Origin of the sequence: Jeotgalibacillus proteolyticus, from assembly GCF_050107735.1 — a bacterium.
In the GTDB taxonomy this organism is placed as follows: Bacteria; Bacillota; Bacilli; order Bacillales; family Jeotgalibacillaceae; genus Jeotgalibacillus; species Jeotgalibacillus proteolyticus_A.
In genome coordinates this window covers 1-230,686 of the sequence record NZ_JBNILO010000004.1, presented here as the reverse complement: position 1 = coordinate 230,686, position 230,686 = coordinate 1, and the positions used below count along the sequence as shown (strand labels likewise).

The 230,686-nt window shown below is 42.3% G+C and carries 212 protein-coding genes, 3 riboswitches and 1 other annotated feature (1 of these 216 cut by a window edge); of the genes, 66 read left to right on the top strand and 146 right to left on the bottom strand.

Annotated elements, in window-relative coordinates; all coding sequences use genetic code 11:
• From ACQCT8_RS08610 to ACQCT8_RS08600, 3 genes are all read right to left on the bottom strand, one after another.
• A protein-coding gene (locus tag ACQCT8_RS08610) for a general stress protein (protein ID WP_426870151.1) crosses the window boundary here: on the bottom strand, nt 1-630 show its 5' portion. The gene continues 414 nt to the left of window position 1, outside the view; 630 of the gene's 1,044 nt are visible here — the first part of the coding sequence; its start codon is at nt 628-630; its stop codon lies beyond the left edge, outside the window.
• Nucleotides 631-949: 319 nt separating this feature from the next.
• Nucleotides 950-1,777, bottom strand: a complete 828-nt coding sequence (locus ACQCT8_RS08605) for an aldo/keto reductase (RefSeq protein WP_426870150.1) — start codon at nt 1,775-1,777, stop codon at nt 950-952.
• Nucleotides 1,778-1,899: 122 nt separating this feature from the next.
• Nucleotides 1,900-2,643, bottom strand: coding sequence for a Cof-type HAD-IIB family hydrolase (locus ACQCT8_RS08600; protein ID WP_426870149.1), 744 nt, complete (start codon nt 2,641-2,643; stop codon nt 1,900-1,902).
• A gap of 185 nt (nt 2,644-2,828) precedes the next feature.
• Here ACQCT8_RS08600 and ACQCT8_RS08595 point away from each other — a divergent pair, with 185 nt between their 5' ends.
• From ACQCT8_RS08595 to ACQCT8_RS08555, 9 genes are all read left to right on the top strand, one after another.
• Complete coding sequence (locus ACQCT8_RS08595; protein ID WP_426870148.1) at nt 2,829-3,317, top strand: hypothetical protein; 489 nt, start codon at nt 2,829-2,831, stop codon at nt 3,315-3,317.
• Between the two features lie 502 nt (nt 3,318-3,819).
• On the top strand, nt 3,820-4,806 hold the full coding sequence (locus tag ACQCT8_RS08590) for a LacI family DNA-binding transcriptional regulator (RefSeq protein ID WP_426870147.1): 987 nt from the start codon (nt 3,820-3,822) through the stop codon (nt 4,804-4,806).
• Nucleotides 4,807-4,825: 19 nt separating this feature from the next.
• Nucleotides 4,826-6,139: an ABC transporter substrate-binding protein gene (locus ACQCT8_RS08585; RefSeq protein WP_426870146.1), complete on the top strand. Its 1,314-nt coding sequence runs from the start codon at nt 4,826-4,828 to the stop codon at nt 6,137-6,139.
• Between the two features lie 523 nt (nt 6,140-6,662).
• On the top strand, nt 6,663-7,937 hold the full coding sequence (locus ACQCT8_RS08580) for a carbohydrate ABC transporter permease (RefSeq protein WP_426870319.1): 1,275 nt from the start codon (nt 6,663-6,665) through the stop codon (nt 7,935-7,937).
• A gap of 12 nt (nt 7,938-7,949) precedes the next feature.
• Nucleotides 7,950-8,771: a carbohydrate ABC transporter permease gene (locus ACQCT8_RS08575; RefSeq protein WP_426870145.1), complete on the top strand. Its 822-nt coding sequence runs from the start codon at nt 7,950-7,952 to the stop codon at nt 8,769-8,771.
• Nucleotides 8,772-8,785: 14 nt separating this feature from the next.
• On the top strand, nt 8,786-9,514 hold the full coding sequence (locus ACQCT8_RS08570; RefSeq protein ID WP_426870144.1) for a ThuA domain-containing protein: 729 nt from the start codon (nt 8,786-8,788) through the stop codon (nt 9,512-9,514).
• A 1-nt stretch (nt 9,515) separates the two neighbouring features.
• Nucleotides 9,516-10,538 carry a Gfo/Idh/MocA family protein gene (locus ACQCT8_RS08565; RefSeq protein WP_426870143.1) on the top strand — a complete coding sequence of 341 codons (1,023 nt, stop codon included), beginning with the start codon at nt 9,516-9,518 and terminating at the stop codon, nt 10,536-10,538.
• Between the two features lie 8 nt (nt 10,539-10,546).
• Nucleotides 10,547-11,587 carry a Gfo/Idh/MocA family protein gene (locus tag ACQCT8_RS08560; protein ID WP_426870142.1) on the top strand — a complete coding sequence of 347 codons (1,041 nt, stop codon included), beginning with the start codon at nt 10,547-10,549 and terminating at the stop codon, nt 11,585-11,587.
• A 20-nt stretch (nt 11,588-11,607) separates the two neighbouring features.
• Nucleotides 11,608-12,576 carry a sugar phosphate isomerase/epimerase family protein gene (locus ACQCT8_RS08555; protein ID WP_426870141.1) on the top strand — a complete coding sequence of 323 codons (969 nt, stop codon included), beginning with the start codon at nt 11,608-11,610 and terminating at the stop codon, nt 12,574-12,576.
• A 967-nt stretch (nt 12,577-13,543) separates the two neighbouring features.
• Here the strand turns inward: ACQCT8_RS08555 and ACQCT8_RS08550 are convergent.
• The 15 genes from ACQCT8_RS08550 to ACQCT8_RS08480 form a co-directional block, all read right to left on the bottom strand.
• Nucleotides 13,544-13,672, bottom strand: coding sequence for a hypothetical protein (locus ACQCT8_RS08550; RefSeq protein WP_426870140.1), 129 nt, complete (start codon nt 13,670-13,672; stop codon nt 13,544-13,546).
• A gap of 203 nt (nt 13,673-13,875) precedes the next feature.
• Nucleotides 13,876-14,319, bottom strand: coding sequence for a threonine/serine exporter family protein (locus tag ACQCT8_RS08545; protein ID WP_426870139.1), 444 nt, complete (start codon nt 14,317-14,319; stop codon nt 13,876-13,878).
• An 87-nt stretch (nt 14,320-14,406) separates the two neighbouring features.
• A complete protein-coding gene (locus ACQCT8_RS08540) occupies nt 14,407-15,186 on the bottom strand; it encodes a threonine/serine exporter family protein (protein WP_426870317.1) in 780 nt (259 codons plus the stop codon).
• 151 nt (nt 15,187-15,337) lie between these two features.
• The gene (locus ACQCT8_RS08535) at nt 15,338-15,877 is read right to left on the bottom strand and encodes an isoprenylcysteine carboxyl methyltransferase family protein (protein ID WP_426870138.1); all 540 of its coding nucleotides are present in this window, start codon (nt 15,875-15,877) and stop codon (nt 15,338-15,340) included.
• Between the two features lie 15 nt (nt 15,878-15,892).
• Entirely contained in the window at nt 15,893-16,975 is a 1,083-nt protein-coding gene (locus ACQCT8_RS08530; protein WP_426870137.1) for a type III polyketide synthase, read from the bottom strand.
• 162 nt (nt 16,976-17,137) lie between these two features.
• Nucleotides 17,138-18,136 (bottom strand): acryloyl-CoA reductase, encoded by a 999-nt coding sequence (locus ACQCT8_RS08525; RefSeq protein WP_426870136.1) that lies wholly within the window; start codon nt 18,134-18,136, stop codon nt 17,138-17,140.
• 26 nt (nt 18,137-18,162) lie between these two features.
• Nucleotides 18,163-18,765: a DNA-3-methyladenine glycosylase gene (locus tag ACQCT8_RS08520; RefSeq protein WP_426870135.1), complete on the bottom strand. Its 603-nt coding sequence runs from the start codon at nt 18,763-18,765 to the stop codon at nt 18,163-18,165.
• 253 nt (nt 18,766-19,018) lie between these two features.
• On the bottom strand, nt 19,019-19,219 hold the full coding sequence (locus ACQCT8_RS08515; protein WP_041053681.1) for a cold-shock protein: 201 nt from the start codon (nt 19,217-19,219) through the stop codon (nt 19,019-19,021).
• A gap of 560 nt (nt 19,220-19,779) precedes the next feature.
• On the bottom strand, nt 19,780-20,700 hold the full coding sequence (locus ACQCT8_RS08510) for an NlpC/P60 family protein (protein ID WP_426870134.1): 921 nt from the start codon (nt 20,698-20,700) through the stop codon (nt 19,780-19,782).
• The gene (locus tag ACQCT8_RS08505) at nt 20,697-21,806 is read right to left on the bottom strand and encodes a dipeptide epimerase (RefSeq protein ID WP_426870133.1); all 1,110 of its coding nucleotides are present in this window, start codon (nt 21,804-21,806) and stop codon (nt 20,697-20,699) included. Before ACQCT8_RS08505 ends, ACQCT8_RS08510 begins: the two co-directional genes overlap by 4 nt.
• A gap of 1 nt (nt 21,807) precedes the next feature.
• The gene (locus tag ACQCT8_RS08500; protein WP_426870132.1) at nt 21,808-22,731 is read right to left on the bottom strand and encodes a S66 peptidase family protein; all 924 of its coding nucleotides are present in this window, start codon (nt 22,729-22,731) and stop codon (nt 21,808-21,810) included.
• 347 nt (nt 22,732-23,078) lie between these two features.
• The gene (locus ACQCT8_RS08495; protein ID WP_426870131.1) at nt 23,079-24,071 is read right to left on the bottom strand and encodes a LacI family DNA-binding transcriptional regulator; all 993 of its coding nucleotides are present in this window, start codon (nt 24,069-24,071) and stop codon (nt 23,079-23,081) included.
• A gap of 295 nt (nt 24,072-24,366) precedes the next feature.
• Nucleotides 24,367-25,449 (bottom strand): Gfo/Idh/MocA family protein, encoded by a 1,083-nt coding sequence (locus ACQCT8_RS08490; RefSeq protein WP_426870130.1) that lies wholly within the window; start codon nt 25,447-25,449, stop codon nt 24,367-24,369.
• A 4-nt stretch (nt 25,450-25,453) separates the two neighbouring features.
• Nucleotides 25,454-26,206 (bottom strand): sugar phosphate isomerase/epimerase family protein, encoded by a 753-nt coding sequence (locus ACQCT8_RS08485; protein WP_426870129.1) that lies wholly within the window; start codon nt 26,204-26,206, stop codon nt 25,454-25,456.
• Between the two features lie 14 nt (nt 26,207-26,220).
• Nucleotides 26,221-27,249 carry a Gfo/Idh/MocA family protein gene (locus ACQCT8_RS08480; protein ID WP_426870128.1) on the bottom strand — a complete coding sequence of 343 codons (1,029 nt, stop codon included), beginning with the start codon at nt 27,247-27,249 and terminating at the stop codon, nt 26,221-26,223.
• Between the two features lie 265 nt (nt 27,250-27,514).
• On the opposite strand from ACQCT8_RS08480, the gene ACQCT8_RS08475 reads away from it, so the two are divergent.
• The 4 genes from ACQCT8_RS08475 to ACQCT8_RS08460 all read left to right on the top strand — a co-directional run bounded on the left by ACQCT8_RS08475 (nt 27,515) and on the right by ACQCT8_RS08460 (nt 32,976).
• Nucleotides 27,515-29,680, top strand: coding sequence for a beta-propeller domain-containing protein (locus ACQCT8_RS08475; RefSeq protein ID WP_426870127.1), 2,166 nt, complete (start codon nt 27,515-27,517; stop codon nt 29,678-29,680).
• 72 nt (nt 29,681-29,752) lie between these two features.
• Nucleotides 29,753-30,002, top strand: a binding site (T-box leader).
• 106 nt (nt 30,003-30,108) lie between these two features.
• Nucleotides 30,109-31,341: an MFS transporter gene (locus ACQCT8_RS08470; protein ID WP_426870126.1), complete on the top strand. Its 1,233-nt coding sequence runs from the start codon at nt 30,109-30,111 to the stop codon at nt 31,339-31,341.
• An 88-nt stretch (nt 31,342-31,429) separates the two neighbouring features.
• Nucleotides 31,430-32,236, top strand: coding sequence for a Cof-type HAD-IIB family hydrolase (locus tag ACQCT8_RS08465; protein ID WP_426870125.1), 807 nt, complete (start codon nt 31,430-31,432; stop codon nt 32,234-32,236).
• 38 nt (nt 32,237-32,274) lie between these two features.
• Nucleotides 32,275-32,976: a pseudouridine synthase gene (locus tag ACQCT8_RS08460; protein ID WP_426870124.1), complete on the top strand. Its 702-nt coding sequence runs from the start codon at nt 32,275-32,277 to the stop codon at nt 32,974-32,976.
• 69 nt (nt 32,977-33,045) lie between these two features.
• On the opposite strand, the gene ACQCT8_RS08455 is transcribed toward ACQCT8_RS08460, so the two are convergent.
• Nucleotides 33,046-33,414, bottom strand: coding sequence for a YidH family protein (locus ACQCT8_RS08455; protein WP_426870123.1), 369 nt, complete (start codon nt 33,412-33,414; stop codon nt 33,046-33,048).
• Between the two features lie 134 nt (nt 33,415-33,548).
• Here ACQCT8_RS08455 and ACQCT8_RS08450 point away from each other — a divergent pair, with 134 nt between their 5' ends.
• The 4 genes from ACQCT8_RS08450 to ACQCT8_RS08435 all read left to right on the top strand — a co-directional run bounded on the left by ACQCT8_RS08450 (nt 33,549) and on the right by ACQCT8_RS08435 (nt 36,412).
• On the top strand, nt 33,549-33,923 hold the full coding sequence (locus ACQCT8_RS08450) for a GntR family transcriptional regulator (RefSeq protein WP_426870122.1): 375 nt from the start codon (nt 33,549-33,551) through the stop codon (nt 33,921-33,923).
• Nucleotides 33,913-34,788: an ABC transporter ATP-binding protein gene (locus tag ACQCT8_RS08445; protein WP_426870121.1), complete on the top strand. Its 876-nt coding sequence runs from the start codon at nt 33,913-33,915 to the stop codon at nt 34,786-34,788. Before ACQCT8_RS08450 ends, ACQCT8_RS08445 begins: the two co-directional genes overlap by 11 nt.
• A complete protein-coding gene (locus ACQCT8_RS08440; protein WP_426870120.1) occupies nt 34,781-35,485 on the top strand; it encodes a hypothetical protein in 705 nt (234 codons plus the stop codon). Before ACQCT8_RS08445 ends, ACQCT8_RS08440 begins: the two co-directional genes overlap by 8 nt.
• Nucleotides 35,486-36,094: 609 nt before the next feature.
• Nucleotides 36,095-36,412 (top strand): hypothetical protein, encoded by a 318-nt coding sequence (locus ACQCT8_RS08435; protein ID WP_426870119.1) that lies wholly within the window; start codon nt 36,095-36,097, stop codon nt 36,410-36,412.
• Nucleotides 36,413-36,532: 120 nt separating this feature from the next.
• Here the strand turns inward: ACQCT8_RS08435 and ACQCT8_RS08430 are convergent, their stop codons facing one another.
• From ACQCT8_RS08430 to ACQCT8_RS08380, 11 genes are all read right to left on the bottom strand, one after another.
• On the bottom strand, nt 36,533-37,252 hold the full coding sequence (locus ACQCT8_RS08430) for a YebC/PmpR family DNA-binding transcriptional regulator (protein WP_426870118.1): 720 nt from the start codon (nt 37,250-37,252) through the stop codon (nt 36,533-36,535).
• A gap of 200 nt (nt 37,253-37,452) precedes the next feature.
• Nucleotides 37,453-38,955, bottom strand: coding sequence for a histidine ammonia-lyase (gene hutH / locus ACQCT8_RS08425; protein ID WP_426870117.1), 1,503 nt, complete (start codon nt 38,953-38,955; stop codon nt 37,453-37,455).
• Nucleotides 38,956-38,960: 5 nt separating this feature from the next.
• Complete coding sequence (locus tag ACQCT8_RS08420; RefSeq protein ID WP_426870116.1) at nt 38,961-39,962, bottom strand: agmatinase family protein; 1,002 nt, start codon at nt 39,960-39,962, stop codon at nt 38,961-38,963.
• The gene (hutI, locus tag ACQCT8_RS08415) at nt 39,962-41,215 is read right to left on the bottom strand and encodes an imidazolonepropionase (RefSeq protein ID WP_426870115.1); all 1,254 of its coding nucleotides are present in this window, start codon (nt 41,213-41,215) and stop codon (nt 39,962-39,964) included. The genes ACQCT8_RS08420 and hutI overlap by 1 nt, the downstream gene beginning before the upstream one ends.
• Before the next feature lie 21 nt (nt 41,216-41,236).
• Nucleotides 41,237-42,901 (bottom strand): urocanate hydratase, encoded by a 1,665-nt coding sequence (hutU, locus tag ACQCT8_RS08410; RefSeq protein WP_426870114.1) that lies wholly within the window; start codon nt 42,899-42,901, stop codon nt 41,237-41,239.
• A gap of 321 nt (nt 42,902-43,222) precedes the next feature.
• Complete coding sequence (locus ACQCT8_RS08405) at nt 43,223-45,040, bottom strand: LTA synthase family protein (RefSeq protein WP_426870113.1); 1,818 nt, start codon at nt 45,038-45,040, stop codon at nt 43,223-43,225.
• Complete coding sequence (locus ACQCT8_RS08400; protein WP_426870112.1) at nt 45,034-46,641, bottom strand: GNAT family N-acetyltransferase; 1,608 nt, start codon at nt 46,639-46,641, stop codon at nt 45,034-45,036. The genes ACQCT8_RS08405 and ACQCT8_RS08400 overlap by 7 nt, the downstream gene beginning before the upstream one ends.
• 35 nt (nt 46,642-46,676) lie before the next feature.
• Entirely contained in the window at nt 46,677-47,234 is a 558-nt protein-coding gene (locus ACQCT8_RS08395; RefSeq protein WP_426870111.1) for a glycerol-3-phosphate acyltransferase, read from the bottom strand.
• A gap of 274 nt (nt 47,235-47,508) precedes the next feature.
• Nucleotides 47,509-48,294, bottom strand: a complete 786-nt coding sequence (locus ACQCT8_RS08390; protein WP_426870110.1) for a glucose-1-dehydrogenase — start codon at nt 48,292-48,294, stop codon at nt 47,509-47,511.
• A gap of 15 nt (nt 48,295-48,309) precedes the next feature.
• Entirely contained in the window at nt 48,310-49,167 is an 858-nt protein-coding gene (locus tag ACQCT8_RS08385) for a GRP family sugar transporter (RefSeq protein ID WP_426870109.1), read from the bottom strand.
• Nucleotides 49,168-49,519: 352 nt separating this feature from the next.
• The gene (locus ACQCT8_RS08380; protein ID WP_426870108.1) at nt 49,520-50,290 is read right to left on the bottom strand and encodes a hypothetical protein; all 771 of its coding nucleotides are present in this window, start codon (nt 50,288-50,290) and stop codon (nt 49,520-49,522) included.
• Nucleotides 50,291-50,692: 402 nt separating this feature from the next.
• Between ACQCT8_RS08380 and ACQCT8_RS08375 the strand changes: the two genes are divergently transcribed.
• The 3 genes from ACQCT8_RS08375 to ACQCT8_RS08365 all read left to right on the top strand — a co-directional run bounded on the left by ACQCT8_RS08375 (nt 50,693) and on the right by ACQCT8_RS08365 (nt 53,111).
• Nucleotides 50,693-51,199: a cupin domain-containing protein gene (locus tag ACQCT8_RS08375; protein ID WP_426870107.1), complete on the top strand. Its 507-nt coding sequence runs from the start codon at nt 50,693-50,695 to the stop codon at nt 51,197-51,199.
• A 382-nt stretch (nt 51,200-51,581) separates the two neighbouring features.
• Nucleotides 51,582-52,727: a CAP domain-containing protein gene (locus ACQCT8_RS08370; protein WP_426870106.1), complete on the top strand. Its 1,146-nt coding sequence runs from the start codon at nt 51,582-51,584 to the stop codon at nt 52,725-52,727.
• Nucleotides 52,728-52,883: 156 nt separating this feature from the next.
• Complete coding sequence (locus ACQCT8_RS08365) at nt 52,884-53,111, top strand: hypothetical protein (protein WP_426870105.1); 228 nt, start codon at nt 52,884-52,886, stop codon at nt 53,109-53,111.
• A gap of 291 nt (nt 53,112-53,402) precedes the next feature.
• On the opposite strand, the gene ACQCT8_RS08360 is transcribed toward ACQCT8_RS08365, so the two are convergent.
• The 4 genes from ACQCT8_RS08360 to ACQCT8_RS08345 form a co-directional block, all read right to left on the bottom strand.
• The gene (locus tag ACQCT8_RS08360) at nt 53,403-54,404 is read right to left on the bottom strand and encodes a LacI family DNA-binding transcriptional regulator (RefSeq protein WP_426870104.1); all 1,002 of its coding nucleotides are present in this window, start codon (nt 54,402-54,404) and stop codon (nt 53,403-53,405) included.
• A 77-nt stretch (nt 54,405-54,481) separates the two neighbouring features.
• Entirely contained in the window at nt 54,482-55,312 is an 831-nt protein-coding gene (locus ACQCT8_RS08355; RefSeq protein ID WP_426870103.1) for a carbohydrate ABC transporter permease, read from the bottom strand.
• Nucleotides 55,313-55,349: 37 nt separating this feature from the next.
• Nucleotides 55,350-56,237, bottom strand: coding sequence for a carbohydrate ABC transporter permease (locus ACQCT8_RS08350; RefSeq protein WP_426870315.1), 888 nt, complete (start codon nt 56,235-56,237; stop codon nt 55,350-55,352).
• A gap of 138 nt (nt 56,238-56,375) precedes the next feature.
• On the bottom strand, nt 56,376-57,605 hold the full coding sequence (locus tag ACQCT8_RS08345; RefSeq protein ID WP_426870102.1) for a sugar ABC transporter substrate-binding protein: 1,230 nt from the start codon (nt 57,603-57,605) through the stop codon (nt 56,376-56,378).
• A gap of 392 nt (nt 57,606-57,997) precedes the next feature.
• On the opposite strand from ACQCT8_RS08345, the gene ACQCT8_RS08340 reads away from it, so the two are divergent.
• From ACQCT8_RS08340 to ACQCT8_RS08330, 3 genes are all read left to right on the top strand, one after another.
• Nucleotides 57,998-60,184 (top strand): glycoside hydrolase family 3 N-terminal domain-containing protein, encoded by a 2,187-nt coding sequence (locus ACQCT8_RS08340; RefSeq protein WP_426870101.1) that lies wholly within the window; start codon nt 57,998-58,000, stop codon nt 60,182-60,184.
• Entirely contained in the window at nt 60,181-63,492 is a 3,312-nt protein-coding gene (locus ACQCT8_RS08335; protein ID WP_426870100.1) for a GH36-type glycosyl hydrolase domain-containing protein, read from the top strand. The genes ACQCT8_RS08340 and ACQCT8_RS08335 overlap by 4 nt, the downstream gene beginning before the upstream one ends.
• Before the next feature lie 274 nt (nt 63,493-63,766).
• The gene (locus ACQCT8_RS08330; RefSeq protein ID WP_426870099.1) at nt 63,767-63,898 is read left to right on the top strand and encodes a hypothetical protein; all 132 of its coding nucleotides are present in this window, start codon (nt 63,767-63,769) and stop codon (nt 63,896-63,898) included.
• A gap of 47 nt (nt 63,899-63,945) precedes the next feature.
• Here ACQCT8_RS08330 and ACQCT8_RS08325 read toward each other — a convergent pair whose 3' ends face one another.
• The 3 genes from ACQCT8_RS08325 to ACQCT8_RS08315 all read right to left on the bottom strand — a co-directional run bounded on the left by ACQCT8_RS08325 (nt 63,946) and on the right by ACQCT8_RS08315 (nt 66,827).
• Nucleotides 63,946-65,568 carry a hypothetical protein gene (locus ACQCT8_RS08325; protein ID WP_426870098.1) on the bottom strand — a complete coding sequence of 541 codons (1,623 nt, stop codon included), beginning with the start codon at nt 65,566-65,568 and terminating at the stop codon, nt 63,946-63,948.
• Complete coding sequence (locus ACQCT8_RS08320) at nt 65,565-66,353, bottom strand: ABC transporter ATP-binding protein (protein WP_426870097.1); 789 nt, start codon at nt 66,351-66,353, stop codon at nt 65,565-65,567. The genes ACQCT8_RS08325 and ACQCT8_RS08320 overlap by 4 nt, the downstream gene beginning before the upstream one ends.
• 90 nt (nt 66,354-66,443) lie before the next feature.
• Nucleotides 66,444-66,827, bottom strand: coding sequence for a PH domain-containing protein (locus ACQCT8_RS08315; RefSeq protein ID WP_426870096.1), 384 nt, complete (start codon nt 66,825-66,827; stop codon nt 66,444-66,446).
• A gap of 150 nt (nt 66,828-66,977) precedes the next feature.
• Here ACQCT8_RS08315 and ACQCT8_RS08310 point away from each other — a divergent pair, with 150 nt between their 5' ends.
• Nucleotides 66,978-67,757 (top strand): SDR family oxidoreductase, encoded by a 780-nt coding sequence (locus ACQCT8_RS08310; RefSeq protein ID WP_426870095.1) that lies wholly within the window; start codon nt 66,978-66,980, stop codon nt 67,755-67,757.
• Between the two features lie 4 nt (nt 67,758-67,761).
• Here the strand turns inward: ACQCT8_RS08310 and ACQCT8_RS08305 are convergent, their stop codons facing one another.
• The 9 genes from ACQCT8_RS08305 to pxpB form a co-directional block, all read right to left on the bottom strand.
• A complete protein-coding gene (locus tag ACQCT8_RS08305; RefSeq protein WP_426870094.1) occupies nt 67,762-69,021 on the bottom strand; it encodes a M48 family metallopeptidase in 1,260 nt (419 codons plus the stop codon).
• 577 nt (nt 69,022-69,598) lie between these two features.
• Nucleotides 69,599-70,513 carry a glycine betaine ABC transporter substrate-binding protein gene (locus ACQCT8_RS08300; protein WP_426870093.1) on the bottom strand — a complete coding sequence of 305 codons (915 nt, stop codon included), beginning with the start codon at nt 70,511-70,513 and terminating at the stop codon, nt 69,599-69,601.
• Between the two features lie 22 nt (nt 70,514-70,535).
• On the bottom strand, nt 70,536-71,273 hold the full coding sequence (locus ACQCT8_RS08295; RefSeq protein ID WP_426870092.1) for an ABC transporter permease: 738 nt from the start codon (nt 71,271-71,273) through the stop codon (nt 70,536-70,538).
• Nucleotides 71,274-71,277: 4 nt separating this feature from the next.
• Nucleotides 71,278-72,270, bottom strand: coding sequence for an ABC transporter ATP-binding protein (locus tag ACQCT8_RS08290; protein ID WP_426870091.1), 993 nt, complete (start codon nt 72,268-72,270; stop codon nt 71,278-71,280).
• 18 nt (nt 72,271-72,288) lie between these two features.
• Complete coding sequence (locus tag ACQCT8_RS08285) at nt 72,289-72,942, bottom strand: ABC transporter permease (RefSeq protein WP_426870090.1); 654 nt, start codon at nt 72,940-72,942, stop codon at nt 72,289-72,291.
• 190 nt (nt 72,943-73,132) lie between these two features.
• Nucleotides 73,133-74,320, bottom strand: a complete 1,188-nt coding sequence (locus tag ACQCT8_RS08280; RefSeq protein WP_426870089.1) for an NRAMP family divalent metal transporter — start codon at nt 74,318-74,320, stop codon at nt 73,133-73,135.
• Between the two features lie 29 nt (nt 74,321-74,349).
• Nucleotides 74,350-75,111, bottom strand: coding sequence for a 5-oxoprolinase subunit PxpA (gene pxpA, locus ACQCT8_RS08275; protein ID WP_426870088.1), 762 nt, complete (start codon nt 75,109-75,111; stop codon nt 74,350-74,352).
• Between the two features lie 77 nt (nt 75,112-75,188).
• Nucleotides 75,189-76,205 carry a biotin-dependent carboxyltransferase family protein gene (locus ACQCT8_RS08270; protein ID WP_426870087.1) on the bottom strand — a complete coding sequence of 339 codons (1,017 nt, stop codon included), beginning with the start codon at nt 76,203-76,205 and terminating at the stop codon, nt 75,189-75,191.
• Nucleotides 76,202-76,906, bottom strand: a complete 705-nt coding sequence (gene pxpB, locus ACQCT8_RS08265) for a 5-oxoprolinase subunit PxpB (RefSeq protein ID WP_426870086.1) — start codon at nt 76,904-76,906, stop codon at nt 76,202-76,204. The genes ACQCT8_RS08270 and pxpB overlap by 4 nt, the downstream gene beginning before the upstream one ends.
• Nucleotides 76,907-77,139: 233 nt before the next feature.
• Here pxpB and ACQCT8_RS08260 point away from each other — a divergent pair, with 233 nt between their 5' ends.
• On the top strand, nt 77,140-77,646 hold the full coding sequence (locus tag ACQCT8_RS08260) for a hypothetical protein (RefSeq protein WP_426870085.1): 507 nt from the start codon (nt 77,140-77,142) through the stop codon (nt 77,644-77,646).
• Between the two features lie 87 nt (nt 77,647-77,733).
• Here the strand turns inward: ACQCT8_RS08260 and ACQCT8_RS08255 are convergent, their stop codons facing one another.
• The gene (locus tag ACQCT8_RS08255) at nt 77,734-78,294 is read right to left on the bottom strand and encodes a VanZ family protein (RefSeq protein WP_426870084.1); all 561 of its coding nucleotides are present in this window, start codon (nt 78,292-78,294) and stop codon (nt 77,734-77,736) included.
• 194 nt (nt 78,295-78,488) lie between these two features.
• Between ACQCT8_RS08255 and ACQCT8_RS08250 the strand changes: the two genes are divergently transcribed.
• Complete coding sequence (locus ACQCT8_RS08250) at nt 78,489-78,629, top strand: hypothetical protein (protein WP_426870083.1); 141 nt, start codon at nt 78,489-78,491, stop codon at nt 78,627-78,629.
• Nucleotides 78,630-78,673: 44 nt separating this feature from the next.
• On the opposite strand, the gene ACQCT8_RS08245 is transcribed toward ACQCT8_RS08250, so the two are convergent.
• Nucleotides 78,674-79,450 carry a 3-hydroxybutyrate dehydrogenase gene (locus ACQCT8_RS08245; RefSeq protein ID WP_426870082.1) on the bottom strand — a complete coding sequence of 259 codons (777 nt, stop codon included), beginning with the start codon at nt 79,448-79,450 and terminating at the stop codon, nt 78,674-78,676.
• A 35-nt stretch (nt 79,451-79,485) separates the two neighbouring features.
• Nucleotides 79,486-80,805: a GntP family permease gene (locus ACQCT8_RS08240; RefSeq protein WP_426870081.1), complete on the bottom strand. Its 1,320-nt coding sequence runs from the start codon at nt 80,803-80,805 to the stop codon at nt 79,486-79,488.
• A gap of 344 nt (nt 80,806-81,149) precedes the next feature.
• Here ACQCT8_RS08240 and ACQCT8_RS08235 point away from each other — a divergent pair, with 344 nt between their 5' ends.
• Complete coding sequence (locus ACQCT8_RS08235; RefSeq protein WP_426870080.1) at nt 81,150-82,031, top strand: LysR substrate-binding domain-containing protein; 882 nt, start codon at nt 81,150-81,152, stop codon at nt 82,029-82,031.
• A 139-nt stretch (nt 82,032-82,170) separates the two neighbouring features.
• The gene (locus tag ACQCT8_RS08230; RefSeq protein WP_426870079.1) at nt 82,171-82,620 is read left to right on the top strand and encodes a hypothetical protein; all 450 of its coding nucleotides are present in this window, start codon (nt 82,171-82,173) and stop codon (nt 82,618-82,620) included.
• Nucleotides 82,621-82,671: 51 nt separating this feature from the next.
• On the opposite strand, the gene ACQCT8_RS08225 is transcribed toward ACQCT8_RS08230, so the two are convergent.
• Nucleotides 82,672-82,965: a hypothetical protein gene (locus ACQCT8_RS08225; protein WP_426870078.1), complete on the bottom strand. Its 294-nt coding sequence runs from the start codon at nt 82,963-82,965 to the stop codon at nt 82,672-82,674.
• Nucleotides 82,966-83,114: 149 nt separating this feature from the next.
• Here ACQCT8_RS08225 and ACQCT8_RS08220 point away from each other — a divergent pair, with 149 nt between their 5' ends.
• The 3 genes from ACQCT8_RS08220 (at nt 83,115) to ACQCT8_RS08210 (ending at nt 87,712) form a co-directional block, all read left to right on the top strand.
• Nucleotides 83,115-83,378, top strand: a complete 264-nt coding sequence (locus ACQCT8_RS08220; RefSeq protein WP_426870313.1) for a spore coat protein — start codon at nt 83,115-83,117, stop codon at nt 83,376-83,378.
• A gap of 320 nt (nt 83,379-83,698) precedes the next feature.
• On the top strand, nt 83,699-86,578 hold the full coding sequence (gene pulA / locus ACQCT8_RS08215) for a type I pullulanase (protein WP_426870311.1): 2,880 nt from the start codon (nt 83,699-83,701) through the stop codon (nt 86,576-86,578).
• A 180-nt stretch (nt 86,579-86,758) separates the two neighbouring features.
• Nucleotides 86,759-87,712, top strand: coding sequence for an L-lactate dehydrogenase (locus tag ACQCT8_RS08210; RefSeq protein ID WP_426870077.1), 954 nt, complete (start codon nt 86,759-86,761; stop codon nt 87,710-87,712).
• A 278-nt stretch (nt 87,713-87,990) separates the two neighbouring features.
• Here ACQCT8_RS08210 and ACQCT8_RS08205 read toward each other — a convergent pair whose 3' ends face one another.
• The gene (locus ACQCT8_RS08205) at nt 87,991-89,709 is read right to left on the bottom strand and encodes an ABC transporter ATP-binding protein (RefSeq protein WP_426870076.1); all 1,719 of its coding nucleotides are present in this window, start codon (nt 89,707-89,709) and stop codon (nt 87,991-87,993) included.
• A 104-nt stretch (nt 89,710-89,813) separates the two neighbouring features.
• On the bottom strand, nt 89,814-90,752 hold the full coding sequence (locus ACQCT8_RS08200) for an arsenic resistance protein (RefSeq protein ID WP_426870075.1): 939 nt from the start codon (nt 90,750-90,752) through the stop codon (nt 89,814-89,816).
• A 170-nt stretch (nt 90,753-90,922) separates the two neighbouring features.
• Between ACQCT8_RS08200 and ACQCT8_RS08195 the strand changes: the two genes are divergently transcribed.
• Entirely contained in the window at nt 90,923-92,380 is a 1,458-nt protein-coding gene (locus ACQCT8_RS08195) for an alpha-amylase (RefSeq protein ID WP_426870074.1), read from the top strand.
• Between the two features lie 101 nt (nt 92,381-92,481).
• Here the strand turns inward: ACQCT8_RS08195 and ACQCT8_RS08190 are convergent, their stop codons facing one another.
• The gene (locus tag ACQCT8_RS08190) at nt 92,482-93,864 is read right to left on the bottom strand and encodes an aspartate kinase (RefSeq protein ID WP_426870073.1); all 1,383 of its coding nucleotides are present in this window, start codon (nt 93,862-93,864) and stop codon (nt 92,482-92,484) included.
• A gap of 184 nt (nt 93,865-94,048) precedes the next feature.
• Between ACQCT8_RS08190 and ACQCT8_RS08185 the strand changes: the two genes are divergently transcribed.
• Nucleotides 94,049-94,840 (top strand): NAD-dependent epimerase/dehydratase family protein, encoded by a 792-nt coding sequence (locus ACQCT8_RS08185; RefSeq protein WP_426870072.1) that lies wholly within the window; start codon nt 94,049-94,051, stop codon nt 94,838-94,840.
• 242 nt (nt 94,841-95,082) lie between these two features.
• On the opposite strand, the gene ACQCT8_RS08180 is transcribed toward ACQCT8_RS08185, so the two are convergent.
• Nucleotides 95,083-96,294, bottom strand: coding sequence for a hypothetical protein (locus ACQCT8_RS08180; protein ID WP_426870071.1), 1,212 nt, complete (start codon nt 96,292-96,294; stop codon nt 95,083-95,085).
• A gap of 37 nt (nt 96,295-96,331) precedes the next feature.
• Nucleotides 96,332-96,562, bottom strand: coding sequence for an excisionase family DNA-binding protein (locus ACQCT8_RS08175; RefSeq protein ID WP_426870070.1), 231 nt, complete (start codon nt 96,560-96,562; stop codon nt 96,332-96,334).
• A 404-nt stretch (nt 96,563-96,966) separates the two neighbouring features.
• Between ACQCT8_RS08175 and ACQCT8_RS08170 the strand changes: the two genes are divergently transcribed.
• From ACQCT8_RS08170 to ACQCT8_RS08160, 3 genes are all read left to right on the top strand, one after another.
• Nucleotides 96,967-97,944 (top strand): zinc-binding dehydrogenase, encoded by a 978-nt coding sequence (locus tag ACQCT8_RS08170; protein ID WP_426870069.1) that lies wholly within the window; start codon nt 96,967-96,969, stop codon nt 97,942-97,944.
• A 346-nt stretch (nt 97,945-98,290) separates the two neighbouring features.
• Complete coding sequence (locus ACQCT8_RS08165; protein ID WP_426870068.1) at nt 98,291-98,563, top strand: hypothetical protein; 273 nt, start codon at nt 98,291-98,293, stop codon at nt 98,561-98,563.
• Between the two features lie 17 nt (nt 98,564-98,580).
• A complete protein-coding gene (locus ACQCT8_RS08160; protein ID WP_426870067.1) occupies nt 98,581-99,237 on the top strand; it encodes an HAD family hydrolase in 657 nt (218 codons plus the stop codon).
• A 60-nt stretch (nt 99,238-99,297) separates the two neighbouring features.
• Here the strand turns inward: ACQCT8_RS08160 and ACQCT8_RS08155 are convergent, their stop codons facing one another.
• On the bottom strand, nt 99,298-100,497 hold the full coding sequence (locus ACQCT8_RS08155; protein WP_426870066.1) for an NAD(P)/FAD-dependent oxidoreductase: 1,200 nt from the start codon (nt 100,495-100,497) through the stop codon (nt 99,298-99,300).
• Between the two features lie 450 nt (nt 100,498-100,947).
• Here ACQCT8_RS08155 and ACQCT8_RS08150 point away from each other — a divergent pair, with 450 nt between their 5' ends.
• The gene (locus ACQCT8_RS08150) at nt 100,948-102,582 is read left to right on the top strand and encodes a diguanylate cyclase domain-containing protein (protein ID WP_426870065.1); all 1,635 of its coding nucleotides are present in this window, start codon (nt 100,948-100,950) and stop codon (nt 102,580-102,582) included.
• 186 nt (nt 102,583-102,768) lie between these two features.
• Nucleotides 102,769-103,782, top strand: a complete 1,014-nt coding sequence (locus ACQCT8_RS08145) for an LLM class flavin-dependent oxidoreductase (protein WP_426870064.1) — start codon at nt 102,769-102,771, stop codon at nt 103,780-103,782.
• A 53-nt stretch (nt 103,783-103,835) separates the two neighbouring features.
• Here ACQCT8_RS08145 and tlp read toward each other — a convergent pair whose 3' ends face one another.
• Complete coding sequence (gene tlp, locus ACQCT8_RS08140; RefSeq protein WP_426870063.1) at nt 103,836-104,051, bottom strand: small acid-soluble spore protein Tlp; 216 nt, start codon at nt 104,049-104,051, stop codon at nt 103,836-103,838.
• 145 nt (nt 104,052-104,196) lie between these two features.
• On the opposite strand from tlp, the gene ACQCT8_RS08135 reads away from it, so the two are divergent.
• Complete coding sequence (locus ACQCT8_RS08135) at nt 104,197-104,904, top strand: pseudouridine synthase (protein ID WP_426870062.1); 708 nt, start codon at nt 104,197-104,199, stop codon at nt 104,902-104,904.
• A gap of 219 nt (nt 104,905-105,123) precedes the next feature.
• Here the strand turns inward: ACQCT8_RS08135 and ACQCT8_RS08130 are convergent, their stop codons facing one another.
• From ACQCT8_RS08130 to ACQCT8_RS08100, 7 genes are all read right to left on the bottom strand, one after another.
• Nucleotides 105,124-105,711: a TetR/AcrR family transcriptional regulator gene (locus ACQCT8_RS08130; protein ID WP_426870061.1), complete on the bottom strand. Its 588-nt coding sequence runs from the start codon at nt 105,709-105,711 to the stop codon at nt 105,124-105,126.
• Nucleotides 105,712-105,714: 3 nt separating this feature from the next.
• Nucleotides 105,715-106,500, bottom strand: a complete 786-nt coding sequence (locus ACQCT8_RS08125; RefSeq protein WP_426870060.1) for a DNA alkylation repair protein — start codon at nt 106,498-106,500, stop codon at nt 105,715-105,717.
• Nucleotides 106,497-106,913, bottom strand: a complete 417-nt coding sequence (locus ACQCT8_RS08120) for a VOC family protein (RefSeq protein ID WP_426870059.1) — start codon at nt 106,911-106,913, stop codon at nt 106,497-106,499. Before ACQCT8_RS08120 ends, ACQCT8_RS08125 begins: the two co-directional genes overlap by 4 nt.
• A gap of 439 nt (nt 106,914-107,352) precedes the next feature.
• Complete coding sequence (purU, locus tag ACQCT8_RS08115) at nt 107,353-108,252, bottom strand: formyltetrahydrofolate deformylase (protein WP_426870058.1); 900 nt, start codon at nt 108,250-108,252, stop codon at nt 107,353-107,355.
• A gap of 175 nt (nt 108,253-108,427) precedes the next feature.
• Nucleotides 108,428-109,708 carry an isocitrate lyase gene (gene aceA / locus ACQCT8_RS08110; protein WP_426870057.1) on the bottom strand — a complete coding sequence of 427 codons (1,281 nt, stop codon included), beginning with the start codon at nt 109,706-109,708 and terminating at the stop codon, nt 108,428-108,430.
• 78 nt (nt 109,709-109,786) lie between these two features.
• A complete protein-coding gene (locus ACQCT8_RS08105; protein WP_426870056.1) occupies nt 109,787-110,086 on the bottom strand; it encodes a hypothetical protein in 300 nt (99 codons plus the stop codon).
• Nucleotides 110,087-110,262: 176 nt separating this feature from the next.
• Nucleotides 110,263-112,431 (bottom strand): malate synthase G, encoded by a 2,169-nt coding sequence (locus ACQCT8_RS08100; protein WP_426870055.1) that lies wholly within the window; start codon nt 112,429-112,431, stop codon nt 110,263-110,265.
• Between the two features lie 190 nt (nt 112,432-112,621).
• On the opposite strand from ACQCT8_RS08100, the gene ACQCT8_RS08095 reads away from it, so the two are divergent.
• Nucleotides 112,622-113,173 (top strand): biotin transporter BioY, encoded by a 552-nt coding sequence (locus ACQCT8_RS08095; RefSeq protein WP_426870054.1) that lies wholly within the window; start codon nt 112,622-112,624, stop codon nt 113,171-113,173.
• Nucleotides 113,174-113,202: 29 nt separating this feature from the next.
• Here ACQCT8_RS08095 and ACQCT8_RS08090 read toward each other — a convergent pair whose 3' ends face one another.
• From ACQCT8_RS08090 to ACQCT8_RS07935, 32 genes are all read right to left on the bottom strand, one after another.
• The gene (locus tag ACQCT8_RS08090; protein WP_426870053.1) at nt 113,203-114,189 is read right to left on the bottom strand and encodes a metallophosphoesterase; all 987 of its coding nucleotides are present in this window, start codon (nt 114,187-114,189) and stop codon (nt 113,203-113,205) included.
• Nucleotides 114,190-114,214: 25 nt separating this feature from the next.
• Nucleotides 114,215-116,008, bottom strand: a complete 1,794-nt coding sequence (locus ACQCT8_RS08085) for an ABC transporter ATP-binding protein (protein ID WP_426870052.1) — start codon at nt 116,006-116,008, stop codon at nt 114,215-114,217.
• 10 nt (nt 116,009-116,018) lie between these two features.
• A complete protein-coding gene (locus ACQCT8_RS08080; protein WP_426870051.1) occupies nt 116,019-117,194 on the bottom strand; it encodes a nucleotidyltransferase domain-containing protein in 1,176 nt (391 codons plus the stop codon).
• Complete coding sequence (locus tag ACQCT8_RS08075; protein ID WP_426870050.1) at nt 117,178-117,609, bottom strand: lasso peptide biosynthesis B2 protein; 432 nt, start codon at nt 117,607-117,609, stop codon at nt 117,178-117,180. Before ACQCT8_RS08075 ends, ACQCT8_RS08080 begins: the two co-directional genes overlap by 17 nt.
• Before the next feature lie 86 nt (nt 117,610-117,695).
• On the bottom strand, nt 117,696-117,995 hold the full coding sequence (locus tag ACQCT8_RS08070) for a lasso peptide biosynthesis PqqD family chaperone (RefSeq protein ID WP_426870049.1): 300 nt from the start codon (nt 117,993-117,995) through the stop codon (nt 117,696-117,698).
• Complete coding sequence (locus tag ACQCT8_RS08065) at nt 117,992-118,921, bottom strand: HPr kinase/phosphorylase (RefSeq protein ID WP_426870048.1); 930 nt, start codon at nt 118,919-118,921, stop codon at nt 117,992-117,994. The genes ACQCT8_RS08070 and ACQCT8_RS08065 overlap by 4 nt, the downstream gene beginning before the upstream one ends.
• Nucleotides 118,922-119,066: 145 nt before the next feature.
• Nucleotides 119,067-119,198 carry a paeninodin family lasso peptide gene (locus ACQCT8_RS08060; protein WP_426870047.1) on the bottom strand — a complete coding sequence of 44 codons (132 nt, stop codon included), beginning with the start codon at nt 119,196-119,198 and terminating at the stop codon, nt 119,067-119,069.
• A 14-nt stretch (nt 119,199-119,212) separates the two neighbouring features.
• On the bottom strand, nt 119,213-121,156 hold the full coding sequence (locus ACQCT8_RS08055; RefSeq protein ID WP_426870046.1) for an asparagine synthase-related protein: 1,944 nt from the start codon (nt 121,154-121,156) through the stop codon (nt 119,213-119,215).
• Nucleotides 121,157-121,359: 203 nt separating this feature from the next.
• Nucleotides 121,360-123,129, bottom strand: a complete 1,770-nt coding sequence (locus ACQCT8_RS08050) for an ABC transporter ATP-binding protein (protein ID WP_426870309.1) — start codon at nt 123,127-123,129, stop codon at nt 121,360-121,362.
• A 22-nt stretch (nt 123,130-123,151) separates the two neighbouring features.
• Nucleotides 123,152-124,360: a glycoside hydrolase family 88 protein gene (locus ACQCT8_RS08045; protein ID WP_426870045.1), complete on the bottom strand. Its 1,209-nt coding sequence runs from the start codon at nt 124,358-124,360 to the stop codon at nt 123,152-123,154.
• Between the two features lie 16 nt (nt 124,361-124,376).
• On the bottom strand, nt 124,377-125,567 hold the full coding sequence (locus ACQCT8_RS08040; RefSeq protein WP_426870044.1) for a glycosyltransferase: 1,191 nt from the start codon (nt 125,565-125,567) through the stop codon (nt 124,377-124,379).
• Between the two features lie 12 nt (nt 125,568-125,579).
• Complete coding sequence (locus tag ACQCT8_RS08035) at nt 125,580-126,767, bottom strand: glycosyltransferase (RefSeq protein ID WP_426870043.1); 1,188 nt, start codon at nt 126,765-126,767, stop codon at nt 125,580-125,582.
• Nucleotides 126,768-126,770: 3 nt separating this feature from the next.
• Nucleotides 126,771-127,934, bottom strand: coding sequence for a polysaccharide pyruvyl transferase family protein (locus ACQCT8_RS08030; RefSeq protein ID WP_426870042.1), 1,164 nt, complete (start codon nt 127,932-127,934; stop codon nt 126,771-126,773).
• Entirely contained in the window at nt 127,931-128,974 is a 1,044-nt protein-coding gene (locus tag ACQCT8_RS08025) for a glycosyltransferase family 2 protein (protein WP_426870041.1), read from the bottom strand. Before ACQCT8_RS08025 ends, ACQCT8_RS08030 begins: the two co-directional genes overlap by 4 nt.
• Before the next feature lie 12 nt (nt 128,975-128,986).
• Entirely contained in the window at nt 128,987-130,210 is a 1,224-nt protein-coding gene (locus ACQCT8_RS08020) for a glycosyltransferase (protein WP_426870040.1), read from the bottom strand.
• Nucleotides 130,207-130,950 (bottom strand): glycosyltransferase family 32 protein, encoded by a 744-nt coding sequence (locus tag ACQCT8_RS08015; protein ID WP_426870039.1) that lies wholly within the window; start codon nt 130,948-130,950, stop codon nt 130,207-130,209. Before ACQCT8_RS08015 ends, ACQCT8_RS08020 begins: the two co-directional genes overlap by 4 nt.
• Before the next feature lie 60 nt (nt 130,951-131,010).
• On the bottom strand, nt 131,011-131,349 hold the full coding sequence (locus ACQCT8_RS08010) for a helix-turn-helix domain-containing protein (RefSeq protein ID WP_426870038.1): 339 nt from the start codon (nt 131,347-131,349) through the stop codon (nt 131,011-131,013).
• A gap of 24 nt (nt 131,350-131,373) precedes the next feature.
• Nucleotides 131,374-132,507, bottom strand: a complete 1,134-nt coding sequence (locus ACQCT8_RS08005; RefSeq protein ID WP_426870307.1) for a DegT/DnrJ/EryC1/StrS family aminotransferase — start codon at nt 132,505-132,507, stop codon at nt 131,374-131,376.
• Between the two features lie 51 nt (nt 132,508-132,558).
• Nucleotides 132,559-133,212 (bottom strand): acetyltransferase, encoded by a 654-nt coding sequence (locus ACQCT8_RS08000; protein ID WP_426870037.1) that lies wholly within the window; start codon nt 133,210-133,212, stop codon nt 132,559-132,561.
• Complete coding sequence (locus ACQCT8_RS07995; protein ID WP_426870036.1) at nt 133,202-133,801, bottom strand: sugar transferase; 600 nt, start codon at nt 133,799-133,801, stop codon at nt 133,202-133,204. The genes ACQCT8_RS08000 and ACQCT8_RS07995 overlap by 11 nt, the downstream gene beginning before the upstream one ends.
• 18 nt (nt 133,802-133,819) lie before the next feature.
• Entirely contained in the window at nt 133,820-133,984 is a 165-nt protein-coding gene (locus ACQCT8_RS07990; protein ID WP_426870035.1) for a hypothetical protein, read from the bottom strand.
• A gap of 22 nt (nt 133,985-134,006) precedes the next feature.
• Nucleotides 134,007-135,059, bottom strand: a complete 1,053-nt coding sequence (gene galE, locus ACQCT8_RS07985; RefSeq protein WP_426870034.1) for a UDP-glucose 4-epimerase GalE — start codon at nt 135,057-135,059, stop codon at nt 134,007-134,009.
• A 77-nt stretch (nt 135,060-135,136) separates the two neighbouring features.
• Nucleotides 135,137-136,210: an EpsG family protein gene (locus tag ACQCT8_RS07980; protein WP_426870033.1), complete on the bottom strand. Its 1,074-nt coding sequence runs from the start codon at nt 136,208-136,210 to the stop codon at nt 135,137-135,139.
• Between the two features lie 24 nt (nt 136,211-136,234).
• Nucleotides 136,235-137,122: a glycosyltransferase family 2 protein gene (locus ACQCT8_RS07975; RefSeq protein ID WP_426870032.1), complete on the bottom strand. Its 888-nt coding sequence runs from the start codon at nt 137,120-137,122 to the stop codon at nt 136,235-136,237.
• Nucleotides 137,119-138,237, bottom strand: a complete 1,119-nt coding sequence (locus ACQCT8_RS07970) for a glycosyltransferase family 1 protein (protein ID WP_426870031.1) — start codon at nt 138,235-138,237, stop codon at nt 137,119-137,121. Before ACQCT8_RS07970 ends, ACQCT8_RS07975 begins: the two co-directional genes overlap by 4 nt.
• Nucleotides 138,222-139,373 carry a glycosyltransferase family 4 protein gene (locus ACQCT8_RS07965; RefSeq protein ID WP_426870030.1) on the bottom strand — a complete coding sequence of 384 codons (1,152 nt, stop codon included), beginning with the start codon at nt 139,371-139,373 and terminating at the stop codon, nt 138,222-138,224. Before ACQCT8_RS07965 ends, ACQCT8_RS07970 begins: the two co-directional genes overlap by 16 nt.
• Nucleotides 139,374-139,391: 18 nt before the next feature.
• A complete protein-coding gene (galU, locus tag ACQCT8_RS07960; RefSeq protein ID WP_426870029.1) occupies nt 139,392-140,270 on the bottom strand; it encodes a UTP--glucose-1-phosphate uridylyltransferase GalU in 879 nt (292 codons plus the stop codon).
• Between the two features lie 14 nt (nt 140,271-140,284).
• Nucleotides 140,285-142,117 carry a polysaccharide biosynthesis protein gene (locus tag ACQCT8_RS07955; RefSeq protein ID WP_426870028.1) on the bottom strand — a complete coding sequence of 611 codons (1,833 nt, stop codon included), beginning with the start codon at nt 142,115-142,117 and terminating at the stop codon, nt 140,285-140,287.
• A gap of 287 nt (nt 142,118-142,404) precedes the next feature.
• Nucleotides 142,405-143,064, bottom strand: a complete 660-nt coding sequence (locus ACQCT8_RS07950) for a CpsD/CapB family tyrosine-protein kinase (protein WP_426870027.1) — start codon at nt 143,062-143,064, stop codon at nt 142,405-142,407.
• Nucleotides 143,027-143,773: a YveK family protein gene (locus tag ACQCT8_RS07945; protein ID WP_426870026.1), complete on the bottom strand. Its 747-nt coding sequence runs from the start codon at nt 143,771-143,773 to the stop codon at nt 143,027-143,029. The genes ACQCT8_RS07950 and ACQCT8_RS07945 overlap by 38 nt, the downstream gene beginning before the upstream one ends.
• 151 nt (nt 143,774-143,924) lie before the next feature.
• A complete protein-coding gene (locus tag ACQCT8_RS07940) occupies nt 143,925-144,572 on the bottom strand; it encodes a hypothetical protein (protein WP_426870025.1) in 648 nt (215 codons plus the stop codon).
• Nucleotides 144,573-144,666: 94 nt separating this feature from the next.
• Nucleotides 144,667-144,798, bottom strand: a complete 132-nt coding sequence (locus tag ACQCT8_RS07935) for a paeninodin family lasso peptide (protein ID WP_426870024.1) — start codon at nt 144,796-144,798, stop codon at nt 144,667-144,669.
• Nucleotides 144,799-145,059: 261 nt separating this feature from the next.
• Here ACQCT8_RS07935 and ACQCT8_RS07930 point away from each other — a divergent pair, with 261 nt between their 5' ends.
• Nucleotides 145,060-145,992 carry an aldo/keto reductase gene (locus tag ACQCT8_RS07930; protein ID WP_426870023.1) on the top strand — a complete coding sequence of 311 codons (933 nt, stop codon included), beginning with the start codon at nt 145,060-145,062 and terminating at the stop codon, nt 145,990-145,992.
• A 119-nt stretch (nt 145,993-146,111) separates the two neighbouring features.
• On the opposite strand, the gene ACQCT8_RS07925 is transcribed toward ACQCT8_RS07930, so the two are convergent.
• The 6 genes from ACQCT8_RS07925 to thiW form a co-directional block, all read right to left on the bottom strand.
• A complete protein-coding gene (locus tag ACQCT8_RS07925; RefSeq protein WP_426870022.1) occupies nt 146,112-147,602 on the bottom strand; it encodes a BCCT family transporter in 1,491 nt (496 codons plus the stop codon).
• A gap of 245 nt (nt 147,603-147,847) precedes the next feature.
• Nucleotides 147,848-148,471 carry a thiamine phosphate synthase gene (gene thiE / locus ACQCT8_RS07920; RefSeq protein ID WP_426870021.1) on the bottom strand — a complete coding sequence of 208 codons (624 nt, stop codon included), beginning with the start codon at nt 148,469-148,471 and terminating at the stop codon, nt 147,848-147,850.
• A 2-nt stretch (nt 148,472-148,473) separates the two neighbouring features.
• On the bottom strand, nt 148,474-149,244 hold the full coding sequence (gene thiM / locus ACQCT8_RS07915) for a hydroxyethylthiazole kinase (protein ID WP_426870020.1): 771 nt from the start codon (nt 149,242-149,244) through the stop codon (nt 148,474-148,476).
• The gene (gene thiD, locus ACQCT8_RS07910; RefSeq protein ID WP_426870019.1) at nt 149,222-150,046 is read right to left on the bottom strand and encodes a bifunctional hydroxymethylpyrimidine kinase/phosphomethylpyrimidine kinase; all 825 of its coding nucleotides are present in this window, start codon (nt 150,044-150,046) and stop codon (nt 149,222-149,224) included. Before thiD ends, thiM begins: the two co-directional genes overlap by 23 nt.
• The gene (gene tenA, locus ACQCT8_RS07905; RefSeq protein WP_426870018.1) at nt 150,039-150,731 is read right to left on the bottom strand and encodes a thiaminase II; all 693 of its coding nucleotides are present in this window, start codon (nt 150,729-150,731) and stop codon (nt 150,039-150,041) included. Before tenA ends, thiD begins: the two co-directional genes overlap by 8 nt.
• 50 nt (nt 150,732-150,781) lie before the next feature.
• Nucleotides 150,782-150,873: riboswitch (TPP riboswitch) on the bottom strand.
• 3 nt (nt 150,874-150,876) lie between these two features.
• Nucleotides 150,877-151,365, bottom strand: coding sequence for an energy coupling factor transporter S component ThiW (gene thiW, locus ACQCT8_RS07900; RefSeq protein ID WP_426870016.1), 489 nt, complete (start codon nt 151,363-151,365; stop codon nt 150,877-150,879).
• Nucleotides 151,366-151,448: 83 nt separating this feature from the next.
• Nucleotides 151,449-151,559, bottom strand: a riboswitch (TPP riboswitch).
• Nucleotides 151,560-151,771: 212 nt separating this feature from the next.
• Here thiW and ACQCT8_RS07895 point away from each other — a divergent pair.
• A complete protein-coding gene (locus ACQCT8_RS07895) occupies nt 151,772-152,428 on the top strand; it encodes a VC0807 family protein (RefSeq protein ID WP_426870014.1) in 657 nt (218 codons plus the stop codon).
• Nucleotides 152,429-152,983: 555 nt separating this feature from the next.
• Here the strand turns inward: ACQCT8_RS07895 and ACQCT8_RS07890 are convergent.
• Both ACQCT8_RS07890 and ACQCT8_RS07885 read right to left on the bottom strand, forming a co-directional pair.
• A complete protein-coding gene (locus ACQCT8_RS07890) occupies nt 152,984-153,742 on the bottom strand; it encodes an AAA family ATPase (protein WP_426870012.1) in 759 nt (252 codons plus the stop codon).
• An 11-nt stretch (nt 153,743-153,753) separates the two neighbouring features.
• Entirely contained in the window at nt 153,754-155,541 is a 1,788-nt protein-coding gene (locus ACQCT8_RS07885) for a S9 family peptidase (RefSeq protein WP_426870010.1), read from the bottom strand.
• A 168-nt stretch (nt 155,542-155,709) separates the two neighbouring features.
• A riboswitch (FMN riboswitch) is annotated at nt 155,710-155,843 on the top strand.
• A 233-nt stretch (nt 155,844-156,076) separates the two neighbouring features.
• Here ACQCT8_RS07885 and ACQCT8_RS07880 point away from each other — a divergent pair.
• The 3 genes from ACQCT8_RS07880 (at nt 156,077) to ACQCT8_RS07870 (ending at nt 158,282) form a co-directional block, all read left to right on the top strand.
• Nucleotides 156,077-156,646 (top strand): ECF transporter S component, encoded by a 570-nt coding sequence (locus tag ACQCT8_RS07880; protein WP_426870008.1) that lies wholly within the window; start codon nt 156,077-156,079, stop codon nt 156,644-156,646.
• Nucleotides 156,647-156,736: 90 nt separating this feature from the next.
• Nucleotides 156,737-157,975, top strand: a complete 1,239-nt coding sequence (pepT, locus tag ACQCT8_RS07875; protein WP_426870006.1) for a peptidase T — start codon at nt 156,737-156,739, stop codon at nt 157,973-157,975.
• A gap of 115 nt (nt 157,976-158,090) precedes the next feature.
• Nucleotides 158,091-158,282 carry a hypothetical protein gene (locus ACQCT8_RS07870; protein WP_426870004.1) on the top strand — a complete coding sequence of 64 codons (192 nt, stop codon included), beginning with the start codon at nt 158,091-158,093 and terminating at the stop codon, nt 158,280-158,282.
• Between the two features lie 113 nt (nt 158,283-158,395).
• On the opposite strand, the gene ACQCT8_RS07865 is transcribed toward ACQCT8_RS07870, so the two are convergent.
• Nucleotides 158,396-159,010, bottom strand: a complete 615-nt coding sequence (locus ACQCT8_RS07865; protein ID WP_426870002.1) for a hypothetical protein — start codon at nt 159,008-159,010, stop codon at nt 158,396-158,398.
• 12 nt (nt 159,011-159,022) lie between these two features.
• Nucleotides 159,023-160,207 carry a ParM/StbA family protein gene (locus ACQCT8_RS07860; RefSeq protein WP_426870001.1) on the bottom strand — a complete coding sequence of 395 codons (1,185 nt, stop codon included), beginning with the start codon at nt 160,205-160,207 and terminating at the stop codon, nt 159,023-159,025.
• 445 nt (nt 160,208-160,652) lie between these two features.
• On the opposite strand from ACQCT8_RS07860, the gene ACQCT8_RS07855 reads away from it, so the two are divergent.
• The 3 genes from ACQCT8_RS07855 to ACQCT8_RS07845 all read left to right on the top strand — a co-directional run bounded on the left by ACQCT8_RS07855 (nt 160,653) and on the right by ACQCT8_RS07845 (nt 163,116).
• Nucleotides 160,653-161,537: a DMT family transporter gene (locus ACQCT8_RS07855; protein ID WP_426869999.1), complete on the top strand. Its 885-nt coding sequence runs from the start codon at nt 160,653-160,655 to the stop codon at nt 161,535-161,537.
• A 243-nt stretch (nt 161,538-161,780) separates the two neighbouring features.
• Entirely contained in the window at nt 161,781-162,395 is a 615-nt protein-coding gene (locus ACQCT8_RS07850; protein WP_426869997.1) for a YIP1 family protein, read from the top strand.
• A 232-nt stretch (nt 162,396-162,627) separates the two neighbouring features.
• A complete protein-coding gene (locus ACQCT8_RS07845; protein WP_426869995.1) occupies nt 162,628-163,116 on the top strand; it encodes an STAS domain-containing protein in 489 nt (162 codons plus the stop codon).
• Nucleotides 163,117-163,157: 41 nt separating this feature from the next.
• Here ACQCT8_RS07845 and ACQCT8_RS07840 read toward each other — a convergent pair whose 3' ends face one another.
• Together ACQCT8_RS07840 and ACQCT8_RS07835 are read right to left on the bottom strand one after the other, a co-directional pair.
• The gene (locus tag ACQCT8_RS07840) at nt 163,158-164,606 is read right to left on the bottom strand and encodes a DEAD/DEAH box helicase (RefSeq protein ID WP_426869993.1); all 1,449 of its coding nucleotides are present in this window, start codon (nt 164,604-164,606) and stop codon (nt 163,158-163,160) included.
• A 501-nt stretch (nt 164,607-165,107) separates the two neighbouring features.
• Nucleotides 165,108-167,156: a catalase gene (locus ACQCT8_RS07835; protein WP_426869991.1), complete on the bottom strand. Its 2,049-nt coding sequence runs from the start codon at nt 167,154-167,156 to the stop codon at nt 165,108-165,110.
• Nucleotides 167,157-167,306: 150 nt separating this feature from the next.
• On the opposite strand from ACQCT8_RS07835, the gene ACQCT8_RS07830 reads away from it, so the two are divergent.
• Nucleotides 167,307-168,446, top strand: a complete 1,140-nt coding sequence (locus tag ACQCT8_RS07830) for a M14 family metallopeptidase (protein ID WP_426869988.1) — start codon at nt 167,307-167,309, stop codon at nt 168,444-168,446.
• A gap of 211 nt (nt 168,447-168,657) precedes the next feature.
• On the opposite strand, the gene ACQCT8_RS07825 is transcribed toward ACQCT8_RS07830, so the two are convergent.
• From ACQCT8_RS07825 to ACQCT8_RS07815, 3 genes are all read right to left on the bottom strand, one after another.
• A complete protein-coding gene (locus ACQCT8_RS07825; RefSeq protein WP_426869986.1) occupies nt 168,658-170,145 on the bottom strand; it encodes a glutamate synthase subunit beta in 1,488 nt (495 codons plus the stop codon).
• 18 nt (nt 170,146-170,163) lie between these two features.
• Nucleotides 170,164-174,750: a glutamate synthase large subunit gene (gene gltB / locus ACQCT8_RS07820; protein WP_426869984.1), complete on the bottom strand. Its 4,587-nt coding sequence runs from the start codon at nt 174,748-174,750 to the stop codon at nt 170,164-170,166.
• Between the two features lie 425 nt (nt 174,751-175,175).
• Nucleotides 175,176-176,024, bottom strand: a complete 849-nt coding sequence (locus ACQCT8_RS07815) for a hypothetical protein (RefSeq protein ID WP_426869982.1) — start codon at nt 176,022-176,024, stop codon at nt 175,176-175,178.
• Between the two features lie 179 nt (nt 176,025-176,203).
• Between ACQCT8_RS07815 and ACQCT8_RS07810 the strand changes: the two genes are divergently transcribed.
• A complete protein-coding gene (locus tag ACQCT8_RS07810) occupies nt 176,204-176,680 on the top strand; it encodes a glutathione peroxidase (RefSeq protein WP_426869980.1) in 477 nt (158 codons plus the stop codon).
• 74 nt (nt 176,681-176,754) lie between these two features.
• Here the strand turns inward: ACQCT8_RS07810 and ACQCT8_RS07805 are convergent, their stop codons facing one another.
• The 4 genes from ACQCT8_RS07805 to ACQCT8_RS07790 all read right to left on the bottom strand — a co-directional run bounded on the left by ACQCT8_RS07805 (nt 176,755) and on the right by ACQCT8_RS07790 (nt 179,744).
• Nucleotides 176,755-177,603: a glycerophosphodiester phosphodiesterase gene (locus ACQCT8_RS07805; protein WP_426869978.1), complete on the bottom strand. Its 849-nt coding sequence runs from the start codon at nt 177,601-177,603 to the stop codon at nt 176,755-176,757.
• Nucleotides 177,604-177,980: 377 nt separating this feature from the next.
• Nucleotides 177,981-178,973: a zinc-binding dehydrogenase gene (locus ACQCT8_RS07800; protein WP_426869977.1), complete on the bottom strand. Its 993-nt coding sequence runs from the start codon at nt 178,971-178,973 to the stop codon at nt 177,981-177,983.
• Nucleotides 178,974-179,057: 84 nt separating this feature from the next.
• Nucleotides 179,058-179,282 (bottom strand): hypothetical protein, encoded by a 225-nt coding sequence (locus ACQCT8_RS07795; protein ID WP_426869975.1) that lies wholly within the window; start codon nt 179,280-179,282, stop codon nt 179,058-179,060.
• Between the two features lie 15 nt (nt 179,283-179,297).
• The gene (locus ACQCT8_RS07790) at nt 179,298-179,744 is read right to left on the bottom strand and encodes an RNA-binding domain-containing protein (RefSeq protein WP_426869974.1); all 447 of its coding nucleotides are present in this window, start codon (nt 179,742-179,744) and stop codon (nt 179,298-179,300) included.
• A 218-nt stretch (nt 179,745-179,962) separates the two neighbouring features.
• Here ACQCT8_RS07790 and ACQCT8_RS07785 point away from each other — a divergent pair, with 218 nt between their 5' ends.
• Nucleotides 179,963-180,757 (top strand): TIGR00266 family protein, encoded by a 795-nt coding sequence (locus ACQCT8_RS07785; protein ID WP_426869972.1) that lies wholly within the window; start codon nt 179,963-179,965, stop codon nt 180,755-180,757.
• Between the two features lie 57 nt (nt 180,758-180,814).
• Here ACQCT8_RS07785 and ACQCT8_RS07780 read toward each other — a convergent pair whose 3' ends face one another.
• Both ACQCT8_RS07780 and ACQCT8_RS07775 read right to left on the bottom strand, forming a co-directional pair.
• Complete coding sequence (locus ACQCT8_RS07780; RefSeq protein WP_426869970.1) at nt 180,815-181,606, bottom strand: HAD family hydrolase; 792 nt, start codon at nt 181,604-181,606, stop codon at nt 180,815-180,817.
• A gap of 462 nt (nt 181,607-182,068) precedes the next feature.
• On the bottom strand, nt 182,069-183,709 hold the full coding sequence (locus ACQCT8_RS07775; RefSeq protein ID WP_426869968.1) for an AMP-binding protein: 1,641 nt from the start codon (nt 183,707-183,709) through the stop codon (nt 182,069-182,071).
• Nucleotides 183,710-183,934: 225 nt separating this feature from the next.
• Here ACQCT8_RS07775 and ACQCT8_RS07770 point away from each other — a divergent pair, with 225 nt between their 5' ends.
• Nucleotides 183,935-184,483, top strand: a complete 549-nt coding sequence (locus tag ACQCT8_RS07770) for a hypothetical protein (RefSeq protein WP_426869966.1) — start codon at nt 183,935-183,937, stop codon at nt 184,481-184,483.
• A gap of 30 nt (nt 184,484-184,513) precedes the next feature.
• Here ACQCT8_RS07770 and ACQCT8_RS07765 read toward each other — a convergent pair whose 3' ends face one another.
• Complete coding sequence (locus tag ACQCT8_RS07765; protein WP_426869964.1) at nt 184,514-185,131, bottom strand: SAM-dependent methyltransferase; 618 nt, start codon at nt 185,129-185,131, stop codon at nt 184,514-184,516.
• A gap of 91 nt (nt 185,132-185,222) precedes the next feature.
• Here ACQCT8_RS07765 and ACQCT8_RS07760 point away from each other — a divergent pair, with 91 nt between their 5' ends.
• A complete protein-coding gene (locus tag ACQCT8_RS07760) occupies nt 185,223-186,179 on the top strand; it encodes an endonuclease I family protein (RefSeq protein ID WP_426869963.1) in 957 nt (318 codons plus the stop codon).
• Nucleotides 186,180-186,274: 95 nt separating this feature from the next.
• Nucleotides 186,275-186,994, top strand: coding sequence for a 3-ketoacyl-ACP reductase (locus ACQCT8_RS07755; RefSeq protein ID WP_426869961.1), 720 nt, complete (start codon nt 186,275-186,277; stop codon nt 186,992-186,994).
• A 316-nt stretch (nt 186,995-187,310) separates the two neighbouring features.
• Here ACQCT8_RS07755 and ACQCT8_RS07750 read toward each other — a convergent pair whose 3' ends face one another.
• From ACQCT8_RS07750 to ACQCT8_RS07705, 10 genes are all read right to left on the bottom strand, one after another.
• Nucleotides 187,311-188,294 (bottom strand): quinone oxidoreductase family protein, encoded by a 984-nt coding sequence (locus ACQCT8_RS07750; RefSeq protein ID WP_426869959.1) that lies wholly within the window; start codon nt 188,292-188,294, stop codon nt 187,311-187,313.
• Between the two features lie 17 nt (nt 188,295-188,311).
• The gene (locus ACQCT8_RS07745) at nt 188,312-190,087 is read right to left on the bottom strand and encodes an acyl-CoA dehydrogenase family protein (RefSeq protein WP_426869957.1); all 1,776 of its coding nucleotides are present in this window, start codon (nt 190,085-190,087) and stop codon (nt 188,312-188,314) included.
• A complete protein-coding gene (locus ACQCT8_RS07740) occupies nt 190,074-190,835 on the bottom strand; it encodes a 2-phosphosulfolactate phosphatase (protein ID WP_426869955.1) in 762 nt (253 codons plus the stop codon). Before ACQCT8_RS07740 ends, ACQCT8_RS07745 begins: the two co-directional genes overlap by 14 nt.
• Entirely contained in the window at nt 190,832-191,896 is a 1,065-nt protein-coding gene (locus tag ACQCT8_RS07735) for a phosphotransferase family protein (RefSeq protein WP_426869954.1), read from the bottom strand. The genes ACQCT8_RS07740 and ACQCT8_RS07735 overlap by 4 nt, the downstream gene beginning before the upstream one ends.
• Complete coding sequence (locus ACQCT8_RS07730) at nt 191,896-192,306, bottom strand: acyl-CoA thioesterase (protein WP_426869952.1); 411 nt, start codon at nt 192,304-192,306, stop codon at nt 191,896-191,898. The genes ACQCT8_RS07735 and ACQCT8_RS07730 overlap by 1 nt, the downstream gene beginning before the upstream one ends.
• A gap of 14 nt (nt 192,307-192,320) precedes the next feature.
• A complete protein-coding gene (locus ACQCT8_RS07725; RefSeq protein WP_426869950.1) occupies nt 192,321-193,199 on the bottom strand; it encodes a 3-hydroxyacyl-CoA dehydrogenase family protein in 879 nt (292 codons plus the stop codon).
• A 61-nt stretch (nt 193,200-193,260) separates the two neighbouring features.
• Nucleotides 193,261-193,824 carry a TetR/AcrR family transcriptional regulator gene (locus ACQCT8_RS07720; protein ID WP_426869948.1) on the bottom strand — a complete coding sequence of 188 codons (564 nt, stop codon included), beginning with the start codon at nt 193,822-193,824 and terminating at the stop codon, nt 193,261-193,263.
• 90 nt (nt 193,825-193,914) lie between these two features.
• Entirely contained in the window at nt 193,915-194,688 is a 774-nt protein-coding gene (locus ACQCT8_RS07715) for an SDR family oxidoreductase (RefSeq protein WP_426869946.1), read from the bottom strand.
• 23 nt (nt 194,689-194,711) lie between these two features.
• A complete protein-coding gene (locus tag ACQCT8_RS07710; RefSeq protein WP_426869944.1) occupies nt 194,712-195,920 on the bottom strand; it encodes an acyl-CoA dehydrogenase in 1,209 nt (402 codons plus the stop codon).
• 145 nt (nt 195,921-196,065) lie between these two features.
• Nucleotides 196,066-196,305, bottom strand: coding sequence for a hypothetical protein (locus tag ACQCT8_RS07705; protein ID WP_426869942.1), 240 nt, complete (start codon nt 196,303-196,305; stop codon nt 196,066-196,068).
• A 353-nt stretch (nt 196,306-196,658) separates the two neighbouring features.
• Here ACQCT8_RS07705 and ACQCT8_RS07700 point away from each other — a divergent pair, with 353 nt between their 5' ends.
• Both ACQCT8_RS07700 and ACQCT8_RS07695 read left to right on the top strand, forming a co-directional pair.
• On the top strand, nt 196,659-197,426 hold the full coding sequence (locus ACQCT8_RS07700; protein ID WP_426869940.1) for an SDR family NAD(P)-dependent oxidoreductase: 768 nt from the start codon (nt 196,659-196,661) through the stop codon (nt 197,424-197,426).
• A gap of 25 nt (nt 197,427-197,451) precedes the next feature.
• Entirely contained in the window at nt 197,452-198,927 is a 1,476-nt protein-coding gene (locus ACQCT8_RS07695) for a methyl-accepting chemotaxis protein (protein ID WP_426869938.1), read from the top strand.
• Nucleotides 198,928-199,002: 75 nt separating this feature from the next.
• Here the strand turns inward: ACQCT8_RS07695 and ACQCT8_RS07690 are convergent, their stop codons facing one another.
• Entirely contained in the window at nt 199,003-202,686 is a 3,684-nt protein-coding gene (locus ACQCT8_RS07690; protein ID WP_426869936.1) for a chitobiase/beta-hexosaminidase C-terminal domain-containing protein, read from the bottom strand.
• A gap of 381 nt (nt 202,687-203,067) precedes the next feature.
• Here ACQCT8_RS07690 and ACQCT8_RS07685 point away from each other — a divergent pair, with 381 nt between their 5' ends.
• Nucleotides 203,068-203,811 carry an SDR family oxidoreductase gene (locus tag ACQCT8_RS07685; protein ID WP_426869934.1) on the top strand — a complete coding sequence of 248 codons (744 nt, stop codon included), beginning with the start codon at nt 203,068-203,070 and terminating at the stop codon, nt 203,809-203,811.
• A 46-nt stretch (nt 203,812-203,857) separates the two neighbouring features.
• Here the strand turns inward: ACQCT8_RS07685 and ACQCT8_RS07680 are convergent, their stop codons facing one another.
• Nucleotides 203,858-204,442 (bottom strand): TetR/AcrR family transcriptional regulator, encoded by a 585-nt coding sequence (locus ACQCT8_RS07680; protein WP_426869932.1) that lies wholly within the window; start codon nt 204,440-204,442, stop codon nt 203,858-203,860.
• 169 nt (nt 204,443-204,611) lie between these two features.
• On the opposite strand from ACQCT8_RS07680, the gene ACQCT8_RS07675 reads away from it, so the two are divergent.
• The 3 genes from ACQCT8_RS07675 (at nt 204,612) to ACQCT8_RS07665 (ending at nt 208,067) form a co-directional block, all read left to right on the top strand.
• On the top strand, nt 204,612-205,532 hold the full coding sequence (locus ACQCT8_RS07675; RefSeq protein ID WP_426869930.1) for an ATP-binding cassette domain-containing protein: 921 nt from the start codon (nt 204,612-204,614) through the stop codon (nt 205,530-205,532).
• Nucleotides 205,532-207,136, top strand: coding sequence for an ABC transporter permease (locus tag ACQCT8_RS07670; RefSeq protein WP_426869928.1), 1,605 nt, complete (start codon nt 205,532-205,534; stop codon nt 207,134-207,136). The genes ACQCT8_RS07675 and ACQCT8_RS07670 overlap by 1 nt, the downstream gene beginning before the upstream one ends.
• Before the next feature lie 106 nt (nt 207,137-207,242).
• Nucleotides 207,243-208,067 carry an SDR family oxidoreductase gene (locus ACQCT8_RS07665; protein WP_426869926.1) on the top strand — a complete coding sequence of 275 codons (825 nt, stop codon included), beginning with the start codon at nt 207,243-207,245 and terminating at the stop codon, nt 208,065-208,067.
• Nucleotides 208,068-208,204: 137 nt separating this feature from the next.
• On the opposite strand, the gene ACQCT8_RS07660 is transcribed toward ACQCT8_RS07665, so the two are convergent.
• Together ACQCT8_RS07660 and ACQCT8_RS07655 are read right to left on the bottom strand one after the other, a co-directional pair.
• Nucleotides 208,205-208,774 carry a DUF6944 family repetitive protein gene (locus tag ACQCT8_RS07660; RefSeq protein ID WP_426869925.1) on the bottom strand — a complete coding sequence of 190 codons (570 nt, stop codon included), beginning with the start codon at nt 208,772-208,774 and terminating at the stop codon, nt 208,205-208,207.
• Nucleotides 208,775-208,837: 63 nt separating this feature from the next.
• Nucleotides 208,838-209,176: a thioredoxin family protein gene (locus ACQCT8_RS07655; RefSeq protein ID WP_426869923.1), complete on the bottom strand. Its 339-nt coding sequence runs from the start codon at nt 209,174-209,176 to the stop codon at nt 208,838-208,840.
• Between the two features lie 233 nt (nt 209,177-209,409).
• Here ACQCT8_RS07655 and ACQCT8_RS07650 point away from each other — a divergent pair, with 233 nt between their 5' ends.
• Nucleotides 209,410-210,273 carry an STAS domain-containing protein gene (locus tag ACQCT8_RS07650; RefSeq protein ID WP_426869921.1) on the top strand — a complete coding sequence of 288 codons (864 nt, stop codon included), beginning with the start codon at nt 209,410-209,412 and terminating at the stop codon, nt 210,271-210,273.
• 161 nt (nt 210,274-210,434) lie between these two features.
• Here the strand turns inward: ACQCT8_RS07650 and ACQCT8_RS07645 are convergent, their stop codons facing one another.
• Nucleotides 210,435-210,989 (bottom strand): TVP38/TMEM64 family protein, encoded by a 555-nt coding sequence (locus tag ACQCT8_RS07645; RefSeq protein ID WP_426869919.1) that lies wholly within the window; start codon nt 210,987-210,989, stop codon nt 210,435-210,437.
• 260 nt (nt 210,990-211,249) lie between these two features.
• Between ACQCT8_RS07645 and ACQCT8_RS07640 the strand changes: the two genes are divergently transcribed.
• Nucleotides 211,250-211,870, top strand: a complete 621-nt coding sequence (locus ACQCT8_RS07640) for a hypothetical protein (protein WP_426869917.1) — start codon at nt 211,250-211,252, stop codon at nt 211,868-211,870.
• 434 nt (nt 211,871-212,304) lie between these two features.
• Here the strand turns inward: ACQCT8_RS07640 and ACQCT8_RS07635 are convergent, their stop codons facing one another.
• Entirely contained in the window at nt 212,305-212,493 is a 189-nt protein-coding gene (locus tag ACQCT8_RS07635; protein ID WP_278241226.1) for an aspartyl-phosphate phosphatase Spo0E family protein, read from the bottom strand.
• Between the two features lie 273 nt (nt 212,494-212,766).
• On the opposite strand from ACQCT8_RS07635, the gene ACQCT8_RS07630 reads away from it, so the two are divergent.
• A complete protein-coding gene (locus ACQCT8_RS07630; RefSeq protein WP_426869914.1) occupies nt 212,767-213,846 on the top strand; it encodes a saccharopine dehydrogenase family protein in 1,080 nt (359 codons plus the stop codon).
• A 176-nt stretch (nt 213,847-214,022) separates the two neighbouring features.
• Here the strand turns inward: ACQCT8_RS07630 and ACQCT8_RS07625 are convergent, their stop codons facing one another.
• Nucleotides 214,023-215,096: a branched-chain amino acid aminotransferase gene (locus ACQCT8_RS07625; RefSeq protein WP_426869912.1), complete on the bottom strand. Its 1,074-nt coding sequence runs from the start codon at nt 215,094-215,096 to the stop codon at nt 214,023-214,025.
• A 223-nt stretch (nt 215,097-215,319) separates the two neighbouring features.
• Between ACQCT8_RS07625 and ACQCT8_RS07620 the strand changes: the two genes are divergently transcribed.
• Nucleotides 215,320-215,571, top strand: coding sequence for a GlsB/YeaQ/YmgE family stress response membrane protein (locus ACQCT8_RS07620; RefSeq protein WP_278241223.1), 252 nt, complete (start codon nt 215,320-215,322; stop codon nt 215,569-215,571).
• 123 nt (nt 215,572-215,694) lie between these two features.
• Nucleotides 215,695-217,257 (top strand): histidine kinase N-terminal 7TM domain-containing protein, encoded by a 1,563-nt coding sequence (locus ACQCT8_RS07615; protein WP_426869910.1) that lies wholly within the window; start codon nt 215,695-215,697, stop codon nt 217,255-217,257.
• A gap of 36 nt (nt 217,258-217,293) precedes the next feature.
• Here ACQCT8_RS07615 and ACQCT8_RS07610 read toward each other — a convergent pair whose 3' ends face one another.
• Together ACQCT8_RS07610 and ACQCT8_RS07605 are read right to left on the bottom strand one after the other, a co-directional pair.
• Entirely contained in the window at nt 217,294-217,914 is a 621-nt protein-coding gene (locus ACQCT8_RS07610) for an NUDIX hydrolase (RefSeq protein WP_426869908.1), read from the bottom strand.
• A 71-nt stretch (nt 217,915-217,985) separates the two neighbouring features.
• Nucleotides 217,986-219,056, bottom strand: coding sequence for a GGDEF domain-containing protein (locus ACQCT8_RS07605; RefSeq protein ID WP_426869906.1), 1,071 nt, complete (start codon nt 219,054-219,056; stop codon nt 217,986-217,988).
• A 309-nt stretch (nt 219,057-219,365) separates the two neighbouring features.
• Between ACQCT8_RS07605 and ACQCT8_RS07600 the strand changes: the two genes are divergently transcribed.
• Nucleotides 219,366-219,992, top strand: coding sequence for a protein kinase family protein (locus ACQCT8_RS07600; RefSeq protein ID WP_426869904.1), 627 nt, complete (start codon nt 219,366-219,368; stop codon nt 219,990-219,992).
• Nucleotides 219,993-220,320: 328 nt separating this feature from the next.
• Here ACQCT8_RS07600 and ACQCT8_RS07595 read toward each other — a convergent pair whose 3' ends face one another.
• From ACQCT8_RS07595 to nikB, 9 genes are all read right to left on the bottom strand, one after another.
• Complete coding sequence (locus tag ACQCT8_RS07595; RefSeq protein WP_426869903.1) at nt 220,321-221,961, bottom strand: acyl-CoA dehydrogenase family protein; 1,641 nt, start codon at nt 221,959-221,961, stop codon at nt 220,321-220,323.
• Between the two features lie 143 nt (nt 221,962-222,104).
• The gene (locus ACQCT8_RS07590; RefSeq protein ID WP_426869901.1) at nt 222,105-222,638 is read right to left on the bottom strand and encodes a chromate transporter; all 534 of its coding nucleotides are present in this window, start codon (nt 222,636-222,638) and stop codon (nt 222,105-222,107) included.
• On the bottom strand, nt 222,635-223,231 hold the full coding sequence (locus tag ACQCT8_RS07585; protein WP_426869899.1) for a chromate transporter: 597 nt from the start codon (nt 223,229-223,231) through the stop codon (nt 222,635-222,637). Before ACQCT8_RS07585 ends, ACQCT8_RS07590 begins: the two co-directional genes overlap by 4 nt.
• Entirely contained in the window at nt 223,225-224,829 is a 1,605-nt protein-coding gene (locus ACQCT8_RS07580; RefSeq protein ID WP_426869897.1) for a gamma-glutamyltransferase family protein, read from the bottom strand. The genes ACQCT8_RS07585 and ACQCT8_RS07580 overlap by 7 nt, the downstream gene beginning before the upstream one ends.
• A 65-nt stretch (nt 224,830-224,894) precedes the next feature.
• On the bottom strand, nt 224,895-225,890 hold the full coding sequence (locus ACQCT8_RS07575; protein WP_426869895.1) for an ABC transporter ATP-binding protein: 996 nt from the start codon (nt 225,888-225,890) through the stop codon (nt 224,895-224,897).
• A complete protein-coding gene (locus ACQCT8_RS07570) occupies nt 225,856-226,869 on the bottom strand; it encodes an ABC transporter ATP-binding protein (RefSeq protein WP_426869893.1) in 1,014 nt (337 codons plus the stop codon). Before ACQCT8_RS07570 ends, ACQCT8_RS07575 begins: the two co-directional genes overlap by 35 nt.
• A gap of 7 nt (nt 226,870-226,876) precedes the next feature.
• Nucleotides 226,877-228,439 (bottom strand): ABC transporter substrate-binding protein, encoded by a 1,563-nt coding sequence (locus tag ACQCT8_RS07565; RefSeq protein WP_426869891.1) that lies wholly within the window; start codon nt 228,437-228,439, stop codon nt 226,877-226,879.
• A 19-nt stretch (nt 228,440-228,458) separates the two neighbouring features.
• Nucleotides 228,459-229,340, bottom strand: coding sequence for an ABC transporter permease (locus ACQCT8_RS07560; protein WP_426869890.1), 882 nt, complete (start codon nt 229,338-229,340; stop codon nt 228,459-228,461).
• Nucleotides 229,341-229,353: 13 nt separating this feature from the next.
• Nucleotides 229,354-230,295, bottom strand: coding sequence for a nickel ABC transporter permease (gene nikB, locus ACQCT8_RS07555; protein WP_426869888.1), 942 nt, complete (start codon nt 230,293-230,295; stop codon nt 229,354-229,356).
• Nucleotides 230,296-230,686: the final 391 nt, after the last annotated feature.

The window sequence follows — 230,686 nt, the reverse complement described above, 5'->3', positions numbered from 1 at the left end:
GTCAGGCGATTTTTCGTTGTACATAGGATTGCTGCCGTTGTCACTGCCGCTTGTTGTACCGCCATATTTTTCTTTATCTCTGCTTGAAGGCTCAAAATTCTTGCCATTGTCGCTGCCGGATTCGGTATGAGTGGATTCATTTGTAAAATTTGTTCCCCTCGTCGTACGATCCTGCTCAAGTCCTGTCGGCGAAGCGATGTTATCATCCACGTAGTTGGATTTATCTGATCCTGTACTTTGGATGCCCTCGCGTTCGTCCGGATCTGCATAAGCTGTTGATGAAGACGATGCTGACGACGAACCATCATAATGCTTGTCCGCATAAAGCAGAATTGAGCCGTTATTCACGTCATCGTAGTAACGCTCAGCATCTTCACGTTCCATTCCCATTCTATTAAATGCTTCTCTTACAGGAGAATCTCCTGTAACAAACGCTTTAAATTTATCCATCCAGTTGCCCTCTGATGATTCAAGATCAACGTCTGTACGGCCTCTTACTAAAGACAATTCATCCTTATGTCTTGCCATTACATACATATCTTCTTCTGAATACCCTTGTACTTTCAGTTCATCAATTTTATCCAATACTTCCTGTTCTGATCTGAATGTTTCAACATAGTTTGCAGACATTTTAAATTCCTCCTAGTCATATTAAAACTTTGTTGCATTTGTTTTCAGCATCTATACGTGGTTGTTATGACATTTGTTGCTTTCGTGCTATAGCATACTTGTGTTTTACCCGTCTATCATTTTTTAAAACAGTTTGGAACATTCGGAAGTATTAAATCCTTCCAATGGACTACTCTCACACTTTTACAAAAAACATCCATACCAAATTATTATAGGTATATAAGAAAATTTGGCAGGATTCTACATTTCATTGCCAGCTCCTTTTGTAAATGGGACTAAAAAAACCCCAATGAGCTGATACTCATCAGGGTTTCATCTATTATTCTTTATCCATGTCATTTGGGTGAGGACCTTTTCGTTCGTTGCGGTCCAGATTATTGATCGACTTCATTTCATCTTCCGTTAATTCAAAGTCAAATACATCGAAGTTTGATTCAATACGCGATGGCGTAACTGACTTAGGAATCACAATCGAGTTGCTTTGAATGTGCCAGCGTATGACTACTTGAGCCGGCTCTTTGCCATATTTTTCAGCAATATTGCGGATTGTATCGTCTTCTAATACAGCTCCACCCTGCATGATCGGGCTCCATGACTCTAAATAGATTTCGTTTTTCGCACAAAACTCTTTCAGTTCATGCTGACCAAGATACGGATGGCATTCCACCTGATTGACTGCAGGCTTAACTGTGCATTCATCAAGAAGGCGCTGAAGATGGTCAATTTCAAAGTTACATACACCAATCGCTTTAACTTTTCCATCCTCATACAGCTTTTCCATCGCCTTGTATGTATCTACATAGCGGTCTTTTCCAGGCATTGGCCAGTGAATCAGATATAAATCAACGTAATCAAGGCCGAGCTTTTCAAGGCTTTCGTCCAATGCTTTAATCGTTGTATCATATCCCTGGTCTGCATTCCACACCTTCGTTGTAACGAAAAGATCTTCACGTGCAACACCAGACGCCTTGATGCCTTCGCCAACTCCAACTTCGTTTTTGTAAATGGCTGCTGTATCAATTGAGCGATACCCTACTTCAATTGCTTTTTGCACAGCATCTGCAGCTTCCTTGCCATCTTCCACCTGCCAAACACCAAGTCCAATCTGAGGCATTTGAACACCGTTATTAAGCGTAATTGTATTCACAGTAAAACTCCTTTCGGTAATCGAAATAATTTCACTTTCAGTATAATAGAGTCTTTAAAGAGAATCCATTATTATGACTTACTCCATTCATCTACCCCTTACTGTGAACAAAAAACCTGGTATCAGAGAACAAATTTCCGAATGGCTTTCGCTACTCCGTCCTGTTCATTGGTCTCTGTGATCCAGTCTGCTGCCTGTTTTACCTTTTGCTGAGCGTTCCCCATTGCAACCCCTACTCCTGCCTCTTTAATCATAGCAAGGTCGTTCAAGCTGTCCCCAACAGTCATAACCTCATCCATTGTAATATCGAGAAGGTCGCATACTTTGCGAATGGCAGCCGCTTTATTAATTCCAGCAGCATTTACTTCAATATTAGTCTCACTCGAATTTGTCACTTCCAGAAATTCATTCATCGCAAGCTCTTCCCGAATGCTTTCCCGAATTGCATCATCCTCTATATCAAAGCCGAATTTCAGCCATTCATGCTCATCCAGCGATTGCGGAAAAGAGGTGGACTTATTCCATACTCCGCCAACGGTCGATGACCAGTAATGCGTCTTGTGCTTTTGGGCTAATTTGTACATTTGATCAATATGCTGCACGTCAATCATAGTCCGCTCGATTAAATTTAAATCTGCATCCCAGATTTCGCTTCCGTTCACTGTAATTAAGTAAGATGCGAGTTCCAGCGACTCTACAATTTCCTGACAATACATTAATGGGCGTCCGGTACTGACCATCACCTTAACTCCCTTTTGCTGTGCCTCTTTGATCGTTTTTCGCGTATAGTCAGAAACAGAATGGTCATTTTTCAGTAAAGTACCATCCATATCCAGTGCAATTAATTTTATAGCAGTTGATTTCATATAGTTGTTCAATCTCCTTCCAGCACTCCGAATCATGATTGTAGTATATCGCGTACAAGCAGTAAAATCGAATCGTCTATACAATAGGAAAAAATAGAGAAATAATATGGATACAAAGAAGGACATTGCGCTCAAGTTGTCAAATACTAGATTGAATATGGAACATTTAAGCTGGAGGAATTAACATGCGGTTAAAGAAAAAAGTAAGATTCGGATTATACGCCTTTATGGCGGGCATCCTGATCCTCTTATTGAATTTGTTTTTTCAGGTCCCGGCTCACCAGGCAGATTCGGTAGAGTCCTATTTAAAAAAGAACGTAGCCTGGAATCATCACGGAGGAGTCATTACAGACGGCTATAAAATATATGGGGGTAATGAAGGCGAACTATATGTATGGTATGCATTTGAAGAATGGAATCGCGAAACACAGCAGGCTGATTCCGGCGCCTCCCTTCCACTGGTGATCTTACTGGACAGCGAAAATCAAGCCGCTGGTCATAAAAAACCGGCTGACGGAGCTTCTTATCATGAAAGCCTCAGGGAGCTTTTCCCTTTCTATGTTCGCGTACGGATGGATCATGATACAGCCCCTCCCTCCCTTCAGCAAATGATTAGAGACCAGCAGAAAAACCTTCCTTCGGAGGATGAGGACGAAGAGTTATCTAAAGAATAAAACTCTATTGAAACGCAGCAAGTAAAGCTTGCTTTAATCTGTAAATTAAAAAGATGAGGCTGGGAAAGAACTCAAAAAAATTTTATAAAATGAGGATATATTTTTTAATAGTAGTAGGTGAGCGGAAGGTGGCAACTTCCTGCAGGACATGACGGCAAGCTGAGACCCCGAAAGGCAAAGCCTGAGGAGTGCTCAAGCAGCCGTCCCTGCGCAAAGCGTCCGCCTGAAGCGCAGCCGAACCGGTCAAAGAGCTTGAGACACTTTTGTCCCAAGCTCTTCTTTTTTTAAATTACCTCAGGTTGAATGAACCAAGTAGCCTCCCCCATTCCCTCCATCACTGCTCTTTAAGTGAAAGTTCATTTCTTAGAGAAATCTACTGATCTATTGAATTATTAGAATTTTTAAATTTCCTATTGATTTTGTCATCTTCCTGTAATATGCTCTTACTATGAAAACGATTTCATATCATTCATTGGGGGTGTTCCTATAGGAGGGTGAGCACGTGTACACGATTAAAGATGTTGCGTCAAAAGCTGGGTTATCACAGGCGACGGTTTCAAGAGTGTTAAATAATCATCCTTATGTCAGTGAAGAAAAAAAGCGGGCAGTTCATAAAGCAATGGATGAACTCGGCTATGTGCCAAATTCTTCAGCACAAAGGCTGAGAAACTTGAAAACAAAGAAAATCGCTGTTCTCGTATCAAGAATTGTAAACCCTTTCTTTAGTCAATTAGTAGACGCAATGGAAAAAAGGGCAGCTGGGGCCGGCTTTCAGGTCATTTTGTGTAATACAAGAATTGATAAGGAAAAAGAACTTGAATACTTTCAGCTTTTAAAATCAAAGCAAGTAGACGGAATCATTATGGCTTCTGTGGAGAATTCCTGGGACGTGATTGAGCCTTATACGAAATACGGGCCAATCATCTACTGCAATGAATACGACCCGGCTGCTCAGGTTATCAGAGTCAGGCTCGATCAAATTGAAGGCGGCTACATCGGTACAAAGCACTTACTCGACAAGGGGCACCGGAAAATAGCGTATTGTCAGGGGAACGACAGCAGCGTTTCCACAAACCGCCGAAAAGGATATTTGAAAGCGGTTACAGAAGCCTCTCTTATTCCTCAGCCTGATTGGATGTTTAAAAACATTTTCACAATAGAAGATGGCAGAGAAATTTTCAGAAAGCTTATGGCGCTGCCTGAAACACCTACTGCCGTTTTTACAGGCAGTGATGAAGTGGCAGCAGGCATTATTAAAGAAGCCCAGCAGCAGGCATGGAGAGTTCCGGAGGATTTAGCGGTTATAGGATTTGACGATCAGCCGATTGCTGAATTGCTGGACCCTCAAATTACCACCATCAACCAGTTCACAACAGATATTGGGGTTACTGCGATGAATATCATGTTGGAAATTATTCACGATCCTGCCGTAAATAAACCGCAGGACATCCTATTGCCTATTCATTTAATCGAGAGACAATCAACTTAAAAATCAAGGGGGCATTTACATGAAACTTTGGAATAAAAAAATTGCAGGGGCAACTGTTCTGACAATGAGTTTACTTTTAGCAGCGTGCAGCGGGGACGACGAGGAAGCAGCAAACGACTCACCAGATAACGGCGGCGACGGTGATGCTGGATCTGATGAGCAGGTTGAAATCACCTACGCATCAGGCGTTGATGTAACCGGAGCTACACAAGCGCTGATTGAAGCATTTGAAGAAGCAAATCCGAATATTACGGTGAATTACCGTGAAATGCCTGCTGACACAGGTGCGTCACACGATACGTATGTTACCTCCTTCAGCTCACAGGAAACAGAAATCGATGTATTTGATGCGGATGTCATCTGGCCGGCAGAATTTGCCCAGGCTCAATACGCTCTTGATCTGGACCGTTTCATTGAAGCAGACGGCATCAATATGGACGACTACTTCCCGGGTACCGTCGCTTCAGGAAGCTTTAACGGACGACAGTATGCGATGCCGAAATTCACGGATGCAGGACTCCTTTACTACCGCACTGACATCGTCGAAACCCCTCCTGAAACATGGGACGAGCTTTTTGATATGGCTGGTGAGCTGAACGGTGAAGGCGGTACAGAATTTGGCTACCTGATGCAGGCGAACCAATATGAAGGCATGATTACAAATGCCATTGAGTTTATCGCTGCTTACGGCGGACAAGTTGTAGATGAGAATAATGAGGTTGTAGTAGACAGCCCTGAAACCATTGCCGGGATTACAAAAATGGTTGAGTTTGTTAACTCTGACTTCGTGCCGAGCAATATCTTAAGCTTCCAGGAAACGGAAACAAACAATGCCTGGGTTGGCGGAGATGCAGTATTTGCCCGCAACTGGCCTTATATGCAGGCAACGTCAAACGATGAAGAAGCATCTGAAGTTGCAGGAAATGTCGGCTTTGCCGTATTGCCTGCCGGTGACGACGGCAATGCAGCAACACTTGGCGGCTGGATGAGCATGATCAACCGCTACAGTGAACACCCTAATGAAGCATGGGAATTTGTAAAATTCATGTCAGGACCTGAAGGACAAAAAATCAGTGCAGTAGAAGGCGGACGTGCTCCAACTTTAGAAGCCCTATACGATGATCCTGAAGTGCAGGACGCAGCTGCCTTATTCTCAAATGATGAATTTGTCACTACTCTTCAAAACGCTGTACCGCGTCCAGTATCACCTATCTACCCGCAGATCACAGACATCATGCAGGTAGAACTATCCAAAGCACTGACACAGGACATCACACCTGAAGAAGCCGCAGCCAACATGCAGGAAAAAATAGAAGCTGCAATGGCAGAATAAAAGCGGAAGCAGGCGTTTAGGGGCGACAAGCATAAGACGACCTGCACAAATAGGCGCCTTTTGCCTATTGGGCAGTGCGGCTTATGACCTCGAGCCCCTGCCTGCTGCAGCTGGATAAGAATAAAAGCGAAAGGCGCTCGTTCAGCTCCGACAAGCATAAGATGGCCTGCACAGATAGGCGCTCTTTGCCTATTGGGCAGGGCAGCTTATGACCTCGAGGAGCTAGCGCCTGGAGCTGGATAAGAATAAAAGCGGAAGGCGCTCGTTCAGCTCCGACAAGCATAAGATGGTCTGCACAGATAGGCGCTCTTTGCCTATTGGGCAGGGCAGCTTATGACCTCGAGGAGCTAGCGCCTGCAGCTGGATAAGAATAAAAGCGGAAGCAGGCGTTAAGCCCCTGCCAGGAACACACGACAACTTAACGAAGGGGAGGTGAAACTTGTTCACCTCCCCTTTCTATTAAACGAAAAAGCGGGTGATAGAATTGAAGTTTCAGTTGAATGAAAAACAGCTTGGATACGCCATGGTTGCACCTGCCCTTATTCTGGTTATTCTTGTTACCTTGTGGCCGGTTGCCCAATCGTTTTACAATAGTTTATTTGATTACCGCCTTACAGACCCCTCCCGTTCAGAACGATTCACTCAGTCAAATATTGACCTTGAACGGTACGCTACTGAGTATTTTTATATCTCTCGTGATTTGGAAGATTTATCAGCCCAGGCACCGGATGATGAAACCGCTCAAACAGTCAATGACATTCAGACAGATATCGAAGCCTTTCACAGCGAACTTCTCGCGATGGATGGTTTAGAGGAGCAATATGGAGAAGTGGATGAAATGATCGCTTCTTTTACAGCGATATCTGACCGGGATTTAAAGTATGCAGAAGTAGATAATGACTGGGCAGAAGGATACAAAGATTTTCTGACCGCTTCAAATGAAGAGCTTATTGCTCTGTCCGAGGGTGCGTCAGAGGAAAACTTTTCCACTACTGCCGGAAACGTCGCAGGAACGCTGGAAACGATCGATAGTTCTGTAATTGAATCTAATTTTATCGGTTTAAGCAATTACAGCCGCTACTTGCAGGACGCCCGTATGTGGCAGTCCCTCTTAAATACCTTTATCTTTACCATTGCTTCTGTTGCAGTAGAACTCGTTTTGGGACTTGCTATCGCGATCCTGATAAACCGGGTCTTTATTGGACGCGGCGTTGTAAGAGCCTCTGTTTTAATACCGTGGGCGATCCCAACGGCTGTTGCAGCGATGATGTGGGGCTTTTTGTATGATGGACAAACAGGGATTGTCGCTCATTATTTTGAACAATTTGGTTTAATTAATGACGCTTCTGTTCTTCTGTCTACAGCAAACGGGGGAATGTTTTCCGTAATCTTTGCAGATGTATGGAAAACGACGCCTTACATGGCACTTCTATTGCTTGCCGGCCTTCAGACGATTCCCGGTTCCTTATATGAAGCAGCCGAAGTTGATGGTGCAGGAAAATGGCAGCAATTCTGGAAAGTCACACTGCCTTTATTAAAATCAGCTATTTTAGTCGCTTTGCTTTTCCGGACACTTGATGCTTTCCGTGTGTTTGACTTAATTTATGTCTTAACTGGCGGCGGACCTGCCAACTCTACTGAATCTATATCCATTTATGCTTATATCACCTTATTTTCTCAGCAGAATTTTGGAGCAGGATCTGTACTTTCCGTCATCGTCTTTCTATGTGTCGCTTTAATTTCAACTCTATTTATTAAATTCATCGGGTCTGATCTATTTGAAGGAAGATCTCGATAAGGAGGAATCAAGATGAACAAACGTGCTGGTATAGGATTTTATATTTTTCTTGTCGTGTTTGTATTTTTTGTGATGTTCCCTTTCATCTGGGTTTTCCTCACATCGATCAAACCGCAGGGTGAAATTTTCAACAATTTTAATTGGTTTACCGCAAATCCAACACTTGATTCATACGTAAATGCAGTCGAAAGACGCCCGTTGGTCCGGTACATGTTAAATAGCTTTATTGTTTCTACTTTAACGACGATTATTGCGATTGGTTTTGCTTCCATTGCAGCTTATGCGCTAACACGCTTGCCAATTAAATTCAAAGGGCTTATCCTCGGTATTATACTCGCAGCTTCCATGTTTCCGCAGATTGCGATTATTTCACCGATCTACAATTTCGTATCGGATATGGGCCTTAGAAACAGCTATATGGGACTTGTCATCCCGTACATTACGATCAGTTTGCCGCTCTCAATCTGGATCCTTGCAACATTCTTTAAAAAGATTCCGTGGGAGCTCGAAGAATCTGCTAAACTGGATGGAGCAACACCTTTTCAGACATTTCGCAAGATTATCTTTCCTCTGGCAGCGCCCGGCGTTTTTACTACTGGAATTCTGGTTTTCATTGCTGCCTGGAACGAGTATTTGTTTGCGCTTACGATCAATACCGCAGACAGCTGGCGGACTGTACCTGTAGGAATTTCTTTCTATCAAAGTCAATTTACAATTCCCTGGGGAGATATTTCAGCTGCCACTGTTATTGTGACCATTCCTATTGTTATACTGGTATTGATTTTCCAAAGAAGAATTGTAGCTGGACTTACCTCCGGCTCAGTCAAAGAATAAAAGGAGTGTAAAAGATGAATGTAACGGTTTGGAACGAGTTTCGCCATGAAAAAAACAATGAAGAAGTAACGAAAATTTACCCTGATGGGATTCACCAGGTACTTGCTTCTGCACTTACTGAGCATGGATACGACGTGAAAACGGCTACACTGGATGAGCCTGAGCATGGTTTAACAGAAGAAGTACTAAACAACACAGATGTTCTGCTTTGGTGGGGGCATGTAGCTCACGATGAAGTAGAGGATGCCATTGTTGAAAAGGTTCAAAAAAGAGTTTGGGAAGGAATGGGACTTGTTGTCCTTCACTCTGCTCATTTCTCGAAAATTTTCAAAACACTTATGGGTACAGGATGCGACCTGAAATGGCGTGAAGCACAGGAAAAAGAGCGCCTTTGGGTTGTGGATCCCAGCCACCCGATTGCAGATGGCATTGGCGAATATATTGAGCTTGAAGAAGAAGAAATGTACGGAGAGCATTTTGATATCCCTGCTCCTGATGAACTGGTATTCTTAAGCTGGTTCCAGGGTGGAGAGGTATTCCGCAGCGGTGCAACATTTAAGCGCGGGAACGGCAAAATCTTTTACTTCCGTCCAGGACATGAAACACACCCTACTTATTACAATAAACAAATTCAAAAAGTAATCGCGAATGGCGTAAAATGGGCTGCCCCAACTACGCGCGAGTATCCTGTATACGGAAATGCAAAGCCAATTGAAAAGCTTGAAGGCTACAAGGAGGACTAAGATGACCAGATTGAAAATTGGAGTTGTCGGTGCCGGAAGTATTGCTCAAAAAAGGCATCTTCTCGAATACGCTGAAAATGATCAGGTAGAAGTTGTCGCGATTTGCGATATTAACGAAAAGCGGGCGCAGGAAGCGGCTGACAAATTCGGTATTGCCAAAGTCTTTACCAATTACCACGAATTGTTAAAAGAAGATCTGGATGCCGTCAGCGTCTGTACACCAAACTATTTACACGCACCTGTTTCAGTCGCTGCTCTGAAAGCTGGGAATCATGTTCTTTGCGAAAAGCCGATGGCGACAAGTCAGGAAGAAGCAGAGCAAATGATTGCTGTTGCGGAAAAAAGCGGAAAAATGCTGATGATCGGCCACAATCAGCGCTTTGTAGAATCCCATCAGCAAGCAAGAAAATGGATCGCTGAAGGAAAGCTTGGAAAAGTATTCAGTTTCAGAACAGCATTTGGCCATCCTGGTCCTGAGGCCTGGAGTGTGGACGGTGCTGCCAGCTGGTTCTTTAAAAGAGAAGAAGCGTTTATTGGCGCTATGGGTGATCTAGGCGTCCACAAGACCGATCTTATCCGCTATATACTGGGAGAAGAAATGACGGAAGTAGCCGCAATGGTGGAAACAAGCTCTAAAAAAGCAGATGTTGATGACAATGCTGTACTTCTGTTAAAAACAGAAAGCGGCATTATCGGTACGCTGGCAGCAAGCTGGTCTTATAAAGGAAAGGAAGACAACTCCACTGTTATTTATGCAGAAAAAGGAGTGCTCCGCCTCGAAGACGACGAGACGTATTCTGTGGTTTTTCATAAAAACGATGGCACGAAAGAACAGCTCAGTCTCGGCCAAATCCAGTCTAATGAAGAAGGCGGACAAGTATCCACCGGTGTGATCAACCATTTTGTTGAATCCATTCTGACTGGCAATGAGCCATTAGTGACAGGGTATGAAGGCATGAAGTCTCTTCAGGTGATTTTAGCTGCTCTTCAATCCAATGAAACAAAACAAATCGTAAAACTATAGGTGATAGGATGGAAAAATTACGAATGGGCTTTATTGGGGCTGGAGGAATTGCCGTTTCCAGGCACCTTCCCGCCTTTCAATTATTAAGCGATCATGTTGAAATTACAGCTGTATGTGACGTAAATGAAGAAAGAGCGCAAACGGTTGCCGCAGATCATTCCATATCTTTTTACACGACGAAATATGAAGAAGTATTTGAGCATGTGGATGCAGTAACGATTTGCACACCAAACAAATTTCATGCTGAAATTTCCATTGCAGCCCTGAACGCAGGGGTTCATGTCCTATGTGAAAAACCAATGGCCCTCTCTGCTAAAGAATGCGAGGAAATGATTGAAGCGTCTAAAAAGGCAAATAAGATCCTGATGATCGCTTACCACTACCGTTACTCAAAGGAAGCACGTGCAGCGAAGCGTTTTATTGATGAAGGTGAAATCGGACGCCCTCTCGTTTCCCGGGCTCAAGCCATTCGCCGCCGTAAAGTTCCTGGCTGGGGCGTCTTTACAAATAAGGAGCTGCAAGGCGGAGGAAGCCTGATTGACTTTGGCTGTCATTTCCTTGACTTAGCCCTGCACTTAATGGAGTTTCCGGAAATTGCAGAAGTATCAGGGGCTACATATAACGAGCTTAGCCGGCAGGCAGACATCGTTAACCAATGGGGCACCTTTGATCCCTCCACCTTTGAAGTGGACGATCATGCAACAGCTTTTATTAAATTTAAAGATGGTGCCACCCTTCTATTTGAAACATCCTGGGCAGCCAACCTGGCAGATGACCAGGAAACGGTCAGCGTATCCGGTACAAACGGCGGGCTTGATGTTTACCCCTTGAAGCTTTACCAATCAAAATACGGAATGCTTCTTGACCAAAGTGCGTATTGGATTTCCGATGACGAAAATCCGGGCATCCCGCAAGCAGCCAACTTTGTTGAAAGCTGCCGTGGACGCCAGACCCCTCTTGTAAAGCCTGAAGAAGCGTTAATGGTATCAAAAATTATAGAAGCCATTTATGAAAGCAGCGACACAGGCAAAGCCATTACGTTTAATTAAAGATTAAGGAGGAATGAGAAATGAAGTTAGGTGTTTTTACCGTTCTTTTTGCTCAAAAATCATTTGAAGATATGCTCGATTATGTGAAGGATTCCGGGCTGGATGCAGTTGAAATTGGCACCGGCGGCTACCCTGGCACGAATCACTGCCCGATTGACGAACTGCTGGAAGACGAAGGCAAACGCAATCAGTATTTAGACGCTGTTATTTCCCGCGGACTAACAATTAGTGCATTCAGCTGCCACGGAAACCCAGTAAGCCCTGATCCTGCTTTTGCGAAAGAAAGCGATGAAGCACTTCGAAAAAGCATTAAACTTGCTCAGCTGATGGGCGTACCTGTCGTCAATACTTTCTCAGGAACACCAGGAGCTGACGAACAGGCACGTCACCCTAACTGGCCGGTGGCTCCATGGCCAAATGAGTACGGCGACATTTTAGAATGGCAATGGGAGCATAAGCTGATTCCGTACTGGAGAGAAATTGGTGAAATCGCCAAGGAAGCAGATGTTAAAATCGGACTTGAACTTCATGGCGGTTTCTCTGTTCACACTCCGCACACGATGCTAAAGCTTCGTGAAGCGACCAATGAGTACATCGGTGCAAACCTTGACCCAAGTCACTTGTGGTGGCAGGGAATTGACCCGGTTGGCGCGATCAAAATACTTGGCAGGGAAAACGCAATCCACCATTTCCATGCTAAAGATACCTATATTGATCAGGACAACGTAAACATGTACGGCTTAACGGATATGCAGCCTTACAGCAACATCCAGACCCGCGCATGGAACTTCCGCTCAGTCGGAATGGGGCACTCTGCAGAAATCTGGGGCAACATCATCAGCGCCCTTCGCACATATGGCTATGACCATGTTGTCAGCATCGAGCACGAAGACCCAATCATGAGCATCGAAGAAGGATTCCAACGCGCCGTCACCACCCTAAAATCAGTCAACATCAAAGAACAACCAGCAGAAATGTGGTGGCTATAACTAAAAGCGGAAGGCGCTCGTTCAGCTCCGACAAGCATAAGATGACCTGCACTAATAGGCGCTTTTTGCCTATTGGGCAGGGCAGCTTATGACTCAAGGAGCTAGCGCCTGGAGCTGGATGTCGTAGTAATAGCGGAAACGGGCGTTAAGCTCTGACAGACGTAAGACGATCTGCCAAGCAGGCGCTTTTTGCCTGCATGGCGGAGTGGCTTACGATCCGAGGAGCTGCCCGTTGGAGCTGGATATCATAGTAAAAGCGGAAGGCGCTCGTTCAGCTCCGACAAGCATAAGATGACCTGCACTAATAGGCGCTTTTTGCCTATTGGGCAGGGCAGCTTATGACTCGAGGAGCTAGCGCCTGCAGCTGGATATAATAAAAGCGGAAGCAGGCGTTTAGGGGCGACAAGCATAAGACGACCTGCACATATTTACGCCTCTTTGGCGTGACAGCTTAAAAGGGTAAAGACACCATAGAGAAAAGCATCGGCATCACTCTGCCTGTGCTTTTTTTAATGATTTATTCTTTATACCATCTCCCGGAGCCCCGATAGACCTCTTTCACTCTCTCTTTTTAATCCCCATAAATCGAAACCGAGTCGCCGCCTTCAGCTCCTTTCACCTCATACTATTTAGACAAACCTCCAGAAAATTGCACATTCCCTCGTCTTCTTCAATCTGTTTTCATCATGGCAATCCGCCTTCTTGGGGAATGAATTCCCTGATCGTCGGATTGAATAAAGTTGGGACAGCTAGGCAGACAAAAACCCCAGCACATGGAACTTGTTATAATTCATTTCCGTCTAAACGCTCTACAACGGCAAGTCTGATTTCCTCCGTCCTGGTCACCATTCCACCACCAAACGTTTACGTGTATCTTTGCTGAAAGTCTTATTGGAGTTCATGATCGTGTTCGAATCAAACGTTTGTTTAACTGCTTTCATGATTTCAATCCTGTTGAACCAACCTTCTATTTCAAATAAGGAGTCTTCATCTTGCCTCCTCCATTATCCCCGGTACTGTTTCTCCAAGTCACACTGCTTTTTTCAAGAATCGCTTTAAATGCAAGCTTAAGCTTAACCTGCTCCGTTTCTTTCATGTCTCCTGCATTTTTTAAGCAGGTCAGATGGTGCTTGCCGTCACTAGCGCGGCTGAATGTACAAATTTTTATTTAATATTTAGGGTTGTCTCATTGGTATGGACCATAAAACAGAAATGAGGAATGAAGAGCGAACGACTCAGCATACCATCCACATAAAACAGCTTCATGCACAAATTTCTGCATGAAGCTGTTTTAATTGCTTACCCTATTCTTTTCAATCTGCTTTGCCTCAGCAGCTGATTAATAACCTCTGACAGGACAATACCCATGGCAATCGAGCCAGACACCATGAAGGCTTTCGCTGCTAAAGAAACGGCCATGTTGTAGTCGTTTGTCACAAAATAACGCATCGAATCATACGCCATTCCCCCCGGTACTAGAGGAATGATGCCGGCAACAATATAAATAATCACAGGCGCTTTATATACTTTTGCATAGACCTGACTCACGACCGCAATTAAAAATGCAGCTGCAACGGTCGCAGGTACGATGTCCATTCCCCGGGTACTCAGCAGAAAATAAACCATCCATCCAAGCATGCCGACGAAGCCGCATTTGACCAATGATTCTCTTGGAGCATTAAAGATCACAGCAAATGCTGCAGCTGCAATAAAACTTGTAATTAACTGGACAAGAATCGTCATGCTCCTTCTTCCTTTCTATCAGGTAAATAATCTCTCTATGTTGATCGCCGGAGGCTGTTAATGGTAAAGATAGTATGTTCTTGTTGATTATAGAAACGTGACCACTACTGCAATGCCGGAACCAATTGCAAAAGCGGTTAAAAAAGCTTCTGCTCCTTTAGATAATCCGGAAATCAGATGGCCGGCTATTAAATCCCTGACCGCGTTTGTAATAAGCAGACCAGGCACAAGCGGCATGACTGAGCCGATAATAATTTTATCCGGCTCTGCACCAAACCCGAGATACACAAAAAGCAGAGCTAGCACGCCGATAATCAGGGAGGCCATGAACTCAGCAAAAAACTTTATAGAAATTAATTCCTGAAAATAGCCGACACTGGCAAAACCGATTCCGCCTGCAATAACGGCAGGAATGAAATCGACCCATCCGCCTTGAAACATCATTAAAAAACAGCCGCTGGAAATAGAGGCAGCCGCAATTCTTGTTTGGAGTGAATACGTTTCATCTGAGGCATAAATTCTTTTTAATATCCGGTAGGCCTGAGGAACATCGAGCTCACCTTTAGCAATTCTTCTTGATGTGCTGTTTACCAGCATGACCTTTTTTAAATCCGTGGTCCGGTTGGAAATCCTCATCAGTTTCGTTTTTGTCGGTTCTTCGGTTTCAATCGAGAACATGATCCCAGTCGGTGTCACATAGCTGTGGGATTCCTTGATTCCGTAGGATGCGGCAATCCTCATCATCGTGTCTTCCACCCGGTAGGTTTCTGCCCCGCTTTCGAGCATAATTTTACCTGCCAGCAAACTGACGTCCATGATGTCATATTGCTCTTCTAAGTATTGTTCAATATCCAGTTCCTGGTCCATATGATCGCTCCGAATATCAGATTTGCCCATCACAAGTGCGAGCGCATGAATTTGGTTTAAGTGTATCATGAGAGCGGATCGTTCAGATAGTTTTAAATAAGCTGCAAAAAACTGAATCGGCGTGCGACTCAGTTTTGTTTACTTCACTCGATTATCCCGGATCAGACTGCCGTTCAAATGACTGCCCGTAATTCGTTGAACCTTTCAGCGCTTGTTCTTCCACTGGTATTCGAACAGAAAGCATGACTGCATTTAACAAACTGAATAAAACAGCAGTAGCATACGCCTGCAGTAAAAGCGGAAGGATGAGCAGTTCAACGGTTACAACCAAATAATTGGGGTGCTTGATCCACTTGTATGGTCCTTTTCTGACTACCTCAGCGTCAGGAAGAATCAATATTTTGGTGTTCCAAAAACGTCCAAGAGACCTCAAACACCAGATCCTGAATGCCTGCGCAGCTAAAAACAGCGTAAGCAGTATAGGCCAAAAAGGTGATAAAGGACGATCAAAAAACAGCGTTTCAGCAAGCAGACTTAAAAAAAAGCCGATATGCAGCGCTAACATATAGGGATAATGGGATGCCCCCGCTTCAAAGGCTCCCTGCTCCCTCATCCACCGTTCGTTTCTTTTTGCCACCAAAAGCTCAGCCAGCCGCTGCACGACTACAAGTACAACGATAAAATAAATCATGCTGCCCCCTCCTTTTTACTTCCATTTCAACAGAACTAATTCACCGCTGAAGCCGGGTCCTAATGCCGTCAGCAAGCCTGCATCACCAGGACGGCAATCCTCTAACTCCATAAAACGCTCCAACACATAGAGGACGGTCGGAGAGGACATATTTCCATTATGGGTGAGCACTTCTCTGGAATGATGTATTTTTTCTTCACTATAGCGAAGTGTTTTTTCATATGCCTTCAAGACTTTTTTTCCTCCAGGGTGAGCGACAAAATGTTTAATATCCTCAGGGGCCATATTGTGCTGAACAAGAAAATCCTCAACAAACGGTCCGAGCCAGCTGCTGATAATTGCAGGGATATCCTTTGAGAACACGACATGCAATCCGTTATTTTTAACTTCCCATCCCATAACATCCTCAGAATCAGGCATCCATTGAGAAGCCGTGGCTTTGATCGAAGGAACAGCTTTCTTTGTATTAATCTCTACTTTGTCCCCACAAACAAGTGCACATGCGGCTCCGTCAGCAAATAGGGAAGCACCAATTAAATTGCTTTTTGAGCGGTCATCATGCTGAAAGGTTAAACTGCAAAGCTCAACACACAGCAAAAGGACCTTTGCAGAAGGGTGAGCAAGACAATAATCATAGGCCCGGCTTACACCTGAGGCGCCCCCTGCACATCCCAGCCCCCAGATCGGAATCCGTTTCATATTCTCAGAAAAAGACAGCTGATTCATGATCCTTGCATCGAGACTGGGAGTGGAAATACCCGAACTCGATACAAATATAATAGCGTCAATATCCTCAGTAGAAACTTCTTCTTCAAGATAACGATTATTTTTTAAACAGGCCTGAATCGCTTCTACCCCATACTTTGTCGCCAATTCAATATATAGCTGATTGCGTTCTTCAAAACTATGCGGTTTCTCAAACCAATCCAGCGGCACACAAAAATGCCGTGTCTTAATTTCTCCATTTTGAAACACCTTTAACAAACGTTCAATTTCTTTAAATTCATCCTGAAACAATTTTTTAGTCAGTTTAGCCGTTTCTTCCTGCTCTATTTTATAAGGCGGCTGATATGAACTTACCGAAAGAATTCTTGGCATTTTTTCTCCTCCTTGACCTCTCACCTTCCCCATTATTTCCCACTAGATGGCATTTTACACAAGCACCAAAAAGAGCCTGAGACAAAATCTGTCTCAGGCTCTATGGCCGCTTCAGTACACAGCCTCTTTATCCACTAATCTTCACTTCTTAGGTTTCAAGTCCTAGTTTTCTACTTTCACCAGGACCCTTCCGCGGACTTTGCCTTCAAGGATCTCTTCCATTGCAGCAGGGGTTTCCTCCAGTGAAACCTCCCGATCAATAAGAGCCTCGGAATTTTCAATTTGCAAATCGCTTGCCAGGCGGGTCCAAATTTCCTGCCGTAGCGGCATCGGACAGTAGGCTGAATCCACTCCCAGCAGACTTATACCGCGAAGAATAAATGGATGAACTGTCGTGGGTACTTCCGTTCCGCCTGTTAATCCGCTTACCGCAACGGCTCCGCCGCGTGTAATTTTACTTAACACCGATGCAAGATTTTTTCCTCCAACCGGGTCTACCGCAGCCTGCCATTCCCCTTTTTGCAGGGGTTTCAGTTCCCCGTTATACACGTCCTCGCGTGAAATAACACGTGCTGCACCCAACTCCTTTAAATAGCCATGCTCCTGCTGCTGTCCTGTACTAGCGACAACCTGATAGCCTCTTTTTGCCAGCATGGAAACCGCCATGCTTCCTACTCCTCCAGAAGCACCAGTAACAAGAACTTCACCGTTTTCAGGCGATACTCCATTTGCTTCCAGCCGATGAATAGACAGCGCAGCAGTGAATCCCGCTGTTCCATAAATCATCGCTTCTTTCAGTGTCATATTCTGCGGCAAAGGTAAAGCCCAATCTGCGGGGATACTTGCAAGTTCACTGTACCCGCCAAAATGAGAAACACCAATCTCATAGCTGGTGGCGATAATATGATCGCCTTCCTTGAAACGGCTGTCCTTCGAAGAAATAACGGTTCCTGCCAGATCAATCCCGGGTATCATTGGATAGGTCTGTACAATTTTTCCCTCTTCTCTGCCTGCGAGTCCATCTTTAAAATTGACACTCGAATAGGCCACTCTGATTAAAAGCTCTCCAGCCGGAAGATCCTCTTTATCCATTTTTTTCGTTTCTACTGAGAGGCTATCATTTTTTTTATCTACAACAACTGCTCTGAATTCAGATATCATCTTTTTCATCCCCTTTTTCAATTCATTCATGAACGAGTTTTAGAAACGTATGGGTTGTCCCTTATCCAAAAACGCCATGGGTAGTCTCTTGCTTCTCCTGTATTATCAATTCCTATACGAGGTCCTGATGAAATATGGAATGATTCCTTCTGCCAGCCCTCACAAATGGTTAATGGCGGGGCGGTAAAATGATGACCATAGTCACTCATCTTAATACCAAGCGCTTTCGTAAGCTTGCCTGGGCCATTTGTCCATTCTCTTTTCGATCTTCCCGGCCTCCGGCTTTCCATCAGCGACACTCCTTCAAAGGGTTCCACAGCCCTGATTAAAATAGCTTCCGGACTGCCAATCTTGCTGCTTACTACGTTTACCAGGGTATGTGTATGCATGGTATATGTATAGACAGACCCTGCCTGCCCAAACATTATTTCCGTTCTTTTTGTTCGGCGGTTGCCAAAGCTGTGAGCAGCACGGTCAGCCGGTCCCATGTATGCTTCTGTTTCAACAATATAGCCGGATGCCAGCCCTTCTTCTGTTTCTTTCACTAACAGACAGCCTAAAAGGGCTCGTGCCAATTGAAGAGTAGGGTGCTCGTAAAATGATTGCGGCACCGGTACATAGTGATTCATGTGATAATCTCCAATCTCATTATTGCTTATCCGTACTACAATTCCCTGAGACGTTATGTTTTGAAACGTGAATTGTGATAATAGACATAAGTTTATTTTTGAGGCTAAAAGGGGAGGCCGTTTCAAAGGGAACAGACTTTGAGTGGCTGTCTTTGAACTGCAGGTCAATTTCTGCGGTCTAATTGAGTCCGCGAGTTTATTGAACACAAAAAAACGACTGACACAGATGTGTCAGTCGTTCTGATTGTAAAAATTATAATTTTACAACGTTAGCAGCTTGGTCGCCACGGTTGCCTTGAGTGATATCAAAGCTAACTTTTTGACCTTCTTCAAGTGATTTGAAACCTTCGCCAGTGATAGCTGAGAAGTGTACGAATACATCTTCGCCGCCTTCAACTTCGATGAAGCCAAATCCTTTTTCTGCATTAAACCATTTTACTGTACCTTCATTCATGGTAAAACCTCCAACATTTTGTTAAATTTTACTTAACGATGTAAAAATAGACAATTCACATGTTACCACAGATTACGGTGTCACAAGAATATAATCCCTGGTAACATGTGAATTAAAAGATTGTTACTTATTAAGCATGTGTTAATACTATCACGTCTAATTTCAAATAGCAACCCTTTATCGAATAACTTATTTAAAGATTGCTGTCAATGGGGTTTCGTCTGTTTTTTCGACAAAATTTTAACTTTTTCTCGCTTTTTTATTTAACCGGGGTTGTCCCTTGTGCCGTTACCAATTGAAAAAGACCCGCGAAGTGGCGGATCCTGCTTGTTAATACTTTTTGGCTTTACGTTTATTCATGAATTTTTTAATAAACGGATAAATGATGGGTCCAAATTTAATTGCATTTCGAATGAGTCGTCCCATAAGAGTAGATCCCTCCTGTTTTGGTATAAATATTCCCCACAGAAGAGCTCAGCAAACATGGAGAAATACGCCGGTGACAAAACAGGAGTTCATTCATTTATAGAAATAACTCAAATTGCCCTATGAACCAGGCTTCATTTTTCATGAGTCCAGTAACGCCGTGTTGCACACCATTCTTTCTCGTAAAAGCTTCCTTTCAATGTTTGAACCATTATCTTTTTTCCGGGTGTAGGAGAATGAATGATTTTCCCTTCCCCATAATAGATCGCCACGTGATGTATAGCACCCTTCCCTTCTTCATACGCAAAGAAGAGCAAATCACCCGGCTGTACCTCCGCAGGATGAACAGCCACGCCTGCTGCTGCCTGGTCTTTGGCATCCCTTGGAATCAGATAGCCAGTTGCTTTTAAGATGGTATAAGAGTAGCCTGAACAATCGTATCCATAGGCACTCATCCCGCCCCACAAATAGTTAAGCCCGCGAAATTGTTCTGCTTCATCCACAATGGCCTTGCCGTCCTTTTTTGGAATGAGCTCATCCCTTTGATACACATTTACATCCCTTTTATTTACCCGTGCTGGACCATGAGGGGAGAGGATCTCATAATAGGATAAATGCTCTTTTATAAGCGGCAATGTCGTGTTATAGGTTAGCGGCAAAATTTCCGTTCCTTCTATAGTAAGAAGAGAGGTTCTTTTTTCTTTTACTCTTACAAGAGGCATTCCTTCCCATTCTTCATCCTGCATAGTCAGTTGAACAGTTGGAATCCAGCCGGGATAGCCCCTGGGATCTTTTATGGTCTGCTGGCTAGGTACGGCGACTTGGGTCCAGTCAGCCTGCTGATCAAGCATTTGAACAGTTGCTCCATATAAGATCTGAGACTGAATTCGGTTTTCATCAAGGAGTGCTTTTCGTTCTTGCTCCGTCATCCCGCTTAGCCAGCTTTGAATATCAACAGGATTGCCAGTTGCTGCAGCATCGATTTTTCTTACAGATGACGGGTCCGTCCAGAGTGTGGAGACCGTTACATTGATACGCGCCTTCTTATTTTTCATGTTCTGCCTCCTGTTCGCCAGTCCTCCAGTCCCTCAACTCCTGCAATACCAAGTCCGACCACTAAAGGCAGGGACATGACTTCTCTTTTGTATTGCACCCCTCCTGATACAGGGTCTTTGGCAAGTAGAAGAGGGGCATCCAAATCAAAGTGTGTTATATTCCGCTGACTGGCTGCGAAATGAGCTGCCGCAGTAATGCCCACCTTAGTTTCGATCATACTCCCTACCATACACGGAACTCCATAGGACTCTGCCAGTTTATTAATGGCAAGAGCCCCATGTATGCCTCCAGCCTTCATCAGCTTAATATTGATTAAGTCCGCACTCCTCGTTTGAAGCACCCGAATCGCATCCACCGCGCTGAATACACTTTCATCAGCCATGATGGGTGTGGCTGTATGGTCCGTAACCTGTTTTAATCCTTCAATATCATGCGCTTTAACAGGCTGTTCGACGAGCTCCAAGTCAAACCCCGCGTCTTCCATTTTGCGGATGGCATGGATGGCTTCCTTGACCGTCCATCCCTGGTTGGCATCTAATCTGAGCTTGCAGGCTGAACCTGCTTTTTCCCTAATTGCCTGAATGCGCCTGAAATCCTGCTCGATGGTTCCGGTTCCCACTTTAATTTTTAACGTTGTAAATCCCTGTTGAATGAAACGCACAGCATCCTCCGCCATTTCCCCCGGCTCATTCACACTGACCGTGTAGTCCGTTATAAATGAGGTCTGATATCCTCCCAGAAACTGCACCAGCGGAAGATTGACATGCTGGGCAAGCAAATCATGAACCGCACAATCTAGGGCAGCCTTCGCGCTCGTATTGTGAACCATCGACCGGTTCAGTTTATATAGCATCTGTTCTCTTTCAAGCAGAGAGCCCCCTAGAAGAACAGGCGCCAAAACATCCCTGATTGCAGATTCAATGCTGTTTAACGAATCCCCAGTTATCACATGAGTGGGCGGGGCTTCTCCGTACCCTGTCTTCCCGTCTTCTGACGTTATTTTCACAATAACGGACTGAGTCTCTGTCAGCGTTCGCAGAGCGGTTTTAAACGGTTTTTTCAGCGGCACCTTTAATCTGAATGTCTCGATGGAGTTGATCTTCATTTTAGGAGCGGACTCCCGGCATAATGGTAAGAGTTTTGGACCTGGCAGAAAGTTTCGCTTTTGCTCCGAGAGGAATGGAAAAATGCGGTTCACAATGACCGATTTTAAATCCTTTTATGACAGGTGTCTCAAGCTTCCCTAAATAATGTTCAAGCACTTCTTCAAGAGACAGTGAAGGCTTTTCATTGGTTGGCACGGCATTTTTAAAATCCCCTACTATAATGCCGCATGCCTGTTGAAGCTTCCCTGCCATGGAAAGCTGATTCAGCATCGCGTCGATTCGATATGGTTCTTCATCTATATCTTCAATAAACAGCAGCTTCCCTTCTGTTTCCAGTTCAAAAGGCGTTCCAAGTGAACTTTGAATCAGCGATAGATTGCCTCCCACGATTTCACCAATCCGCTCCCCTTCTGCAAGCACTTCAAGGGGGGATATTTCTTCTGAATAGTGTAGCTCCATTGGTTCAAAAAGCTGGTAGAACATTTTTTTGGATAAGGCATGAAATTCTTCCTTTCCAACATCAGAAGCCAGCATCGGACCATGAAATGTCACCAGACCGGTTTGCTGCCGGATTGCCGTATGCAGAAATGTAATATCACTATAGCCCCAGAATATTTTCGGGTTGCGTTTAATTAATTCGTAATCAACCGCGGAAGCAATTCTCGCAGTCCCATATCCTCCGCCCGCACAGATGATTGCCTGAACTGAAGGGTCCTGGAACATCGCGTGCAGATCCTCCAGCCGCTCCCCATCACTTCCAGCTAAATATCCATTCACCTCGTTTACGTGCTTCCCCATTTTCACATTAACCCCAAGCTCCTTTAAAAAAGACAGAGATTTTTCTAAATTGGACTGATTAGGGGGACTGGCTGGGGCAATGATCCCAACCGTATCTCCCCGTTTAAGTTTTTTAGGCAGCAGCATCGTGATTCTCCCTTCATATCAAAGAAGTTCCTTTCCATAAATTATCATAACTTTCGTATAAATATAACTGAAACGCTGGACTAATTGATCAATAGAAGAAATTGAAAAGCAAATAAGAGCCTGGGACAAAAATCGTCTCAGGCTCGCTGACCGGTTCACTTCACTTAGGTGTACACTTTCGCAGGAACGGCGCTGAGCCTATTCAGAGTCTTGCCCTGCAAAGTCTCAGCTTGCCGTCATCTCCTGCTGGGAGTAACCACATTCTGCTCCGTTCACCTCTTACTATTTATAAATACTGCCTCGTTTTTTACCTTTTTTGAGCTTTGTCCCAACTTCAATACAAAAAATTAAGTCAGCTTAGCAGTGGATTGCCGCTGAATTACTTCTGTTGTTAATTGCGTGTGCTCTTTTAAAGGGCTGCCTTCTATGTGCTGAATAATTTTATGTGCTGCAGTGGCGCCCATTTCATATTTTGGCTGTTTAACAGTGGTGAGAGAAGGACGGATATACCGGGCAAGTTCAATGTCATCAAATCCTATAAGGCTGATTTGTTCCGGAACCTTAACTCCGGCATCCCCAAATGCTTCGAGGACGCCAATTGCCATTTGATCATTGGACACAAACAAGCCGGTAGGAAGCTCGCTTTGCTGAAGGAGCAGCTTTGCGGCCTGATAGCCGCCCCGCTGGGAATAGTCGCCTTTAATATGCCATTTTGACGGAACGGACAAGTTATTTTGACTGAGACATTGCGTGAATCCTTCTGAACGAAGCTGGCTGTCCCAGTTATTTGAAGGACCGGAAATATAGCCAATTGACGTATGGCCGTGGCCAATCAGATGATCCGCTGCAAGATAGCCTCCTTGAAGATTATCCACTGTCACCGAATAAAGGTTGGGGTGTGAAATTTCCCGGTCCAGGACAGCAAGAGGAAAATGAGAACGGCACACATCAAAAAGTGTTTCATCTTTTATATCAGCTGAAAAAACGATTACACCATCCACTCTTCGCTCCCTCAGAAACCTTTCTGCTGTCCCAAGGTTTTCACCTATTGTGCTGCAGGCGATAAGACCATAGCCATAGGAATGGAGCGTTTCTTCAATACCTTTTATAATAGGTGCGTAAAAAGATCCTGAAAGATCATGAAGCACCAGACCGATGATTTGTGTTTTTTTCATTTTAAGATCTCTGGCCCATCCGTTTTTCTGGTAGTGGAGCTCTGATGCAGCATCAAGAACTTTCTTTGCGGTTTCTTTTGACACGCGGCTGCTGTGGTTAATTGCAAGTGAAGCCGTTGATACAGCAACTCCTGCTTTTTTCGCTACATCTTTTATTGTCGTCATATATCTGCCTCTTTCACACGTTTAAATCTGACAGGTTGGGAAAGAGCTTGGGACAAAAGTGTCTCAAGCTCTAGAACCGGTTCACTTCGCTTCAGGCGGACGCTTTCCGCAGGGACGGCGCTGAGCCTTTCCAGGACGTTGCCCTATAAAGTCTCAGCTTGCCGTCATCTCCTGCTGGAGTCGCCGCCTTCCGCTCCGCTCACCTATCACTACTAATAAATAATTCCTCTTTTTTAACCTTTTTTTGAGTCTTGTCCGAGCCTCTCGCTCTTTTCATTTTATCATGGACGCCGCTCTATTCCTTCTGGCTGGCTGCCTCTCCAATTGAAAAGGTTGTTTCAAGCGGCAGAAATGTTCGCTGCACAGACGATTCCAAAAGCTTTTCCATGGATTCAAGTACATGCAGACCGAGTTCGCCGTGGCAGTAGTGCTGCTCATTCGCAAAAATACATGCAATCATATTGGACAAGCCAATCCCCCGTTCATTCCCGGTCAGGGCGGAAACAAGCTCGGCTTCCTGCCATCCTTCATGCCCTGTTGTTAAATAGGTCACAGGACCGCCAAAAAAATTAGGATCCGGAACGTGAATGGTCCCTTTAGAGCCGTATACTTCAATAAATGGCAGCTTTGATTGATGAATATCAAAAGTCGCGGTAATGGACGCAGTCACGTTGCTTTTAAAATGCATGAGTCCTTCCACATGTGTAGGTGTTGTAACAGGAAAGGTTTCTCCCGCCCGCTCTGCACTTCGAATCGTCCGTTCACGATAGGTTGTTTGTGCTATGCCGGTCACACAGTCAATCGGGCCGAGAAGCACCAGCAGCGAGGACAAATAATAGGGTCCCATATCAAAAAGAGGTCCTGCACCCGTTTCATAGAAGAACGCCGGATTCGGATGCCAGCTTTCCGGCCCGCTTCCCATCATAAAGGCCTTAGCACCAACGATCGAACCGATTTCTCCACCTTCAATTAGTTTTAATGCCGTTTGTATTCCTGCTCCAAGAATCGTATCCGGCGCAACTCCTACCCGGAGATTCAGCCGCTTCGCCTTGGAAATAATTTCTTTTCCATCCTCAAATTTCGTAGCAAGCGGCTTTTCTGAATATACATGCTTGCCGTGATCAAGTGCCATAAGGGAGATTTCCGCATGAGCGCTTGGAATCGTTAAATTAAGAATCACTTCAATCGATGGATCCTCAAGCATGGATGCCAGATCCGGATAGTGGGGTACACCATACTTTTCTGCCTTTTCCTCCGCTTTGGACGATATAAGATCCGTAATTCCGGCGATTTCAATATTGCTGAATTTGGAAGGCGACATCAAATAAATATCACTGATGTTTCCAGCACCCACAATTCCTACTCGCATTTTATTCATTCTCTTACTCTCCCAGCCATTTCTTCACTGCCGCTGCGCTCGGTCCTACTTCCTGCAAAGGCTCGTGATCAAAGTGTTCCTGTTCAACAACCACCCAGTCTGTTGAAGACTGACGGACCATTTCCTCAAGATTTAAAACACCCGCACCAACTGATCCGCTCTTTTTGTCCGTTCCATCCACAATCATGTCTTTAATATGGATGGAAAAAGCCTTATCCTGAAGCCGCTTCAGCATATCAACCGTGTCGACTCCAGAAAATTCAGTCCAATACACATCAATTTCAAAGTGGACAGGGTGAGCAGCTGTATCACGCTCTAATATCTCCCAGCCCGTTTCACCATTTTCTAAGCTTGTAAATTCAAAATCGTGGTGATGATACCCAAGCAGCAATCCTGCATCCTGCACTTTTGCACTTGCCTGGTTCAAAAGCTGCGCCAGTTCCTCATATTTTTCCTTCGAGCGCCATGATTCATCTACAAATGGTACAATCAATTTTTCGTTGCCAATGGTTTTGCTGAAATCAATTTGTTTTTGCAGCGTTTTTTCGTCTTGAAGAAGATCTACCGGCACATGCATTCCTGCAGGCTTGAGTCCATACTCATCAAGCATAGCTTTCCACTCAGCTCCGCTTTTCCCGTAATCTCCCGCAAGCTGAACCCCTTCATATCCCTGTTCACTAACTGTTTTTAAAGTGCCCGCTACGTCTTGTTCCATCGCTTCCTTAACTGAATACAATTGAAGTGCAACTTTTCTCATCGTCCATTCCTCCATTATGAAAGTGTTATTATTTTTTTAGATTTGCTTGATTCCAGGGCTGCAAGTACGATCTCTAATGCTTTTTTTCCTTCCAGTCCCGATACTGCCGGTTCACGGTCTTCCAGGATACTTTCAATAAATTCATCAATTACACCTGTTTTAGACTGCCCGCCTTCTTCATTTGTCTGGATCTTGCCCAGATTCTGCTTTTCCGGTTCCCCTTCAAGAGGATAAAAGATGAATGAATACTCCTCGTCATCTTCCAGGCGCAGCACTCCTTTTTCACCGTAGATAATGGTTGAGTTATCCCCGAATTTGTTATGGGACCAGCTGGCAGTCAGCGTGCCCATCGTTCCGTCCTTTAACTTGATAATACAAACGGCGTTATCATCAACCTGTGTATTTTCTTTGGCAAGTGTATCCACAAAGCCTCCAACCTCTGCCGCATCCTGATCAAATATAAAGCGGACAAGGTCACTTTTATGAACGCCAAGATCTCCCATTGCCCCGATAAATGCTTTCTCTTTATCGAAAAACCAGCTGTCTCTGCCATCAGCACTCCAGCCTTCCGGGCCGCCGTGGCCAAACGCTGTCCGGAAGCTGTAAACCCGTCCTAATTTTCCTTCTTTTATATACTCTCTCGCCTTTTCATGCGATTCCACAAAACGCTGATTGTGTCCGATCATTAACTTCCTGCCGGCCTCATCCGCTGCCTGAATCATGCGGTCTGCTTCCTCAATGGATGTTGCCATCGGCTTTTCACATAGCACATGCTTTCCTGCCTGCAATGCTTTGATTGTGACAGGAGCATGAAGTGCATTTGGGAGATTCACAGAAACCGCATCAATGGATGGGTCATTTAACAAATGATCCAGAGACGTATATAGTGCTGCCCCTGACTGATCTGCAAAGGCTTTTGCACGATCTTCTATCAGATCACACACTGCTGCTATCTCAACATTTTCATTTGCCATATACTCCGGGAAATGCCTGTGCTTGGTAATACTTCCACAGCCGATAATCCCTACTCTTACTTTCTTCATTGTTTCCACTCCAATTCTTTCAATATCGAAACGTTATGATTTAGTCGTTTTACGCTCTACAATGTAATTAATTTAATCCTGTCAAGTGTTACGATCTTAAATTATGTATAAAACTAGATACGTGATCTTTTTTATAAATCGATACGTTTCGATTTCATCTTATCATCTTGAGCACTTAATGAAAACCCTTTCTTTTTTAATTTTGAAACCTCCTGTCTGCTTTCACGTCTACTCTAAAAAGAATGCTATTTAAGGAGGAATTTCTATGAATAGGAAAAGGTGGCTGTTTCTTTCTTTATTTGTTGTTCTTTCCGCCGGTATATGGGCAGGTGTCTACTTTATGCAGCCGACTGTTTCAGGTTTTGCAGGGTCTTCTCCTCCCGCCTATGTGTTTAAGGACAAGGTGTGGGAGCTGCGTTTCACTAAACCAATGGACGCTTCTACCATTACGGAGGATTCCGTTTACGTTCAAAATGAAGATAACCAACGCGTCCCTGTATCCACTTCGTTGAACGACGACGGGACTGTGCTCACAGTCAGTGCTCCAGAAGAAGGTTACACCAATTTTGAAGCTTACACGCTGCATCTATCAGAGGACCTTAAATCTAAATTGGGTTTGGGCATCAGGGGTGAACAGACGATGGCTTTTGAAGTCGTAGATGAACTCCCTGCTGCAGAATCAACAGATTACTTAAAAGAGTATTTCACCGCCATTTTGGATCAGCAAAAGACCCAGGAACGTGACAACTCTGTTTTTCAAGAAGAGTCCAGCGCTGGAGATACAGCACAAGAGTCTTCTTCTGACGCAATGGGCGGAGGTGAGGATTTTTCACAGACCAACAATCAAGTAGACGGAGTAAGTGAAGCAGATATTGTCCAGACAGACGGAGAATATATTTACCATATCACCGGTAATCAACTGGTCCATATCGTAGAATCAGGAGACCGGGAAACGATGGAACCCGTCAGTGCCATCTCTTTTGAAGAAGAATTCTATCCCTCACAGCTGTTTTTGAAAGATGATACATTGGTTGTAATCGGCGACAAGTGGATGACAAAAGCCGATCCGGATGAGAAAGCATCTCGGGAATCCCAGCCGGCAGCAGATATGAGTGTAACCATTGCCAAGATCTACTCTGTCAGCAGCCCTGCGGAGCCTGAATTAATTCGCGAAGCTGGTGCGGAAGGCTACTTTAATAGCGCCCGCATGATCGACTCGCATCTTTATTTTGTTACAAACTTTTCCCCGAATTTCTGGCTTTTAGAAGAAGACCCTGATTTTGAACTTCGTCCACATACATGGGACAGCAGAAAAGGTGACTCCTTTGAACCGGTAGCAGCAGAAGAGATCTCGGTCATTCCTGAAAACGAACAGGGAGAGTATGCGGTTATTACAGCCGTTGACATCAGCAGCCCTGATTCAGAGATTACAACTGAAACTTACCTGGGCACAGGCGGCCAGCTGTATATGTCAGAAAACAGCTTATATTTAGCCACTTCTAACGCCCCTTATACGATCATGCCAACAGACAGCATGCCTGCAGGGCGGGGAGCATCAGAAACGACTATTTATAAGTTTGATATAGATGACAGTTCAGTAACCTATTCCTCCAAAGGAACCGTAAAGGGCGGCGTGTTAAACCAATTTTCAATGGATGAGCATGACGGTCATTTCCGCATCGCTACGACAGAGGGGAATACGTTTGGAGACAACCGAAATTCTCTTAACCATTTGTTTATTTTAAACGAACAAATGGAACCCGCTGGCTCGGTTGAAGGTCTTGCAAAAGGCGAGCGCATTTATTCAGCCCGTTTTATGGGAGACAAAGCCTATATGGTGACCTTTAGAGAAACCGATCCACTTTTCGTTATTGATACCGCTGACCCTGAAGCACCTGAAGTCCTCGGCGAACTAAAGATTCCTGGCTTCAGTACGTACCTGCATCCGCTCGATGAAAATCATTTAATCGGGTTTGGAATGGAAACGGATCTTGTGAAAAATGATTCAGCCGCTGACTCACCTCAGGTCAGACAAACAGGCATGAAGATCTCCTTATTTGATATATCAGACTTTTCAAATCCTAAAGAAAAGGACACAGAGGTTATAGGAGGTCCTGGAACTTTTTCCACCCTTATGGATAATCACAAAGCTCTTTTTCAGCATAAGGAGCGAAGTTTATTTGGCTTCCCTGTAGTGGTGTATGATGAAAAACCGGAAACAGACGATATTCAATTTGTTAATCAGGGAGCAATGCTTTACACGATTACACCAGATGGAGGCATTGAGCTGGCGAGTGAAATAATGGATGAGACTCAAGATGGCCAGCAATATGAAGATTGGGATTCACAAATCCAGCGAATGCTTTATATTGACGACACCCTTTACACTGTACGGTCTAACAAAATTGAAAGTCATGAACTGCCTGAGTAAGCAGGCGTAATAAGAAAAATTTTTCCAAAACTCATTTACACTTATCCTTTTGAATGCTACGATTAGAAAAATTTAAACGCGATGACGAGAAGAGTAGCTGTAAAACTTCTTCAAAGAGAGCTCTGAATGGTGGGAAAGAGCAGGAAGAATGCAGTGAAGCAAGTCTCTGAGCAGCACAAAGGAACCTTTATGAGGGGATGGTGTGACGGGAGCTCCCGTTATAGAGCTTAAGGTATCGCTTTATAGCCGTACCTGATGAGGCTGGTATGGCGACATATCAACGAACCTGGAGTGGCACCGCGAATTCAATCCCGCCTCCAAGATGAAAATCTTGGAGGTGGGTTTTTTTGTGTTAAATTGACGGTTATTTCATCGTCAATGTACCAGAGATGACATCAAAAAGCGGGCTAGCGACAGGAGGAATTGCTTTGAATCTCACATCTACTAAAGATTATTTAACGTATTGGACCATTTTACTTATGGGGATTGGCATATCAAACATTGGTGCATGGGTGTATTTACTTTCTCTGAATCTGCTTTTATTTAATCGCACCGGGTCCCCTTTCTCTGTTATTTTTCTTTATCTTCTGGCACCGGTTGCAGCCCTTTTTACCAATGGCTGGTCCGGCAGTGTCATTGACCGGAAAAATAAACGTAAGCTCATGATTTTTTTAGATTTGATGCGGGCCTTAATGGTATGCACGTTTCCTTTTATCTCTTCTCTTTGGTTGCTTTACAGTCTCGCTTTTCTCATGAATGTGGCGAATGCGGTTTTTAAGCCGGCATCGATGGTCTACGTCACCAAATTGATTCCAGGTGAAAAAAGAAGGCACTTTAATTCCCTTTATTCTATGGTTACATCCGGCGCATTCCTTCTTGGCCCAGCGCTTGCGGGTCTTTTATATCTGCATTATTCATCCGAAACAATCCTGTTTATAACGGCCGCTGCTTTTGCGTTGTCTGCAGCTGCAACGCTCTTTATGCCTGACATTGAAGCAGGCGGTTTGTCCACTGTTACTGCATCCTTTAAGCTCCGGCTCCGTGAAACACATGAGGATTGGCGCAAAGTGCGGCTATTTAGTAAAAAGTCTCCTTCGGTGATGATCATTTATTTATTGATCAGCTGGGTAATGGTCGTCATGGCGACAGCCGTTGATTCTCTGGAAGTCGTTTTTTCTAAAAATGTGCTCGAGCTGACAAACAGTGAATATGGGTTTCTGGTAAGTATTGCCGGAGCAGGGATCGTGGCAGGGTCTTTTATTCAGCTGCTGCTTGTAAAATGGATTCCTTTATTTTCGTTAATTAGATGGGCACCCCTTTTCATTTCTGGCGGGTATATGCTTTTCGGCTTTTCTGACGGTTTTGTTCCAGCTGCAGCAGGATTCTTTATCCTTGCTTTCTTCATTTCATTTGGCAGCACGGGTTTTCTTACTTTCTATCAAAGCTATATCCCTGTTGAGATGATGGGCAGAATCGGGAGCATTTATGGCTTGTTTGAAGCAGCGCTCGTTCTCGCCGCAACAGGGGTTCTGGGCCTGCTCACCTTTCTATTGCCTGTAAAACTGGTTGTCATTACAGGAACGATCAGCATGATGATCGGAGCGCTTTTCTTATGGGAATACGTTCGCAAAAAGTGCTCCAGCCTTGCTCCGGTATCGTAAGCTTTTTTTAATCAAACCGGGAATTAGCTTGAATAGATGAAAGTGTAGTAAAATATAAACATGTTTATACAAGAAGGAGATTTTCTACATGACCTATAAAATGATTGTTTTAGATATGGATGATACGCTTTTACGAGATGATCACAGCTTATCTTCACGCACGAAAAAAGCCCTGATGGACGCTCAGGAAAAAGGCGTTAAAGTCGTGCTCGCTTCAGGCAGACCTACTTATGCCATGCTTGATGTGGCGAAAGAACTGCAATTGCACGAATACGGCAGCTATATTTTATCCTTCAACGGAGCTAAAATCATCAATGCCAAAACGGATGATGAGCTTTTTTCAAGTACACTGAGTCCTGAAACAGCTCACAAGCTGTATGACATCAGCAAGCGTGAAGACATCGGCATTCATACGTATGTCGGTGATGCGATCGTAACCGAAAATCAAAACCCTTTTTCAGATATTGAATCAGATATTACGGGTCTTCCTGTAAAAATCGTGGATGACTTTAAAGCATCTGTTACCGAACCGGTCGTCAAAATGCTGATGCTTGCAGATGAAGAGGTACTCGTCCATAAGGAAGAAAAACTTCAGGCGGAAATGGCAGGCCAGTTCAGTATTATGCGATCAAAGCCTTACTTCCTGGAATTTACTGAAGAAGGTGTAACCAAAGGAACCTCCATCAAGCAGCTGGCTGAAAAGCTCGACATCCAGCAGGAGGAAATTATCGCAGTCGGTGACAGCTACAATGACCTGTCCATGATTGAATACGCAGGACTGGGAGTTGCCATGGGCAATGCACCACAGGACATAAAAGACGCTGCCGACTTTGTAGCTGACACCAACATGAATGACGGCGTTGCTAAGGTTGTGGAAGAGTTTTTATTGAAGTAACGCATTAAAGGGGCCTGGCCCCTTCAGGAGGATAAAGCATGCATATTGATTCTTTTGTCAGCAGGTCCGGGCGGTGGTCACGAAGAGAGATCGCGCGTATGATTGATGCGGGCAGAGTCACGTTAAATGGCAATATCTGCACGCAAAAGTGCTTAGTGGACGATGACGACTTGGTGTTAGTTGACGGAATGCCTTTACCAGACCGTCCTCCGTTTGTTTATTTGGCATTTAACAAGCCAAGAGGCATTACTTGTACTGCACATCCAGCGATTGAAGGAAACATAATCAGCTTCATTGGATATCCGGAGCGGATTTTTCCAATTGGCCGATTGGATAAGGATTCTGAAGGGCTGATTCTGCTGACAAATGACGGAAGCATTGTAAATCCCCTTATGAAAATGGAGTTTAAAAAGGAAAAGGAATACACCGTTACCGTGAACCGCGCTGTATCTCCGCTCCTATTAGCAGGTATTCAAAAAGGCGGCATTAATATACGGGGAAAAACCACTTCCCCGTGCAAGGCCGTCCAAACCGATGATCAAACCATATCGATTATTTTAACGCAGGGGCTGAACCGGCAGATCAGACGGATGTGCAGCGCCTATGATTACCGGGTACAAACGCTCAAACGCACACGGATCGGATCGATCTGCCTGCATGACATGCCGATTGGGAAGTATAGACCGTTAACCAGTGAAGAAATACAACAATTAAAAAAGGGCTCATCAGAAAGCCAGTGAAAGCTGCCTTCTGAGAGCTCTTTTTGTATGCTCAAAAAATAACGAAAGTCCCCTGTCTCCTTCTCAATCTCAAATCACATCCAGCAGCAGAAAATAAACAAGAAATGTGCCTAGCATGATGAAAATACAGGTCGATAAAATCCACACTTTTATGGAGGATGGCCTGATTTGACCATTGACTATATCTCGATTTTTCCTGTAGTAATCCACTGTGCTGACGATCACCATTAAGACACCTGACAACACCGAGACCAAACCTATAATCATAATAAAAACATCCAGTTCTTCAGTGTTTAGATCTCCCATAACAAAATGAAGGTTTGTTACGAGAAATCCTATTCCTGCAATGGCAACTGAAGTCCGGATCCAGGCAAGATAGGTTCGTTCATTTGCTAGAAGCTGCTGCGTATATTGGGACGAAACTTTTTTATCCTTCATGTTATCTCTCTCCTCTTTCCCTTACTTTACATGAAAAAATTTCTCCTCAAAAGAAAAATACCACATTGACAAAATAACTCTATAAGTTGTATGGTTAATTACATAAGTAACTAACCAATTAAGCGGGTGGAATAATGAGTGAAAAGTTAAGAGAAGATATCCCTATTTTCCAGCAAATAGCCGACACGATTGAAAGCGGTATTTTGGAGGGGTCTTTTGATATCGGAGAACGGGTTCCCTCCACTAATGAGTTCGCAAAGTATTATCAAATAAATCCTGCGACAGCTGCAAAGGGAATAAATCAGCTGGTAGAACAGGACATATTATTCAAGAAAAGAGGAGTCGGAATGTTTGTAGGGGAAAACGCAAAAAGCATTATTTTATCAAAACGCAAAAAACGCTTTTTTAGCGATTATATTGTACCTCTTCAACTCGAAGCAGCGAAATTAGGCATCACACCTGAAGAGCTGAGTAACTTAATTCAAAAGGGGGATTCACATGAAAATTGAAATTAATCATTTGTCTAAATCATTTGGCAATAAACAGGCTCTTACGGGTATCAATTTGATGCTGGAACCAAATAAGATTATTGGTTTGCTGGGCAGAAATGGTGCCGGAAAATCTACATTGATGCAGATTTTAGCGGGACACACCTCCCCTACACAGGGAGAGATTTTAATTAATGGACACAAACCTTTTAATCAAAAGCAGGTTCTCGAGCATGTTTGTTTAATTAGCGAAGCGAATAATTTCAAACGAAAACTGAAAATAAGAGAAATCCTTAAAATGGTTGGCCGTTTTTACCCGAACTGGTCACAGGGAACCGCTGAACGGCTGCTTAAGGAGTTTAACCTTACCCCAAACCTTAATGCAAAGGGACTTTCTAAGGGAATGGAATCGGCTTTAAGCATTATTATTGGTTTGTCTAGCAGAACAGCCATCACGATTTTTGATGAGCCCTACATCGGGATGGATGCCTCTGCCCGCTATCGATTTTACAATATTTTACTTGAGGAATACGAAGTTTACCCAAGAACATTTATTATTTCGACTCACCTGATTGATGAAGTCAGTAATGTGTTCGAAGATATTATTTTGATGATGGACGGTGCCATTTACGTTCATGAGTCCTCTGAAGAGATGAAAAACCGTTCTCTAAAGATTAGCGGGCCTCAGACTAAGGTCGACCTATTTGTTGAAGGACGGAATGTAATTCATACTGCTCAAATAATGGGTCAAAAAACGGCTATACTTTTTGAAAATAAAATCGATCCTGAAGAAGCAAGATTGATGGGACTGTCGGTTGAACGATGTTCCATTCAGGAATTGATGGTTCATTTAACCGATTCAAGAAAGGAGAAAGCTCATGTCTAGAAATAGTAAAGCTCTTTTTCATTTTTTTATTCTGGATTTTCGTTTTTCTGTGCTCGTATTTTGGTCAATATTTACAGCAAGCTTGCTCCCCCTAATTATTTTATCTCTCACCACTGATTCAACTATCATCATTTCGTCGAGTATGGCAATCGGGATATTTTGTGCAATATCCGGGTTTTTGATGACCAAAGAAACCTTCTCATTCAGTATCAGACTTGGGGTAACCAGGCAGGAATATGTTGGAACAGGCATCTTATTTTCTGCAGTACTGGCTCTTTTTATGAGCGCAACCGGGCAGTTCATTGTTCTTTTACTCTCTTTGGTCACGGACAGTACTGCATCTACCCTGTCCTTCCTTCAGGTCGCAGATTTTTTTGCGACGGATCCGAGCTGGATCATAGCGTTTGCCATTGACTTCACCTTAACTTTCTTCTTTTTCATCACGGGTTTCTTTTTAAGCTCCATCTTTCACCGCTATGGAATGATTGGCGGCATGACTGGATTGACCATTCTTTTTATCTTACTTGTTTTTCCATCATCTAGGGACTTAATCGGAGATATATTTTTTCTGAGCCCCACCGAAGAATGGTTATTTCCACTGAATTATATAGGGATTTTCTCAATAATCGCGGCGATGTCTGCACTGATCTGGCTGATGCTTCGCAGAGCTTCTATTATGCCGGGTGTCACAAGATAAGACTTAAATATAGGCCTGAGCATAACCGGAACACTAACTAATTTTCTAAAAGAGACTTGTTCATTCCTGCTTCAGCCCAGGTCTATACTAAGGCCCCTAGCTATTCCTTTTGAGAAGCCAATGGGCTAGAGCACACAAATAGCCCCTCCTTATGCAGCTGCAAATCTTAAACCGCATCGAGCAGGAGCTATGTGTGCATCATCAAAATCTAAAAGAAGTTACTCAAATCTTATAGTACACCACGTTGGAGGTGTTTATAATTTCTGATATAAAAAACCAATCTAATAATTATAATAAGTCTATGATTTATGCATTTATATTTTTCTCGTTCCTTACAATCCCTTTTGGTTGGAATAGCATAATCTATGGTATTTCGTTGATCTTCCTTTCCCTAACTTTCTTTCTTAGGGGCAAAAAAGATTCAAGTGATGGACAAACCCTAAAACAGTACGTTGGTGATTATTTAGCTTCAATCGTTATCTTACTGTTTTCAATTTACTTTATCTTCTTTATGTAGACTCAAGCGGAAATGAACTGGTCCCTTTTCAAACAATGATTATTTACTCATGTTATAATTTGAGCAGACCCAATTAGAAAGGAATGACCAAAATGGCACGTTCAACTGCACAAAAGCACCGTTTAAAGCTGCTTCGCGAGGGGAAAATGGATCCGCAAGTGAAGCGCAGCCCCTTTGCTCAATTTGATTTGGATCTCCGTACAAAGAAAACAAAAACGAAGAAAGAAAAAATGAATCAGAGAAAACACAGGAACCAGTTAACCCGGGATGAATGGGATGGTTCCTTTTTATATGTAAAAAAGAGGCTGGGACAAAAATATGTCTCAACCTCTTCAAACCGGTTCACTGCGCTTCAGGCGGACCTTTTCCGCAGGGACGGAGCTGAGCCTTTTCTGAGCCTTGCCCTGTAGAGACTCAGCTTGCCGTCAAATTCTGCAGGGAGTCGCCTCCTTCCACTCCGTTCACCTCATATTTACTGTTAAGAGCTGGATTTAAACATCGTTCACTGTTCTGTCCCAGCCTCTTTTTCGCTATTCGCCGAAGTCTACATTGTGGTAAACCTGCTGCACGTCTTCAAGCTCTTCGAGTGCATCGATTAATTTTTCAAATTGCACAAGGTCTTCTGCTTCAAGTTCTACTTCATTTTGAGCGATCATTGTCAGTTCGGCTACGGTAAAATCAGTAATTCCTGCATTTTTGAAGGCTTCCTGCACGGCGTGAAACTGATCTGGCTCAGCATAGACAATCACCGTATCTTCCTCTTCAATGATGTCCCGCACCTCAACTTCTTCGTCCATTAAAAGTTCCAGTACTTCATCGGCTGACTTTCCTTCAATGCCAAATACCGCCGTTGCATCAAACATATAGGCTACTGAGCCGCTGACACCCATATTCCCGCCATTCTTTCCAAATGCAGTACGGACTTCCGGCGCGGTGCGGTTCACATTGTTAGTCAAAGCATCCACAATGATCATAGAGCCATTCGGACCAAAGCCTTCATACCGAAGCTCATCGAAATTTTCTTCTGATCCGCCTTTCGCTTTCTCAATCGCTCTTTCAATAATGGTTTTTGGGACATTGTACGTTTTAGCCCGCTCGAGTACGACTCTGAGCGCCTGATTTGATTCAGGATCCGGTTCCCCCTGCTTGGCAGTTACATAAATTTCACGGGCAAATTTATTATAAACATTACTTGTACTTGCATCCTTTGACGCCTTTTTTTCCTTGATATTATTCCACTTGCGGCCCATATGTTTTCACTCTCTTTCTATCTATTTCCTGCGTTAAGTTTAAATGATAGTGGTTGGTGGTTTCAACTTACATGAAACAACTTCCTTTTTATTATAACGTATTTTCATCATTATTCACTTTTTTTACCACGAAATCATTGTTGAGAAAGAGAGGCTGATAGGAGCAGATTAGTTCAGGGAGGAGACATCATGGGAAGAGGCTACATGATGCTTTCCTTTGTTTTCTGATCCTTAAAATACAAGGTAAGGTTTTCTATATCAATGGAAAACGGCCGGTCTTCTGTAATACTTGGGACAATGCGCCGCCACTCTTCCCAATTCGTTTTCGTTGCAGAACTCATTTTGAGTACGCCTCGATATTCAACAGCCTGCATAGCACAAATGGCTTCAATGGCCAGGACGCGCCGTGTATTCTGGATAATGGCATAGGCATGCCGGGCACCGATTGTTCCCATGCTGACGTGATCTTCCTGATTAGCAGAGGAGGGAATGGAATCTACGCTTGCAGGGTGGGCTAGTGTTTTATTTTCTGATACCAGGCTCGCTGCCGCATACTGCATAATCATCGCACCGGATTGAAGACCGGGTTCGGGACTTAAAAACGCAGGCAAGCCATCATTTAATTGAGGATTTACAAGCCGTTCAATCCGCCTTTCTGAAATACTGGCAAGCTCTGCAACGGCGATTTTCATAAAATCCATAGCAAAAGCGATGGGCTGGCCATGAAAGTTTCCTCCTGATATGACCGTTTCGCCGTCATCGAAGATTAATGGATTATCCGTTGCAGCATTTAATTCGATTTCAAGCTTCTCTTTTACATAATCGAGCACCTGCCAGCTTGCACCGTGAACCTGCGGAATGCATCTAAGTGAATAGGCATCCTGCACGCGCCGTTCACCCTGTCTGGTCGTGAGCTTGCTGTCATGAAGGATCCTGCGCATTCTTTCAGCCACAGCCATCTGCTGCGGGTACCCCCTTGCTTCGTGTACAGCTGGGTGAAAAGCGTCCATAACGCCATGCAGACCTTCCAGTGTCATGGCGGCAATTTCCTCGCTTTGAAGAGCAAGTGATTCCGCTTCAAGCCAGTTGATGACCCCCATAGCTGTCATCGCCTGCGTACCATTAATCAGCGCCAGCCCCTCTTTAGCCTGCAGCTGCAAAGGAGGAAGGCCTTTCCATTTCCAGCAGTCAGCCGCGCTCATTCTTTTGCCTTCCAGCCAGACTTCTCCTTCTCCAATTAAAGTCAGTGCCAGATGAGAAAGAGGCGCAAGATCACCCGAAGCACCAAGCGACCCTTGCTGTGGGATCACAGGGTGGATGTTTTCATTTACCATGTACTGCAATCTTTCTACTAAAAGAGGCCGCACACCGGAATAGCCCTTTACTAATGCATTCAGACGCAGCACAATCATTGTTTTTGAAACGATTTCAGGGAAAGGGTCGCCGAGTCCGCAGGCATGAGAACGAATTAGATGAAGCTGCAGCGCATGCACATCTTTTTTATTGATTTCCACATCGCTGAACTTCCCAAAGCCCGTATTAATGCCATAGGTGATTTTATGAGTGGAAACAATTTTTTCAACAGCGGAACGGCTTTTTATCACTTTTGCCATGCTTTCTTGAGCAATTTGAATTTTTTCTCCGTCCAATACAATTCGTTTTACTTTATCAAGGGTTAACGAATTTCCATCCAGCACAATCATCTTTATTACCCCTTTCTGCTGCGAACGAGTGCCATTCCGCTGACCACCTGCAGGAAGCTGTAAATACCCGCTTTTACGGTTGGAGATGAAGCAGGGTCTTTGGTGGGGTCCAGGCAGACAAAATCGATATATTTCAAGGAGGGATGGCTGCCGATTTCAAGCAGGGCTTCAAACAATTCCTGTGTTGACATGCCGCCTGGGGTAGAAGCGGGGACCCCTGGAGCAAATCCGATATCCAGCACGTCCATATCAATTGTTATATACGTGCGGTCGGTTTTTTGGCTCAGCTCATTTAACGCAGCACGGACAGTTTGGACGATCCCATTTTGTCTCGCTTTTTTTAATGAGATCATATTGACGCCATGCTTTTTTCCGTAAGCCACCAGGTCAGGTGCATTGAAGTAGCCATGAAGTCCAATCGTATAGATATTGCTTCCTTTGACGATTCCCCCTTCAATCAGCTGGCGCATAGGTGTGCCATTAGAGGGGCCATTTTCTTTTGGATCCCGTAAATCCAAATGCGTATCCAGCTGCAGAATGCCGATGGTTTTATCCGGGTGTATTTTTTTCAGGCCACGAACCGTGCATGCAGTGACAGAATGATCTCCTCCAATTCCAGCGAAGACCGAGTGCTGAAACTCGGAAAAAACAGCTTGAGCTGCCTGTTCAATTCTGCGGTGGCTTTCGACGATATCAGTGCCATGCATCTTTACATTTCCTGTGTCAAGAATGGTTAAAAAAGACAAATCGATCTCTTCATCTAGGTTGTACGTTGAAAATCCCTTCCAGCCTTTGCGGAAAGCTTCAGCATACTCCGATGCTCCGGAAACGGAGATAGAAGAACGCGATAAGGGAAGTCCGAGAATGACAACGTCAGGGTTTTCCCCCTGCCAGTCATCCATTCCTTTTATCCACTGATGAAGCCTTCCGTCAAAGGACCCCTCTTTTCGCCAGCTCCACTCCGGCTGCTCTACACCTGCCTTCATTACTCTTTGTTTAGCATCCATTACACTACCCGGACCCCCTTTTTCCAGACCGCCTCTGCATGATTGACGCCAAAAGCGTATTGAAGCATTTGATAGCTTGGGACATTCCACATAACGAGATCTGCTTGTTTTCCTTCTTCAATTTTACCCGCCCGCTCTCCTTCTCCGATCGCATAGGCTGCGTTAACGGTTGCTGCACACAAGGCTTCAGCCGGTGTCATGCGCATTAAAATACAGGCAAGATTCATCACAAGAGGCATGCTTACAGTCGGAGAAGAGCCCGGGTTGCAGTCGGTTGAAATCGCCACTGCTACACCTTGTTCTATCATCTTTCTGGCGTTCGCTGCTTCCTCTCTTAAATAAAGAGCTGTGGCAGGAAGAAGGCAGGCTATTGTTCCTTTTTCCGCCATTTCCTGTATCCCTGCTTCGGAAGCTTTCAGCAGATGCTCAGCTGAAATGGCCCCCACCCTTGCTGCCAGTTCGGCTCCCCCATAAGGTTCTATTTCATCTGCATGAACTTTCGGAACAAGGCCAAAGCGTTTTCCTGCTTCTAAAATGCGCTCTGACTGACTTGGGGTGAAAACATTCTTTTCGCAAAACACGTCGTTAAAGCGGGCAAGGCCTTCTTTTGCCACGATCGGAATCATCGTTTCTATCAGGAGATTGACATAGGCTTCTTCCTGTCCTTTATATTCATTTGGGACAGCATGTGCCCCCATAAATGTAGAAATCAGGTCAATTGGATGGTCGGAATGTAATTTTTTCATTACTCTTAGCTGCTTCAGCTCTGTCTCTGTATTTAACCCATAGCCGCTTTTTCCCTCGAGAGTAGTGACACCATGCTTTAAAAAGGAGTTCAGCCGGGCATATGCCTGCTCAAACAGTTCTTCCTCCGCGGCGTCTCTCGTCATCCTCGACGTCGCATGAATGCCTCCTCCTGCATTCATAATTTCCATATAGCTTGCTCCCTCAAGACGCCTCTCAAACTCTGCTTCTCTCGTCCCTCCAAAAACCAGATGGGTATGTGGATCAACGAGTCCAGGAGTGACAAGCTTTCCTGAGGCGTCCACTGCTTCTGCCTCTTGTACACGGTCCTTTAATTCACGCTCAAGTTGTGGGGTGGTTCCAGTCCGGATCACTTTTCCAGACTCCATCCATACACTCCCGTTTTCAATGATGCCAAGCCTGCTCATCCCGCTTCCTGTCCGGGGTCCTTTTAGTCCGGGTTCCATTGTTATAAGCTGTGAGGCATGTTTAATCCAAATCGGTTTCATGACCGAACTCCCCCTTTTGACTTACTCTTTATCAAGCATTGGGATATCTATGTTTTGCTCCCGTGCTTTTTGTTTAGCAAGCTCGTATCCTGCATCTGCGTGTCTGACAATTCCCATCCCCGGGTCTGTTGTTAACACCCGCTCCAGCCTCAATTCCGCTTCAGGCGTTCCATCAGCCACAATCACCATTCCAGCATGAATCGAATACCCCATCCCGACTCCCCCGCCGTGATGAACGGACACCCATGTGGCACCGCCCACGGCATTGATCATGGCATTTAAAATGGGCCAGTCTGCCACTGCGTCTGAACCATCCATCATCGATTCGGTTTCACGGTTCGGCGAAGCGACAGAGCCGCTGTCGAGATGATCCCGCCCGATCACGACAGGTGCTTTCAGCTCCCCGTTTTTCACCATGTCGTTTATTATTTTTCCGAAACGGGCACGTTCACCGTAGCCCAGCCAGCAGATGCGTGACGGCAGTCCCTGAAATTGAATTTTTTCTCTGGCCATTCCAATCCAGTTGCAAAGATGTTTGTTATCCGCAAATTCTTTCAGGATAACTTCATCAGTTTTATAGATGTCCTCGGGTTCTCCGGATAAAGCCACCCAGCGAAACGGTCCTTTTCCTTCACAAAACTGAGGTCTGATATAAGCAGGAACGAAACCCGGAAAGCTGAAGGCATGCTCGACGCCTTCATCCTTTGCCACCTGGCGGATGTTGTTGCCGTAGTCGAATGTGACAGCACCCATTTGCTGAAGCTTAAGCATCGCTTCCACATGCTTTGCCATGGAAGCTTTTGCTTTTAAGATGAGTGCCTCCGGATTATTTTCGCGCAGTTCCTTTCCTTCCTGAAGACTCATTCCGTGCGGCAGATAGCCGTTAAGCGGATCATGAGCTGAGGTTTGATCGGTTAAGACATCCGGTACAAATGATTGTTCAGCCATGAGCGGAAGCAGTTCCGCGGCATTGCCGATTAATCCGATGGACAGAGCTTTCCTTTCTTTTTTTGCCTCTTTTGCCTGTTTAATAGCTTCCTCAAGAGAATGGGTTTTCGTATCCAGATAACCGGTGGCAAGCCGTCTGTCTGCACGAGACTCATCTACCTCGATCGCGATGCAGACCCCGCCGCACATCGTCACTGCAAGCGGCTGTGCGCCTCCCATGCCCCCAAGTCCTGCAGTTACTGTTATTGTTCCTGCTAGCGACCCGTTGAAATGCTGTCTTCCCACCTCTGCAAATGTTTCATATGTGCCCTGCACAATGCCCTGAGAACCAATGTAAATCCAGCTTCCTGCCGTCATTTGCCCGTACATCATAAGCCCCTTTTGATCCAGCTCATGAAAGGTTTTCCAATTGGCATAGGCGGGAACAAGATTGGAGTTTGCAAGCAGCACGCGCGGCGCATTTTCATGAGATTTAAAAACCGCGATTGGTTTGCCGGACTGCACAAGAAGGGTTTCGTCATTTTCAAGCTTTTTCAGGGAGTCAACAATCGCATAATACGCAGGCCAATTTCTGGCTGCCTTGCCGATTCCGCCATACACGACAAGATCTTCGGGACGCTCTGCCACATCAGGGTCGAGATTATTCATCAGCATGCGAAGGGCCGCTTCCTGCTGCCACCCCTTTGTCTCCAGTTTAGTCCCGTGAGCAGCTTTAATTATTTTTGTATGCGCTTTCATTTATATCCTCCTTTATGGCTATGATTCTACTTTTACTTAATTATACACAAAACGAAGCTTAATATTTTAATAAATAGTAAAAATATTCCTTTAGTTCTCTACTATAGGAGTTTGGCAGTATGGTAAAGGATTGGAGGGCTAAATGTATTAGAAGTTGCGTTTTAAACAGCGGACAGAGAGGTTCAGCCCATAAAGAATAGCCTGAGACAAATGTGTCTCAGGCTATATGACCGGTTCGGTTCGCTGCGCTTCATGCGGACACTTTCCGCAGGGGCGGCGCTGAGCCGATCCCACAGACAGTATCGTAGATATGGCCATCATTTATTCTACAAATCTCAATAAATCTCCATAAATGATTTCATCGGACAGTCCAAGCTCTTCCCGCACGATTTCTTCTGTCGGTGCACAGCGAGCGGCATCCACCATTTCTTCTTTTTCCAGGCTGTAGCATCGTTTATCTTTTAGCAGATATTTGTCTGTAATAAAATCTCCATTTCGGAAGATAACCGGATGATCATTGCTTCTTATGAACAAATTCTGTCCGAGTGATGGAACTTCAGATTGAATGCCCATTAAATGCAGCAGAGTTGGACGAATATCAATCTCCCCGCCATTATGAGCAAAGGTCTTTCCTTCCTGTCCCGGAACATGGATAATCAACGGAATTTTCTTCAGCTTCATCCGATTCAGCGAGCTGGTTTCCATATCAAGCAAGTCCATAACACCATGATCATATTTTTCAGAAATTCCGTAGTGGTCTCCATATAAAACAAAAATCGTATTTTCATAAAGCCCTTTTTCTTTCAACTGCTCAAATAAAAGCCTGATGGCCTCATCCTGGTAGCGAATGGTTGTAATGTAACGGTTCACAACCCCTTCTTCGGTTTCTGCTTCCTCAATGAACTGATCTTCTTCCTCGAGTAAAAACGGAAAATGATTGGTCAAGGTAATAAACCTCGCATAATAGGGCTGCGGCAGTTCCTCCAAATGGGAGATGGACTGTTTAAAAAACGGCATATCTTTTATCCCATAATTTACTGAGTTTTCTTCTGTTACATCGTAGGCCTCTTTTGAGTAAAAGTGATTATAGCCAAGGGACTCGTACATATTTTCTCTGTTCCAAAACGTTGGATCATTGCCATGAAACACAGCAGAATAATAATCTCCTTCTTCTTTAAAAATATGAGGCAGGCCAATAAATTTGTTCTCTGTCTTTCTTACAAACACGGCGCCGCTCTCCATTGGGTAAAGACCAGTGTCGATCATAAATTCTGAATCTGAGGTTTTTCCCTGTGCCGTTTGATCATAGATCGATGAAAAATAGTAGCTTTCTTCCACTAAACGATTTAAAAAGGGGGTTAATTCTTCTCCATTTACTTTCTGGTTGATCACAAACTCTTGAGTAGATTCCATGCTGACCAGCACAACATTTTTTCCTTTTGCAATGCCAAATGAATCAGCCTCGGTATCTGAGGCCTGGGTGTATTCAATGACCTTTGCAGTGTCATTGGATTCGGCTAAAAGATAGTAGAATGAAGAAGTTGCTGCCACTCCGATATCAAATGCATGATACTGAAATGGGCCAATGTTTTTTACCATTTGCTCGCGATTATATGATTCTGCAAAAAGATGCGGAGCGTTCAGCAGGCCGATGCCAATAGTAAGCAGCATAAGAGAAATCCCCGTGATTAAGTAATTGCGCTTTGCTCTTTTAACGGGTTTTAGAGAGGGCAGCTTTTTACGGAACACCAGAAAGCCAATCAGCAAAAGATCCGCAAATAACAGCAAATCCCACCAGCTTAACAGCTCAAGTGTACTCGGTCCCAGCCCCCCTACATTGCTGAATTGAAAAAGAATAGGTACGGTGACAAAATCTGTGTAAAACCGGTAATAAAGTAGATCCCCATAAAGCAAACCTGTTATAAGAAACATTATTCCAATTAATGGATATAGCTTAACATTTTTACTCCAGTAAAAGCTTAATCCGATCAACAGCATTAACGGACCGATAGGATTAAGCACGATAAGAAGCGCATCGAGAATTGTCTGCACTCTTAATTGAAAGCCGATAAAGGAAAGAGCCAGTGTTTTTATCCATAAACAGCTGATGGCAATCCATACATACGAATTTTTCAGCATGGACTAAATCCGATCTTATTTAGAAATGACGTGTATGTTTCTTTGACCAGTACAGCTTTTTTTATGCATTCCTCTTCCGGATGATCCCCCATGAGAGCCAGCTGCACCCAATTTCGCTCAAGAAGATAAGAGCTTTCATAGCTGATTAACACACCTTTTTCTTTACATGCATCCCCGAAACTCCTGCTTGAAATTTCTTCCGGCAAAGCCATCGTGATAATGCCCGGGGAATAAGATTCGTCTCCAAGAGGCAGCAGCGAGCTCTCAGAAAATAAAGTCCGCAGACTGCTGGAGAGCTTTTGCGTTTGAACAGAATTTATCTCATTAAGAGCCTCTGCTAAAGCGACTATCAGGTTGGATGAGTGAGTAAAGGCGATGCCTCCGTTTTCTGCGTATAATCCTAAATCCAAGTATCTGGGAATGGCAGGATTGGGCTGAACCTCTTCCCGGTGAAAAATGATGGCTAGACCCGGATAGGAACCAAAGCCTTTTCCGCTGACTGCTGACGCAAACAGAATATCTGTCAAATCAAGTGGAGCTACGCCAGCTGAACTGCAGGCATCCAGACATAGCTCCACATCATATTCCTGACACAGCGCCTTGAGTGCAGGCAGGTTATATAAATACCCCGTCGACGTTTCACAGTGAACCGTCCACAGCCACTTAATAGACGGGTCTGAGGTTAAGTAATTTCTGATTTCGTTAAGATTTGCTGCTTCATTCCACTCTTTTTGCAATAATGTATATGACAGCCCAAATCGTGAGGCGTGATCAATCAGCCGCTCTCCAAATTCCCCATTTGATAAAATGAGCCCTTTCCCTTTTAAGCCTTTTAATTGACCCGCAACCACATCATTTGCCAGCGTTCCGGTTCCAACAAGAATTTGTACGCCAGCGGCTCCGGTCAATTTGAGCAGTTTTTCCTTCAGCCTCGTCATGTGAAGGGTGAAGTCAAAGGCCCGATGAGACAGAGGCGGTTGAGAAAACGCCTGCTTAACTTTGGAGGAAAGCTGGACTGGCCCCGGCAGAAATGAATACATGGATGAAGGCTGCTTTCGCACCATGAGACGCTGAAATGCTTTGGTTGAAGAAGAGAAGCTCTCTCTGGTTAAATACATCGGCTGAAATTGGGCTCCTTCTTCTCCCACCAGACTGCCAAATGGGATAAAGCCAATTCTTTTATACAGCTTTAGCTGACGGACTGTCCCTGAAATCAACGCTACTGTGTACTGTTTTTCCAGGCAATAACTCACCAGTCTGTCCACTAATTTATAAAAGGTCTGCGTACTTCTCCATTGTTTTTTTACAGACAAAAGCCTTACTTCACAAGGTACAGCACCTTCAGGCAGATACTTATCCAGGTCTTCAAGCTTTTGATCCAGTGAAAATGGACGTCTGCCGCGCACGGCAATCATCCCGACCACTTCCATCCCCTGCTTGGCAATGACGTATGTATTTTCATCATGAAATTTATCAACAAGCTCTCTGAGAGAATTTTTTTCATGCTGCGGAATTTCTTCCACGAAGGTTTGATAATTTAACTGATGAATTTGCTGCAGCTCTTCTTTTTCCGTTGCCATTTTATACGTTAACGAATTCATATTTAACCCTCCAAAACGTCTGAAAACCAGGACCATTATTTATGATGTACTGCTGCTAAAAACGCAAATACCACGGTAAAACTCACAAAATATAAAAGGGAATTTTCTAAAATGGTTAAAGTAACCGGTATGGTTAAAATAGATAGAAAACCAGCAAGTGTGTAACGGTGGAGGATCGCATAAAGCACTCCCATCGTTCCTCCCATAATCAAAATGGAATATGGATTTATAAATAAAGCCGCAGCAAGATAAACGACAATCCCTTTTCCGCCCCGAAAACCCAACTGCAGCGGATACAGGTGGCCGATGATTAAAAAAAGAAAGGATACAATGAGCGCTGCCTCACTTCCGTCTGTCCAAAATGACGTTATGGCCAGGGCAATCCAAACCTTTCCCGCATCAACCGCAATTGTAAGCAAAAACCCTTTTTTGCCAAGCACTCTTCCTGCATTCGTCGCACCTGCATTTCCGCTTTCCAGTTGACGGATATCTTTTCCAAGAAAAAGTTTTACGAGGTAATAAGCACCTGTTACTCCGCCAATAAGGTAGGAATATAAAGCAACGACAATAAACTCCACGGCTTCTGTGTGCATAATCCACCCCTGAATGTTTTTAATATGTAAAAATATCATATTAGAAAAATCATACTCAATTTTCTTATATTACGAAAACAACTAGTTTTACCTTATCATATTATTCCAATTAATTGGATTCATTCAATGAATATTTCCCAGATATCCGTTTCAGAAAGTATAAGAAAATCAGCTCACCTAAAAGAAGAGACACGTTTCAGTGCATAAAAAAACAGACGGCTGCGCTGCCCCGTCTGCTTCCTTCTAAACTTGATTTTTCAAGCCGTATTCAAACTTATCCTTTACCTGCTTGAAAAGAGGGATAAAGTTTCATTCCGCCATCCACAAATAATGTTGTTCCGGTTACATAGCTCGCTTGATCAGAAGCCAGGAATGCTGCAATTGAAGACACTTGCTCCGGTTCACCGATTTTTTTCATCGGAATCATCGACAGAACTTCTTCACGCTGCTTCGGATCATCGAATTTTTCTTTATTAATTGGTGTATTAATCGCACCAGGTGCAATATTATTCACCCGTATTCCTTTTCCCGCATATTCAAGCGCCAGCGTCTGAGACAGCATATTCATCCCGCCCTTGCTCGCTGCATAGTGTGCAAAGTGCGGCCATGGAACGATTTCATGGACACTAGACATATTGATGACAGAGCCTTGAATTTTGTGTTCAAGCATGTACGCAATCGCCTTTGTCGACCCTAAAAATGTTCCAGTTAGATTCACCGAAATCACTTTATTCCATTCGTTGAGCGTCATCTCGTGGGAAGGAATTTCATTTTGCATGCCAGCATTATTCATCATAACCTGAAGAGAACCGAAGTGATCATGTGCGGCTTGGATTAAACGGTCGATATCCTCCTCAGCGGAAACATCCCCCTGAACAGCGACTGCCTTTCCTCCTGCTTTTTCAATCTCTTTTGCTACCTGGTTTGCTTCTTCCTCTTTATTTAAATAGTTTACAATGACATTCATTTTTTCTTCACCAAACCTGAGCGCAATCGCTTTGCCTAAGCCTGATGAAGCGCCTGTGACGATTGCTGTTTTACCATTCAACTCATTGTACATGTTCTTCTCCGCCTCCTATTCTTTAGTAAAGCCCAGCATGACTCCGCCAATAATGATTAAGATAGAGCCGATTACAACAAACACCAATTGCTTTTTTGTTTTCTTCTCTCCAAGCAGAAAAATTCCGCCAAGCGTTGAAATAATAATGCCGGTTTGCGATAACGAGAAGCTGGTAGCAGTTCCTACTCTTGGAATCGACAGAAGCAAGGCAAGATTTCCTGTCGCCCACATTAAGCCGGGAATGATGTTGCGGATGGTGTACTTGTTAAAGGGCTTATGTTTAACGCTTAAGAGTATCGCCCCTGTCACCATCCCAACTGACTGAGGCAAGATAGCGGTCCAGCCGTCGATGTTGAACCACCGGATGATCACCACATATCCCACATAACCGACAGTCGAAATCAAAAGCAAAGGAATCCCCTTTTTCAGCGGGCTGCCTTCTTTGTTTTCTTCCCCGTCTTTTTCCTGGTAAGACGTTAACACAACACCAAGACAAATCAGGACCAGGGCGGAAATACCGATAATCAGTTTCATTGTTGTAGACCATTCACCAAAAGCGAGCACGCCAAAGAGTGAGGTTCCCACAAGCTGAAGACCCGTTGAAATTGGCAGGGTTTTGGATACACCTAAATGGGTAACCGTTCTGAACTGATTCGTCTGACCGAGCGCCCACAGCAGCCCTGAAATAAAACTGACGATCACAGCTGTCAACGTAAACTCGGGAGAAATAAAGAAAATAGCAGCAATCGAAAAAATCAAGGCGCCAAATGTAGTTCCGACCACCTGACTGTAAGGACCTCCGCCTAATTTTGTACTTACAAGCAAAATACTTCCCCACATTACAGCAGGGATTAAAGCAATTAAAATATCCACGTTCATACCGCCTTTCATTCCCTATATTTTGCCCCCAAGAGGTTCAAATAAACCTCCCATATTTTTAGGAAATAAAAAAAGAGCCTGGGACAAAAGTGTCTCAAGCCCGCTCAACGATTCACTTCTCTTCATGCGGACGCTTTTTGCAGGGACGGCACTGAGGCTTTTTTAGGGCGTTGTCCTGTAAGGTCTCAAGCAATCGTCCTATCCTGCTTACGCCATCTTCCGCTCCGCTCACTTCACATTTCAGGGTATATACTTCCCCAATTTCTTTTAATTCTATTCCCAGCCTCTTTTCATGAAGTTCATCGCCCAGCAGGTAGGAGCATTGTCAGCTGAACAACCATTAAACTTATAAAAGGCCGGAAGGAACCGTTTTGAATTTTCGTAAGACCTGTTCCAGTAAATCCTTGCTGCAGCCCGTTTTCTCATGAATTCTTTTTGCCCACTCTTCTATTGATACAGCAGGCGAATCATGATGCAGTCCTTCAGTTGAACTTATAAAGCTTTGCCATTTATCGAACTCCCAATGAGCCTTTTCTTCTTTATAAGGAATTCTGCATTCCACTAGCGGATACAAATTGAGGTAATTTTGTGAACGTTCAGCTGCTTTTTCAAAATCATGTTTACTGACTGGCTGAAAATCGTAAGTCTGCATAGAAAATCGACCGTTTGGCCTGTGATAATAAACCTCCAGACTTGATTGTTGCGGCTTAAGCTGAACATCTGCTCCCGGGAAAAAACCGGTTAGTTTTTCTTCACTGAACTCTTCATCCCCTGCGTCTGTTAAGATGGGTAGCAGCCACTGATCTCCCAAATCGCATAAAAAACGCCTGCCGTTTTCATCTATAGCCATTACTGCAGCATGCGCGTCTTCTGTATGTATGTCATGACCAACAGGATAGGCTTCAATTCCGTCGTGTTTAAACTCGTTCAATAACCAAATCGCCAGGTCAAAGCAATTTCCAGAAACACCAAACTGATCCCTTTGTTCTTTCATTTGAGAAACGGATCGCTGCTGAAACGGTTTATCAGGATGATAATTCCATCGTTTTGTGACCGTTTCCATTGCAAAGCGATCGAATTTGTTCCACGTACGTAGAATAGAAGCAGGAGGAAGCATGTCATCACCTCAATGTTTGATGAGGTTAATTTTACATGACTATTCCGAATCCTGGAAGTGTGTTAAATAACAAATAGCTCTATTGAAGGCAGCAAAAAGCTTTATTTTTCGCAGACAAGGGATTAATCCCCTTAATAATTTGGCTGTGTTCAGTTTGTCATATGTTAGAGCGGCCTGCTTTTCTGGCGCCACTGCGCTCACTGCATACTCATGATATAGTTCGCCTCATTTTGAACTTTTTTCTGTTATGTCCCAGCTTCTTTAATCGGTTAGGAATACTAATACGCCAGCTTCATTTACCCTATTTTCCTCTGCAATCAAATTTTAATATAGATGACTTCTAAATCACGTGTAGCCTTTTTTAAAAAGGGTATATATGGTTATAAACAGGAGGGATTATCTATGACTGAAAATATACAATTATATCCGTTTGAAGATGATGGTTCTATACCGAATAATCAACAGTTGTCGGTCATTGTTTACGAGGGTGTATTCAAGGAAAATCCTGACGAAATTGAAAAAACATTTAATGAGCATAATTGGAAAAACAGCTGGGTTGGCGGAGTTCACGACTACCACCACTATCACAGTAATACCCACGAAGTACTCGGGGTGCAATCGGGCTCGGCCATGATTCAGATTGGCGGTGCAGAAGGCAAAATGATCGAGGTGCACGCAGGAGATGTGATGGTGCTGCCTGCAGGAACAGGCCATCGAAATATGAAATCGAGCGAAGATTTCCGTATTGTAGGCGCTTATCCTGAAGGTGCTGAGTACAATTTACGGACTGGCGAACCTGGGGAACGTCCTGAGGTGCTGGAGGAGATCTGGCATGTTTCAATTCCGGATACGGATCCCGTATATGGAAAAGAAGGTCCTCTCCTATCGAACTGGCATGTGGCAAGATAATACCTTTTTTAAAGAGGTTGGACAAAACTCAAAAAAGTTTATAAAACGAGAAAAATAGTAAGAGGTGAGTGCAGCGGAAGACGGCGGCTCCAGCAGGATATGACGATTGCATGAGACTTTGCAGGGCAACGCCCTTGAAAGCCCCGGCGCCGTTCCTGCGGAAACGGCAGCGAACCGCTTAAAAAGGCTGAGACACTTTTGTCCCAGCCTTTTTAAAATGATAGTATCTTCTTTTTTATTGGAACTATACGGCAGCATTGATATTCAAACCGTACAGCCCTAATTTCACAATTTGTCTATTTTCTCAGTCTCTCTTAGATGCTTGTTCCTTTATACATCCTTCCTATTTAGGTTAAAATAAAGACAGAACAGGAGTGGACGCATGATTAGAAAATTAATGCTTGTTGTGGTTTTAGTTGCTGCTGTGTTCCTGTCAAGGCCTTTATGGGAAGAAAAGGTTTCTCCCTATGTGGATGTTTCGTTCATGGACACAATTTCTGACCAGGTAATGTCAGTGATCTATACGCCGGCCGTTTCAGATGCAATAGATTCATTTCAGGATACCATTACGTCAATGGTGATTGATATAGATGCTGCGATTCAGCAAGCCCCCAGACTGGAACCTGCTGAATCGAGAGAAAAAGTAGAAAAGCCGGATCTCTCCCCTCCTACTGAGGAAATGTTCTCCATTTATAATGTAAAAATCGGGGATGCCAGACAAGATGTTGAACAGGAGATTGGAGAACCCCAACGTCAAACAACAAACGAATATGGAACTGAATGGTTTGCCTATCATGAAAATTTTGGAAACTTTTTGATGGTATCCTACAATGAAAAAGAACTTGTCAATGGACTGTTTACGAATCAGGACCTGGTCGCTTCCTCCGTTGATCTTACACTGGAAAGCTCTCGTGAGGAGGTTACAGCAGAACTCGGAGAACCTCTGACTTCCATGAGAAAAGGGCTGGTTCGCTACCAAATCCAAAATGATGGAGAATACGATGTGTTTGAGGTGGATGATTCATACGCTACCGTATTTTATGATAAGCATGAAGATCAGACGGTAACCGCTATCCAAATCATTCATCAAAGTCTGGAAGAGGACAGGGAAGACATTTATACCGCTCCTTCTGATTCCTTAAAAGAAGGGTTTGAATACCAGCTTTTTGATTTAACCAATGCAGCACGGGTTCACCACGGTCTGATGCCTTTAGTATGGGATGATCAAGCACGCGAAACTGCACGCAAGCACAGTGCAGACATGGCGGACAATGCCTATTTTGACCATACAAATCTTGATGGGCAATCTCCGTTTGACCGCATGGAGGAAGACGGAATAAGCTACACAACGGCTGGTGAAAACCTGGCTTATGGCCAGTTCAGTTCAGTTTTTGCCCACGAAGGCCTCATGAATTCCCTGGGCCACCGTGAAAACATCTTAAAAAGTGATTTTGGCTATCTTGGAATAGGTGTCGCATTTAATGGTGAAAATCAGCCTTACTATACGCAAAACTATTTTAATAATTAAACTCAAAACCCCCGCTGTTATTTATCTTGAGCGGGGTTTTTTTTATGTACTTATGAATTTAAAATTTTGTTATTTTGCTCTCAGACTGATCTAAAATTCGTCCTTTTTCGTTTTCTTTAAAAAGGAATTGCTTTGTTTGCACTGGAGTGAAAAATATTGACCAATTATTGCACAAAAAAAGAAGCGTTAGAAGCGATGTACGACGAACATAATCTCCTTTTATGGAAAATAGTCTACGGAAACCTGCAGGACGAACAGCATGCTGAACAAATCATTACACGCGTTTACAAGGATATATGGGAATGCGATCAGGTCCTATTATCGAAAGAAAGACAGCTTATAATGATCTTGCGGTTTTGCAAAAACCGGCTTGATCAAGCCTAAGTAAAAAAAGCCTGGAACAAAAGCGTCTTAGGTATTTTCATCCAGGGACGGCGCTGAGCCTTCTTGGGCCTTGCCCGGCGAGGTCTCAGCTTGCCGTCATCTCCTGCTGGAGTCGCCACCTTCCGCTCCGATCACCTCATACTTTTGATAAATACTTCCTGATTTTTCAACCTTTTTTTCGAATTTTGTCTCAATCTTTTTAACCAGTTCATTTGAACTCCCTTAAGGTAAACGATTTCCATATGGGTGAAAATTTTTCAATTACCGGTCATTATAAAGAGCCCTATTCAATTATTTCACTGATTTTCTTACTACCAGCTCAGTTGACAGCTTGTAATACTCATTGACTTCAACGCCTGCCAGCTGCTGCAAAATTAAATGCATCGCCAGTGCTCCAGCTTCATACTTTGGCTGTTTGATCGTTGTTAAAGGCGGTGACATGAATTCAGATAGCTGAATGTCATCAAAGCCGATAATAGAGATGTCTTTTGGGATGTGGATCTTATTTTCTTTAAATGCCTGCATTCCTCCGATTGCCATTTCATCGTTGGCAAAGAAGACCGCATCTGGCAGGGTTCCCTGCGCAATCAGCATTTTGGTTGCCCGGTACCCGCCTTCACGGGTAAAATCTCCATGCATTCTCCACTTTGGCTTTGGCTCTAAATGATGCTCATTTAACGCCGTTATGTAGCCGTTATAGCGTCTTTCACTATCGTGAGATCCTATGGGGCCGCTGATAAAAGCAATTTCTTTAGAACCCTGCTGAATCAAATGCTCTGTAGCCACATATCCCCCATGAAAATTATCCACTTCTACTTGAACGACATGGTCTATGTTTACATGCCGGTCGAGAACGATAATCGGAAAGCCTTTTCTTGCAGATTCGGCAATGACTTCGTCTGATATATTATGAGCAAGGATGATTGCGGCATCCACCCTTTTTTCCTTTAGAAATTTCACAGCAGTGGATTGCGGTCCGCCCTGGGAGCTGCAGGCGATCAGGTCATATCCGTGGGCGGTCGTCACTTCCTGAACTCCTTTTGTTAATTCCGAATAATAGGGCCCCGCTAAATCACTCAGAATCAAGGCAATCGTATTGGTTTTTGTCCGTTTCAGATCAGATGCGAAACCATTTTTTTGATAGTTTAATTCCCTTGCAGCTTCCACTACTTTTTTTCTCGTTGCCTGGCTTATTTTCGGACTGTTGTTTAACGCATACGAAACAGTAGAAATTGCTACTCCTGCGAGCTTGGCCACATCTTTAATCGTTGCTGCCACAGCTTTATCCTCCATTCGTTCCTCTTCTTCACTGGCAGAGTCTTTTAACTAGCGTATCATTCCCTTATGAAAATGTCTTTCTTCCAACTTAATTATTTTAAGCCGGAAGTGGTAAACCCTTCGACAATATATTTTTGAAAAAAGGAAAAGATGATAATGATGGGAATAACCATAAAGGCCGCCCCAGCCATTTGCAGAGCGAAATTGCTCGCGTATTGTCCTTTTAAAAGAGACAAACCGACAGATAACGTATAAAGTGATTCATCATTTGCAATGATTAACGGCCATAAAAAGCTGTTCCAGGCCGCGATAAACGTCAGAATCCCCTGCACGGCGAAAATCGGTTTAGAGATCGGCATGATTAAACGGAAGAAGATATAGAACTCACCTGCACCGTCCAGGCGGGCTGCCTCGATAAGATCGGTCGGGATCGTGGCCATAAACATTCTAAATAAAAAAATACTGAATGCAGCCGCAAGACCCGGAAGGACAATCCCAGCCATAGTATTGATTAATCCCATTTCATTGAGAAGCAGATAAACCGGAATCATAGTAACCTGACCTGGAATCATCATTGTGGCGAGGACTAAATAAAACACTTTTTCTTTGTTTTTAAAATGATATTTGGCAAAGCCGTAGCCAGCCATAGCATTTAAGAATAACCCTACAAAAGACAGCAGGACGATAATGAGCGTGTTTCTCAAGTAAACGCCGAAATTCATATTCGTAAATAAATTAATATAGTTTTGAATTGTCGGGTTTTCAGCCAATATTGTAGGCGGCATTTGCAAAATTTCACTTTCAGGCTTGAATGAACTTGTAATCATCCAAAGGAATGGAAGCGAAACAATGAAACCCCCAACGATGAGCAAAATTGTTGCGATCCATTTTTCTGTATTGCCTTTTGATCTCCCGGAAGCCATTTAGGTTCACCCCTATACAATTAAATTTCTTTCAGCTTTAAATTTCATCATCCGCTTTTCTTAATTTAAATTGCAAAAGCGTGACAATGATAATGACGATGAACAGGACAAATGACCCTGCAGCTGCATAGCCAAATTCACTAAACTGGAATCCGCGCTGGTAAATAAATAACGCCATTGAGACGGTACCATCAAGCGGACCTCCCTGCGTCATAATAAACGGTTCTTCGAAGAACTGAAGCCAGCCAATTAGTGTGGTAACCGTAACAAAGAAAATTGCATAACGCAGAAGCGGAAGCGTGATGTAAAAAAGAATCTGCCAGCGCTTGGCTCCGTCTATTTTTGCTGCTTCATAATAAGAATTCGGAATCCCCTGAAGAGCAGCCAGGAAAATGATCATATTAATACCGATCCCTTTCCAGACAGCCAGCAATATAAGTGACAGCTTTGCAATAACCGGATGTTCAAGCCAAGGGATTTTATCCATATCTGCTAAAGACAGCAGATAGTTAAACAAGCCGTATTCTGTGTTATAAAGAAATCCCCATACAACAGCGATCGCAATAATATTTGTAATAGCCGGCATAAAATACACTGCGCGGAACACCGTAAAAACCAGGTTCTTACCGTAATTCAGCAGCAATGCAATTCCTAAAGAAAAGAAAATGACGAGAGGAACGCCAATCACTACATAGAAGAAGGTATTGTATACGGCTTTATGAAAAACAGCATCTCCTAATAAATTTGCATAGTTCTCCACGCCGATGAAGCTGATATTAGACCAGTCAGCCAGACCTTTAAGATCCATATCCGTAAAGCTGATGACAAACGCAATCATGATTGGAATCAAACTGAATAAAATTAAAATAACTAACGCCGGGGCGATAAATATAAACGGATGCCGATTTCGCACCGTCCCTTTCACAAGCTCGTTCAGCAAAGCTCTCCACCTACTTTCTATCTTTCTTTCATACTTTTTGTTATTTTCCCATGTAAGAAAGCAAGGTAAGTGAATGCTCATTGAGCATCACTTACCTCCCGCCTAATAGATTATTTTTTGATCTTACTCAATGATCGTTTCTGCTTTTTCATTAAAGCTTTCCAGCTCTTCATCTATATCAGCGCCGCCGATATTAATTCTTTCAATAGAAGACAGGAGTTCCTGAGCGATCTTTTCCCACTCTTTAATAGGTGGAGCTCCTTTAGTATTTTCAAGCTGCTTGCCAAATACAGAATACATTTCATCCTCTGCTAATACAGGATCTTCCCATGCTTCTAAGCGAGATGGAAGAGTATTTGACTTGTCCATCCATTCAAGCTGCGTATCCACTTCGTTCATGTAAGCAATGAAATCCAGCGCCTCATCAACTTTTTCGGAATTATGGAATACAGAAAAATTGGCTCCACCAATACTCGAAACATTGCTTTTTTGAGCAGGCATTTCAGCTACAGCCCATTGACCCTCAAGGTCAGCTGCCTGATCATTCAGGATATTGATCATCCATGGTCCGCTGAAAAAGATTGGTTTCTGTCCATCCTTAAACGCTTGTACAATGTCTATGCCTTCAGAAGTCGTGCTGATTTCTTCTTTAAAGTAGCTTGTGTAATACTCAAGAGCTTCTGTAAATTCAGGAGAAGTAAAATTAGGATTTTCTGTATCAAACTCAAATCCATTTTGCCATGCAAAAATAAATGGGGTGATCTGATCATTTAAATCAATATCCAGCCCGTACACATTTTCTCCTGATTCAGTAAGCTTTGTGGCTGCATCCTTAAGCTCGTCCCATGTAGCCGGGGCTTCAGAATAGCCCACTTCCTCCAGCAAATCAGTGCGATAGTACATCGTGCGGGTTTCTACGTACCAGGGAATTCCAACAATCTGGTCATCATACTTCATAGAAGTTTGAGCACCTTCGAAATAATTATCCAGGTCGAAGTCCGGATAGTCCTCCATATGTTCTGTCAGGTCAAGAAGTGCTCCCGCATCTGCAAACTCAGCTACCCAGGTGGTACCAAGCTGCAATACATCCGGTCCATTCCCGGAAGCTACTGCTGTCAATAGTTTGTCATACGCCTGATCCCACGGAATAGCTTGAACATCCACTGTTATGTCCGGGTTTTCTTCCTCATAAGCCTCTGTCATTTCATCTAGCAGCTTGCCTTCCTCTCCCATTGCCCATACCGATAATGTGTTTTCACTATCTCCGCTTCCCTCGCCGCCTCCACAGCCTGCTAACGCTGTTGATAATCCCATCGCTAATACAGCTGGAACCACTAACCCTTTTTTCTTCATCCTTATTCATCCCCTCAAATGTAGTTTTTCTTTTGTTCACAAAAAGATGTGCTGCTGAAAGTCAAATGACGTATATACTTTTTCTTAGAGATTTGAATATTTTCATTGAAACGTTTCGATAAATTGATTATAATCAAATATGAATCCGCTTTCAATACTTTTCTTTTAATTTCTTTTTGGACGGTATAAAAAAATGGTTCTCAAGTTCTTTTTAAATGCAGTTTCTTCTATTACTAATTCTTTTTAATGCCTTAATGTAGGATCACTGCAGATACCAGCTAAAGTTGTGCTGCTTCCTTCTTACTTCATTTGCACCGGCATGAAATCAAAAAGCAATCTAAGTACATAAAAATTGAAACGTTTCACTATACTACTTGTTTGGAGGATATAAAATGACTACATTGACCGCTAATCATTTGTTCAGTCAAATGACAGTAAAAGAAAAAATCGCTCAGCTTCTTCAACTCGCTGGTCCCTTTTATAAAGGATCTGATCAGCGAGGACAAATTACTGGACCAATGGCAGAGATGCCGATCAAAGATGAGCATGTCTTAAATTCCGGCTCTGTACTTGGTGTCTCCGGGGCGGCTGAAGTAATTTCCATTCAACAGAAACACCTGGAAGAAAACCGTTTAGGAATCCCCCTTTTGTTTATGGCAGACATCGTTCATGGATATAAAACGATTTTTCCTGTTCCGCTTGCTGTTGGCTGCAGCTGGAATCTGGAATTAGCCAAAAAGAGCGCCGAGATTGCAGCGAAGGAAGCTGCCGTTTCAGGCGTTCATGTCACCTTTGCCCCGATGGTCGATTTAGTACGTGATCCTAGATGGGGCCGGGTAATGGAATCGACAGGAGAAGACCCCTATTTAAACAGCCTTTTTGCAAAAGCATTTGTTGAAGGCTTTCAAAAAGAAAATCTCACAAGCGATATGGAGTCAGTTGCAGCATGTGTAAAACATTTTGCCGCTTATGGTGCGGCTGAAGCAGGGCGTGATTACAATACAGTTGATTTGTCCGAGAGGCAGCTGCGTGAAAGTTATCTTCCTGCATATAAAGCTGCGCTTGATGCAGGCTGTGAAATGGTGATGACAGCCTTTAACACGGTAGATGGCATTCCAGCTACAGGCAACAAAGAATTAATGAGAGATCTGCTTAGAGAGGAATGGGGGTTTAACGGCGTTTTAATTTCGGATTGGGGCGCTGTAAAGGAATTGATTCCTCACGGCGTGGCGGAGGATGAAAAAGAAGCGGCTAAAAAGGCCATATTCGCCGGGCTGGATATTGAAATGATGACCGCTTGCTACGCTCAATACCTGGAGGAACTCGTAGAACAGGGCGAAATTGACATAAAGCTGATTGATGAAGCGGTTATTCGCATTCTGACACTCAAAGAAAAACTCGATTTATTCAACAATCCCTACCGCGGGGCAAGTATTGAAGCAGAAAAAGCAATCGTTGGACATGCAGATCATCGAAAAGCATCCCGAGAGCTGGCAGCAAAATCTACTGTTCTTTTAAAAAACCGCCATCAGGTACTGCCTTTAGCCCAAAATCAAAAGATCGCACTGATTGGGCCTTTTGGAGACAGCAATGACTTGCTTGGGCCCTGGGCAGGTGCCGGGGTAAAAGATGAAGCGGTGACAATGATAAAAGCACTGAAAGGTCATCTTCCTGAAAATAATCTGATTTTTTCTGAGGGCAGTTCAATTGAAACTATAACCCAAAGCCAGCTGGATGAAGCCCTTCAGATTGTTTCTCAGGCGGATGTTGTCGTACTTGCTTTAGGCGAAAGCAGTTCGATGAGCGGTGAAGCAAACAGCAGAACAAACATTCAGCTTCCACAGGCTCAGCTCGAGTTAATTAAAGCTGTTGCAAAAGAAGGCAAGCCGGTTGTCACCGTTCTTTTTAATGGCCGTCCTCTCGATCTTCATGGAGTGGTTGAACACAGTGACGCACTGCTTGAAGCATGGTTTCCCGGTACAGAAGGAGGAAATGCGCTAGTGGACCTCCTGTATGGAAAACTATCTCCTTCAGCTAAACTGTCCATGTCATTTCCCTATAACGTTGGGCAGGTGCCTGTTTACTATAACCACTTTAATACAGGCCGGCCTAAAGGAGCGCCGGATGCGCAGGAGCATTATGTTTCAGACTATATGGATTCGCCTAATGATCCCCTCTTTCCGTTTGGATTTGGACTAAGCTATACGTCCTTTGCTTACGATCAGTTTAAACTATCCACCGATGAACTCACCGCTGATTCAGTGATTGAAGCCTCTATCAGAGTCCAAAATACGGGCAGCTGTTCAGGTGAGGAAATTGTTCAGCTTTATATCCGGGATCTTTCTGGTGAAATCGTTCGCCCGGTTAAAGAATTAAAGGATTTTCGCCGTATTTCTTTAGAGCCGGGAGAATCAGAAATCGTGTGTTTTTCTATTAAAGAGGAACAGCTTCGCTACCACCATAAGGATTTATCTTTTACAAGCGACGCAGGGAAATTTGAAGTTTTTGCAGGTCCCAATAGCCAAGACACCCATTCTTTATTTTTCAACCTACAAATGAAAGGCGGCCATAAATTATGATAGTAAAACCTAATAACCATTCCGTACTCCATAAAGGAGAAACACAGCTGCAATTTTTGTCAACAGGGGATGTTCATACTTTTTCATACAAACATCTGATGATTAATCAGCTTGTGGGCAATTCAATCGACGGTTCCTTAAATAATCTTTATTTGCGTGTACTGGATGGCGCCTCAATTCATTTCTATCCTTTACTTGGACAATCTTCTCAAAGCACCTTTTTTTCCTCAGAGTCAAAATTAAAATGGACTGGAGCTGTCCATGGAATCAAGTATGACGTAACGTTCCATTTAGCATCGGAACACATTTGGTTCTGGGAAGTGAATGTAGAGGGCCAGAACGCTGAAGTTGATCTTATTTACGGACAGGACATTGGCTTAGCAGACAAAAATGCTCTGCGCGCCAATGAAGCTTATGTGGCTCAATACGTGGACCATGCTGTTTTTAAAGACGATCAGCAGGGCTATGTCGTTTGTTCAAGACAAAACCAGCCCCAAGGTGCCGGATACCCTTATTTACAACAGGGATCATTAGGGAGAAATATTGGATACAGTACAGATGGTTTTCAATTTTTCGGTCTGAGTTATAAAGAGACAAATATCCCGGAGGCTTTGAGTAAGGAAACACTCGCAAATGAAACGTATCAATATGAATTTGCCTTCACTGCCTTACAAAGTGAGAAAATCAGCTTAAATGGCAAGGCTTCTTTTGTATTCTACGGCTGCGTCCATGAGGACCATGCGGAAGCTGTAAAAAAACCTTTATTCACTGAAGAAATTAAACAGGCATGGGAAAATACAGTACAAGTTCATGAAGCTTTTGATTTGGCAAAAGCCGAAAATCTTGAACCATTTTCCACTGCTTCAACACTGATTTCAGCCCCTGCAGCAGTAGAAGAAATTCAAGCTATGTATCCTGAGCGTCTGCTGGAGGAATGGGATGGAGACACGCTGCTTTCCTTCTTTACCCCTACCTACGAGCATGTTGTTTTAAGAGAAAAAGAGCTTCAGCTGGAGCGGTCACACGGTCATATTTTAATGAGTGGAGAAAATCATCAGCTGAGCGGTCAGCCAACCATTACCTCCACCTCCTATATGCCAGGTGTATTTAATGCTCAGGTTGTAATCGGGAACACCTCTATGAATAAGCTATTGTCAAACGTACGAAATCCATTAAACATATTTAAAACATCAGGACAAAGAATTTATGTAAAAATAGAGGACACGTATCAATTGCTTACCATGCCGGCCGTATACGAAATTGGATTTAACTATGCCCGCTGGATTTATAAACTGCCTGCTGATGAACTTACCATTACAAGCTATTCCGTGGTGAATGAGAAGTCCATTACCTTACATGTGTCATCTGCCAATCATCAACTATACGATTTCATTATTACCAATCAGATTACGATGAATAATCATGAATACGAAGCTCCTTTTCACATGCTTGTGAACGACGACTCTTTCACAGTGAAAGGCGATGCTTCTTCAGATAACGCAAGCGTCCATCCTGATCTTACGTACCGTTTTACGTTAAAAGGCGCTAAGTTGAATGTGGTTGATCATAAGCAGGATTCCATCGTGTCTATTGCAGTCAATCAATCAAATGAATGGACACTGACGATGGAGGGCTCTCTAACAGGGCATTTTCCCGAGCACAAGCCGCTTGATTTTTCATCTGAACGGGCACGTTATCGTTCGTACTTCAAAGAGGTAATGAATGGCTTCTCTCTTTCTCATTCAGATCCATCTTCTGTTGAAAAAGTAAATGCTATCGCCTGGTGGTACACCCATAATATGCTTGTCCATTACTCTGTTCCTCATGGTCTTGAGCAATATGGAGGGGCTGCCTGGGGAACGCGCGATGTGTGTCAGGGGCCAACAGAATACTTTTTGGCCACACAGCAGTATGACAGCGTAAAAGAAATTATTAAAACCGTCTATTCTCACCAATATGAAGACAAAGGCGACTGGCCGCAATGGTTTATGTTTGATGAGTACAAGCATATTCAGCATGATCACAGTCATGGAGATGTCATTGTCTGGCCGTTGAAAGTGGTTGCCGATTATCTGACCACAACAGGCGATTACAGCATTCTGGATATGCCCGTTCCTTACACAAAACGAAGTGACTTCCAATTTACCCAAATGTCAGCACCGTTAATGGACCATTTAACGAAACAGCTGGAGACGATTAAAGAAAATTTTCTGCACGATACACATCTGTCTTCTTATGGAGATGGAGACTGGGATGACACGCTTCAGCCGGCTAACCAGCAGCTTCGTCAATACATGGTGAGCAGCTGGACTGTTTCGCTTACGTATCAAACGATTCGTACCCTTTCGAAAAGCCTGCAAAATGTCAGGCAGGATGAAGCCGACCGTTTAACTGCACTTGCAGATGGGATTGAGGCGGATTTTAAAGCTTATATGCTAAACACAGGCGTGCTTCCTGGATTCCTCTATTTTGAAGATAAAGAGCATCCTGAGAATATGGTTCATCCATTAGATCAGAAAACTGGCATCCACTACCGTCTGCTTCCCATGACAAGAAGCATGATCAGTGAGCTGTTAACACCTGAGGAAGCAGCTCATCACGAAGCGATTATTCACGATCAGTTCTATTGTCCTGATGGCGTGCGCTTAATGAATCGTCCTGCAAATTATGATGGCGGTGTGACAAAGCATTTCAAACGGGCAGAACAAGCATCTAACTTCGGAAGAGAAATTGGCCTACAGTACGTTCATGCTCATATCCGCTTTGTGGAAGCAATGGCGAAAATCGGCCGTACGGAAGAGGTCTGGAAAGGGCTTGAAACAATCAATCCAATTGGCATTACCTCAGTTGTTCCCAATGCAGAAAAACGTCAAAGCAATGCCTATTTCAGTTCTTCAGATGGGAAATTCGCCACTCGCTACGCAGCCCAGGAACGCTTTGAAGAGCTTCGCAATGGGGACGTACCGGTAAAAGGCGGCTGGAGGATTTATTCTAGCGGACCGGGAATCTATATGAACCAGCTCATCTCCAATGCGCTTGGTCTTCGTCACGAGGGAGATTCCTTACTGATTGACCCCGTCCTTCCTTCTTCACTGGACGGCCTTGAATTTACTTATCATCTATTTGAAAGACCTGTCACGATCCGGTACCATCTTTCTAAAGAAAAGTCTGCGATAACCGTTAACGGAAGCCAGCTGCAATATGAAGCGCCATCAAACCGCTACCGTCAAAACGGATACAAGGTAAATAAGCAAGATCTACTGAACGTATTAACACATGGCCGAAATCTCATTGAAATCTGGTCATAGAACAACAAAGAGCCCTGGGACAGGATACTGTCTCAGGGCTCTTTGTTCGGTTTATTGCTCTTCAGGCGGATACTGCAGGAGTCGCTGCCTTCCGCTCCGCTCTCCTACTACTATTGAAAATATATTTTCATTTTTAAAACTTTTTTTGAGTTTTGTCCCAACTTCTCACTTTCCCCTTATCCTATGCTGCTTGTTCCGTTTTACACACGTTTTTCAACTCCCCATTCTTACCACCTGTGAGCCGGCATATACATCCAAAAAGGGGGATTCTTTTATGATCTATTGGGGTGTAGTGACAACCGGGTTTCTGATGGTGCTGGGAATGATTGGTGGAACACTTTTTTACTTTTTACGAACGCTCGCACTCGATCCGAATGATTCTATAAAAATTGATCCGAAAGAATAAGGGACAAGCCACTTGCCTGGATGATCCTGACCCGTTTACTGTCAGGATCATTTACGGAAAGCAAGCTTCCAGGCAATCATAACAGCAGCGATAAGCAAGATGCCATACACCTCTGTTCCATACGGAATTTGAGTGGATAAAGCATGAAGTCCAACCATGGGCAGAATAATTAAAAACAACAGAAACACTTTTACCCCTTCCTGATGCTGACCAAGTGAATAAGACACCGTAAAGGGCATTTGGTCGTTGCTTAAAAGATTGATGCTAATGATTGAATACAAAATGGCACTAACGAGACAAATAAATAAGTCCAGCAGAACTGAAGAAGAGAACAGCCAGAGAAAAATGGCGCTTTGAGCCAGATAAATTGGCACAAAAAGCTTGATTAAGGCAGCTTTTAACGTTCCGCTGTATACAATTGAACGTTTTTTAAGCGGTGCCACCTGATAGATCCAGGAGCCTTTGTAACTGCTTGAATACTTTACCATTGAAAAGATATTCGGAATTAATAGCAGTGTAAAATAAATTAAATAAAATGAGCTGCCTTCTCTGAATTCTTCAAAGGAGCTCGTTTGCAAGGTGGTAAACATAAAGATGAATGGAATAACAAGCGTAAAGCCAATGGAAGGATAGACCTTCAGCTTAAAATCCCGTTCGTTTTTCATGATGGAACCTGCAAAGTGATACATACTTCTTTCTTTCTGGTTCGGAGAAATCCACTTCGCTATTTGCTTCTTCCATTTCGCTTTTTGCTTTTGTGCACCCGTCTCCGTTTGTGAAAGCTTTCGAAGCTGATGCTCAAACACCGGCATTAATTTTATATAGACCGCCATTGAAAGAATGGGAACGATGATCGCAAGACCTGCCAGCACCAGCAGAAATACAGAGCTTTCTCCTGCCAGCACGGCTTCATGCAGCGCGCCAAACCACACCGGCGGCAGAAATAACTGCCACCATGCGGGAGAAAATTGAAACGTGACCTCCACAAGCTCAAATGATCGCGCCACGACTTGATAGCCGACTAAAATTCCGATCGTGAGCGCAATTTGCATATAATTAATCACATTTTTCAATTTCTCACCGTCAAAGAAATGTAAGATGAGAACGTAGATTCCGGCTGTTAAAACCAAAATCAGCATCATAAGCAATAGAATCTCAATCAAAAACATCAATGAAAACAGCGGTCCATTTAAGAATAAAGAGACGATAAGTGGAACAGCCGTTGTAGCAAATGTGAGCATAAACATATAAAACAGAACATGAAATGCTTTTGCTGCGCTTAAAGTGCGATTATGTACAGGCTTTGGACTAATGATGGACCGGTCCCGGATATCTAAAAGAACCGATGAAAAATCGGAAATCATGGACGTCATTAAAATAAACATCAAAATACTGAAAATAATGCTGATTTGAAAAAAGAACTGGTCAATAAAAAATAGAACCGGAACGATGGATAACCCATAAAGAGCATAGATCCATAGAGATCGAACAAAATAATTTTTCTCTTTGCGTTCATCCACTTTTGTGTTGCTGTAAACAGTCGGAATTCTTCTTGAATCCATTATTAGCTTCATGTTTAAAATAAGGCGAAATACCGTATAATCAATACCGGCCTTTTCAAAAAGCGTTTTGAAACGATCAAGAAACAGCAGAACCTTTATTTCTTTCATACGGTTTCTCCCTGGACAATTCCAACAAATGCCGACGCAATTTCTTTGTGCTGATGAAAACCTGTTAAATCATTAAAAATATCTTCAAGTGTTCCCTGTTTATTTTTCTCTTTTAACTCATCAAATGTTCCGTCTGCCACTATTGAGCCGCCTGAAAGAAGAACGATCCGGTGACTGATTTTTTCCACGATATCCATGATATGCGAAGAATAAAAAATCGTTTTCCCCTGTCTGGCCAGCAATGCCAAAATTTCTTTAACCACCATCATGCTGTTTGCATCCAGACCGCTTAAAGGTTCATCCAGAAACAGAACATCCGGATTATGTAATAGACTCGATATGATTAAGACCTTTTGCTTCATTCCTTTTGAAAAAGAAGATAACCGCGAATGAAGCACATGTTCAATATTGAACTGCTCCATCAATCTCCGGGCTTTTTCAAGCGCCTCATCTTCTTCAATTCCATAAAGCCCCGCAATAAAAATCAGATACTCAGCTGCTGTAAGGCTGTCGTATATCTCTGCATTTTCCGGTACATATCCAATTCTTCTTTTGTAGGAGTAGTCCAGATCTTTCAGGTTCTCCCCAAATATGTGAATGTCGCCGTAATAATCTTCAATTAGTCCAAGCATCAGCTTGACCGTAGTGCTTTTGCCCGCTCCATTCGGCCCAATATAGCCTACAATCTGTCCTTCATATACCGTTAAATTTATTTCATCCAGCACATTCTCACCACCGTAGCTTTTTGTAAGCCCCGCCAATTGAATTACTTCCTTGCCTTCCATGTCATGACCCACCCTGTTATCAGATTAGCCGCCAGCTTCAAGCGAACGAGCAGCGGCTCATTCGTGCGATGTTATATAGTTGTTGATCTCTTATTTTGATTCCAAAATATATTCTGCCAAAACAGCATGCACATCATATATATTAAGAGACTTATTGAACGTTTTCGTCAGTGGAAGATCCATTCCGGAGATCCATATTTTCAGTTCTGCATCGAGATCAAAAGTCCCTGCTGTTTCTACTGCAAAATGCGTGATGCTTGAATACGGAATGGAATGATACTCAATCTTTTTCCCTGACATCCCCTGTTTATCTACTAAAAGTAAACGTTTGTTGGTAAACAAAAACAGATCACGGATCAGCTTATACGATTTTTCAATTCGTTCCTCCCGTATAAGAAGATTGCCAAACTCCTTCTGGGCATCTTCACTTTTTATTTCAGAAGCATTGCCCATTAATCCATCAAAAAAGCCCATACTGCTCCTCCTCTACAAAGAAAAGCTACCATTCTCTTTTCTTTCCTCTTTTTTCTTAAGTATACAGATCATTTCCAGTTAAAAACAGTCTGAATAGATAGAATCTTAAATGCTATAATACGATAAAGTATGAATATACGTTTAGGAGAGATGGTAGAAATGAAGCGAAAAGTTGCCTTTATAACCGGCACCGGCCGTTCTCAGGGAATTGGAGCAGGCATATGCAGAGAGCTTGCAAAGGACGGGCACGATATTTTATTTACTTATTGGACGAAGTATGATGAGGAGGTTTCATTTCATCGTGAAAAAGACGAGGTGAATGCCATACAAAACGAGATCACTTCCTATGGAGTCCGGTGCGAAAAAATTGAAATGGATCTGCAGGATGCGTCATCATTTAAAAAAGGGTTTCAGTATTGTAAAAAGATGCTGGGCAGGTACCCTGATGTTCTAGTGAATAATGCAGCTGTATCGATTAATGATACGATTTATACAATAACACCTGAAAGCCTGGATGAGCATTACCGGGTAAATGTCCGTGCTGCGACCTTCCTGACATCTGAATTTGTAAAACAATTTGAAGGAGAGTATGGGAGGATCATCAATATAACGACAGGCTGGTCACAGGGGCCTATGCCTGAAGAGCTTTCTTATGTTCTAACCAAATCAGCTGTCGAAACGCTGACGTACACACTGGCGCCGGTGCTTGCTGAAAAAAACATTACGATCAACGCAATCAACCCGGGTCCTACCAACACCGGCTGGATGACAGATGACATAAAACAGGATATTTTAAAACGTTCTCCTTCAGGCAGAATTGGTGAGCCTAAGGATTGTGCTAACCTGGCGGCCTTCCTTGCCAGTGAAAAGGCAGAATGGATCACAGGTCAGGTCATTCATTCTGAAGGAGGCTTTCGAAACAGTCTTTAACTTTTCATGAATGGTAATACCAATATTCCTCTGTGACTGCATTTTGGATTGCATTTTCAAAGCAGAATAATTCTTGCTGAATGCTCTTAAATTGCCTCATATCCACATCTGCTTTTTTCTGCAGATGTTTTTTGGATTGTAAGTATTTAACTCGAAAATAAGTTGGCGGGTGCGTATCGTCCACTTTGGACTTCTCAAGCTCCGCTATTTTCCTGTATCGGCTTTTCTCTCTTTTAGGCAAATGATTGATTTCGTCATTCAGGCAATGGTAAAGATTCAGTTTTTCAGAGGAAAGGGCTGTTTTTCTGATGGAGTATTCGTACAGTCTGCCATACTCGATTTTCTCCAAAAGGGTGATCGCGGGTTCTGTCCCTGCTATACTGGCTCCTGTATAGTCAGCAAAATACTCTGCCTGCTGCTTGTTAAAATACAGAAAATAAAGCAGCAGATCCGAATAAGTTCTCGGGAAAAAGCTAAGAGCCTTTAAAATGAATGAAGATACAATTTTCAATAAACCTCCGCTTTGTCCTTCATGCAATTCCTCTGGTTTCACGATTTCATGCCAGATTCTAAGCGTATTCAAAGCCGTGCCGATGAAAAAGCCTCTGGCAAGATCTCCATTCGCTACATGACCGATTTCATGAGCTAAAAGAGCCTTTTTTTCTTCTGCAGTTAAAATTGAAAACAGAGGAAGACCCACTTTTATAATGACTCGCTTTTTCCAGCCATACCGCCCAATTGAAGCATTAAATTCTCCATTCAGCACCGCACCATCTATTTTGTTAACACCGAGCTCATTTGTGATAGAATCCACCAGCCGGAAAAACTCAGGCAGATCCTCCCGGGTAAGAACTGATTCATCTTTTTCCAATCGGTCAACCTTTGGTCTCGCCACCCACGAGATCCCCAGCAGCAGAGCAGCGGTGAACAGTAAAAAAAATTTATCACTTCCCATCCAGACTAAATATCCTGCCGCAGCAGCCAGACCTAGACTGACGAGGTGAACAAGAGCAGACAGAAAATAAGCAATGACCCCTTGAATCGTAATCGAAGGTTTTTGGGCTGAACTTTTCATCAGTTTATATAGCAGCTGCTCTCCGTTTTTTCTTCCAAGAGCTTCATATGCTTTTCCCAAAAAAGTTTCTTTTTTTTGTTCCTGAGCAGGGTTAAGATTAAAATGACAGTGATCACACCATGAACTGTACCCTGAAATCACAGGAATTCTGCTGCCGCAAGCCGGGCAGCCCATCCACTTTTCACTCAATTAGCCACTCCCTCTCCTTTTTCTGAAAATCACTCGCTGTTATTTAAATATAAAGGTATAAATGGAAATAAAATAGAGGTTTTCCTTCTCTTTTTTCTTTCAAATAGTTTGCTGTTTCACCTTCAAAATCCGACAAAATTTTTAGACTCTCCACCCAACTTTTGTTTTCCACTTCAGTTCAAATAGTAATTAACGAATCACGTTTACGATTATATTTGCGAAAAGTTATTATCTTAATTGCCTATAAAGTTCATCCTAAAGAAGCAGAGGATGGAATGGTTCAGCAATCACTTTGTTGTATAACCCGCATGCTATTTGCACGAAAAAAAGAGCCTGAGACAAAAATGTCTCAAACTCTACGACCGGTTCACTCCGCTTCAGGCGGGCGCTTTCCGCAGGGAAGGCGCTGAGCCCTCCTCAGGCTTTGCCTTTCAGGGTCTCAGCTTGCCGTCATGTCCTGCAGGAGTCGCCACCTTCCGCTCCGCTCACCTACTACTATTAATAAATATATCCTTTTTTTTTAAAATTTCTTGATTTGGCCCAACCTCTTTCACTATTCACCAATCTTATCCAGCTATTACGACTCTTCTTCTTCCAGCAGTCCATTTTCTACAAGCCATTCATAAGCTACAACAGACACACTTTCCCCTTCAATATCCACTCGGTAATTTAACTCCCGCATGATGGTACTGTCCAGGTTTTCTGCCAGAATCGCTGTAATTTCCTCTATTTCAGGATATTCTTCATAAACATCCTCATTAATGGATACGGCTGCACGATAAGGCGGGAAAAATCGTTCATCATCTTCTAGAACGACTAAATCATAGTTTTTGATGGTGGCATCTGTCTCATACGCTACTGACACTTCAACCTGTTCATTATCAAGTGCCCGCTGAGTCAGGCCGATATCCATCTGGCTGATTTGAGCAGATCCAAATTCAAATCCATATGTTTCTTCTACACCCGGCAGTCCATCGGGACGATTTGCAAACTCTGCATCAGAAGCCATTGTAAGTTCACCGGGGTTTTCATTGATATAGGCAGCTAAATCACTAATCGATTCAATCCCCAGTTCTTCAGCCTGCTCGCTTCTCATCGCCAGTGCATAGGTGTTATTCACTTCCGACATATTGATCCAGTTGATATTCTGCTTGCTGTCTACTTCTTTAACTTTGTTAAAAGCTTCCTCGGGATCTGAAATCGGTTCTTCTCCCATATACGTAATAAGAGCTGTTCCGGTATACTCCCACATCAGATCCACCTGACCATTTTCGAGCGCTGAACGGACAACGGTACTGCCCAGGTTATTCATTTGATTTACTTTAAAGCCTTCTTCGGTTAGCAAGAAGGCGGTCATTTCGGATAACAGGTACTGCTCAGTAAAGTTTTTACCTCCTACAGTGACCTCTTTTCCTGCAATGCCTAAGCTTGAGCAAGCTGTCAGCACCATCATGATCAACGTAAGAGGGATAAGCGTTAATATTTTTTTCACAAATGTACGGCCTCCCTTTTCGTTAAGTATTGCTTACTTCTCTTGCACCCTTAGGGACAAGGACATTTTCCAGTTTTCTAAGCAAGTAGTCAGCCAAAATAGCCATGATCGTAACAGGAATCGCACCTGAAATCAGGAAGCCATTGTCAAACAGCTGAATGCCTGTAAAGATCCACACGCCTAGACCGCCTCCACCGACTACATAAGCTAAAGCGGCTGTCCCAATATTTAAAACAACAGCCGTCCTGATGCCGGCAAGAATCGAATATACAGCGTTTGGTAATTCGATGCGGAAAAGAATTTGACTGGGTTTCATTCCCATTCCTTTTGCAGCATCAATTAAGTTGGGGTCGATGGTATCAAGCCCTGCTACAGTGTTCCTGAAGATCGGCAATATGGAGTAGATAAACAAAGCAAATACTGCCGTATTAAAACCGATTCCAAGCACACTGATCATCAGTGCCAGAACGGCCAGACTCGGAATGGTCTGCCCAAAATTCACGATATTTGTAATCAGCCATTCAGCTTTCCTGAATTTTGGTCTTGTAATAAGGATTCCTGCAGGTACAGCAATAAGAATGGCAAGTACGGATGACACAAGCACCAAAACAAAATGCTGCCGCAGTAAAACAAAGAATGTACTGGATTGACTAAATATATAGGAAAAATATTGATTGTATATGGCCCATACTAAGAAAGCGATGACCAATCCATAAATGAAAAATCTAAAGCCGTTGCCGATTAGTTTCTTATTATTCACCGAATCACCCTTCCTGGGATACGGACAGCTTCCCTTTTATTTCAAAATGAAGATATTTTTGAACAAGGTCAATAGTAATTGACCCGATTCTTTCACCTTCATCATTCGTGACAATAACCTGATCGGCTTCCTGATTTAACAGCATGGAAAGTGTATTTCTCAGATCCTGATTTACATTAATCGTTTTTGTATCATAAATGGATTCATCCATTTCAGCTAATCCGATCACTTCCTGTAAATCTTTTACCGTGTGAAGACTTAAGCTTTTAATCGCGCGGTCCTTGCCAAAAAATTGATTGACAAATTCATTTTTCGGGTGGGTAAGCATTTCGGACGGTGTGTCGTACTGCATAATTTCCCCATCACGAAGAAGCATGATTTTATCAGCCATTTTTATCGCTTCATCTATGTCATGGCTTACAAACAAGATCGTCTTTTTGACTTCTCTTTGAATTTGAAGGAACTCATCCTGAATTTTTTCCCGGATGATCGGATCCAGCGCACCAAACGGTTCATCCATCAGCATAACAGGAGGATCTGCTGCGAGCGCACGTACGACGCCGATCCGTTGCTGCTGTCCACCGGATAATTCGTGAGGATATCGTTTTTTGTATATTTTAGGATCCAGTCCAATAAGCTTCATCAGATAGGTGAAGCGCTCTGTTTTCTTTTTCTTATTCCATCCCAAAAGATCCGGGACGATCATGACATTTTCTTCAATTGTCATATTTGGAAAGAGACCATTGCTTTGAATAACATAACCAATTTTTCTTCGAAGCTCGATCGCATCAAGATCCATTGAATTTTCATTATCAATGACAATTGACCCTTCGGTAATGGATTCCAATCGGTTTACCATTCGCAAAAGAGTGGTTTTGCCGCAGCCTGATGGTCCGAGCAGAACAACGATCTTTCCTTCATCAACGGTAAAGTCGACATTTTTAACCGCCGTTTTTTCACTTGTATATTTTTTCGTTACCTGATTAAACGTAATCATTTGTTCACCTCTTAACAGTTATTCGACAACAGCTTTTGTCGTAAAACGTTTCTGAATCAGGAGCAACAGTCCATCTGCAATGATCGCAAGCAAAGCAACGGCTAATGAACCGGAAATAATTAAGTAATTATCTCCTCTGCTGATTCCCTGCGTAATTAAAACACCAAGACCGCCTGCACCGATATAAGCGGCAATGACGGCAATTCCGATATTCAAGACAACCGCAGTACGGATTCCGGCCATGATAACCGGCATAGCATTGGGAATTTCCACACGCAACAGGCGCTGGTGGGTTTTCATGCCCATTCCGACTGCAGCATCTCTCATTTCAGGACTGACATTTTTTATAGCGGTATAGGTATTGCGGATAATTGGCAATTGCGAATAAAGCACCAGTGCTACAAAAGCAGGTAAGAAACCGATTCCTTTATTAATCAGTGAAAAAATAGGAATCATTATACCAAAAAGTGCGAGACTCGGAATAGTCAATGTAACGGAAGCAACTTGAAGAACAGTTCCTGCGAGGTATTCGTTAGTGGTTAGATAAATGCCTAAGGGCACACCAATTAACAGAGCAACGACAATTGCAAGGGAAACCAATACAGCGTGATCCAATGTCAGTTCTAAAATGCGCGGAGCATTAATTTCAAGAAATCTTGCCCATTGTTCCAATGTAATAACCTCCCTTCCTTCAAGAGTATTCTCAACTCTTTCGTTTTTTAAAAATTCTTATTAAAAAAGAGTTAGTCAGAACGTCTTAATCTGATAACTCTTCTTTAGTGTAACATAACCGTAAGAAATTTTTAGCGAATAAGCACAAAGAATGTCATAAGCCCCCGAAAAACTAGTCTATTTTGCTCAATTATGAGAACAGTTTAGGCATTTCATTTATCAGGGTGTAGCCTCCCATATAAGCCATGACGACAACAATCAGTGCCCCGAAAATGGTCATCCAAATTGGATGCTTATAATCGCCGATGATCCTTTTTTTATGAGCAGCTATGAGCATAATACCCAGAGATAGCGGCAGGATCAGTCCATTGAGTGCTCCAACGAAAATTAAGATCGCAACAGGACGGCCAATCAGGACAAATACGGCAGTCGAAATAACAATAAAACTGACAATCAGGACTTTTTCGTATTTTTGAAGGATAGGACTGAAGGTTTTAATAAAAGAGACGGAAGTATAAGCGGCCCCGACAACAGAAGTGACAGCTGCGGCCCACATCACGACTCCGAATATTTTATACCCTGCATTTCCTGCGGCAAGCTGAAATACTGATGCAGGGGGATTCCCGGGATCAATGGTGAGTCCCTGTGCAACAACGCCGAATGTGGCGAGAAACAAAAAGATTCTCATAATGGATGCAATTCCTATCGCAGAAATAGAACTTTTTGTCACTTCACCCAGGTTCTCTTTCCCTTTCAAACCCGCATCAAGAAGGCGATGCCCTCCTGCAAATGTAATGTACCCTCCTACAGTACCGCCGACGAGTGTCACGATGGCGAGAGGGTCAATCGTTTCAGGCATAAAGGTTCTTGCAACTGCTTCTCCAATGGGCGGCTTGGATTGAAACATGACATAAATCGTCAAACCAATCATTAAAAAACCAAGAACCTGCGTAAATCGGTCCATCAAGCGGCCAGCTTCCTTCACTAAGAAGATCCCAACTGCCACCAGTCCGCTGAACAGGGCTCCCGCTTCCGGTGATACACCGAAAAGGACATTGGTTCCAAGCCCCGCTCCCCCGATGTTCCCAATATTAAAAGCAAGGCCGCCCATGACAATGAGGACAGCGAGTACATATCCCAACCCGGGAAGCACATCATTGGCGATTTCCTGCGCTCTTTTTTCTGAGACGGCAATAATGCGCCATATATTCATTTGTGCACCTATATCAATAATGATGGAGACCAAAATGACAAATCCGAAACTCGCTGCCAGGGATTGTGTAAAGGTCGTCGTTTGTGTTAAAAAGCCCGGTCCTATAGCAGATGTAGCCATTAAAAAGGCTGCGCCAAGCAGGACACTGCGGTTAGATTTTTGCATTTTTCTTTCCTCTTTTCACTTCGTAATCGCTACAGACTGACTTTCATCAGCTTTATTTCTTCTGCAGTCAAGGCTGCATGGATTTTTTTAGCAAAAGACAGGGCATGTGCACCGTCCCCATGGATACAGACCGTATCTGCCTGCAGATCTACATCCGCACCTGACACTGATTTCACTTTCTGCTCCTTGATCATCCGGACCACCTGTGCTGCTGCATCATCATCGTCACGAATCAAAGCATTTTTTTCTTTTCGGGAGGTAAGCTCTCCTGACTGCTGATAAGTGCGGTCAGAAAATACTTCACTTGCCGTCTTCAATCCCCTTTTCAGGCCCGCATGGATCAGCTCTGAGCCTGACAGACCATATAATACAAGGTCAGGGTCAACATCATAAACAGCTTTAGCGATTGCGTCCGCCAGAGAGGAGTCGCGTGCAGCCATATTGTATAAAGCGCCATGCGGCTTCACATGCTGCATTTGGGCTCCAGCTGCCTTGACAAACCCATGCAGAGCACCAATTTGATAGACGACGAGATCATAGGCTTCTTCAGGAGTAATAGCGATATTTCTCCTGCCAAACCCTGTCAAGTCATCGAAACCGGGATGAGCCCCTATTCCTACATTTTTTTCCAAAGCCATATGTACGGTTTTTTTCATGGTAGAAGGATCTCCCGCATGAAAGCCGCATGCAATATTGGCAGACGTCACATAATCCAGAAGATCTTTATCATTGCCCATTTTATAAGCACCAAAACCTTCTCCCATATCACAATTTAAATCAACCCTCAGCATTCTCATTCTCCTTTCACAGTCAACTCTATAACGATCGTTTTTCACTCATCCATCGATCGTCCTGTTAGAGACCAGCATTAAACTGGCCCGTTTATTCCCATTCTTACTTTAAACTCAATGCCCCTTTTTAACTCACGAATGTCCCGTTCTCTTTCTATAAGGGACCTTTGAGCTTCGCTGTGAGAAATTTTTGTAAACCGTAGCGGCTCACCAGGCTTTTTTTGAGCTAAAGCAGGAAAATCAACCGATGCTGCCTGTCCAATTTTAGGGTATCCGCCGATCGTCTGCCGATCTGCAAGCAGGATAATGGGCTCGCCATCTGAAGGAACCTGAATTGTACCAAATGAAACTGCCTCTGAAAGCAGCTCTTCAGAAACGGTTCGCTCAAGTACCGGGCCGTTTAAGCGATAGCCCATCCGGTCTGATTGCGGAGAAAGCTTAAAGGATTCCTCCCAGAATTCCTTCTTGCTCTCTTCAGAAAATTCATTATACTGTCTCCCTTCCATCACCCGCACGGTATCCCGTTCATATAAATTATGGAGGTAGATGGCTGATATGGACCAGGCAGAAGTCCAGTATGTTTTCCCTTTTTTCGTTAAAGACTTAATCGTCTGTTGTGTCTGACGTGACGGCGTTCTGACGTTCAGCACATCTTCTTTTTCAAGCGCTCTTCCTTTAAAACCGCCAATGCCTGCACGAACATACGTTGATTGGCTGTTCATAACAGCAGGGATCTCAAGGCCCCCTCCAATAGCTATAACGGCTCTGCAGCCTTTTTTACTGAATTTCATATGAAGTATGCTTCCCTTTTGGACCAAAACGGGACGCCATAGCGGCATTGGTTCATCGTCAATCTGCGCTGAAAAATCTGCTCCACAGACAGCGATGAGCATTTGCTCTTCAAACTGTATAGTGGGACCGGTCAGCGTAACTTCAATTCCTGCCTCTTTTTCTTCATTCCCTACTAAATAATTGGCTACCCGTAACGCAAATGGATCCATCACACCATTTGTGATGATTCCATACTGCTGAAAGCCATGTCTCCCCTCATCCTGTATCGTTGAAAGGAGGCCTGGTTCTATTATCCGAATCATCTATTTCTCTCCTGACGTTCATAGAATTCCTCTTCTGAAATCGCATAAAATCGTATCTTGTCGCCCGCCTGCAGCAGCGTCGGCTCCTCTTCGTTCATCGGACGGAATAAGGCTTCCGGAGTTTGGCCAATCAATTGCCAGCCGCCGGGGGTTTCAATAGGGTATACCCCTGTTTGCTGACCGGCAATCCCTACCGAACCAGCAGGAATTTGAAGTCTCGGTTTTGATTTTCTTGGAGTGGCCAGCTTTTCATTTAATCCGCCTACATACGGAAAACCGGGTGCAAATCCAAGCATATATACGGTATATTCTGCTTTTGTATGAAGTTCCACTACTTCTTCAGCAGAAATCCCATTATGTGCTGCCACTTCTTCTAAATCCGGTCCTGCTTTTCCTCCATAGAAAACAGGGATTTTAATTTCACGTGATGCTTTTTTGGTAAAGGTATTTTTTGAATCGAGCAGCAAAGAGAGTTCCTTCGCGACAAGATCGTAGGGCGATTGGCAGGTAAGAAGCTTGCGAATATCGTAATGAACCGCTATGGAAGCAAAGGCGGGGACAACCTCAATAGCCCAATCGTATCTTCTTTCTTCAATCCTGTCCTTTACTCCCTGCACCTGTTCATGAATCCCTTCATTCACTTCCTGAGAAAACTCGATTAATATGGCCTGATCGCCAAGAGGCTCGAGGGAATAATTCATTGAAGCAGCTCCTTTTCTATACAATCGTCTGAATATTTATTATTTCTGCATTGTACCTTAAAAGATCGATCTCTATCAACCGAATAGATATGATTAGATAGATTTGGCACTTCAGAAGATCGTAATCTGAAACATTATTCCTACTAGATCGTAACTAGATATTGAAGGGTAAAAGCCAATTGAGGATGGACGGGAGCCAGCCAAAATAAAAGTACTATTTAAGGAGGAATTCTTTGAAAAATAAATGGTTCATTTTACAATTATTCACTTTTTTATTCATAGGAACTTTATTTGCATTTTTACATTTATTCGCCTCCCATCTGCAGAAATTTATTCAGGCAGAAGTGCTGGGTTTACCCGGGAGTTTTATTTCTTCTGTTCTTTTTGTGGGAGTGGTGCTGCTCGCGGCACACTTACTCGTCTATTTTCAGCATAAGAAAAAGGGGACATTCTTAAAGCATCCGTTGTGGAAGAGAGTTCCTTTTTTTCTTTTAGCGGTTCTTTTTCTGTCATTTGTCATGATGATTGTCCTCTTTACTTCTATCACCCTTCCACCGGATGCAGGGATCAGTTACCGGTGGATAATGGACCTGCTAGCCTCTTATTTTCTGCTGCTGTTTTATTTCCTGGTCCTATCCTTAATGATTCGCTGGGGAGAGGAGCTTTCTGCTGAAAAAACCTTGCAGCGGACATATTTCTCTTCCCTGACTGCTTACATTCTCTTCGTTTTCCTCGTATAGGTTAGCAGACAATCGTAAAAAGGCGGAATTCAACATCGTGTCTGCACAATGATTGAATTCCGCCTTTTCATGAATAGTGCCGGAAACTTAAGCCGCTGAATCCTGCAGCTTCTTTGCTTTTCTTTTTCGAATACTCCTGGAAACAAGAAATACCAGAAATCCTCCTGTTGTATTCATGATCAAATCATCCACATTAAACACCCGCATCCAGATAAAGCCGGTAAAGGAAAGAAGAAGCTGCAGGGATTCAATCAGCAGACTGGTGCCCAGCAGCAGGAGCAGCGCTTTCCATACACGCTGCACCTTAAACAATGCAGATAAGTAAAATCCTAATGGCATCAGCATAAGAAAATTAAAAAACGTTAAGCGTGCGTTATTAAAAAATGGATACCCGTCAAACCTTTCGTAAGTGCTCCATTCCTGAATAAAATAGAAAGGCTCAAGCTGCATACGGACAGGGGCCTCGTGGATTGGAGGAATATGGATGCCGCCTATTGTAAGCTGCACCACGATCGCACCGTACCAAATAAAACTGTAGAACATCAAACGGTGAAATACGGTTTTCTTTTTCCCTTTTCCATCCCTCCACACAAAAACGATAAATATGATGGCTCCCAACAGAATTGCAGGAATTGTTACTTGGCCCATTGTTTGTTCCACTCTCCAATGTCAAAAGCAAACGGTTATTCCCTTAGTAGAGAAACACCAGCTTTTATCTGAAATATGATTTCTATATTGTATAGTATATTTTAATAAATTAAAAAAATTAGCTGAAATCGGGAACTTTTTTCTTCCAAAAACGTATAATTACCTAATATGGTTTTTATTGGAGGATTGATAGTGTGATAGCTCAGACTCTCGGAAAAACCCTTATGTACATAATCGGAACCTGTGTTGTTTTGCTTTTGGCGGGACTCATTTATACGTTTTGGGTAGGCGGGGATGTAATGGATATGGTGATGGCGTGGTTTAAAAAAGAGTAATGAAAAACCACAACCCCGCTGCGGGCTGTGGCCTCTTCATGCCATTATTGTGCGGTATAGCCGCCGTCAAGGATCACCGCCTGGCCCGTTACACCTCCTGCCTTATCACTTGCAAGAAACAATGTGTAATCCGCTACCTCTTTTACACTGAGCAGCCGCTTTTGAGGGACAAGCGGATAAATAACTTCTTCCAGCACTTTTTCAAGCGTTACCTCCCTGTTTTTGGCCAGATCATCAAGCTGATTTCTCACTAGAGGCGTGTCCACATAGCCGGGACAAAGTGCATTCACCGTTACGCCGTGCTCAGCTCCTTCCAGTGCTGCCACCTTTGTTAATCCATTCACGCCATGCTTTGCGCTATTATAGGCCGCCTTTCCTGCAAAACCTACCAGCCCATTAATTGAGGACATATTGATAATCCGTCCATACCTCTGCTCCTTCATAACAGGAAATACTTTTTTAATTGCAATAAACGGAGCCACCAGCATGATTTTCATTAAAAGCTCAAATTTTTCTGTCGGAAACTCTTCAATCGCTGCTACATATTGCATTCCTGCATTATTTATAAGGACATCCAGTCTGCCGTAATGAACGATTGCTTCTTCAATCGATTTTTCAATCTCAGCTTCCTGCGTGACATCACAGCGCAGTCCTATACAGTTGTATCCTTTTTCAGCCAATGTCTGTGCAGCCTGTTCGACCCGTTTTTCATCAAGATCTGTCAGCACAACTTTGGCTCCTTCTCTGGTAAATTCGCAGCCGATCTCGTATCCAATACCGCTGGCAGCTCCAGTTATAAATACCACCTTGTTTTCAACCATTTTAAGCTCCTCCTGTCTGCCTTTTTCATCATGAATCAGATTCCAAGTCCCAGAGAAAACAGCGCAATGGCGATGCCAAGACCAATCAATGGTACGATGACCGTTACAACACCTACCGGCCCGTATGCGTCCTTATGTGTTTCTCCGCACACCCCTCGGATGGTGGTTACAACATATCCGTTATGAGGCAGCGAATCGAGAGCGCCGGAGGAAATGGCCACCGTTCGATGGAGTGCTTCAGGATTCACCCCCATATCCATGTAGTGCGGTGCCAGCAGCGGCAGCGCAATGACTTGTCCGCCTGATGCAGACCCTGTAAGTCCGGCAATGACACTTACAGCAATTGCCCCTCCAATAAGCGGACTTCCGGGAATACTGGTCATCGCGTCAACTGCCACATTAAAGGCAGGAACCTTTTGAGCGACCCCGCCAAATCCGACTACTGCTGCTGTATTTCCGATGGCGATTAACGCACCGATTGTTCCTTCTGACATAGCTTTTCCAAAATTAATAAAGTATTTTCGATTTAATATATAGGTCGTAACAATTCCTCCGAGCAACGCAATAACTAACGCAGAGGTTAATAGGGCATTATGAAAAATAAATGAAATCAGCAAAACGACAATAAGGGGGATGGCACTTAAAGCAGGATTAGGAAGCTTCCTATTTTCTACAACCGGGTCTGTTTCCCTTGCTTCAAAGCGTTCTCCACGTCCTACAGCCTTACTAATCATCCGCTTCAGCCACCAGTAGCCTGTGATCATCATAAAAACAGCTACCAGTAAACTCACTTCCCAGCCTGCATAGGCCGTTGTGTTTAAATAATCAATCGGGATCCAGTTTTGAATTTCCGGTGACCCGGCAGATGTCATGGTAAACGTTACTGAACCAAAGGCCAAAGCAGCCGGAATAAATCGTCTTGGGAGATCCGCCTGCTTAAACAAGCTGAGTGCCATTGGAAAAACGGAAAATGCTACTACAAACAAGCTGACTCCCCCATAAGTTAATACAGCACATGAAAGAACAATCGCAAACACGGCTTTTTTAATTCCGAATACGTTTACAAGCCACCTTGACACACTGTCTGCTGCCCCGCTATCCTCCATTACTTTTCCAAAAATGGCTCCTAGTAAAAACATAGGAAACCACGATGTAATGAAGCCCGAGAACCCTCCCATATAATTCGTCAAAAAGTTGGACTCTCCTTTTCCCACCAGCTGCGGAAATAACGGCATCCCGCTGAAAAGCGCCACAACCAGCGCACAAAGCGGACCTGCTACAAGAAGATTCATGCCCTTCATCGTTAATACAATAAGTAATATAAGTCCTCCAACCAACCCAATCATACTTAACATTGTTCTTCCTCCCTGCCCTCTTTTTAATTTCTTCTTTCATAGAAATCTCCCATTGAAAAAAGCATTGTTTTTCAAAGCACCGGCAAACAAACTACTCCTGAATGTAATCGCTTACAATTTAGCAGGATAAAACTCATCACCAGGATCGAAATCCACTGTTGGCGCCCTAAATGTAAGTACGATAAAAATTTTTAAATATTTCGACTTATTACGTTTTACAGTGTACCTTTTATAGATTAATAGGTAAAATGAATAATAATTATAATACCTATAACTAAAAACTATAGGTTATCTACATTTAAAAACTCGATAGATTTCCACTTTTTTAAAAAAGGGGTTACCGTATGGATATCAGACAGCTGATGTACTTTATTGAGGTGGCAAAACATAAAAGCTTTACCAAGGCTTCCCGCTCGCTCCATGTTACCCAGCCCACTTTAAGTAAAATGGTAAAGGGTCTGGAGCTTGAGCTGGAAGTAACATTAATTGATCGCTCTGCCAAACAGATTCATTTAACAGATGCGGGAGAGATTGTTTTTATTCAAGCTCAAAAAGTAGTAAATGGCCTGGATGATCTCTCCGCTTCTCTTTACGATGTAATGAACCTGAAGAAGGGAAAAATAAAGATTGGACTTCCTCCAGTGATCAGCACTCTTTTTTTCCCAACCATTATTGCGGAATTTCAAAAAGAATATCCGGATGTTGCGGTGATGCTTGCTGAAGACGGTGCAAAAAAAGTGGAACAAAAAGTATTGGATGGCGAGGTTGATCTGGGGTTTGTTCTGCTGCCGGTTAATGAAGAGCAGTTTGACGTTGTTCCCTTTGTTCAGCAGGAAATTAAACTTCTCGTCCATGAGTCACATCCTTTAGCAAACCGGAAAGTCGTTGATCCGATTGAGCTGAAGGAAGATAAATTCCTGCTGTTAAGCAAAGAATTTACGCTAAATAGCAGAACCATTGAGGTTTGCATCAGTCAGGGCTTTACGCCTCAAATTGCGTATGAAAGCTCCCAGTGGGATTTTATTGTTGGAATGGTGGAGAAAAATCTCGGCGTCACACTGATGCCAAAACTGATCTGCGACCGGGTAAAGGACGGGCCTTTCAAAATGATCTCTCTGACAAAGCCTTTCCCTTGGCATCTGGGGATGATTTTAGCCAAAAACAGATATGTCCCCTACACATCGAGAGAATTTATCTCTCTTGTAAAATCCCTGCCGCAAGGATAGGCTGGGCGTTCACACACACAGAACATTTGGAGTGAAATACACTAATTAACAAGTGACAGACACCGGCAGCTGATGCAGCAATTGTCGGACCTTTGTTTGTCCTGTAAAAATAGGTTTCTTCCAGAAAGGGTAATGTGTGATGAACGAATATTACTATATGAATTCTTATCCCTACTATGATCAGATGTCTGTCTATGATCAACGAATTCTTTCCCCCATCAACTGGTTTCCTCTTCCCGGCGGTGGACAGGGCGGCGGTCAGGGATTTCCTTTTCCAGGCGGAGGACAAAGCGGTGGTAATACACAACAGAATGCAAGTGCTCCAACCACCCCGCCCCCTTCACAAATTCCGCCTAAACCCTTTACTGCTCAAGGAGGCCCGTCTGTTTTCCTAGTTGACCCCAATGTCATTCGTCCATGTCTTTTCCGATTTACTTATGTATGGCTGACGAGTGGAGCCTCATTCTGGTTTTATCCAGTCGTATTAGGTAACAATTCCGTTGGCGGATTTTATTGGAACAGCAGACAGTTCCGCTGGATGTACATCGGACTCGACACCCGTAATATAGAAGTCGTCAGCTGTTCTTAACTAAAAACAGGAGCTTTAGTGGTCAGATGCTGAACCGCTTAAGCTCCTGTTTTACGTGGGATTTTTTCTTTGAACCTTGTTTAAATACGAAACGATGGACGTTTTAATCGAAGCGTATGCACCTACTGCAGCATTCCCATAAAAAAATCCCATAAACAGTCCAGCAGCCAAATGACCTTTATGACTGATAAAAATAGAAAGAACTAACCCAAGAGCGTTTGCGAGGGTCGGGATGATAAATTTTGGAATAAGGAATCGCATTTTCAGCAGCTGGATCATTACGACAATTGCAGGAACAGCGATGACCGCATCCCAAAAATTTGTTTGGATCTCTGGAAAACTCATGACTTCCCCCCTTTCCACTAGCTTTCCGTCTAAAAGTAAATCCATACAAAAAAGTTTTAAAACAGGGATATTCATCCAAGAACCCAAACCGGGTTAGGCATAAGCTTTAAAGAATGAACTTATAGGAGGGTACGCTTATGAACAACGGCATGTATTCTTTACATGATGGATATACGTATGACAATCAATCGTATGAAACAGACCAAAGACAATTTGGAAGGCCATTTGGAAGACCTTTTGGATACGGACGGCCTTTTGGTTACGGCCGGCCTTTCGGATATGGCAGACCATTCGGTTACGGCTTTCCAGCAGGTTTTGCAGGCGGGCTTTTGACAGGAGCACTTTTAACTCCTGGATTAGGCTACGGCTATGCTTACCCGCCTTATCCGTACCCGTATCCTTATTACTATTAAGGGACCGTAACCCCCAAACCTTAGAAAAGGCCAGCGCCGTCCTTGGGAAAATCGTTTACGTGAAGCGCAGTGAACCGGTCGCAGAGCCCGAGACACCTTGTCTCAGGCTCTTATTCATTTGCAAAAATCAGAAGAATAATTGATGCATGAAAATAGCCCTTTACAATTTTCTAGTCATTACGGCTCATTTTGTGCAATATTTGTGCAACCGCTTACATAAATAACATGCTTGTTTTATAATTCTAAATAATACCACTATTCTATTTTAGGAGGGAAAAAAGCACGTGAAAAATCAAAAATGGCTTTCCTGCTTGCTCGCAATGGTGTTGGTTCTATCATTCATTCCGATTGCGCAACCGATTGCATCTGTTCAGGCAGAAGATTCATCTACTTACACTTCTTTAATTGTCCATTATCAGGAGGATCCGAATACTGTCCAGGATTGGAACTTATGGGTTTGGGCGGATGGAGCCGAGGGCCAGGTACATAATTTTACGGATGAAGATGCATTTGGCAAAATCGCCAGGGTTGATCTGGATGGTGCCCACGATCGCATTGGATTTATCGTGCGGACGGATGAATGGGAAAAAGATGGCGGTGACAGATGGACGGATGTAGAAGCCGGTGTTGCTGAGGTTTGGATTAAATCAGGCGATGACACGGTTTATACTGAACCGCCGGATGGTGAATATCGAGACTTCCCTTCTTTTAATGAGGTCGATTTAACGGTCCATTACTACCGCTATGACAATAACTATGAAGGCTGGGATTTATGGGCATGGCCCGGCAGCGGAGATGGACAAACCGTTGAATTCACTTCAGAGGATGATTTCGGAAAAACAGCAGAGGTTACGTTGACCGATGAAGAAGCATTTGATCGAATCGGATTGATTGTCCGAAAAAATGAAGGAGATAATGACTGGGCGGATCGCGAATTCGGAGATCGGATTATCCGGCAGATCCAAGAAGACGGGAAGGCTGAAATCTGGTTAGTCCAAGGTGAGGAAGGCATTTACTATGACCCAAATCATATTGACCGCGACCCGAAAATTTTGCGTGCAGCGATCGACGGCCTTAACGAGATTACGCTCACAACGAATTTTCCAATTGACACTTCCCTTGAAGATCCGGGAATTGAATTAAGCGGCGGCCTGGACATTGAGTCCATAGAGCCTGTAAACGAAGGAGAAACCCAGACCACGCAAGTGAAAATTTCAACAAAACAGGAAATTGATCTGACAAAGACGTATAAAGTCATCACGGACGTGTTTGGTGAAGCGACAATCCAGGTTGGAAAAGTTGTACGATCAGAAGCGTTTGATGAGGAATACTTTTATGACGGTGATGACTTAGGAAATACGTATACAGAACAGCAGACCGATTTTAAAGTATGGGCTCCTACAGCAAGTGAAGCAATGCTTGTGACCTATGATGCCTGGGATGATGCCGACGGAACAGAAATAGCGATGGAAAAAGGTGATAAGGGTACATGGAAAGCATCTTTAAGCGGAGATCAGGACGGCCTTCTCTACACGTATAAGGTGAAAATTGGAGATGAATGGCGAGAAGCGGTAGATCCTTATGTACGTTCGACGTCTGTTAACGGAGATAAAGGAGCCGTAATTGACCTTGATGAAACAGATCCGGATGGCTGGGACAATGGAAAAGGATTTACCTCCTCCCCTCACCCTGAAGATGCCATCATTTATGAACTTCATGTCCGGGACTTGTCCATTCAGCCTGAAAGCGGGATCGAAGAAAAAGGAAAGTACCTCGGGGTCTCAGAGTTAAAAACAACGGGTCCTGAAGGAGTAAGAACCGGCTTGAACCACATTAAAGATCTTGGAGTCAGTCATGTACAGTTTCTTCCAATCTATGACTACCGCACAGTGGATGAAACGAAGCTCGACACGCCTCAATTTAACTGGGGATATGATCCGAAAAATTACAATGTCCCAGAAGGATCTTATGCAACGGATCCGTATGATCCTGATGTTCGTGTAACGGAATTAAAGGAAATGATCCACACCCTGCATCAGGAGAACCTCGGAGTGGTTATGGATGTTGTTTATAACCATATGTACGCCGTGAATGAATCAAACTTTAATCAGCTTGTTCCCGGCTACTATTTCCGCTATAACGAAGATGGCACTCTGGCTAATGGGACAGGGGTAGGAAATGATACAGCCTCTGAAAGAAGAATGATGGAGAAATTCATTGTAGACTCCGTTTCCTACTGGGCAGAGGAATATAAGATGAATGGTTTCCGCTTTGATCTTATGGGAATTCACGATACAGATACGATGAATGCTGTACGGGAAGCTCTTGATGAGATTGATCCTTCTATCATCGTACTTGGAGAAGGATGGGATCTTAACACCCCTCTTGATCCTCAGCGAAAAGCCAATCAGAAAAATGCAGAAGATATGCCTCGTGTCGCCCATTTTAACGATACTCTTCGCGATGGGGCAAAAGGCAGTGTCTGGGAAGATGCAGACCCGGGCTTTATTAACGGCAAGCAGGGGATGGAAGAAATAATGAGACAAAGTGTTGCCGGCGGACTGGACTACGATGACAGCACAGCCACCTACCGTGATCCTGATCAGGTCGTTCAATATGTAGAAGCTCATGACAACCTGACTTTGTGGGACAAGCTGGAAAAAACAAATCCTGACGCTACTGAAAACGAGAAAATAGCCATGCATAAGCTTGGTTCTTCTATTGTGCTCACCTCACAGGGTATTTCGTTTATCCATGCTGGCCAGGAATTTATGCGCACAAAAGGCGGAGACCATAACAGCTATCAGTCTCCGGATTCCGTCAATCAGCTTGACTGGGAAAGACGCGCTGAGTTTGATGAGGAAGTAGATTATATGAAAGGATTGATCGATCTTCGCCAGCGATTTGAAGCATTCCGTTTAACGGACGGCGATGAAATCGAAGACCGCCTTTCGTTTATAAAAGCACCAAGGAATGTTGTTGCTTATACTCTTGAGGAGAAAAAGCATCGGAATCTTGTCGTTATCCATAATGCAAATAAAGGAGCTGCAGCTGTCAAGCTTCCTGGAAAGGGACCTTGGAAAGTGCTGGTGGACAGTGAAGATGCCGGAACCAAAATTTTAGCCATTCGCCACGGAAATACCGTCAAAGTAAAAGGATTAAGCTCGATGGTGCTGCTTAAGGATGGGAAATTAAAATAGGGTGGCAATTGAACAATAGGACGGCTTTTTGAAAAAGAAGGGTGTTGGGCAAGTCAGATTTTACTGGCTTTCTTAACACTCTTCTTTTCATCTCTCCGCCTATCCGTTCATTGACAGAAAAAATTTACCAGTCCTATAATAAGTTCAGCACAACTTTACAGTGGAAAGGATGACTACCGAATGAATAAACCTAAAGGAAATCGCATTGCTTTAATTGGGACAGGTTTTGTGGGTTCTAGTTATGCATTTGCTCTTCTTAATCAAGGTGTCGCAGATGAATTAATCATGATTGATATGAATGAAGAAAAGGCAAAAGGTGATGTACTCGATTTAAATCACGGAAAGGTATTTGCAGCGAATCCTTTAGGAATCCGGTTCGGCACGTATGAAGATTGCCATGATGCGGATATCGTGGTCATCTGTGCAGGCGCCAATCAAAAGCCTGGGGAAACACGGCTTCAGCTGGTGGAAAAAAACCTGAAAATCTTTCATTCTATTGTGACTCAGGTTACGTCAAGCGGTTTTGACGGCATTTTTCTCGTCGCCACCAATCCAGTGGACGTGTTAACATACGCAACCTGGAAATACAGCGGCTTTCCTAAAGAAAGAGTCATCGGTTCAGGAACCATTCTGGATACAGCCAGATTCCGCTTTTTGCTGGGAGAGTATTTTAACGTTGCCCCGCAAAATGTCCACGGCTACATTATCGGCGAGCATGGGGACAGTGAGTTGCCGGTCTACAGTTCAGTCGATGTGGGCGGGGTTTCAGTTATGAAGATGATTGAAAAAAACAATACCTATTCGCAGGAGGATCTTGATGATATTTTTGTAAATGTACGCGATGCTGCCTATCAGATTATTAACAGTAAAGGCGCCACCTATTATGGAATCGCTATGGGGCTGGTCCGCATAACAAAAGCCCTCCTTCATAATGAAAACAGCATCCTGACCGTTTCTGCTCTTCTTGAAGGAGAATATGGAGAAGACGATGTTTATATAGGAGTCCCAGCTGTCTTAAATCGTCATGGAATACGGGAAATCATCGAGCTTGATCTTAGTTCCCATGAGAAGGATCTATTCCGTAAAAGCGCTGCTACCTTAAAAGAAACTCTGGCTCCTCACTTTTCAGAATAAGAAGTGGTTCTAATTGGACTGTAATGCCTTTATTTCTTTACAGCTATAAATAAACAAAAAAACTTGAGACAGAAGTGTCTCAAGGTTTACGACCGGTTCACTGCGCTTCAGGCTGACGCTTTCCGCAGGGACGGCGCTGAGCCTTTTCAGAGCCTTGCTCTGTAAAGGCTCAGCTTGCCGTCATATCCTGCAGGAGTCGCCACCTTCCGCTCCGCTCACCTCATACTAATAAATATAATTGGTCTCGTTTTAGTACTTTTTTCAGCTTTTACTCTGCTTCATCCCCGCTCATACTGAACGCGATGAAGATTTGCAAAGATGCCTTCCTGTTCAAGCAGCTCTTCATGGGTTCCGTCCTCTGCTATTCCATCTTCGGTTACAACGACGACCCGGTCCGCTTTTCTGATTGTAGCTAGACGATGGGCAATGACAAGTGTCGTACGCCCTTTAGAAAGTTCTGCTATGGCTTCCTGAATAATCGATTCTGTTTCTGTATCGAGCGCTGAAGTCGCCTCATCTAAAATAAGGATCGGCGGATTTTTCAGGAACATGCGGGCAAGCGCAATCCGCTGCTTTTGGCCTCCGGAGAGCTTAAGTCCCCTCTCCCCTATTTGAGTGTCATAGCCAAGAGGGAGTGATTGGATAACAGACTCCAGGTTTGCCCGTCTTGCTGCCTCTTTTATTTCTTCCTCTGTCGCCCCGAGTTTTCCGTAAGCGATATTTTCTTTTAAGGTGCCTGTAAATAAAAATACGTCCTGCTGCACGATGCCAATCTGACTGCGAAGCGATTCCTTAGTCATTTTCCGAATATCCATATGATCAATCGTAATCGCCCCTTCTGTTACATCATAGAAGCGCGGAATAAGGGAACAAATTGTTGTTTTGCCGGCTCCAGAAGGTCCAACAAACGCAACCGTCTCTCCTTGTTTAAGCGATAGAGAGATGTTTTTCAGGACAGGCTTGTACGCATCGTAGCTGAACGAAACGTCATGAAAGTCAATTTGCCCCTTCAATTCCTTCACATCTTTGGCATCCGGATGGTTGGAAATATCCGGTGACTGATCCAGCATATCGGTGAATCGCTTAAAACCAGCCATGCCCTTTGGATACATTTCAAGCAGCGCACTGATCTTATCAATAGGCTTAAACAGCACATTGATATAAAGAACAAAGCCTACTAATTCTCCATAGGTGATTTCGTTGGTAAAGCTTAACCAAGCTCCGTATACCAGAACCACCAGGACAATTAAACGCGTCATCATGTAGATCCCCGATGAGCTGTAAGACATTACTTTATAAGCACTTATTTTTGTCTTGCGGTAGGTTTTGTTATCTGTCGTAAAGCGGTCGATCTCATGATTTTCATTTGTAAAGGATTGGACCACGCGAACACCTGACACACTGTCCTCTACTCTGGCATTCACCTCTGCAATATCCCCGTACATTTTCTTCCAGGCCTTGTTCATTTGAATATTGCAATAGGTAATCAGCCAGATTAAAAATGGCACGACAATAATGGCAACCAAAGCGAGTTTTACATTAATCGTGAGCATAATCCAGAAAGCTCCGATGAAGGTCATAAACGCAATAAAAATATCCTCCGGTCCATGATGGGCAAGCTCGCCAATATCAAATAAATCATTCGTGATACGGCTCATCACATGACCGGTCTTGGTATTATCAAAGAAGCGAAAAGACTGCTTTTGAACGTGCTCAAACAGCTCCTGCCTCATATCCGTTTCAATATTAATGCCCAGCTTATGTCCCCAATAGTTCACTACGTATTGAAGCGAGGTGCTCATTAAGTATAGAACCAGAAGGATAAAGCTTACCCACGTGATGGCCTGCCAGTTCCCCTCCGGGAGAAGCTCATCAATAAACCAGGCAACAGCAAGCGGAAAACCTAATTCTAAAAGACCGACCAGCACGGCACAGCTAAAGTCAGCAGCAAAAAGCTTTTTATGTGGCTTATAGTACTGAAAAAATCGTTTAAGCATCGGACAATTCTCCTCTATACACTCTCTTATCAAAAAGCAATACACTTATTTTACAGGATAACTCAGTTTTTGCCATCCGTTATCTTAGGAAAGCGAAGGATTATTTAATGATCCAGCTTCAAAATAATCCATGCAGCAGCCGCCAATACAGGAAGCTCAATTAACGGAGCAGCTACGAGTGCAAGCGCAACAAGCGGCTCTTCAGGAAATGCGGAAATAGCAATCGCAAGTCCGATTGGGGAATTTCTTGCCAGCGTTGTCATGTGAAAGCTTGCCAAATCCCTTTTCGACAAGCCGAGCCATTTTCCTGCCGCTCTCGCCACCACAAACATGAGGGTAAAAAAGAGAAGAATTGCCGTAAGCAAACGGACAAGCAGTGAAGGATTTTCCGTTAGCAAATCTCCATGAGCCGCAAAGATGGCAATAATCGCCGTGCATAGCAAAAAAACTGGAACGTAATGGAGTTTTGCCAGCCATTTCTCCCTTTTCCCTGACCGTCCCATCCATAGTCTGACCAGCCAGGCAGTGAATAACGGAATCAGGAGAATGGCAATCGCACCTTGAATGAATGAGGTAAATGGAATTTCATCTGTTGTTCCCGTAAACAGATAAAGGTAGAACGGAAGCAATAAAATCTGAAGCAATAGGTTAACAGGCAGGATGCTCGTTGAGAGCGCTGTATTCCCTCTTGCCATTTGGGTAAAAATAATATACCAGTCTGTGCAGGGAGTAACCATCAGCAAGATAAAGCCAATCCAGACAGCCGGCTCATCCGGCAGGATTAAGGAGGCAATACTCCATGCTAAAATTGGTGTCAAAATAAAGTTTATTCCAATACTCGATAAAAAAAATGTACGGTGGGCGAACGCCTGTCCGATTTCTCTGAATGAAATCTGCAGAAAAGAAAAAAAGAGCATCGCAATCAGAAGTGGAATCAGCATGTCAGCCATGATGTTTTTCAAAAGATGAATTTGTCCTGCTCCAATTCCAAGGGAAATTGATAGGAGAATCCATAAGGGGTAAAGCTTTTCAGTTTTATTCATAGTACACCGCTCCTTCTCTCTCATTATACATAGGTTTCAATCATTTTTAATACGGGTAGATACGATTCATCTACACTATTCATACATTAACATATTTTTACATCATTAAGATTCAAAAGAACTACGTTTAATAGATTAATCGTTTTATTAACCCTAGGAGGAATGAACAAATGGAACGTAATCATACCATGTTACAATTTTTCGAATGGCATGTAGCATCAGACGGTGATCACTGGAACAGACTTCGGGATGCTGCAGCAGATTTAAAAGCTAATGGCATAGATGGTGTGTGGATTCCTCCAGTTACGAAAGGCCAATCAGTAGACGACCCGGGCTATAGTGTATATGACCTCTACGATTTAGGTGAATTCGATCAAAAAGGTACAACCCGAACTAAATATGGCACAAAGGATGAGCTTCATGAAGCGATCGCTGCCTGCCATGAGCATGGTATTTGTGTATATGTTGATGTGGTCATGAATCATAAGGCTGGAGCGGATGAGACCGAAACGTTTCAAGTCATTGAAGTAGACGCAGAAGATCGTTTAAAAGAAATCTCGGAACCCTTTGATATTGAAGGATGGACAAAATTCACGTTTCCTGGCAGGGGGGATAAGTATTCCGACTTTAAATGGAACTTTAATCATTTTAACGGCACCGATTGGGATGAAAAAGAAGGAAAAACGGGCTTCTTTCGTATCCTTGGTGACAATAAAAGCTGGAACGATAACGTGGATGATGAATTTGGAAACTATGACTACCTAATGTTCGCCAATATTGATTATCAACATCCTGAAGTTAGGGAAGAAATGATTAGTTGGGGAAAATGGCTTCCGGATACTTTATCCTGTGACGGATTCCGTTTAGATGCGATCAAGCATATCAGCCATGAATTTATTGATGAGTTTATACGGGAAGTTAAGAATCACGTAGACGGAAATTTCTATATGGTAGGAGAATACTGGAACGATGATGTAGAAGCCTGCGGCAGCTTTTTGGAGGAAACCAACTATCAGCTTGACCTTTTTGATGTCATGCTGCATTATAACCTCCACGAAGCATCCTTAAAGGGCAGTGACTTTGATCTTTCGACGATTTTTCATGGGACATTGGTGGAAAAATATCCGCTTAATTCTGTTACATTTGTTGACAATCACGATTCTCAGCCAGGAGAATCGCTTGAATCCTGGATTGATGACTGGTTTAAGCCAAGTGCCTATTCATTGATCCTTTTGCGTAAAGACGGCTATCCATGTATTTTTTATGGTGATTATTTTGGCATCGGCGGAGAAAATTCACTGGATGGAAAAAAAGAAGCACTGGACCCTCTTGTATATGTTCGCGCCCACAAAGCCTACGGCCAGCAGGATGATTACTTTGACCATCCGAATACAATCGGCTGGGTAAGACGCGGTTCTGAAGAGTTTCCTCATTCTGGCTGTGCCGTTGTCATTACAAACGGGGAAGCCGGCAACAAAAAAATGTTTGTCGGTGAAAATCGAACAGGCGAAGAATGGGTAGACTACACGCAATCTCATGAAGACCGCGTAAAAATTGATGAAGACGGCTATGGCGACTTTCCTGTTCAGGCAGGCAGCGTCTCAGTGTGGGCCTTTCCTGGATTTTAAGAAATGCCCCAGTCTCTCTGCAAACTATATACCGATTTAATTAAAATAGAAATGACTTCACGAAGCTGGATTCGTGAAGTCATTTTTGTGCAGTATGTCTTTTACTTTACGTCACCATTCAGTTGTCTTTCGTTTGATGGGAAGTATGCCCGGTACAAATGATTGACTGCCTTCATAACTGAAGCACCGTCTACGCCAAACATCATACTGACCTCTGAGGAGCCCTGATTAATCATTTTTATATTTGCACCTGATTCTGCCAGCGCTTGCGCAGCTTTTGAAGCAACGCCGACTGTGTGCTTCATCCCTTCCCCCACTACCATGATCATAGCGAGATTCCGTTCAATATTAATGTCATCAACCTCGAGCTCTTTTTCAATTCGGTCGATCACCCGTTTTTCCTTGCCATTTTCCAACTGATGAGAGCGTAAAATAACCGAAAGATTATCAATTCCTGAAGGTGTATGCTCATATGAAATGCCTTCATCCTCTAAAATGGCAAGAAGACGCCTCCCGAATCCAAGCTCTCTGTTCATTAAGTATTTTGTTATATTCACACTGCAAAAGTCCGTGTCGCTGGCAATTCCGATTACAGGCTGTCCATTTAATTCCCTTTCCAGTACGATACGTGTTCCGGCCGCTTCAGGCCGATTGGTATTCTTCACTCTCACCGGAATTCCCTTTTGAAAGACTGGCTGCAATGCTTCATCATGAAAAACAGAAAAACCGGAATAGGCAAGCTCCCTCATTTCACGATAGGTAATTTCCTTCAGTTCACATGGATGATCCACCATTTTGGGACTGACACAATAAACGGAGTCGACATCTGTAAAATTCTCATATTCCTCTGCGTCCATCCCGGCAGCGATGATTGATCCCGTAATATCTGAGCCCCCTCTCGGAAACGTCACGATATTGCCCTGATAAGAATAGCCAAAGAATCCGGGTATCACCAGGATGCCTTCCAAGCTCCGCAATTTGCTGATTCGTTCATACGCTTCCGGCAAAATCTGCGCGTTGCCCGGCTCGTCGGTAACGACCATTCCTGCGTCCTTTGGAGACACATAAGATGCCTGATGGCCAAGCGATACAAGATAGGCTGTCATCACTCTGGCATTCATATCTTCTCCGCTTGCTTTGAGCGCATCCAGAAGTCTCTCCCCGTCCTCTCCATAAAGCGATATTAATTCCTTTAAAATTCCTTCAAGCTGCTCCTTCAACTCTTGATCCAGCCCAAGGTCTTCAATAATTTCATAATAGCGTTCCAGTACTGCTTCAAAAAATATCTGATTGTATTGACCATCTTGCACAGAGCGAGCAAGCTGAATAAGAAGGTCCGTTGTTTTTTCGTCTCCATCGAATCGTTTGCCGGGAGCAGAAACGACGATGGCTTTTCGGGCTTGATCTGCAAGAATAATGCTGCCGGCTTTTTTATATTGCTCTGCACTTGCAACCGAACTGCCGCCGAACTTAACCACTTTCATAGAGACAAAACTCCTTTATTTTGTCCACCCTTGAAATACATTTGTTCTCTATAGATGGAATTTTATAGATTAGTATACTAGACTGTCTGCTGATTGTCATTAAAAATAAAACATTTTACGAAAGAAGGTTGCAATCACAAAAAATGGGTAAAGATTTTTATGAGAAAGAAAGGTGGAGATAAAGATGGGGAAAGTACTACTAACAGGTGCAGCAGGCGGTTTAGGAACAGTCCTGACGAAAGCATTGAAAGACGAATTTGACCTCGTGCTGACAAATCGCTCCGAACCGGAAGAGCCGGTGGATGGCGTGCCATTTATTAAAGCGGACTTAAATGATTTCGAGGCCATTGAAGCAATTTTTAAAGAACATGACATTGAAACCGTGCTTCATTTTGGCGGTCTTCCAGTAGAAAATGAATTTGAAGCCATACTCGATGCTAATTTAAGAGGAACCTACCACGTTTACGAAGCAGCCAGACTTCATGGCGTAAAAAGGGTCATTTACGCAAGCAGCATACACGCTGTTGGATTTCTCGACGCCCGAAACGCTCCATACGATATCCATACAGAAACCCGTCCGGATACCTTTTACGGTTTAAGTAAAGTTTATAATGAGGATATGGGCAAGCTGTATCACGACAAATTTGGTTTGGAAGTAGTCAATCTCCGCATTTGCGGCTGTGTAGAAGAACCGGATTCAAAAGAGCATCTGATGATCTGGCTTAGCCATAATGATTTAATCCAGCTTGTGAGAAAATCCATTACTGCCGAAATCAATGATGTAGTGACAATCTACGGGATCTCCGCAAATACCAGAAGCTTCTTTCATGTTGATCCTGAAAACCCGCTTGGCTATAAGCCACAGGACAATGCAGAGGATTATATTCATAAACTCCCAGACTCTTTTGGCCATGAAGATGACCGCAAATTTGTCGGGGGGCATCAGTTTGTTAAAGAAGATGCCATAGATAACTAATTTACACCCACTAAAAGAGGGTGGGACAAAACTTAAAAAAGTTTAAAAATGAGGATATATTTATTAATAGTAGTAGGTGAGCGGAACGGAAGGCGGGGACACCTGCAGGACATGACAGCAAGCTGAGTCTTTACAGAGCAAGGCTCTGAAAAGTCTCAGCGCCGTCCCTGCGGAAAGCGTCCGACTGAAGCGCAGTGAACCGGTCGTAGAGCTTGAGACACTTTTGTCCCAGGCTCTTTTTCTTACTCAACTGTCAAATGAAGAGACATTCCATCTTCTTTATACTTGCCCGGTATCGAGCCAATCCCCTCAATAGAAATAAAACCATTCTGTAAAAGCGGCTTTTCCGGTAAATTCAACTGCAGCCGATTAAACTGGAGGAAGTTGTCACCATAGTAAATAAGCGCAGGCTGATTAATTAAGTAATCCTGCTGATTGATTTGAAGCTTAACGAAGTAACGGTGGAGAAGCCGGTTGCCAACGTTCACCATATTAATAGGATCAAAGAAGGTGGCCTTCATGTCTCCTTCAATTGTCAGCTTATACCCGCTTGAGTTTTTAAACTCCTGTATTTTCTTATTTTTTTGCTGATAAACATACTGGTACACCTGACAGGCTTCTTCAGAAGTGTTTAGCTCCTCTTCATTCATCTGTGCAGCATTGTAATCAATATAACTTAAAATAAATTCATAAAGCGTCAGCTCTGAATGAACAAATGACTCTTTCCACTTATCATCGATTTGATCTAAAAGCAGACACAAAAAAAGACCTGACACATAGCAGCTTTTTCTTAAATGGAGGTTGGTTTCCTGCGAATTCAGCAAGGCCTGTCGGTAGAACTGCAGGCACGCATCAGACGGGTCTTCTTCTAAGCCTATCACAGCCTGAAATTTCACGTAGCACGCTGGTCCTTCTACAGATTCCAGCATATATTCGTAATCGATGTCCCCATCCAAAATGGTTTCTCTTTTATTGCGGAAAAAACAAAATGTTTGAAGAGACTTCAGTTTTTTTACAGGATCCTTTTCCTCATAGGCTTCATAGAGAATTCTTCTTTCTTTTATTCGAAGAGTAATATTTTCGATCAATAGAGGGTAACTGACCCCTTTTAGCTCATCCGGGAACCTTTTTTCATCAATTGTCGTCTGATATCCGTGAAAAATCTCATGAATTAAAACCGTATACAAATAATTCACACAGATTTCCTGATCAATGCAGACAATAGCTGTTGGATAATCTTTATATAAAATGAGCGTATTTCCTACAAACTGCTCTTCCCAATCAAAAACGGCCGGCTGACCTTCAATTCCCGGAAAGGCAGGATGATTAAATAAACACACTTTTTCTTTATTGTAAATACAGTACGCGACTGGTTTAAAATTAGGCCACAGCCCTGTCCAGTCTGTTTGGTCCATCTTTTGTTTAATTTCTGCACATACCTGTTCCATCTCCATTGTGAAACTCACCGCCTTTCCTTTGAAATGAGACTCATTAATCTTCGTCTTTTACATCTATGCTGTCTGGAATTGGTTCATTGCGCCACTCTTCAAGAAGATTTTTAGCTTTTTCAAGCTGCTTCAAATGATGATTAAATTGATCTTTATTTACCAGATACTGCGTACCGTCATGCACTGCCCGGATTTTATTTTCATGAATTAATCTGGTAATAGCTGCTTCCGGCAGTGACAGGTAGTCAGAAGCTTCTTTAATCGTAATATACATCAGAACAAAACACCCTTCTTTAGTCCTGTTTATTAGCAAACGATTACATGGGTAATTATACACTTAATCGAGGAAATAAACACGAAATAACTTTTTTGCTAATTTAGAAATTTTACTACTAATCCGGAATTTTCCCAAGTGCATTTTCGTTTTTTATTAAATGGGCAATCCACTGCTTACTGTATCTTTTTTTAGATATCATTCTTCTGCTGTATTTCTAATGGTTATTTTTATAGTTTACCGCAGAAGGAAAAGGGTAAAAACTTAGGAAGCCTTTTATACATACAGTCCGAAATCAAATTATAAAGGCTATTTTTTCCCAATCAATAGATCAGCATAGCAAAGTAAATTCAAGTAATTTATGTTCTTAGAACAAAGCTTATACAAATAGAGGAGGAACAACAATGAAAGCATTATTGCTGCAAGATAAAGGACAATGGAGAGACATGCAGGTCGGAGAGGTGGAAAGACCCTCTCCTGCCAGCGACGAAATTGTCGTTCAGGTAAAGGCAGCCGGATTAAATCCGGTTGATTATAAAACAGGCGAAAACGGCTCTCCAAGCTGGTCTTATCCTCATATACTCGGTCTTGATGTGGCAGGCATTGTGGACGAAGCTGGCTCAGATGTGACGAATTTTACAAAAGGGGATCGTGTAGTGTACTTAAGTGACATGGCTAAAAAAGGAGGCTTTGCTGAATATGCAGTGATAAAAGCGCACACTGTATCAAAGCTGCCGGAGTCTGTATCCTTTGAAGATGCTGCCGCCCTTCCTGTAGCCGCTTATACAGCATATCAGGCACTTTTCTTTAAGCTGCATGCGCAAAAAGATAAAACGATCTTAATTCATGCGGGAGCAGGCGGAGTAGGCGGATTTGCGATTCAGCTTGCCAAATATGCGGGATTAACCGTAATAACCACTGCCTCCCAGAAAAAGCACAGCTATGTAAAAGATCTGGGAGCGGACTATGCCATCGATTATAAAACCGAAGACTTTGTCGAGAAAACAAAAGAACTTACAAACGGTCTTGGTGTAGATTACGTTTTGGATACTGTAGGCAGAGAAAACGCAACAAAATCTCTTGACACACTTGCTTATAATGGACAGATTGCTTTCATAGCCGGACAGCCGGAAATGAATGAATCGATTTCTTTTGCTCACCCTGTTTCCTTTCATCATGTGGCACTCGGCAGTGTTTACCAATCAGGTAATACAGCAGAAGAAAAGACCTTAAAACAAATTGGTGATCACCTGGTTGAATTACTATCGGAAGGTAAAATTACCTCACTGGTTGAAAAAGTGATCTCGCTTGAAGAAGTTCCTGAAGGACTAAAAGAGCTTGAATCACGAAGCTTCACGGGGAAAATGGTAGCAAGAATTTAACAGTTTAAGAGGCTGGGACAAAACTAAAAAAAGTGTAAAAATGAGGAAATTTCATTAAAAGTAGTAGGTGAGCGGAGCGGAAGGTGGCGACTCCTGCAGGATATGACGGCAAGCTGAGACCCCGCTAGGCAAAGCCTGAGGAGGGCTCAGCGCCGTCCCTGCGGAAAGCGTCCGCCTGAAGCGCAGTGAACCGGTCGTAGAGCTTGAGACACTTTTGTTCCAAGCTCTTTTTGGATGATAATCGCTAATGACCATTAGGTTCAGAAATTCCGACAAATTATTTCCCGGGTGATAACATAGCGAATTACCGTATAGGCGTGAGCTGTGAAAGAAATGAGGAGTAAAAGTGAAAAAGAAATCTATTTTTGTATTTGCTTTTATGGCCTTGCTTGGAAGCATCGCCGGCGTTTTTTATTTTCAAATGTTCAATCTGCTCGATTCGGAACTAAATACTCTTTTCTCTATTATTTTATTTATAGGCGGACTTGTCCTTCTTAATTTGCTAATTAACAGGGTCCTTCCGCTTGATGAGTATCCGGTCAGTCATCCAACACGTATTTTGGGCTACGCAGTTTTTGTCATTGTTTTACTCTCTACCGTTTCTGTTTTATCAAGTTGATAAGGGGGGCTGAAGGAATGAAAGCAATCCTGTTTGACCTTGACGGTACACTCCTTGACCGCAAAACCAGCGTTCAGGTGTTTTTAAACAAACAATACGATCGACTATATCCATGGCTCAAAACCATGGATAAAGAAGCGTATATTCAGCGATTTACTGAACTTGAGTGCAACGGCTATGTTTGGAAGGATAAAGTGTATAAGCAGTTAATCGAAGAAAATAGTTTTTCGCATTGTTCAACCGAAATGCTGCTTGATGATTATTTAGAGCATTTTCAAGAAAGCTGTGTTCCTTTTGAAGGCTTACATACCCTGCTTTATTCTCTACGAGCTAAAGGCTATAAACTTGCTTTAGTGACAAATGGCCGGGAAATGATGCAAATGCGCTCCATACGGGGTTTAGGAATTGAAATTTTCTTTGATCAGATCCTGATATCCGAGAAAGAAGGCTGTTCTAAGCCTGATGCTGAAATATTCAACCGCGCACTGAACCGTCTAAATGTACGGCCTGATCAAGCAGTGTATGTCGGCGATCATTTTGAAAATGACATAATAGGAGCCAAAAAGGCAGGCATGAAATCCATATGGAAAAAACATCAGCCTTTCCATGATTCTCAGGCTGATGCAGAAATTGACCAGTTAGTGGAGCTGATTGAGCTAATTGAAACCTGGTGAATTCAGGATCATATTCAGGTTAAAAAAATGCGCCGGAAATAGTCCAGCGCATCTTTTACATCAACGATCCAGTTTTACGATTGAAGCTCCTTCAGAAGGATTGCCCTGGATTAATTCACACAGCATTTTCGCACCTAGTTTGCTGTAGACGGTTCCGTTGCCGCCGTAGCCGAGACAAAAATAAATATTTTCTTTTTCAGGGTGCTCGCCAATGAAAGGCAGCCCGTCTTTTGATTCACCGAAGCTTGCTGCCCATGCATGAGAAACCTCAACTTCAAAATCCGGAAAATGTTCTTTAATTTTATCCAGTAGTTTTTTCCCGCGGTCTTGAATGACGCCTTCTTCTAATGTGCCAGTCAGCTCTTCCTGATCAAGACCGCCAGCCACTATCCGATTATCGGCTGTTGTCCGCATATAAAAATAGGGGCGTTTTGTTTCCCATATTAAAGACTGATACGACCATCTTTCAAGATTGTCTACTGGTGTCGTGGCAATGGCATACGTCCGATTAAGCTCAGCTCCGATTGAACTGAGATCGGGAACGCTCCCGTATCCAGTAGAATAGATAACATGCTTGGCCATAATTCTTCCCTCAGGCGATGCAAAACACCAGTACTCCCCCTCTTTTCCTTCTTCGGTAAGCTCGGTGTTCTCATATACTTCCACATCACGGACATTAGCCGTTTCAATTAGAGCCGTCACGAGTTTATAAGGATTAACTTCAGCATCTCCATGTGTCATCAAAGCAGCAGGCTTTTCAAATCCGAATCGCTCTTTTATACGTTCTTTATCATAAAACTCTACTTCAAATCCATGCTTATTCAGTATTTCATATTCTTTTTCCAGCTTCTGTACGTCTGTTTCATCACTTGCATAATACAAACTGGGACGTCTTATAAAATCAACCGGCGGTGTTAAGGGGCCTGATACCTGCTGTAATTCGTCGACCGCTTCTAAGCATAATTTATAAAACAGCACGGCCTCCTCTTCTCCGATTTCTTCGGCCATTTCATGAAGCATCTTATCATTTGAATATTGAAGCAGACCTGTGTTGGCCGAGGAACTTCCTGATCCAATTCGGCCTTTTTCTGCCAGTACTGTTTTTAACGGGTTATGAGAAAGCTCTTCTGCAACGAGAGCCCCTGCCATGCCCCCGCCTATTATTAATACATCACAAGTAATATCAGAACTTAGAGATGGATACTCATGTCGCTTGTCTACCGTCTCAGGCCAATATAGATCTCCATTATGTAATCTCACAATACTTCCTCCTTAGACGACTCTTCTGACAATTCAAACTGCAAAGGTCATTCTCCATAATCCGGATACGACCCTGCCTGTTATATTTTTCAGGCGGTTCAATAGTTAGTCTATATTTACTGCATCTGTTTTTATCATTACCCGACGTTCTTCATCTGTAATCTCTTACTGCAAAAAATAATTTTAAACGTTCCTTCAGTCAGGAAATAAACGCTTTGTATGTAACAGCATTTAGCAGGAGTTAATAAATTTGATTTTTCCTATCAACTGAAAACTGATCCGCTTTTCAAGCTATAAAACGGTCTTCTTGAGCTATTGCACCTTCCATTAAACGAATAAATATTCCTAATAAAATACATACTTTTATCATGTATTTTTCAATTTAATAACCTCTAGACTAGGGACTTTTGATATACTTTAATGAAAAGAAGATTAAGGGAGTCAATTTTTGTGTCTTTAACACTGCGTGTATACTGGGGTATGGTTTTTGCTGTATTTATTGTTCTATTTGCTTTATTTTCAAGCTTTATTATAGTTCAAATTGCAACAGATTATTTAAAAGAAGAAAAAGGAAAGTCTTTATCAGGTATTGCATTCCAAATGACGGATAAGCTGGATCAATATATGTGGTCAAGATATAGTGAAGTTGCTATTTTAAGCAGCCTTGAAGCAGTACAGAGTCAGTCTTCAATTGAAGAGAAAAGAAACCTTCTTAATAAGGTTCAGCAGCAGATTCCATCGTTTTCATGGATGGGAATATCAGATAATGAAGGAATTATTAAAGCTTCCACTGGCGGAATGCTGGAAGGTCAGGATATCTCAGAAAGACCGGTGTTTTCCGAAGCAAGGGAAGACGTTTTTGTAGGAGATGTTCATGAAGCACTGCTTTTAGCGGACCTCCTCCCGAATCCTGTTGGACGAAAATTAGAATTTGTCGATATTAGTATGCCGCTGAAAGATGAATATGGCAACTTTGAAGGAGTACTGGCGACTCATTTAAGCTGGGAATGGGCCCGGGAAGTTAAGTCTTCCATCATTGACCCTCTTACAAGCAGAGAAAAAGATGATGTAGAGGTGTTCGTCATCAGTGCAGAAGAAAACCGTGTCATATTAGGCCCTGACTCCTTCATTGGCCGTCACCTTCCGCTAAAAAGCATTTCAAAAGCAAAACAGGACGGAAACGGCTGGACTATTGAGGAATGGAATGCCGGTGAATCGTATCTTACGGGTTACTCCCAGGCAAGAGGCTATAGAGAGTATCCAGGGATCGAATGGACGGTACTGGTGCGGGAGCCTGAGGAAACCGCCTTTGAAACTGCACAGGATTTAAGTTTCGTGATCCTGATCAGCGGTATCCTTAGCGCTGTATTTTTTTCCTTAATCGGCTGGGTGATCGCCGGGAAAATCGCAAAGCCGCTTAATAAGATTTCAAGCCAGGCGCAGCTTTTTTCAACAGGGAAAAATATGCATTTCCCTGTCTACACCGGCATCAAAGAAATAGAAGACCTATCCTCTTCTCTGCAGCTGATGGTTAAAACCTTAAGTACAACTGAATCAAATCTTTTAAAAATGGAAGGAATGGCCTATCGCGATTCCTTAACCGGTCTTCCAAACAGAATTCTTTTGGAGCTTTCCACCTCACAAATGATTAGAGAAGCTAAATTGGATGGAGAAAAGCTGGCTTTCTTTTATATGGATTTAGATGGATTCAAACAAGTGAACGATACATTTGGACATCACGCCGGAGACCTTACATTACAGCATGTGGCAGAAATATTAAGAAGCCAGGTGCCTGATGATGCCTTTGTATCCCGGATTGGCGGGGATGAATTTATAATCCTGCTGCCTTTTAGTGCAACTGGGGCCGAGGTACCTGAAAAATTGGCTCTTGAGATTATCCAGGAAATTAATAAACCAATTCCGTTAGATGGAGCTTTTGCCACGATTGGCTGCAGTATTGGCATCTCTCTCTTCCCTGCTGATGAAAATGATTTCCATACGCTGATCTCTTATGCAGATCAGGCGCTCTATCATTCGAAACACAAAGGAAAAGGCAGAGTAACTTTTTATCAAAGTATTATCTGATTTTTTCTGCGCCCGTATGGTGACGGGTTTTTGTATGGGTCCAGAAGGTTCTTCCATGCGTATCACGACAGCTTTCAAAGATCCTTCAAGCATTAAAATGTTCCAATGAATCCAAACTTGCTACACTAGTTAAAGATTCAAACGAAAGAGACTGTTGAATCAAATTTAGTGAAAGCAGATGGTTTTATGACGAAAAAACTAAGTACGATTCCATATTCAGTTTTAGATTTATCCCCGATTGTAGCCGGGGCAACACCCGCTGATGCTTTTAAAAACACATTATCTCTTGCACAGCATACTGAAAAACTTGGCTATAACCGTTTTTGGCTGGCAGAGCATCATAATATGCCCTTTATTGCAAGCTCAGCCACAGCCGTTTTAATCAGTCATGTTGCGGCAGGTACGAGTACAATTCGTGTCGGATCCGGCGGGATTATGCTTCCAAACCACGCCCCTTTAATTATAGCAGAGCAATTCGGCACTCTTGAATCCCTGTTCCCCGGTCGAATTGACCTTGGTCTGGGACGGGCACCAGGAACGGATCAGCGTACAGCTCATGCACTAAGAAGAAATCGCAGCAATGGACAGGATTTCCCTGAGCTTTTAATGGAACTCCGCTCTTATTTTAATCCTGACCTTAGTGAGCATAAAGCGATGGTTCGGGCAGTTCCGGGGGAAGGACTCTCTGTTCCCGTCTGGCTGCTTGGTTCAAGCGGTTTTAGCGCACAGCTGGCAGGACAGCTTGGTCTTCCATTTTCCTTTGCCAGTCATTTCTCTCCTGACAACACATTGCCGGCGCTGGAGGTATACAGAAAGGCCTTTCAACCTTCCGATACATTAGAAAAACCACATGCGATGGTTGGTGTAAATGTGATTGCTGCTGAAACAGACGAAAAAGCCCAGTATCTGGCTACCACTCTTCAGCAAGCCTTTTTGAATTTAATACGAAATACAGAATCACCGCTTCCTCCTCCAATAGAAAACATGGAAGAAATCTGGTCTCCGTATGAAAAAGCGGCACTTGAACAGCAGCTTGGCTCTTCCATCATTGGCAGCAAGGAAACCGTCCGAACTAAATTACAGCAATTCTTAAATGAAACCGACGCAGACGAGCTCATGATCGTTTCTCAGATATATGATCACGCCGAACGCCTGCGCTCTTACGAAATTGTGGCTGAAATTATTGAAGAAAGTAAATAAGATACAACAAAGAACCTGTGACAATGTCACAGGTTCTTTGTGTGGTCAATTTTTTATTGTCGTGACTCGTCTTTAATTTCATTTCGCATCGCATCAATGCTGTCTTGACGGCGTTTATTTTTCTCTTCGATTGCTTTCTTATCCTTGCCATCTGCAAAAGCCATCGTTTCTTCGGCTGCTTCCATATTGCCAATTGTGTTTTGCACCATTTCTTTTAGCTTTTCTGCATTGTCTGCCCGGTTATCCGGATTAGGCTTATTATGTGTCATTCTGCTTCCTCCTCCTTTTTATAGCACGGCAATAGTAGGCTCCCCTTTTAAACCCGTATTATACAAATAAATGGTGTGGCAGTTGCGCATTTCAGGCGAAGTGAGGTATCGTTGAAGCACATATGAACAAAAAGGTGTGTTATACGTGCGAATTAATAAATTTTTAAGCGAAGCGGGAATTTCATCTCGCCGCGGTGCAGATAAATGGATTGAAGAAGGCCGTGTTAAAATTAACGGGGAATTAGCCGAGCTAGGCAGTCGTGTGGAGCAGGACGATGTTGTGACGGTTGATGGAAAACATGTTGTACTTGAAAAGAACAATGTATACATCGCCTTAAATAAGCCCGCTGGCATTACATCTACAACAGAACGCCATATTGAGGGAAATATCATTGATTTTGTTAATCACCCGCAGCGTATTTTTCATATTGGCCGGCTTGATAAAGATTCAGAGGGGCTCATTTTGCTCACCAATGATGGAGATATCGTAAATGAAATTTTAAGGGCTGAAAACAAACATCAGAAAGAATACATCGTGACAGTCGACCAGCCTATATCCGATTACTTTCTAAAGCAAATGGAACAGGGCGTGTCCATTCTTGATACAAAAACTCTGCCTTGTAAAGTAGACCGGCTATCCAGTCATGTGTTTAAAATAACCTTAACGCAAGGCTTAAACCGTCAGATCAGAAGAATGTGTACGGCATTAGGCTATACTGTAAAACGATTAACCCGAATCCGGATTATGAATATCCATCTTGATGGATTGGAAAAAGGGCAATGGCGGGATTTAACTATAAATGAACGCACTGAACTGTTTAGAAAGCTGAATTATACGCCTAAAGACCACTAAAAAGAAGTTAGCCCAAAAAATCCCGAATTTAAGGGAATACCTTCACAATCCGAAGATATTTGTGAAGGTATTCCCTTTTTTGTGGATTTACTTTTAATGAACCATTCGGTATCTGAAACGAAAATAAACCGGTCATATTTTTATATTTAACATTCGTTGCTAGCAGTATTTTTCACATGAACGTTAGATGTAAAATGTCGTCATTACTACAGTTATATCTTAGTTCATTTGTTTCAGTCCCTCAAAATAAACATTTAATACCCTCATTGTTTCTTCAAGTGAATCGAGAGAATTTTGTTCGGCAATCCATAAGGCACTCTCATTCATAGCTCCTGATAAAGAATGCGTTAATGCTCTTACCGATAAATTAGGAAAACAACCATTCTTTTGCATTTGTTCTAGCTGATTGTATAGAAGTCTCATAGAATGATTGGCATCCAACTGACGCCAATCATTCCAGCCAATCACTGCAGGACCATCTATAAGAATAATCTGTTTATGATTAGGATCGATTGCAGACTCCATAAAGGTTCTACACCCAAGGTACAATTGTTCCCATTGATCTGAACTCATACTAGCTTGCTGCTCAATATTCTGTGCAATTTTCTTTTGAATGGACTCTACAGCAGCATAAAATAGCCCTTTTTTATTTTTAAAATGATGATATACAGCGCCTCTTGTCAAGGCTGAATCGTTCACAATATCCTCCAGGGCAGTTTTTGCATATCCATGTATTGAAAAATGACGTTTTGCCGTTTGGAGGAGTAATTGGACCGTTTCTTCGGTGTCTTTTTTCGTTTTTTTCATTGATCAATCACCCATCCTACGCATAAATGCAAGAGCATCTTGGTCGTTACTTTTTATTAATGATCGTAATCCATGTTTTAAAATCCCATTGATACGATTCCCATGCAAATCATGCATTTTTATCATCCACGCTATTAATTCTTCTTCATGTGTTTTCGATAAATCATTCAAGTGGTTCCCAACAGATTTTTGAACATATTTAGAGTGATCGGTGACCAATGGTTCAATTAAAGTAAGATTTACAGATGAATCATTACTGAGCAGATTCATTCGCTTTGCCCAAGGTAAACGAGGACGAGTTCCTTCACTAACGAGTCGGCGAACATGAGAATTTTCATCGGCTGCCCATACTCTAAGTTTTTCTAACACTTGCTTTTCATATCTTAATAAAAAAGGTCTAATTGCATATTCTGATGTGTGACGTTTGGTTATCTCATATAACAAATTCATAGAATCTTCAACGTGATTAAGTCCATAAACTTCTACATAGTAAGCAACTGGCATTAAAAAATACCCGTTGATAAACATCCCCTTTTCCGTTTCATTTTCTGGACCCAGTATTTTTTCTAGTACATTTACTGCCTCAACGTAAGGCAGAGATAAAGCCATATGCAATTCTTTAGTAATGACAGCCACTCTGTTTTTCAGCTCTAATCCCTCGACTGAATTATCTACTCTTTTTACAAAAGAATCGCAAGAGAAATCTGGATAAAATCGGGATATTCTATCCCCTAGAATTTGAGCTAAATTAGCATCAAAATAACATTTCAAAGGAGTATAGCTGCTCATGATAGCGCATCGGTAAAGTGTTTTTGAAATTCATCGGTTGGCGGGATATCCTGGATCACGTCGATTAAAATACCATTAGGATCAGACGTAATAAAATGCCGTTGACCAAAGTTTTCATTTTTTAAATCAAGTATAATCGGTAAGCTCTGTTGATCAATTAAATAATGGTAAAGAGTATCCACATCCTCTACTTCTAAATTCAGAATTAAACTTGACGCCCCTTTATTTCGTATGTTTGTGGGAACTGTTTCATGTCCATGATGCAGAATAGCTAATTCATACGAACCTAACTTTAAGCTAACATACCAATCAGTTTCAAAAATAACTTCAAACTTGAAATGATTTTTATAGAAATCTACAGTTTTTGATACATCATCAGTAAGAATGACAGGATAGAACCCAGTTACCTTCATAAGATTTCTCCTCTTCTATATTATTTAATAATTATATCTTAACATACATTCAGTATGTATGTTAAAAAATTAAAGATAGAACATGAAATGATCAAAATAAGCTTCTTCCTATTCATCAGTGAATATTTCCATGACTCCAGCAGAATATAGATGCCTTGCATGATAAAAGAACCGGTTCATTGCAGCGGAAATGAACCGGTCCCTTCTTCCCTTTATCAAAAATTAGTCGCTGGCAGTTTGAACAGTCGACTGTTGTTCTCGATTATTTTGACAAATGAACATAAAAAAGAATAGGTTCATTGCAGCGGAGGACGGGGACTCCTGCGTGATGCAGCGGGAAGGGTGAGACCATGCAGATGCCAATGCATCAAGAGGGCTCACCTCCCGCCACGCGGAAAGCCTCTGGCCGAAGCGGAAATGAACCGGTCTCCTTCGTAGCTCAAAAAACAATTGTTTTATTTCCATGTACAATGATCCGGTCTTCGAGATGCCATTTAACAGCACGTGCCAAAACACTTCGCTCAATGGAACGGCCGATTTTTTTCATTGCTTCGATATTATCAGTGTGATCCACACGATTAATATCCTGTTCAATAATCGGTCCTTCATCTAAATCATTTGTAACATAATGTCCTGTAGCCCCGATAAGCTTAACCCCACGCTGATAGGCGCGATCGTATGGACGTGCCCCGACAAAAGCAGGTAAGAACGAATGATGGATATTAATAATTTTTTTCGGATGAGCTTCAACAAAGACCGGTGTCAGAATCTGCATATACCGGGCCAGAACAATTACGTCTACTTTGTATTCCTCCAGCCATTTAAGCTGCTGGGTTTCCACTTCACGACGATTTTCCTTGCTTGCAGGCAGATGCAAAAAGGGAATGCCGAAGCCCTCTACCAGCTCTCTTGCTTCATTATGATTGCTGATTACTACCACGATTTCTGTCATTAAATCACCGCTTTGCCACTCAAATAACAGCTCACGGATACAATGAAGCTCCTTCGAAACAAATATCGCCGTTCGCTTTACCTCTGAAGGAAATGTCATTTTCCAATCCATAGAAAAATTCTCCGCAATCGCTTCAAAGGATTTCTTTATTTCTGTTTTATTTTCATGAAGAGACGGGCTCGCAAATTCAATGCGAATGAAAAAATCGCCTCCCTCCGGATTTGACGAATACTGATTAGACGTGATGATATTGGCGTTGTATTGAAAAAGAAAACGTGAAATCGATGCTACGATTCCTGGCTGATCCGGACAGCGAACCAACAAACATCCTTTGTTTTCGTGCTCTTCTTTATATTCCTGCAGCTGTTTATCAATCAGATATGACATAAGCTCCTCCTTACTCGTTTTCAATTTTTTCATTTGAATACTTTTGATCGTAAGGGAAGTTGAAGGAAAATGAAAGGAATGTGAGTTTAGGAGGAAAAATTACTGCAAAGAGGTGGTAAAACTAAACAACCGAAGAACCTCCCATCAAGGGAATTCTCCGGTTGTTGTATTGCCGCTATGCCTTTTGGAATTGCTCGCTTTCTGTTGACCCTGTCAAGGCCGTAGTGGAGGAGGTTCCACCGGAGATCACCAATGATACAGCATCAAAGTAACCGGTCCCTACTTCCCGCTGATGGCGTGTTGCAGTATAACCGTTTTCTTCTGCAGCGAATTCAGCTTGCTGCAGTTCTGAATATGCAGCCATCCCGCGTTCCTTGTAGCCTCTTGCAAGCTCAAACATGCCGTAATTAAGCGAATGAAAACCGGCAAGCGTAACAAATTGAAATTTATAGCCCATTTTGCCAAGTTCTTTTTGGAAGCTTGCAATGGTTTCTTCGTCCAGCTTCTTTTTCCAGTTGAAAGAAGGAGAGCAATTATAAGCAAGAATTTTCCCTGGAAATTTCTCGTGTATCGCACTCGCAAATTTTCTTGCTTCTTCAATATTTGGCTCAGACGTTTCACACCAGATCAAGTCCGCGTAAGGTGCATAGGCAAGACCGCGTGCTATTGCCTGATCTATCCCCTCCTGCGTATGATAAAAGCCTTCCGGTGTACGTTCTCCTTTGATAAACGGCTGATCATAAGGATCAACGTCACTCGTAATAAGATTCGCAGCATTGGCATCAGTTCTTGCAATAATGACAGTCGGCACCCCCATCACATCCGCTGCAAGGCGGGCAGCAATTAAGTTCCGTACGGCTGTCTGCGTAGGCAGCAGCACTTTTCCGCCAAGATGGCCGCATTTCTTTTCGGATGAAAGCTGATCCTCTAAATGGACCCCTCCAGCCCCCGCTTCAATCATCGCCTTGGTCAGTTCAAATACATTCAGCGTTCCCCCAAAACCGGCTTCCATGTCGGCTACAATCGGGGCGTACCAATATGTATCGCCCTCTCCTTCTGCCTGTTGAATCTGATCTGCACGCTGCAGCGTCTGATTAATCTTTTTAACTACCTGCGGGACACTATTGGCCGGATACAGGCTTTGATCAGGATACATATGACCCGATAGATTTGCATCTGCCGCTACCTGCCAGCCGCTCAAATAAATCGCTTTTAATCCCGCTTTAACCTGCTGCATCGCCTGATTACCTGTCAGCGCTCCAAGTGCATTTACATACTCTTCTGTATGAACAAGCTCCCATAGCCGTTCAGCACCCATTTTCGCGAGCGTCTGTTCCACAACTACAGATCCTCTAAGCTTGATCACATCTTGGGCTGTGTAAGGCCGTTCCACCCCGCTCCATCGATCCTGCTTCCAGTTTTCAGTCAGCTGTTCGAGTTGTCTATCGTTACTCATCTCTCTTCATCTCCCTTTATGTTGTACAACATAGATTATATTTATTTATTGTTATATAACAGTTATTCCAAAAAAAGATCAGTCTACATCGGCACAGCATTCAATGGCTTCTTTGAAACTTGAATAATCGAGCCCGCAAGCACGGCACATATTGGCTGGATCTGCATCTTCCTTTTTACGGAAAACAATGACCTTTGACACGGAGTGTTCTTTTATCGAAAGAGCGCCCTGTGAGGTTTGCTCTAATGTGTACGCTTCATTGCCGTAAACAAACATGGTTCCCTCTAGCTCTTCGTTAGAACGTCCTTCCAAAACATGCTGAACAATCCAGCGTTCAATTAAGTCTCTGCTTGTCGTTTGAGTTTGTTGGATCTGCATTTTATCATCCTCCTAAATGTTTTATGTGAAACTAATATATAACAGTATTTATTTATATGCAACTGTTTTATAACAGTTGCATATAAATTTTTTTATTGGGACAGCAAAATCGCTTTATATCAAGGGAGATTTCCCACAATTAAATTTTCTGATCCTGTTATAGAATACAAACTTGATCATGATCTTGCTGCATAGACGCGTGCTTTAAACTCTTTACGGCGGCGGTGTAAAATAGGCTCTGTGTATCCTGAAGGCTGATTTTTCCCTTCAAAAATCAGTTCACACGCTGCTTGAAAGGCGATGGATCGCTCGAAATTTTGTGCCATGGGAAGATACTGCGGATCGCTGGCATTTTGATGATCCACCACTTCAGCCATCCGCTTTAACGTCTCCATCATTTGTTCTTTTGAACACAAACCATGCTCCAGCCAGTTGGCAAGATGCTGACTTGAGATCCGCAGTGTTGCCCTGTCCTCCATTAAGCCGATATGATGAATATCCGGTACCTTTGAGCAGCCTGTTCCATGCTCCACCCATCTCACCACATATCCGAGTAACCCCTGGACATTATTATCGAGCTCCTGCTGAATATCTTCTGCTATGCAGCTTCCTTTTAAAAGAGGCAGCGTCAAGATTTCCTGCTTTCTGTCTTTCGTCTGCTGCAAAAGATCTTTTTGGATGTCTTTAACGTGCAGTTGGTGGTAGTGAAGCGCATGTAAAGTGGCAGCGGTTGGCGATGGAACCCACGCCGTATTGCCGCCTGCTTCAAGATGCGTGTGCTTTTGCTCCATCATTTCCTTCATTTGATCCGGCATCGCCCACATTCCCTTTCCGATTTGAGCACGCCCAGGCAAGGCACAGTTGAGTCCCGTATCCACATTTGATTTTTCATACCCCTGAAGCCAGTCAGTGCTTTTCATCTCATTTTTTCGCACCATTGCTCCTGCAAGCATCGAGGTATGGATTTCATCTCCAGTACGATCTAAAAATCCTGTATTTATAAATACAATTCTTTCCTTCACTTCAAAAATACAGTTTGCAAGATTGAGAGAAGTACGTCTTTCTTCATCCATGACCCCTATTTTTACGGTGTATCGTTTAAGTCCAAGAAGGTCTTCAACCTGATTAAAGCATTTATTGGCAAAGGCAGCCTCCTTTGAGCCGTGCATTTTCGGCTTTACAATATAAACAGAGCCGGCAGCTGAGTTTTTCATTCTTCCTTTACGAAGCAGATCATGTTTTGCCAGTAAACTTGTGACCACTGTATCGATGATGCCTTCAGGGACCTCTCTGCCTTCTTGATCAAGCACCATAGACGACGTCATTAAATGTCCTACATTCCGCACAAGCAGCAGCGAACGCCCAGGCAGAATCAGCTCACTGCCCATTGGCGAGAGGTAGCTTCGGTCCTCATTCAGGTTTCTCGTGACCTCATTTTCTCCTTTTTGAAACACAGAAGAAAGAGTTCCCTTCATTAGCCCGAGCCAATTCCGATACACCAGCACCTTATCCTCTGCGTCAACAGCCGCAACGGAATCCTCGCAATCCATAATAGTCGTAATCGCTGCCTCCATTACAATATCCTTTACACCTGCTGGATCCGTTTTTCCCACAGGGTGGGCTCTGTCCAATTGAATGTCGATGTAAAGATCATGATTCAGCAGTAAAACGGCGGACGGATTTTCCTTTTCCCCCTGCCAGCCTGCAAATTGCAGTTCATCTTTAAGATGTGTCGTTTCTTCTTTTACGCTGGCATGCAGTTTACCGTCCTTTATGAAATACTGTGTCACCTCTTTGTGCGAACCGCTTTGCAATGGGGCAATTTGATCAAGGAAGGTTTTGGCATACTCCACGACTTTCCGGCCTCTGACTGGGTTATAGGCGGTTCCCTTTTCAGCCCCCTCAGCTTCATCAATCACATTTGTTCCATACAGCGCATCGTATAAACTGCCCCATCGTGCATTTGCAGCATTGATGGCATAGCGGGCATTGTTAACCGGCACGACAAGCTGCGGACCTGCTTGTGAAGCGATTTCACGATCAACTTGCTCGGTTGTAATCGAGAACGGCTCTTTTTCGATTTCAATGTAGCCGATTTCCTTTAAAAATGCTTCATACTCCTCCCTTTTTTCCTTCCAGTCCAGCCGACGGTGCCACTCATTAATCTGCTCCTGCATTTTCGTTCTTTCTTCAAGCAGTCTTCTATTTTCCGGCGATAAATCATGAATAATTTTGCTGAACCCATGCCAGAATGCCTGACTGTCCACCTCTGATCCCGGCAGCGCTTCCTTTTCAATAAACGAATAAAATAAAGGGTCAATTTTCAACTTATCCATTTGAATCATCTTCTTCCTCCTTTTGTTATATAACAGTTATATTTAATATAATGTATTGTATAACAACTTAATGGTGAATGGAAATATTTTTTTAAAAATAGTTCTTCATTCTCGTAAAAAATTTAAATTTAAGGATAGTGAGTGAAAAGAATTTGTGTTAACTTAATATTATAATAGGTTTACAAAAAAGGGGGATCATATGGAGAATTATCGATTGAGGATGCTGATCAATTGCGGAATTTTTGCGGCCATAACAGCTATTTTAGCGCAGGTTGAAATTCCACTGCCGCTAATCCCTATCAGCGGTCAGACGCTGGCAGTAGGACTTGCTGCCACCATATTAGGCAGCCGCTATGGCGCCATTACAATGGTGGTATACATGCTGATTGGAATGGCAGGACTGCCGGTATTTGCAGGTTTCAGTGGAGGTGCTCACGTTATGGTGGGGCCGACGGCGGGCTATATTGTCGGATTTATTGCGGCGGCTTATGCAACAGGACTCATTTTAGAAAAAACTTCTTTCACACTGAAGATGGCAATTGTGGCAAATTTAGCAGGCATGGTGGTGACCCTTGCGTGTGGAACCATATGGCTCAAGATCTTATTTGACATGAACTGGACGGCTGCTTTAGCAGCAGGTGTGTACCCATTCCTGGCAGTGGGTGTTATTAAAGCTCTTTTAGCTGCATGGATTGGCATCACCGTACGCCAAAGACTTATGCAGGCTAAGCTGCTGCAGCCGGCAATATAAATTTTCCCAACCCAAAAAAGAGCGGCGACTCAATGGTCACCGCTCTCTTTTGAATGTAAAGTGAGGAGATTTAGTTGTGGAGGATTAAACAGCCTGAAGTTTAAAAAAGATAACGCATCACTGCTGCCAAGGCCTGTACTCACATATTGCTTAATCCCCTCATACTCCCACAGTCCGCTTACTCTATCTGATGGAGGCAAAATCCCACCATCGTCATACCAGGCTTCAGGTACGAACAAAGCACCTAAAAAAGGAAGACGAATTTGTCCGCCGTGATAATGACCGGCGAGTATCAAGCTGAAATCCCTGAAGTGCTTTTGGTCTTTCAAATATTCGATTTGTACATCAACGATCGGGTAATGACTTAACGCAATAATGGCTTCCTTATCTTCTAATCCAGCAAACCGTTTTATCTGCTCATTTTGATAGTTCACATAAGCGGGCTCACTTACAATGGTTCTTGTGACTCTTCCGTTCAACGGCTTAAAGTCTTCATCCGGTTTCATGACCGCTGTATCAAACTGGACAAAATGCAGGCTCTCCTGCCCTCTTTCGATTGAGTTTAGAGATTCAAGGAGCAGGACTCCCCGTTTTTCCATTTCGTTTATAAAGAGGCTTTTTTCAATCCTGCCGCCGTCATTAAGAATGTAGCTTTCCGGATCTGTATTGCCCGGCACATAGAAAGCGTGCTCTTTATTCTGAATTCCTTCCAGCAGCTCAAAAAAAGCAGTCCAATTTGTTTCCTCCGGGTCATCCATCATATCTCCAGTAAACAGGATAGCATCATACTCAATAGCATTGATTTTTTTAATCAGTCTTGATTGATTTTTTCCGAACGTTTTTTCATGAAGGTCACTGACCTGAAGAATACGAAATTGATTAAATTCACTTGAAAGCTCCGGCACTTGCACCCTTTGCTCTACAACAGTAATCCGGTTATTGTCCCAATAGATGAACCCTGCAAGTCCAACAATAAATAAAATAAAGAATGAGATACAGCCAGTCTTTTTTTTCACGTATCCTGCCTCTTTTAATTCGTTTTTAAGGAGCCACTTCCATTTGTCTTTTCAGCAGATGGCTGAACACTTTGCTTTTTTCCTGAGAAAGCTGGTTGAAGCCCCCCTGCTGGATCACTTTTCCGTCTTCAAGCACGACGACCTGATCAGAATTTCGAATGGTAGACAGACGATGGGCAATGACTAAAATCGTCATTTTCCCTTTTAACCGTTCAAGTGCTTCCTGAATACGGGCTTCACTTTCGCTGTCCAGTGCACTGGTGGCTTCATCGAGAACTAAAATAGATGGCTTTCGCAAAATCGCTCTCGCAATAACTAGACGCTGTCTTTCTCCCCCTGAAAGCTTAATCCCTCTGTCGCCAATCAAAGTATCTAACTCATTAGGCAATTTTTTAACAAACTGTTCGGCACAGGCAAAGGACAGGGCTTCCCAAAGATCTTCATCTGAAGCCTCAGGTTTTACAAGAAGCAAATTTTCTCTGATCGTTGTATTAAACAAAAATGGATCCTGCGGAACATATGAGATGGCTTGTCTTAGGGATAGGAGATTATCCTTTGTTAACTCCACTCCATCAATCAGCAGCTGACCCGATTCCGGTTTGTTTAGTCCCATAATTAAATCTATCAGTGTACTCTTTCCTGCCCCCGATCTCCCGACAAAGGCGGTCATCTTAAAGGAAGGCAGAACAAGATTTATATTTTCTAATGTGTTTTTCGGCTCTTGCTGGTTATACCTGAAAAACACATTGCGGCATTCAATTTGATGAGCAAATGAAATCGGCTCTGCATTGTGCTGGTGCAAGGCAAATTCCTGCGCACTCTTGCATTCATGCTGCAGCGCTTTCACAGCTTTAAAGGAAGGAAGGACGGTAGCAATTTGCTCAAGCGAAGCCTGAATTCCGGCAACACGTGGCCATAGCCGTGAAAAGATAATTACAATTAGCCCCAATTGAGCTGCCTGAGCGTTAAATAATTGGATTGACACATAAACAAAAATGGCAATTAAAACGGCTGATGCCATTTTATAATACAGCTGCGAGGTTGTTTTCAGTTTCAAGTATTCAATCTGTTCATTTTGCATTCCTTTTGTAATTCCTGTGTACCAATCCATCCGGGAATGTTCGAGTGTGTTGCTTTTAATATCTTTAATTCCATTCATCTGATCTGTAATTCCGCCAATATATTCCTTGGTTAATAGAAAATTTCTTTTCCCAAGAGCAAGTGACCGTTTTAAAAATCGGCGATTAAAATAAATGAGAACAAGTCCGCAAAGCATGACAAAAACCGTGATAGATGGGGCAAGGAGAAAAGCCAGTCCAACTTGAATGGCGGTTGTAATGATAGAAGACATAAACTGGAGCACAGAGTGTGTTCCGCCATTCGCTTTTGAGATTTCTGTCGTAAGAATATTGATAATGTCCGATTTTCTTTTTTGGATAAAAAAGCTCCAGTTTGAGAAGAGAAGATTCCGGTACGTTTCCATGCGTAAATGACGTAAAAATCCGTGCTGAATCGTTGCATTGCGAATTGTAACCGTCCGGTGCATTAAATTCTGCCCTGCAGCCAGCAGAACAAAAACACCAAGCACCAGAGGAAGTCCGATGGATGGAGGAATGTCGCGTAAAAAAGAAAATAGGCCGATTAATGGGATGCCTTCTGTATTGATATCAATTATGCCGCTTAGCGAAATCATTGGAATAAGCAGTAAAATTGCCGCTCCCTCCAGCAATCCAATGACAATCATCGCTGCAAGGTTTATATAAAGCACGTTTCCTGAATATGAATGGATCTGCTTTAAAAAAAAGAGAATATCCTTCATGTAAATCCTCCTAAGGCATTGCGTGTTTACCTCTTTTTCTCCATATGACTAACAGCGGACGAAGAGGAAAATAAAGAAAATGAAGCTGCTTCGGCAGTGGGAGTGTTTTAGCATCCTCTGCGTACGGGTGCAGCGTACTTAAAAAATACAAGCTTTTTTGATGAGGAGACATGAGCGTAAATAAATGCTTTTGATGATAGGTGGATACGTTTTCCGGAACTGGATCTGTATGCAGATTAATCATGGATTCCAAATAAAACATCGCATCCTGAGCAAGCTTCTGAGACCGCTGAGTTGAAGCCAGGCGTGCAGCAGCAGATGTACATTCAGCCTGTAACAGCTGCTGGGCCAATACGATGCTTTGTCCTGCTACATGTTCTATATAATTCTTCTTTAACACGCTCGAAAGAAGCTGCCAGTCCAGTTCCTGTTTCATTAGCTGTTTTATGTCCATCAACCAGCGCAGTCTGGACCAGCCGTGACGTGCCCCGTGTGACGCAAGAAACAAAAAGAGGTCTTCGTTCCCTAGCATATAAACAGATGAATGAGGCAGTTCTGACTTGACTCTGCGGCTCCAAAGCTCATGGAAACCCGGCTCTTTACCTGGACCGGGACTAAGTCGCCAGTGAACTTCAACTTTTGTTTTTTTGACAGGGTGAGAATAGGTGATATGGTGGTGGCGCCATCTCCAGTCATTCAGGACGGAATGAATATAGTCGTCTTTTTGATATCCCTCATATAACAGCAATTCCTCTGCTTTTTCAATATCCTTCATGGGAATGAGAATATCAAGATCATTAGAGGTGCGCAAAGACAGATCACCGTAGAGCTGGTGAGCCAGCACAGGTCCCTTCAGACAAAGAGTGGAAATGGATTTTTTGGAAAACAGCTGATGAATCTTTTCCATTTCAGCGCTCAAATACAGCATCTTCAGGGTATTTCGCTTAAACTCAGAATTGAGCACAGTCTTTACATGTTCAGGAATCTCGTTTGACTGACTAATTCTTGATAGTAGAGCTGGGTACACGCGGTGGTGGAAGGCCTGGGTTATAAATAGATTCCAATCTATTTTCTCAACTAAATCTTTATTGATTTGAATAGATCCAGGTTCTTGTTTGATTAAATCAAGCAAAAAGAGAACTTCATTTGATAGACTCGACTGGTTGAGTTTAAATGTCCGTTTCATTATTTATTCTCCCCATCTTTTCAGGAATCCGTTTGGCAAACTTCCCGACGACTGTGTATTTCTCCATTCCTTCAGAGCCTGTTATATAATAGGGGCCGCTTCTAAGCCATGCGTGCGCAGCGAGCTTACCGTGCTCATCTCTCCCTGTGCCCAAATACAGCGTGCTTTCAATCTTCCGCTTTTCAAGCATTCTCATTGCAGCGATCGCCTTTACCAGACACTGACTTTCCCAAAAAGTATACTTGCTCATTAAATTAACAGACTGTGAAACACTTGCCAGCACCCGTTTGTTAGCTGGTTCAGGCTCAAAAGACGTTTCTTCCATATGGTCACCAAGTGAAGGGGCAATCTCAGAAAATGGCTTTGTTTTAGCAATTCTGGCTTTAGCCAAATGAACATACGTTTCGAGAAGCATTCCTTTGATTTCTTTATTTAACGAGAAAAAAGCCTTAACTTTGTTCCTAAGACTTCCTCCCTTTTTAAATTCTTGCGTCCACGTATTCATTTCGCATTGGTAATGACAACTAGATTTTCTTTCCCTAACTGATCCAGAAAGCTCATGACCTGCTGATCACATTCCAAAGCATCCACCTCATACTCCTGAATCAGCTCCTCAATGAGAGAGGCTATAACCACAGGCTGTTCGATTTTTTCCCAGATCACTCCGCCAATGTCACCCAAATTATAATATTTCCCATTTTCAATACTCAGCATGACGATTTCTCCATCCATATTGCTGACTACATTTCCAGGCTGCTGCGCAACAATCTGTTCTTTACTCAACGCTTGTGTATCGTTCATACGTGAACCGACTCCTTTTGAATAGTGGATAGGATTAAATCTGCCAATTCATTCGCTGTAAACGACTGAACAGGTCTTTTAAGCTGATAAAGGGATAGCTGATTGAGCATTCTTGCCGAAAGAGTAAAATGCCATTCCACGAGCCCAAGCCGTTCGATAAAAGATTTACGATACGTGTGGGCGAATATTAGCTGGAAACGGTGAAGTTTATGAATAGGTTGAAGAGTAATGATGTCTTCGTCCGTTTTTACCAGCTCAATTACACCTGCCAGAGGCAATCTTTCATTTAAAAACTGATCAGTCACAGGAACAGCGAATTTCGTTTCCCGCTGAATAATGGGGCGCAGATGAGCTGAATCCATTCCAAATTGGTCCAGACTTTCAATCCATAGCTTTTGCTGCGGATAGGCAGGCGTTACCAGTGGAATTCCTTGTTCGGTTACGGTGACAGGAATCACATCGTCACTTAACAGCTTATACCCTCTGCGAAGAAAAGCCGCAGCAAGTGTTGACTTCCCAGCTCCTGAATCTCCAACAATCGCATAAACCTTCCCATCGATCGCCACTGCACTGCCATGAAGAGGCAGGATTTTACGCTGCATTAAAATCGATCCCATACATGTTCCGAGAAGATAGAGACATACTTGATCATGCTTGGAGTCATGAAAAGCATCTACATAAATATGGGATCCATTTTCAATCAGAAAAATGGCTGTATCTTCAATTTCAAACATGACAAAATCTTCTTTAATATAGAAATATTTTTGATCGGCGGGACGGTTCTCCCAACGAGACCTGAGTGACTTTCTGGCAATATATACATCTGTGTGAAGCATCGTTGCAGCAGGCAGTTCCTGGATCTCCACCTCACTTGAAATAGACAACCCAAACGCTTGATAACGATAAGCAGCGGTACACTCTTCCATAATGTGTCCTCCAGTATGCAAAGAATAAAATTACGGTCTTATAAGGAACAAAGAACTAGTTCCCCCGTAATACAAGGCCCCTGTACGATTTCCTACAGAGGCTATGTATATAAAATATAAGCTCAAATAAATTACCAGAACGTTATTAGCTGAAACCTACATCACCACGAGGTGTGCCTTGATCAAATGTTGCGTCCGTATGATCTCCTTCTGATCCAAGCATCGTCATTTGGACTGTCAGTAATTCAATTTCGGGTTTTTTCCATTCCTTTTTCATCGTTTCACCCCCTTTCAATTTAATGTTTTAAGAAAGCGGTAGAGAATCAGATTACGCATAATTATACGATAGTTTGGATCGAGTCCTGCTTTTACATCAGGGCCTTGCTGAAGTGTTTTAAAGGCTTGATGTAATGCACGTGGATTTATATATCGTGTATAGAATTGATCGTTAAGCATCTTTTCCGATTCTTCCATAATACCCTTCCAATGAGGAGCAGCACGATGAACCCAGTCAAGTCCCTGCGCACCTCTGACACGCTGATTCAGCCTTATGTCATCTGGCAGATGTCCTTTCATTGATCTTCTAATGAGTGCCCGGTCCATCCCTTTTTGAACGAATTGATCATCAGGAACGGATAAACAGAACCGAACAACACGAATGTCATTCGTTGGATCTCTTTTCCAAAGTCCATGCTTTATAGACAGCTTGGTAGAGAGAGTATTTCCACAATTCCATGGATAAAGGTCGTTGAGTAATTTTTTTCTTGATTGAGCCGGTGTTCCCGGCGGCAACCAGCCTGTTCTTGCAAACTGATGCATTTTCAGCTTCTCCTGAATATGCGTTCGTTCTGCAAATTCTTTACTGATGACTGAATGATTCACCGGATTATTACGTGTTTCCAGGTAAAAATTCATTTTTGGATAAGCAAGCCTCGAAATCAAGGGCAATAGACTTAATCTACTTCCCTGCATAATGGTACTGTATTGGTTAAGTTCCTTATAAAGGCGGGGCCATTGCAGCGTTCGTAAAAGCTGCCCATAAAAATCGAGCGCTGAACCCCAAGAAATGGTGAAATTGCCCTGGTCACCATTTAACAAAATCCCAATATCGTGCTTTGATGCTTCCTCAAACATTCCATGAAGCCAAAAGGAGTTTTCAAAGAACTTATACGGCAGTTCCATATCTTCCAACATCTCATCAATTATGGAAAAAGAATCCTTACCTTCGAAGTCTAGAAAATGATGTTTCTTCCCTCTAATGAAGGACAAAGTAGAATTGATGGAAGGACTTTCATTCGGCTGCAAATGTCCTTTCGTATAGTCCTCAAAATCTTTTGGAGGAATGTAGCTGAATGTATAAAGCTCTTTATTGGAATGCCGTAAGTTTTTTGCAGCTATACTCGCAACCGATCCGGAATCAAGTCCTCCGCTAAGCTGTGAACCGACGTTACGGTGAGTTCTTAGACGATCATTGACAGCTCTAGTAAACACTTCGGTAAAGGCTTCAATATATTCTCCATCTGATTTTAAATTCAATTTTTCGGTGCTATACAGACTGCCATATCGTTGAATGGACACTGCACCATTCTTAACTTCTATTGAATGCGAAGGGGGCACTTGCTTAATCGATTGATAAGGAGTGTCGATCGCGTCCAGTGAATCAATCATTCCCGTTATCGTCAGGTATTCGGCCAGCCAGTATTCATTTAATTTTTTTTCAATGAAAGGAAGCAAGAACATAGGTTTAATGAGTGTAGAAAATACTATATATGAGGGATTTTTCATATAATACAGAGTTCGATAACCGGATAAATCTCTTGCACCGAAAAGCTTTTGCTCCTTTTCATCCCATATCATGAAAGCGAAGTCTCCTATCAGATGCTTCGGACAATCATTCCCCCATTTGTCATACGCGAGGAGGATGAGCTCGCTGTCAGGCAATTCCTTCCGGTCATATTTCTTAACTCCAAGACTGTCAAAAAGCTCCTTACGATTATCCAAAATAGCATCTGCTGTAATGGTCAACTGCAAGTCATAATCATAATAAGGCTGCTTTTCTCCAATTGACTCAGGAGTAATCCACTGCGTATGGCATCCCATGAAAACATTATCTTTAATAATTACTTGCCGATCGTCAGAAGGAAAATGAGCCGTAGCCGCCATCATCGCTTTCCCATACTCAGGGTTGACCGGCTCGTGCCTGTCAAAATTAATTACTCCAGCAAACGCGCTCATAATAGAACTCCTCCAGACCATATCGTTCTTTTTAAAGAACGATGCGATTAAAAAAATAGACTTCATTAGTAGAATGATATTGCTAACCAATATCGTTCTTTATAAAGAACTTCACACTTTGATTTTACACGTGTATTGTAATAAATGTCAAGATTACTTTTCAATAATGCTCTGAACACTAGAAAAAATATTTTAACAAATTACTAAATTACTAACTTGCAGTCACTTTTATCTGTGTTTACCAGACAACCATTCTCAATTTTGAATACTATGTCACAATTTTCGATTGTACTTAGTCTATGAGCAATTATTATTAACGTTTTCTCACCTTTTAAACTATCTATTGCATTCATTATATCTTTCTCGGTCTCAGTATCTAAAGCCGACGTTGCCTCATCCATGAAGAGTATTTCGGGATTATGGTATAGTGCTCGGGCTATCCCGAGTCTCTGCCTTTGACCTCCTGAAAGTTTAATCCCTCTCTCTCCTACAGATGTATATATATTTTCCGGTAAAGAAGTAGCAAAACCCTTTAACTGCGCTTGTTCTAATGCTTTCCATACTCTAGTATCATCAATATCTTCAGCTTCAACTCCGAAAGCAATGTTACTTCTAATCGTGTCATCGGATAGAAAAATTGATTGAGGAATATAACCAATGCGACTTTGCCATAAAGGCAAATCTTCTGCTATTTTCTTGCCATCAATTAATAAAGATCCACTTTGGGGTTCTAATATCCCCAAAATAATATCGACTAATGTTGTCTTTCCGGCTCCTGAAGTTCCTACAAAAGCAACGGACTGTCCGATGGGAATTGTTAAGCTTACATTATTAATTGCCAAACTTTCCTGATTTGGATATCTAAAGGAAATTCCACTAAGTTCAATGGCATTTTCATAGTTTTTATTATTCGAAGCATTTAACTTACTGTTTTTGTCTTTTTCCTTGTTTTGTTTAACATACTCTTTGGTACTAACTAAATCGTCGTGAACGATATCTAGAGCAGGCTGACTGTAACGAATAGTTGCTAACATTGCAACAACTCTTGTTATGGAGGGCATCAGCCTGAAAGCAGCCATTGAGAACAGAGCCATAGTAGTAATAAATTCTGATGTATCTTGTCCTTGAAGAACGAAAATTAACATAGCCAATAGAACAATTGCAACTAACAAAGTCTCAATAAATAGCCTGGGAACATGTTCCAATAATTTTAAGTATCTTATTATACCAGAATTGATTTTACCGTTTTCAGTATAACTTTTTATGAAGAATTCTTCTTTACCTGATACTTTTACTTCTTTACTTGCTCCAAGTCCCTGGTTAACAGATTTTATCATTGCCCCGCCAATTCTTTGGTGTTCTGTTCCTAGGTTACCAAGTTTACCTTTCAATATTGCAAAAAAAACATACACGCTAATACCGAGGAGAATTGAAGCTGACAAAGTCGCCATTGGAGCTGTCCAAACTAATAGTCCTAATATACATAGTATTATCAATACCTCAGTAAATAGCTGAAACCCCGACATAATAATTCCTTGAAATAATTTGGGTACTTCCGCGTTTACATTTCTTAACAAATCGGCTGAATTACGCTGCATATGAAATGTGTAAGGTTGTTTCAAATAAGACCTGAAGAGTTGACTTGATAATTTAACCTGCTGATTTAATATTACTCGAGCTTGCGCATATTGGAAAATTAATAGATACACATTTTTGATTAGAAATACTGAAAGTAAAAAAAGGACTGAAAAGATGACAAACGTATTAAATGATTTGAAATTAAGGGCATCATAAATTGACCTCAATATGACTTGATCCTGGACGCTTTCCGGATTGGTGATGATCGTAACTAAAGGTATTATCAGTCCTATTCCAATGGTCTCTAATAAGGCGGCAAAGATCATCATTACAAACAAAATAAGGAATTTCTTCTTTTCTTTACTTGTAAAGAGAACTAACAGTTTTGAAAACATTTCTTTCAAATGACTCATCCCCTTAACCAATTTCTTTTAATTTGTTCTGCCGACTGTAATGCTTATAACGTTGAGTGGACCTTATCGCAAAACCTTGAGTAAAGGGAAGTTTAGCAAATAGCACAGAATACACTCCAATGTCTTTTGTATCTCCCTGCGAAAAATCGATGTCTCCATTTCTTCTAGTTACACTCTTTAGAAAATTCAAAGCTTTTTTACCCCGCTCTAAACAAACGTCTTCTAGTTCTGTAACTGAAGCTGCATTAATTAAGAACCAAGCCAATGTAGCAGTGGCAGAAGAATCTGACCGTGTTTCCGGACGTGTCACTGTCCAATTCCAGCTCCCATTCTCGTTTTGAAAATCAATAATAGTCTTTGCGTATTTCTCGACAAGTTGTGTAAGAGTCATTTTATGTGGATTACTAAAAGGCAACTCATTCCAAGAGTCAATTAACCCTATTGCAAACCAACCAAGCCCTCTACCCCACCCGTATAACCCCAAAGGAATTTCTTGGTTTATTTTATAAGCATGGCAGGGGATAAAATACTCTTTATGCATACCGTGTTTCTCATACATCATTAGCTGACTAATCGCCAGTTCAATACAATCATTTTTTTCATATTTAATTCCATAAGCAATTAAAAAAGGACATATAAAACCAATCGTGTCTACATATCTGTAGTCATTCATAGCTTTTCTATATCCTACCGTTCCATCTTTTCCAATATGAAGTTTAATGAGTTCCCATATGTGATCAAAAGCCGGTTTATACTTATCACTCTCAACAAAGTTTATTTTCATTATCGAATATGCAAGTATCGCACTGTCTATTTCTGTAGGCTTTTTCAACCATTGACCATTAGAATCGAAATGATTATTCAAATACTGTTTCACTTGTTCTTGTGCTTTTGTATCACTGGAATATTTAACTAATTCTAACAGCCCAAGCATTAAGCTGGCCTCCTGCCAGTATTGAATTGTGCGTTTTGAATAGTTTCCCCTAATCATATCTATTGCGACAAACCGAGTGTTATCTGTTAATTTTGCTTTCGGTGTATGATTGAGCCACCTGATCCCTCTGTTTGTAATCGCAGTGTTCCATGATTTAAGATCATCGTACCTGCCAATATGAATTCTTCCCAGCCAGTCACTAATTATAGGCAGTAGATCAATAATTAGAATTACTGCAACAATGAATAGTATACTGAGAGCCACTATTTGGATCAACATCTAATCCCACCTCTCTTCAAACTGCGTCGTTTATCATGCTGTAAAGTTTTAGAATTTCATGTTCGGTTCCTAATTCTTCTTTCTTTAAATTACTGATCAAAAATTCTTTTAGTTTTTCGTCCTGATACATTTTTAAGATTTTTTCAGCAATTGATTTTGCATCCATACTAGCTACAAGACCATTGATCCCATCTTGTATTTGATCAGTCACTGTAGAGAAATTTGTTACTATAATTGGCTTCAATAATATTTTCGCTTCATCAATTGCGATAGATTTACCCTCGAACCTAGAAGATTGAACATATATATCAGCATTGTAGATATAAGGGTAAGGATTTTCTTTCAGTCCTAGCAGTTTAAAGTTAGCTTCAAGACCAAAATTTTTAATTAGATCCTCCAGTTTATTACGGTCTTCACCTTCACCGATAACATACCATTTTATATTTAACCCATAGTCAGTTAAAATCTTACATGCTTCTAATGCGAGGTCATATCCTTTTTGATAAGACAGTCTTCCGATGGTAACAATTTTTAACCCCTCTCCCTCTAATAGTTTACTTTCTAAAGACAACTGATTAATGAGTCTTGGGGACACAATGTTGTGCATCACAGTAATCTTTTTTTGCATACTAGGAAACGTATCATTTAGAACGTTGGCACATTCTTGAGAGACGGTTACAATTTTATTTAATTGAGTTAAATATTTTTCATCAAGCTTTGGATCCATTCCAAGCTTGTTATAATCATTGTGTATAAAACCGATCTTAATTTCAGCTTCGACTTTGTCTATGCAAAAATAAATAGGGTTTTTTTCTAAATAACCAATAGCCGAATGATATTTTTTAGTTATACTTCCTATAGAGCTAGATATATATTTCCATCTTCTCTGTTCACTGCGTGCTTTGTTCTTCTCTGTTCTTATAATGACGCCAAATAAAATTCTATATAGCATAGCAGCAGGCCTTTTCATCTTTACACACTGTAATAGTGCTTCTTTAATAGGCATATCGAAAATAGAGTACTCAAGTGGCTCATTTAGTAAATTGACTTCAGTTGGTAGCTTACCTAAAAATATGCCTTCATGTTTAAATAAATATAAATCTACGTTAAATTTTGAATAGTCAATTGTCTCCAACAAAGAAATTATGGCCTTTTCTGCTCCACCACAATTCAGATTATTCATAACAAATAATAAATCTTTCTTCAAAACTACCACTCCCTATAGAAGCTGATAAAGCTTATTAATTTCTTTTTCAGTGCCCAATTTCTCCACGGACAAATTGTTTATCAAGCTGTCTTTTAGTATTGGGTTATGAATTAGTTGATAAATTCCTGCTGCAATTGAAAAGGCATCCATTTCTACAATCAGTCCGTTTAAGTTGTCTTTTATTTGATCCTTGGCAGTAGAATAATTCGTAATAACTATCGGTTTGCATAATATTTTCGCTTCATCAAGTGCAATGGATTTCCCTTCAAATTTTGAAGTTTGAACATAAATATCACACTGCTTGATGTATGGATAAGGATTAGCCTTTAATCCTAACAAAATGAAATAACTCTCCAATTTTTTTTGGGCAATTAATTTCTCTAAGTTTGAACGCTCTTCTCCTTCACCTATTACATACCATTTAATATTATTTCCGCTTCTAACCAATTCTTCACATGCATCAATTGCCATCTCAAAACCTTTTTGATGATGTAGGCGACCTATTGATAATATAACTTTTTGACCATGACTTCTTTTGAAAACCTCATTCGTATGATTGGATAATTTATTTATTACACTTGGGGATACAATATTGTAGATCACATTAATTTTTTTTCTTTCATCTGGAAATCTTTTTTTAAGCACAGTAGCACATTCCTCTGAAACAGTTAATATTTCATGAAGTTTATCAAAGTATTTTTTATCAAAAGCTGCATTTGATCCTAACTTATCGTAGTCATTGTGAATCCAACCAATTTTTTTATGCGCAATTACTCTATCGACACAGAAGTAAATGGAAGTCTTTTCTAAAAACCCAATTGATACATCATAGACCTTAGACAAATCTGTAAGAGATCTAGAAAGGTATTTCCAACCGTACTGTTCGTTGGTTCCTCCGCTTTTACTTAAACGAATACATACTGTATATAATATTCTGTTTATAGCTAACTTATAGTTTTTACCTCCTAAATACTTGTATATGGATTTTAAAAGCGGCAATGAAAACAAATTGTAATTATCTTGCAAAGGCAAAACGTTTACTTGAGGAGGAATAAATTCCATAAACAGCCCATTGTGGTTAAGTAAAAAAATGTCCACGTTATATAAATCGTAGTCAATCTGAGAAAGTAGGTTTATAAGGCTTTTTTCACCTCCACCAGCGGATAAACTAGGAATAATGAATAACAGATTTTTTTTCATAATTCACCTCATCATGACGTCATTCAAATGATCTACAGCTTCATAGGCCAGCTTTTTCATCATGGGAACAGATCTTTTTAAACAGCTTTGAATATCTTTTTCCTCAACCAGCATTTCTTTAAATCCACTAATTAGTTTCTTTTCATCTGATAGTTCATCTATTCCAAAAACTAATCTCTCTCTTCCAAAAAGGTCTTTTGCAATTCCCTTAGACTTAACGCTGTAACCCAAAACCATAGTAGGTACTAACGAAGAGTAAGCAGCTATGGTGGCATGAGTTCTAGCTCCAATAAAGAATCTCATACGGGCAATGTATCCCTTATATTGTGTAGCAGTAAGATTATCTGGTAGTAGCAACACTCTTTGAGAGTGCTTGAATTCTTCAAATAGTAATGACAGAATCTCATAGTCATTATTGCCATCGATTATGACATGTGGAGTTAAGGCAATTGTTAAATCTGAGTTTTTAAGTATATGACGAATTAAATCGCGTATAGCTTCTAAAGATTTTCGATTTTTGTTGAGTACAAGTGGACTGAAATTTATTCCCATTGTTTTGCCAACTACCCATTCGCCAGGAAGAGCCAACTCATTCTTTTCCATAGTAAAAGCAGGGTCAGCAGTCAGTCTTACTCTAGATAAACCTTGTTTTTTTAAAACATTATAAGTAATGGACTCTCTAGCTAGAATTAGATCAAATTGTTTTAAATCAAGCAGCTTTTGTTCTGATAAATCTTCTTCACCAATAGAACAGCCCCATAAAACTAACTTTTTACCGTGTGCTTTTACTCTTCTATCAATTTCGTACCAGCCTGGTTGCTCCCCATAACAATAATTGTCACCACCTATGGATAAATAAATATCCATGTTATTAATATGCTTGATAATATTTTGATGAACCTTGCCCAATGCATATGATTCATCATTAAACAACTTCACTTTTATAGAGGAAACGTACCAATGAAACGAGTGTTTTCTTAAAGGACTTAACGAACCGTCATAAACCTTATCCAATTTAGTTATAATTTTGTCCGTCTCTGGCTTACCGGAGGCTAGATAAATTTCTGCTCCATCTATCCGATCTTTAATCATAGTAGTTGTTGATCGTACTATAGCTTCACAGCCTCTATTGGAGCTCCCATCGTGAGCAAACATCAACATTTTCATTTATTTACTCCCCCGTGTCTATTTCTAAATCTGCTATAAGCAGTAATACAATATAACCCTGTTATTAACCTGTATTTTATTAATAATAAGATGAATTTTTCGTAACGATTGGACTGATGGTAATTATGTCGTATATATACAGCTAATGAATGCTGTACGTCATAATGATTAATCATGGATTTAACAAACAAATAGCGATTGTATAAGGACAGTTGTTTTGTTGGTTTAAAATAAATATGAATATATGAAAAAACGTTTCTAATGAGTTTGGTTGATTTTAATTCATTTAGCTTCTTTTCATTTAATTTTAAATTTACTGGTAACTGACCTTTATAAACTTTTAAAGCCCGCTCAAAATAATTCTGAACCAGTATGTTTCTAGTTGCACTACCACTTACTTCTCGATAGAAGTATCCGGCATATTCAAGATAAAACATGGTACCAATGAAGTGCATGAATTGAAGATTAAAATATCCATCTTCCCCTAAAGAAATATCAGTAGGAAAAGCAAGTTCATTTTTTTTAATAATACTGTTTCTATAAATTTTGTTACATACACTGTTAAAATTATCTTCTTCAATAATATAAGGAATGACGATTTTTTCGATATACGATTTATCTAACACTTTCCCTTTTGTAAAAGGGTAATCAGTTTTCAATCTGCAGCCCTCAAGTTCGCTGATAAAATCAGAAAAAATTACATCCGCTTTATATTTTTCTCCATGGTTATAAAATAGTTCAAACATGTCTTTTTGAACGTAATCATCAGCATCAACAAACCCAATATATTTACCCATTGCTTTCTCAATACCTGCATTTCTTGCTGCACTTACACCACTGTTCTTTTGATTAATCAACTTTATTCTTTTGTCACTTTTTGTATATCTTGTTATAATCATTTCACTTCCATCAGTTGAACCATCATTAACAAATATAAACTCACATTCTTTAAGTGTCTGGTTTACTAAAGACTTAATACAGACTTCCAAAAATTTTTCTGCATTGTATACAGGTACTATGACACTTACTTTTATATCCATCTCATTCACCTCTTAAAGAACATCATCCAATACTTTTTTGTTGGAAACTTGTTCTATTAACGTATAAAGGGTGTCTAATTCGTTCTCATTATTAAAGTTAATTTCTTTACAGTTGCTCATAATATTTTTTATTGCTTTGGGGTGATGTATGAAGTACTCAACTCCATCCGCAATCCCTTCAATTGACAACTCGCAAATATAGCCATCTACTCCGTTTCTAACTTGACTGGAGGCAGTAGTATAATTGGTGATCATAACAGGTTTTCCAAGTATTTGAGCCTCTGATACAGTGACCGCTTTTCCTTCATAGCGTGAAGGCTGTACATAAAGGTCAGCAGATTTAATGAAAGGATAAGGATTTGTTTTTTTTCCTAGTAAAATAAAATGATTTTCAAGCTTATTCTTAGCAATCAAGCTTTTAATTACCTCTTCTTCTCCTCCGTACCCAACGATGTACCATACTATATGTGTTAAGCCTCTTTCCATCAAAATTTTTAATGCTTTAACGGCATTATCAATTCCCTTTGCATGAGAAAGCCTCGCAACCGTTACCAGTTTGAACCTGTTATCATTCTCAAGAGGATTATCTATATCTTCTTCAGCCATTTCTCTTATGAGTTTTGGAGATGTTATATTCTCAACCACTGTTACTTTTTCTTTTAATGCAGGATATTTTAGTAGAAACGATTTTTTGCATGCTTCTGATACAGCGATGATGTGGTTAAACCTTCCCCACATTTCCAAATCCAATTTAATGTCTGTTTCGATCGTGGAATAATCCGTATGAATCCACGCAATTTTCTTTTTAGCTTTTATTTTTTCCGCTACGAAATAGTGTGGCCAAAGATAGCTGATTGCAATTTCATATTCTTTATCAATTTCAGGCAAAAAGGGAAGAGCATACTTCCACATTAATTGCATTTGATAGTAACCCGGTTCGGCAATTTGCTTCCGTTTTGCGTTTGTATGCATTTTCGATAACACTCTGGAGATTCCAATTTTTATATGCTTATCTTGAAATATTTCTTTAACTGATTTTCTAAAAGTTGAGTACTGAGGAATTTCCCTAAGCAACGTTATTTTTTTAGGGATCAGAGGCAGCAATTCTCCTTGGTGCTTATAAAGCATAAGATCCACTTTGTAATTGTTATAATCAAAATGTTCAAGCATATTTATTAAGCTTCTTTCCACACCGCCAATTTCCATATCAAAAGAAGCAATTAACATATTTTTCATGACTGTCTCCTTGGAGACCCTAAAGCGATTCTGATTCGGTAAATATTCTCTCCCCCTATAATCTTTGAAGAAAGCGTCTTAATCGTTCCTTTCAATCTCGTTTTCGGCGGCAGCCAGCTTTTATAAAAATGGTGCAGTGTGTACGTATATTGAGATTTGAAACTTCTGCAATTAATATAGTCATAGGGTGAAAAATAGGTTTGAGGATAAAAGCTTCCTATCCCTTCAATTTCCTGATAATCTCCATTCATTTCGACTCCTAAGTCTTTGATGATTTTTGTAACAATAGCCACATTTGTCAGCGTATCCATGGTACCGTCTTCTTTAAAAAATTTTTTGTGCTTATATGAATCAAGAAATAATTTAATTAGTTTATTGCCTTTAGCTGCGCCTATTGTGCTGGTCGCAATATAATTTTCCTGCTCAAAGCCCCAGAATGAATCCTGATAAAGTAAATCATCGAAAGCTTTAAATACTTCTACATCCGTATCGAGATAGATTCCACCTAATGAATAGAGACTATAGACGCGGACATAATCGCTCACGAATGCATAATTTCCATTGTCATACGCTTCTTTTACAAATGGATGTTGGTTTACATTAAAATTTTCTTCGTTCCATTCCACTATTTCATAATCGTGTAAATGCTTCTTCCAGCTTTTCATACAATTTTTAACCATTTTGGGTTTCTCTTTTTTACCAAACCAGCAATAATGGATGCGTTTCGGTATAGTAGTCATTTCCAGCGAGTAAGCCTCCTTTTCAAATGAAGTGGCAAGATCCAAATAGTTAATTTGTATTTACGAGTTTTTTTGAATCTTTCTCCACTTCATAAACTCCAGCACCAATTGATACTCCCTAAGTTCTTCCTCTGTCGTCACATTTTCCTTTAATTCATTCCAAAACTGATTGAATTTGTAATCCTCAGAAATGCGCTCACTGGATGATTCATCTAATAAAAATTTTAACTCCACTCCCAGGACAGAAGATATTTTCTCCATTACATGAATGGAAGGATTATGTTTGAGATTCCGTTCAATATTGCTTAAATATGATTTTGAGACCCCTGCTCTTTCAGCAAGCTCGGATAAGGTTAATCCTTTTTCTTTTCGTAGTTGTATGATGTTTTTCCCAATCATCTTAAGTACCCCATTGTTTCTTATTTATAGGACAACCTGGTTTACCACAGCGTTTTGCAGCGCTTCTTTAAATTGTTCAATGACTCTCGTTTGATCATCCTCTGTCAGATTTGAGCCCGATGGCAAACAGATGCCGGTATTGAACAAATTATCTGAAATGCTCTCCTCGTTGCTATGAGGAAAATATTTATTTTCTTCAAAGAGCGGCTGCAGATGAAGCGGCTTCCATACTTGTCTTGCTTCTATATTATTCTTCTCCAAGTGTGTAAGAATCTGCTTAACGGAGACGCTGGTTAGCTCCTCGTCAATCGTAAGAGCAGATAGCCAACGATTGGTTTTGGTTTGCTCCAGCTCCGGCATGAACGTTACTCCCGGTAGGGTTCCTAACTCTTTTTGATAGCGATTGAAAATCTTTCTGCGTGCGGCTACCCGAAGCTCAAGTACTTGCAGCTGTGCAATCCCCAGGCCAGCTAAAATATTGCTCATTCGATAGTTGTAGCCCATTTGGCTGTGCTGATAATGGGAAGCCTGATCTCTTGCCTGAGTGGCGAGAAACCGTGCACGTTCGATCGCTTCTTCATCGTCTGATACCAGCATCCCTCCCCCTGAGGTTGTGATAATTTTATTGCCGTTAAAAGAGAACACTCCATACTTCCCAAAGCTTCCGCTTGGCTTTCCCTTATAGGTAGATCCAAATGATTCTGCCGCATCCTCCACAATCGGGACCTCAAATCGGTCACATATTTCGATGATTTCATCCATTTTGGCACTTTGCCCGTAAAGATTGACCACAATCACTGCTTTTGGAAGATTATTTTGTAAATAATACTCTTCCATTGCCCGCTCCAATGCATGAGGTGACATATTCCATGTCTCGGGCTCTGAATCAATGAAAACAGGTTCGGCTCCCTGGTAAAGAATCGGGTTGGCACTTGCGACAAAGGTGAGGGAAGAACAAAAGACCTTATCTCCTGACTTAATATCCAGAAGGGCCAACGATAAATGTATGGCGGCAGTTCCGGAAACTACTGCCACAGCTGCTTTCTTCCCTACAAATGATGCCACCTCCTGTTCAAATGCGTCTACATGAGGTCCCAGTGGTGCAATCCAATTTGTTTCGAAAGCTTCCTTAATCAGATCCTGTTCGTTCCCGCTCATATGCGGCGGTGAAAGATATATTTTTGAATTTTTCAAAGTTCATGCCCCTTTCTACAAAATCCGCTCTCTGCTGTCGATTCTCTTTTTTATATTAGCCGGACAACCTGCTGCCATCCTGTAAGCGGGTATCGATTGTGTGACAACAGCTCCTGCTGCAATAACGGACCACTCTCCAATGCTGACTCCCGGAACGAGCGTCGCTCCCGCTGAAATCTGGGTGCCTTCACCTACAGTAACAGCGCCTGTCAGCGTGGAACCGGGACATACATGGACGTATGGAGCCAGACAGCAGTCATGCTCAACAATGCTTCCTGTGTTAATGATCGAATGTGCACCAATAATTGCACCTGCATTAATGACTGCATTAGGCATTACCACCGTACCCGGCTCCACTACCGCCCGTTTGCTTACAAAAGAGGAAGGATGAATCAATGTAGCGTACATGTCTGCAGTCATTCCGATTCGTTCCACTACTTTTTTTCGTATGTCATTGCTGCCGATTGCCATGACCAGCTTTGCGTCCTTTTGAAAAAATTCTCCCAGTGCATCAACTGGACCTCGAAGAATTCCGTCCTGCACAAAGCTGGTTGAATAGCGGTCATCTAAAATTGCCAGGATGGAATAGGCTCTGCAATCAATCAGATCCTGAATAACGCTGCTGTGGCCGCCGTCGCCTATTACAATCAGCTTTTGATCAGCCCGCATCTTTTGAGCCCGTGAATCTTTCTGCGGTAGCGTGATGACGTTGAGTTACCCCTTCTTTTTTAAACACTTTTTTCACTGTAATCAGCATGATTTTACTATCCAGCCAAAGGGATTGATGTTTGACGTACCATAGATCCATAGAGAATTTCTCCTCCCACTCAATGGCGTTTCTTCCGTTAATTTGTGCCCACCCGGTCACTCCCGGCCGCACATGATGCCGTACAAGCTGTTCGTTTGAGTAAAGCGGCAGGTATTCCATCAGCAGCGGTCTGGGACCTACCAGACTCATTGAACCGTTCAGTACATTCATCAGCTGCGGCAATTCATCCAGACTATACTTCCGAATCCACTTTCCAGTAGGGGTCAGTCTTTCCTCATCAGAAAGAAGCTGACCTTTTGAATCCACTGCGTTTAACATCGTTCTGAATTTGATGACGTCAAACGGTTTTCCATGCAATCCCGGACGCTGCTGAGTAAAAATAACCGGCCGGCCCATTTTCACTGCTATGATTGCCGCCACAACAAGCATGATCGGAGAAAACACCGCCAGCAGAATGAGAGATAACATGATATCCATTAATCGTTTCATATGCATCCTGTCCTTACGTTAATATGTTCTTTTCAACTGAGGAGCCCCGCTGTTCAGCATCCTGTATTCAATTTCTTTCACCATGGATTCCAATGAGAGCGATGAATCCTGATTTCCTTTTCGCAAGCATGTGACCAGCAAATCCAAAAGTTGCTGTTCGGTCAGAATTGAATAGTTTGGCATTTGAAACGTCCTTTCGCCTGTTCTATGCGCCTGTTGCTTCTTTCACACCAGCTGTCGCTTCGACGCTTGCGTATCCTTCTGGGTTTTGCTGCTGCCATCTCCATATGTCCTCGCACATCTCATCTATTTCAATAGCGGCGGCCCAATTAAGCTCGTTTTTCGCTTTTGTTGCATCTGCGTAGCACACTGCTGAGTCTCCGGCCCGCCTGCTTCCAATCGTGTAAGGAATGGGTCTGCCGCACGCTCTTTGAAATGCGTCAACTACCTCAAGCACGCTGTAGCCTTTTCCGGTTCCCAGATTATAGGTTTCATATATAGGGTTAAATGAAATTTTCTCGAGCGCTTTTAAATGGCCTTTGGCTAAATCCACTACATGAATGTAATCCCTGATTCCTGTCCCATCCTTCGTTTCATAGTCGTCACCATGAATAATGAGCTGATCTCTTCTTCCTATCGCAACCTGTGCAATATACGGCAGTAAATTATTGGGTACGCCTGATGGATCTTCTCCGATGCGACCGCTTTTGTGGGCACCGATCGGATTAAAGTAGCGCAGCACAGCAATGCTCCATTTGGGGTCAGATTGAAACAAATCGCTTAGCATTTCTTCAATCATCTGCTTTGTACGACCATATGGGTTAGCTGCACCTATCTCCTCGTTTTCTGTAATAGGTATGTTCGCTTCTTTTCCATAAACCGTTGCTGAAGAACTGAAGACCAGTTTTTTTACATTAAAACGGTCCATTGCTTCAAGCAATACCATCGTTCCCGCTAGATTATTCTGATAGTATTTAAGTGGATTTACCACCGATTCTCCTACTGCTTTGAACGCTGCAAAATGAATAACTGCTTCGATCTCATTTTCAGAAAATAGCTCTTCAACCTGTCCTTTGTCCTGAAGATCCAGCTGAACGACTCTGAACAATTTCCCTGTCAATTCCGCTGCCCTCTTGAGTGATTCCGGATGGCTGTTGCTGAAATTATCTGCAACGATGATGTCGTAGCCTTCATTTAAAAGTTCTACACATGTATGACTGCCGATATAGCCTGCGCCGCCTGTTACTAATATGGTCAACAGCAACTCCTCCTTCAGAAATCATCTTTTACACATAAAAAATAACCTTGGCTTAGCCAAAGTCACGACATGTTTCTCTAAAAGTATAAAAAATTGCTTTTGTATAAAATGTTCAGACTGACAACATTTTCGTAATAGTAAAAGGCAAGATACAAAACAAGTATCATAAAATAAATAAATTTCTCATCCTTTTCTCTAAATAGTTTTACAATCCAGGAAATAAGAATGAGCTGATACAAATTAAAATAGATTGAAAATCGTGCAAAGATCCAACTCTGTGTAGAGACCACCATAAACACGACACTGAGCAACGCCATATTTACAATAACGTCACTTTGAGGAAAAATAGTCTTAAGCTTGTCTCTCCCTAAGTAAGCGATTAAAAGCGGTACACCACTGACCAGTACACGCAGGGCATTGGCTCCTCCTTCATCGAAGTCCTTATAGGCGGCATACTGGGTATCTTCAAGTGCTGTGAAGAGAATGGAAGTAAATTGTTCAAATCCAATAACAGCAGCGACTGACAGCAGTATGACTCCGATTGTTGCTTTTGACCAAGGTCTTGTACGGACAATAAAGTAGATCGGCAGCAGGACCAGTGCACTTTGGTGAATAAAAGAAGCAAGGACTACAACAGTGGCGTACCCTGCAAAATTCCCATTAATTAAAAATTTGGTTGCACAAAATGCCAGCGCAGCAGCCAATGTCTGTCTGATTCCGTTCATCGAAATAAGGAATAGCCCGCCCGTAATATAAACAAATAGGCTTAATTCGATCATCCTTGAATAACGAAATAAGACCATCACAATTAATACATTTGTAAGTAAAGCAGTCGTAAATATCATGATTTGAGGATCTCTTGAGATTTGCTGCAAAAACATCTGCAGGAGTCCAAATCCGATGTCTTTGTTGGCTAGGACATAATCCAATGTAAAATGATTGTCGGTATAAATATTTACATAATTAAATGTATCGCCAATGTTTGATCGTAAACCGGATACAACAACCAGGGTTAAGGCTGCTAGGATGACTAGCAGTTTGTTTGCATGAACCGGAATGGCTGCATTTGGATGTCCCGCTGGTACAGCCGCATATCGGGAAAAGAAAGCAAACATGAAAACGAGTAGAAGATTTATCCAAAGAATGGTCATTGTTTACCCTTCCTTTAACAACAATCATAAAGCTGCTGTGGATTTTGCAGAAATGTATAAATAAAGCAAGGCACCTAAAGGAATGGCTAAAATTGTTAATACTGGATCAGGTGACTCTTTTAAAAAATCTTTATTTCTGCTCATCATGCTGCTTGATACGTAATGGATCGCTTGTCTGAACTTAAAAGCAGCACTTACAAAGGGGAGTTTCATTAATTCTCTACGATAAAAAGCAAATCCAAGAGGATTCTTAACATATTGGTTAAACATATTCCTTGAAGAACCATCCGGTAAATATTCTACCGTGCATATCACCTCATTCAGGATCAGCAGTTCAAAATCTTGATCAAGAAGATAATATTTATAGGCTAGTCCTACATATTTTTCTCCTTCAAATAGAGGATAAGGATGCCGCTTAGTAAGATCCGAGCGGTACACCAGTTTTTTATCTCCTTTTACGCCATGCCGGGCATATAAATCAAACAAAGTAGATTGTTTCAAATGAGAGGGCAGCGGAGTTCCGATTACCTTACCATCTTGAAATGAATCCAACCCTACCAGACCGCTGACTTCATCGCTCCCAAACTTTTCCCAACACCCAAGAATTTTTTCTACTGCGTCAGCGGGCATCCAATCATCGGAGTCGATGCAGACATTTAACTCTGTAGCAATTAAGTCATAGGCAGTATTATGAGCTCCATGCATGCCTTGGTTTTCTTGAAAGTGGTACTGAATCTCAATTTTCTCTTCTTTTATCCATTCATCTACCAACTCTTTAGTAAAATCAGTTGATCCATCATCAATAATCAGCCAGATAAAATCTTTATTTGACTGATTAGTTAAACTTTCATAGCATTGATTTAAACAATAAGCACGATTATAGGAAGGTGTAAAAATGGTTAAGGTCTTCACCCGCTCATCCCTCCCAGTTTTAAATAGGAGTTTTCAGTGACGCTAGCTGTGTTTTGTATATTGTAACCATGCATACTAATCAGCTTAGCTTGAGATTTTCTGATCTGATTCGATTGACTGATTGATAATAATGCGCTTGCCCATACCTTTGGTTCCTCAATGGGATGTCTCGTAATTAACCCGCATCCCAAATCAACTTCCTGTGTAATATTATTGGAAATTACGCATGGTACACCAGAACACTGCGCCTCTATAAGCGTAACGGGCAAACCTTCATGCAAAGAAGGAAAAGCAAAAACATCAATGGCCTGCAGCAGCTGAGGAATGTCGTTGCGAACACCAAGTAAGCGAACTCTATCCTCTATTCCCAGCAATTTTATTTTTTGTTCGATTTTAGATTGTAAAGTTCCGGTTCCTACTAATAACAGGTGTGCCTCCGGATGGTTCTTATGTGTTTCATGGAAAACATCCAACAAAAACAGATGATTTTTTTGTTTATTAAATCTTCCTATATGGCCAACCACGAAAGAATCTTCCTTCAGTTGAAGAGATCTTCTAACCTCTTTTCTGTTTTCCAAAGAGAATTCAAAGCGTTCACTTTCTATTCCGTTTTTTATAATAGAATAGGTTTTTGAATGATGTGGAAATAGCCATGCTGCCGCTTTAGATGAACACGCGTAAAAGTCGGTTGCATATTTTGAGATATTTCTGCCTGCCATCCATTTATACATTTTAATTAAAGAGTTTCCTTCACTGCTTGTATTATGACTATGCGCAATTCTCGCAGGAATTTCGGCCTCCGCTGCTGCTTTAAGGACAAGTCCACTCATTTTGTCCATATGTGAATGAACAATTTTGTAGTGCCTGTGATGATGAAAGAAATGGTTCAATTTTTTTACATATGCAAAATGTCCTGACTGTGTGACATAAGGGATGCGGTAAACAATGCCTCCCATTGAACGGATCTCTTCATCAAATACTCCTTCGTAACAAGTTAGAAAATCAAACTGAATTTTTGAGCGGTCAACGTTTCGATATAAATTCATGATAAAGGTTTCTGCACCGCCGCGATTCATATTCACAACTGCATGCAGGACTCTTAATGGACCATCCATTTTGTGTCCTCCTCTTTTTCCATAAACAACTCATAAATCAATCTTTTTTCTCCCAGCACTTTCTCCGTACTGTATGTGCTCACCACTAATTGCCTTCCGTTAGCGCCAAGCTCTTCTCTTACCTCCGCTTGATTCATGAGAAAGGTAAGTTTGCTGCAAAATGTATGAATGTCACCAGGCGCAACTGTCCAGCCGGTTTTATCATGTTGAACGAGTTCCCTATGCCCCCGGTTTTCCACTGCTACCACCGGGAGGCCGCATGCCATTGATTCCATTACATTTACCGGCAGACCTTCTCTGAAACTCGAAGCCACAGCTGCGTCACTCGCCTGTGTCCATGTTTGAATATTCTCCTGGAAACCTAAGAAACGGACATGTTCACGAATGCCCAGCTTCTCTGCCTGCGATTTACATGATTCGAGCAGGGGCCCTTCTCCTGCCAGCAGCAGTTTTACATTTCCCCTATCCTGGTTTAAGGTACTTAGAGCATGAAGCAGAAATTGCTGGTTCTTATTTTGATTAAATTCAGCTGCATAAAATAATAAAAAATCATCAGGCTGATAGCCCAGTGATTTTTTCAGCTTTACCTTCTCACTTTTTTCAAGAGAGATAAATTTAGTTGTATCTACTCCTACTCCATGAACATGTTCAATATGAATCATGTGAAAACGTTCTTTTGCTAATCGATAATCTTCCTTATTAATTGTTATTAAACAATCTGTGTAGCGCAGCATGGATTTTTCTATTGGATAATAGATCAGCCAGTTCTTAAGCGGGGCCCCTTTATAAAAATGAAATCCATGTGCGGTGTAGATGATTTTCGTTCCTTTTGTTCTTGCATTTTTGCCCGCAAGCCTTGTAAGAAGGCCTCCCACCGGAGTATGACAGTGAACGATATCGTACTTTTCCTCGTCCAAAATCCGCTTAAGCTTTACATAAGCTCCAATATTTTTCGGAGAGAAGGGGGAACGCTGAATTGGAATCGTATACTTGCGGTCAACTGCCGGCAAGATGATTCCGCCGTTGGCTGCAACATGAACCTCCCAGCCCTGATCCTTAAACCATTGCATGTAAGGAAGATGAAACGCTTTAAAATGATAATCAACAGTAGCTGTGAAGAGTATTTTTCCGCCCAAATCGATTCCCCCTTTCGACTATTTTGTTTTTTCCCTATCCATAATTTCGGATAAATAGGCTAGCAAATCATAGCGCAATTCCTCTCTCTTCAAAGCAAATTCAATCGTTGTCTGAATGAAGCCCATCTTTTCGCCTACATCATAGCGGTCGCCTTCAAATTCATAGGCGTACACAGCTTCCTTTTTATTAAGTTGAGAGATGGCATCTGTTAATTGAATTTCATTTCCTGCCCCTGGCTTTTGGCTGCTTAAAATGTCCATAATTTTTGGACTTAATATATACCGTCCAAGGATTGCGAGATTGGATGGTGCGTCCTTTAGATTTGGCTTTTCTACTAGCTCCCGCACATTATATAAACCCTCATCCATCAAACTGCCGTCTACAATTCCATACCTTGAGACGTCCTCTTCCCGAACCGGCTGAACCCCAATAATCGATGCATTGTAGCGATTATATTGCTCTATTAATTGCTTTAAACAGGGCTTTTCTGCCTGAACAATGTCATCTCCCAAAAGTACAGCAAAAGGCTCGTTGCCGATGAATTTGCGTGCACACCAGATTGCATGTCCAAGTCCTTTCGGCTCCTTTTGTCGTATGTAATGAATGTCTACCAGCCTGGAGGATTTTTGAACTTCATCCAACAAATCAAATTTCCCTTTTTCATAAAGGGTTTGTTCAAGCTCAAAGGAATGATCAAAATGATCCTCTATTGCCCTTTTCCCTTTACCTGTAACAATAATGATGTCTTCAATCCCTGATTCAATGGCTTCTTCCACGATATACTGTATGGTCGGTTTGTCTACGATTGGAAGCATTTCTTTCGGCATGGCTTTAGTCGCCGGTAAAAACCTCGTACCAAGACCGGCAGCCGGGATAATCGCTTTCCTTACTTTCATGAGGCAGGTCTCCTTTAACTTGAAATAGGCAGCATTTCTTTTTGGACGGCTGAAGCTTTGCGATTGGCCAGCTCCAGCAAGGTTTCTTTCAGTTCTTCTCTGCTTAGAGTTGAGTAGACAGAAAGAATCGTTTCGATCTCTTCCATATACAATTCAGCGCTTTTGCCGACGTAGATTTTAGGATAGATTTGTTCATCCTGAACTTCATCTTCCTTCAGCAGTTCTTCATACAATTTTTCGCCTGGGCGGATCCCGGTGAACATGATCGGGATCTCATCAAGTGAATTTCCGGAAAGCTTTATCAGGTTTTTCGCCAGATCCACTATTTTAACCGGGTCTCCCATATCAAGGACGAATATTTCTCCCCCTTTAGCTAAAGCCCCTGCTTGAATCACAAGCTTGGAAGCTTCCGGGATGGTCATAAAATATCGAATCATATCCGGATGAGTTACGGTAACAGGTCCCCCGCGTTCAATTTGCCTCTTAAAATGTGGAATGACGCTTCCCCTGCTTCCCAAAACATTGCCAAATCGCACAGCGACAAATCTTGTTTTACTAATCTGTCCCATGTGCTGGACAATCATTTCAGCTAATTTCTTGGAGGCACCCATAACGGAAGTTGGATTTACTGCTTTATCCGTTGATACCATTACAAAAGTCTCCACCCCATGCCAATCAGCTGCCTGAGCAATATTCCTTGTCCCCAATATATTGTTTTTAACCGCTTCTTCAGGGTTCCGTTCCATTAGCGGCACATGCTTATGAGCCGCAGCATGATAGACTACATCAGGCTGATAGTTTCTCATAATCTCCATCATTTTCTCCGCATCCTGTAAATCTGCTATCTCTGTTATAAATTCAATTTGGGAGGCTTTAAACATTTCTTTCAGTTCCATTTCAATGGTATAAATGCTGTTTTCTCCATGCCCCAGCAAAATCAGCTGCTTAGGATAAAATGCTGAAACCTGACGGCAAATTTCGGACCCGATCGATCCTCCTGCCCCTGAAACCAAAATGACTTTATCTTTAATTGAATCCGAAAGCAGGGCCATGTCCAGTTCAACCGGGCTCCTGCCAAGCAAATCTTCAACTTGAACATCTCTTACCTGGTTAACGGAGACTTTTCCTGTAACCAGATCTTCCAGCATCGGAAGGATTTTTGTATCGGCTGAAGTCTTCATACACTCTGTAAAAATGGTATTGAGTTCTTTTTTACTAAGCGAGGGAATAGCGATGACGATATTATTAATGTGCCTTTTTTCTACAGTCTCTGCAATGGACTCAACCCCGCCAAGCACAGGTATGCCCATAATGTCCAAATGTTGCTTTGAACGGTTGTCATCGATAAAGCCTACCGGAAGCAAATCGCAATCCTTGTTTTGAATCAGCTGCCTGGCAACCATCGTTCCAGCTGACCCTGCACCGATAATCAAGGTCCGTTTCCGATGGGGAAATGGATTAATGACCTGATCTCTGTACATTCTCCATACAAACCTGGACCCTCCAATAAATAAAAGATGAAGCAGCCAGGTAACCGCCAGAAGCCTGAAAGCAATTTCCTGCAAAACGATTTGCTGAAGAATAAGTGCTGAGAGCAGAGTGTATGAAACAATTTTAAGAACAATGACCAATTCTCCGATACTGGCATATTCCCATGCTTTTTTGTATAGGTTGTATTTCCAAGAGAACAGCAGATGCCCGGTTAGCAGAACGATCGAGCTTAGCAGGATCGGCTGCGTTAAAACATACACATCACCATTCACAAGAAAACCGCTGATAAAAATGGCGGTTACGACAATAATTGAATCAATGACAACGAATAATGAAAGCCTTTGCCTGTACGACATTGTATTCCTCCTTTCAGCAGTCTGTCGATCTGTTTGCTGCATAAAAAATAAAGTAGTGATGTACAAGGTCCTCTCCATAACCGCACACATCATTACTTTATTAAAATATGGGCATTCAACCCACCCTCACTCCACACCAGCGACGACTCGCGTCTAAGGTCTTTCAACCCACGGCATGATCGAGTACCTCCATTGATAACAGTAAGGAGATATCACCGCATAATCTATGTATTTTTGAGAATACAATATTCTTAATAGAGAACGGATTGATCAAAAAATAGGGTGCGCTACTTATCATTGATAATGGCACCGATGATTTTTGAATGGGCTAGTTCTAATACTCTCAACGCTTCTGAAGCTTTTTCCAATTCAGTTTTAGCTCTTTTAAATAGCAGGATTACACCATCACAATAGTGAGCGAGCACTCTCGTTTCTGTGAATTCCAGTACACTTGGGGCATCAACCAATATCATGTCGTATTCCTTAACAGCTGTTTTTAACAAATCCTGCATTAACTCCGAACCGATAATCTCTGCTGGATTAAAGGAGACAGGACCGCTCGTCAGCACGTCCAGTTTTCCGATCTCTGTCCGGCTCACGGCTTCTTTCAGCGGGACCCGGTGCTTTAAGATATTTGTAATGCCCTTTGTGTTGGGCAGCTTAAAAATCGTATGTAAAACCGGACTTCTAAGATTTGCATCAATGAGGAGAATCCTTTCCTTTTGCTGTGCCATTGAAGCAGCCAGATTCGCAATGGTAATGGATTTTCCTTCACCTGTGCCGGGGGAGGCTAGTAAAAAAACTTTATTATTACTTGTTTCGGTAATAAACCTTATATTTGTCCTGATGGTTCTGAATTGATCTGAAATAAAAGAATCTGGATACAAATACGTGACAAGGTTTCTTTTTTTAGCGGTCGCTGCCGGCTGCTTTTTGTTTAATATCAACGATCTCCCCCCCTGTCTTTGTGATAGTTATTTGTTTTTTCTGGAGGAACAACTTCTTTTTATTTAAATTGGGCACAATGCCGATAACTGGTATGCCCAGAATTTCTTCCACTTCTTTTTCACGGCGGATCGTCCCATCCAGGCTCTCCAGGAAAAATGCAAGACCGACTCCTGCAAGTAATCCAATTGCTGCCGCCATGACGACACTTCTGTTTTGTGATTCATTTATAGGTGAAGGATTGACCGTCGCTTCTGACAGCAGCTGCACTTCTTCAAAAGCCAAAATGGATCTGGCACTCTCTTTAAACCTTTGAGCGGTGGCATTGGCAATTTCGGCTGCCTTCTGCGGATCCGTATCTGTCACAAGAATTTGAACGACCTGAGACTCATCAATTCTTGATACACCGATCTTGCCCGCCAGGCCTTGAGGTGATATTTGAAGCTGAAGATCTTCTATGACCTGAGCCATAATGATTGGATCTTTGATCATAACCATTAATGTTTTCATGTACTCACTATCACTTGAAATGATTACGCGGGTAGAGCTTTGAAACAAAGAAACATTATTCGATTGACTGTAGTAATATCCGGCTGTCGTCGCTGCAAGTACAACCAGTACAATAATCCATAATTTTTTTTTCAATACGTTCATATACTCCAGCAGATTGATATCTCTTACCAGAGATTTACGTATACCGCCTTCCCCCACTTAAATCACCTGCACTTTTGCATAGTATAGGAAACTCTTATTTCTTAATTAAGAACAACTATCTTAAAATTTTTTGTTTTACTTTGTTCTCTTAATAGGTACATTTTAGTTCTATATAAAGAACATGTCAACAAATTTTTTGCTTTTTCTTTCATTTTGGCGAACGGAATCGGAATATTTTCATTACCTTTATTCCTGGTAACACGGAGAGAAAGGTCTTCTTGGGAGTGGGCTTGGGCTTTGGGATTTGAGATAAGAGCTTGGCTACAAGAGAGGGATTCTTTTTAATAGCTTCAATATAAATAATAACCGGCACAAGAGAAGTCGTAGGCCCTGGCAGAGGTTCCCCAACTTGTGCAGCCATGGATCCCAGCAGAATTTTCAGCATACGGCACAGCTTTTTTTCGACAATTGCAATATAGTATTTGGGATGATTCTCATCAATATGATGATTGAATATATGAAAAAACAAAGAAAAGTATCCCAGACGATGGAAGTCTTTATGCAAACAGAATTTATCAATCTCCCAAACTCTGTCCTGATTTTCTCTAATTTCACTTAAATCAAAGAATTTGAACCGTCCCTCTACTGTACTCTCTACGTTCAAAGGGTCATAAGGAATAAATTCAATCGTACCCAGAATCGAATTCTTATCTTTTATTTCTTTTGGGCGAAGCAGCATGTAGCGGATGCCATTTTTCGCATAGGGATCATTGATCCATCTGTACTTTTTACAAAAGTATTCCCACGTTTCTTCAAAAAGCTTTTGCTGCTTCTTTGTCTTAACTACTTGAAACATTGTGCTCACCTTTTTCAATTAAGGTATGACAAAGACTTTCTTCACTTTTTAAGATTGAAAAGCCTTTGTCATCTTGAAAAAAAAATTTAAAAGATCAGCTGTCTAAAACATCTCCAGGGTTCCCGGGTTCTTCACCCGGTGGGCAATCAGGATCCCAATCGTGAATTTTTAACGTCTGAGATACATTCAATACTTCCAAAACCGGCACTTTCCATTCAGTTTTCATTTTTTCCCTCCATACTCATAGTTTATTGTTCCTAATATAGAACAATAGAGGTCAAGATGTGCGGAAGATCTTGATGAATCCCTTTCGTTCTTTATAAAGAACACACTGGAATCGTATCATCTCGCTTTTAAACTGTCAACATATTGGCTAATGAATTCCTAATCATTTGTGAATCAGAATACCTAAATAAAGCAGATCATTTTTATCCTTCTCTTCCTTTTGGTACCATATGACAAACGTTTAAGGAGATGAATAGGCAGTATGGTTAATCAAAGCAAACTTGGCAACTCCAATTTGGTTGTGAATCCAATCGGGCTAGGAACGAACGCGGTCGGCGGACATAATATTTATCCTAATTTAAGCGAAGAGACTGGAAAAGAAGTTGTTCGCACAGCGATTCAGCACGGCATTAATTTTCTGGACACTGCTTTTATTTATGGCCCTGAACGATCAGAGGAATTGATAGGTGAAGTTCTTAAAGAAGAAGGTCGCCGCGAGAGTGTTGTTCTTGCTACCAAAGGCGCACATAAATTTGTCGATGGTGAAATTATTATCGACAATTCTCCGGCATTTCTAACAGAAGCTGTTGAGAGTTCACTAAAACGTCTTCAAACAGATTATATTGATTTATTTTATATTCATTTCCCTGATGAAACTACGCCAAAGGATGAAGCAGTGGGAGCGTTAAAGGAACTGAAGGAACAGGGAAAGATCAAAAGCATTGGCGTGTCCAATTTCTCTCTTGAGCAATTAAAGGAAGCAAATAAGGACGGCTACGTAGATGTACTTCAATCAGAATATAATCTGTTTAAAAGAGACGCTGAAAAAGAGCTTCTCCCTTATACATCCGAGCATAACATTACATTCGTGCCTTATTTCCCGCTTGCAGCCGGACTTCTCGCTGGAAAGTATTCGAAGGATACAACGTTTGAGGATGGACGGGCTAATAACCCCATGTTTCAAGGCGAAGAATTTCTCCGCAATTTGGATAAGGTGGAGCAGGTGCGTAAAATTGCAGACGCAAAGGGCGTAGAGGTCGCTCATCTGGTGTTATCCTGGTATTTAACCCGCAGCTCGATTAGTGCCTTAATTCCTGGAGCAAAAACGCCTGAACAGGTTCAGGATAACTTAAAAACACTCGATGTTGAATTAACTCCAGTAGAAATTGTTAAGATTGACGAGATATTCCAATAATAGGTAATGAGTTAAACGCAATCTCCTTTTTATGAAACAGAAAATGACTATGCGCTCAGCATAGTCATTTTGTTTGGTTCAATTACGATTCATTGCAAGGGTAATGTGCAACTCCGCACCTATCTTTTCTTAGCTGCCGGATCTTTTCTGATGGTTTTATAAAACGAGGCCCCCATCAGCAGAATGACGACAGAGAATGGAAGCGCGGCAATAATCAGGAGATTCTGCAGTCCGTCGGTTCCGCCAAAATAAACGACGATCGCCGCTACTGCTGACTGCACAAGCCCCCACGTGATTTTGACGGAATTAGAAGGATTGATGGAGCCATCGGTTGTCTGCATGCCAAGTACGAACGTAGCTGAATCAGCAGAAGTGATAAAAAAGATGGCAATCACAAAAATCGTAATAATTGACATTAGTGTTCCAAGCGGATATTGCTCCAGCATGCCAAAGGTTGCGGTTTCCAGTGAGAAATCAGAAATTGCAGCAATACCTTTTTGCTCAAGATCTAATGCTGATACTCCGAAAACAGCAAAGAAGATAAAGCAGACGATAGACGGAACAAACAGCACGCCTAAAATAAATTCTTTTATTGAGCGTCCTTTTGAAATTCTGGCAATAAAAATCCCAACAAACGGTGACCAGGAAATCCACCATGCCCAATAAAAAATCGTCCAGTTGTTAATCCATGTACGATTATCCTGATTCAACGGCTCTAAATGAAAACTCATATCGAAAAAATTTGAAATGTAGCCACCGAGCGTGGTGGTAAACATATTAAGTATATAAAGCGTAGGCCCAACGATTGTTAACATCAAAAGCAAAACAAATGCCAGTCCCATATTAATATTACTAAGATATTTAATTCCTCTTCCGATCCCCGACCATGCCGATCCGATAAATAAAAGTGTAGCTACGGCAAGGACCAGTAACTGAAAGGTGAACGTTTCAGGTGTCCCGAATAAATAAGATAACCCACCGCTGATTTGAGCAGAGCCAAATCCCAATGTAGAAGCTACCCCGACAACAGTGGCAAAGACAGCCAGTGTATCGATCAGCTTGCCAGGCAGGCCTTCCATCGCTTTTTGACCAAATAACGGAATCAATGTTGCACTGATCAGTCCTTTTGATCCTTTATGAAATTTAAAATAAGCCAGGACGAGTGCTACAATCGCGTAAACTGCCCATGCGTGAATGCCCCAGTGAAAAAATGAATATTGCAATGCTTCCTGCACTGCCCGGTCAGACCCTGCTTCAGCTCCGGGCGTAGCAATAAAAGCATGCGAGATCGGTTCTGCAGTTGTCCAGAACACCAATCCCATCCCCATGCCGGCGCTAAAGAGCATGGCAAACCATGAGAGGAGAGAAAATTCCGGTTTTTCTCCCTGTTTTCCGAGCCGGATTTGACCAAAGCGTGAGAATGCGATATACGCACAGAAAATGAGCATTAGCATAATAATGACAAGATAATACCAGCCGAAGGCCTTTGAGATTTCTCCGGTAAGCGTTCCAGTTAAGTTTTCCAGCTGAGCAGGGGCAATTGCTCCCCAGGCAACCAACCCTGCACAGATCGCGAGCGAAACCCAAAATACAAGCGTTACATTTTTCACCAAAACACCTCTTTGTTTTTTTCTAACTTTCCTATGTACTAGCATTGCTTCTTCCCTATTTTCCTCCACATAAACGCTTTTCATACGAAATCTAACTTTTCTAAAAATCATATTTCAGCCAGACAATTGATACGGTATACCACTTTAACAGCAAAAAGATGTGAATTAAACAAAAAAAAAAGAAGCTGGACACATAAATAGGTCACAACCTCTCTGTTCTGTGAAATTCTCAACTTTTTCTGAGTCTATAATTTTTTAACCACTTCTTTTATATTCTCACATGAAGTAATTGCAGAAATAACCGCTACCCCCTGAGCGCCCGCACGAATCACGGCATCCGCATTATCAGGATTAATGCCGCCGATCCCTACAATAGGCAGATCAATGTTCTGTTCACGAAGTCGTTTAATCCATTCAATGCCAGCTACAGGCTTCGCATCCAGCTTTGAGGAAGTGGGAAACATAGGTCCCGCTCCAAGATAATCTACGCTGCTCAGATCACTTTTTTTCACTTCCTCGTCATTTGAGACAGACAAACCGATCATCTTATCGGGGTATTTCCTTCTCAGCTTATCTGCCGGCATATCATCCTGTCCTACATGGATTCCATCCACGTCCAGCTGGTCAGCAAGGTAAATATCATCATTAATAAAAAAGGGAATGTGATGTTCTTTGCATATTGCCCGAAGCCTCAGCCCCAACTGAAGTTTCTCTTCTTCACCCAGACATCCAACTCCTTTTTCCCGGAATTGGAAAGCTGTAATACCTGAATCAATTGCTTCCAAAAGAATTTCTTCGGGCAGTCTTTCACAGTTTTGACTGCCCATAATCAAATATTTGCGTAAAATTCTGTTTATATTCCAGTGCATTCTCATCCTCCTTCCAATTTTTCAGGGGAAAAGGACAGCGCATCTAAAAATACAGGAATAAATGTGCCCGTTCCCATCACTCCATCTTGTTTTTCAGTGTATTCAGCTGCCATGCCGTAAAAGGCAGCGGCTGCCAGACTGCTGTCCAGGGTGGAGTGTCTTGTAGTTAAACAAGCCGTTAAAATAGAACCCAGCAAACATCCAGTTCCAGTCACATTGCTTAACATCGCACTTCCGGTCCGGTTATAAACCATTTCGTTTCTATCGCTCATGACATCCGTTTCCCCGGTAACTAATGCAACTGTTTCATACGTCTCAGCAACTTTTCGAGCGATTTCGTCATGATTTCCTTTCCCTACGGAGTCTACACCTTTTATTTCCCAGGGAATATCAACAAGCCGGGCCATTTCCCCGGCATTTCCTTTAATAACGGTCGGCGTTATTTCCTTCAGAATTTGTCGAATCGCTTCCTTTCTGAACGAGGTAGCTCCTACTCCAACAGGATCAAGAACGACAGGAATGCCTTTATTATTTGCAGCTTTTCCTGCTTCAATCATGGCTTCAAGATCATTTCCCATAATGGTTCCAATATTGATCAGTACACCATCTGCATTGGAAGCCATTTCTCCGGCTTCCTCCGCCGCTTTAGCCATAATGGGAACTCCCCCAAAAGACAACAGGCCATTTGCAGTAAAATTCATTACGACCTGATTGGTTAAATGGTGAATAAGTGGTTTGTTTTGTCTGACTTCATGAATGATCGTGGAAGTCATATATGCTCTCCTCCTTCCTGATGCCCCAATGGTTAGTAGGGCCGTTGCCCTGGCCGAGAGAAAAAGAATGGCGTATAGCTGCTGTCACAAACCTCTTTGATTTTTCAACAGCCTCAGGCAGTTCCATTCCTCTGCTCAGGAATGCTGTAATGGCGGCTGAATACGTACAGCCTGTTCCGTGGGTGTTTTTTGTCTCAATTCTCTCGGAGGTATAGGTATACATAGATTCACCCTCATATAAATAATCCACTGCTTGACCTTCCATATGTCCCCCTTTAACCAGGGCAGCTCCTGCACCCAGGGTATGAACAATCTTCTTTGCTGCATCCATCATCTCATCGTGCGATTGGATGCGTTCTCCAATAAGATCTTCTGCTTCTGAGATATTAGGAGTAACCAAAGCGCTGAGCGGAACCAGTTGGTCACGCAGAAATCCTCTTGCATTTTCATTGATTAAGGGGTCTCCGCTGGTCGCAATCATCACCGGATCCATTACATAAGGCATGTTTTTATCTTTTATCCAGTCCCTTATCGTCTCCATCATATCAATATTTGCGATCATGCCGGTTTTAACAGCATGGATGGGCAGATCACTGCTGACTGCTTCAAGCTGCTGAGACAGCATATCAAGCGGCAGATGATGGACGGATTTTACACCGGTCGTGTTCTGGGCCACCACCGAGGTGATTACCGACATCCCATAAACCCGCAGCTCCTGAAAGGTTTTCAGATCGGCTTGAATTCCTGCTCCTCCGCTTGGATCCGTTCCTGCTATTGTGAGTGCGCATGCCGGATTATTCATGGACAGCAGCCTCCTTTTCCGTGATCCACTCTTCGCATGTAAAAGCCATTTCCCAGAAAGCCCATTCCAATTGACAGCTTTTGCGGAAAGCTTCCTTCATTTGCTGTTTTTCCTGCTCAGAAGCTGAATCTGCAAGAGCGTCCAGCCTTGCTCGCATTACAAGCACCACATCTTCCACCCTCTGCTCTGCGTAAAAAGTGATCCATGGATAAAACGGGTGATCCTCACTCGGGCTGTATTGTTTAATTAATTCCCTGCCAATCTCAAAATATGTCCAGGGACATGGAAGAAGGGCAGCAATAATTTCGCCAAGCGTTCCAAGCTGGGCGTGTGCCATCATATGCTTAATGTAATGATCAGCAGTTGGAGGCAGCGGATAGCCTTGCAGATCTTCATAGGAAACGCCAATTACCTCGCAGAAATTATTATGAGGATGGATTTCACTATGAAGCACAAAATCAATTTGTTTAGTAAAATAGGCAATGTCTTCACGTGAAGAAGATTTTGAAATGGCAATTCCATAGATTTTCATAAACGCATTTAAATATTCATAGTCCGCTTTTATATAATGTGCCAGGGCTTCTGCCGGTACATCACCTTTCCCAATTCCCTGAACAAACGGGTGGTCAAAAATAAGCGAAAAAATGTCTTCGTTTTCTTTTCTGAGGTCTTCTGTAAATGTCATAATAATGCCTCCTTTTTTTGAGGAAGCTGCCGGAATTCCAATTAAGCCGTGAGCATATTCGGCTGCTTCCCTACGCTGGCATAATCCAGATCAGGTCCATCAGGGTATAATCTCAGCTTCGTTAGCACCCCCAGCAGTTCCGTTTTTACTGTATTCTGATTAGTCTCTCCTGTCTGACTCTTGCAAGTACAAGCCAGCCAAGTGCCGCTCCAGTTGCACTGCTGATAAGAAACGGAGGAACGAAAAACCATGCAGCAAATGTCGTTCCCATAAGCACCTTTGCAAAAGGAACCGCAAACCAGGCTCCTATGAAACCTGTGCCAATAACTTCGCCTGCTGCTGCCCATCCTTTGCGGCCAAACCTTCTGTAGAGGATCCCCGCAAAAAGAGCACCAATCATCCCTCCTGGAAAAGCAAGCAAGGAGCCTAATCCCAGCATGTTTCTCACTAAGCCGATTAAAAAAGCAATGATGACTGCCGGGAGAGGACCCAGAATGATCGCAGCAATTACATTTACTGCATGCTGAACAGGATACGCCCGGGCAACACCAGCAGGAAACCAGATAAATTGTGCGCCCACGACGCCAATCGCCACAAACATTGCCATTACCGTCAAGCGTTTTGTCCGTGTCATTTTCTCCCTCCAATCGATTCAGCAAAACAAAAAAGCCAGACCCACAGAAGGACCTGACTTGAAGTAGTAGATGAATTGGACAATGGATCGTCCGACTACTTCCCTACGCTGGTACTAACCAGATCAGGTCCATAAGGGTCGGAAAATTCGTTTTCCTCTCAGCCCGCGATTTTCGGGCCCCCCTAGTAGTGATTGAATCTATGCACTTAAACGAGCTGGGTTCATCATAACAAAACATCGTAAAATTGGCAATAAATCCAAAGTGAGGAAGTGCTTTTTACTGTAAAAAGTTACTTGAATATGAAAAAGAAGGTTATATACTTATAGGTAGGCTGCATCACAGGAAAAGTATTTTACCCTAATGTCTACTTAATGAAAGACAGCCTTCATAAGGAGCGAAGAGACGATGAAAAAAAATATAATTTTACTTGATATCCTTTGCTATGGAGTTATCCCATTTCTTATTTGGAACCAGGGACGGGACTTACTTGGAGACTATTGGGCTATTATCCTCTCAACTGTCCCCGCAATCATTTATACAGTCATACGTTTTTTTGTAGAGCGGCAATTTAATATTGCAGGGATCTTTATTGTTACGTCCCTATTGATCAGCACTACTGTAAATCTATTGTCAGAGAATGCTCTTTCCATGCTGTGGAACCAGGTTTATTTAGGCTTCTCATTTGCCGGTCTGTACCTGCTGTCGATTCTTTTTAAAAAACCTCTCGCCTTGTATTTCATGGTGGACATCGCATTTCTCCAGGGATATCCACGAGAGGGATGCAAAGCACTTTTTAAAGAAAAAGGATTATTTATCTGGTTTCAGCTTTTAACGGCATTCTTTGTCTTACGGGGAGTCACGCAGAACTCGCTAAAAGCCTGGCTCATCGATACGTATGGCGCAGATGGCTATGGTCAGGTCATTATCTACATGAACATTTCCGGCTGGATCTTCAGTGCCCTGATTGCAGCAGGCTATTTTTTCATCGGATCAAAAATCACCCGGCACCTCGCAGAAAAAAATGAAGAGGAGATCCCTCCCCCAAATAGTGAAACGGTTTAGGCAGTTGAAGTACCGTAATGGTATTTTTCAGACGAGCCACACAAGGTATGCAAATGGTTTTTGGGACATGGGATGCTTGCTACATTATGGACTTTGGCAAATTTAGTTGATTCAAAGTCTTAATCTTGAGGGGACTAGCACAGGGGATTTACTTAGAGAGAACAAAAAATTATTGATTTGCTCATTCCTCATTCCGCTGCAAGTATTACTGCTTAAATTACAGGTAAACCAGTAGTTCCAAGTAAATCAGTAGCATCATTTTCTCTTGAATTTATTTTTGATAATGAAGATGGGGAGAATCTTAAAAAGTTATAATATAGGAGATTGACTATGTTAAAATTACTGGAAGCAGATGAACCTCCATCCTGCAGGATATGACGGCAAGCTGAGACTTTAACAGGGCAGCGCCCTGAAAAGGCTCAGCGCCGTCCCTGCGGAAAGCGCCGCCTGAAGCGAAGGGAACCGATCAAAGTGCCTGAGACACTTTTATCCCAGGCCTTTTTTATGCTATTTTCCAGTGAAATTAGTTCAGTTTATTCATAGATATGATCAACTTCATTTAAATAAATGATGCAAGAGCCTCTCCCTGTCTTCAAAAAACTGTTTCATAATCGTATAATGCTCGGTCTCCTCAAGCATCTGCTCCTTTAACCCTTCAGATGTCAGCTGATAAATACAAGCATCCGGATGAGCCATCAATAAAGGAGAGTGTGTGGCAATCACAAATTGCGAACCCTGCTCCACCAGCTCATTGATCCGGCTCAGCATGGATAATTGCCTTAATGGAGGCAGTGCGGCTTCAGGCTCATCAAGAATATACAAACCCTCTCCCCGAAAACGGTGAAGAAAAGCTGCAAAAAATGATTCACCGTGAGACTGTTCATGCAGCGAAACTCCTCCAAAGCTATCAATGATTCTTCTTCCGGCAAGTGGATCACGGTCCATTTCTTCAATATTTGTGGCTACGTTATAAAAGGTTTCCGCCCGAAAAAAGAAACTGTCCTGAGGTCTGAGGACCCCTTTTCCCACCCGCAGATAATCATGAAGGGGAGAATGGGAATCATAGCTTGAGAAATTAAAATTGAGCGATCCCCCTTCAGCATTAAACCCCAATGCTACTGCCAGCCCTTCTAGCAGCGTTGATTTCCCCATTCCGTTCTCCCCCATAATGTAGGTAATATTAGGGTGGAATTGGAGTGAATCAAGCATTCGGACGGCAGGAAGATTAAAAGGAAATTCATCAAACGACGGTACTTCGTTTCTTTTCACATATAGATTTTTTAAAAATTGATCTTCTTTTGTTAATTTCCCCAACGTGATCCTCCCTATCGGTCAGTAAATTGATCAAAAAACGCCAGCACTTTGCGGTACACCTGAATTTCATTCTCTTTTTTCGAAAACCCATGACCTTCATCCTCAAGCACAAGGTACTCGACATCTCTTCCTTTATCCTTTAATGCCTTAACGATTTGATCTGATTCTGCTTTTACCACACGAGGATCTTTAGCCCCCTGTATGACGAGCATCGGCTTTGTCATATGCTCGAGATAGTGAATCGGGGAGTCTTCAGTTAATTTCCCTTTGTCTTCTTCAGGATCCCCTATCCACTGCTTCATCAGCGGCTTCCAATGTTCAGGTACGGAGTCAATAAAGCTGAACAGATTGCATGGGCCAAAAATATCGACTACTGCTTTGAAATATTCAGCGTGTCTGCCATGCAGCAGCAGAGCCATATAACCGCCGTAACTTCCCCCCATTAATAAAATTCTGTCACGATCAGCCAATCCCTGCTCTATGAGATATTCCAGACCAGATACATTGTCAAGCCGCGGGCCATAACCCCAGTCGCCCTCAACCATCTTTGAAAAAGCAAGCCCATAGCCTGTAGATCCTCTGAAGTTTGGCGCAAAAATGCTGTAGCCTCGGTGTACCAGAAATTGAAACAGGGAACGGAATGTAGCACGTTCTGCTGCCTGAGGACCTCCATGCGGCCATAGGATTACGTGTCCATTGCTGACCTCTTCTTTTGCTTTGAAGAACTGAGCTTCAATTTCCAGGCCGTCAAATGAAGGGTAGGAGAGTACGTCAGGTTCGATTAACTCTTCTTCATGAACGCCAGGGACTCCGTATTGTGTGAGTGACTTCCACTCGCCATTTTTTCGCTGATAAAGATTGGAGGGACGAGTAGCAGATCGTGCATTTACATAAAGATTACCTGTGTCAGATATCAAGAATTCTTCAATAACACTCCCAGGAAAATCCACTTCTTTAATCGACTCATCCTCTAAAAAGACCTGAAACAGATGATCGCGTACGCCCTGCTCTGATACGATGTAAAGGTAGCCGGAAGATTTATCATAGTGAAGCTCTGTGAAGTCCTGCTCTTCAACCTCAACGACTTTGGTAAATTCTTTTGTTTTCAAATTAAATTTAGCTAGATAGGAAAAGTCAGCATCATAATTTGTTAAAAGATAAACATCAGTTTCAGAAACGAAAACAGCTCCTGAAACGGTGTGCTGCTTCTTTGTCTCAGGCGTCAAAAGCACATCTTCTTCTTCATGTCTTGCCCAAGCAAGTATATATGTATTGGCAAAGTGCTTAGAATAAATAAAGGTTTTTTCATCTGGACTCATTGCACTTAAATACGTTGCGATGTCTTGGCCGTGAAGAATAATTTCTTCATCCCCTGTTTCAAGATCATAGCAATAGGCTTTTAAAAAGGTTTGGTCATCTTTATTTGAGGTGTAATATAGTCTTTTTCCATCATCTGATGCCTTTAGAGTCATATGACGCACATTATCCTGCTTTCGGATGGGTTTCAATTCCCCTCCAGCAGGCGGCAATGCATAAATCTGGCCGTTTTCATCTCCGTCATGATCGATTACAGCCAGTATAAACCGTCCGTTTTTGTCATATTTTATCTCAGAGCAGCTTTGGTTATAAAAGCTTAAAGGGTATGGAAATGTATTAGGAAGATCCATAGCCCATAGATTGTATTTTCCATTTAAATTGGTGCTGAATACAAGCTGTGATTCGTCTGGACTTACAGCAAAGGCTTCAATTCCAAACGTTTGAAAAAAATTCTCTACATCAGGCTTCGGAAAAGCGATCATTTTCAATTGTCCTCCTAAACTATATTTCGTTCTCTTACTAAATGTTCTCTATTTTCTTCCCAATCCCTGCCTTTATTCGGTTTTTCTTCTAACAGAGAGCTTACAGAAAACAAATAGATTGAATTATTCTCCCTCTCGCTGTATAAATAAAGAGAAAATAAATTATCGTTCCATCTTCAGGGCAGGGTGCAATTCCCGACCTGCGGTAAAATTTGTTTGAGCCCGCGAGCGAGTAGATTCTACTTGCTGACTCCGTGGAAACCGGAGGCCGACAGTAACAGTCTGGATGGGAGAAGATGGAGGCATTATGGCGGGGGTTCCTTTCACGGATGACAACCCTCTGTTTTGTGCTGACTTCTCCCCTTCTAACCTCTATAGATGGGGAGTTTGTATTTGGCGTATTTTTTATGATTCTGTTTCATAGACTAAATTGCCCGGCATCTCAGAAAACACTAAATCGTTTTTCCTGTAAAAAGAGCCTGCTGCCATGAGCTAAAACTTCTTAGAGTGGAACGAAGGAATAGGAGAAATTCGTATGAAAAACACTCAAATGCTAGTGAAGTTATCGATGTTTAGTTCCATTGCCTTTATTTTAATGCTGTTAAATTTCCCTCTTCCGTTTCTTCCGGATTACTTGAAAATCGACTTTAGCGATGTACCGGCTTTACTAGCGGCCATCCTATTTTCGCCAATGGCAGGAGTTGTGGTTGAAGCTCTAAAAAATGTTTTATACTACCTGTTTAGAGGAAGCGGCATCCCAATAGGCGAGCTATCAAACTTTATTGCCGGCTGTGCTTTTATTCTCCCGGTTGCATACTTTTACCATAAAAGAAAATCAAAGAACGCATTAGCAAAAGGATTAATTTCCGGCACTGTTACGATGGCACTCCTGCTTGTTGTGTTGAATTATTTCTTTATCCTTCCCGCGTACGCATGGTTCTTCGGGATGGATTACATGCTTGACCCCGCTGTTAAATGGTATACAGCAGTGGCCTTTATTCTTCCATTTAACTTAATTAAAGGGCTTTTTATCACTGCATTGTTTCTGCCGCTTTTTATAAAGTTAAAGCCCTGGATCCAGCAAAATCAGGTTCAGATCAGATAATAAAAACAGGTGCCGGCCACTTCACATGAAAATGTGAAGTGGCCGGCACCTTTAAATGTTATACTTGAGAAAAAACAGGAGGATTCATCTATGAAACAGGATTTAATTCAACGTTTAACTACATATGTAAAAATTGATACACAATCAGATCCGCGAGAATCGTCTACTCCTTCCACTGCTAAACAGTGGGATTTGCTTAACCTGCTCGCAGAAGAATTAAAGGAAATTGGGATGGATGAAGTTTCAATTGATGAAAATGGCTATCTAATGGCCACACTCCCATCCAATACAGAAAAACCGATACCTACAATCGGATTCTTGGCTCATGTAGATACCGCTACAGATTTTACCGGTACAAATGTTCAGCCCCAGATCGTTGAAAAGTATGAAGGCACTGACCTGTTATTAAATGAAAAGCTGAATATTGTCCTTTCTTTAAGAGAATTCCCGGAGCTGTCTAATTATATTGGTCATACCTTGATCACGACAGACGGCACCACTTTACTTGGCGCAGATAATAAAGCTGGTATTAGTGAAATTATGACGGCCATGCACTATTTACTTCAGCATCCAGAAATTAAGCACGGAAAAATCAGAGTGGCTTTCACTCCTGATGAAGAAATTGGCCGTGGACCGCACAAATTTGACGTGGAAGCGTTCGGAGCAAAGTATGCATATACAGTAGACGGAGGACCTCTTGGGGAACTTCAATTTGAAAGCTTCAATGCTGCAGGGGCTCGCGTGGTTATTAACGGCACAAATGTCCATCCAGGTACTGCAAAAAATAAAATGGTCAATTCTATAAAAATTGCGATGGAATTGAATCGAATGCTGCCGCTTGATGAGGCACCAGAGTTCACAGCAGGATATGAAGGATTTTTTCATTTGATGAACTTAGACGGAAGTGTCGAAAAGACAGTAATGGATTATATTATCCGTGACCATGACAGGGTAAAGTTTGACGAACGCAAAAAGCTGCTGACACGTGTAGTTAATGAAGTAAATGCAAAGCATGGCAGCGGTACTGTTACGCTTGAAATTGAAGATCAATACTATAATATGGGTGAAAAAATTGAACCCGTTCGACATATTGTCGATATTGCTCAAAAAGCAATGAACCGACTGGATATTCCGGCCATTATCGAGCCGATTCGCGGAGGCACAGATGGATCTCAACTCTCCTATATGGGCCTTCCAACCCCCAACATTTTTACAGGCGGCGAAAACTTTCATGGCAAGTATGAATATATCTCAGTAGACAATATGGAAAAAGCGACTCATACTATTATTGAAATTGTTAAGCTGTTTGAATCTGAAGGCGCTGAATAAACCATTATTCCTAAATAATCTTTTTAGTTTCACCAATAAGACAGGTAATTTGATAAAGGGGCTTGCAAAGTCCCTTTTCCTATTATGAGCAATTTGAAATGGAGATGTTTACATAATGAATCTACGTAAACTGGATTTAGTTTTCAGTGTAATTTTATTGTTAAATGCAATTCGCATTTTTTATATAATCGTAACAGCCGAGGACCCTAAGCCGGTGGATTACCTGGTTCTGTTTTTCTCCACTTTAGGTGCAGTCATTTTATTTATGAATAGCAGAAGAAGTAAGCATAAAAAGGAAAACGATTAAAATATAAATATACATTCTTCATTATATTGGAATTTAATAAACAAAAAGGCATATATTTTGTTAATATATGCCTTTTTGTTTATTTATAATGTATGACCAGCTTTTCGATCACATCATTTATTCATGCGATCTAAAAATCCGCCTAGAAGATCACCGATATTTTCTATCTTCTCTTCCCCTGGATCCTGTTTTCGTTCATCGGCCTCTTTTTTTGCAGCATCCCAGTCAAAGTCCATGAGATCATCCTCACTCGAACCAGTACTTGAAGCAGCGTGTTCCTGTGACTGTTCATCTGGTGGAATCTCATATTCTCTCGATATCCCGGCCTCAGAAGCACGTCTCCTTTGAGTCGATTCCTGGAGATAGAGCGCTTCATCAATGTCTAAAGATGTACTATTCATAGAAGCCAGAATCGCTGTTGCCCGAACAGGGTCAGATAGGAGCTGATAGATTATATTCCCAAGCAGCGCTTCAGAGTGCGAATGGCGGATCCACGAGCGCTGTTCTTTGCTTAACGCTCTTGGAAGCGGTACTGAGACCGTCTCACGCTCCTTGGACTGACGCTGGCTGCCTACCCCTTCCAAAACGAACTCAGCAATCTTGCTTGAGAAATTTCTCCGCTCTGCTTCTTTTATCTTTTGCAGCTCTCTAATGAGGTGGTCTGGAGTATCAGAGGGAAGGCGAAAGGTAATCGCCTGCCCTCTTTTAATTCCATCAGAATTACTCATAGGAAGCCCCTATTACTTAACAGCTGCTTTTTTCTCTTTTGGATCTTGCGCAGCTGCTTTATTATTTTTTCGATCAAAATCAGAAATCAGTTTGTAATATGCATTGGCCATCATCCAGATGCTCTCTTTTTCGTCCTCGAAGAACTCAATATTGTAGCCATCCAGATTATTATTTAACGTTTTAATATATTCCTTAAGAACCATTGCTCCTCCTCCAACGAAGTAGCAAATTTCCGTTTGGGAATTCTTCTGCCACACGTTGCGGAGGTGACGGTACTCTTTCTTTGCCAGGTCAAGCAAAATACGGTCAGTGATATCATGAACGCTTGTCCGGCTGCCTTTCACCATAATGTGGTTGCGATCATTTTTCTTTGTAATGATATCGACTACGTCACGACGTGTATCAAGCTCTACACCGTGCTTCGTTCGAATTTCTTCACGGATGGCTTCCAAAGACTCAGAAACCCCTAAATTAAAGCCCTGTGCCTTATCGTCATCAACATTCCGGTTTCTTATCACCGCGATATCTGTTGATAAGCCTCCAATATCCTGTATCAGGATCTGTTTATCGATTAGATCACGATTTGTTATATTGCCGTCATTATCCATTACCAGATTAATAAATGCCGCAAACCCCTCAGGATACACTTTAACTTCTTCGAATCTAATATTTACTTTCTGTCCCTGGAATTTCGGCGTTACCAAAAACTCCACCTGGTGAACAGAACCTAATAGCTGCGAGCGGAAACCAACATCTTTGCCTTCTTTTACTTCTCTTAAAGGCAATCCGGTTCCAAGTGTATAGCTAGCGTCTATTACATTGTTATTCTTCTTAAATTGCATAGGATTATTGGGTCTGACAGCATCCAGCGCCAGTGTTGCAAACAGCATAACCAGTGACTGATCTTCTTCTGATTTACTGCTTCCCGGGTCTAACTCCATTGCATTATCACTTTTAGTTGCTAGGTTACCCACACGATAAATGGCATTGTTATCCTTTAAAGCAGGGGAGTGGACACGAATATGAATACCATCTACTGGATTCTTTTCGTTTAAATCCTCAATGCCGATTACCGGGCGGTCTTCACGGTCTCTTGCAATAACATTCGGAATATTTAATTCATAATCCGTTTTTCCAAAAAGGGCCTTAACAGAATCATTTCCTACATCAATTGCTGCAATTCTAGAGTTACTCATCAAATCATTCCTCTCATTGATACATTTTATGGTTTTCTGTGTTTCTTTTACCACTATAGTTAAGATTATAGAAAAGAAGGAAAATCGTCAATCATTCATTAGTCGTGTTCTATTTTTAATAGTTGTGTACAATTATGTTTACATGATTACAAATCTGTACGCATACCGTTATAAAGGGTTGTATACATTTTTGTTTACACGTTTACTTATTTGTTTACACTATGTGTACATAATTGTTTACATGTTTACATTTTCGTACACATTGTTATAGCACTTCAAAATGCCCCCTTTAACATTAGTAGAGTGGCACTAAAATACCCGTTGCCTTATTAAGAAATTTGGCATAATATGAAAAGTTGCTAGAAAAACAGAAACTAGTGATTTATAGTTGTTATTTCGAAATGAAAGATTTTATTTTATGTAATAGAAAGAAAGGAGGGGTACCTTGAAAAAACACTATGTTGTACTGTTCTTATGTATGGCTCCCCTATTTTGGGCTGGAAATTATGTATTTGGAGAATACGTTGTTCACGAAACAACGCCTTTAACGATGACTTTCATAAGATGGAGTATTGCGCTTGTTATTCTGATCCCGTTGGCGCAATGGATTGAGAAACCAAAATGGAGTGCTGTCTTAAAAGAATGGAAGTTTCTAATGCTGATGGCCGGTTTAGGCATTATAGGCTACAATTTTCTTTTGTATGAGGCTTTACGCTGGACCAGCCCAGTCAATGCATCACTGGTCAATTCAATAAGCCCTGTCCTGATTGCACTCCTGTCTGCTCTTCTAATGAGGGAGCGATTGACCAGGCAAACGGTTCTCGGGCTGCTCATATCCTTTAGCGGAGTCTTGCTTGTACTATCGAAAGGGAGTTTGTTCCAATTAATAACAATTCAGTTTAACATCGGTGATCTAATCATGCTTTCAGCCGTTTTACTGTGGTCTTTGTATTCAATTTTAGGCAGAGTTAAAGCCGGTATACCTCCCATTGCCTCTTTAACTGTCTCAGCAGCTATTGGACTTATACTTATTACACCAGCAGTCGTTTATATAGGACTCCCAGAAACGTTAAGCACACAAGGGAAGCTGGGACTCCTCTACATGGGTTTATTCCCCAGTGTAGGAGCGTTTGTATTTTGGAATATCTCTTTGCGGCATACGAATGCATCCGGTGTAGGAATCTATCTCTATTTAATTCCTGTGTTTACAGCAATTATCAGCTTAATTTTGGGAGAAACAATTACCTGGGTGCAGATTGCAGGAGGAATTCTAGTTTTTATAGGGGTTTACTTAAACACAAAAGTGCAGAGAAGAATCAAGCTGGCATAACTAGCGAGACTAACTTTAGAAACCAAAAATCTTAATAGGAGTTAAATGGAAATTAATCATTTAATATATAAATTTTTTTACATATTTTAATATATTATTTATTTATTTATTAATATTATAGAAAATTATACTATTTTATCCTCGTCTTACTTTCTCATTTAAAGCCCAGTATGTTTAATAGATGACATTTATGGAAATTTAAAACTGTGCAATCTAATTAATCTTACAAAGAGGAGTGAGTTAATGAGTAGAAATCCGTTTTTATCTGTTTGGACAAAGCCTAAAGAAACAGTGAAAGAAGTCGCGGGAGTTAAACCATTATGGTTTGCTCTGCTGATTACAGGAATCGCCGGAATTAGTACAGGGTTGACTAATTTACAGGGTAAAAGCGTGGTTAATGATTTTTCCACTCTTTCTCTCGTTCTTCTTTCAATCCCACTTGGTATGATCATGGGAATCGCTGCAGCTTTTTTAACCACACTAGCCTTTACCTTTATAGGTAGAATTTTCGGGGGAAAAAGCAGCATAAAAGAAATGTTTAAAGGAATGGGAGCGATGTATATCCCTCGGATGGTCTTTTCAATCCTGTTATTGCTTATCGTATTGATTGTTGGTGAACAATTTTTTATTGCTTCAGAAACTGAAATTACTGCTGGAAGTACTTTCGGATTGGAAATTTTTTTAGCTATTCTTAATGGAATCACAGGAATTTTCACTATAATTATTATGAGCAAGGGCGTCGGCGTCCTCCATCAATTTTCCTCATGGAAAGGATTAGCTGTGGTTATAATTACCGGAATCCTTTACTTCATTCTCTCTCTTTTAATTGGAGTTAGCAGTTTCCTGTTATTTCAATAATGCAAGTACCAAATCGTTATATTTTAACATCCATGCTTTTACTTCTTTCACTATTATAGTAACTGCATAGTATGCACTATTTTTATTTGACTTAACTATCCACCTATAATTTCTTATTATGAACAATCCAATTATAAAAATGTGGTAAAATAAGAATAGTATTCACAATCTTCTCGAGATAAATTAGGATAAAAGTAATGTATAACTAAAGAAAAAAGGGGACTTGTTAACTGTGAATGAATTGGAAAAACTGACGCAAGAAAACCTGCTGCTGACTAACAAGGTCGGGGAACTTGAGTCTATCATTGAAGATCTTTCAGCACCGATTATTTCTTCTATCATACCTGACACCATTCTGGTTCCATTGCTTGGACAGCTGTCAGACTATCGTTTTAATCATATACAGACGAAGATCTTACAAGGGTGTGTGAACCGCCAAATAGAGCATGCAATCATTGATTTTACGGGATTATCGTACGAGGATTTAGATGAAAACGGGTTTGCCCTGTTAAGCAGGCAAATTGATGATTTGACTGGGGCCCTTCAGTTAATGGGCATTGAAACACTATATGTGGGATTCTCACCTGTTTTAATCCAACGCATGGTGGAACATGGGCAAATGAACCTCTCCACCATCCAGGCATTCTCCACATTCAGATCGGCATTGCAGCATTTGATGAACAAAAAAGGGCTTATTTTTGAAAAAAAAGAACTTGTTTAAAAAAATGGACTGAGAAAGGCAGATTGCCTCTCTCAGCCTGATTATTTTTCTCTTGCGGGATGAACTTTTAATTGTTTCCCTTTCACTGGAGTATTTTTCATCTTCTGAAGCACAAGAGGGCCTTTTCCATTTAGAATTTCTATATAGGTAACGGTTTCCTGGATTGTAATGATGCCAATGTCCTGCACTTCAATTCCATCAATCTTAGCGATGGTTCCTACAAAATCCACTGCTCTCAGCTTCTTTTTCTTTCCACCATTAAAATACAGCTTCATAATATCTTCACTTACGCGTTCTTTCTTATTTGTTTTAATATCAGGCAGGACATTCATTTTTTTCTTAAACTCATTTATTGTCAGAGCTGCCTGTTCTTCGGATGGCGGGAATTTTTCATCTAATTTAAACCCGATAAACGTTTCTAATTCCGTTAAGTAGTGTTCCTGTTGTGGAGTGACAAACGTGATTGCATTCCCTGTTTTGCCAGCACGGCCAGTTCTGCCAATTCTATGCACATAGCTTTCATTTTTGGACGGGAAATCATAATTGATTACTAATGATATGTTTTCGATATCTATTCCTCTTGCTGCAACATCTGTCGCCACCAAATATCGAAAATCTCCTCGTTTAAAATCATTCATTACCGCAAATCTATCCTCCTGTACCATACCTCCATGAAGCTTATCACATGTGTAGCCGGAGCGATCCAGCACTTGTACCAGCTCATCCACTCGGTCCTTTGTGCTGCAGAAAATAATGCATGTATCTGGATTTTCCACTACGGTAACTGTTTTTAACAGGCTGAGTTTACCGGATGAATCTGTTCGATAAAAGGAATGGTAAATATGAGAATCTATTGAATGAGATGATTCGATCTCTATTTTTACAGGATCATTCATATATAAATCGCCTAGTTGAGCAACCTTTTCAGGCAGTGTCGCTGAGAAAAGCATCGTAGTCCGGTCTGAAGGAAGCTCTTTAATAATCGCCTCCACTTGATCAATAAACCCCATACTCAGCATTTCGTCGGCCTCATCAATAATTAAATAATCAATCTTATCAATAGCCAGCGTTCCTTTTTGTATATGGTCAAGCACACGACCTGGAGTACCCGCAACCATGTGGTTTTTTTGCTTCAATTCTGTTTTTTGATGAACAAATGGCTGTTTCCCGTAAATAGCAATTGCTTTGATTCTTTTAAAACGTCCTATGGCTGTAATGTCCTCTTTGATTTGATCAGCAAGCTCACGTGTTGGTGTTAATATAAGCACCTGCGGCTTATTTTCTTCCCATGAAACCAGCTCGCATAGAGGAATGCCAAAAGCCGCTGTTTTACCGCTGCCTGTCTTTGACTTAACAATCCCATCATTCTTTTCAAGTACCACCGGGATCACATTTTGCTGAACGGGAGTAGGCTGCTTATAATTCAAAAGGTCCAGTGCACTCAGAATATCCTCACTTAATGCGAAATCATTAAAATTCTTATCTGTCATAATGAACTCCTTTTATTAAACATCTGTTTTCCAGTATTATATCAGTTATTCAGCTGAACCATCCTGTCTATTGTCTCTTGTTCTTTTTGGTTGCAATTTATCGAATAATGCGTTAAATTATTCGCAACACGTGTAGTAGAATGAGTCGTCTTCTACTTGCACGTGTTCTTTTTTTAATCTTTTTGCGAATTACCTTAAAATATACTTATCTATTAAACAGTAAAGAGGCTGAGACAAATTCTGTCTCAGCCTCTTTTACCAGCTCGCTGCGTTTCAGACGGACGCTTTCCGCAGGGACGGCGCTGAGCCTTCTTGGGCTTAGCTTGCCGTCATATCCTGCTGGAGTCGCCGTCTTCCGCTACGCTCCCCTCATACTGTTTAAATACAACTCATTTTTAACTTTTATGAGTTTTGTCTCAACCTCTTTTAACCGGTTCATTATTTCAAGTGTATCTCACAATCTCTTTAACGCTTGTAAGACAAAACATAAAGTCAGTCCATTTATCCGATTTCGCGATCCCAATGGCGGTGGGCTGCAACAGCCTCAACAAATTCATTGGCAAAATCGCTCATATCTTCGCTGTAGACCACTCCGGCACTGTTTAGAATACCGTTAGCCTCCAGCCACTTCTTACCCTCGTGAGTAGCCCCTATTGGCTTGAAATGCATAAAGGCTTCATTTAAGAAGTAAGAGGTATCTTTAACGAATTTTTTGCTTAAGTCCTGACCTCCAACCGCATATAGAGCATCAAACAGGACTGAATCTGCGGTAAGGAAGGTATGATCTATTTCAAGCTCTGTGCCGTCTATGCCTTTGCGCTTTCCTAGCTTGTCGGAAATCAGTTCTGTTTGAATCCCTTTGGCAGTTAACACTTCGAGTACCTCTTTCACCTGAGCTCCATTGTAGCCATCTGATAAGACAACTCCCACTTTACGGGTCGCTGGCTTTTTCACAGTGTTTTCCTGGCTGAGCGCAGGAGAAGGTTTAGCACTCTCTGAACGGCCGCCTGTTGGAGCGGATGCACCGATTGCGTCAGCTACTTCCTGAGCAAGCTCCAAACTCACATTCGCAAACATATCAATGACCTGCTGCTGAACTGATTTTCGTTCAACCTTGCCCAGTTCAAACGAAAAGGCTTCCTTGATATGCTCCTGCTCCGGCTTGCTCATGCTATGCCAGAAAAGAGCAGCCTGTGAAAAGTGATCTTTAAAGCTGTCACTTCTTTTACGGACTTTTCTGCCTTCCATCTTCTCCTGGTAATGGACATAGCCGCCTTCAGATTCGGAGGCAGGCATTGGAGTATTTTGTGCAATAGAGTTTTTATGGTAGCTGACTGGTCCTCTATTGATCGTTTGACGGCCGTACCCATCACGCTGGTTGTTCTGAAACGGGCAAACCGGTCGATTAATCGGAAGCTCGTGGAAGTTCGGACCGCCAAGACGAATCAGCTGAGTGTCCGTGTAGGAAAATAAACGCCCCTGAAGAAGAGGGTCATTAGAGAAATCGATGCCAGGTACCACATGCCCCGGGTGGAAAGCCACCTGCTCGGTTTCAGCAAAGACGTTGTCAACATTGCGATTCAATGTCATTTTTCCGACAATCTTCACCGGAATGTCTTCCTCCGGCCAAATTTTTGTCGGATCCAGAATATCAAAATCAAATTTAAATTCGTCTTCTTCAGCTAAAAGCTGCACGCCTAATTCATACTCCGGAAAATCTCCATTTTCAATGGAATCAAATAAATCGCGGCGATGGAAGTCCGGGTCTTTCCCGTTTATTTTTTGGGCTTCGTCCCACACGAGGGAATGGGTGCCGAGAACTGGTTTCCAATGGAACTTAACAAAATGTGCTTTTCCTTGTTCATTGACGAAACGGAATGTATTTACTCCAAACCCTTCCATCATTCTGAAGCTTCTTGGAATAGCACGGTCAGACATTGCCCACATGACCATATGTGCGGCCTCCTGGTTATTCGCTACAAAATCCCAGAATGTATCATGTGCAGAGGCTGCCTGAGGAATCTCATTATGCGGTTCAGGCTTCAATGCGTGCACAAGATCAGGAAATTTGATTGCGTCCTGAATGAAAAATACCGGTATATTGTTACCTACAAGATCATAGTTTCCTTCTTCTGTATAAAACTTTGTCGCAAAACCCCTTGCATCACGAACCGTTTCTGCTGATCCTTTCGAACCTGCCACAGTAGAAAAACGTACAAAAACAGGTGTTTTTTTACCTGGCTCCTGAAGGAACCCTGCCTTTGTGAATTCTTTCATCGATTCATATACTTCGAACTCTCCGTGGGCTGCATACCCTCTTGCATGAACAATTCTCTCCGGGATGCGTTCATGATCAAAATGGGTCATTTTTTCACGAAAATGAAAATCCTCCATCAAAGTGGGGCCGCGTTCACCTGCTTTTAAGGAAAACTCATCCTCCGATACCTTAACACCCTGGTTGGTTGTCATTGTTTTACCCGTGTCATCTGAGCGAAACTGTTCAAGCTGTTCATTCTTGCTGTTTTCGTTTACTTCATTATTTTTGCTCAAGTAATTTCCCTCCTATAAATCTATGTACTAGTATTTTTCTTTCCCTTCATTTAGCGAAAACAAACGGATTATCCTGTTTTTTGTCTGGTTTATAAAATCTTCAAGGTGGAAAGCAAGGAGTAAAAGCCATGAAAAGAAAGGATGTACGTGATGAAAACAATAGATACGTACTTTCAAACCAACTACGAAGCTTCACGAAACGTTTTCAGGAGTCACCTGGAAAAAGTAAAAAAGTACTGGCCGAACGCAAGACTGGCTACTCAAAAAATCGGTCAGGGCAAAGACAACACGATTGATATGATTCATGCAGAAGCTTTGGAAACGAATGAAAAAGTTTTGTTTTTCACGACAGGAGAACATGGGATTGAGGGCTATGCTGGCGCTGCTGTAACGGATTTATTCATGCAGGAATACTTGTCTCAGGTAGACCCGAAAACCACCGGCATCTGTTTTATCCATGCACTCAACCCATGGGGAATGCGAAATTTTCGGAGAGTAACGGAAAACAACATAGATTTAAACCGGAACTATCTTGTGGATCGGGATGAAGTTCCTGACAACATAAATAAGCATTACGAGAATGAAGAAGAATTATTTTTGCCATCTGGAAAAATCCAGGATCTTCGCAAGGAACGGAGAAAGCTTCATGGTCAGCTGCTAAAAGCCCTGGCGACAGAGGGGTACAGCGGCATTACACAGGCTAAAGGAATGGGGCAGTTCCAATTTCCAACAGGCGTTTATTATGGCGGGGAAAAAGAGGAAGAGTCAGCGATTTTCTTAAAAGATGTCCAAAAAAAGCTCCTTACTCACTATACACGCGTGATCCATATGGATTGGCACACTGCATTAGGAAAAACCAATGAAGTAACGATGGTAATGAGTGAAAATGACAGCAGACAAGTGGAGGGACTAAAAGAACAGTATGGACTAGAAAATATTCAAAAGTTTAGTCCCAAATATGTTAAAGGCGACTCGACCAACCACTTTCATGCTGTTCGAAATCGTGATTTCAGTGATAAATACTTGTTTTCATGCCTGTTTGAATTTGGAACCTTTGGCACCAGTAAAAAAGCGGAGCTCCGTGAATTTATGACCATCATTCTTGAGAATCATCTTTATTGGGATGGGGCGGAAAACGAAAATGACATGGAAGAGATCTTGAATGAATTTCGGGCCATGTTTTACCCTTTAGAGCGCAAGTGGAGGCAATCCGTTATTGCTGAAGCACGGCTTGCGATTGAAGCAGTTCTGACCACTGAGCAAATTCTGCAGGTGCCCGCTAAAGTTTAACGCGACAAATCATTTAGCCAGCTCTTTTTCATACCGAAACAGCTGGCTGGGAAAAGACTTAAAATAGGTGGAATAAATTAGCAAGGTCTACATTAGCAGTATAATTAAACGCAGCGTAAGCATCCGCCAGAAGCGCGGTAAACCCAACAAAGCGCCTGAGACATATAGGTCTCAGGCGCTTTTAATGCTCGCTTCAAAGCGTTTATCTTATCTATGGGAGTACCGTTGCCCCCATCAAGTAGCGGTCGCACTCTCTTGCGGCTTCTCTGCCTTCATTGATTGCCCAGACAATTAAGCTTTGTCCGCGGCGCATGTCGCCAGCCGAGAAGACTCCTTCTTTATTAGTTGTATACTTGCCATACTCAGCTTTTACTGTTGAGTTTGGATTTGTTTCAATATTCATTTGCTGAATTAGTTCCTGCTCCGGACCGCTGAATCCAATTGCAAGTAAAACAAGATCTGCAGGCCAAACTTTCTCTGTGCCTGGTATAGCATCTCTGATCCGTTCTCCGTTTTCACCAATGCGGAGCTTTACATTTACAGTATGCACTTCTTTAATATGACCATTTTCATCTCCCACAAACTTAGTGGTTTGAACAGCATAGGCCCGAGGGTCGTCACCATACTTGCTTGCCGCTTCTTTTTGTCCGTACTCAATCCGGTGCACCACCGGGTATTGCGGCCATGGGTTGCCGAGCGCATCGCGAATAGAGCCTTTTTTATCGTAAATATCAAATTGTGTTAAGCTCTTGCAATTGTGACGGATCGAAGTCGCAAGACAATCTGTCCCGGTATCTCCCCCTCCAATAACAATCACATTTTTTCCTTCTGCTGAAAGGAAATTGCCATCTTCATGATTAGAATCAAGGAGACTTTTCGTATTAGCGTGCAGGAAATCCATTGCATAATGAATTCCTTTTAAATCACGGCCCTCTGCCTGAATATTCCGGTGAACTGTTGCCCCGCCGCACAAAATGGTGGAATCAAACTCTTTCTCAAGCTTTTCAGCCGGATAATCCTTACCTACTTCTGTATTGGTAATAAACGTGATGCCTTCAGCTTTAAGAAGATCCACCCGTCGCTCCACCATTGCATAAGGAAGCTTCATTTCCGGAATCCCATAGGTTAACAGGCCCCCAACCCGGTCATTTCTTTCAAAAACGGTGACCCAATGACCGGCTTTGTTTAGCTGAGCCGCTGCTGCCAGACCAGCAGGACCTGATCCGATAACAGCTACTTTTTTGCCTGTTCGTTTTTCAGGAGGCTCAGGTACGACCCAGCCTTCATCAAACCCTTTTTCAATAATCGAACGCTCCACTGTGCGGATGGCGACAGGCGGTTCATTAATTCCAAGCACACAAGCGCCTTCGCACGGTGCAGGACAGGCAGTACCGGTAAATTCAGGAAAGTTGTTTTTTTCATGCTCCCGCTCCAGTGCTTCTTTCCATTGGCCCTGATACACAAGATCATTCCATTCAGGAATTAAATGGTACACAGGGCAGCCTGTTGTGACGCCATTGATTTCACTGCCATGGTGACAGGTAGGGATTCCGCAGTCCATACAACGGGCTCCCTGCTGTTGAATTTCCTCTTCGGTCATCGGGGCTGTGTAATCATTCCAGTCCTTTGTTCGTTCAAGCGGATCACGCTCCCGCTGTGATTGACGTTCATATTCCATAAACCCTGTTGGCTTCCCCATCAAATCCCTCCCTTTCCTTTATTTTGCCGTTTCCAATGCTTTGTTGCTTTCTTCAAAAGCGGTCATTTCCGCATCAAATTTTGAAAGTCCGCCATCTTGCAATGCTTTAATCCGATCATTGATTTTCAAGTACGATTTAGGAATGACACGGACAAACTGCGGAGCATATTTTTCCCAGTAGGTCAGAATTCTCTTCCCGTGCGCACTATTTGTGTAGCGGACATGCTTTTCAATCATTTTATATACATCGTCCAGGTCTTGTTTATTTTCCAGCGGTTCGATATGAACAAGCTCAGGGTTGCATTTAGACCGGAAAAGATTTTCTTCGTCAAATACATAGGCAGTCCCACCTGACATACCTGCTGCAAAGTTTCTTCCAGTAGCTCCAAGGACGACTACCTTGCCTCCTGTCATGTATTCACAGCCATGGTCGCCCACGCCTTCCACAACAATATTCGCTCCGCTGTTTCTCACACAGAACCGTTCTCCTGCTATCCCCTGAATGTAAGCTTCTCCTGCGGATGCTCCATAGAAGGATACATTTCCGATAATCGTATTTTTTTCAGGTGGAAAGGTTACGACAGGATCGGGATGAACGATAATTTTGCCGCCCGACAGTCCTTTTCCGACAAAATCATTGGAATCTCCCACTAGACGCAATGTCATTCCCCGGGGAATAAAGGCGCCAAAACTTTGACCTGCTGATCCTTTCAGCGTCAGCTTGATTGTATCTTCAGGCAATCCTTTTTCTCCATAACGCCGCGTGATTTCACTGCCCAGCATGGTTCCAGTTACCCGGTTTATATTTCGGATCGCTGTTGTAAACTCCACTGGCTCCTGATTTTCAATGGCACGCCGGCAGCTTGGAATAAGCTCTTGGTAATCCAGTGTCTTTTCAAGTCCATGGTCCTGATCCCTCATATGATAGCGGCCCACTTTTGCAGGCAGGTCCGGAGAGTAAAGAAGGGCTGAGAGATCAATTCCTTTGGCCTTCCAATGCTCGACCGTATCATTCAGTTCAAGGGCATCAGTGCGTCCAATCATTTCATTGATTGTTCTAAAGCCGAGCTCAGCCATGATTTCACGGGTTTCTGTCGCAATGAAACGCATGAAGTTCGCCACGTGCTCTGCGTCTCCAGTGAATTTCTTACGAAGCTCGGGATTTTGTGTGGCTACCCCTACCGGACATGTATCAAGATGGCAAACACGCATCATGACACATCCGAGTACAACAAGAGGCGCAGTTGAAAAACCATACTCTTCAGCACCTAGTAAAGTAGCTAGAACAACATCCCGCCCTGTCATCATTTTTCCATCTGTTTCCACTACAATACGATCGCGCAAACCATTCAGCAGCAATGTCTGATGGGTTTCAGCCAGACCGATTTCCCATGGCAGACCGGTGTGCTTTAAGCTTGTTCTTGGTGCTGCTCCTGTTCCGCCGTCGTATCCGCTGATTAAAACAAGATCGGCTCTTCCTTTTGCTACACCCGCTGCGATTGTTCCTACCCCAACGGCTGATACCAGTTTCACGCTGATCCTTGCACTTGGATTTGCGTTTTTAAGATTATGAATCAGTTCGGCCAAATCCTCGATCGAATAAATATCATGATGAGGAGGCGGTGAGATCAATTCAACACCAGGAGTTGAACCGCGTACCTCTGCAATCCATGGATACACTTTTTTGCCTGGAAGATGTCCCCCTTCACCCGGCTTGGCACCCTGTGCAATTTTAATTTGAATTTCGTCTGAATTCACCAGATAATGACTTGTTACTCCAAAGCGGCCAGATGCGACCTGCTTAATGGAGCTTCGGCGGGAATCCCCATTTTCATCGGGAGTGAAGCGGTCGATATCTTCTCCGCCCTCTCCGGTGTTGCTTCTTCCGCCTACACGATTCATAGCAATTGCTAATGCTTCGTGCGCTTCTTTTGAAATCGAGCCGTACGACATCGCACCTGTTTTAAAGCGTCTGCAAATAGCCTCAACAGATTCTACTTCTTCAATTGGAATCGATTGACCCTTTTTAAATCTCATAAGTCCCTTAAGAGACTGCAAATTAACAGTTTCATCCGTCAGCATGCGGGAATATTTTTTAAATGCATCATAGTTATTAGTCCGGCAAGCGTGCTGAAGAGTGTGAATGGTACTTGGATTGTATTGATGGTCTTCTCCATTGGCACGATATTGGAATTCATCGCCTGCTTCTAAAGTTTTATTTCCTCCGCGATTCTCGCCAAATGCCGCTTCATGGCGAAGAAGAACTTCCTTCTGGATCATTTCGATTCCAATACCGCCTAGACGGGAAGAGGTTCTTGTAAAATATTTATCTATCACGTCCATGTGAATGCCGACTGCTTCAAAAATCTGAGCTCCGCGATAACTTTGAATGGTCGAAATCCCCATTTTGGAAAGGATTTTAATCACACCGTCTGTAACAGATTTCACATAATTTCCGGCAGCGTGATCGAAGGACTCAAGGCTGATTTCTCCTTTATCCATCAGTTCACGGACGGAATCAAATGCAAGGTATGGATTGATTCCTTCAGCACCGTAGCCCAGGAGCATTGCAAAATGATGCACTTCTCTTGGTTCACCTGATTCAATTAAGATGCTCACCTTTGTTCGGGTTCCTTTTCGGATCAAATGGTGATGCAGACCAGATACTGCCAGCAAAGCAGGAATCGCTGCTTCGTCGGCTGTTACCCCTCTGTCAGAAAGAATCAGGAGCGTCGTACCTTCTTCTACGGCCACATCTGCTTTTTCAAAAAGTGCATCAAGCGCCTTTTCCATGCTGCCTTCTCCATTGTGAGCAGGGAACAGCGTTGTGAAAGTGGCAGCTTTAAAACCGTCCAGTTTTTGCTGGCGCAGCTTCTCCAGCTCACGGTTTGTAAGGACCGGTGTTCGTAAACGAATATGCTTACAGCTGTCAGGACCAGGGTTTACCAGGTTTCCTTCTGCTCCGATTGTGGTATCCACCATAGTAATGATTTTTTCACGGATCGCATCAATAGGCGGATTGGTAACTTGTGCAAATAATTGTTTAAAATAGTTATACAACAGCTGTGGCTTTTTCGATAGTACAGCGAGTGGAGAGTCGTACCCCATGGAACCCACTGGATCTTTTCCATCTGTCACAAGAGGTTTTACAATCTTTGTAAGCTCTTCTCTTGTATAGCCAAAAGCAAGCTGCTGCTTCAGCAGAGCGTCTCCAATATGTGCTGACGGCTGTTCATCCGCCTCAGGAACCTCATCCAGGTTTTTCATATTCGTAAGCCACTCTTTGTACGGCTGTTCTGAAGCGATCTGGAGCTTCACTTCCTCATCTGGAATAATCGTTCCTTTTTCCAGATCAACTAAAAGAATTTTCCCGGGAGCCAGACGATCCTTGTATTCAATGTCATCTGCAAATATATCAAGTGCTCCAACCTCAGAACCCAGGACAATCATGCCGCTTTTTGTTACATAGTACCGGGCTGGACGCAATCCATTGCGGTCAAGACATGCACCAATTTGCGTACCGTTTGTAAACACAAGTGCCGCAGGTCCGTCCCAAGGCTCCATCAGTGTACTGTGATATTCATAAAAGTCCCGTTTTTCTTCTTTGATCGTATCATCATTTGCCCAAGGCTCTGGCACCATCATCATTGCAGTGTGCGCAAGGGAGCGGCCTGATAGATGAAGAAATTCAAAGCAGTTGTCAAACATGGAGGAATCACTGCCATCTGAATCAATAACCGGAAGAACCTTCTGAAGATCTTCATTGCTGAAATATTCTGACTCACACAGCTGCTCACGTGCACGCATCCAATTCACATTTCCTCTTAATGTATTAAACTCTCCATTATGAATCGTATAACGATTTGGATGCGACCTTTTCCAACTAGGGAAGGTATTTGTGCTGAACCGTGAGTGCACAAGGGCTAGCGCGGATTTAAAGTCAGGATGATTAAGGTCGATGTAAAATGAATCCAATTGTTCGGGGATGAGCATTCCTTTATAGACAATGGTTTGAGTAGACAAGCTGCTGATATATACATCTTCATAACCCTCGATACTGGCAAGTTCCTTCTCAACCCGCTTGCGGATCACATAAAGCTTTCGCTCAAAGTCCATTTGATCATTCAATTCCTCAGAGGCCTGTATAAAAACCTGTCTTATCGTTGGCTTTGTCTTAGTTGCGACTTTTCCTACAAATGAGTCGTTAATTGGTACAGGTCGCCAGCCAAGAAATTTCTGGCCTTCTTCAAAAATAATTCGTTCAAAGATTTCCTTACTTTGTTTTCGTGTATCATGATCCTTCGGAAGAAAAACCATTCCAACACCATATTCACCCTCACGAGGTAAAAAGATATCTTCTTTTTCACATTGCTTTTTAAAAAACCGATGCGGTATTTGCGTTAAAATTCCGGCACCATCTCCGGTACTCGTATCAGCAGACTGACCGCCCCGGTGTTCAAGATTGCACAAAATGTTAATCGCATTTTGTACGATACTGTGGGATTTTTCACCATTTATATTAGCAATCATTCCAATCCCACATGCTTCATGTTCTTGCTCTGGATCATATAAACCTTGTGGAACCGGATAACCATTTTTCTTCATGACAAACTCCCCTCTCTACTAAATTAATGATGAAAGATGTTCATTGTCCTGATGAAGGGATTCTTTACACACTTCATTCCATGTACACTTTCAATTTCGAATTAGTATACCATGAAACAATTGATCACATAAAATTCTGATAACGTTTTTTTATGAATTTTTATCAATAGAAATGAATGAAAACGCTATCATTTAAGACTCTTAACCTCACATAACCATGTTAAATACCTTGTGATGACAGGGATTTTGACGGTTGGATAATTTTTTTACAAAAAAATTAAAAAATTTATAAAAAATCATTTTGAAATGGGCAATTATGCAGCCTCCCGTTACCTAATATAGGAATAAGTGAATGAACACTTTTCAGCAAACAAAAAAACCAACTGCCGAAACTTGAGAATCAAGCAAGCAATCGGTTTTCTTTTTTATTCAAAGTAATGTCCGATCAGTTCTTCTACTGTCTCAAGAAACAAATCGTAATCCAGCCCAAGTGCGTATACAATATCCTGCATCAGCAAGGAATGTTCCAAGCAGTTGTCCAAGTATTCTTCTGACAGGATATCCAGATCTTCCCTTGTTTGAGACGCATTATCCGGCGTAACATTTTCAATTAATTCAATCATTTCATCTGTAATTGAATAATAGACTTGCCTGGAATCCTTGAAGGCCTGGATCTCTTCCTGAACGAGTTCACTGTCTTCCAAACTGTCCAGCATGAGGTTGATCTCCTGTTCAGCCGCTTTTAAATCTTCATCTGCCAGCTGAATGGGCTCAAGGTTTTCCAGCGTACTCGCCACTTCCATTTCGGTCATTTTGTCCTTTACTAAAAACTCCGGATTCCCAATACCATAATCGTACTGGAGCGTAACCTCGGTCACAAGACTTTGAATGACCCCCAATTGTTCCTCAGGGTAAAAATCCTCGTAATTGCCTGTTAGATCCATATTCTCTTCTTCACTTGCAGATTCACGCTCCTCGACCAGAACGTCTGGATCGGTATCGTCTACAATCTCATCATCCGCTTCCTCTTCTAAGAAAGTATCGCTCGATTTTTCTTGTTTTGTCTGTTCATACGGATCATCCAGTGCAAAGCTGCTCTCAAAGTCATCATCAATTTTCTCTTTAGCAGGTTCGGATGCTGCTTTATTGGCTCCCTTGGTCTTTTCAATTTCAGGTGCTTGATTAGCCCCTTCTTCTGCAGCAAAGTTTGTGCCACATGCGCTGATAAATGGAACAGCGGTTACAATCACAATTGATGTCAGCCATTTTTTCAATGTGCACTCCTCCAATGGGCTTGTCTGCCATATTTTGTTTTGTTCAGGATATTTATCCAATTCCTTTTAACTGAATAAACTAAACATCCAAAAGCACGTTTGGCAGGCTTATCCATTGCTCCTTAGAGTTTTTTTGTGTACGTTATACGTATTAAACAGACTGGAAATGAGGGAAAAAGATGCAATCTATTTATGATTTTAATGTTAGGACAGTAAACGGTGACATAAAGTCGATGAGCGAGTACGAGGGAAAGCCGGTGCTCATTGTGAATACTGCTAGTAAATGCGGGCTGACTCCTCAATTTGAAGGACTGCAGGAGTTGTATAAAAAGTATCAGGATAAGGGTTTGACAGTTTTAGGCTTTCCATGCGGACAATTTAATCAGCAGGAATTTCAGGATATAAATGAAACAACCGAGTTCTGTCAAATTAATTATGGTGTTACGTTCCCCATCTTCGCAAAAATTGACGTCAACGGTGAAAATGCGGACCCACTTTTCATTTTTCTAAAGGAGCAGAAAAAAGGGGTCCTTTCAAAGGCGATCAAATGGAACTTTACTAAGTTTTTAATTGACCGGGAAGGAAACGTAGTAGAACGATTTGCTCCTACGACAAAACCTGAAGAAATTGAAAAAGAGATTGAAAAGGTTCTGTAACTTTCGGGTACGGCAGTGCATGTAAATGGCAGCAGTTCTTGAGGTCGGCTCTTGCTAAAGGGCGGACCTTCTTGTTACTCCATCTCCATAAATACCTCCTGATCAACCGGCCATCGCGAAAAATCTGTGATAACCCCATCTGCTCCATATAGAATAGCTTTTTGAATTAACCGTTTATCTTTCTTGGACCATACAAGAACCTTGCAATTTCTTTTGCGAATTTGATCAACTGTTCGTTTATCAAGTGATGACACATTGAAATTAATAAATGCAGCAAATGAGGTCAATTCGTCTATATATTTTGTGGACATTGGAATAAAGGAACCGTTGATGAGTACACCAAGTTGAATATTGTCATTTAATTCATGAATCCTCTTCAGCACGTTCACATCAAAGGATTGCACAACAATACTTTGCAAATCAGGATATTGATCTAAGAGCTCTACTATTTTTTCTTCAATCCCTCTATTTATTGCAGGATTTTTCACTTCAATTAAAATACCAATTTTTCCGTAGAATTCTTTCAGCAATTCATCAAGCGTGATCAGCGTTTCCCCAGCGTAGGTCGGATGAAAGCTCGTTCCGGCATCAAGCTGTTTTAATTCTTTTAATGTGAATTGACGCACACTGCCCCGTCCATTAGTCGTCCGGTCAACATACAGGTCATGAATAAGAATTAATTCGTTGTCTTTTGACAATTGTACGTCGCACTCCAGGAAATCCGCTCCTAGTTCCAGACCCTTTTGAAAAGCTGCCATTGTATTTTCAGGAGCGAAACCGGACGCTCCGCGATGAGCCACCGTAATCATTCCTTCCAGCTCTGCTTTCTTTACAGGATGCAAGCTGGAACCGGCAAGAAATAGGATAAAAATCGCCAATATGCTTATGGCAGACAGCAGCCTTTTTTTCCGCCTTTCCTTCATTTGCAGTAAACTCCCAGCTGGAATAAAATAGTATTCTATTTTCTTCCTTTCTTCTAGTTTATCCGCAGAATCCTGTTCTGTGACCGAAGAGAGTGAATCAATGAAAAAGAGGCAGGTTCACCAGTTTAGCTGTTGAATCTTTTAAGACGTAAAGAGAGAACCTGAGATCGTCTCAAGCTCTCTGAGCGGTTCGCTGTGCTACAGGTGGACGCTTCCGCAGGGTGGGCGGCTTGAGCCTTTGCAGGACGTTCGTTGCCCTGTAAAGGCTCAGCTTGCTGTCATATTCTGCTGGAGTCCTAGCCTTCTTACAAAGACGCAAAAAAGTCGTTACTCACTTTAAGCTCAGAGTGAGTAACGACTTTACATGCCTATACGAGTTATTCTATTTTAAAGCCAATTTTGCCGAGCTGTTCTCCTCTTTCCAGACGGGTAAATGCTTTTTCAAATTGATCGAATGTATAAACCTCATCTAGAACCGGCTTGATGCTATGCTGTTCGATAAATTGCAGCATGCTCGCGAGTTCTTCAGCACTGCCCATTGTAGAGCCCAGCATATTAAATTGTCCGTAGAAAAACTCTCTAAGATTCAGTTTAACTTCGTCTCCTGCAGAAGCCCCAAAAGTGACGATGGTTCCCCCTGTACGGAGCTGATTCAGAGATTTTTGGAATGTAGCGGCGCCTACACACTCAATCACGAGATCCATTTTTACTTTGAGCTCTTCTTCCCAGTTTTCAAGATTGCTGTCTATCGCTTGTACTGCACCTAGGTCTAGCGCCGCAGCACGCTTTTCTTCTGAGCGTGACGTTACATAAACATCAGCCCCGGCTGCTTTTGCAAATTGAAGCAGGAACGTAGCAACACCGCTCCCGATGCCTGGGATCAGGACCTTCATTCGGCTCTTTACTTTTCCTCTTGTGAATAAAGCACGATACGCTGTCAAACCGGCGAGTGACAGCACGCCTGCTTCCTCCCAGGATAGAAAGGACGGTTTGGCCTCAACATTGTCAGCTGGCAAAACGATCGATTCTGCAAACGTTCCGTGAAAAGGAAGTCCCACAATCTCAAAGCCTTCTGGAGGTGCATCGCTGTTTTCCTTCCAGCCCAGTCCAGGGTTTATGATTACTTCGTCCCCCACTTGAACTCGGCTTACCCTGCTTCCCGCTTCACACACTACTCCGGCGCCGTCAGAGCCGATAACTAACGGAGGATCTGTTGGTTTATGACGTTTTAAAACAAATAAATCGCGATGATTCATCCCCGCTGCTTTCAGTTGAACTCGCACCTCATTCTCCCCGATTGAAGGTGCTTCAATTTCTCCGTATGTAAGTCCTGCAAGACCTTCTTTTTGAGCATGAATTAACCCTTTCATTTCGTCTCACTCCTCTTCTACTGGTCCTTTAATGAAATCAGAGTTTTCATTAAATCTCAAGTGTGAGACCGCGCCCTTTCCTCGTTATAAAGAGTTTCTTTCGTCCTTCCAGTCCCCAAACGACAGCCATGCTGAAACAAAAAAAAGAAAAATCAATGTAAGCACCCATAGAGATGCACGACCAATGCTCATCAAATGATCAGCATTCCATAAGAAAAAAATAGTACAAACAAGAAGAAGACAGCCTACAATGAACACTGGCATCACAAAATAAAGCTGATTATTCCATTTTAAGGGTATTCTTATCATTTCTATTCACCTCCGTTACTCATGATCGGGTATTGGCAGGCATTCTTTGCCGTTTCTTTGAACAGATTTCCCATCTGCTGTTGAATGAATCGCTTCACTGGGTCCAACCGTCATAATCAGCAGCATGCCCGTTCCATGACAGACCCTGACTTCATCAAACCGGGGGGTAATAGGTGGAACAGTTTCGGCGTATACCGTTTTTGCAAGCATTTTTAAATCCAAATTCCTTGGCACACCGAGAATGGTTTTTTCATAGCCTTTCACTTTATCTGCCACACCAAATACTACACAGCCCCCTCCTCCGTTGGTTAAGCAAACCGCATAATGAATCATTTTGTTGAGATTATCTTCAAGCGCTCTCGTACTCCACTGTTTAAAATCAAGATCCTGTCCTTCAAAATCATCTGCAATATGCGTATCTAACTGCCTGATCAACTGCATGATTTCCGGGATCGTTTTCATCCTTCGCCCTCCTGAAAGAGATGAGATTTGCTCCCCTTTTTTGTTGTACTTTTATTTTAGTGCCACAGGAAGGAAATAAAGACGTGTTTTTGAAAAAGAACTAAATTTTCTTTCATTTTAGGAATCGTTCCTTTTGAAGCTGACAGGATTTTTGAATCCGTCTGTTGAATCAATGAAGAGTAAATGCATTTACACTATTAATTTGAGGAGGAAGCAGCTTGAATAACCATGAGATTGATTACAAGCTTTATGGAGATGATATGCAGTTTGTTGAAGTGGAGCTTGATCCCCAGGAAACGGTCATTGCAGAAGCAGGAAGTTTAATGATGATGGATGATGGGATCAAAATGGAAACGATTTTTGGTGACGGTTCTTCTTCGCAGGGTGGATTGATCGGAAAGCTGATCGGCGCAGGCAAACGAGTCATAACAGGTGAGAGCTTATTCATGACGACATTTACAAATGAGGGTTCAGGAAAAAAACATGTCAGTTTTGCTTCTCCCTACCCAGGAAAAATTGTGCCCATGGATTTAAGTGAGTTAAACGGCAAGCTGATTTGTCAGAAAGATGCTTTTCTAGCGTCCGCCAAAGGCGTTTCACTCGGAATCGAATTCCAGCGTAAACTGGGCACCGGCTTTTTTGGCGGCGAAGGCTTTATCATGCAAAAGCTTGAAGGAGACGGAATGGCCTTTATCCATGCAGGGGGAACGATCCATAAAAAAGAATTATCCCATGGGGAAATCATTCGCGTGGATACAGGGTGTCTGGTTGCCATGACAGGAGAGGTTGACTACAATATCGAGTTTGTCGGAGGTGTTAAAACAGCGATGTTTGGCGGCGAAGGCGTATTTTTAGCTACCCTAAAAGGACCTGGCACTGTTTGGATCCAGTCTCTTCCTTTCAGCAGGCTGGCCAGCCGCGTGTTTGCCGCCATGCCGCATAATGGAGGATCTAAAGGCGAAGGCAGTGTTACAGGGGGCTTATTCGATATTCTTGGGGGCGACCGCCGTTAAAAAAACCCGAATGGGGAAGGTTGTTTCATTTCCCCGTTCGGATTTACATGTTGACTATTAGACTCTTGAAAGGCGGGAATGGCAGCGTGCTGAGAGCCAGCGTGCGACACCATGATCATCATGATGACCCGCGATTTCATTTGCGATGGAAAAAAGTGTTTTAGAGGAATTCGTCATCGCTACACCAATTTCAGCTTTTTCAAGCATGGAAATATCATTATCCCAATTTCCAATAGCGATCGTATTGGATAATGGAATTCCTGATTGGGCAGCTAATTTTTCGAGTGCATATCCCTTTGATTGATGCAGCGGCATGAGATCCATTGTTCTGCCGCTGGATTCAATCCATTGCGCTTCAACGATGCCTCTGCACCACTGATGTACCTCTCTTCTGTTCTCCTCGTTCTCAATTAGTAAAGTTATTTTCCATATCTCTTTCTCCGGGGGAGGCTGTCCATTAATAACTGGGATGTAGCGATGATCATATGGGAAAAAGACAGGTTCATTGGTTATGTATAATGCATCGTCTACAGACCAGACGACAGGTACGTTCAGCTCTTTTAATTCTCTTGCAAGTATCTGTATTACTTTTTTATCGAAGGAAGCTGCATGAATCTTTCTGCCTTTAGAACCCATTACCCACGATCCGTTAAAACAAGCGAGTCCGTCTATTTCCCCGCACATTTGTTTAATAGGCAAAGCGGTGCGCGGATGCCTGCCCGTTACAAGCGCTACCTTGTTTCCTTCCGCTCTGAAATTTTGCAGTGCTGCTCTTGTGTAGGGCGTTACCTGTTCGGATGAGGTGAGTAGTGTACCGTCTAAATCAATGCATGCCAGCCATGAACTCAAATGAAAGTCCCCCTTATAGTCATTAGTTTCACTCTCATATTACAAAGGAAAGGTGTAACTGCTTCCTTTGATTATTAGTCTATTAGACATTTGTTAAGAATAATCAGTTAATTTATTATATTCGTTTTGTTTTTTTGTAAAAGTTAGTTTACAAGTTAGAAGGAGAGGTTGAGATAACAGAGAAGGTTGTATAAGAGACAGGATCTATCAGTCGCATGAGTTGGGACAAAAGTGACTCAAGTTCTACGACCGGTTCACTTCGCTTCAGGTGGACGCTTTCCGCAGGGACGGCGCTGAGCCTTCTTGAGCCTTGCCCTGCGAAGTCTCAGCTTGCCGTCATGTCCTGCAGGAGTCGCCACCTTCCGCTCCGCTCACCTCATACTACTAAATATAATTGGCCTCATTTTTAGTACTTTTTTCAGTTATGGTCCTACCTCTTTTACTTAAGAAGTTATTTAGAAGTTATTTTGTTTTAACCGCTGCCTTTTCACGCGACATTTCCCTTAATATATATTTTTGAATTTTTCCGGAAGCTGTCATGGGATAGGACGAGACAAATTCAATGTATTTTGGAATTTTGTGATGAGAAATCTTTCCTTTACAGGCATTTCTCAGCTCTTCCGCAGTCAACGTTTCTGAATCCTTTAAAATCACCCAGGCCATCAATTCTTCTCCGTATTTTGCATCAGGCACTCCTATCACCTGGACATCCTGTATGGAAGGATGCTGGTATAGAAATTCTTCCACCTCTCTTGGATAAATGTTCTCACCGCCGCGTATAATCATATCCTTGATCCTGCCTGTAATTTCAATGTAGCCATCGGCATCTAAAACGGCAATGTCCCCTGTGTGAAGCCAGCCATCGGGGTCAATGGCTTCCCTTGTCGCTTCTTCATTTTTATAATAGCCCTTCATAATTAAATAGCCTCTGGCACATAGTTCCCCCGGTGTTCCAGGTGGTACTTCTTCTTGTGTAACAGGATCTATAATTTTCACTTCTACATGTGGATGGGGCTTGCCGACTGTGGACACGCGCTTTTCAATAGCATCATCCCATTTTGTCTGGGTAATCACCGGTGAAGCCTCTGTCTGCCCGTAGCAAATAGTAATTTCGGCAGCGCCCATATCATGAATGACTTTTTTCATCACTTCAATCGGGCACGGGGAGCCTGCCATAATCCCTGTTCGTAAAGAGGAAGTATTGAAACTTGCATAGTCGGGGTGATTTAATTCTGAAATAAACATGGTAGGAACCCCATGAAGAGCTGTACATTTTTCATCCTGTACGGCCTGCAGCACTTTTTTTGGTTCAAACTGTTCGATAATGACCATAGTGGAACCGTGTGTGACCGCCGCCATGTTCCCAAGTACACAGCCAAAGCAATGAAAAAACGGAACTGGAATACAAAGTCGATCCTCTGAAGTAAGGTTCATAAAATCCCCTATTATTTGGCCGTTATTAACGATGTTATCATGGCTGAGCATGACCCCTTTTGGAAAGCCGGTCGTACCGGAAGTGTATTGAATATTAATCACATCATCAGGATGAAGCGCTTTCATTTTTTCTTTTAATTGTTGATCTGTTATCCGCTGCGCGTAAGCCTCAAACTGTCTCCAAGTGAAAATGCCCGGATACTCCTGCTCACTCATTACGATGACGCGCTTCAGATGAGGAAGAGCAGCACAATTAAGCGCTCCTTTTTCTCCTTCAGCCAGTTCAGGGCATAAAGACTGAATAATGTCTATGTAAGATGTGCCTTTAAATTCTTCCCCTAAAATAAGTGTTGTTGCATCGGATTGCTCGAGAAGGTAGTGCAGTTCCTTTTCCTGATAATTGGTATTAACAGTCACAAGGACAGCGCCCATTTTTCCGGTGGCAAATTGACTCAAGAGCCATTGTCTTTTATTATCTGACCATATCGCGACATGCTCCCCTTTTTCAATTCCCAGCCCGATAAATGCTTTTGCGAGTTCATCAGTTTCCTTGTCAAACTCGCTATAGGATCTACGAATTCCTTTTTCCGGATAAACATACGCTTCGGTTTCCGGAAACGCTTTTGCTGTCTGATGAAGCATGTCTCCAACCGTTCGATGTAATAACATCCTAATCAGCCACCTTTGCTTTTTATTCTTAATATTATCATAAAATTCAGACTAATAAAGAAGAAGCCTAATTATTCCCTCTAAAAGAATCGGACATTCTACAGCATAATCTTGCTTTACAAAATTTTCTTTTTGAAAGATACTACTTATGAACTTTCGTTTTCACCCCTCAGTTTCTACCCTGTATAAGGAGGTTTTAAAATAAAGAAGCTGCAAAATACATCTATGTTTCTTTACAAAAAAGTCAATTTAATCATACTCCTGCTGGGTATCGGCATATTCGCTTTCTTTATCGCTGTGGTTCTCCCTGCAGAGTCTGAAAGATCTGAGGAGACTTCAGGAAGCAGCCGGTCTCCGGACACAGGTTTCCTCTATTCATCACAGGAACTGTATTCAATTGCAGATGAGTATGGCGATGAAGGCAGGACCGCTTACATTCGCTCGCGTTTTACATTTGATATCATCTGGCCGCTTGTCTACACATTCTTTTTAACAGCGGCTATTACGTTCTTTATGCGGCCTGTTTCATCCGTCGGTTTAAAAACCCTGAATCTGCTGCCAACTGCCGGCATGCTGTTTGATTTTCTGGAAAATATGGCTGCATCCCTTGTCATGTATCGTTTTCCTTCCTCAACCCCAATCGTTGCACAGATCACTCCAATCTTCACTTTAATTAAGTGGCTATGCATCTATGCAAGCTTCGGATTACTGTTGATTAGTTTGGGGTACTGGGTGTTCATTTCAAGTAGAAAACTTGTCAAAAGATCGAAATGAAAAAAAGCTGCGGCAGCGCAGCTTTCCATTCTAGGTATTTGCAAGATTGAGCCGGAAAATCAAAAATCGTTCATGCTCATCTTTTTCAAAATATCCTGGTACTTTTATGTCTTTTTCTAAATGAAATGCCGTTTTATCGTGAAGAAAATGAATATACTCTGTGGTTGGATAGTATAAAATCAAGTCCACAATCCGCGGATGTTTCTCAGCGGATTTACTAATGTTATTTACTACTTTCATAAAAATTTGTGTGGAAAAAGGGTTAAAGAAATAAAATTTATTTTGGTCTTTTTCGACTTTATATTCTTCTGCTAGACATCTCTCAAAACGAACACTTCCAGCCCGATTTTTCTTTTTTTTCATGTAGTTTGCCTGATTCTCAAGTGCTTCCTGATAAAGAGAACCATTCACTTCAACACCTGTAGCAGTTAATTGAAATTGATGGTGGAAAAAAAAGGGCACTCTTCCTTTCCCGCTGCCAAAATCAACGAGCCCATCCTGTTGATGAAAGGGGTGCTCAGCAGTCAGGGCTTCCAGTGCAGCATAGGGTGTTGCTTCATACCGGTTTTGGTGAATGGAACTGCTCAAAACCTGCAGCCCGCTGGTCGGTCTAATGCTGAGCATCCGGTCATATTCCTGTTCATTCATACTGGCTACTACTCCTTATCCATTTCGATTTGTTCTCAGTATAACGCCCATCATCTCCCGCGTCAGTTTGTTTGAACCGGGGTAAAGACATATGAAAAACAAATTATCCATTCAGGAGGAATACATCATGTCCATTATACCCGAACGGTTCAACGCTCTTGCAGCCATTGACGTACAGCTTGAAAATATTAATCTGGCCATTGCAAGACATCAGGAAGGAAAAGCGGCCATCCTTCAAAATGATTCTGCCTATTACGATGAACGTAAGGACCTGCAGGAAGCAAACGCGTATTACGCTGAAATTGATTTCAGCGATTCGGGGAACGTTCAAAAACAAATGCATGATCTTATTTCCCGTACTCATACCGCTCAACTGCGCTACGACCCATCTGAATATGTGTACCCATGGGTGGACCTGCAGCCGGACGGTACATTAAAAAGCATTTACTCAGGCCGTAACAAAGAGGTAGAAGATGTGCTTCAGGAGGATTATACGGCAGCAGCAAAGCGAAAAGGTGAAATCGAACTTTTAAAGGAAGAAAATGGACAATTAGGATCACAGCTGACCCGCATTGCCAATCAATTTAAATTTAACTGTGAGCATGTTGTTCCGCAATCCTGGTTTGATGAAAAAGAACCGATGAGAGGGGATCTCCACCATCTTTTCACCTGTGAGCCTGTATGCAATTCAATCAGAAGCAATTACCACTATCACGATTTTAAAGATTACTCGCCTGAAGATGCGGGCATTTCTAAAGTAACCACAGGCTGCGGCAAAGCAGAAAATCACTTATTTGAACCGGAATATGCAAAAGGGATCGTGGCACGTGCCATGCTGTATTTTTTTCTCCGCTATAAGGATGCTGCAATTCAAGCGCCCGGCGACGGCATAAATAGAGAAACACTGCTCAGGTGGCATGAAGAGTTTCCTGTCAGTTTATATGAGCAGCATAGAAATCAAGCAATCTATGCCATGCAGGGAAATCGAAATCCATATATTGATTTCCCTCAGCACGCCGAAATTTTCAGCAAGCTCACCTATGAATAAGTCTGCGACCTGAATAAAGTGCCTTCTGATGTTTTTAACCCTACTTTAAAGTGAATAACCTACTATAGAAATTATTTAGAAGGGATGAATCGTTCATGCAAAATTTAAAAGGGAAAAAAGCACTTATTACAGGCGGAAGCCGGGGAATTGGTGGAGCCACTGCTCTTGCCCTTGCAAAAGAAGGTGTAGAGCTTGGTCTCATTGCACGCTCTGAGGAAAGTTTTGATTCCATCCGCAGGTATTTAGATGAAATGGGAGCTGTCTACGCTTTGGCAGCGGCAGATGTTTCACGTGAAACAGAAGTCAAAGATGCCGTTTCCAAGCTTGAACAGACACTCGGTTCCTTTGATATTTTGATCAACAATGCAGGTGTAGGCGCACATGGATCCTTTCTTGAACTTCAAACAAACGAATGGGAAAAAGTATTGAATACAAATGTGATGGGGATTGTGCATGTTACAAAAGCAGCACTTCCCGGCATGATTGAGAAAAACCGCGGGGACATCATTAATATTTCATCGATGTCCGGTCTTAAAGGGACAGAAGGATCAAGTGCATATAGTGCGTCTAAATTTGCTGTGATTGGCATGAGTGAATCTCTTATGCAGGAGGTAAGGCGCAATAATATCCGCGTCAGCGTCCTGACACCAAGTCTGGTGGAAACCGATCTGACACGCGGAAAAGATTCAGGCGAGCGTAACCCCGATAAATTCATGCAGGCAGAGGATCTTGCAGAATATATCACCAGCCTGCTGAAGCTTGAGCAGAGAACCTTTATAAAAACCTCTGCTTTGTGGGGGACAAACCCGTTTTAATAAGAAGGATAGCTGATGAACTGTTCAAAAGAGGCTGGGACAAAACTAAAAAAAGTGTAAAAAATGAGAAAATTTTATTAAAAGTAGTAGGTGAGCGGAGCGGAAGGTGGCGACTCCTGCAGGATATGACGGCAAGCTGAGACCCCGCTAGGCAAAGCCTGAGGAGGGCTCAGCGCCGTCCCTGCGGAAAGCGTCCGCCTGAAGCGCAGTGAACCGGTCGTAGAGCTTGAGACACTTTTGTCCCAAGCTCTTTGTACATGTATGAGCAGGTTCCATCAGAAATAAGCTGCCCCCTTTTTAAAAATAGTCCATGCTTTTATTTGCTTCCCGGCTTCAAAATCAATTTCCCCTTTGTTTTCCTCGACTGCATAAGCTCATGGACAATCGCAGCTTCTTCAAGTGAATATACTTCTCCCACCGTCAGTTTCAGCTTTCCCTGTGCGACCCAAGTCAGCAGCTCTTTCATGCTTGGCTGCAGCAGCTCGGGCTTCCTCATAATTTGGGGAAGAAAAAAGCCGATCACGGACTGGTTTCTGGCCATTAAGGAGGAAGGGTTGAATTTACTTTGCTCTCCGCTCGCTACTCCATATACGACTAGGCGGCCAAAGGTACCCAAACATTTTAACGTCTTATAAAAAACGTCTCCACCTGCCATTTCCAGTGCAAGATGCACCCCTTTTCCTTCTGTGGCATCAAGCACTTCCTGTTCCCATCCATCCTTCGTATAATCAACAAGTACATCAGCGCCCATTTCTTTGGCAAGATCCAGCTTTTCATTTGAGCTTGCTGTAGCAATCACTTTTCCTGCACCAAATATTTTTGCCAGCTGAACCGCTATCGTGCCGACCCCGCCAGCCGCTGCGTGCACAAGGACGGTTTCTCCTTTTTCAATTCTTCCCATCGTTTTCAGGATATGATACGCGCTCAATCCTTGCAGGGGCAGAGCCGCAGCTAAGGTAAAGTCCAGTTCATCAGGGATCGGGATGATCGACCGTTCATCTGTTACGGCGTATTCTGCATATCCTCCAGATTGAATAAGTGTGACAACTCTATCCCCTTTTTGTACACTTTTGACCCCGGACCCTGCATCGATTACGACGCCCGCTGCTTCAGCACCCGGTATAAAGGGAAGCGGAGTAGGAACCACATATTGTCCCTCTCTTCTGGCAGTGTCCGCATAATTAACGCCTGCTGCATGAATTTCAATTAATACTTCATTCTCCTTTGGCACCGGCTTTTCAATTTCTACCTCTTGAAGCACTTCAGGTCCGCCATATTCTTTCAGTTGAATTGCTTTCATCTTATTCGCTCCTTTAATTAGCATACATATTGCTCTTTTTCGTAAAGCCGATCTGCTATTGTGCGTGAGATCTGTACAGAAGGACAGGATGATAAATAGCTGCTGCATTCCCGAATTGTCAAGCCGATCAGTTTTTCCCTCTTTTCACCTTCTGTAAGTTCCGTGATAAGCTTTCTTGAAATGCGTTCAGATTCCCATATCGCTTTTTCTACAGCCACCCTCATTAAATCTATTTTAGCTGCTTCTTTTTCCTGCCCGTTCTTCAGAATCGCTTTCTCTGTGCGGCAGACGGTTGATTCGGCTGCATACAAGTGAACGGCAAGATCAGCTAGACCCATTAGCGCTTCCTGCTCGTGAACAAGGGATGGACCCCATTTTTCATATACCAGTCCTGCGTTCAGCAAAAACAAGCTGCGAAGCGTCTGAACCGCTGCTTTTTCTTTGCTGATTACTCCCTGTTCTATTACGGGAGGCTGCTGTAAATGATGAAAAGCCTGTTCTGCCATTTTCGCAATATCGACTTCTCCCTTCATGGCTTTTCGGAAAAAGTGAGTAGGGATCAGCAGCCGGTTAATCTCATTGGTCCCTTCAAAAATACGGTTAATTCTCGAATCACGATACATTTGCTCGATGCCATATTCCTTTATATAGCCTGCGCCCCCGTGCAGCTGAAGCGCTTCATCTGCCGCCCAATCCAGCGTTTCTGAGCCGTACACCTTGCAAATCGCACATTCTACTGCATATTCGCCCATCTGTCTGCCGATCCGTTTAAAATCTGTTGAATCGTACAGATCCCCCATTGCTTCTTCCAACAGTCCTGCTGTCCTGTACTGCACAGATTCTGCAGCATAAATTTGTGCCGCCAGAGAAGACACTTTTTGCTTTGTGGCAGGAAAACTGGCAATTTCCTGTTTAAACTGCCGGCGTTGTTTAACAAATTGGATGGTTTTCTGCAGCCCGGTTTTTGCAGCCCCCATACAGGCAGAACCTAAGTTAAAACGTCCGAGATTCAGTACATTCAGGGCAATGACATGCCCTTTCCCTTCTTCCCCCAGCAGGTTTTCTTTAGGCACCCTGCAATCCTCAAACACCACAGACCGGGTCGAAGAACCTTTTATCCCCATTTTTCTTTCCTCCGGTCCCAGTGACAAGCCGGGATGGTCTTTTTCCACGATAAAAGCAGTAAAATGAATCCCATCCACTTTTGCATAAACAATAAACGTATCCGAAAAAACTGCATTCGTGATATAAATCTTGGTGCCATTAAGTAGATAATGGGTGCCTTCCTCATTTAAAACCGCTGTCGTTTGTGCAGATAATGCGTCAGACCCTGCCTCCGGCTCCGTTAAACAATAGGCTCCAATCCATTCTCCGGAAGCAAGCTTTGGCAGATACTTTCTCTTTTGCTCTTCTGTACCAAAATACGTAATGGGAAGTGTGGCAATGCAGGTATGATTGGAGTGAGCGACTCCATATCCGCTTGCTGGTCCCACCATTTCTCCCACGATTCCTTTGCTGATTTTATCAAGTCCCAAGCCACCGTATTGTTCAGGAATGCTATGAGCAAGCAGCCCTGCTTCGCCTGCTTTTCTCATCAGAACAGGAATCTGTTCAAATTCCTGGTTTTCTATTTTTTCATTTAAAGGAGCTACTTCTTTTTGTACAAACTGTCTTGCTGAAGAACCGATCATTTTATGTTCATCTGTAAAATCTTCCGGAGTAAAAGGGAGCTCTTCTTTAGTATCTGCGTACAAAAATCGGGATCCCTTATTTTGCAGATCAACCTGTTTCATGTTGTGACCTCCTTATGTTAGCTTGCTTCACTTGCCCATCTTGCAGGACTGGCACCAGAGACGATATATTTTTTCTTGAGGCAAATTCCAGCTCTTCGCGAACGTCATATTGGGCAAACAGTTTCCCAACTTTTGAGAGTGAAAGGATCTTGTACGATTCCTCAGACTGCCCCCTGTAAAGCTTCCAGGCTGTCTTGGCAGCGTCCGTCAGTTCGACCGCATCTGCCCTTTCTGCTGCGGTCAAGCATTCAATAAAATGACCAGCGCCATACACGTCTTCTAAACTGACTTCTCCTGAATTCCCTGCACATACGACCAGGACCGTTTGTTGGTTTCCATAGTGCTTTACCGCTTGAGCGACTGCTGAATTATTAAGCAGACAGGCAATATGGACATGCTTTGCTGCGGCAGCGTTTTTTAATGCAATGGTCCCGTTTGTGGTAGATAGAATAAGTGTTTTCCCTTTTATTTTAGTGCGAAGATGAAGAGGACTGGGGTACTCGAAGCCTTTAATTGACTTTGCATGCACTTCCCCTGCCAGAACCACTTCTTTTTCCTGATATGCTGCAGCGAGGTTTTTTCCCTCATCACATGTGAAGACCGGAATAACACTTTTGGCACCGTCCATTAAGGCAGCCGTGATGGTAGTGGTTGCCAGCAGGACATCGATGACGACTGCTGTTTTATTTCCTTCCTGCAGCTGCTCTTTTTCCAGATCTTCTTTTTTAAACAGAACATGAACCTTCATCTCTTTTGTACCGAAATCATTGAGGCATGGGTGATCAATGTTTTTACAAATTGATTAAAGTGAGCAAAACGCGGATCACGGGTCTGCCCATTTTTATAGCGGAAGTAAATTTGCTGACAAATGACCGCAAGCTTAAAGTACGCAAAGGTTAAATAGTAGTGTATCTCACTAACATCACGGCCGGTTTTTATCGCATACTGCTCAATAAATTCATCCCTGGTCATAAACCCTTCCTGAACCGTTACTGATGGCTTGCCCAGACCATTTTTAAGTGATTCAGGGTCGTCTTGCTGCGTCCAGTAGCTCATCGCAGCACCCAAATCCGCGAGAGGGTCTCCAACTGTCGCCATTTCCCAATCAAAAAGTCCCTCCATTTTTTCCAGTTTCGCATCAAACATGGCATTGTTCAGCTTATAGTCATAATGAATGATAACAGCCCGCTGACTTTTCGGCAGATGTCGTTTGAGCCACTCCTTAAGCTGGTCAGCCTCTTTAATTTCCTCAGTCTTAGCACGTTCATACCGATTCAGCCAGCCGTGCACCTGTCTTTCCATGAACCCCTCAGGAGAACTGATCTCCCCAAGTTTTGTTTTTGTATAGTCAATGGCGTGTAAATCTGCAAGGGTATCCACCATTAGGGTCGAAAGCTTTTTCCGGTGCTCAGGAGTCACACTCATTTCTTCGGGAAAAGAGTGGTCAATTACGATTCCTCGCTTTCTCTCCATCAGAAGGAATGGACTCCCGACAATAAACTGATCATCTGAAAACAAAAGCGGCTCGGGAGCCTGTGAAAATAGTGGATGGATCTGAGTAAGGAGCTGGTACTCCCTTTTCATATCATGGGCTTTTGGCGCAATTGGCCCGTGCGGAGGTCTTCTTAAAACCGCTTCCCACTCCCCCATTTTCAGCTCGTAGGTTAAATTTGAATGACCCGCCCAAAACTGCTGAACTTCAAGAGGAGCCTGCGGCAGGTCATGCAGATTCTCTCTTAAAAATGATTCTAATTCTTTTATATTGAGACCTTCACCCTGCTTTACAGGAATGGTATCCTTTGACTGCATCAGACGGTACCTCCTTGTGCGGCATGAACGGCCAGTTTGTTTTTCAGCTCTTCAGGAATGGAAGCACTGCTCTGACTTTCAAAATCAAAATAGACGATGACAGCATTTCCCTTTGCAATTTGTTCACCCGTCTGAGCGCACAGAATCTGATGATCAAGTTCAAAGCTTTTAGTACCGATTCGGGAAATACTTGTAGTGATGGTTAAAACCTGATTAAAGTACCCCTGATTAATAAAATCACATTTTGTAGAAGCTAAAATAAAATTCCAGCGCTTCACATCCATGGGATAGCCGAGAGAGGAAAAAAAGTGAATTCTTGCTTCTTCCAAGTAGATAAAATAACTGGTATTATTCACATGTCCCAGTGCATCCGTTTCACAAAAGCGGACCGTTACTTCTCTTTGTTCCATCACTCAATCCCCCTTTAGTTCTTAGCTTTTTCATAGGTGTACCAGCCTTTGCCGGTTTTTCTGCCAAGCTCGCCTTGATTAACTTTTTTCAGTACACAAGGGAACGGTTTATCTTCCGGATCTCCAGTTTCCTGGTACCGCTGCTCCATGACAAACGCAGCCACATCAAGACCGGATAAATCCATCAGCTCAAAGGGGCCGATGGGATGGTTGAGGGCCTTGCGGCAAATCAGATCAATCTCTTTAAAATCTGCAACGCCTTCTTCATACAAATAAACGGCTTCTTTTTGCAAGGCTCCTAGAATCCGGTTAGCCACAAAACCAGAAATTTCTTTTTTCAGTAAAACAGCTGTACGGTTCATACGCCTGCACACTTCCATCGCCAAATCGGCGGTTTCCTCGGAGGTATCCCGGCTCATCACCACTTCCACGCAGTCCATCAAAAGAGGCGGAAAGAAGAAGTGCATATTCACAACCTTGTCTTTTCGCTTAGTCGCTCCTGCAATTAAACTGTTCACAATGGTTGAACTATTCGTTGCAAAAATGGTATGCGCAGGGGCAAATTTCTCAAGCTTTTGAAATACTTCTCTTTTCACTTCAAGCTTCTCTGTTACAGCTTCAATGACCAGGTCTGCCTGATGAACTGCCTCTTCCAAATCCACGGTAAAGGATAAATAGTTAAACGCTTTCATTTTTTCGTTTTCGGTTATTTTCCCTTTAGCAATCCACCTGTTCATAATAGAATGCAGAGAAGCTTCCGCATTTTTTAACGAATTTTCACTTACATCCTGAATAATGGTCCTATAGCCCGCCAGTGCGGAAAGCATCCCGATCTGATGGCCCATACTCCCCGCTCCAATGACAGTCAGGTGCTTTACATTGTGTTGAACCATGAATGTTCCTCCTTTGTACTAACCGGTTAGTATGTTTTATAGAATAGAAGAATAGATTCTTCTATTTATGAATGCCTGTTAAAATCATATTCGTAAAAATCCGCGCCACTTCTTCTTCAGACAAATCCCCTTCCGGACTGAACCACTGATAGCTCCAATTCGCCATTCCGAGAACGCCAAATGTTGCAATGGATACATTTAGATCCTCCTGGAATTCTTTTTTTTCGATTCCTTCCCGGAGAAGCTGTTCGATTTTCACACGGAATGCGTCCCTCTTGGGTATAATTTTAGACAGCCGTTCATCATTCAGATTCCTCATTTCCCTGAAGAAAACCTTTGCGCTGGCTCCCTGGGTTTTAATATTGTGGAGCAGCATCAAAATGAGGTCATACAGCTTTGTCTTGCAATCAGTTTCTTCCTTGCTCAGAATTCGTTCCTGCTGCTCAAGCAAGTCATCTATATAGCGAAGCTGAATATCCATCAGCAGCTCTTCTTTACTTGAAAAATAATAATAAAAGGTTCCTTTCGTTACCCCGTTTGCCTCTACAATGTCTTGTATTGACGTTTCGCTGAAGCCCTTTTTTTCAAACAAGATAATGCTTTGCTCTGTTATTTTTTCCTTCATGTCTGCTTCACGCCTCTGTTATGAAATAATTGCTTGAATTATATCATAAGGTTCTTCTCATGAACTGCTTTTCCTTTTCTATGGCTGCCTTTACATTGCATGAGTGCCGCCATCTACGACCAGCACATCTCCTGTGACATAAGCAGACGCTTTAGATGCGAGGAAAAGAGCCGCGCCTTTTAAGTCATCTTCTGTACCAAAGCGCTTTAGCGGGGTGCCTTCTAAAATAGGATTCTTTCCATTTTCAATAATGGTTTTAGACATTTTCGTAGGGAAAAAGCCAGGTGCAATGGCATTTACATTAATATTGTGTTTTCCCCATTTAACAGCAAGATCTTTTGTCAGGGTAATGACGGCGCCTTTACTTGTATTGTAGCCAATGGTGTCCATTACTCTGGGATCTGTTCCTCCGAGTCCTGCTACAGATGATATATTAATAATTTTGCCTTCCTTTTGCTCAATCATTTTTCTTCCTGCCGCCTGACTCATTAAGAATGTTCCTGTAACGTTCACGTTCATTACTTTTTGCCAGGCTTCATACGGCATCTCTTCAGCGGGCGCCCCCCATGTAGCGCCGCTGTTATTAACAAGGATATCAATGCGGCCAAAATGCTGTACAGTTTGATTTACCACCCTGTTTACATCAACGGGATTTGAAATATCACATTGCATTGCCAGTGTTTTTACTCCAAGCTTTTCAAGCCGGTCTGCTGTTTCCTGACACGCTTCAAGCTTTCTGGAGCAAATGGCAATATTCGCTCCCGCTTCTGCAAAACCCTCTGCAATTTGAGCACCCAATCCTCTTCCACCGCCCGTAATAAGAGCCGTTTTTCCTGTTAAATTAAATAGCTCCAGTACATTCATAGCCATCCCCCTTTTCTTTTGATTTATTGATATTTCTTGAGTTCAAGTCTGCCAATCTGCGCCCGGTGAACCTCATCCGGACCATCTGCAAGACGCAATGTGCGGGCGTTTGCCCACTGTGCCGCTAAAGGAAAATCCTCCGATACCCCGGCTCCTCCAAGTGCCTGAATCGCCCGGTCAATTACTTTAAGCGCCATGGAGGGAGCTACGACTTTAATCATGGCAATTTCAGCTTTTGCCACTTTATTGCCAGCCGTATCCATCATATAAGCTGCTTTGAGTGTTAATAATCTGGCCTGTTCAATTTCAATTCTTGAATCAGCAATCCATTCTTTAATGACACCCTGGCTAGAGAGCGTTTTGCCAAAAGCGGTTCTATGCTGAACGCGCTTACATAATATTTCAAGCGCTCTTTCAGCTGCTCCGATCAGGCGCATGCAGTGGTGGATACGCCCAGGTCCAAGTCTTCCCTGGGCGATTGCAAACCCCTTTCCTTCCCCTAAAAGAATATTTTCTGCAGGTACTCTGACTTGATCAAACGTAATCTCTGCATGACCATGGGGTGCGTGATCATATCCAAAAACAGGAAGCATCCGTTCGATTTTTACCCCTGGGGTATCAAGGGGCACCAGGATCATGGATTGCTGTTCATAACGGTCTGCTGAAGCATCTGTTTTTCCCATTACGATAGCAATTTTACATCTTGGATCGCCGGCACCTGAGGACCACCATTTCTTCCCGTTAATGACATACTCATCTCCGTCTCGATCAATCCGGGCTTCAATATTAGTCGCATCAGATGAAGCAACATCCGGTTCTGTCATTGAAAAACAGGATCGGATCGTCCCATCGAGAAGTGGATTCAACCAGGTTTTTTTCTGCGTTTCTGTGCCATAACGCACCAGCACTTCCATGTTTCCAGTATCAGGTGCATTGCAATTAAAGATTTCCGGAGCAATCAGTGAACGGCCCATCGTCTCGCATAATGGAGCATATTCTACATTTGCCAGCCCTGCCCCGTATTCACTTTCCGGCAAAAATAAATTCCATAGCCCTTCTTTTTTTGCTTTTTGCTTTAGCTCCTCCATAATGGGGGGAACGCAGCTCCAGCGAGTTTCTCCACTACCCAGCTGCTGCCCATATACGCGTTCATTTGGATACACATAGTTTTCCATAAATACCTGCAGCTTTTCGTCCAGCTCCATTACTTTGGAAGAATACGAAAAATTCATCATTCTCACTCCTTCACTAACTAACCGGTCGGTATGTACAATTAAAGTATAACGATTCTCCACAATTATTCAACTTTTTTCTGAAAAATCAAAATAAAAAACCGTTTCATTTGTAAGAAACGATTTTTTAAGCGAATTCCTGTTTTCATTTTGCAATATGCTCCGCAAACAATGCTTCAAATGCCTGATTACGCTTCAGCTGCTCTTCCTTGGCTGCCAGATCATATTTTTTCAGCAGATGAAAAAGTTCATTCAGCGTTTTTTGATCAGGATTCGATTTCAGCAATTTTTCCGATCCGGTATAAATGGACTGAGGCAAATGAGCTTTCTGGCTTTGCAGTTTATTTGTTACATCTTCCTGTGAATGGTCAATCTTACATGACATTATGATCACCCTTTACTTTTTTATAGATTGCTGATTACATCAAATTTCCCAGTGGAATGGTACCACTGTTATTGTCGCACTTTGCTGGCTTTATCACCATTACTAAAATCGCATGGATCTATTTTATTATTTAAAAATAATATTGTTTTCATTTCATTCTCAAGGAAATTCTTGTTACCAGGAATCGAGTAACCATTTAATGCTATTTATTTAATAATATTTTAATGGATTTTCCAATTACGCAATTAAATTTATTTATGAAATCAAATAGAATAATAGGATTTTTTTGTTAAACTTCAGGGTCATTATGCCGATATAACAAATGGTTATACATATTTTTAGGAGGTTTTTGGATGAAATTACGCAATAAGGTAGCCGTTATTACAGGCGGGGCAGATGGAATTGGAAAAGCAACAGCACGTAAATTTGTGGAGCAGGGGGCGAAGGTAATTGTAGCCGACGTCAATGAAGCAATCGGACAGGAAACCGTCAATGAACTTACCTCTGCCGGCGGGGAAGCTTCTTTCTTGAAAACAGATGTGACTGATTATACGCAAGTTGAACAACTGATTGAGTATGCGGTTCAAACATTCGGCAGCATTGATATCATGTTTAATAACGCAGGCATTGGCATTAATAAGCCTTTCTTACACCACACGCCAGAGGATTATCACGCCGTTGTGAACGTAAATCAGCATGGTGTTTATTATGGAATGCTTGCTGCTGCGAAGAAAATGAAAGAGCTTGGAGTAGAAGGTGTTATTATCAACAATGCATCTGTATTTGGCTTTGTTGCTACCCTTGGAATTACGGGCTATCAGGCTGCAAAAGGTGCAGTTGTCATGCTGACAAAGCACGGTGCGCTGGAATTAGCTCCGCATAATATCCGCGTTGTCGGCGTTGGCCCTGCAGCTGTGAACACGAATATTGTAAAAGGGTACGAACAAGCAGGCCTACTTGATTATATGAAGCGTCAGCAGCTGACACGTGAATTAATCGAACCTAATGAGATCGCAGATGTAGTTGCGTTCCTTGCTTCTGATGAAGCCAGAGTATTAAACGGTTCTGTTGTCATGGCAGATGACGGTTTTGCCAGCTTCAAATCAGATATCCGGCCATAAAATTTACTGATTGAGGGAGAAGCACATGCATAAAATTCAACACATGCTGGAGGAAGATTATAAAAAGAAAAATCTGCTGATGTTCAGTGCTTTTTCTATTTCTCTTGTATTAGCCTTATTAAAATCAATCGCCTCAAAAGAAATGAGCACGATTCTTTTATTTTCAGCTGAAATCTTCACTTTCGTTTTGGCTTATGTGATTTTTCAGAAAGTATTGAAGAAATATGTTGTTTTCCCCTACATCAGTGTCATTCTGGTTAATTTATTTACGATGACCGGCATTTTTATAGCTGGCGGGGGCTGGACGGTTATCTTAGTTACGATCTTTTTGGCTATTTTTTCAGTTGTTCAATTCAACAAAAAAATCTTTGCGATCGGGTACAGTTTGGGGCTTGCCACACTTATCCTGACGCTGATATTCGGGACAAAAGAAACCGAATCGATTGCAGCGAACATCCCTACTATCTTTTTAACGTATCTTCTTTCAGGACTGATCCTGATTGTACTTATCCATTTAAACAGTTCAACTGCTAGGGAGATTAAAAATCTAATTCTTGCAGCAGAAGAAAATGCGGAAGAACAGAAGCTTCAAAAGGAAAAGCTTCAGGTACGGGTGCAATCTATCCTTCAAGGCGTGACAGATACGAATGAACGGATTCAAAATAATTTAATCGCACAAAATGAAATGAGAGCCGGCTTGAATGAAGTATCCGCTGGCAGTCTGCAGCAAAGCGAACAAATTACCAACATTTCTACCAATGCAAGCCTTTCACGGGAAGTCATGCACAAACTTCAGGGGCTTATGAATGAATTGTCGTTGGAAGCAAAACAGACGAAGGAAGTTACTTCTTCAGGTGAGGAAAAAGTCTCTTTATTTAACCGGGATGTTCAGGAGATTCACTCGTTTATTTCAGATTTAAATCATACGTTTTATCAGCTAAGTGAAAAAATAGAAGAAACCAACTCTTTTTCTGACACCATTAAGCAAATCTCAGAACAAACCAATCTTCTTGCTTTAAATGCATCCATTGAAGCGGCACGTGCCGGTGAGGCGGGGAAAGGTTTCTCTGTTGTTGCGGAAGAAATACGCAAACTAGCGGAAACCACAAACCGGACAGCAGAAAGCATTACGAAGAATTTAATCCAGGTCAGTAAGGATAACAGCGCTACCCTAAATAAAATGGAAATCAGCGAGAAAAAAGTAACAAGCATGCTGGACTCTTCAGCTCATATTGTTCAGTACTTTGAGCAGCTTACTTCCATCTTCCAAAAAATAACGATGAATCTTCAAGAGACTGAAAAAATCTCTCTACATGTAGTAAATACTGGTACAGAGGTTGAGCAGTCCACAGCTGAATTAGCGGCGATCTTAGAAGAGGCAAGTGCGAATTTAGAAGAAATGAACGCGACCGTTGAAAATCTGACAGATGATAATAGAAAAATTGCCGTCGCGATGGCTAACACCACGCAAAGCGCCAATGAGATCTTAGAGGATCGCTAATGCAAAAAAGAAGCCCTATCGGATAACTAAACTCCGATTGGACTTCTTTTTTTTAGCTAACGAAAGATCTCAAGATTATGATGCTTTTGGTCTTTTGTGTTTGCCAGGCTTTTTAATAAATGGGTTGATTTCATTGCCTTCTGAATCAAAGTATTGAACGTCTGCTTTTTTAGCTCCGCCTTTGACTTCAAGCTTTTGAATGTTTTCAGCCCCTTTTACAACAGAAACATTTTTATGCTTAATTTCGACTTTCTTCATTTTGTCACCTGAAAAATCATATTCTGATCCAGGAAGTCTCGGATGCAGCGTGACATCAATTTCTTTAAAACCTTTTCCGGAGAATGTAACGTCCGTTCCGCGGATCGTAATGTCCTTCACTTTGCTTTTCTTATCTGCGACAATTTTAACGTCGTTTTCAAAAATCATAACGCGCTTGTCTTTATAATCGCTTAGATTAATGATCTTCTGCTCATCTGGATCTGGTTCAACTTCGTCTGCCAGGTTGATTTGAGCAAGAAGCGGATCATGGTCACTAGATCTTCCATGTTCTTCCATGAAATCAGAATTAATGTGGACAATATCAAACTGAGAACGATCCTTCAGGTTATTCGACACAAGAATGTGATCAAGCACTTGTGCATTGCCCTCGTAGTTGTACGTATATCGTCTTTCCTTCTCAATTCCATCAACCAGGTTCGTCAGTTCTTCCCCTTTAAGTGCTTCTATAGGAGCCGAGAATTCAAAATCATTCATATCTCCAAGCACCACTACATTGGCATCCGGTGTTTGCTCTTTAATATCCTTAACAAACCCATTCACCATTGTTGCAAGTTCAACCCGTTGTGCTTCACTGCCTAAGAATGGAGGCTGATTTTGCCCGAAAAGAGGCTGATCCCCACTTTTTGAATTTAAGTGATTAACGATGACAATCACTTCTTCTCCCTTAAAGTCAAACTCTGCAACAAGTGATTTTCGTGTATCTACAAATTTAGATGGGGAAATACGTCCTGGATTTAATGTTAAATTTCCATCCACGTAATCAACCGCTTCTGTAGCTGAACCGGCTGTTCCTTCTGTTAGTTCTGTCCGTTCAGGATTATAAAGGAAGCCATTTCGGATATTGCCTCCCGGCTGCCCGCCATCCTGTTTATCCTCAGGTGCAATTTCTGTGTAGGCATATTCCGGTCCGCCCAGGCGCACAATCTCATCAATTAAACGCTGATAGCTTTCCGATGCTGATACAGTTCCGTCATCTGTTGGACCGTTGCTGTCCTGAACCTCTGTTAATCCAATAATGTCCGGCGAATTCAGGTCGGTGATAAATGACTGGGCGATTCTTGTCACTTTTTCATCGCTAGTAGCTGAAGAATTCGCTGAGAAATTTTCGATATTGTACGCAGCCACTGAAAGTTCCTCATCATTTGGAACGATCGTTGTAGCTGCCGGCTCAAGACCTCCATCGCTAAATGTCGGTGCAGTTCCGTTTCCAACCAGCACTTTGTACTTACCATATCCGAAGCTCATTACGCCTGAGGCTGGTGTTGCCAGTTCATCACCCGTTTTAGCAACCAGGTTTTCATCGTTAACATCGAGCGTAACCCGCTCAGGATTATAATCATCTTCTTTTAAAATGGCACCGCCGGCACGGGAATAAACTTCATCCCCACGGTTAGTAATTACTGCAAGCTCTCCATATTTTTGAGGCCCGCTGACTGTGCCTTCTACTACTTCTACCCGCATTCCTTCAATACTTTCATAAAAATCAATTCCATCTTCCTCAGGTTCAAATGCTGTCAAATTATCATTATCAATAATTTGAGTAGGAACCTCAATACCATCCGGTCCGCCGATCACAACCGGTTCCGGCAACTCGACAGAATCCGCTTCCTTCGCTACTGCAGAAGCATTGATTTGAGTAATAGGAAGGTCATTTTGCGCACGGTCATCATACCCTTCTACGAAGTACTCCATTACCGTACCGCTTGCTTTCACATGATTTCCAACTGCCATTCCATGACTCGGACGATAAACGAGTATCCCTTCAGATGTACGTGGATCTTCATCTGGTTCAATCGATTGCATATAAAAGCTATTTCCATTCACGACATAGGTAACTACACCCTGCACATCCGCTACTGCCAAATCCTCATAGTCAGAATAGTGGTCCGCACCTTGAATATCATGAATTCGAATTTCATCTTTTTGAATAATGTAGTTAAATTCAACAACTTTACTTGGCGTCATCCCATCTTTTACAGCGATCGCTTTTAGCGTAGTGTCTTCTGAGATTTCAACGCCGCCTGAATATTTCTCACTGGATGTTGAAGGATCTGATCCGTCCGTAGTGTAATAGATCTCTGCACCTTCAGTCATCGTTGTTAATGTAATTTCGTCACCTGAGGCTACGAATCCGCCTGCTGGACTTGCTTGAACAAGACTTACCTGATTTGAATCAAACACAACGTCAGCAGCTGTTCTTGGAACGAGCTGATACGTTCCTCTGAATTCTCCAACCACTCCTGTTACAGATTCATATGTGCTGTCAGTATCAAGTGTTATTTCAGGATCAACAGGACGAATGACAATTGGGTTGCCGTTTTCATCCACACCATTGTAATTTCCGCTTGCAAAAGACTCGACTGCAACAGTAGAGGCTTCTACCAGCATTCCTTCTAATTCTTCTGTCAGCCCTTCTTCAGGAATTTCAACAGCGGCAGGGATTTCTTCCTGACCTGCAACCGTTACATCTTCCTGAGCTGCACTGATTTGTGCCAGTCCATTATAATCTTCAAGTACACCCAATACATCAATAACATCACCAGGCTCAGGCTGAGCAGCAGAACGCACAACAATTCCTGCTTCATCATCCTGCATGTAGATATTATTGGCTCCGCCTTGTGCAAAAACTGCCGTTACAGTTCCCTGCGTAGAAACGGTGCTGCCTGTATCCTGTTCTCTTGCTTCGCGAATGGTAGAGGCTTCAACCACATTGTATGTATAGGTCGCCATCTCACTGTCATCAAGACCATCTGCTTTGGCATAAACCTCAAATTCAGCATCTTCATTAATCTCAATGGCACCTGTATAAAGCATTTCTTCTCCGTCATTTAGCGTATAGTAGATTTCAGCATCCGGTGTGGAGGTTGAAAAAGAAACGCTTTCCCCTTTAAGCACTTGGCCGCTTGGAATGCTTGCCTGAACAGCTGAAACTTTCGTAGGGTCTGCATCATTAGAAGACCATGTGATATTATCCAGTACAATTTGAGAATTCGATTGCACCTTTTTAAATTCCAAAGTAAAAGGACCTTCAACATCCAGATTGTCAAATGTAAATGTCGACGGGCCTTCTCCGGCAAGAACATTGCCTGTTGTACCAATTAATTCGTCATTCACATACACTTCCAGCAGACGCGCATTTGTTGTGGTAAATGCTGCTTTCGTGTCCACTGTTAAAGAGGAGATTCCCCCTTCAATTGGAGAGGATACAATTCCTTTTCCAGCATCACGAAACATAATTCCATTCCCATCAATATTAAATGATGAGTCGCTGTTGGAAATCCGTCCTCCTGTATATGTCCAATCGATTCCATTGACTCCGGTAAAGGATCCATCAACGTAGCTGGAACCTGACAAATCAAGGGTATCAAACGTTTCCGTGACGGTTGCAACTGCTCTGGATACAGAAGCAAAAGGAGTCAGAAGACTTAAAATCATAACAAGTACAACCAAACGAGCAACTTGCTTTGAGACACGATTCATCTTTGCACTCAACCTCCATAGTAAGATATTCGAACATCTACTATGTTATAAGAATAGTTCTTCTCTCACCATAGACAATGGAAAATTTTACGAATAATTAATACTAACTTCCTCATTGCTTGATTCTTCCTGGTTCTTTTAACACTAAATTTACAACAATGAAAACAATTACTAATTCTTTAGAATTATGAAGTCTAATGTCAAGAAGATCTGTGTTAAAAGCTTGTAAATGCTTTGCCACACTAAAGGGGCCAGGCCCCTTTAGTGTGGCAAAGCATCTCCAAAGAACAGATTCCTTGCTTTCACCCCCCTACCTTCCTTTAGAATAAAAAGACCCTTTTAAGATCGCTTAATCGGGATATTGAAATTGGAGGTTTTAGAATGTCTAATATACAAGGAAAAGTTGTCATTATTACAGGGGCTTCAAGCGGAATCGGAGAAGAAACGGCTAAACTGCTTAGCAGCAAAGGAGCCAAAGTGGTTCTGGCAGCAAGAAGTGAGGACAAGTTAAAAGACCTTCAGGAATCGATTAAACAAGAAGGCGGAGAAGCCATCTATAAGGTGACGGATGTGACTTCTGTTGAAGAAGTAGATGCTCTTGCTAAATACGCTAATGAAACGTACGGCAAAGTAGATGTCCTGTTAAACAATGCAGGATTAATGCCACTATCTTTATTGAACAAACGAAAAATTGATGAATGGAATACCATGATTGATGTAAATATTAAGGGCGTGCTGAACGGGATTGCAGCTGTTCTTCCTTACATGAGAGAAAAGAAGGAAGGCCATGTGATTAATATCTCTTCTGTTGCGGGACATGAAATTGCACCAGGGAGCTCTGTTTACAGCGCGACGAAATTTGCGGTTCGCGCCATTACTGAGGGACTCCGTCTGGAAGAATCGAAGGAAAGCAATATCCGTGCAACCATTATTTCACCAGGAGCAGTACAAACACCGCTAAAAGAAACAATTACAGATGAAGATGTAAAATCTTCCATTGACGAAGTATATAATGAAGCAATAAATCCTGACAGCATCGCACGCACCATCGCATTTGCCATTGAAGAGCCGGCTGATGTTGCCATCAATGAAATTCTTGTTCGTCCGACTGTGCAGGAATGGTAAAATAATTAAAAAGCCAGCGCCCTTTGCTTAAAGGGACTGGCTTTTTTCATTCCTTTTTACCGACAATTCCATAAAAGAAAATATTCGTGATTTCTTCAGTAAGCGGCAAAATTTTTGCGTAGACATCCTCACGCTGAACATAGTCCTTCAGCATTTGCACATAAAACATAATCGCTTCATTCGATAGGTCCTGATCAATATACCCTTGCTCTTTCCCCTCCTGAAACAGCTTTGAAAAATAAGGAACCGCTTTTTCGTTGTAAATCCTCTCTATGTAGTTTCCTTCTTTTGAATATTCCTGCATAAGATGCTGATAAAATTCTTCATTTAGCTGTGAGGCAACTGCCTGCTTGTTAAAAATAATCTGTTGAATTTTCTCATGAAATGGTGCTTCACTTTTAATAATCATTTCAAATTTTTCAAACGACTGATCAACATAATAAATAAAGACATCGTGAATAAGTTTATGTTTATTGTCAAAATAATTATAAATCGTTACCTGAGAAACCTTCGCTGTTTTTGCGATTTCAGCAATCGAGACTTTTTGAATGCCAAAATCCATAAAAAGACGCAAGGCTGCTTCTAATATATTTTGTTTCTTCTGCTCTCTTCTTCGTTGAAAACCATCCATCTTACTCACCTCTATTTTTTATCATAATAAAAATTATGTAATAAAACAATTAATATAGTTCATAATCTATTGTAATAAGCTTCTTTTTTGTATATTATGAACTATATAAGTACAAATATTTTATATCTTTTATAGATAAGGTCTATCAGTATCTAAAGGAGGCTCTCAAATGACGGTACTTCGTACAAGCAATTTAACAAAGAAGTTTGGCAAATTCACTGCATTAAACGGCGTGGACCTGGAGGTAAAAAGGGGTGAAGTCGTTGGGTTTATTGGACCAAACGGTGCAGGAAAATCCACAGCGATCCGAATCTTGCTCGGAATTATCAAACCAACTTCCGGAGAGGCGCAGATCTTCGGCCGTAATGTCTGGAAGGATGCAGTCGAGATTCACTCTAAGGTCGCTTATGTTCCTGGAGACGTAAATTTGTGGCCGAATTTGACAGGCGGCGAGGTTATCGATTTGTTTATGAAGCTGCGTGGCGGATCAAATAAAAGCCGGAGGGATGCGCTTATTCAGCGTTTTAATCTTGACCCGTCCAAAAAATGCCGTACGTACTCCAAGGGGAACCGCCAAAAAACTGCACTGATTGCGGCCTTCGCTTCAGAGACAGATCTATATATATTGGATGAACCTACTTCAGGGCTTGATCCATTAATGGAAAATGTTTTTCAAGAATGCGTCCTTGAAGCAAAGGCTGCCGGCAAAAGCATTCTCCTTTCGAGCCACATTCTTTCTGAAGTAGAAAAACTCTGTGACAAGATCGCGATTATTCGGCAAGGAGCCATTATCGAATCAGGAACCTTAGAAGAATTGCGGCACTTGACGCGCACTCAGCTCCTGGTTGAAACGCAGCATTCCATAACAGATTTGCAAGAAATGCATGGGGTTTATGATATCGAAACAAATGAACATGGCGCCCTTTCTTTTCAAATTGACTCTGAAGCACTTGATTCAGTGATCAAGCATATCAGCCAGTTTGGACTTATGAAATTGGAAAGCTCCCCTCCGACACTCGAGGATCTATTTATGAAGCATTACGAAGTAAATAAAGATGCTTCAAAAAAAGGAGCAGGAGGCGTTTCATAATGTGGAAAGAAGAATTTCACAAGACAGGCAGCATGATCTGGTTTCTTGTAAAAAGAGATCGTTTGCGGTTACCGGTATGGGTCCTTTCATTATGGTTTCTTACCATGATCACAGCTTTTTCCTTTTCGGATTTATATTCATCTCAAGAAGAAAGACAGGCGCTGGCGGAAACGATGCAAAACCCTGCAATGACCGCGATGGTGGGACCGGGATATGGTCTCGATCATTACACAATTGGCGCAATGATGTCCCATCAAATGCTTTTATTCTCAGCGATACTCGTTGCGATCATGAATATATTGCTTATGGTACGGCATACAAGAACAGATGAAGAAGAAGGACGAATTGAACTCATCCGTTCACTGCCGGTAGGACGCGCTTCTTCTCTGGCAGCGGCCATGTTGGTTTTGCTTGCGGCAAACGTGCTGCTCGCTCTTTTCATTGGAATAGGTTTATACAGCCTCGGAATTGAGAGCATTGACTTAAACGGTTCACTGCTTTATGGAGCTGCATTGGGGTCTATCGGTTTCTTCTTTTCTGCTGTTTCTGCTCTATTTGCACAACTCTCTCAACATTCAAGAGGTGCTGTGGGCTATTCCTTGGCCATCCTGGGTATCTCGTACATTCTGCGGGCAATTGGTGATGTCAGCAATGAAACGCTGTCCTGGTTCTCACCATTAGGGTGGGCAACAGGAACGAAAGCTTATGTGGTCAATGATTGGTGGCCGGTTGTGCTTGCCGGTGCAATTTCAATTTTTATTGCTGCTGGCGCTTTATACTTGAACCGGCTGCGGGATGTGGGATCAGGATTCTTACCATCAAAGCCGGGGAAGAAGCATGCTTCAATTGGATTACTTAGTCCGCTCGGGTTATCCCTTCGCCTTCAGCGCACAAGCATTATTTCCTGGGCAATCGGCATGTACCTGTTAGGCGTTTCCTATGGCTCGGTCCTGGGAGACCTGGAAGCCTTTTTTGCAAGTAGTGATATGATGAGCGAAATGCTTCCTGCCGTCGAAGGCTTATCACTCACAGAACAATTTTTGACGATGATCATGGCCGTTATATCAATGATCTGCACCGTTCCCGCTTTACTCTTCATGCTGAAAGTAAAAGGAGAAGAAAAACAAGGGCGAACCGAGCACCTTCTGGCAAGGTCCGTATCCAGGTGGAAGCTGCTTGGCAGTTATGCTATACTCTCTTTTTTCTTTAGCTTTGTGATGGTTCTTTTGGCAGTAACAGGATTGTGGAGTGCCGCCTATTCAACGATGGAGGATCCTGTATCCTTTTACTCCCTCTTCAAAGGAGCAATCGTTTATCTACCTGCGATCTGGGTGATGATTGGAACAGCCATTTTCTTAATTGGTTTTTTTCCGGCTCTCTCAAGTCTTTCCCTGTTCTACTTGGCATACTCCTTTTTTATCGTTTACTTGGGAGGGATGATGCAGTTTCCGGAATGGCTCAGCAATCTTTCTCCATTTGGACATGTCCCTCAAATTCCGATGGAGGAGTTTGACCTGACAGCAGTCCTGCTTCTCTTTTTCACAGCTGCCGTCCTTTCTGCAGGCGGTTTTGCCGGTTATCGCAACCGTGACAGTATAGGGTGATGGATCCTTTTTAATAGCAGCCCCAATGCGAGTGCGCTGCGACTATGTTTACTCTTTCACAAGAAGGGAAAGTTCTTGTATAAAGTAAATATAGGAGGAGTTATCAATGGGAAGACTTTCGAATAAAACAGCTGTTATCACAGGTGCTGCAACAGGAATCGGCCAGGCAACCGCAGAGGTTTTTGCCAATGAAGGTGCGACCGTCATTTGTGCAGATATTAAAACAGAAGAACTGCAATCGACGATTGAAAAAATCCAGTTATCCGGAGGAAACGCAGAAGCATTTGATGTGGATGTATCGAGTGAGGATAGTGTTAGAGCGTTTGCTGACCGTCTAAAGGAGAAGTACGGAACAATAGATGTTTTGTTTAACAATGCCGGAGTCGATGAACAAGGCGGAAAAGTTCATGAATATCCTGTAGAATTATTTGATCGCATTATGGCAGTAGATTTGCGCGGGACCTTTTTATGCAGTAAGTACCTGATTCCGTTCATGCTTGAAAAAGGCGGTTCCATTATTAATAATGGTTCCATGTCCGGCCACGCGGCTGATCTGGACCGGTCAGGATATAATGCAGCGAAAGGCGGGATTATCAACTTTACAAAAGGCATGGCGATTGATTATGCACGAAATGGCATCCGTGTAAATTCTCTATCCCCAGGAACTATCGAAACGCCGCTGATTGACGAACTTGTCGGCAGCAAGCAGGAAAAAATGGGAAAAGAATTCCGGGAAGCGAATAAATGGATAACCCCAATGGGCAGACTCGGTCAGCCAAAAGAAATGGCAACTGTCGCTTTGTTTCTGGCATCTGATGACAGCTCATATGTAACTGGAGAAGACATAAAAGCAGATGGCGGCATCATGGCTTATACGTGGCCTGGTAAAATGCTGATCGAAGAAGATGAATGGAAAAAAGGAACAAAGTAAATCAGATATGCTTCCATTTTTGAGCCTGGGACAAATAGATCCCAGGCTCTTTTAGCGTTTCAGGTGATCGCTTTCCACTCACCTTCTACCAAATGAGATCGACTTTGGTTAAATAATCCACCCGGTTTATGTGAGCCTCATTGCTGCTCTTCTTTTATTTGTCCCAGCAACGAAAGAACGGAACCCACTGCTTGAATCCAGCTCCCATATACGCCCATTTGCTCGTAGTAAATACTCTCAGACATTGGTTGATCCCCTGATTTTTTCAACTCATATATACCCGATATTGCCTGCATTGAGTTACCGATTGCCTGCAGCAGATTTCCAATGATGGCTTCAGCCTGACCGGGTGCAGAACCATCAGAAACCTCGTCTGCCAAAGAAACAAGGCCCCCTAATGCCTGGATCCAGTTCCCCGTATTGACAAGCCTCGCATTATTGATTTCATCACTCACCTGAACCAGCCCTGCAATAACAGTCACGTTTCCCACAGCCTGAAGTTCGTTTCCTGTTTTTTCAAGTGAAGGCCCTTCCTGTCCGTCTGCCTCAAGAGCATTGCCAGAGGCTTGCAAAACATTCCCCCATAGATTATAGGCATCTTTCTTGTTCTCAGGCAGAGGGAGAGAGGGCGTACTGCCCACTGCTGAAATAATCGTGCCAACTGCTGCGATGGCAGCCCCAAAAACTTCTTTGAACTGATTATCCAAGCAGATCCCCCTCTCTCTATTTAGTTAGTTTATTCAATTTCTGAAAAAGGGAACACTTTCATTTCATTCTGCATGATACATGGCATTGATCGTTTCAAGTTTTTCTGTCAACTCCTCTATTCTGATAAAGCGGGCTTCCCTCAACACTTCTCTCCCTTCTGCATACAAAAGGAGAACAGGCACAGTGAAAATTGAAAACTGGCCAGCGATCTCTTTAACCTTCCCCACATCAGCATGGTAAAATTTTATGTCTGGAAAGGTATCCATCACCCCTTGAACTTTAGGCAATAAAGCATGACAGACGCTGCAGTTCTCTTTTGATAAATACATCAGCAGGACGTTCTCACCTGCAATAGCAGCTTCTGCTTCCTGAAAAGACGTTAGTTTAATTGCTTGTCTCAAAATAAATCACTCCACTTCTTTTTTAAAAATTATGCTATAGAAAATGATACCTTTATTAAGGGACTCATGTACGTTTAGTACTATGGATTGTTTCAGAGAAATAATTCCTTCTACCTTCCAATTCATCTCATTTACGCTGATTAGGTCATCGTAGTGGAGATGTCATATCGTTGCATGAATTTAAAAACAACTTTATACTAAATAGAGTACCGTTTTTTAGGAGGTTAAACGTTTTGTCCATTCCATATAATGTATCATCAGACCATGCTTCTTTGATTACTGCCTCCAAGAGAATTTTTACGATTATCTGTGAGCGCCTGGATGTAAACACAGCCTATGTTACAAAAAAAGGCTCGAGCGCGATGACAGTGCTTAGTTCCTTTAATAAAGAGGATGAAATTATTCCGGAGGGCTACTCTGTTGAATACGATGGCACATACTGCCGCTTGATTATTGCGGATCCGGAAAGTGCTATGACTACCGAAAACCTTATGAGCAATGAAGTAACAAAAGAATTAGAGGTTACCCCTCAGCTTAATGTTAAAGGGTTTTTAGGTGTTACACTGCGAAATTTGCAGGGCGAAGTATTTGGCACTCTTTGTGTAATGGATAAAGAAGAAAAAGACTTCAGTCAAGCGGATATAGATTATCTGCATGCGATGGCGGAGGTTTTGGCTCACACCATTGAATTAGACCAAACTACATATAATATGGGATTCCTGACTGTCCCGATCATTCCGATTACAACAGGTATTTCCATTCTGTCCATCCAGGGAATTATTGATGAAAACCGGGCACAGAAAATCCTTCAATCCGTTCTTGATTACGGGAGCAGCCAGCAAATTCACCACTTTATTATTGATTTGTCGGGCTTAATTATTTTAGACGGTATTTTTCCAAATGTATTGATCAATCTTGTGAAATCTCTTCAATTGATGGGCATTCAAACCATTGTTACAGGAATATCACCTGAAATTGCGAAATACGATATGAACAATGGCCAGGAGCTTTCAACACTGGATACCGAAATCGTTCGTAATTTAGAGGCCGCTCTTGCTTCCATTGGATTTTACCTGATGGAAAAAGATGAGCAGTAAATAATTAGAATAAGCCGCCGCACACTCAAGATTTTTGAGCATGTATGGCGGCTGATCTAAATATTTATCCTGATAAGTATTCAGGTTTTTGTGGATTGGATGGATCATTTCCTTATTTTTAACCCCCATTGGATTTACGCCAGACTCGCTCTATTCTCCTTTTACACCTTTGATTGCATCTGAGATTTATTCATCCTGCCAAGAATCTGAAAGATACCGATAAGAACAAACAGCAGCACAATCGTTAAATACCAGGGAAGCTCTGTAATCACTTGTCCAAATGCTGTATAAAAGACAGCCGGCATAATCAGCCCTAATAAAGAAAAATACATGTATTCTTTAAAAGATGCAGACATTTCGATTAAGTACAGAGATAAAAGATGAAAATGAACGAAGGGCATGATCCGCAGCACCATTACCTGAGATACAGTGACTTTTCGATCTTTAAATACTTTGTATTTGAGCCCGGTCAGCTTCTTTTTAAAACCCGGAAATTTATGAACCAACAAATACGATAATAAGCTCATCAAGGAAAGTCCGATGAACGATAGCAATGAGCCTTCTAAAAAACCAAATAACACGCCCCCTGCTATACACACCACGATGACCGGTAAAAAGAAAAATGGCCGTAAAACATGAAGTAAAACAAAAAGAACTGGCGCCAGCCAACCAGCAGATTCAATAAAAACCTCTAAGGATTGATCAAACTGATCCATATGACCACTCCTATCTGTATAAAATAGTACTCATTCCGAAACTACCCTTTGTCTTCCCTCTATTGAGACAGTTAAAGTTTATTTTTAAAAAAACCTCATAATTCAAAATAAACGTTATATTCATCATTTCGTCAATAGTGCAATTTCCGTATTTCGCATGAATTGAAAGAAAATTGAATCTTTTTAAAAACTTGCTCGTAATACTACTATACACCATTATAAAGCATGAAAATTCCAAATTTTAAAAAGGAGGAATCATTATGTTTGCTAAAGGAAACGATTTAATCATGGGGAAAATGTTAACTATTTTGCTATTGGCGGCTCTTAGTCTTATCATTGCCGGTTGTTCAATCACCGGGGCAGCTGACAGCAGCGAGGCAGCACAAACAAAAGAAGCAGCGGATAAAAATCCAGAGACTATTCAGACGGTAATCGAAAAAGTATTCAATGCGCCAGACGATACATTCAGGGAATTAAATGCTGCAGCAATGGAGGCACAAAAATCCTTGAAGGACCAGGAAGAATTTGATGAATTTATGGAAACACCTGTTTATCAAGAACTTGAAGCCTATAAAGAGGCTGAATATGGACAATATTTTACGGATAATGGATATGAGACGTTTCTCTCGACCGGTTCTGCTTTTACCTATAGCTGGTATGATGGTAATTTCAAAATGAATCCATTTGATATAGAGATTACTCAAAGTGAAAATCACTCTGCTCTGTATCATTTTACTTTCCAAGTGAACTATGAAAATGAAGAGGGCGAAACAGAGAACTATCATTTTGAGGGAAAAGCAAACATGCCGGAAGAAGGGAAAATAGCGGAGATTGCGTTTAATGATAAGGATGGACTGCAGCAGGAACTAAATGGTGAATAGCTGTTGAACTAAAGGGTAACTTTAACACTGCCTTATGAAGGCGGTGTTTTTGTTTTAAAAAAGAAGGGGGACCATTTCATTCTTACGATTCAATACTCATATAGAAATTATACCCCCTGTCCAACACGCTCCTGCAAATGCTGCCCGGAAATCTTTTAAAAAGGTTTGTTTAAGGAATCTATAATCTTTTAGAATATATTTTACTCTCCTCATATCATTGAACGGATCCACAAAAAAACCTTATATAAACGTTTTAAGGTCAATCAACTATTCGTTTCAGCTTAGAAATTTAGTTTTAAAGCAGCCTTTTATTAGATACAGTCCTCTTAGCAAATATCAAATTGTACTCATCGTCTTTTGTTGTGATTTTTTCAATTCTTCTACTGCAAATAGATGTGTGAATAATCTAGTAAAAGGGAAAGAGCACCATATGACTAAACTACTTCATGGTATAAAAACATGTCTTGATATTGGTTCAACAGTGTGTCAAGCTCCTGACTGCATTGTACGACATGGTGATTTGTATAGCCCAGTTTAGCTGCTTTATTATACATATCTACTCGCTTTTGGTTAATTTGTTTTAGTAATATATATTGTTGATATACGTTTTGTGTCCTAGTCATTTCTACCACCTCCATATGAATTCTATGTAATTCTATCGTCGAATAATTTTCTTTTGTATTTACACAAAAATGATTATAAGATATTTCTTTTACTAAAGTTGTCGAACTGCGGCTGATTTAAAAAAATTCACAAACTTGTAACATTTGAATGTGCATATATCATAAAAAAGGAGACTTTAACCAGCTTTTAATAGTATTTATGCTATTTTTTCTCTCAACTGCCGAGAGAGTTTTCTGCTGCAAATATTCTAGTAAAAGAATGGAGAGAAGAAAATGAAAAAGACATGGATGATTTACGGGGCGAGCGGATATACAGGCGAATTAATTGCAAGGCTGGCCGTTAAAAATGGTCATACACCCATTCTTGCAGGACGCAGAAGAGAAACATTTCATGCTCTTGCTGAGGAATTAAATTTGGAAACCCGTGTTTTTTCACTAGATGATCCTAAACTAATTAAAGAGCATCTTACCGGCATTGATCTCGTTCTTCATTGCGCAGGTCCTTTTCAGTCCACCAGTGCTCCTATGATCGAAGGCTGCCTGCTCTCTGCTACCCATTACCTTGACATAACCGGTGAAGTAGAGGTATTTGAGCATACGCATGCAATAAAACAGTCACAGCGGGCAGCAAAAGCAGGCGTGATTCTTTGTTCAGGCGTTGGATTTGATGTCATTCCAACTGATTGCACAGCTTTAAAGCTGAAGGAGCTGCTGCCGGATGCTACTCAACTTTCGCTTGGCTTTGACTCTGATTCAGGCATCTCCCCTGGAACGGTTAAGACCATGATTCGCGGGCTGTCTTCAGGAAGCCTGGAAAGGAAGGATACTGAAATTCAAGCATTTCCATTAGGTAAAAAGAAACGGACGATTGAATTTGGAAGAGGAAAAAAGACAGCTATAGCCATTCCGTGGGGAGACGTGTCAACTGCCTATCATACCACAGGGATTCCTTCAATCACCACGTGGATTCCTATGCCTTCTTCGAACATACGGGCTGCACGCATTATGAGCTTTTTTGGACCTTTTCTTGGGACCAGGCCAGTACAAAACGGACTTTTGCATCTGGTGGACAAACGTGTAAGTGGTCCGGATGAGAACTCACGCGACACCTCTCCTGCATATATCTGGGGAGAAGCCAGAAACGACTCAGGAGAACAGTACACGGTTCGGATCCAGACGCCAAACGTTTACAGTCTTACAGCATCAGGGGCATTGGAAGTTGCCAGCCGGATTCTCGGGCAGGCCAATCCAGCAGGCGGCAGTTTTACACCTGCTGGTCTGTTCGGTTCAAAGCTGATTGAAGAACTTCCGGGCTGCGGATCATTTGAGGTCGAGCATGAAAAGCTTAATTAAATCTTCCTAAGTTCCGACCAAGCGGAACGCACGCCAGAAACGAAGTAAATCAGCCAAAAAGCCTGGGACATGGGTGTCCCAGGCTTTTTAAGTAAAATTGATTAGGTAGGCGAAGACATTTTTCAAACGCACGAGACACTTGCAGCACAAGCGAAAAACATGAGTTTTAACGGCAGTTATTTTACCTCAACGGTCCAATTAAAGCGGTCTTCTATTTTACCGGTCTGAATGCCTGTAATAGTATCATACAGCCTTTGTGAAAGCTCGCCAATTTGATGATTATTGATCACCATTTTTTTCCCCAGCCAGTTTAATTCGCCCACAGGGGAAATAACGGCAGCCGTACCTGTTCCAAATACCTCTTCGACTGACCCGTCCTCATAAGCCTGATACAGCTCATCGATCGAGATTCTTCGTTCGACAAAAGGAATCTCCCATTCGTTCAGCAGCTCGATAATGGACATTCGCGTAATTCCCTTGAGAATACTGCCATTTAATTCAGGAGTGACCACTTCTCCTTTTATTTTAAAGAAGATGTTCATGCTGCCTACTTCTTCAATATATTTTTTATGCACTCCGTCAAGCCAAAGCACATCAGCATTGCCCTTCTTTTTAGCACTGGCCTGGGCCTGGTAGCCTGAGGAATAATTGCCTGCTGTTTTAGCCATACCCGTTCCGCCTTTGACCGCTCTTGTAAACTGATCTTCAACGTTGATGACTACAGGTTCAATTCCCCCTGGAAAATAAGAGCCCACAGGAGAAAGAATAATCATTAAGGTATACGCTTTTGACGGTCCCACCGCCAGATTTGGTTCTGTAGCGATGATAAATGGACGGATATAAAGAGAGGTTCCTTCTGTAGAGGGCACCCAGTCCTGTTCTAACTGAATAAGCTGTGTCAAATAGTCCAATAACTGATCTTCTTCAACCGGCGGTATGCTGAGACGCTCGCTTGATAAATTTAAACGCTGAACATTTTTTTCCGGGCGAAAAAGCAAAATCCGGTTATCTTCTGTCCGGTAGGCTTTCAGTCCCTCAAATACTGTTTGTCCATAGTGAAAGATCATGGCAGCAGGATCAAGAGTAAGCGGTTCATAAGGTCCGATCTTTGGTTCATGCCAGCCTTTGTCTTCTTCCCAATTCATCGTAAACATATGATCGGTAAAGGTTGTCCCAAATGGAATCTGGTCCCTTGATGGCTTATCTTTTAATGCTGTACTTTTTACAATTTCCAGTTCTTTTGTTTTCATCGTCAGGACTCCTTCTCTTCAATCAATTTAGGTGAGCGTTATTTGAATCATTCTACACACAACCTCCTAATTTTGAAAGTCTTTCTCTTTAAAAAAACAGAAAATTTAAATTGCCACACGTAAATTACGGAGACGCACTTTTGGAAAAATCACTCGTACACTGCATGTTTTTGCTGCGTTAAGGGTATTGAAAGATAGATTAGATTAAGAGAGGGGAAAAACTATGGGATTTATACTATATTTAATTGTTGGCGGACTTATCGGATGGCTTGCAGGTTTGATCCTGGGTAAAGATGTACCGATGGGCTGTATTGGAAATATTGTGGCAGGGATCATTGGTTCATGGATTGCTGGAGAACTTCTGCCTGCATTCGGTCCTTCGATCGCAGGAATTAATATTATTCCGGCACTAATTGGCGCCATTATCTTTGTTTTTCTATTAAGTGTTATTTTAAAAGCAGCAAAGAAAAAGTAGAAGCAAGTCCGGACCTGGTTCCGGACTTTTTAATGTACCATACTGAAAAAATAACTATTCAAAAGACAAAAACTTCTTATATAATAAATTTAATCCATATTCTGAGACAGCGGAGTAGATTAAATGAATCATGAGGCATTATTTTATATTACAGTGGTAGTTATTGCCGGTGTATTATCATTATTTTTATCCCTTTACACCCGTTTCATTATTAAAGACGGACCTGGTGTTCAGCCCTATTTTTACCTTACTTTATTTTCTTCTGTTTTCACTTTTGCTTACGCCCTCGAACTCGCTTCCCCTTCACTTGAACAAATGAGGTTCTGGCTGAGGATTGAGTATCTTGCCCTGCCCTTTATACCGGTTTTTACGCTTCTTATGTGTCTTGAATACGCCGGGAAAAAAATTCCTCAGTGGATCAGCCTCTCGCTGTTCGTGATTCCTATTATGACTATTTTCTTCCATAACACGAACGAGCTTCATCATTTTTATTACTCGTCCATCGGTCTACAGCCCGACACCCCGTTTCCTGTATTGAAGCTTGAATGGGGACCATGGTTTTATGTTCATTCTATTTTTGTTTTCCTATGTTTGATGTACAGTATTATCGTCCTGATTCTTCAGCTGAAACAGCCGCTATTCCGCTTCCGCATGCAGATCATTACGATGGCTGCCGGTCTTGTCATGCCCATCATTGCCAATCATTTTTATTTAAATGGCCTGAGTCCGCATGGAATCGACCTCGGCCCTGTTTCCATGAGTGCATCTTTTTTATTTCATGGAGCTGCCATTCTGTCTTATCAGGTGTTTAATGTTTCTCCTATTGCCAGAGAGACTGTTTTTGAGAATATGAGAGACGGAGTAATGGTGATAAACCAAAATGGAGTACTCATGGACTTTAATGAAACAATGAAGCAAATGCTCCCCGTTTTGAAAAGTAAAAAGATCGGAAGCAGAATCGAGGATGTTTTACGCAACAATCCTTCCCTGCTTGCCGTCCTTACGAAAGGAAAAGAATGCGAAGAGCGTGTGCTGCTTCACAATCAATGGATCCACGTTCAGATTCGCTTTTCACCGCTGTGGAATAAAACAAAAGTGATCGGTCAGATCATTACGTTTGCAGATATAACAGACCGGGTCCATATACAGGAAAAGCTCCAATACTTAGCAAGTACTGACGGGCTCACCAAGCTTTTTAACCGATGCCACTTTCATTCTCGCGCAGATGATCTCTTTAACCGGTATGAACAGGAAGGCGGCGTTGTCGCAATTGTCATGGTTGATATTGATCATTTTAAGAGTATTAATGATACGTTTGGACATATCACGGGGGATGCGGTCTTGCAAAACACAGCAAAGCTGATTAAAGAGTGTCTGACAGAAAAGGACATAATTGGGCGCTACGGAGGAGAAGAATTTATTGTCTGTTTGCCTGAACGTACACGTGAGGATGTTCTTGCTTTAACCGAACGAATGCGGAACAGCCTGATGGAAAGCTCCATTTCGATTGGTGATAAAACGATTTCAGTAACAGCCAGCTTTGGGGTTTCCGCCGCCTGCATTTCCCCTGGTGATGAGTCTTGTAAAGACTCTCTTATACAACAGGCGGATACGGCGCTGTATGAAGCGAAAAGAAGCGGGCGAAACCGTGTCATTTTATTTGAAGAAGTAAAACAATATAATTAGGCCCGTCACACAATGAATAGTGACGGGCTTTTGCTGCTATTCTTTTTTTAATACTTCTATAAACTCCTTTAATACTCTTGCCGTCAGACCCCAAATTACGTTCCCTTCCACATGATAGAAATATTCGTTATACTGACGGGTCTGCCATTTATATTCACGTCCATTGGCAATTAAATCGTAAGGAAAGCCTTCCTCCGGCTTAACTTCCACGTTAATCGGATGCATAGATGGAGAATTCGTTAAAAAATAGGAAAGAGGAACAGTAAAGATTTCATCTACCTCTGCAGGGTTAATTTTTACGGCAGCGCTCTGCTTAATAAAACCAACAAAAGAATGGATGGTCATGCCAAAGGGTGAGACGAGTGTACCAAATGGAGAAACATTTTCTATATCCCTGCTGACCACGCCCAGCTCTTCTTCCGCTTCCCGAACTGCTGCTTCTAAAGGTCCTTTATCTAAAGCATCCACTCGTCCGCCGGGAAAACATACTTCCCCAGGCTGGCGTCTCATGGATTGAGCACGGATTTCAAAAAGCAGATGAAGTTCGCCGTCTTTTTCAATAAACGGCAGGAGAATGGCATATTTTCGCATGCTCTCTTCTCCGATTATAGATGGCTGGCGAGATGCCATCTTTTTCATTATGACCTGTTGATCCATCTAATTCCCCCTTGGCTTTTTCTTTCACTATACCAAAGGCGGGGCTTTTTGTTTTGTTTTAAGCCTTCTGACTAGATGCATACCCGGTTTCTGCCGGATTGTTTTGCCTTATATAAACTTTTATCTGCCTCTACTTTCATCTGTTCTGAGTCCTTGACCTTATCGGGGAAGGTAGCGATGCCAATTGAGATCGTAATGGAGATGGATACTTCTAGAGACAATTTAAAATGATGAGCTTCTACCGCACTTCTGATTTCTTCTGCCATCAGTGCTGCCTTCTGATTAGGACAATCAAGGAGAATCACAGAAAATTCTTCTCCTCCATTTCGGGAAACGATATCAAATGAGCGCACTGAATGCTTAAGGAGCTGTCCAAGTTCTTTTAAAACAAGATCTCCTGCAGGATGTCCATAAGTATCGTTAACAGATTTAAAGTAGTCAATGTCAATCATCAGGAGAGACAGGCTTTCATTTTTTTGCTTCGCATTTAAAATCAGCGCTGCCCAGCGGTCTGAAAATTGGCGGGTGTTATATAGTCCAGTTAAAAAATCGGTGCCAGATTCTGTTTCATATTTAGCCAGTAAATAGTGTGATTTCATAATATATTTCACAAAAAACATAGAGGCAAATCCACCTGCAGCCGACAAGATCCAATAGAAAAGTATCAGCAGATAAATGGACTCCCAGTCTTGTATAATCATCATCAATATAATAGAAAACATGATGTTTGCATGAATAATCATGGCTACGGTCCGTTTCAAAACCGAAGTTGCAGTCCTGACAATCAGATAAAATCCTGCAAAAACAAAAAGGATTAAAAATAAAGCAGCCAGAGAAGAAACATTTATACCAAAAATAAAACGGCCCAGTATAATAATGATACTGCTGACGACTGACGGATAGACCCCTAAAAATAAGAAGGTCAGCATAATCGGAATATAGCGCAGATCGACAAGTGTTTCACTGTTTACAGGAATGGAAAAATACATGAGTACATTTCCCATGGTGCCTGCAGCAATCCCATCCAGCCATTTCCATTTTAATGAATACGCCTCATCTGTTTTGCATTTCCACCTGATCTGCAAATAAGTGAAAAGCAGCGTTATCAAAATACAAAGGTTCACAAATAAATCTTCAATCAATTAACACACCCCACGCCTTACTTTTAAAGGAAAACTTGTCCTGTTTCAGACTGTTTTGGATCCTCTTTCTTAGTATCGGCATGCATCTTGGTTAATGAAAGCTTCTTTGTCATTTTGATAAAAAGAGGCATGAAGAAGACCGCTTCTTAATCCGACTTTACCCCATACACTTTAAATAGAAGAGCGCGATTGTACTAATTTTTACATAAAATATTTTTGATGCTTCATTTGTACACTGAATGCATTTCTGTTATATGATAGAAGCAGAAGATTGCAGTACTTTTCCCGTTTAAAGAAAGGGTGCTCCAAATGGACATCTATAAACAATATGCAGACAGTATAGAATTCGCACAGCAATACGGAAAGACCGTGATTAACGCGCATCACCCTGATTTATTCATTAGTGGGATCGGACGCAGTGCAGCCGCTTTTCGTATCCGGGACACTGAGCTTGTTATTAAGGTCTACTTCCCGGAATTTACCTTTATCGCGGCTGAAGAAGCCGAAATCTATAACCTTTTAGCAGGCAGCCGTTATTATCCTTCTTTGCACGATGCCGGGCAGAATTATCTGGTCATAGATTTTGTAGATGGCTATACGCTTTTTCAATGCTTGACTGAGGGAAAAAGAATTTATAAAAAGAATATTGAGGAAGTGGACGCAGCCTTATCAGAAGCAAGAAATGCAGGGTTAACACCGTCAGACGTTCACTTGCGAAACATCCTTGTCACATCAGACGGCTCCACTAAACTGATTGACCTCGCAAGATTTCGCCAGGTGAAGGATCAGGATACGCAGTGGGAAAACTTAAAAGGTGTTTTTCCACTCTATGAGCGCTTTTTCTTCCCGAAAAAGATTCCCGAGACGATATTAAATGCAGTGGCTTATTTATATAAAAAGAAGCCAGGTCTTTTTCAAGTTCTTTTCCACAGTTGAAACGGTGTAAGAAAGTAAACAAAATGGCAAATTAACTAAGAGCTTGGGACAAAAGTGTCCAAAGCTCTACGACCGGTTCACTTCGCTTCAGGCGGACGTTTTCCGCAGGGACGGCGCTGAGCCTTCTTGGGCTTGGCCCTGCAAAGTCTCAGCTTGCCGTCGTGTCCTGCAGGGAGTCGCCACCTTCCGCTCCGCTCACCTATTACTACTACTAAATATATCCTCATTTATTAAACTTTTTTGAGTTTTGTCCCAGCCTCTTTATTTTATTTCATTAAAAGACACAGCCGCTTTAATCACTGCACCACAGGCAACCTGCGTATTCTTTTTATCCCATAATCAAACCAAAGCTTTCGACACAGAGCATTTGTTCATCAAACTCATCCCTGTTCCATACATATGTACGGAAAATCGTGGCCACAGCAAGTTCTCTTTCGCGCTCAGCCCTTTCATAGGCATGCACGACCATCAGCAGATCCGTCATGCGATGAGCAATTTTTCTGGCATGATACGTCTGATGATCCTCGCTTAATGGGGCAAGAGAATCAAGCATTTGTTTTAACGAATTCATTTTTTTACTGATTTCATCAAGAGCCCGGGAATCTGAAACAAAGGTCAGCCTTTGATTCAAATCTTCAAAGAACAGCTGATCAGCACTGAATTTATTAATGAGTCTCACCACTTCAAGTGCTAATATATTTTCCGTTCCCTCCCAGACTGTCAGCACTTGAGCATCCCGGAGCAGCCGCGGGGTCACAAAATCCTCAATATACCCATTTCCCCCGTGAAGCTCAATAGCTTCATGAGAAAAGTTTATAGCTTCCTGCGCGGTTCTTGCTTTGATCAAAGCAATATATAAACGGTTCAGCGCAATTTCATCAAGAGAAATTTCAACATCTCCTCCTGCTACACGGTCAAATAGTTCGATTGATTCAAACATTACAGACAGCTGCACTTCAAATCGGGTCTGAAGCTGAACAATCGTTTCCTGAACCATCGGAAAATCAATGAGCGGTTTGCCAAACGATTCACGGTTGCAAACATAGTCGTAGCCTTCTTTTAAGGCACGTTTCATGATGCCGACTGAGGCTGCTGTATTGCATACTCGTGATAGGTTCAGTGCTTCCATCATGTAGTAGAAACCCCTCGAAGGATCCCCAACTAAATAAGCCTCCGCACCGTTAAATTCAACTTCTCCTGAAGGCACAGCACGTACGCCAAGCTTATCTTTCAACCGCCGGATGGTGATCCCGTTCGAACGATTGTCCTCTTTACGCCATGGTACAATAAATAAACTGAGGCCCTTCGTCCCCTCAGGTGCTCCTTCCAATCTTGCAAGGACGGCTGCTGCTCCAGCCTGACCTGCATTTGAAGCAAAATATTTTTCTCCGTAAAGCCTGTAGCCTTCTTCTTCCTCCACTGCTTTTACCTCAATGGCTCCCACATCTGAGCCTCCCTGCCGTTCTGTTAAAAAGGTGGCGCCTTCATAGAGCTCAACTTCCCCCGTTGAAAGAATATGGGGTAAAAATCGAGACTTAAGATCTTCATCCCCAAAATGATCCACCAAGTAGGCAACGGCCATCGTCAGCGTGACCGGACAGTAAAAGCCAGGTTCAACCTGTGAAAGAAGGTAGCCTTGAGCAAAGCTGTACAGGTAGTTTCCTTTTTCGCCCAGCTCCGGTATTTCTTTATGATTGTATCCCACGATCCCTGTATTGTAGGCAGATTGCACCGTTTTTTTATAGCCTTCATTCACCCACACCCTGGATACATCTTCCCCGTATTTATCGTAGCGAATGAGCCTCGGCTGTCCTTCACGATCCGTATGCGCAGCTCTTTCGTCAAATTCGTTGTAGCATTGATCATAAAAGGCTTCCAGCTCTTTTTTACCCCACTCATACAGCGCAGGAGACAGCTTTTTTTGTAAAATGGCCAGCAGAACTTTTTCCTGATGTTCTAGTTGTGACATCCTTACACACCCCTTTTTGTTGTAAAACAGGTACTCTGGCATTCTTTGAACTTTCATTTTTTTCCTCTTTTCATTCTATCATGCAGCCCCAGGCACGAAAAGAAACTGCCTGAGATCAGACAGTTACTTTTCGTGAGATACAGTTAAATTACAGCGCTGATTCCTCCGTATATAAGGGCAAGAGTGATCACAAGCGCCGGATGAAGCTTTTTAACTTCCAGCATCCAGAAGCTGATGAGGATCAGAATTCCGGTTTGAATGGAACCCGAGGCATGAGCAGATGTCATGAAGAATTGAAGCGTCATTGCACCAAGGAGAACTGCTATGACTGGTCTGATCAATTTCGTTATATTTTTGACCTTTGGTGAATCTTTATATTTTAAAAGTGTGACCATCAAGGCAATCATGATCAGCAAAGACGGAGCGACAGCAGCAAATAGGGCCACTGCAGAACCCAGAACCCCACCCTCTATGTATCCAATATAACCGGCCATTTTTGTGGCAATCGGACCCGGAAGCGCATTTCCAAGTGCCAGTACTTCTCCAAATTCCTGCGTACTCATCCATCCATACCGGTCCACCACTTCTTTTTCAACAAGTGGGATTGAGGCGGGACCGCCGCCATATCCAAGGATTCCGGGGATAAAAAATGCAAGAAAAAGATGCCAATAGATCATCTAGCATTTCCTCCCCTTTTAAAAGGCAACAAAATAGCCAATAATATCGCGAGAATTATAAATGCTGGATGTACAGAGAGCCCCTCCATCAAAAACGCAGCGACGCCTGTTAAAGCTAAAGCTCGCCACCAGCCCATGGTCTGACCTGATTTTTTCAAAAAGTCCCACGTCATCACTGCCAGCATTACACCGACTACAGGTACAACGGCATTAGACATGCCGCTAACCCATTCGACTCCTTTGTACTTCTGGAGAACCCCGAGCAGAACGATCATGATGGCTACTGTAGGGAGGACAGAAGCAGCTAAAGCAATAATGCTTCCAATCACTCCGTTTATACGATAGCCGATATAGCCGGCCATTTTAGTTGCAATTGGACCTGGCATCGTATTTGCAAGAGCGAGAGTGTCACCAAACTCATCCTCTGTCATCCACCGGTATTTTCTTACAGCTTCCAAATGAAAAAGCGGAATGGCAGATGGCCCGCCCCCAAACCCCAGCATGCCAATTCGAAAAAATGCGGCAAACAAATCAGCATTGGTTTTAAAGCGAAAAGCGCGAGACTGCTTCTCTTGTCCGCCCTGAGTTACCAAGCAGCAATTGTTCCATCTGTACGGGATTCAGTGCCGCCTGATAATACTCCGCTAATTGGGTCACGCCAAATAATTTGTCCTCTACCGAAGCTGCCTCCATCTAATGCTACTTGTATGGTATGTCCTTTTCTCAACAGCTCCTGTGCAAGATAATTAGGGAATTGCGGTTCTACTAAAATGGTTTTCCCTTCCATCCACTGCCACCTTGGCATATCCAGTGTAGCCTGAGGATGAAGATGATGGTCGATCGTATTAGTAACCACTTGAAAATGGCCCTGGGGCTGCATATACCCTCCCATTACACCGAAGGGACCAATAGCTTGTCCGTCCTTCGTTAAAAAGCCGGGAATAATGGTGTGATACGTCCTTTTACCGCCGGATAATAGATTGGGGTGTGTTTCATCCAATGAAAAATCAGCTCCACGGTTTTGGAGACTGATCCCTGTTCCAGGAATCACAACACCCGATCCAAAGCCCATGTAATTGCTTTGAATATAGGAAATCATATTTCCTTCTTCATCTGCAGCTGCTAAATAAACCGTTCCTCCTTTTGGCAGGTCATAGGGTTTGGGATCTGACGCCTTTTCTCCAATATTCTCTGCACGGTTTTGGGCGTACTCCTCTGATAATAAATGCTCCACGCTCACCGGCATTGATTCCGGTTCAGTAATAAATTGCTTCCCATCTGTAAAAGCAAGCTTCATTGATTCAATCTGATTGTGGAACGTATCTGCAGATTGCCATTCCGGTTTTCCTAATTTTTTGTAGATGTTTAAAGCCATCAAGGCTACCATTCCCTGCCCATTCGGAGGGATTTCCCAAACATCATAGCCCTTGTAGGAAGTTGAAACCGGTTTAACCCATTCCGGTTCAAAAGATGAGAGATCTTCTTTTGTCAAAAACCCGTTATGTTTCTTTACATATGCATCGATTTTATCTGCTAGGTTCCCTGAATAAAACGACTTTGCTTCTGTATCTCCAATCTCTTTCAGCGTAGATGCGTGTCCTGGAGAAGACCACATTTCACCGATTTCAGGCGCCCTTCCATCAGGTGCAAACGTATCAAACCATGCTTTATATTCTTCAGTTGTAAAGGAGGTTTTAAATTTTTCATAGGCTGATTTCCAGTACTTGCCGAGTATTGGCGTTAAAGGATAGCCTTCTTCTGCGTATCGGATAGCCGGTTTTAAGGCTTCTGCCAATGATAATTTCCCGAATCTTTGAGAAAGAGAAGCCCACGCAGCAGGCGCACCCGGAACCGTCACCGGAATTACGCCATGAACCGGCATTTTTTCAAACCCAAGCGCTTTGACCGCTTCAGGTGAAATACTTTCAGGAGACGGTCCAGAACTATTTAAACCGTATAGCTCATTTTTTATCCAGACCAGCGCAAAAGCATCTCCCCCAATTCCATTAGAAGTAGGCTCCACTACAGTAAGAGCTGCAGCTGCAGCAATGGCTGCATCGATTGCATTCCCTCCATTTTGCATGATTTCCAGTCCAGCCTGAGCAGCTAATGGCTGAGAAGTTGCGACCATTCCTTTTTTTGAAAACACAGTCTGTCTTTTTGATTCAAATGGGTGTTTTAAATAATCCATCGTGATTCCTCCTTTTCGATAAAGAGCCAGGCGCATATATGGTTCCTGCACCTGGCTCCTTGACATTAGCCTGCAAAATGGCATGCTGCAAAATGATCTTTTTCATGCTCAATCCACTCTGGTTTATCTTTTTTACAGATATCCTGTGCAATTGGGCAGCGCGTATGAAAGGCACATCCTGATGGCGGATTTGCCGGGTTGGGCATGTCCCCTGTCAATCTGATTCTTTCTTTTTTCGCATTCATATTAGGTCGGGGGATTGCCGATAAAAGTGCCTGGGTATAAGGGTGTAACGGACGTTTAAATAGACTTGATACATCAGTCATTTCAACGGTATTGCCCAAATACATCACCAATACACGATCACAAAAATATCGTACCACCCCTAAATCATGTGAAATGAATAAATAAGATAAATGATACTTTTCCTGTATGGTTTTCAGCAGCTTCAATACCTGGGCCTGAACGGAAACGTCCAACGCAGATACCGCTTCATCACAAATAATAAAGGATGGGTTAAGTGCAATGGCACGGGCAATTCCAATCCGTTGTCGCTGTCCTCCGCTGAATTCATGAGGATAACGGTCATAATGCTCTTCTTTAAGTCCTACTTCTTTTAATAATGAAAGGACTGCTTCTTTTCTTTCTTTGCTCTGCATTTTAGTATGCATCACAAAAACCTCATCAAGTGCATGTCCCACTCGCTGGCGTGGATTCAGCGAGGCAAAGGGATCCTGAAAGATCATTTGCATTTCTTTTACGAATTTCTTTTTCTCTTTCCGTTTTAGATCCTGTATTTCCTGCTCATTAAAGCTGATTGTGCCGCCGGTTAATTCTTCAAGACCAAGTATTGCGCGTCCAAGAGTGGATTTCCCGCAGCCGGATTCACCTACTACTCCAAGACTCTCTCCCTTATAGAGCTTCAGAGAAACTGATTCTACTGCCTTTACGTTTCCCTGTGTACGTTTTAGCACTCCGCCTTTTATAGGAAAATATTTTTTTACATTTTTCAGTTCAAGCAGTACATCATGATTGGACTGGGATTCTCTCACTTCCTTCATCCGCTTTGACCTCCTTTTCCTCCAGCCAGCAGCTGGCATGATGTCCTTTTGAAACCTGGAATGCAGGAGGTACTTTTACCTTGCATTTTTCCATGGCAAATTTACAACGCGGATGAAATCGGCAGCCCGTTATTTCTTCATCAAGACCGGGCATATTCCCGGGTATCGGCTCAAGTTCAAACTCAGGATCGTCTACGTTGGGAACTGAATTTAACAACCCTGCTGTATAAGGATGTCTTGGGTTCTCAAAGATATCCCGCACTGGCCCCTCTTCAATCTTCTTTCCTGCATACATCACCATTACCCGGTCGGCTACCTCTGCTACAACTCCCATGTCATGTGTAATCATCAACACACCCATATCAAGCTTTTCTTTCAGATCGTTTATTAAATCAAGAATCTGGGCTTGGATCGTTACATCAAGAGCCGTAGTTGGTTCATCTGCAATCAGCAAGCTCGGATGACAGGCAAGTGCCATGGCAATCATAACCCGCTGCCGCATTCCTCCACTTAATTCATGTGGATATTGATTTAATCGTTTTTCTGGATTCGGAATTCCAACCTGAGAAAGAAGCTCAACTCCTTGTTTGCTTGCCTCTTTTTTTGATAGTGAATGATGAAGCATTAAGGGCTCTCTCAGTTGGTAACCAATGGTCAGTACTGGATTTAGTGCTGTCATGGGTTCTTGAAAAATCATCGATATTTCATTTCCTCGAAGTCTTCTCATCTGTTCATTCGACAACGTTTGAAGCGGTTGATCATTTAATTTGATCTCACCTGATTCGATTTTTCCGTTTTGAGGGAGCAGGCGCATCACAGAAAGGGATGTGATGCTTTTCCCACAGCCTGACTCTCCCACGATGCAGAGTGTTTCACCTTTACTGACATGAAATGAGACATCTCTGACCGCTTGCAGCGATCCTCCAGAGGTACGAAACGATGTCACTAAATTTTTCACTTCAAGTAATGTCTCCTGCATAATCTCCCTACTCTCTTGAAACGTTATATAAATTCCATTGTCCATTTGGGTCAAGTTGAAGACCGGAAATTGATTCGTCCGTAGCAGCTGTTACAATGCCATGATACATCGTGATTGCTGCATCTTCTTTAAGCATTACCTCATTGGCCTGAGATAAGATGTCTGCCCGCTCATCCTGATCAATGGTCGTGCGGGATGCTTCCACCAACTCATCAAATTCAGGATTGCTGTATTGAGCACGGTTTGAATTCCCTACGTTATCTGAATGAAAGTTAGGATAGAACATTTCGGACCCATCGCCTGTTACATTAGACCAGCTTAAGAAGGTCATATCGTATTCACCAGCTCGCGCAGTATCCAGAAATGTAGCCCATTCCATCGTTTCGATTTCTACAGAAAAGCCTGCTTCTGTTAATTGAGCCTGTACAATTTCAGCCATAAGGACAAAATTTTCACGATTTGCAGTTAAAAGTTTAATCGGTTCACTCCCAAAATCATTTTCTTCAACCAACTGCTGAGCTGTCTCCAGGTCGTAGGCTGTCCCAGCACCTGATTGCGATTCTTCATATCCAAATACTTGCGGTCCAAGAATACTATCATTGCGAACACCCAAACCATTCAGGTTTTCCACAAAAGCATCACGGTCGATTGCACTTGCCACCGCTTTTCTATATTCCGGATCCTGGTTTCGTTCAAGCGAGTGATTAAATGTTAAATAATAAACAGGGGTTCCTTCTTTTTTTGTGATCTCAACATTTTCAATTGCTTCAATTCTGGAGATCTGTTCTGAAGGAAGACCGTCAATAAAGTTTACTTCACCTGTTTGAAGCATGGAAATAGCCGTTGAAATCTCAGGAACCACTTTTAGAGTTACTTTATCAAGGGTCGGCGCACCATCCCAGTATTCTTCATTTTTTTCAAGAACAACTTCATCACCAGGCGTCCAGCTTACGAATTTAAACGGCCCTGATCCAACCGGTTCCTGCATTAAGTCCTGCTCCTGATCGGCAGTTGGACTTATAATGGCAGCATTAGCATGAGACAATGCAGCTAGCAAAGGGCCGTAAGGATATTTTGTTTTGATTTCAACTGTGTATTCATCGAGAACATTAACGACATCAATTGGCTCTAAAAGGGATGCACGCGGCGCTGCTGTTTCAGGGTCTCGCAGTTTATCAAACGAGTATTTCACTGCCTCAGCATTTAACGGCGTTCCGTCGTGAAACATAATGTCTTCTTTTAACTTTATTACCCATGTTAGTTCATCCGGAGTTTCATATGATTCTGCTACTCTCGGCTCAATTTCCATCGTTTCAGGGTTTCGCATAAAAAGCTTTTCATAGACTTGCTCAATAACATTTGATGAAACCGAATCATTCGTCATTGTTGGTGAGAGACCTACTACGTCTGATGTAGCTGCATAAATAATCTCCTGCTCTCCCCCAGAAGCTGTTCCTTCATTCTCTCCATCTCCCCCGCTTTCTGCTCCCTCGGGAATTGTGCTTTCTGAACATGCTGCCGCCAATAGAGCAAATGCAAGTACAAAGAAGATCAGCCATTGTTTTTTCATAAATATTCCTCCATTCAATTTATATATCCATATTTGGATCAAGCGCATCACGCAGACCGTCACCTAAAACATTAAAGGCGAAAACCGTCAGCATAATGGCAATACCGGGAACGATGGTTAAATGTGGAGAAGACCACATGAAATCCTGTCCTTGAGAAATCATCGCGCCCCATTCAGGTGTAGGCGGTTGAGCACCGAGTCCAAGAAAGCTTAAAGATGCTGTGGACAGAATCGCTGTTGCCATACGCATCGTTGCAAAGACAATAATTGGAGCAGAAGCATTAGGTAAAATATGACGCACCATGATCCGTAAATCAGAAGCCCCCATGGAACGCATGGCCATGATGTACTCTTTCTCTTTTATAGATAAAACGGACCCCCTTACGATTCTGGCACAGGTAGGAATCGACCAAATGGAAATCGCAATTGCTACATTTACAAGACTTGTACCAAGAATTGCAATAATCAGCATGGCCAGCAAAATGCCTGGAAAAGAGAATAATAGATCTACTATTCTCATAATTACCGCGTCTAACCTCCTGTAATAGCCGGCAAGAAGACCGAGCATGATACCTCCAATTAGTCCCAGGGAAACCGCTGTAATGCCGACTACCAGAGAAATACGGGCTCCAAAAACGATGCGGCTCCATACATCCCTTCCATAATTGTCTGTGCCGAGCCAGTGCCCTTCACTGAACACAGGCAATTCTCTGTTCGTTAAATCCTGCTTAACAGGATCAAAAGCGGTCATAAAAGGAGCAAATATAGCCATGATAATCTGCACCACCACGATGATCAGTCCGATCATAGCCAGCTTATTTCTTAAAAGTTTTTTAACTGTTTTTACCCAGTATTTCTCTTTTTTTTGTTCTTTTAATTTAACGGTTTCTGCTGTGGCCACAATACCCCCCCTATTATTCGTATTTAATTCGCGGATCTATGTAGGTATAGACAATATCAACGATCAGGTTTACTACTACAAATAAAGTAGCGACTAAAAGAACGGACCCTTGCACCATTGGAAAATCCCTCGCTGCAATTGCGTCGATCATCAGTCTGCCCACTCCATTAATGGCAAAAACTTTTTCAGTAATAATGGTGCCGCCGAGCAAAAATCCAAAATTCAGACCAATGACGGTGATTATTGGAATCATGGCATTCTTTAACGTGTGAATCCAGATAACATGCTTCTCTTTAACTCCTTTAGCTCGGGCAGTCCGCACATAGTCTGCACGTATGACCTCAAGCATGGATGACCTGGCCATCCTGGCAATCATTGCTGCAGAGCCCGTCCCAAGCGTTATTGCAGGCAAAATCAATTCCTTCAGGCCATCTACTGTGTAGAACGGACTACTCATGCCTCCGACAGGAAGCCACTGAAGATTGACCGCAAACACCAGAATTAATATGGCGCCAAGCCAGAAATTTGGTATTGAAATACCTGCAAGTGCAAAAGTTGTAGCAGACACGTCAAGCCATGAATTTTGACGCAATGCTGACACAAGACCCGCAATGATTCCGATGATTACCGCCACCACCATACTGGCAATCGCCAGCTTTAACGTATTAGGAAAACGGATTAGAATGGCATCTGCTACCGGCTGAGTCGTCTGATAGGAATAGCCAAAATCTCCCTGGACCGCATTGCTGATGTAGCGGACATACTGAGCAAGAAAAGGATCATCCAGCCCTAAATTCGCTCTGATCGCTGAAATATCCGATTCTGTTGCAGTCGGCCCACCAATCACAGCTGCTGGATCCCCAGGTGCTATATACATAGAACCAAAGACTAAAAAAGAAATACCAAACAACAAAAATAGCAATTGAAAAAACCTTCGTATAATTAATGCAGCCATCACTCCACCTCCAAACCATTTGTTAAGCAATTTTTATTTTTTGGTTAACAAAAGTAAATATTTTATTGAATATTCATGAGTATAAGTTATTAGAATATAAAAATCTATAAGAATTTTCAAAAAAGTTATATTTTTTTTGATTTTATTTTCTAATTGATCGTATTTTACCACTCAGATCTTTCTTTTTGATTATGATTTTATTCAAATAAAACCTTTTTGATCACATCTCCAGAAAACGCTTTCGCTATTATAATAAAAAAGAGGCTGGGACAAAACTCAGCTGAATAAACGAGAATGCCCTCATGAACTTTAGTAGCTCATGAGGGCATTTTTTATTTAGATAATTAAAATTTTTAATAAAAGATAAGGACAACCTCTGGTAAAATTAAAG

Excerpts from the sequence above, each read along its gene's own strand:
- ACQCT8_RS08600 (WP_426870149.1), bottom strand. The coding sequence starts at position 2,643 with ATGAAATCAACTGCTATAAAATTAATTGCACTGGATATGGATGGTACT.
- ACQCT8_RS08595 (WP_426870148.1), top strand. The coding sequence starts at position 2,829 with ATGCGGTTAAAGAAAAAAGTAAGATTCGGATTATACGCCTTTATGGCG.
- ACQCT8_RS08585 (WP_426870146.1), top strand. The coding sequence starts at position 4,826 with ATGAAACTTTGGAATAAAAAAATTGCAGGGGCAACTGTTCTGACAATG.
- ACQCT8_RS08580 (WP_426870319.1), top strand. The coding sequence starts at position 6,663 with ATGGTTGCACCTGCCCTTATTCTGGTTATTCTTGTTACCTTGTGGCCG.
- ACQCT8_RS08575 (WP_426870145.1), top strand. The coding sequence starts at position 7,950 with ATGAACAAACGTGCTGGTATAGGATTTTATATTTTTCTTGTCGTGTTT.
- ACQCT8_RS08570 (WP_426870144.1), top strand. The coding sequence starts at position 8,786 with ATGAATGTAACGGTTTGGAACGAGTTTCGCCATGAAAAAAACAATGAA.
- ACQCT8_RS08565 (WP_426870143.1), top strand. The coding sequence starts at position 9,516 with ATGACCAGATTGAAAATTGGAGTTGTCGGTGCCGGAAGTATTGCTCAA.
- ACQCT8_RS08560 (WP_426870142.1), top strand. The coding sequence starts at position 10,547 with ATGGAAAAATTACGAATGGGCTTTATTGGGGCTGGAGGAATTGCCGTT.
- ACQCT8_RS08555 (WP_426870141.1), top strand. The coding sequence starts at position 11,608 with ATGAAGTTAGGTGTTTTTACCGTTCTTTTTGCTCAAAAATCATTTGAA.
- ACQCT8_RS08550 (WP_426870140.1), bottom strand. The coding sequence starts at position 13,672 with ATGAAAGAAACGGAGCAGGTTAAGCTTAAGCTTGCATTTAAAGCGATT.
- ACQCT8_RS08545 (WP_426870139.1), bottom strand. The coding sequence starts at position 14,319 with ATGACGATTCTTGTCCAGTTAATTACAAGTTTTATTGCAGCTGCAGCA.
- ACQCT8_RS08540 (WP_426870317.1), bottom strand. The coding sequence starts at position 15,186 with ATGGACCAGGAACTGGATATTGAACAATACTTAGAAGAGCAATATGAC.
- ACQCT8_RS08535 (WP_426870138.1), bottom strand. The coding sequence starts at position 15,877 with ATGATTTATTTTATCGTTGTACTTGTAGTCGTGCAGCGGCTGGCTGAG.
- ACQCT8_RS08530 (WP_426870137.1), bottom strand. The coding sequence starts at position 16,975 with ATGCCAAGAATTCTTTCGGTAAGTTCATATCAGCCGCCTTATAAAATA.
- ACQCT8_RS08525 (WP_426870136.1), bottom strand. The coding sequence starts at position 18,136 with ATGATATCTGAATTCAGAGCAGTTGTTGTAGATAAAAAAAATGATAGC.
- ACQCT8_RS08520 (WP_426870135.1), bottom strand. The coding sequence starts at position 18,765 with ATGAATCACTATGTACCGGTGCCGCAATCATTTTACGAGCACCCTACT.
- ACQCT8_RS08515 (WP_041053681.1), bottom strand. The coding sequence starts at position 19,219 with ATGAATGAAGGTACAGTAAAATGGTTTAATGCAGAAAAAGGATTTGGC.
- ACQCT8_RS08510 (WP_426870134.1), bottom strand. The coding sequence starts at position 20,700 with ATGAAAAATAAGAAGGCGCGTATCAATGTAACGGTCTCCACACTCTGG.
- ACQCT8_RS08505 (WP_426870133.1), bottom strand. The coding sequence starts at position 21,806 with ATGAAGATCAACTCCATCGAGACATTCAGATTAAAGGTGCCGCTGAAA.
- ACQCT8_RS08500 (WP_426870132.1), bottom strand. The coding sequence starts at position 22,731 with ATGCTGCTGCCTAAAAAACTTAAACGGGGAGATACGGTTGGGATCATT.
- ACQCT8_RS08495 (WP_426870131.1), bottom strand. The coding sequence starts at position 24,071 with ATGACGACAATAAAAGATGTAGCGAAAAAAGCAGGAGTTGCTGTATCA.
- ACQCT8_RS08490 (WP_426870130.1), bottom strand. The coding sequence starts at position 25,449 with ATGAATAAAATGCGAGTAGGAATTGTGGGTGCTGGAAACATCAGTGAT.
- ACQCT8_RS08485 (WP_426870129.1), bottom strand. The coding sequence starts at position 26,206 with ATGAGAAAAGTTGCACTTCAATTGTATTCAGTTAAGGAAGCGATGGAA.
- ACQCT8_RS08480 (WP_426870128.1), bottom strand. The coding sequence starts at position 27,249 with ATGAAGAAAGTAAGAGTAGGGATTATCGGCTGTGGAAGTATTACCAAG.
- ACQCT8_RS08475 (WP_426870127.1), top strand. The coding sequence starts at position 27,515 with ATGAATAGGAAAAGGTGGCTGTTTCTTTCTTTATTTGTTGTTCTTTCC.
- ACQCT8_RS08465 (WP_426870125.1), top strand. The coding sequence starts at position 31,430 with ATGACCTATAAAATGATTGTTTTAGATATGGATGATACGCTTTTACGA.
- ACQCT8_RS08460 (WP_426870124.1), top strand. The coding sequence starts at position 32,275 with ATGCATATTGATTCTTTTGTCAGCAGGTCCGGGCGGTGGTCACGAAGA.
- ACQCT8_RS08455 (WP_426870123.1), bottom strand. The coding sequence starts at position 33,414 with ATGAAGGATAAAAAAGTTTCGTCCCAATATACGCAGCAGCTTCTAGCA.
- ACQCT8_RS08450 (WP_426870122.1), top strand. The coding sequence starts at position 33,549 with ATGAGTGAAAAGTTAAGAGAAGATATCCCTATTTTCCAGCAAATAGCC.
- ACQCT8_RS08445 (WP_426870121.1), top strand. The coding sequence starts at position 33,913 with ATGAAAATTGAAATTAATCATTTGTCTAAATCATTTGGCAATAAACAG.
- ACQCT8_RS08440 (WP_426870120.1), top strand. The coding sequence starts at position 34,781 with ATGTCTAGAAATAGTAAAGCTCTTTTTCATTTTTTTATTCTGGATTTT.
- ACQCT8_RS08435 (WP_426870119.1), top strand. The coding sequence starts at position 36,095 with ATGGCACGTTCAACTGCACAAAAGCACCGTTTAAAGCTGCTTCGCGAG.
- ACQCT8_RS08430 (WP_426870118.1), bottom strand. The coding sequence starts at position 37,252 with ATGGGCCGCAAGTGGAATAATATCAAGGAAAAAAAGGCGTCAAAGGAT.
- hutH (WP_426870117.1), bottom strand. The coding sequence starts at position 38,955 with ATGATTGTGCTGGATGGAAATTCGTTAACCCTTGATAAAGTAAAACGA.
- ACQCT8_RS08420 (WP_426870116.1), bottom strand. The coding sequence starts at position 39,962 with ATGGATGCTAAACAAAGAGTAATGAAGGCAGGTGTAGAGCAGCCGGAG.
- hutI (WP_426870115.1), bottom strand. The coding sequence starts at position 41,215 with ATGAAACCGATTTGGATTAAACATGCCTCACAGCTTATAACAATGGAA.
- hutU (WP_426870114.1), bottom strand. The coding sequence starts at position 42,901 with ATGAAAGCGCATACAAAAATAATTAAAGCTGCTCACGGGACTAAACTG.
- ACQCT8_RS08405 (WP_426870113.1), bottom strand. The coding sequence starts at position 45,040 with ATGCTGAAAAATTCGTATGTATGGATTGCCATCAGCTGTTTATGGATA.
- ACQCT8_RS08400 (WP_426870112.1), bottom strand. The coding sequence starts at position 46,641 with ATGAATTCGTTAACGTATAAAATGGCAACGGAAAAAGAAGAGCTGCAG.
- ACQCT8_RS08395 (WP_426870111.1), bottom strand. The coding sequence starts at position 47,234 with ATGCACACAGAAGCCGTGGAGTTTATTGTCGTTGCTTTATATTCCTAC.
- ACQCT8_RS08390 (WP_426870110.1), bottom strand. The coding sequence starts at position 48,294 with ATGTACAATGAGTTGAATGGTAAAACAGCAATCGTCACAGGCGCTTCA.
- ACQCT8_RS08380 (WP_426870108.1), bottom strand. The coding sequence starts at position 50,290 with ATGCTTCCTCCTGCTTCTATTCTACGTACGTGGAACAAATTCGATCGC.
- ACQCT8_RS08375 (WP_426870107.1), top strand. The coding sequence starts at position 50,693 with ATGACTGAAAATATACAATTATATCCGTTTGAAGATGATGGTTCTATA.
- ACQCT8_RS08370 (WP_426870106.1), top strand. The coding sequence starts at position 51,582 with ATGATTAGAAAATTAATGCTTGTTGTGGTTTTAGTTGCTGCTGTGTTC.
- ACQCT8_RS08360 (WP_426870104.1), bottom strand. The coding sequence starts at position 54,404 with ATGGAGGATAAAGCTGTGGCAGCAACGATTAAAGATGTGGCCAAGCTC.
- ACQCT8_RS08355 (WP_426870103.1), bottom strand. The coding sequence starts at position 55,312 with ATGGCTTCCGGGAGATCAAAAGGCAATACAGAAAAATGGATCGCAACA.
- ACQCT8_RS08345 (WP_426870102.1), bottom strand. The coding sequence starts at position 57,605 with ATGAAGAAAAAAGGGTTAGTGGTTCCAGCTGTATTAGCGATGGGATTA.
- ACQCT8_RS08340 (WP_426870101.1), top strand. The coding sequence starts at position 57,998 with ATGACTACATTGACCGCTAATCATTTGTTCAGTCAAATGACAGTAAAA.
- ACQCT8_RS08335 (WP_426870100.1), top strand. The coding sequence starts at position 60,181 with ATGATAGTAAAACCTAATAACCATTCCGTACTCCATAAAGGAGAAACA.
- ACQCT8_RS08330 (WP_426870099.1), top strand. The coding sequence starts at position 63,767 with ATGATCTATTGGGGTGTAGTGACAACCGGGTTTCTGATGGTGCTGGGA.
- ACQCT8_RS08325 (WP_426870098.1), bottom strand. The coding sequence starts at position 65,568 with ATGAAAGAAATAAAGGTTCTGCTGTTTCTTGATCGTTTCAAAACGCTT.
- ACQCT8_RS08320 (WP_426870097.1), bottom strand. The coding sequence starts at position 66,353 with ATGGAAGGCAAGGAAGTAATTCAATTGGCGGGGCTTACAAAAAGCTAC.
- ACQCT8_RS08315 (WP_426870096.1), bottom strand. The coding sequence starts at position 66,827 with ATGGGCTTTTTTGATGGATTAATGGGCAATGCTTCTGAAATAAAAAGT.
- ACQCT8_RS08310 (WP_426870095.1), top strand. The coding sequence starts at position 66,978 with ATGGTAGAAATGAAGCGAAAAGTTGCCTTTATAACCGGCACCGGCCGT.
- ACQCT8_RS08290 (WP_426870091.1), bottom strand. The coding sequence starts at position 72,270 with ATGATTACGTTTAATCAGGTAACGAAAAAATATACAAGTGAAAAAACG.
- ACQCT8_RS08280 (WP_426870089.1), bottom strand. The coding sequence starts at position 74,320 with ATGCAAAAATCTAACCGCAGTGTCCTGCTTGGCGCAGCCTTTTTAATG.
- pxpA (WP_426870088.1), bottom strand. The coding sequence starts at position 75,111 with ATGCTGAGGGTTGATTTAAATTGTGATATGGGAGAAGGTTTTGGTGCT.
- ACQCT8_RS08270 (WP_426870087.1), bottom strand. The coding sequence starts at position 76,205 with ATGATTCGGATAATAGAACCAGGCCTCCTTTCAACGATACAGGATGAG.
- pxpB (WP_426870086.1), bottom strand. The coding sequence starts at position 76,906 with ATGAATTATTCCCTCGAGCCTCTTGGCGATCAGGCCATATTAATCGAG.
- ACQCT8_RS08255 (WP_426870084.1), bottom strand. The coding sequence starts at position 78,294 with ATGGGCCAAGTAACAATTCCTGCAATTCTGTTGGGAGCCATCATATTT.
- ACQCT8_RS08245 (WP_426870082.1), bottom strand. The coding sequence starts at position 79,450 with ATGGTTGAAAACAAGGTGGTATTTATAACTGGAGCTGCCAGCGGTATT.
- ACQCT8_RS08240 (WP_426870081.1), bottom strand. The coding sequence starts at position 80,805 with ATGTTAAGTATGATTGGGTTGGTTGGAGGACTTATATTACTTATTGTA.
- ACQCT8_RS08235 (WP_426870080.1), top strand. The coding sequence starts at position 81,150 with ATGGATATCAGACAGCTGATGTACTTTATTGAGGTGGCAAAACATAAA.
- ACQCT8_RS08230 (WP_426870079.1), top strand. The coding sequence starts at position 82,171 with ATGAACGAATATTACTATATGAATTCTTATCCCTACTATGATCAGATG.
- ACQCT8_RS08225 (WP_426870078.1), bottom strand. The coding sequence starts at position 82,965 with ATGAGTTTTCCAGAGATCCAAACAAATTTTTGGGATGCGGTCATCGCT.
- ACQCT8_RS08220 (WP_426870313.1), top strand. The coding sequence starts at position 83,115 with ATGTATTCTTTACATGATGGATATACGTATGACAATCAATCGTATGAA.
- pulA (WP_426870311.1), top strand. The coding sequence starts at position 83,699 with ATGGTGTTGGTTCTATCATTCATTCCGATTGCGCAACCGATTGCATCT.
- ACQCT8_RS08210 (WP_426870077.1), top strand. The coding sequence starts at position 86,759 with ATGAATAAACCTAAAGGAAATCGCATTGCTTTAATTGGGACAGGTTTT.
- ACQCT8_RS08205 (WP_426870076.1), bottom strand. The coding sequence starts at position 89,709 with ATGCTTAAACGATTTTTTCAGTACTATAAGCCACATAAAAAGCTTTTT.
- ACQCT8_RS08200 (WP_426870075.1), bottom strand. The coding sequence starts at position 90,752 with ATGAATAAAACTGAAAAGCTTTACCCCTTATGGATTCTCCTATCAATT.
- ACQCT8_RS08195 (WP_426870074.1), top strand. The coding sequence starts at position 90,923 with ATGGAACGTAATCATACCATGTTACAATTTTTCGAATGGCATGTAGCA.
- ACQCT8_RS08190 (WP_426870073.1), bottom strand. The coding sequence starts at position 93,864 with ATGAAAGTGGTTAAGTTCGGCGGCAGTTCGGTTGCAAGTGCAGAGCAA.
- ACQCT8_RS08185 (WP_426870072.1), top strand. The coding sequence starts at position 94,049 with ATGGGGAAAGTACTACTAACAGGTGCAGCAGGCGGTTTAGGAACAGTC.
- ACQCT8_RS08180 (WP_426870071.1), bottom strand. The coding sequence starts at position 96,294 with ATGGAGATGGAACAGGTATGTGCAGAAATTAAACAAAAGATGGACCAA.
- ACQCT8_RS08175 (WP_426870070.1), bottom strand. The coding sequence starts at position 96,562 with ATGTATATTACGATTAAAGAAGCTTCTGACTACCTGTCACTGCCGGAA.
- ACQCT8_RS08170 (WP_426870069.1), top strand. The coding sequence starts at position 96,967 with ATGAAAGCATTATTGCTGCAAGATAAAGGACAATGGAGAGACATGCAG.
- ACQCT8_RS08160 (WP_426870067.1), top strand. The coding sequence starts at position 98,581 with ATGAAAGCAATCCTGTTTGACCTTGACGGTACACTCCTTGACCGCAAA.
- ACQCT8_RS08145 (WP_426870064.1), top strand. The coding sequence starts at position 102,769 with ATGACGAAAAAACTAAGTACGATTCCATATTCAGTTTTAGATTTATCC.
- tlp (WP_426870063.1), bottom strand. The coding sequence starts at position 104,051 with ATGACACATAATAAGCCTAATCCGGATAACCGGGCAGACAATGCAGAA.
- ACQCT8_RS08130 (WP_426870061.1), bottom strand. The coding sequence starts at position 105,711 with ATGAAAAAAACGAAAAAAGACACCGAAGAAACGGTCCAATTACTCCTC.
- ACQCT8_RS08125 (WP_426870060.1), bottom strand. The coding sequence starts at position 106,500 with ATGAGCAGCTATACTCCTTTGAAATGTTATTTTGATGCTAATTTAGCT.
- ACQCT8_RS08120 (WP_426870059.1), bottom strand. The coding sequence starts at position 106,913 with ATGAAGGTAACTGGGTTCTATCCTGTCATTCTTACTGATGATGTATCA.
- purU (WP_426870058.1), bottom strand. The coding sequence starts at position 108,252 with ATGTCATATCTGATTGATAAACAGCTGCAGGAATATAAAGAAGAGCAC.
- aceA (WP_426870057.1), bottom strand. The coding sequence starts at position 109,708 with ATGAGTAACGATAGACAACTCGAACAGCTGACTGAAAACTGGAAGCAG.
- ACQCT8_RS08105 (WP_426870056.1), bottom strand. The coding sequence starts at position 110,086 with ATGCAGATCCAACAAACTCAAACGACAAGCAGAGACTTAATTGAACGC.
- ACQCT8_RS08100 (WP_426870055.1), bottom strand. The coding sequence starts at position 112,431 with ATGATTCAAATGGATAAGTTGAAAATTGACCCTTTATTTTATTCGTTT.
- ACQCT8_RS08095 (WP_426870054.1), top strand. The coding sequence starts at position 112,622 with ATGGAGAATTATCGATTGAGGATGCTGATCAATTGCGGAATTTTTGCG.
- ACQCT8_RS08085 (WP_426870052.1), bottom strand. The coding sequence starts at position 116,008 with ATGAAGGATATTCTCTTTTTTTTAAAGCAGATCCATTCATATTCAGGA.
- ACQCT8_RS08080 (WP_426870051.1), bottom strand. The coding sequence starts at position 117,194 with ATGAAACGGACATTTAAACTCAACCAGTCGAGTCTATCAAATGAAGTT.
- ACQCT8_RS08075 (WP_426870050.1), bottom strand. The coding sequence starts at position 117,609 with ATGCTTCTCGAAACGTATGTTCATTTGGCTAAAGCCAGAATTGCTAAA.
- ACQCT8_RS08070 (WP_426870049.1), bottom strand. The coding sequence starts at position 117,995 with ATGAACGATACACAAGCGTTGAGTAAAGAACAGATTGTTGCGCAGCAG.
- ACQCT8_RS08065 (WP_426870048.1), bottom strand. The coding sequence starts at position 118,921 with ATGGAAGAGTGTACCGCTGCTTATCGTTATCAAGCGTTTGGGTTGTCT.
- ACQCT8_RS08060 (WP_426870047.1), bottom strand. The coding sequence starts at position 119,198 with ATGAAAAAGGAATGGAAAAAACCCGAAATTGAATTACTGACAGTCCAA.
- ACQCT8_RS08055 (WP_426870046.1), bottom strand. The coding sequence starts at position 121,156 with ATGAGCGCGTTTGCTGGAGTAATTAATTTTGACAGGCACGAGCCGGTC.
- ACQCT8_RS08050 (WP_426870309.1), bottom strand. The coding sequence starts at position 123,129 with ATGTTTTCAAAACTGTTAGTTCTCTTTACAAGTAAAGAAAAGAAGAAA.
- ACQCT8_RS08045 (WP_426870045.1), bottom strand. The coding sequence starts at position 124,360 with ATGTTGATCCAAATAGTGGCTCTCAGTATACTATTCATTGTTGCAGTA.
- ACQCT8_RS08035 (WP_426870043.1), bottom strand. The coding sequence starts at position 126,767 with ATGAAAAAAAATCTGTTATTCATTATTCCTAGTTTATCCGCTGGTGGA.
- ACQCT8_RS08030 (WP_426870042.1), bottom strand. The coding sequence starts at position 127,934 with ATGAAAATGTTGATGTTTGCTCACGATGGGAGCTCCAATAGAGGCTGT.
- ACQCT8_RS08025 (WP_426870041.1), bottom strand. The coding sequence starts at position 128,974 with ATGGATATAAAAGTAAGTGTCATAGTACCTGTATACAATGCAGAAAAA.
- ACQCT8_RS08020 (WP_426870040.1), bottom strand. The coding sequence starts at position 130,210 with ATGAAAAATATGTTAATTGCTTCTTTTGATATGGAAATTGGCGGTGTG.
- ACQCT8_RS08015 (WP_426870039.1), bottom strand. The coding sequence starts at position 130,950 with ATGACTACTATACCGAAACGCATCCATTATTGCTGGTTTGGTAAAAAA.
- ACQCT8_RS08010 (WP_426870038.1), bottom strand. The coding sequence starts at position 131,349 with ATGATTGGGAAAAACATCATACAACTACGAAAAGAAAAAGGATTAACC.
- ACQCT8_RS08005 (WP_426870307.1), bottom strand. The coding sequence starts at position 132,507 with ATGAGCGGGAACGAACAGGATCTGATTAAGGAAGCTTTCGAAACAAAT.
- ACQCT8_RS08000 (WP_426870037.1), bottom strand. The coding sequence starts at position 133,212 with ATGCGGGCTGATCAAAAGCTGATTGTAATAGGCGACGGCGGCCACAGC.
- ACQCT8_RS07995 (WP_426870036.1), bottom strand. The coding sequence starts at position 133,801 with ATGAAACGATTAATGGATATCATGTTATCTCTCATTCTGCTGGCGGTG.
- ACQCT8_RS07990 (WP_426870035.1), bottom strand. The coding sequence starts at position 133,984 with ATGCCAAACTATTCAATTCTGACCGAACAGCAACTTTTGGATTTGCTG.
- ACQCT8_RS07980 (WP_426870033.1), bottom strand. The coding sequence starts at position 136,210 with ATGACCATTCTTTGGATAAATCTTCTACTCGTTTTCATGTTTGCTTTC.
- ACQCT8_RS07970 (WP_426870031.1), bottom strand. The coding sequence starts at position 138,237 with ATGGATGGTCCATTAAGAGTCCTGCATGCAGTTGTGAATATGAATCGC.
- galU (WP_426870029.1), bottom strand. The coding sequence starts at position 140,270 with ATGAAAGTAAGGAAAGCGATTATCCCGGCTGCCGGTCTTGGTACGAGG.
- ACQCT8_RS07955 (WP_426870028.1), bottom strand. The coding sequence starts at position 142,117 with ATGTCGTACAGGCAAAGGCTTTCATTATTCGTTGTCATTGATTCAATT.
- ACQCT8_RS07940 (WP_426870025.1), bottom strand. The coding sequence starts at position 144,572 with ATGTTTCAAGTAGTTAAGACAAAGAAGCAGCAAAAGCTTTTTGAAGAA.
- ACQCT8_RS07935 (WP_426870024.1), bottom strand. The coding sequence starts at position 144,798 with ATGAAAACTGAATGGAAAGTGCCGGTTTTGGAAGTATTGAATGTATCT.
- ACQCT8_RS07930 (WP_426870023.1), top strand. The coding sequence starts at position 145,060 with ATGGTTAATCAAAGCAAACTTGGCAACTCCAATTTGGTTGTGAATCCA.
- thiE (WP_426870021.1), bottom strand. The coding sequence starts at position 148,471 with ATGCACTGGAATATAAACAGAATTTTACGCAAATATTTGATTATGGGC.
- thiM (WP_426870020.1), bottom strand. The coding sequence starts at position 149,244 with ATGACTTCCACGATCATTCATGAAGTCAGACAAAACAAACCACTTATT.
- thiD (WP_426870019.1), bottom strand. The coding sequence starts at position 150,046 with ATGAATAATCCGGCATGCGCACTCACAATAGCAGGAACGGATCCAAGC.
- tenA (WP_426870018.1), bottom strand. The coding sequence starts at position 150,731 with ATGACATTTACAGAAGACCTCAGAAAAGAAAACGAAGACATTTTTTCG.
- thiW (WP_426870016.1), bottom strand. The coding sequence starts at position 151,365 with ATGACACGGACAAAACGCTTGACGGTAATGGCAATGTTTGTGGCGATT.
- ACQCT8_RS07895 (WP_426870014.1), top strand. The coding sequence starts at position 151,772 with ATGAAAAAAAATATAATTTTACTTGATATCCTTTGCTATGGAGTTATC.
- ACQCT8_RS07885 (WP_426870010.1), bottom strand. The coding sequence starts at position 155,541 with ATGATCGCTTTTCCGAAGCCTGATGTAGAGAATTTTTTTCAAACGTTT.
- ACQCT8_RS07880 (WP_426870008.1), top strand. The coding sequence starts at position 156,077 with ATGAAAAACACTCAAATGCTAGTGAAGTTATCGATGTTTAGTTCCATT.
- pepT (WP_426870006.1), top strand. The coding sequence starts at position 156,737 with ATGAAACAGGATTTAATTCAACGTTTAACTACATATGTAAAAATTGAT.
- ACQCT8_RS07870 (WP_426870004.1), top strand. The coding sequence starts at position 158,091 with ATGAATCTACGTAAACTGGATTTAGTTTTCAGTGTAATTTTATTGTTA.
- ACQCT8_RS07865 (WP_426870002.1), bottom strand. The coding sequence starts at position 159,010 with ATGAGTAATTCTGATGGAATTAAAAGAGGGCAGGCGATTACCTTTCGC.
- ACQCT8_RS07860 (WP_426870001.1), bottom strand. The coding sequence starts at position 160,207 with ATGAGTAACTCTAGAATTGCAGCAATTGATGTAGGAAATGATTCTGTT.
- ACQCT8_RS07850 (WP_426869997.1), top strand. The coding sequence starts at position 161,781 with ATGAGTAGAAATCCGTTTTTATCTGTTTGGACAAAGCCTAAAGAAACA.
- ACQCT8_RS07840 (WP_426869993.1), bottom strand. The coding sequence starts at position 164,606 with ATGACAGATAAGAATTTTAATGATTTCGCATTAAGTGAGGATATTCTG.
- ACQCT8_RS07830 (WP_426869988.1), top strand. The coding sequence starts at position 167,307 with ATGAAAACAATAGATACGTACTTTCAAACCAACTACGAAGCTTCACGA.
- ACQCT8_RS07825 (WP_426869986.1), bottom strand. The coding sequence starts at position 170,145 with ATGGGGAAGCCAACAGGGTTTATGGAATATGAACGTCAATCACAGCGG.
- gltB (WP_426869984.1), bottom strand. The coding sequence starts at position 174,750 with ATGAAGAAAAATGGTTATCCGGTTCCACAAGGTTTATATGATCCAGAG.
- ACQCT8_RS07810 (WP_426869980.1), top strand. The coding sequence starts at position 176,204 with ATGCAATCTATTTATGATTTTAATGTTAGGACAGTAAACGGTGACATA.
- ACQCT8_RS07805 (WP_426869978.1), bottom strand. The coding sequence starts at position 177,603 with ATGAAGGAAAGGCGGAAAAAAAGGCTGCTGTCTGCCATAAGCATATTG.
- ACQCT8_RS07800 (WP_426869977.1), bottom strand. The coding sequence starts at position 178,973 with ATGAAAGGGTTAATTCATGCTCAAAAAGAAGGTCTTGCAGGACTTACA.
- ACQCT8_RS07795 (WP_426869975.1), bottom strand. The coding sequence starts at position 179,282 with ATGATAAGAATACCCTTAAAATGGAATAATCAGCTTTATTTTGTGATG.
- ACQCT8_RS07790 (WP_426869974.1), bottom strand. The coding sequence starts at position 179,744 with ATGAAAACGATCCCGGAAATCATGCAGTTGATCAGGCAGTTAGATACG.
- ACQCT8_RS07775 (WP_426869968.1), bottom strand. The coding sequence starts at position 183,709 with ATGTTATTACATCGAACGGTTGGAGACATGCTTCATCAGACAGCAAAA.
- ACQCT8_RS07770 (WP_426869966.1), top strand. The coding sequence starts at position 183,935 with ATGTTTCTTTACAAAAAAGTCAATTTAATCATACTCCTGCTGGGTATC.
- ACQCT8_RS07765 (WP_426869964.1), bottom strand. The coding sequence starts at position 185,131 with ATGAATGAACAGGAATATGACCGGATGCTCAGCATTAGACCGACCAGC.
- ACQCT8_RS07760 (WP_426869963.1), top strand. The coding sequence starts at position 185,223 with ATGAAAAACAAATTATCCATTCAGGAGGAATACATCATGTCCATTATA.
- ACQCT8_RS07755 (WP_426869961.1), top strand. The coding sequence starts at position 186,275 with ATGCAAAATTTAAAAGGGAAAAAAGCACTTATTACAGGCGGAAGCCGG.
- ACQCT8_RS07750 (WP_426869959.1), bottom strand. The coding sequence starts at position 188,294 with ATGAAAGCAATTCAACTGAAAGAATATGGCGGACCTGAAGTGCTTCAA.
- ACQCT8_RS07745 (WP_426869957.1), bottom strand. The coding sequence starts at position 190,087 with ATGAAACAGGTTGATCTGCAAAATAAGGGATCCCGATTTTTGTACGCA.
- ACQCT8_RS07740 (WP_426869955.1), bottom strand. The coding sequence starts at position 190,835 with ATGAAGGTTCATGTTCTGTTTAAAAAAGAAGATCTGGAAAAAGAGCAG.
- ACQCT8_RS07735 (WP_426869954.1), bottom strand. The coding sequence starts at position 191,896 with ATGCAGTCAAAGGATACCATTCCTGTAAAGCAGGGTGAAGGTCTCAAT.
- ACQCT8_RS07730 (WP_426869952.1), bottom strand. The coding sequence starts at position 192,306 with ATGGAACAAAGAGAAGTAACGGTCCGCTTTTGTGAAACGGATGCACTG.
- ACQCT8_RS07725 (WP_426869950.1), bottom strand. The coding sequence starts at position 193,199 with ATGGTTCAACACAATGTAAAGCACCTGACTGTCATTGGAGCGGGGAGT.
- ACQCT8_RS07720 (WP_426869948.1), bottom strand. The coding sequence starts at position 193,824 with ATGAAGGAAAAAATAACAGAGCAAAGCATTATCTTGTTTGAAAAAAAG.
- ACQCT8_RS07715 (WP_426869946.1), bottom strand. The coding sequence starts at position 194,688 with ATGAATGTACTGGAGCTATTTAATTTAACAGGAAAAACGGCTCTTATT.
- ACQCT8_RS07710 (WP_426869944.1), bottom strand. The coding sequence starts at position 195,920 with ATGAATTTTTCGTATTCTTCCAAAGTAATGGAGCTGGACGAAAAGCTG.
- ACQCT8_RS07705 (WP_426869942.1), bottom strand. The coding sequence starts at position 196,305 with ATGTCATGTAAGATTGACCATTCACAGGAAGATGTAACAAATAAACTG.
- ACQCT8_RS07700 (WP_426869940.1), top strand. The coding sequence starts at position 196,659 with ATGAAATTACGCAATAAGGTAGCCGTTATTACAGGCGGGGCAGATGGA.
- ACQCT8_RS07695 (WP_426869938.1), top strand. The coding sequence starts at position 197,452 with ATGCATAAAATTCAACACATGCTGGAGGAAGATTATAAAAAGAAAAAT.
- ACQCT8_RS07690 (WP_426869936.1), bottom strand. The coding sequence starts at position 202,686 with ATGAATCGTGTCTCAAAGCAAGTTGCTCGTTTGGTTGTACTTGTTATG.
- ACQCT8_RS07685 (WP_426869934.1), top strand. The coding sequence starts at position 203,068 with ATGTCTAATATACAAGGAAAAGTTGTCATTATTACAGGGGCTTCAAGC.
- ACQCT8_RS07680 (WP_426869932.1), bottom strand. The coding sequence starts at position 204,442 with ATGGATGGTTTTCAACGAAGAAGAGAGCAGAAGAAACAAAATATATTA.
- ACQCT8_RS07675 (WP_426869930.1), top strand. The coding sequence starts at position 204,612 with ATGACGGTACTTCGTACAAGCAATTTAACAAAGAAGTTTGGCAAATTC.
- ACQCT8_RS07670 (WP_426869928.1), top strand. The coding sequence starts at position 205,532 with ATGTGGAAAGAAGAATTTCACAAGACAGGCAGCATGATCTGGTTTCTT.
- ACQCT8_RS07665 (WP_426869926.1), top strand. The coding sequence starts at position 207,243 with ATGGGAAGACTTTCGAATAAAACAGCTGTTATCACAGGTGCTGCAACA.
- ACQCT8_RS07645 (WP_426869919.1), bottom strand. The coding sequence starts at position 210,989 with ATGGATCAGTTTGATCAATCCTTAGAGGTTTTTATTGAATCTGCTGGT.
- ACQCT8_RS07640 (WP_426869917.1), top strand. The coding sequence starts at position 211,250 with ATGTTTGCTAAAGGAAACGATTTAATCATGGGGAAAATGTTAACTATT.
- ACQCT8_RS07635 (WP_278241226.1), bottom strand. The coding sequence starts at position 212,493 with ATGACTAGGACACAAAACGTATATCAACAATATATATTACTAAAACAA.
- ACQCT8_RS07630 (WP_426869914.1), top strand. The coding sequence starts at position 212,767 with ATGAAAAAGACATGGATGATTTACGGGGCGAGCGGATATACAGGCGAA.
- ACQCT8_RS07625 (WP_426869912.1), bottom strand. The coding sequence starts at position 215,096 with ATGAAAACAAAAGAACTGGAAATTGTAAAAAGTACAGCATTAAAAGAT.
- ACQCT8_RS07620 (WP_278241223.1), top strand. The coding sequence starts at position 215,320 with ATGGGATTTATACTATATTTAATTGTTGGCGGACTTATCGGATGGCTT.
- ACQCT8_RS07615 (WP_426869910.1), top strand. The coding sequence starts at position 215,695 with ATGAATCATGAGGCATTATTTTATATTACAGTGGTAGTTATTGCCGGT.
- ACQCT8_RS07610 (WP_426869908.1), bottom strand. The coding sequence starts at position 217,914 with ATGGATCAACAGGTCATAATGAAAAAGATGGCATCTCGCCAGCCATCT.
- ACQCT8_RS07600 (WP_426869904.1), top strand. The coding sequence starts at position 219,366 with ATGGACATCTATAAACAATATGCAGACAGTATAGAATTCGCACAGCAA.
- ACQCT8_RS07595 (WP_426869903.1), bottom strand. The coding sequence starts at position 221,961 with ATGTCACAACTAGAACATCAGGAAAAAGTTCTGCTGGCCATTTTACAA.
- ACQCT8_RS07590 (WP_426869901.1), bottom strand. The coding sequence starts at position 222,638 with ATGATCTATTGGCATCTTTTTCTTGCATTTTTTATCCCCGGAATCCTT.
- ACQCT8_RS07580 (WP_426869897.1), bottom strand. The coding sequence starts at position 224,829 with ATGGATTATTTAAAACACCCATTTGAATCAAAAAGACAGACTGTGTTT.
- ACQCT8_RS07575 (WP_426869895.1), bottom strand. The coding sequence starts at position 225,890 with ATGAAGGAAGTGAGAGAATCCCAGTCCAATCATGATGTACTGCTTGAA.
- ACQCT8_RS07570 (WP_426869893.1), bottom strand. The coding sequence starts at position 226,869 with ATGCAGGAGACATTACTTGAAGTGAAAAATTTAGTGACATCGTTTCGT.
- ACQCT8_RS07565 (WP_426869891.1), bottom strand. The coding sequence starts at position 228,439 with ATGAAAAAACAATGGCTGATCTTCTTTGTACTTGCATTTGCTCTATTG.
- nikB (WP_426869888.1), bottom strand. The coding sequence starts at position 230,295 with ATGGCTGCATTAATTATACGAAGGTTTTTTCAATTGCTATTTTTGTTG.